The organism is Anaerolineales bacterium, assembly GCA_030583885.1.
Lineage (GTDB): Bacteria > Chloroflexota > Anaerolineae > Anaerolineales > Villigracilaceae > Villigracilis.
The window spans coordinates 575,131-801,581 of the sequence record CP129480.1 but is presented as its reverse complement, the minus strand read 5'-3'; the positions used below and the strand labels follow the sequence as shown (position 1 = coordinate 801,581).

General features: G+C 53.7%; 241 protein-coding genes, 7 tRNA genes and 1 riboswitch (1 of these 249 running past the window's edge). Of the genes, 117 read left to right on the top strand and 131 right to left on the bottom strand.

Features of this window, described 5'->3' with window-relative positions; translation table 11 throughout:
* From QY332_04115 to QY332_04105, 3 genes are all read left to right on the top strand, one after another.
* Positions 1-979, top strand: the 3' portion of a protein-coding gene (locus tag QY332_04115) for a hypothetical protein (protein ID WKZ37110.1). The gene continues 143 nt to the left of window position 1, outside the view; only the last 979 of its 1,122 coding nucleotides appear in the window; its start codon lies off the left edge, out of view; the stop codon is at positions 977-979.
* 70 nt (positions 980-1,049) lie between these two features.
* A complete protein-coding gene (locus tag QY332_04110; GenBank protein WKZ37109.1) occupies positions 1,050-1,907 on the top strand; it encodes a DegV family protein in 858 nt (285 codons plus the stop codon).
* A 59-nt stretch (positions 1,908-1,966) separates the two neighbouring features.
* Positions 1,967-2,719: a YebC/PmpR family DNA-binding transcriptional regulator gene (locus QY332_04105; protein WKZ37108.1), complete on the top strand. Its 753-nt coding sequence runs from the start codon at positions 1,967-1,969 to the stop codon at positions 2,717-2,719.
* A 25-nt stretch (positions 2,720-2,744) separates the two neighbouring features.
* Here the strand turns inward: QY332_04105 and QY332_04100 are convergent.
* A protein-coding gene (locus QY332_04100; GenBank protein WKZ37107.1) for an IS5 family transposase occupies positions 2,745-3,562 on the bottom strand; the annotation gives its coding sequence in 2 pieces (ribosomal slippage) (positions 2,745-3,181 and positions 3,181-3,562; 819 coding nt in all).
* A 104-nt stretch (positions 3,563-3,666) separates the two neighbouring features.
* Between QY332_04100 and ruvC the strand changes: the two genes are divergently transcribed.
* From ruvC to QY332_04065, 7 genes are all read left to right on the top strand, one after another.
* Entirely contained in the window at positions 3,667-4,149 is a 483-nt protein-coding gene (ruvC, locus tag QY332_04095; protein ID WKZ37106.1) for a crossover junction endodeoxyribonuclease RuvC, read from the top strand.
* A gap of 59 nt (positions 4,150-4,208) precedes the next feature.
* A complete protein-coding gene (gene ruvA, locus QY332_04090) occupies positions 4,209-4,784 on the top strand; it encodes a Holliday junction branch migration protein RuvA (protein WKZ37105.1) in 576 nt (191 codons plus the stop codon).
* A gap of 54 nt (positions 4,785-4,838) precedes the next feature.
* Positions 4,839-5,681 (top strand): pyrroline-5-carboxylate reductase, encoded by an 843-nt coding sequence (proC, locus tag QY332_04085; protein WKZ37104.1) that lies wholly within the window; start codon positions 4,839-4,841, stop codon positions 5,679-5,681.
* A 38-nt stretch (positions 5,682-5,719) separates the two neighbouring features.
* Positions 5,720-6,454 carry a hypothetical protein gene (locus QY332_04080; protein ID WKZ37103.1) on the top strand — a complete coding sequence of 245 codons (735 nt, stop codon included), beginning with the start codon at positions 5,720-5,722 and terminating at the stop codon, positions 6,452-6,454.
* A 91-nt stretch (positions 6,455-6,545) separates the two neighbouring features.
* On the top strand, positions 6,546-8,564 hold the full coding sequence (locus QY332_04075; GenBank protein WKZ37102.1) for an ABC-F family ATP-binding cassette domain-containing protein: 2,019 nt from the start codon (positions 6,546-6,548) through the stop codon (positions 8,562-8,564).
* Positions 8,561-9,049 carry a hypothetical protein gene (locus tag QY332_04070; GenBank protein WKZ37101.1) on the top strand — a complete coding sequence of 163 codons (489 nt, stop codon included), beginning with the start codon at positions 8,561-8,563 and terminating at the stop codon, positions 9,047-9,049. Before QY332_04075 ends, QY332_04070 begins: the two co-directional genes overlap by 4 nt.
* Before the next feature lie 90 nt (positions 9,050-9,139).
* Complete coding sequence (locus QY332_04065; GenBank protein ID WKZ37100.1) at positions 9,140-9,811, top strand: cyclase family protein; 672 nt, start codon at positions 9,140-9,142, stop codon at positions 9,809-9,811.
* Between the two features lie 41 nt (positions 9,812-9,852).
* On the opposite strand, the gene QY332_04060 is transcribed toward QY332_04065, so the two are convergent.
* Positions 9,853-10,260, bottom strand: a complete 408-nt coding sequence (locus QY332_04060) for a DUF4332 domain-containing protein (protein ID WKZ37099.1) — start codon at positions 10,258-10,260, stop codon at positions 9,853-9,855.
* A 132-nt stretch (positions 10,261-10,392) separates the two neighbouring features.
* Between QY332_04060 and QY332_04055 the strand changes: the two genes are divergently transcribed.
* Both QY332_04055 and QY332_04050 read left to right on the top strand, forming a co-directional pair.
* Positions 10,393-10,887, top strand: a complete 495-nt coding sequence (locus QY332_04055; protein ID WKZ37098.1) for a hypothetical protein — start codon at positions 10,393-10,395, stop codon at positions 10,885-10,887.
* A gap of 2 nt (positions 10,888-10,889) precedes the next feature.
* Positions 10,890-11,258 carry a hypothetical protein gene (locus tag QY332_04050; protein ID WKZ37097.1) on the top strand — a complete coding sequence of 123 codons (369 nt, stop codon included), beginning with the start codon at positions 10,890-10,892 and terminating at the stop codon, positions 11,256-11,258.
* On the opposite strand, the gene QY332_04045 is transcribed toward QY332_04050, so the two are convergent.
* Entirely contained in the window at positions 11,220-11,951 is a 732-nt protein-coding gene (locus QY332_04045; protein WKZ37096.1) for a VIT1/CCC1 transporter family protein, read from the bottom strand. The two genes, QY332_04050 and QY332_04045, sit on opposite strands and share 39 nt — an antisense overlap.
* Positions 11,952-11,993: 42 nt before the next feature.
* Between QY332_04045 and QY332_04040 the strand changes: the two genes are divergently transcribed.
* The gene (locus tag QY332_04040; protein WKZ37095.1) at positions 11,994-12,971 is read left to right on the top strand and encodes an alkaline phosphatase family protein; all 978 of its coding nucleotides are present in this window, start codon (positions 11,994-11,996) and stop codon (positions 12,969-12,971) included.
* Between the two features lie 62 nt (positions 12,972-13,033).
* Here QY332_04040 and QY332_04035 read toward each other — a convergent pair whose 3' ends face one another.
* The gene (locus tag QY332_04035) at positions 13,034-13,987 is read right to left on the bottom strand and encodes a hypothetical protein (GenBank protein ID WKZ37094.1); all 954 of its coding nucleotides are present in this window, start codon (positions 13,985-13,987) and stop codon (positions 13,034-13,036) included.
* Positions 13,988-14,236: 249 nt separating this feature from the next.
* On the opposite strand from QY332_04035, the gene QY332_04030 reads away from it, so the two are divergent.
* Entirely contained in the window at positions 14,237-14,383 is a 147-nt protein-coding gene (locus QY332_04030) for a hypothetical protein (protein ID WKZ37093.1), read from the top strand.
* Between the two features lie 31 nt (positions 14,384-14,414).
* Here the strand turns inward: QY332_04030 and QY332_04025 are convergent, their stop codons facing one another.
* Positions 14,415-15,185, bottom strand: a complete 771-nt coding sequence (locus QY332_04025; GenBank protein WKZ37092.1) for an AMP nucleosidase — start codon at positions 15,183-15,185, stop codon at positions 14,415-14,417.
* A gap of 194 nt (positions 15,186-15,379) precedes the next feature.
* On the opposite strand from QY332_04025, the gene QY332_04020 reads away from it, so the two are divergent.
* Complete coding sequence (locus tag QY332_04020; GenBank protein WKZ37091.1) at positions 15,380-15,709, top strand: hypothetical protein; 330 nt, start codon at positions 15,380-15,382, stop codon at positions 15,707-15,709.
* A gap of 187 nt (positions 15,710-15,896) precedes the next feature.
* Positions 15,897-16,232: a hypothetical protein gene (locus QY332_04015; GenBank protein ID WKZ37090.1), complete on the top strand. Its 336-nt coding sequence runs from the start codon at positions 15,897-15,899 to the stop codon at positions 16,230-16,232.
* 212 nt (positions 16,233-16,444) lie between these two features.
* Here the strand turns inward: QY332_04015 and QY332_04010 are convergent, their stop codons facing one another.
* The 4 genes from QY332_04010 to QY332_03995 all read right to left on the bottom strand — a co-directional run bounded on the left by QY332_04010 (position 16,445) and on the right by QY332_03995 (position 17,763).
* Positions 16,445-16,651: a DUF2283 domain-containing protein gene (locus tag QY332_04010; GenBank protein WKZ37089.1), complete on the bottom strand. Its 207-nt coding sequence runs from the start codon at positions 16,649-16,651 to the stop codon at positions 16,445-16,447.
* 29 nt (positions 16,652-16,680) lie between these two features.
* Positions 16,681-16,938: a BrnA antitoxin family protein gene (locus tag QY332_04005; protein ID WKZ37088.1), complete on the bottom strand. Its 258-nt coding sequence runs from the start codon at positions 16,936-16,938 to the stop codon at positions 16,681-16,683.
* A gap of 102 nt (positions 16,939-17,040) precedes the next feature.
* A complete protein-coding gene (locus tag QY332_04000; GenBank protein ID WKZ37087.1) occupies positions 17,041-17,202 on the bottom strand; it encodes a BrnT family toxin in 162 nt (53 codons plus the stop codon).
* Positions 17,203-17,364: 162 nt separating this feature from the next.
* A complete protein-coding gene (locus QY332_03995) occupies positions 17,365-17,763 on the bottom strand; it encodes a hypothetical protein (protein ID WKZ37086.1) in 399 nt (132 codons plus the stop codon).
* A gap of 40 nt (positions 17,764-17,803) precedes the next feature.
* On the opposite strand from QY332_03995, the gene QY332_03990 reads away from it, so the two are divergent.
* From QY332_03990 to QY332_03980, 3 genes are all read left to right on the top strand, one after another.
* Positions 17,804-17,980 (top strand): hypothetical protein, encoded by a 177-nt coding sequence (locus tag QY332_03990; protein ID WKZ37085.1) that lies wholly within the window; start codon positions 17,804-17,806, stop codon positions 17,978-17,980.
* A gap of 349 nt (positions 17,981-18,329) precedes the next feature.
* Positions 18,330-18,644, top strand: a complete 315-nt coding sequence (locus QY332_03985) for a transposase (protein WKZ37084.1) — start codon at positions 18,330-18,332, stop codon at positions 18,642-18,644.
* A complete protein-coding gene (locus QY332_03980; protein ID WKZ37083.1) occupies positions 18,641-19,501 on the top strand; it encodes an IS3 family transposase in 861 nt (286 codons plus the stop codon). Before QY332_03985 ends, QY332_03980 begins: the two co-directional genes overlap by 4 nt.
* Here the strand turns inward: QY332_03980 and QY332_03975 are convergent.
* The 8 genes from QY332_03975 to QY332_03940 all read right to left on the bottom strand — a co-directional run bounded on the left by QY332_03975 (position 19,498) and on the right by QY332_03940 (position 23,942).
* The gene (locus tag QY332_03975) at positions 19,498-19,800 is read right to left on the bottom strand and encodes a DUF559 domain-containing protein (GenBank protein WKZ37082.1); all 303 of its coding nucleotides are present in this window, start codon (positions 19,798-19,800) and stop codon (positions 19,498-19,500) included. The genes QY332_03980 and QY332_03975 overlap by 4 nt on opposite strands.
* A gap of 273 nt (positions 19,801-20,073) precedes the next feature.
* Positions 20,074-20,280, bottom strand: a complete 207-nt coding sequence (locus QY332_03970; protein WKZ37081.1) for a DUF2283 domain-containing protein — start codon at positions 20,278-20,280, stop codon at positions 20,074-20,076.
* Positions 20,281-20,310: 30 nt separating this feature from the next.
* A complete protein-coding gene (locus QY332_03965; protein ID WKZ37080.1) occupies positions 20,311-20,664 on the bottom strand; it encodes a DUF5615 family PIN-like protein in 354 nt (117 codons plus the stop codon).
* A complete protein-coding gene (locus tag QY332_03960; protein WKZ37079.1) occupies positions 20,661-20,900 on the bottom strand; it encodes a DUF433 domain-containing protein in 240 nt (79 codons plus the stop codon). Before QY332_03960 ends, QY332_03965 begins: the two co-directional genes overlap by 4 nt.
* On the bottom strand, positions 20,878-21,282 hold the full coding sequence (locus QY332_03955; protein ID WKZ37078.1) for a DUF559 domain-containing protein: 405 nt from the start codon (positions 21,280-21,282) through the stop codon (positions 20,878-20,880). The genes QY332_03960 and QY332_03955 overlap by 23 nt, the downstream gene beginning before the upstream one ends.
* A 108-nt stretch (positions 21,283-21,390) precedes the next feature.
* The gene (locus QY332_03950) at positions 21,391-22,251 is read right to left on the bottom strand and encodes an IS3 family transposase (GenBank protein ID WKZ37077.1); all 861 of its coding nucleotides are present in this window, start codon (positions 22,249-22,251) and stop codon (positions 21,391-21,393) included.
* Positions 22,248-22,562 (bottom strand): transposase, encoded by a 315-nt coding sequence (locus tag QY332_03945; protein ID WKZ37076.1) that lies wholly within the window; start codon positions 22,560-22,562, stop codon positions 22,248-22,250. The genes QY332_03950 and QY332_03945 overlap by 4 nt, the downstream gene beginning before the upstream one ends.
* A gap of 204 nt (positions 22,563-22,766) precedes the next feature.
* On the bottom strand, positions 22,767-23,942 hold the full coding sequence (locus tag QY332_03940; protein WKZ37075.1) for a transposase: 1,176 nt from the start codon (positions 23,940-23,942) through the stop codon (positions 22,767-22,769).
* A gap of 109 nt (positions 23,943-24,051) precedes the next feature.
* Here QY332_03940 and QY332_03935 point away from each other — a divergent pair, with 109 nt between their 5' ends.
* Together QY332_03935 and gyrA are read left to right on the top strand one after the other, a co-directional pair.
* Complete coding sequence (locus tag QY332_03935; protein ID WKZ37074.1) at positions 24,052-25,137, top strand: calcium/sodium antiporter; 1,086 nt, start codon at positions 24,052-24,054, stop codon at positions 25,135-25,137.
* A gap of 125 nt (positions 25,138-25,262) precedes the next feature.
* The gene (gene gyrA / locus QY332_03930) at positions 25,263-27,923 is read left to right on the top strand and encodes a DNA gyrase subunit A (protein WKZ37073.1); all 2,661 of its coding nucleotides are present in this window, start codon (positions 25,263-25,265) and stop codon (positions 27,921-27,923) included.
* A gap of 81 nt (positions 27,924-28,004) precedes the next feature.
* Here the strand turns inward: gyrA and QY332_03925 are convergent, their stop codons facing one another.
* The 5 genes from QY332_03925 to QY332_03905 all read right to left on the bottom strand — a co-directional run bounded on the left by QY332_03925 (position 28,005) and on the right by QY332_03905 (position 31,488).
* Positions 28,005-28,673 (bottom strand): hypothetical protein, encoded by a 669-nt coding sequence (locus QY332_03925; GenBank protein ID WKZ37072.1) that lies wholly within the window; start codon positions 28,671-28,673, stop codon positions 28,005-28,007.
* Position 28,674: 1 nt separating this feature from the next.
* A complete protein-coding gene (locus QY332_03920; GenBank protein ID WKZ37071.1) occupies positions 28,675-29,250 on the bottom strand; it encodes an HDIG domain-containing protein in 576 nt (191 codons plus the stop codon).
* A gap of 237 nt (positions 29,251-29,487) precedes the next feature.
* Complete coding sequence (locus QY332_03915) at positions 29,488-29,694, bottom strand: hypothetical protein (protein WKZ37070.1); 207 nt, start codon at positions 29,692-29,694, stop codon at positions 29,488-29,490.
* A 112-nt stretch (positions 29,695-29,806) separates the two neighbouring features.
* Positions 29,807-30,457 carry an ElyC/SanA/YdcF family protein gene (locus tag QY332_03910; protein WKZ37069.1) on the bottom strand — a complete coding sequence of 217 codons (651 nt, stop codon included), beginning with the start codon at positions 30,455-30,457 and terminating at the stop codon, positions 29,807-29,809.
* A gap of 5 nt (positions 30,458-30,462) precedes the next feature.
* A complete protein-coding gene (locus tag QY332_03905; GenBank protein ID WKZ37068.1) occupies positions 30,463-31,488 on the bottom strand; it encodes a PhnD/SsuA/transferrin family substrate-binding protein in 1,026 nt (341 codons plus the stop codon).
* A 74-nt stretch (positions 31,489-31,562) separates the two neighbouring features.
* Between QY332_03905 and QY332_03900 the strand changes: the two genes are divergently transcribed.
* Positions 31,563-32,228, top strand: a complete 666-nt coding sequence (locus QY332_03900; GenBank protein ID WKZ37067.1) for a DUF4230 domain-containing protein — start codon at positions 31,563-31,565, stop codon at positions 32,226-32,228.
* Positions 32,229-32,277: 49 nt separating this feature from the next.
* Here QY332_03900 and QY332_03895 read toward each other — a convergent pair whose 3' ends face one another.
* The 3 genes from QY332_03895 to QY332_03885 all read right to left on the bottom strand — a co-directional run bounded on the left by QY332_03895 (position 32,278) and on the right by QY332_03885 (position 35,341).
* Positions 32,278-32,985: a hypothetical protein gene (locus tag QY332_03895; protein WKZ37066.1), complete on the bottom strand. Its 708-nt coding sequence runs from the start codon at positions 32,983-32,985 to the stop codon at positions 32,278-32,280.
* 75 nt (positions 32,986-33,060) lie between these two features.
* A complete protein-coding gene (locus tag QY332_03890; protein ID WKZ37065.1) occupies positions 33,061-33,453 on the bottom strand; it encodes a protease inhibitor I42 family protein in 393 nt (130 codons plus the stop codon).
* Positions 33,454-33,463: 10 nt separating this feature from the next.
* Positions 33,464-35,341, bottom strand: coding sequence for an ATP-binding protein (locus QY332_03885; GenBank protein ID WKZ37064.1), 1,878 nt, complete (start codon positions 35,339-35,341; stop codon positions 33,464-33,466).
* Between the two features lie 100 nt (positions 35,342-35,441).
* Between QY332_03885 and QY332_03880 the strand changes: the two genes are divergently transcribed.
* The 3 genes from QY332_03880 to QY332_03870 all read left to right on the top strand — a co-directional run bounded on the left by QY332_03880 (position 35,442) and on the right by QY332_03870 (position 38,926).
* Positions 35,442-36,599: a hypothetical protein gene (locus QY332_03880; protein ID WKZ37063.1), complete on the top strand. Its 1,158-nt coding sequence runs from the start codon at positions 35,442-35,444 to the stop codon at positions 36,597-36,599.
* A 69-nt stretch (positions 36,600-36,668) separates the two neighbouring features.
* Positions 36,669-38,045 carry a hypothetical protein gene (locus QY332_03875; protein WKZ37062.1) on the top strand — a complete coding sequence of 459 codons (1,377 nt, stop codon included), beginning with the start codon at positions 36,669-36,671 and terminating at the stop codon, positions 38,043-38,045.
* Between the two features lie 320 nt (positions 38,046-38,365).
* Positions 38,366-38,926 carry a hypothetical protein gene (locus QY332_03870; GenBank protein ID WKZ37061.1) on the top strand — a complete coding sequence of 187 codons (561 nt, stop codon included), beginning with the start codon at positions 38,366-38,368 and terminating at the stop codon, positions 38,924-38,926.
* Between the two features lie 56 nt (positions 38,927-38,982).
* Here QY332_03870 and QY332_03865 read toward each other — a convergent pair whose 3' ends face one another.
* Positions 38,983-39,363: a protease inhibitor I42 family protein gene (locus tag QY332_03865; GenBank protein WKZ37060.1), complete on the bottom strand. Its 381-nt coding sequence runs from the start codon at positions 39,361-39,363 to the stop codon at positions 38,983-38,985.
* 139 nt (positions 39,364-39,502) lie between these two features.
* Between QY332_03865 and QY332_03860 the strand changes: the two genes are divergently transcribed.
* Positions 39,503-40,663 (top strand): hypothetical protein, encoded by a 1,161-nt coding sequence (locus QY332_03860; GenBank protein WKZ37059.1) that lies wholly within the window; start codon positions 39,503-39,505, stop codon positions 40,661-40,663.
* 59 nt (positions 40,664-40,722) lie between these two features.
* On the opposite strand, the gene QY332_03855 is transcribed toward QY332_03860, so the two are convergent.
* From QY332_03855 to QY332_03840, 4 genes are all read right to left on the bottom strand, one after another.
* The gene (locus tag QY332_03855; protein ID WKZ37058.1) at positions 40,723-41,637 is read right to left on the bottom strand and encodes a c-type cytochrome; all 915 of its coding nucleotides are present in this window, start codon (positions 41,635-41,637) and stop codon (positions 40,723-40,725) included.
* A gap of 39 nt (positions 41,638-41,676) precedes the next feature.
* Complete coding sequence (locus QY332_03850) at positions 41,677-42,501, bottom strand: maleylpyruvate isomerase family mycothiol-dependent enzyme (GenBank protein WKZ37057.1); 825 nt, start codon at positions 42,499-42,501, stop codon at positions 41,677-41,679.
* A gap of 5 nt (positions 42,502-42,506) precedes the next feature.
* The gene (locus QY332_03845; protein ID WKZ37056.1) at positions 42,507-43,133 is read right to left on the bottom strand and encodes a TetR/AcrR family transcriptional regulator; all 627 of its coding nucleotides are present in this window, start codon (positions 43,131-43,133) and stop codon (positions 42,507-42,509) included.
* Positions 43,134-43,343: 210 nt separating this feature from the next.
* The gene (locus QY332_03840; GenBank protein WKZ37055.1) at positions 43,344-43,991 is read right to left on the bottom strand and encodes a helix-turn-helix domain-containing protein; all 648 of its coding nucleotides are present in this window, start codon (positions 43,989-43,991) and stop codon (positions 43,344-43,346) included.
* A gap of 108 nt (positions 43,992-44,099) precedes the next feature.
* On the opposite strand from QY332_03840, the gene QY332_03835 reads away from it, so the two are divergent.
* From QY332_03835 to QY332_03795, 9 genes are all read left to right on the top strand, one after another.
* Positions 44,100-44,576, top strand: a complete 477-nt coding sequence (locus QY332_03835; GenBank protein ID WKZ37054.1) for a hypothetical protein — start codon at positions 44,100-44,102, stop codon at positions 44,574-44,576.
* Positions 44,577-44,606: 30 nt separating this feature from the next.
* Positions 44,607-44,891, top strand: a complete 285-nt coding sequence (locus QY332_03830) for a hypothetical protein (GenBank protein WKZ37053.1) — start codon at positions 44,607-44,609, stop codon at positions 44,889-44,891.
* Between the two features lie 317 nt (positions 44,892-45,208).
* Positions 45,209-45,808 (top strand): TetR/AcrR family transcriptional regulator, encoded by a 600-nt coding sequence (locus QY332_03825; protein WKZ37052.1) that lies wholly within the window; start codon positions 45,209-45,211, stop codon positions 45,806-45,808.
* Between the two features lie 34 nt (positions 45,809-45,842).
* Positions 45,843-46,331 carry a quercetin 2,3-dioxygenase gene (locus QY332_03820; protein ID WKZ37051.1) on the top strand — a complete coding sequence of 163 codons (489 nt, stop codon included), beginning with the start codon at positions 45,843-45,845 and terminating at the stop codon, positions 46,329-46,331.
* A gap of 469 nt (positions 46,332-46,800) precedes the next feature.
* Positions 46,801-47,133 (top strand): metalloregulator ArsR/SmtB family transcription factor, encoded by a 333-nt coding sequence (locus QY332_03815; protein WKZ37050.1) that lies wholly within the window; start codon positions 46,801-46,803, stop codon positions 47,131-47,133.
* 24 nt (positions 47,134-47,157) lie between these two features.
* Positions 47,158-48,390 (top strand): FAD/NAD(P)-binding oxidoreductase, encoded by a 1,233-nt coding sequence (locus QY332_03810; GenBank protein WKZ37049.1) that lies wholly within the window; start codon positions 47,158-47,160, stop codon positions 48,388-48,390.
* 8 nt (positions 48,391-48,398) lie between these two features.
* Complete coding sequence (locus tag QY332_03805; GenBank protein ID WKZ37048.1) at positions 48,399-48,968, top strand: DUF1641 domain-containing protein; 570 nt, start codon at positions 48,399-48,401, stop codon at positions 48,966-48,968.
* 39 nt (positions 48,969-49,007) lie between these two features.
* Positions 49,008-49,316, top strand: a complete 309-nt coding sequence (locus QY332_03800; GenBank protein WKZ37047.1) for a TusE/DsrC/DsvC family sulfur relay protein — start codon at positions 49,008-49,010, stop codon at positions 49,314-49,316.
* Between the two features lie 80 nt (positions 49,317-49,396).
* Positions 49,397-49,900, top strand: coding sequence for a DsrE/DsrF/DrsH-like family protein (locus QY332_03795; protein WKZ37046.1), 504 nt, complete (start codon positions 49,397-49,399; stop codon positions 49,898-49,900).
* A 73-nt stretch (positions 49,901-49,973) separates the two neighbouring features.
* On the opposite strand, the gene QY332_03790 is transcribed toward QY332_03795, so the two are convergent.
* Positions 49,974-50,096 (bottom strand): hypothetical protein, encoded by a 123-nt coding sequence (locus tag QY332_03790; protein WKZ37045.1) that lies wholly within the window; start codon positions 50,094-50,096, stop codon positions 49,974-49,976.
* Between the two features lie 14 nt (positions 50,097-50,110).
* On the opposite strand from QY332_03790, the gene QY332_03785 reads away from it, so the two are divergent.
* Positions 50,111-50,347 carry a hypothetical protein gene (locus tag QY332_03785; protein ID WKZ37044.1) on the top strand — a complete coding sequence of 79 codons (237 nt, stop codon included), beginning with the start codon at positions 50,111-50,113 and terminating at the stop codon, positions 50,345-50,347.
* A gap of 3 nt (positions 50,348-50,350) precedes the next feature.
* A complete protein-coding gene (locus tag QY332_03780; GenBank protein ID WKZ37043.1) occupies positions 50,351-50,560 on the top strand; it encodes a DUF2283 domain-containing protein in 210 nt (69 codons plus the stop codon).
* Positions 50,561-50,698: 138 nt separating this feature from the next.
* Here the strand turns inward: QY332_03780 and ettA are convergent, their stop codons facing one another.
* On the bottom strand, positions 50,699-52,372 hold the full coding sequence (ettA, locus tag QY332_03775) for an energy-dependent translational throttle protein EttA (protein WKZ37042.1): 1,674 nt from the start codon (positions 52,370-52,372) through the stop codon (positions 50,699-50,701).
* A gap of 370 nt (positions 52,373-52,742) precedes the next feature.
* On the opposite strand from ettA, the gene QY332_03770 reads away from it, so the two are divergent.
* The 5 genes from QY332_03770 (at position 52,743) to QY332_03750 (ending at position 56,694) form a co-directional block, all read left to right on the top strand.
* Positions 52,743-53,357: an NYN domain-containing protein gene (locus tag QY332_03770; GenBank protein WKZ37041.1), complete on the top strand. Its 615-nt coding sequence runs from the start codon at positions 52,743-52,745 to the stop codon at positions 53,355-53,357.
* A gap of 211 nt (positions 53,358-53,568) precedes the next feature.
* Entirely contained in the window at positions 53,569-54,306 is a 738-nt protein-coding gene (locus QY332_03765) for a DUF3883 domain-containing protein (GenBank protein WKZ37040.1), read from the top strand.
* A gap of 305 nt (positions 54,307-54,611) precedes the next feature.
* Positions 54,612-54,875: an AbrB/MazE/SpoVT family DNA-binding domain-containing protein gene (locus QY332_03760; protein ID WKZ37039.1), complete on the top strand. Its 264-nt coding sequence runs from the start codon at positions 54,612-54,614 to the stop codon at positions 54,873-54,875.
* A complete protein-coding gene (locus QY332_03755) occupies positions 54,872-55,300 on the top strand; it encodes a putative toxin-antitoxin system toxin component, PIN family (GenBank protein ID WKZ37038.1) in 429 nt (142 codons plus the stop codon). The genes QY332_03760 and QY332_03755 overlap by 4 nt, the downstream gene beginning before the upstream one ends.
* Positions 55,301-55,518: 218 nt before the next feature.
* Entirely contained in the window at positions 55,519-56,694 is a 1,176-nt protein-coding gene (locus QY332_03750; protein ID WKZ37037.1) for a transposase, read from the top strand.
* A 76-nt stretch (positions 56,695-56,770) separates the two neighbouring features.
* Here QY332_03750 and QY332_03745 read toward each other — a convergent pair whose 3' ends face one another.
* The 6 genes from QY332_03745 to QY332_03720 all read right to left on the bottom strand — a co-directional run bounded on the left by QY332_03745 (position 56,771) and on the right by QY332_03720 (position 65,718).
* A complete protein-coding gene (locus tag QY332_03745; protein ID WKZ37036.1) occupies positions 56,771-57,685 on the bottom strand; it encodes a hypothetical protein in 915 nt (304 codons plus the stop codon).
* Positions 57,686-57,752: 67 nt separating this feature from the next.
* Entirely contained in the window at positions 57,753-58,559 is an 807-nt protein-coding gene (locus QY332_03740) for a hypothetical protein (protein ID WKZ37035.1), read from the bottom strand.
* An 87-nt stretch (positions 58,560-58,646) separates the two neighbouring features.
* Positions 58,647-62,894 carry a DNA-directed RNA polymerase subunit beta' gene (gene rpoC / locus QY332_03735; protein WKZ37034.1) on the bottom strand — a complete coding sequence of 1,416 codons (4,248 nt, stop codon included), beginning with the start codon at positions 62,892-62,894 and terminating at the stop codon, positions 58,647-58,649.
* Positions 62,895-63,254: 360 nt separating this feature from the next.
* Positions 63,255-64,274 (bottom strand): hypothetical protein, encoded by a 1,020-nt coding sequence (locus tag QY332_03730; protein ID WKZ37033.1) that lies wholly within the window; start codon positions 64,272-64,274, stop codon positions 63,255-63,257.
* 130 nt (positions 64,275-64,404) lie between these two features.
* Entirely contained in the window at positions 64,405-64,788 is a 384-nt protein-coding gene (locus tag QY332_03725) for an Hsp20/alpha crystallin family protein (protein WKZ37032.1), read from the bottom strand.
* Positions 64,789-64,938: 150 nt separating this feature from the next.
* A complete protein-coding gene (locus QY332_03720; protein ID WKZ37031.1) occupies positions 64,939-65,718 on the bottom strand; it encodes a trypsin-like serine protease in 780 nt (259 codons plus the stop codon).
* 242 nt (positions 65,719-65,960) lie between these two features.
* A riboswitch (cyclic di-GMP riboswitch) is annotated at positions 65,961-66,041 on the bottom strand.
* A 96-nt stretch (positions 66,042-66,137) separates the two neighbouring features.
* On the opposite strand from QY332_03720, the gene QY332_03715 reads away from it, so the two are divergent.
* The 7 genes from QY332_03715 to QY332_03685 all read left to right on the top strand — a co-directional run bounded on the left by QY332_03715 (position 66,138) and on the right by QY332_03685 (position 71,871).
* Entirely contained in the window at positions 66,138-66,830 is a 693-nt protein-coding gene (locus QY332_03715) for a hypothetical protein (GenBank protein ID WKZ37030.1), read from the top strand.
* Between the two features lie 15 nt (positions 66,831-66,845).
* The gene (locus QY332_03710; GenBank protein ID WKZ37029.1) at positions 66,846-67,451 is read left to right on the top strand and encodes an SDR family NAD(P)-dependent oxidoreductase; all 606 of its coding nucleotides are present in this window, start codon (positions 66,846-66,848) and stop codon (positions 67,449-67,451) included.
* On the top strand, positions 67,448-67,915 hold the full coding sequence (locus QY332_03705; protein WKZ37028.1) for a DinB family protein: 468 nt from the start codon (positions 67,448-67,450) through the stop codon (positions 67,913-67,915). Before QY332_03710 ends, QY332_03705 begins: the two co-directional genes overlap by 4 nt.
* Before the next feature lie 45 nt (positions 67,916-67,960).
* Entirely contained in the window at positions 67,961-68,620 is a 660-nt protein-coding gene (locus tag QY332_03700; protein ID WKZ37027.1) for a response regulator transcription factor, read from the top strand.
* A 140-nt stretch (positions 68,621-68,760) separates the two neighbouring features.
* Complete coding sequence (locus QY332_03695; protein WKZ37026.1) at positions 68,761-69,621, top strand: PrsW family glutamic-type intramembrane protease; 861 nt, start codon at positions 68,761-68,763, stop codon at positions 69,619-69,621.
* A 10-nt stretch (positions 69,622-69,631) separates the two neighbouring features.
* Positions 69,632-70,204, top strand: coding sequence for a hypothetical protein (locus tag QY332_03690; protein WKZ37025.1), 573 nt, complete (start codon positions 69,632-69,634; stop codon positions 70,202-70,204).
* Positions 70,205-70,215: 11 nt separating this feature from the next.
* Entirely contained in the window at positions 70,216-71,871 is a 1,656-nt protein-coding gene (locus QY332_03685; protein WKZ37024.1) for a trypsin-like peptidase domain-containing protein, read from the top strand.
* A gap of 112 nt (positions 71,872-71,983) precedes the next feature.
* Here QY332_03685 and QY332_03680 read toward each other — a convergent pair whose 3' ends face one another.
* Genes QY332_03680 through QY332_03655 form a run of 6 tightly spaced genes read right to left on the bottom strand, consistent with a single transcriptional unit; the run spans position 71,984 to position 76,978 of the window.
* Positions 71,984-72,835, bottom strand: a complete 852-nt coding sequence (locus QY332_03680; protein WKZ37023.1) for a TIM barrel protein — start codon at positions 72,833-72,835, stop codon at positions 71,984-71,986.
* Positions 72,836-72,866: 31 nt separating this feature from the next.
* Entirely contained in the window at positions 72,867-73,256 is a 390-nt protein-coding gene (locus QY332_03675; GenBank protein ID WKZ37022.1) for a diacylglycerol kinase family protein, read from the bottom strand.
* Positions 73,253-73,705, bottom strand: a complete 453-nt coding sequence (gene ybeY / locus QY332_03670) for an rRNA maturation RNase YbeY (GenBank protein WKZ37021.1) — start codon at positions 73,703-73,705, stop codon at positions 73,253-73,255. Before ybeY ends, QY332_03675 begins: the two co-directional genes overlap by 4 nt.
* Positions 73,702-75,813, bottom strand: a complete 2,112-nt coding sequence (locus tag QY332_03665; GenBank protein WKZ37020.1) for an HDIG domain-containing protein — start codon at positions 75,811-75,813, stop codon at positions 73,702-73,704. Before QY332_03665 ends, ybeY begins: the two co-directional genes overlap by 4 nt.
* A 45-nt stretch (positions 75,814-75,858) precedes the next feature.
* Complete coding sequence (locus QY332_03660) at positions 75,859-76,305, bottom strand: GatB/YqeY domain-containing protein (protein WKZ37019.1); 447 nt, start codon at positions 76,303-76,305, stop codon at positions 75,859-75,861.
* A gap of 7 nt (positions 76,306-76,312) precedes the next feature.
* Positions 76,313-76,978, bottom strand: coding sequence for a hypothetical protein (locus tag QY332_03655; GenBank protein WKZ37018.1), 666 nt, complete (start codon positions 76,976-76,978; stop codon positions 76,313-76,315).
* A 63-nt stretch (positions 76,979-77,041) separates the two neighbouring features.
* Here QY332_03655 and QY332_03650 point away from each other — a divergent pair, with 63 nt between their 5' ends.
* Positions 77,042-77,584 carry a cob(I)yrinic acid a,c-diamide adenosyltransferase gene (locus QY332_03650; GenBank protein ID WKZ37017.1) on the top strand — a complete coding sequence of 181 codons (543 nt, stop codon included), beginning with the start codon at positions 77,042-77,044 and terminating at the stop codon, positions 77,582-77,584.
* A gap of 6 nt (positions 77,585-77,590) precedes the next feature.
* Positions 77,591-78,301, top strand: a complete 711-nt coding sequence (locus tag QY332_03645; protein ID WKZ37016.1) for a DUF554 domain-containing protein — start codon at positions 77,591-77,593, stop codon at positions 78,299-78,301.
* A gap of 51 nt (positions 78,302-78,352) precedes the next feature.
* Here QY332_03645 and QY332_03640 read toward each other — a convergent pair.
* A tRNA-Lys gene (locus QY332_03640) sits at positions 78,353-78,427 on the bottom strand.
* A gap of 124 nt (positions 78,428-78,551) precedes the next feature.
* Between QY332_03640 and QY332_03635 the strand changes: the two genes are divergently transcribed.
* Genes QY332_03635 through QY332_03625 form a run of 3 tightly spaced genes read left to right on the top strand, consistent with a single transcriptional unit; the run spans position 78,552 to position 81,153 of the window.
* Entirely contained in the window at positions 78,552-78,980 is a 429-nt protein-coding gene (locus QY332_03635; GenBank protein WKZ37015.1) for a hypothetical protein, read from the top strand.
* On the top strand, positions 78,967-80,103 hold the full coding sequence (locus QY332_03630; protein WKZ37014.1) for a hypothetical protein: 1,137 nt from the start codon (positions 78,967-78,969) through the stop codon (positions 80,101-80,103). The genes QY332_03635 and QY332_03630 overlap by 14 nt, the downstream gene beginning before the upstream one ends.
* Positions 80,104-80,163: 60 nt before the next feature.
* The gene (locus QY332_03625; GenBank protein WKZ37013.1) at positions 80,164-81,153 is read left to right on the top strand and encodes an alpha/beta hydrolase; all 990 of its coding nucleotides are present in this window, start codon (positions 80,164-80,166) and stop codon (positions 81,151-81,153) included.
* A 66-nt stretch (positions 81,154-81,219) separates the two neighbouring features.
* On the opposite strand, the gene QY332_03620 is transcribed toward QY332_03625, so the two are convergent.
* The 19 genes from QY332_03620 to QY332_03530 all read right to left on the bottom strand — a co-directional run bounded on the left by QY332_03620 (position 81,220) and on the right by QY332_03530 (position 105,331).
* Positions 81,220-82,845 carry an FAD-binding oxidoreductase gene (locus QY332_03620; GenBank protein ID WKZ37012.1) on the bottom strand — a complete coding sequence of 542 codons (1,626 nt, stop codon included), beginning with the start codon at positions 82,843-82,845 and terminating at the stop codon, positions 81,220-81,222.
* A 130-nt stretch (positions 82,846-82,975) separates the two neighbouring features.
* A complete protein-coding gene (locus QY332_03615; GenBank protein WKZ37011.1) occupies positions 82,976-84,418 on the bottom strand; it encodes an NADH-quinone oxidoreductase subunit N in 1,443 nt (480 codons plus the stop codon).
* Positions 84,419-84,502: 84 nt separating this feature from the next.
* The gene (locus tag QY332_03610; GenBank protein ID WKZ37010.1) at positions 84,503-86,017 is read right to left on the bottom strand and encodes an NADH-quinone oxidoreductase subunit M; all 1,515 of its coding nucleotides are present in this window, start codon (positions 86,015-86,017) and stop codon (positions 84,503-84,505) included.
* Between the two features lie 23 nt (positions 86,018-86,040).
* Positions 86,041-88,206 (bottom strand): NADH-quinone oxidoreductase subunit L, encoded by a 2,166-nt coding sequence (locus tag QY332_03605; protein ID WKZ37009.1) that lies wholly within the window; start codon positions 88,204-88,206, stop codon positions 86,041-86,043.
* A 34-nt stretch (positions 88,207-88,240) separates the two neighbouring features.
* A complete protein-coding gene (gene nuoK / locus QY332_03600; protein WKZ37008.1) occupies positions 88,241-88,543 on the bottom strand; it encodes an NADH-quinone oxidoreductase subunit NuoK in 303 nt (100 codons plus the stop codon).
* A 6-nt stretch (positions 88,544-88,549) separates the two neighbouring features.
* Positions 88,550-89,068 (bottom strand): NADH-quinone oxidoreductase subunit J, encoded by a 519-nt coding sequence (locus QY332_03595; GenBank protein ID WKZ37007.1) that lies wholly within the window; start codon positions 89,066-89,068, stop codon positions 88,550-88,552.
* 53 nt (positions 89,069-89,121) lie between these two features.
* Entirely contained in the window at positions 89,122-89,646 is a 525-nt protein-coding gene (gene nuoI, locus QY332_03590) for an NADH-quinone oxidoreductase subunit NuoI (protein WKZ37006.1), read from the bottom strand.
* Positions 89,633-90,772, bottom strand: coding sequence for an NADH-quinone oxidoreductase subunit NuoH (gene nuoH, locus QY332_03585; protein WKZ37005.1), 1,140 nt, complete (start codon positions 90,770-90,772; stop codon positions 89,633-89,635). The genes nuoI and nuoH overlap by 14 nt, the downstream gene beginning before the upstream one ends.
* A 1-nt stretch (position 90,773) precedes the next feature.
* Positions 90,774-93,248 carry an NADH-quinone oxidoreductase subunit NuoG gene (gene nuoG, locus QY332_03580; GenBank protein WKZ37004.1) on the bottom strand — a complete coding sequence of 825 codons (2,475 nt, stop codon included), beginning with the start codon at positions 93,246-93,248 and terminating at the stop codon, positions 90,774-90,776.
* A gap of 49 nt (positions 93,249-93,297) precedes the next feature.
* The gene (gene nuoF / locus QY332_03575; protein ID WKZ37003.1) at positions 93,298-94,545 is read right to left on the bottom strand and encodes an NADH-quinone oxidoreductase subunit NuoF; all 1,248 of its coding nucleotides are present in this window, start codon (positions 94,543-94,545) and stop codon (positions 93,298-93,300) included.
* Entirely contained in the window at positions 94,542-95,051 is a 510-nt protein-coding gene (locus QY332_03570) for an NAD(P)H-dependent oxidoreductase subunit E (protein ID WKZ37002.1), read from the bottom strand. The genes nuoF and QY332_03570 overlap by 4 nt, the downstream gene beginning before the upstream one ends.
* Positions 95,048-96,277, bottom strand: coding sequence for an NADH dehydrogenase (quinone) subunit D (nuoD, locus tag QY332_03565; protein WKZ37001.1), 1,230 nt, complete (start codon positions 96,275-96,277; stop codon positions 95,048-95,050). Before nuoD ends, QY332_03570 begins: the two co-directional genes overlap by 4 nt.
* Before the next feature lie 2 nt (positions 96,278-96,279).
* On the bottom strand, positions 96,280-96,792 hold the full coding sequence (locus QY332_03560) for an NADH-quinone oxidoreductase subunit C (protein WKZ37000.1): 513 nt from the start codon (positions 96,790-96,792) through the stop codon (positions 96,280-96,282).
* A gap of 92 nt (positions 96,793-96,884) precedes the next feature.
* Positions 96,885-97,373 (bottom strand): NADH-quinone oxidoreductase subunit B family protein, encoded by a 489-nt coding sequence (locus QY332_03555; protein ID WKZ36999.1) that lies wholly within the window; start codon positions 97,371-97,373, stop codon positions 96,885-96,887.
* Positions 97,364-97,720 (bottom strand): NADH-quinone oxidoreductase subunit A, encoded by a 357-nt coding sequence (locus QY332_03550; GenBank protein WKZ36998.1) that lies wholly within the window; start codon positions 97,718-97,720, stop codon positions 97,364-97,366. Before QY332_03550 ends, QY332_03555 begins: the two co-directional genes overlap by 10 nt.
* A gap of 179 nt (positions 97,721-97,899) precedes the next feature.
* The gene (locus tag QY332_03545) at positions 97,900-99,534 is read right to left on the bottom strand and encodes a sigma-70 family RNA polymerase sigma factor (GenBank protein ID WKZ36997.1); all 1,635 of its coding nucleotides are present in this window, start codon (positions 99,532-99,534) and stop codon (positions 97,900-97,902) included.
* A 69-nt stretch (positions 99,535-99,603) separates the two neighbouring features.
* On the bottom strand, positions 99,604-101,505 hold the full coding sequence (gene dnaG / locus QY332_03540) for a DNA primase (protein ID WKZ36996.1): 1,902 nt from the start codon (positions 101,503-101,505) through the stop codon (positions 99,604-99,606).
* Positions 101,506-101,598: 93 nt separating this feature from the next.
* Positions 101,599-104,562, bottom strand: coding sequence for a glycine--tRNA ligase subunit beta (glyS, locus tag QY332_03535; protein WKZ36995.1), 2,964 nt, complete (start codon positions 104,560-104,562; stop codon positions 101,599-101,601).
* A 157-nt stretch (positions 104,563-104,719) separates the two neighbouring features.
* Positions 104,720-105,331, bottom strand: a complete 612-nt coding sequence (locus QY332_03530) for a formylglycine-generating enzyme family protein (GenBank protein ID WKZ36994.1) — start codon at positions 105,329-105,331, stop codon at positions 104,720-104,722.
* Positions 105,332-105,351: 20 nt separating this feature from the next.
* On the opposite strand from QY332_03530, the gene QY332_03525 reads away from it, so the two are divergent.
* Positions 105,352-106,169 (top strand): IS5 family transposase gene (locus QY332_03525; protein WKZ36993.1). Its coding sequence is split into 2 segments (ribosomal slippage): positions 105,352-105,733 and positions 105,733-106,169, totalling 819 coding nucleotides; the frame shifts between segments, so codons are not numbered across the junction.
* A 599-nt stretch (positions 106,170-106,768) separates the two neighbouring features.
* On the opposite strand, the gene QY332_03520 is transcribed toward QY332_03525, so the two are convergent.
* From QY332_03520 to QY332_03490, 7 genes are all read right to left on the bottom strand, one after another.
* Positions 106,769-107,257 (bottom strand): transposase, encoded by a 489-nt coding sequence (locus QY332_03520; protein WKZ36992.1) that lies wholly within the window; start codon positions 107,255-107,257, stop codon positions 106,769-106,771.
* Positions 107,258-107,282: 25 nt separating this feature from the next.
* On the bottom strand, positions 107,283-107,762 hold the full coding sequence (locus tag QY332_03515; protein ID WKZ36991.1) for a winged helix-turn-helix domain-containing protein: 480 nt from the start codon (positions 107,760-107,762) through the stop codon (positions 107,283-107,285).
* A 205-nt stretch (positions 107,763-107,967) separates the two neighbouring features.
* Entirely contained in the window at positions 107,968-108,201 is a 234-nt protein-coding gene (locus QY332_03510; GenBank protein WKZ36990.1) for a hypothetical protein, read from the bottom strand.
* 3 nt (positions 108,202-108,204) lie between these two features.
* On the bottom strand, positions 108,205-108,441 hold the full coding sequence (locus tag QY332_03505; protein ID WKZ36989.1) for a hypothetical protein: 237 nt from the start codon (positions 108,439-108,441) through the stop codon (positions 108,205-108,207).
* Between the two features lie 351 nt (positions 108,442-108,792).
* A complete protein-coding gene (locus QY332_03500) occupies positions 108,793-108,990 on the bottom strand; it encodes a type II toxin-antitoxin system HicB family antitoxin (GenBank protein WKZ36988.1) in 198 nt (65 codons plus the stop codon).
* A gap of 188 nt (positions 108,991-109,178) precedes the next feature.
* Entirely contained in the window at positions 109,179-109,310 is a 132-nt protein-coding gene (locus QY332_03495) for a hypothetical protein (protein WKZ36987.1), read from the bottom strand.
* Entirely contained in the window at positions 109,294-109,530 is a 237-nt protein-coding gene (locus QY332_03490) for a hypothetical protein (protein WKZ36986.1), read from the bottom strand. The genes QY332_03495 and QY332_03490 overlap by 17 nt, the downstream gene beginning before the upstream one ends.
* A gap of 312 nt (positions 109,531-109,842) precedes the next feature.
* Here QY332_03490 and QY332_03485 point away from each other — a divergent pair, with 312 nt between their 5' ends.
* Positions 109,843-110,181: a DUF5674 family protein gene (locus tag QY332_03485; protein WKZ36985.1), complete on the top strand. Its 339-nt coding sequence runs from the start codon at positions 109,843-109,845 to the stop codon at positions 110,179-110,181.
* Complete coding sequence (locus tag QY332_03480) at positions 110,178-110,525, top strand: hypothetical protein (GenBank protein ID WKZ36984.1); 348 nt, start codon at positions 110,178-110,180, stop codon at positions 110,523-110,525. Before QY332_03485 ends, QY332_03480 begins: the two co-directional genes overlap by 4 nt.
* On the opposite strand, the gene QY332_03475 is transcribed toward QY332_03480, so the two are convergent.
* The 4 genes from QY332_03475 to QY332_03460 form a co-directional block, all read right to left on the bottom strand.
* A complete protein-coding gene (locus tag QY332_03475) occupies positions 110,487-110,888 on the bottom strand; it encodes a hypothetical protein (protein ID WKZ36983.1) in 402 nt (133 codons plus the stop codon). The genes QY332_03480 and QY332_03475 overlap by 39 nt on opposite strands.
* Positions 110,885-111,526, bottom strand: coding sequence for a protein-L-isoaspartate(D-aspartate) O-methyltransferase (locus tag QY332_03470; GenBank protein ID WKZ36982.1), 642 nt, complete (start codon positions 111,524-111,526; stop codon positions 110,885-110,887). The genes QY332_03475 and QY332_03470 overlap by 4 nt, the downstream gene beginning before the upstream one ends.
* Before the next feature lie 47 nt (positions 111,527-111,573).
* Complete coding sequence (locus QY332_03465) at positions 111,574-112,008, bottom strand: toll/interleukin-1 receptor domain-containing protein (GenBank protein ID WKZ36981.1); 435 nt, start codon at positions 112,006-112,008, stop codon at positions 111,574-111,576.
* 110 nt (positions 112,009-112,118) lie between these two features.
* Positions 112,119-112,427: a helix-turn-helix transcriptional regulator gene (locus QY332_03460; protein ID WKZ36980.1), complete on the bottom strand. Its 309-nt coding sequence runs from the start codon at positions 112,425-112,427 to the stop codon at positions 112,119-112,121.
* 168 nt (positions 112,428-112,595) lie between these two features.
* Between QY332_03460 and QY332_03455 the strand changes: the two genes are divergently transcribed.
* Positions 112,596-113,993 (top strand): hypothetical protein, encoded by a 1,398-nt coding sequence (locus QY332_03455; protein ID WKZ36979.1) that lies wholly within the window; start codon positions 112,596-112,598, stop codon positions 113,991-113,993.
* Positions 113,994-113,997: 4 nt separating this feature from the next.
* Here QY332_03455 and QY332_03450 read toward each other — a convergent pair whose 3' ends face one another.
* A complete protein-coding gene (locus tag QY332_03450) occupies positions 113,998-114,840 on the bottom strand; it encodes a hypothetical protein (protein WKZ36978.1) in 843 nt (280 codons plus the stop codon).
* Between the two features lie 193 nt (positions 114,841-115,033).
* Between QY332_03450 and QY332_03445 the strand changes: the two genes are divergently transcribed.
* From QY332_03445 to QY332_03430, 4 genes are all read left to right on the top strand, one after another.
* A complete protein-coding gene (locus QY332_03445; protein WKZ36977.1) occupies positions 115,034-115,258 on the top strand; it encodes a hypothetical protein in 225 nt (74 codons plus the stop codon).
* A gap of 80 nt (positions 115,259-115,338) precedes the next feature.
* Positions 115,339-116,448, top strand: a complete 1,110-nt coding sequence (locus QY332_03440) for a metalloregulator ArsR/SmtB family transcription factor (GenBank protein ID WKZ36976.1) — start codon at positions 115,339-115,341, stop codon at positions 116,446-116,448.
* 3 nt (positions 116,449-116,451) lie between these two features.
* A complete protein-coding gene (locus tag QY332_03435; protein WKZ36975.1) occupies positions 116,452-117,738 on the top strand; it encodes an MFS transporter in 1,287 nt (428 codons plus the stop codon).
* Between the two features lie 94 nt (positions 117,739-117,832).
* Positions 117,833-119,005, top strand: a complete 1,173-nt coding sequence (locus QY332_03430; GenBank protein WKZ36974.1) for an NAD(P)/FAD-dependent oxidoreductase — start codon at positions 117,833-117,835, stop codon at positions 119,003-119,005.
* Here the strand turns inward: QY332_03430 and recO are convergent.
* The 13 genes from recO to QY332_03365 form a co-directional block, all read right to left on the bottom strand.
* A complete protein-coding gene (gene recO / locus QY332_03425; GenBank protein WKZ36973.1) occupies positions 118,995-119,753 on the bottom strand; it encodes a DNA repair protein RecO in 759 nt (252 codons plus the stop codon). The two genes, QY332_03430 and recO, sit on opposite strands and share 11 nt — an antisense overlap.
* Positions 119,754-119,851: 98 nt before the next feature.
* Complete coding sequence (gene cdd, locus QY332_03420) at positions 119,852-120,265, bottom strand: cytidine deaminase (GenBank protein ID WKZ36972.1); 414 nt, start codon at positions 120,263-120,265, stop codon at positions 119,852-119,854.
* Between the two features lie 18 nt (positions 120,266-120,283).
* Positions 120,284-121,648, bottom strand: a complete 1,365-nt coding sequence (glmU, locus tag QY332_03415; protein ID WKZ36971.1) for a bifunctional UDP-N-acetylglucosamine diphosphorylase/glucosamine-1-phosphate N-acetyltransferase GlmU — start codon at positions 121,646-121,648, stop codon at positions 120,284-120,286.
* A gap of 137 nt (positions 121,649-121,785) precedes the next feature.
* A tRNA-Gln gene (locus tag QY332_03410) sits at positions 121,786-121,856 on the bottom strand.
* A 29-nt stretch (positions 121,857-121,885) separates the two neighbouring features.
* Complete coding sequence (locus QY332_03405; protein WKZ36970.1) at positions 121,886-122,965, bottom strand: response regulator; 1,080 nt, start codon at positions 122,963-122,965, stop codon at positions 121,886-121,888.
* A 202-nt stretch (positions 122,966-123,167) separates the two neighbouring features.
* Entirely contained in the window at positions 123,168-125,084 is a 1,917-nt protein-coding gene (locus QY332_03400) for an ABC transporter substrate-binding protein (GenBank protein ID WKZ36969.1), read from the bottom strand.
* A 209-nt stretch (positions 125,085-125,293) separates the two neighbouring features.
* Positions 125,294-126,286: a dipeptide ABC transporter ATP-binding protein gene (locus QY332_03395; protein ID WKZ36968.1), complete on the bottom strand. Its 993-nt coding sequence runs from the start codon at positions 126,284-126,286 to the stop codon at positions 125,294-125,296.
* A 16-nt stretch (positions 126,287-126,302) separates the two neighbouring features.
* Complete coding sequence (locus QY332_03390; GenBank protein ID WKZ36967.1) at positions 126,303-127,337, bottom strand: ABC transporter ATP-binding protein; 1,035 nt, start codon at positions 127,335-127,337, stop codon at positions 126,303-126,305.
* 33 nt (positions 127,338-127,370) lie between these two features.
* Positions 127,371-128,369: an ABC transporter permease gene (locus QY332_03385; GenBank protein WKZ36966.1), complete on the bottom strand. Its 999-nt coding sequence runs from the start codon at positions 128,367-128,369 to the stop codon at positions 127,371-127,373.
* A gap of 18 nt (positions 128,370-128,387) precedes the next feature.
* Positions 128,388-129,587: an ABC transporter permease gene (locus QY332_03380; protein WKZ36965.1), complete on the bottom strand. Its 1,200-nt coding sequence runs from the start codon at positions 129,585-129,587 to the stop codon at positions 128,388-128,390.
* Between the two features lie 105 nt (positions 129,588-129,692).
* On the bottom strand, positions 129,693-131,567 hold the full coding sequence (locus QY332_03375) for an ABC transporter substrate-binding protein (protein WKZ36964.1): 1,875 nt from the start codon (positions 131,565-131,567) through the stop codon (positions 129,693-129,695).
* Positions 131,568-132,031: 464 nt separating this feature from the next.
* The gene (locus QY332_03370; protein ID WKZ36963.1) at positions 132,032-135,121 is read right to left on the bottom strand and encodes a PBP1A family penicillin-binding protein; all 3,090 of its coding nucleotides are present in this window, start codon (positions 135,119-135,121) and stop codon (positions 132,032-132,034) included.
* Between the two features lie 14 nt (positions 135,122-135,135).
* A complete protein-coding gene (locus QY332_03365; GenBank protein WKZ36962.1) occupies positions 135,136-135,585 on the bottom strand; it encodes a MaoC/PaaZ C-terminal domain-containing protein in 450 nt (149 codons plus the stop codon).
* 127 nt (positions 135,586-135,712) lie between these two features.
* Between QY332_03365 and QY332_03360 the strand changes: the two genes are divergently transcribed.
* Entirely contained in the window at positions 135,713-138,127 is a 2,415-nt protein-coding gene (locus QY332_03360; protein ID WKZ36961.1) for a hypothetical protein, read from the top strand.
* A 121-nt stretch (positions 138,128-138,248) separates the two neighbouring features.
* Here QY332_03360 and QY332_03355 read toward each other — a convergent pair whose 3' ends face one another.
* The 7 genes from QY332_03355 to QY332_03325 form a co-directional block, all read right to left on the bottom strand.
* Positions 138,249-138,881, bottom strand: coding sequence for a hypothetical protein (locus QY332_03355; GenBank protein ID WKZ36960.1), 633 nt, complete (start codon positions 138,879-138,881; stop codon positions 138,249-138,251).
* A gap of 22 nt (positions 138,882-138,903) precedes the next feature.
* The gene (locus QY332_03350) at positions 138,904-140,187 is read right to left on the bottom strand and encodes an amidase domain-containing protein (GenBank protein ID WKZ36959.1); all 1,284 of its coding nucleotides are present in this window, start codon (positions 140,185-140,187) and stop codon (positions 138,904-138,906) included.
* Between the two features lie 267 nt (positions 140,188-140,454).
* A complete protein-coding gene (locus QY332_03345; GenBank protein ID WKZ36958.1) occupies positions 140,455-141,153 on the bottom strand; it encodes a hypothetical protein in 699 nt (232 codons plus the stop codon).
* A gap of 160 nt (positions 141,154-141,313) precedes the next feature.
* A complete protein-coding gene (locus tag QY332_03340; GenBank protein ID WKZ36957.1) occupies positions 141,314-142,105 on the bottom strand; it encodes a hypothetical protein in 792 nt (263 codons plus the stop codon).
* Between the two features lie 12 nt (positions 142,106-142,117).
* Positions 142,118-143,431: a hypothetical protein gene (locus tag QY332_03335; GenBank protein ID WKZ36956.1), complete on the bottom strand. Its 1,314-nt coding sequence runs from the start codon at positions 143,429-143,431 to the stop codon at positions 142,118-142,120.
* A 311-nt stretch (positions 143,432-143,742) separates the two neighbouring features.
* Positions 143,743-144,492 carry a hypothetical protein gene (locus tag QY332_03330; GenBank protein WKZ36955.1) on the bottom strand — a complete coding sequence of 250 codons (750 nt, stop codon included), beginning with the start codon at positions 144,490-144,492 and terminating at the stop codon, positions 143,743-143,745.
* 13 nt (positions 144,493-144,505) lie between these two features.
* Positions 144,506-145,783, bottom strand: a complete 1,278-nt coding sequence (locus QY332_03325) for a hypothetical protein (protein ID WKZ36954.1) — start codon at positions 145,781-145,783, stop codon at positions 144,506-144,508.
* Between the two features lie 383 nt (positions 145,784-146,166).
* Here QY332_03325 and QY332_03320 point away from each other — a divergent pair, with 383 nt between their 5' ends.
* The 14 genes from QY332_03320 (at position 146,167) to QY332_03255 (ending at position 159,791) form a co-directional block, all read left to right on the top strand.
* Positions 146,167-147,840: a cobalamin B12-binding domain-containing protein gene (locus tag QY332_03320; GenBank protein ID WKZ36953.1), complete on the top strand. Its 1,674-nt coding sequence runs from the start codon at positions 146,167-146,169 to the stop codon at positions 147,838-147,840.
* 25 nt (positions 147,841-147,865) lie between these two features.
* The gene (locus tag QY332_03315; protein WKZ36952.1) at positions 147,866-148,966 is read left to right on the top strand and encodes an NAD/NADP octopine/nopaline dehydrogenase family protein; all 1,101 of its coding nucleotides are present in this window, start codon (positions 147,866-147,868) and stop codon (positions 148,964-148,966) included.
* A 76-nt stretch (positions 148,967-149,042) separates the two neighbouring features.
* Positions 149,043-150,536: an asparagine synthase B gene (asnB, locus tag QY332_03310; GenBank protein ID WKZ36951.1), complete on the top strand. Its 1,494-nt coding sequence runs from the start codon at positions 149,043-149,045 to the stop codon at positions 150,534-150,536.
* A 94-nt stretch (positions 150,537-150,630) separates the two neighbouring features.
* Positions 150,631-151,212: a DUF2179 domain-containing protein gene (locus QY332_03305; GenBank protein WKZ36950.1), complete on the top strand. Its 582-nt coding sequence runs from the start codon at positions 150,631-150,633 to the stop codon at positions 151,210-151,212.
* 89 nt (positions 151,213-151,301) lie between these two features.
* Complete coding sequence (locus QY332_03300) at positions 151,302-152,537, top strand: glycosyltransferase family 4 protein (protein WKZ36949.1); 1,236 nt, start codon at positions 151,302-151,304, stop codon at positions 152,535-152,537.
* A complete protein-coding gene (locus QY332_03295) occupies positions 152,534-154,351 on the top strand; it encodes a glucosyl-3-phosphoglycerate synthase (GenBank protein WKZ36948.1) in 1,818 nt (605 codons plus the stop codon). The genes QY332_03300 and QY332_03295 overlap by 4 nt, the downstream gene beginning before the upstream one ends.
* Before the next feature lie 31 nt (positions 154,352-154,382).
* On the top strand, positions 154,383-155,642 hold the full coding sequence (locus tag QY332_03290) for a cation:proton antiporter (GenBank protein WKZ36947.1): 1,260 nt from the start codon (positions 154,383-154,385) through the stop codon (positions 155,640-155,642).
* Positions 155,642-156,010, top strand: coding sequence for a hypothetical protein (locus QY332_03285; protein WKZ36946.1), 369 nt, complete (start codon positions 155,642-155,644; stop codon positions 156,008-156,010). The genes QY332_03290 and QY332_03285 overlap by 1 nt, the downstream gene beginning before the upstream one ends.
* Complete coding sequence (locus tag QY332_03280; GenBank protein WKZ36945.1) at positions 156,007-156,345, top strand: cyclic-di-AMP receptor; 339 nt, start codon at positions 156,007-156,009, stop codon at positions 156,343-156,345. Before QY332_03285 ends, QY332_03280 begins: the two co-directional genes overlap by 4 nt.
* A 12-nt stretch (positions 156,346-156,357) precedes the next feature.
* Complete coding sequence (locus tag QY332_03275) at positions 156,358-156,618, top strand: cyclic-di-AMP receptor (protein WKZ36944.1); 261 nt, start codon at positions 156,358-156,360, stop codon at positions 156,616-156,618.
* Between the two features lie 90 nt (positions 156,619-156,708).
* Positions 156,709-157,917 (top strand): hypothetical protein, encoded by a 1,209-nt coding sequence (locus QY332_03270; protein WKZ36943.1) that lies wholly within the window; start codon positions 156,709-156,711, stop codon positions 157,915-157,917.
* A gap of 223 nt (positions 157,918-158,140) precedes the next feature.
* The gene (locus QY332_03265; GenBank protein WKZ36942.1) at positions 158,141-158,392 is read left to right on the top strand and encodes a UPF0175 family protein; all 252 of its coding nucleotides are present in this window, start codon (positions 158,141-158,143) and stop codon (positions 158,390-158,392) included.
* On the top strand, positions 158,379-158,870 hold the full coding sequence (locus QY332_03260; protein ID WKZ36941.1) for a DUF3368 domain-containing protein: 492 nt from the start codon (positions 158,379-158,381) through the stop codon (positions 158,868-158,870). The genes QY332_03265 and QY332_03260 overlap by 14 nt, the downstream gene beginning before the upstream one ends.
* Positions 158,871-158,909: 39 nt before the next feature.
* The gene (locus tag QY332_03255; GenBank protein WKZ36940.1) at positions 158,910-159,791 is read left to right on the top strand and encodes a hypothetical protein; all 882 of its coding nucleotides are present in this window, start codon (positions 158,910-158,912) and stop codon (positions 159,789-159,791) included.
* Between the two features lie 398 nt (positions 159,792-160,189).
* Here QY332_03255 and panC read toward each other — a convergent pair whose 3' ends face one another.
* Positions 160,190-161,041 carry a pantoate--beta-alanine ligase gene (panC, locus tag QY332_03250; protein WKZ36939.1) on the bottom strand — a complete coding sequence of 284 codons (852 nt, stop codon included), beginning with the start codon at positions 161,039-161,041 and terminating at the stop codon, positions 160,190-160,192.
* Positions 161,042-161,145: 104 nt separating this feature from the next.
* Here panC and QY332_03245 point away from each other — a divergent pair, with 104 nt between their 5' ends.
* Together QY332_03245 and ssb are read left to right on the top strand one after the other, a co-directional pair.
* Positions 161,146-161,391, top strand: coding sequence for a hypothetical protein (locus QY332_03245; protein ID WKZ36938.1), 246 nt, complete (start codon positions 161,146-161,148; stop codon positions 161,389-161,391).
* Between the two features lie 111 nt (positions 161,392-161,502).
* A complete protein-coding gene (gene ssb / locus QY332_03240; protein WKZ36937.1) occupies positions 161,503-161,895 on the top strand; it encodes a single-stranded DNA-binding protein in 393 nt (130 codons plus the stop codon).
* A gap of 70 nt (positions 161,896-161,965) precedes the next feature.
* On the opposite strand, the gene QY332_03235 is transcribed toward ssb, so the two are convergent.
* The 5 genes from QY332_03235 to ychF form a co-directional block, all read right to left on the bottom strand.
* Complete coding sequence (locus QY332_03235) at positions 161,966-162,964, bottom strand: NAD(P)-dependent alcohol dehydrogenase (protein ID WKZ36936.1); 999 nt, start codon at positions 162,962-162,964, stop codon at positions 161,966-161,968.
* A gap of 91 nt (positions 162,965-163,055) precedes the next feature.
* Positions 163,056-163,325 carry a helix-turn-helix transcriptional regulator gene (locus tag QY332_03230; GenBank protein WKZ36935.1) on the bottom strand — a complete coding sequence of 90 codons (270 nt, stop codon included), beginning with the start codon at positions 163,323-163,325 and terminating at the stop codon, positions 163,056-163,058.
* Positions 163,288-163,740, bottom strand: coding sequence for a hypothetical protein (locus QY332_03225; protein ID WKZ36934.1), 453 nt, complete (start codon positions 163,738-163,740; stop codon positions 163,288-163,290). Before QY332_03225 ends, QY332_03230 begins: the two co-directional genes overlap by 38 nt.
* Positions 163,741-163,937: 197 nt before the next feature.
* On the bottom strand, positions 163,938-165,842 hold the full coding sequence (locus QY332_03220; GenBank protein ID WKZ36933.1) for a M3 family oligoendopeptidase: 1,905 nt from the start codon (positions 165,840-165,842) through the stop codon (positions 163,938-163,940).
* A gap of 86 nt (positions 165,843-165,928) precedes the next feature.
* On the bottom strand, positions 165,929-166,987 hold the full coding sequence (gene ychF, locus QY332_03215; protein WKZ36932.1) for a redox-regulated ATPase YchF: 1,059 nt from the start codon (positions 166,985-166,987) through the stop codon (positions 165,929-165,931).
* Positions 166,988-167,031: 44 nt separating this feature from the next.
* Between ychF and QY332_03210 the strand changes: the two genes are divergently transcribed.
* The 10 genes from QY332_03210 to QY332_03165 all read left to right on the top strand — a co-directional run bounded on the left by QY332_03210 (position 167,032) and on the right by QY332_03165 (position 177,145).
* Positions 167,032-167,114: transfer RNA gene (locus QY332_03210), tRNA-Leu, on the top strand.
* 376 nt (positions 167,115-167,490) lie between these two features.
* Positions 167,491-168,738, top strand: coding sequence for a glucose-1-phosphate adenylyltransferase (locus QY332_03205; GenBank protein ID WKZ36931.1), 1,248 nt, complete (start codon positions 167,491-167,493; stop codon positions 168,736-168,738).
* Positions 168,739-168,916: 178 nt separating this feature from the next.
* Positions 168,917-169,162, top strand: coding sequence for a hypothetical protein (locus tag QY332_03200; GenBank protein ID WKZ36930.1), 246 nt, complete (start codon positions 168,917-168,919; stop codon positions 169,160-169,162).
* Entirely contained in the window at positions 169,159-169,890 is a 732-nt protein-coding gene (locus tag QY332_03195; GenBank protein ID WKZ36929.1) for a hypothetical protein, read from the top strand. The genes QY332_03200 and QY332_03195 overlap by 4 nt, the downstream gene beginning before the upstream one ends.
* On the top strand, positions 169,890-170,501 hold the full coding sequence (locus QY332_03190) for a hypothetical protein (protein WKZ36928.1): 612 nt from the start codon (positions 169,890-169,892) through the stop codon (positions 170,499-170,501). The genes QY332_03195 and QY332_03190 overlap by 1 nt, the downstream gene beginning before the upstream one ends.
* Positions 170,501-172,996: a zinc ribbon domain-containing protein gene (locus tag QY332_03185; protein ID WKZ36927.1), complete on the top strand. Its 2,496-nt coding sequence runs from the start codon at positions 170,501-170,503 to the stop codon at positions 172,994-172,996. Before QY332_03190 ends, QY332_03185 begins: the two co-directional genes overlap by 1 nt.
* A 1-nt stretch (position 172,997) precedes the next feature.
* Positions 172,998-173,699, top strand: a complete 702-nt coding sequence (locus QY332_03180; protein ID WKZ36926.1) for a hypothetical protein — start codon at positions 172,998-173,000, stop codon at positions 173,697-173,699.
* Positions 173,700-173,704: 5 nt separating this feature from the next.
* On the top strand, positions 173,705-175,462 hold the full coding sequence (locus tag QY332_03175) for a glutamate mutase L (GenBank protein WKZ36925.1): 1,758 nt from the start codon (positions 173,705-173,707) through the stop codon (positions 175,460-175,462).
* On the top strand, positions 175,463-176,521 hold the full coding sequence (locus QY332_03170) for a hypothetical protein (protein ID WKZ36924.1): 1,059 nt from the start codon (positions 175,463-175,465) through the stop codon (positions 176,519-176,521).
* A gap of 54 nt (positions 176,522-176,575) precedes the next feature.
* Positions 176,576-177,145 (top strand): hypothetical protein, encoded by a 570-nt coding sequence (locus tag QY332_03165; protein ID WKZ36923.1) that lies wholly within the window; start codon positions 176,576-176,578, stop codon positions 177,143-177,145.
* A gap of 387 nt (positions 177,146-177,532) precedes the next feature.
* On the opposite strand, the gene QY332_03160 is transcribed toward QY332_03165, so the two are convergent.
* From QY332_03160 to QY332_03145, 4 genes are all read right to left on the bottom strand, one after another.
* Positions 177,533-178,231 carry a hypothetical protein gene (locus tag QY332_03160; GenBank protein ID WKZ36922.1) on the bottom strand — a complete coding sequence of 233 codons (699 nt, stop codon included), beginning with the start codon at positions 178,229-178,231 and terminating at the stop codon, positions 177,533-177,535.
* Between the two features lie 55 nt (positions 178,232-178,286).
* On the bottom strand, positions 178,287-179,531 hold the full coding sequence (locus QY332_03155; GenBank protein ID WKZ36921.1) for a hypothetical protein: 1,245 nt from the start codon (positions 179,529-179,531) through the stop codon (positions 178,287-178,289).
* A 151-nt stretch (positions 179,532-179,682) separates the two neighbouring features.
* The gene (locus QY332_03150; protein WKZ36920.1) at positions 179,683-181,131 is read right to left on the bottom strand and encodes a phosphoglucomutase/phosphomannomutase family protein; all 1,449 of its coding nucleotides are present in this window, start codon (positions 181,129-181,131) and stop codon (positions 179,683-179,685) included.
* A 50-nt stretch (positions 181,132-181,181) separates the two neighbouring features.
* Positions 181,182-182,477, bottom strand: coding sequence for a DUF389 domain-containing protein (locus tag QY332_03145; GenBank protein WKZ36919.1), 1,296 nt, complete (start codon positions 182,475-182,477; stop codon positions 181,182-181,184).
* Positions 182,478-182,749: 272 nt separating this feature from the next.
* Between QY332_03145 and QY332_03140 the strand changes: the two genes are divergently transcribed.
* From QY332_03140 to map, 6 genes are all read left to right on the top strand, one after another.
* A complete protein-coding gene (locus QY332_03140; protein ID WKZ36918.1) occupies positions 182,750-184,345 on the top strand; it encodes a R3H domain-containing nucleic acid-binding protein in 1,596 nt (531 codons plus the stop codon).
* Positions 184,346-184,375: 30 nt separating this feature from the next.
* Positions 184,376-184,657 carry a BrnT family toxin gene (locus QY332_03135; GenBank protein ID WKZ36917.1) on the top strand — a complete coding sequence of 94 codons (282 nt, stop codon included), beginning with the start codon at positions 184,376-184,378 and terminating at the stop codon, positions 184,655-184,657.
* A complete protein-coding gene (locus tag QY332_03130) occupies positions 184,626-184,865 on the top strand; it encodes a hypothetical protein (GenBank protein WKZ36916.1) in 240 nt (79 codons plus the stop codon). The genes QY332_03135 and QY332_03130 overlap by 32 nt, the downstream gene beginning before the upstream one ends.
* Before the next feature lie 231 nt (positions 184,866-185,096).
* On the top strand, positions 185,097-185,711 hold the full coding sequence (tmk, locus tag QY332_03125; GenBank protein ID WKZ36915.1) for a dTMP kinase: 615 nt from the start codon (positions 185,097-185,099) through the stop codon (positions 185,709-185,711).
* Between the two features lie 20 nt (positions 185,712-185,731).
* Positions 185,732-186,238: a ClbS/DfsB family four-helix bundle protein gene (locus QY332_03120; protein ID WKZ36914.1), complete on the top strand. Its 507-nt coding sequence runs from the start codon at positions 185,732-185,734 to the stop codon at positions 186,236-186,238.
* Positions 186,235-186,978: a type I methionyl aminopeptidase gene (gene map, locus QY332_03115; GenBank protein WKZ36913.1), complete on the top strand. Its 744-nt coding sequence runs from the start codon at positions 186,235-186,237 to the stop codon at positions 186,976-186,978. The genes QY332_03120 and map overlap by 4 nt, the downstream gene beginning before the upstream one ends.
* A gap of 70 nt (positions 186,979-187,048) precedes the next feature.
* Here the strand turns inward: map and QY332_03110 are convergent, their stop codons facing one another.
* The gene (locus QY332_03110) at positions 187,049-187,630 is read right to left on the bottom strand and encodes a TIGR00730 family Rossman fold protein (GenBank protein ID WKZ36912.1); all 582 of its coding nucleotides are present in this window, start codon (positions 187,628-187,630) and stop codon (positions 187,049-187,051) included.
* A gap of 128 nt (positions 187,631-187,758) precedes the next feature.
* Here QY332_03110 and QY332_03105 point away from each other — a divergent pair, with 128 nt between their 5' ends.
* Positions 187,759-188,649: a J domain-containing protein gene (locus QY332_03105; GenBank protein WKZ36911.1), complete on the top strand. Its 891-nt coding sequence runs from the start codon at positions 187,759-187,761 to the stop codon at positions 188,647-188,649.
* Positions 188,650-188,669: 20 nt separating this feature from the next.
* Positions 188,670-189,812: a trypsin-like peptidase domain-containing protein gene (locus QY332_03100; GenBank protein ID WKZ36910.1), complete on the top strand. Its 1,143-nt coding sequence runs from the start codon at positions 188,670-188,672 to the stop codon at positions 189,810-189,812.
* A gap of 44 nt (positions 189,813-189,856) precedes the next feature.
* On the opposite strand, the gene QY332_03095 is transcribed toward QY332_03100, so the two are convergent.
* Positions 189,857-190,498 (bottom strand): sulfite oxidase-like oxidoreductase, encoded by a 642-nt coding sequence (locus tag QY332_03095; GenBank protein ID WKZ36909.1) that lies wholly within the window; start codon positions 190,496-190,498, stop codon positions 189,857-189,859.
* Between the two features lie 188 nt (positions 190,499-190,686).
* Here QY332_03095 and QY332_03090 point away from each other — a divergent pair, with 188 nt between their 5' ends.
* Positions 190,687-192,588 (top strand): NAD-binding protein, encoded by a 1,902-nt coding sequence (locus tag QY332_03090; protein ID WKZ36908.1) that lies wholly within the window; start codon positions 190,687-190,689, stop codon positions 192,586-192,588.
* A 41-nt stretch (positions 192,589-192,629) separates the two neighbouring features.
* On the opposite strand, the gene QY332_03085 is transcribed toward QY332_03090, so the two are convergent.
* From QY332_03085 to QY332_03060, 6 genes are all read right to left on the bottom strand, one after another.
* Positions 192,630-193,358 (bottom strand): 5-oxoprolinase subunit PxpA, encoded by a 729-nt coding sequence (locus QY332_03085; GenBank protein WKZ36907.1) that lies wholly within the window; start codon positions 193,356-193,358, stop codon positions 192,630-192,632.
* 75 nt (positions 193,359-193,433) lie between these two features.
* Entirely contained in the window at positions 193,434-194,354 is a 921-nt protein-coding gene (locus QY332_03080) for a biotin-dependent carboxyltransferase family protein (protein WKZ36906.1), read from the bottom strand.
* Positions 194,347-195,000 carry a 5-oxoprolinase subunit PxpB gene (pxpB, locus tag QY332_03075; protein ID WKZ36905.1) on the bottom strand — a complete coding sequence of 218 codons (654 nt, stop codon included), beginning with the start codon at positions 194,998-195,000 and terminating at the stop codon, positions 194,347-194,349. Before pxpB ends, QY332_03080 begins: the two co-directional genes overlap by 8 nt.
* 2 nt (positions 195,001-195,002) lie before the next feature.
* A complete protein-coding gene (locus QY332_03070) occupies positions 195,003-196,247 on the bottom strand; it encodes a class I SAM-dependent RNA methyltransferase (protein ID WKZ36904.1) in 1,245 nt (414 codons plus the stop codon).
* A gap of 87 nt (positions 196,248-196,334) precedes the next feature.
* Positions 196,335-196,505 (bottom strand): hypothetical protein, encoded by a 171-nt coding sequence (locus QY332_03065; protein ID WKZ36903.1) that lies wholly within the window; start codon positions 196,503-196,505, stop codon positions 196,335-196,337.
* Between the two features lie 9 nt (positions 196,506-196,514).
* Entirely contained in the window at positions 196,515-197,423 is a 909-nt protein-coding gene (locus QY332_03060; protein ID WKZ36902.1) for a class D sortase, read from the bottom strand.
* A gap of 87 nt (positions 197,424-197,510) precedes the next feature.
* Between QY332_03060 and QY332_03055 the strand changes: the two genes are divergently transcribed.
* From QY332_03055 to QY332_03030, 6 genes are all read left to right on the top strand, one after another.
* Complete coding sequence (locus QY332_03055) at positions 197,511-198,272, top strand: hypothetical protein (protein ID WKZ36901.1); 762 nt, start codon at positions 197,511-197,513, stop codon at positions 198,270-198,272.
* A gap of 56 nt (positions 198,273-198,328) precedes the next feature.
* A complete protein-coding gene (locus QY332_03050) occupies positions 198,329-198,808 on the top strand; it encodes a winged helix-turn-helix domain-containing protein (GenBank protein ID WKZ36900.1) in 480 nt (159 codons plus the stop codon).
* A 25-nt stretch (positions 198,809-198,833) separates the two neighbouring features.
* A complete protein-coding gene (locus QY332_03045) occupies positions 198,834-199,322 on the top strand; it encodes a transposase (protein ID WKZ36899.1) in 489 nt (162 codons plus the stop codon).
* Between the two features lie 93 nt (positions 199,323-199,415).
* Positions 199,416-199,880 carry a hypothetical protein gene (locus QY332_03040; protein ID WKZ36898.1) on the top strand — a complete coding sequence of 155 codons (465 nt, stop codon included), beginning with the start codon at positions 199,416-199,418 and terminating at the stop codon, positions 199,878-199,880.
* 2 nt (positions 199,881-199,882) lie between these two features.
* On the top strand, positions 199,883-200,080 hold the full coding sequence (locus QY332_03035) for a hypothetical protein (GenBank protein WKZ36897.1): 198 nt from the start codon (positions 199,883-199,885) through the stop codon (positions 200,078-200,080).
* 50 nt (positions 200,081-200,130) lie between these two features.
* A tRNA-Val gene (locus QY332_03030) sits at positions 200,131-200,204 on the top strand.
* Positions 200,205-200,229: 25 nt separating this feature from the next.
* Here the strand turns inward: QY332_03030 and QY332_03025 are convergent.
* Positions 200,230-200,706, bottom strand: coding sequence for a GNAT family N-acetyltransferase (locus QY332_03025; GenBank protein WKZ36896.1), 477 nt, complete (start codon positions 200,704-200,706; stop codon positions 200,230-200,232).
* A 463-nt stretch (positions 200,707-201,169) separates the two neighbouring features.
* On the opposite strand from QY332_03025, the gene thrS reads away from it, so the two are divergent.
* Complete coding sequence (gene thrS, locus QY332_03020; GenBank protein ID WKZ36895.1) at positions 201,170-202,981, top strand: threonine--tRNA ligase; 1,812 nt, start codon at positions 201,170-201,172, stop codon at positions 202,979-202,981.
* 196 nt (positions 202,982-203,177) lie between these two features.
* Here thrS and QY332_03015 read toward each other — a convergent pair whose 3' ends face one another.
* The 3 genes from QY332_03015 to QY332_03005 are packed head-to-tail and all read right to left on the bottom strand — an operon-like array spanning position 203,178 to position 205,745.
* On the bottom strand, positions 203,178-203,948 hold the full coding sequence (locus QY332_03015) for a hypothetical protein (protein ID WKZ36894.1): 771 nt from the start codon (positions 203,946-203,948) through the stop codon (positions 203,178-203,180).
* Between the two features lie 7 nt (positions 203,949-203,955).
* Positions 203,956-204,879, bottom strand: a complete 924-nt coding sequence (gene mvk / locus QY332_03010) for a mevalonate kinase (protein ID WKZ36893.1) — start codon at positions 204,877-204,879, stop codon at positions 203,956-203,958.
* Positions 204,876-205,745, bottom strand: a complete 870-nt coding sequence (locus QY332_03005) for a decaprenyl-phosphate phosphoribosyltransferase (protein ID WKZ36892.1) — start codon at positions 205,743-205,745, stop codon at positions 204,876-204,878. Before QY332_03005 ends, mvk begins: the two co-directional genes overlap by 4 nt.
* 29 nt (positions 205,746-205,774) lie before the next feature.
* Here QY332_03005 and QY332_03000 point away from each other — a divergent pair, with 29 nt between their 5' ends.
* A complete protein-coding gene (locus QY332_03000) occupies positions 205,775-206,566 on the top strand; it encodes a TlyA family RNA methyltransferase (GenBank protein ID WKZ36891.1) in 792 nt (263 codons plus the stop codon).
* Between the two features lie 21 nt (positions 206,567-206,587).
* Positions 206,588-207,007: a zf-TFIIB domain-containing protein gene (locus QY332_02995; protein WKZ36890.1), complete on the top strand. Its 420-nt coding sequence runs from the start codon at positions 206,588-206,590 to the stop codon at positions 207,005-207,007.
* A 38-nt stretch (positions 207,008-207,045) separates the two neighbouring features.
* Here the strand turns inward: QY332_02995 and QY332_02990 are convergent, their stop codons facing one another.
* The gene (locus tag QY332_02990; protein ID WKZ36889.1) at positions 207,046-208,209 is read right to left on the bottom strand and encodes a glycosyltransferase family 87 protein; all 1,164 of its coding nucleotides are present in this window, start codon (positions 208,207-208,209) and stop codon (positions 207,046-207,048) included.
* Between the two features lie 89 nt (positions 208,210-208,298).
* Between QY332_02990 and QY332_02985 the strand changes: the two genes are divergently transcribed.
* Genes QY332_02985 through QY332_02975 form a run of 3 tightly spaced genes read left to right on the top strand, consistent with a single transcriptional unit; the run spans position 208,299 to position 210,583 of the window.
* Entirely contained in the window at positions 208,299-208,910 is a 612-nt protein-coding gene (locus QY332_02985) for a hypothetical protein (protein WKZ36888.1), read from the top strand.
* 6 nt (positions 208,911-208,916) lie between these two features.
* On the top strand, positions 208,917-210,062 hold the full coding sequence (locus QY332_02980; protein ID WKZ36887.1) for an MFS transporter: 1,146 nt from the start codon (positions 208,917-208,919) through the stop codon (positions 210,060-210,062).
* 5 nt (positions 210,063-210,067) lie between these two features.
* Positions 210,068-210,583 carry a 50S ribosomal protein L11 methyltransferase gene (locus QY332_02975; GenBank protein ID WKZ36886.1) on the top strand — a complete coding sequence of 172 codons (516 nt, stop codon included), beginning with the start codon at positions 210,068-210,070 and terminating at the stop codon, positions 210,581-210,583.
* Between the two features lie 43 nt (positions 210,584-210,626).
* On the opposite strand, the gene QY332_02970 is transcribed toward QY332_02975, so the two are convergent.
* From QY332_02970 to QY332_02960, 3 genes are all read right to left on the bottom strand, one after another.
* A complete protein-coding gene (locus QY332_02970; protein WKZ36885.1) occupies positions 210,627-210,785 on the bottom strand; it encodes a Flp family type IVb pilin in 159 nt (52 codons plus the stop codon).
* Between the two features lie 196 nt (positions 210,786-210,981).
* A complete protein-coding gene (locus tag QY332_02965) occupies positions 210,982-211,137 on the bottom strand; it encodes a pilus assembly protein (protein ID WKZ36884.1) in 156 nt (51 codons plus the stop codon).
* Positions 211,138-211,350: 213 nt separating this feature from the next.
* A complete protein-coding gene (locus QY332_02960) occupies positions 211,351-211,506 on the bottom strand; it encodes a Flp family type IVb pilin (protein WKZ36883.1) in 156 nt (51 codons plus the stop codon).
* A gap of 260 nt (positions 211,507-211,766) precedes the next feature.
* Here QY332_02960 and hutI point away from each other — a divergent pair, with 260 nt between their 5' ends.
* The 3 genes from hutI to QY332_02945 all read left to right on the top strand — a co-directional run bounded on the left by hutI (position 211,767) and on the right by QY332_02945 (position 214,857).
* Positions 211,767-213,041, top strand: coding sequence for an imidazolonepropionase (gene hutI / locus QY332_02955; protein WKZ36882.1), 1,275 nt, complete (start codon positions 211,767-211,769; stop codon positions 213,039-213,041).
* Positions 213,042-213,187: 146 nt separating this feature from the next.
* Entirely contained in the window at positions 213,188-214,093 is a 906-nt protein-coding gene (gene rocF, locus QY332_02950; GenBank protein ID WKZ36881.1) for an arginase, read from the top strand.
* A complete protein-coding gene (locus QY332_02945; GenBank protein WKZ36880.1) occupies positions 214,090-214,857 on the top strand; it encodes an inositol monophosphatase family protein in 768 nt (255 codons plus the stop codon). Before rocF ends, QY332_02945 begins: the two co-directional genes overlap by 4 nt.
* Before the next feature lie 39 nt (positions 214,858-214,896).
* Here the strand turns inward: QY332_02945 and QY332_02940 are convergent.
* Together QY332_02940 and QY332_02935 are read right to left on the bottom strand one after the other, a co-directional pair.
* A tRNA-Ile gene (locus QY332_02940) sits at positions 214,897-214,969 on the bottom strand.
* 75 nt (positions 214,970-215,044) lie between these two features.
* Positions 215,045-215,116: transfer RNA gene (locus QY332_02935), tRNA-Gly, on the bottom strand.
* 90 nt (positions 215,117-215,206) lie between these two features.
* Here QY332_02935 and QY332_02930 point away from each other — a divergent pair.
* Together QY332_02930 and surE are read left to right on the top strand one after the other, a co-directional pair.
* Positions 215,207-215,280: transfer RNA gene (locus tag QY332_02930), tRNA-Arg, on the top strand.
* A 55-nt stretch (positions 215,281-215,335) separates the two neighbouring features.
* Positions 215,336-216,169: a 5'/3'-nucleotidase SurE gene (gene surE / locus QY332_02925; protein ID WKZ36879.1), complete on the top strand. Its 834-nt coding sequence runs from the start codon at positions 215,336-215,338 to the stop codon at positions 216,167-216,169.
* A gap of 3 nt (positions 216,170-216,172) precedes the next feature.
* Here the strand turns inward: surE and QY332_02920 are convergent, their stop codons facing one another.
* Both QY332_02920 and QY332_02915 read right to left on the bottom strand, forming a co-directional pair.
* Positions 216,173-216,496, bottom strand: a complete 324-nt coding sequence (locus QY332_02920) for a cupin domain-containing protein (protein ID WKZ36878.1) — start codon at positions 216,494-216,496, stop codon at positions 216,173-216,175.
* Between the two features lie 86 nt (positions 216,497-216,582).
* Positions 216,583-216,759: a hypothetical protein gene (locus QY332_02915; protein ID WKZ36877.1), complete on the bottom strand. Its 177-nt coding sequence runs from the start codon at positions 216,757-216,759 to the stop codon at positions 216,583-216,585.
* A gap of 77 nt (positions 216,760-216,836) precedes the next feature.
* Between QY332_02915 and QY332_02910 the strand changes: the two genes are divergently transcribed.
* Together QY332_02910 and QY332_02905 are read left to right on the top strand one after the other, a co-directional pair.
* Entirely contained in the window at positions 216,837-218,237 is a 1,401-nt protein-coding gene (locus QY332_02910; GenBank protein WKZ36876.1) for a histidine kinase, read from the top strand.
* A 3-nt stretch (positions 218,238-218,240) separates the two neighbouring features.
* On the top strand, positions 218,241-218,906 hold the full coding sequence (locus QY332_02905) for a response regulator transcription factor (GenBank protein WKZ36875.1): 666 nt from the start codon (positions 218,241-218,243) through the stop codon (positions 218,904-218,906).
* Positions 218,907-218,988: 82 nt separating this feature from the next.
* Here QY332_02905 and QY332_02900 read toward each other — a convergent pair whose 3' ends face one another.
* The 5 genes from QY332_02900 to QY332_02880 form a co-directional block, all read right to left on the bottom strand.
* Entirely contained in the window at positions 218,989-220,218 is a 1,230-nt protein-coding gene (locus tag QY332_02900) for a cytochrome c3 family protein (protein ID WKZ36874.1), read from the bottom strand.
* 332 nt (positions 220,219-220,550) lie between these two features.
* Positions 220,551-221,771, bottom strand: coding sequence for an MFS transporter (locus QY332_02895; GenBank protein WKZ36873.1), 1,221 nt, complete (start codon positions 221,769-221,771; stop codon positions 220,551-220,553).
* A gap of 7 nt (positions 221,772-221,778) precedes the next feature.
* Complete coding sequence (chrA, locus tag QY332_02890) at positions 221,779-222,888, bottom strand: chromate efflux transporter (protein ID WKZ36872.1); 1,110 nt, start codon at positions 222,886-222,888, stop codon at positions 221,779-221,781.
* Positions 222,885-225,413 carry a DEAD/DEAH box helicase gene (locus QY332_02885; protein WKZ36871.1) on the bottom strand — a complete coding sequence of 843 codons (2,529 nt, stop codon included), beginning with the start codon at positions 225,411-225,413 and terminating at the stop codon, positions 222,885-222,887. Before QY332_02885 ends, chrA begins: the two co-directional genes overlap by 4 nt.
* 2 nt (positions 225,414-225,415) lie before the next feature.
* On the bottom strand, positions 225,416-226,435 hold the full coding sequence (locus QY332_02880) for a lysylphosphatidylglycerol synthase transmembrane domain-containing protein (protein ID WKZ36870.1): 1,020 nt from the start codon (positions 226,433-226,435) through the stop codon (positions 225,416-225,418).
* Positions 226,436-226,451 lie beyond the last annotated feature (16 nt).

Genomic DNA, 226,451 nt, shown 5'->3' with positions numbered 1-226,451 from the left:
CCCGTACTATAAACATTCCCAAGCTGAATTTTTTGTGGCGTACGAGGGGACTCGTCCCATCGGCAGGCTTGCCGTTCTGGACAATCGTCACTACAACAAATTCAACAACGAATCCACCGCCTTCTTTTACCTGTTCGAATGCGAAAACAACCTCGAAGCCGCGCATGGACTTTTCGAGGCCGGCTTTGCATGGGCACGTTCCCGCGGCTTGACCAAAATCACCGGCCCCAAGGGCTTCACTCCACTGGACGGTTTCGGACTGCTGGTCAAAGGCTTTGAGCATCGTCCCGCATTTGGGTTACCCTATAACCCCGCCCACTATGTGGATCTGATCGAAGCACAGGATTTTGTCGAAGCGGCCGAATCGGTTTCGGGGTATCTCGGAACGAACATTCAATTCCCACGCCGCATCCACGACCTGGCTGAAAGGATCGCCGGCCGCCGCGGGCTTAGGATCGCACGCTACAACAATCGTGCCGACTTGCGCGCCCTCGTTCCGCAACTAAAAAAGCTTTACAACGATTCCCTGCAGGGCACATCCGGCAACACCCCGTTGACCGATGAAGAAGTAAAAACGCTTGCAAATCAATTGCTCTGGTTTGCAAACCCAAAATTGATCAAAATCGTAATGAAGCAGGATGAACCCGTCGGCTTCCTGTTTGCCTACCCGGATATATCCGCCGCACTCCAAAAGACCCGCGGGCGGTTGTTTCCTGTAGGCTGGCTCGCGCTCCTGCACGAACTCAGGCACACAGACTGGCTCAATATCAACGGCGCAGGGCTGCTTCCTGAATATCGCGGTTCCGGCGGAATGGCAGTTTTGTATAGCGAAATATTTAAATCCATCCGCGAGTCGGGTCAATTCAAACATGCGGAAGTTGTGCAGATTGGCGTGGAAAATGATGCCATGCAAAGGGAACTGGAAAATTTCGGGGTTGACTTTTACAAGAAACATCGCACCTATCAGCGAGATTTGTAATACAAATTTGGGTTCGTTTGGCAGTTTTTTTTCCATCGCAAGACAGCTACAATAAAATTTGGAGGATACCATGACCATTATCGTAGCTGATACCACCTGCGGGCTTCCACGCGACCTGCTCGCCCGGCGGGGAATCCCGTTGATCCCGCAAGTTGTCATGTTTGGGGAGCAGGCATTCCATGATGACAAAGACCTCGATACAGCAACTTTTTTGCAAAAACTGAAAGCGGCAAAGGAATTGCCCAAAACCGCCGCGCCGGAGCCGCCCTTGTATTACCCAATTTTCGAGGAGGCGAAGAAAAAAGGGGGGAGCGTCATTGTGGTCGCCCCGACAGGCAGGGCCAGCGGCACCGTCCGCTCGGCGCAGACGGCCGCGCTGGAATTCCCGGGCGTGGATATCCGTGTGGTGGATACGCTCACGATCTCATGCAACCTCGGATCGCTCGTGTTGGTTGCGGATGATATGGCGAAGGCAGGCGGGTCCGCTGATGAGATCGTGGCAAAACTAAACGACATGATCCCGCGTGGTCGGATTTATTTCCTCGTGGATACACTCGAATATCTTGCCAAGGGCGGCCGCATTGGCGGAGCGAAGCGTCTGGTTGCTGAACTATTGGAGATCAAGCCCATTCTGCAGGTTAAGGATGGACAGGTCGAAGCCTTTGAGCAATTACGGACAAAGAAACGCGCGCTGGCGCGCCTTGCGGAGGTGACAGTGGAGCAATGCCAGGGCGGGGACGAAGCCCATTTGTGTGTGCTGCAGGTCGAAGCGGAGAACGAAGCGCAGTCCCTCGCTGCGGAATTGAAGTCGCGGGTTAATGTCGCAAACATTCCGATCTATGAACTGCCTCCCGCCATCGTCGTTCATGCGGGACCCGGGGCAATGGGAGTCGGTTTTTTTGTGCAGTCGGCGGGCGGGGTGGTATAATTTTTGCGCTCTTTGCATAATTCCCCACGAACGTGGTTATTAATTGAAGGAGAACGTGTATGTCCGGTCATTCCAAGTGGTCCACCATTAAGCGCAAGAAGGGCGCGGCAGATGCCAAGCGCGGCGCGATATTTACCCGTCTTGCGCGCGAGATTACCATCGCGGCGCGCGAAGGCGGCGACCCTGATGTCAATTTCCGCCTGCGGCTGGCCGTGGATAAAGCCCGCGCCGAGAACATGCCCAAGGACAATATCGAACGCGCCATCAAAAAAGGAACGGGCGAAGACAAGGAAGGGACGGTTTTCGAAGAGATCACCTTCGAAGGCTACGGCCCTCACGGCTCTGCCCTGATGGTGACCTGCGTGACAGATAATCGCAACCGCACGGTTCCGGACATGCGCCATGCATTTACCAAAACCGGCGGCAACATGGCCGAGCCCGGCGCAGTCGGCTGGCAGTTTGACCGCAAGGCGTATTTTTCCTTCCCGTCCGGCCAGTTGTCCTTCGACAAGGCGTTTGACCTGGGTGTGGTAGCGGGCGCTGACGACGTGGTGGACGGCGGCGATATCGTTGAAATCTACGCCCCCGTCGAATCCTTCAAGACCATCGCCGATGCGCTCCATCAGGTGCGTGTCCATCCCGATGAAGCAGGCCTGCGCATGGTTGCCAGGCAGGAGATCGAGCTCGATGTCGAATCAACGTTGAAGTTCATGAAGATGATCGAGACCATCGAAGAGCTGGATGACGTGCAGGATGTCTTTCACAACGTCAAAATCTCGGACGAAGCACTGGCTGCCCTCGAAATTTCTTGATTTTTCAATAGACCTCTTGCAAAAGTCAAATTGAGTTGAGTTCAAGGTTGTAAATAGCAGCAATCAGGTTGAAGCGCAAAGCAAATCTCTTTCTACGATTGCGATACCTCTCGCTCAAAATGCGAAACACTTTCAACTTACGGAATATATGCTCAATCACAATCCGTTTCCGTGCCAAGCTTCGATTGCTCTGTTTCTCTCGTTTCGTCAGAGCATGGTATTTGGATTTCTTGAAGGGTGTTTGACTGTTCTGATGAAACTCCATCAATCCTTGATAGCCCGCATCTGCCAGAATACGCAGATGTTCAGAGAACTCACAGGCATCGTCTTTGAACAGTTGGAAGTCGTGTTTGCTTCCATGACTAAAGGCGGTGGTTATGATTTGGGTACTTTTTCGATCAGCCATCACCTGCGCTTTTTGGGTGTGACGCTTCTTTTTGCCACTGTAATGCCGTTTTTGGCTTTTTTTGGACGTTCCACTGGCTGTTCGCTGACATCAACCAGCACTACCTCGAACACCGTGTCACTGGCTTGGAGTGCCTTTTTGCCAGGCAAACGAAACTTTTTTGAACGGACTAAGGCCTCCTCTACCTTGCGAATGGTGCGGCAAACGGTTGCTTCACTGACACCATAGGATTGCGCAATATGAAATTCTGTGCGATATTCTCGCCAGTACATCAAGGTCATCAACAACTGATCGGCTCGGCTCAGTTTTGGCGGTCTCCCGAAGTCTCGCAGCCCTTTCTCAATGACTGTGAGCATCTGCTCGAAGGTTTCGCGCTGGACGCCAGTTAGCCGTTTGAAGTCACTACCTTTGAGATGTGCGATTGTCTTATAGTTCATGTGCCTATTATGGCACACTTATGCAAGAGGTCTAATCACAAAGGACACAAAGTACACCAAGTAAAAACCTTTGTGCATTTCGTGTCCTTTGTGTTTAAACAGATATGACTCTTGCCCTCGGAATTGACCCCGGCACCGCCACCACAGGCTACGGACTCGTGCGCCTCCTGCCGGACGGGGAACTGGTCGCTGTTTCCTACGGCATTATCTCCACCCCAAAGGACGCCACCCCGCCCGCCCGGCTTGAGATGTTGTTCAATGACCTGACGAAGTTGTTGAAGAAATACAAACCCGAAACCGCGGCCGTGGAAAAACTGTTCTTTTCGAGAAACATCACGACCGCCCTCGCAGTGGGACAGGCGCGCGGTGTGGTCATGCTCTGCCTGCAAAAAGCGGGCATTGAGCCCTTCGAATACACGCCCAATGAAGTAAAACAAGCCGTGGCCGGCTACGGCTCCGCGGACAAGCGCCAGGTGCAGGAAATGGTGCGCGCGCTGCTGCAACTCGACAAGATCCCCAAACCTGACGATGCCGCCGATGCGCTGGCAATCGCCATCACGCATTTGAATACAGCGAGATATGATTAATCATGCAGGGGCGCAGCGTCGCTGCGCCCCTACATTTTATTTACGGTAAAATACAAACCATGATAGCAACCTTGCGCGGAGAAGTTTCCCAGATCGAAGAAAACGCCCTGATCGTCGAAGTCGGCGGGGTGGGACTGCGAGTCCTCGTCCCTGCGCCCCTGCGGGCGAATGCCCAGGCGGGGGAAATGATCTTTCTGTTCACCCATCTCGCAGTCCGCGAAGATGCGTTGACATTGTATGGATTTGAGTCCCAGGCAGATCGCGACCTCTTCAACATCCTGCTCGGCGTGGACGGCGTTGGTCCGAAAGTCGCGCTTTCCGTGCTATCCACCCTGACGCTGGAGACCATCCAGCGCGCCATCTTTGCGGGTGAAGAGGAATTATTAGGGAAAGTGCCCGGCGTGGGAAAGAAGACCGCGCAGAAAATGGCGCTGCATCTCAAAGATAAACTCAAGCCGACCGACGCGCTTGCCAAAGTTGCTGCAATGGCGGACTACGACAGCGAAGTCCTTGCCGCATTAACTTCACTTGGGTATTCAGTGGTCGAAGCGCAAGCCGCCATTCAATCCATCCCAAAGGATGCGCCGAAAGACGTGGAAGAGCGTTTACGCGTGGCGTTGCAGCATTTTCAGTAACCCATGAGCGGACAAACGTCCGCTCTTTTATTATTTGCTGATTTGGAGAGAACCATGCTTAAGAAAAAAATCGCCTTTATCGGTCCCGGCGTGATGGCGGAAGCCATGATCGCAGGTTTGTTACGCAAAAAACTTGCGGATGCAAAGAACATCATCGCCTCCGGTCCGCGCGGGGAGCGGGGCGAAGAGTTGCGCAAGAAATACGGCATCAAAGCGACAACGGACAACTCCGTCGCCATCCACGAAGTAGACGTGGTGGTTCTCTCCGTCAAACCGCAGCGGTTGACCGAAGTGATGAAGGGACTGAAAGGCATCCGCTCGGATGCGCTGGTCTTGTCCATCATTGCGGGTGCGACGATCAAGAAGATCGGCACGGGACTGAAACACAAAGCCATCGTCCGCTCGATGCCGAATACTCCGGGACAGATCGGCGAGGGAATCACAGTCTGGACTGCTTCAAAAGAAGTGACCGACGAACAGCAGGAAATGACCCGCGCCATCCTCGGCGCGCTGGGCGAGGAAGTGTTTGTAGAGGACGAGAACTATCTCGACATGGCAACCGCGCTCTCCGGGACGGGACCCGCTTATGTCTTCCTCTTCACCGAGGCATTGATCGACGCCGGCGTCCACATGGGCTTTCCGCGCCGCATTGCAGAACAGCTTGTCTTGCAGACCATCAAAGGCTCCGCATCGTTCTACGAAAGCGCGGCGAGACATCCCGCCACCTTGCGAAATCAGGTCACTTCACCGGGCGGCACATCCGCGGAGGCGTTGTATTATTTGGAGAAGGCTGGCTTCCGCACCGCCATCTCACGCGCGGTCTGGGCGGCGTATCAACGCTCGCTGGAGTTGGGAAAGGAGAAGCCCGGTCATATTGAAACGGATGGGGAGAAGTAAGTTCGCAACAAAACATCATCCATCCCTGTATTCTCTACATGAAAATTTTTCGTATTGCCAATCTGATCCATATCCTTGCGATCTGGACGGTGCTCTCACAGCTTTTCCTTTTGCTGATCTTCACCCTTTTTCTTGGACCGAACTCGCGGGCTGTGATGCTCATGGCTACGGGGTTGATGGTGCTGTGGATCATGGCAGGCGGAACATTGATGTGGATGTTTCGGGAACCCATCCGTGAATGGGTATTAAAGGCCGGGTTGAACTGGGTAGTTAAATTCGTGCTGTTCTGCATCCTTCTGGCATTGTTTGAAGAAGCCATCGCAGTTTTTATGACCAACCTTGCGCCGCTGTTTGGGGTTCCGGTTGGCGCGGCGTATATTACTGCGTCCACCAATTATTTTGATGTGGTTATATTTCACAGTGTGATGGTCTTTATTCCCATGTTTATTGTCTGGGCTTTTCTACTCTCCCGCTGGAGTTTTTCTCACACGTCTGTATTTCTGCTCTTTGGCCTGACGGGCTTTCTTTCAGAGGCGATCTTCGCCGGCACATTTGACCTGGCGCGCGCGCCCTTCTGGATCTTCATTTATGGTTTGATGATCTGGCTGCCTGCTTATAGTTTGCCTGTTCGCAAGCGGGCAAAGCCTCCGCGGTGGTGGGTGTATCCACTTGCGTTGTTTGCCCCGTTCTTTCTTGCAGTCCCGCTGGCGATTTTGGTCAGTTCCTTGCACCCGGTCAGTATTCACTTCCCACCGATCCTGCCAAATTCTTGAGCGTATTCGATATCTGGTCCAAATAAAGACGCGGATGGTGTAAAATCCATCCGCGATTTTTTTCCAATAACCATTCTTCATCCACCACCTCATGTCCCTCATCTCCGTCTCCTCCCTCACCAAATCATTCGGCGCGTTCGATCTCTTCGCCAACCTCTCGTTCACCATCAACAAAGGCGCACGCATCGGTCTGGTCGGTCCGAACGGCGTCGGCAAAACGACCCTGCTCCGCATCATTGCAGGCGATGATGAAGCCTCGTCGGGGTCGGTATCCCGCGCCCGCGGAGTCCGAAGTGGATATCTGTCGCAGGAGGCTGATTTCAAAATGGAGGGTACGCTTTGGGATGCGTGTCACTCCGTCTTCGATGATCTGGTCAAACAGCAGGAGGAATTGCACCGGCTTGAGAATCTCATGGCGACCGACCCCGATGTGATCGAACGCTACGGCAAGTTGCAGGAGGACTTCGAGCGGCGCGGCGGATACACCTTTGAGACGCGCATCAAGCAGGTGCTGACGGGCCTGGGATTCGACACAGAGGATTATGGACTCGCCTTGAACCACCTCTCCGGCGGACAGCGTACCCGCGCCTTTCTGGCACGCCTCCTGCTCTCGGACCCGGACCTGCTCCTACTCGATGAACCGACCAACCACCTCGACATTCGCGCCGTCGAATGGCTCGAAGGGTATTTGAGTCAATGGGACGGCGCGGCGATCATCGTTTCGCACGACCGCTATTTTCTCGATAAAGCCAGCAATGTAATTTTGGAAATGCTGCCCGGCGCGTTCGAGTTATATAACGGCAATTACACCGCTTATTTGAAACAGCGCGAGGAACGCATTGCCCGCCGGCAGGAAGTCTTCGACAGTGAGAAGGAAAAACTCCTGAAGGAAGTGGAATACATCAAGAAAAATATCGCGGGACAAAACACATTGCAGGCGAAGGGGAAACTAAAACGGCTGACCCGCATTGTGCAGGCGATCGAGCAGGTCGGGCTGGAGGCGGTGTTAAATACAAAATGGATCGAGCTGGGCGTCAGCATGACCACCAGTCCGTTCAGCGTGGAGGAGGCGGAGCGGCGTGTGCGCGGCATGCAATCCCCCGTACGGACACTGCCGAATTTGCATTTGCGCCTTGGCTCCGAAAAACGTTCGGGCGACCTGGTCATCCGTACAAAGGATCTGCAGGTTGGGTATCGCGCCGAGCCCGGCATCCCTGAAAAAATGTTGTTCAACGCGCCGGACATCGAATTGCGCCGACAGGACTGTGCGGCATTGATCGGTCCTAACGGGGCGGGAAAAACCACGTTCCTGAAAACGATCCTTGGTCAGGTCGAACCGCTGGCGGGGGAAGTGACACTTGGGTCAAGCCTGCAGATCGGATATTTCGCGCAGGCGCACGAAGGTCTCGACGCGAACCGAACGGTCCTGCAGGAGATCGAGTCGGTCATGCCGCACTGGCTGCCGGGACAGATCCGCGATTATCTTGGCAAATACCTGTTCAGCGGCGATGACGTCTACAAAAAAGTGGACATGCTCTCCGGCGGCGAGCGCGGGCGTCTGGCGCTGGGGAAACTCGCCCTGCAGGATACCAACCTGCTGTTATTGGACGAGCCGACCAACCATTTGGATATCCCCTCGCAGGAAGTTCTCGAGTCTGTGCTGGAGGATTACCCCGGCACGATCCTGCTCATCACACACGACCGTTATCTTGTGGACGCCATCGCCACGCAGATCTGGGAGATCAACGCGGAAGAGTCCAGCCTGTTTTCATTCAATGGGACCTATTCTCAATTAAGAGCAGAGCGCGAAAAGCAGGAATACGAGGCGTTCATGGCCGCGCAAAAGGCAGGCGGTGATAGTCGGGGGCCGGGAAGCGATGCCCGCAAATCCAAAGGCGCGAGCACGAAAGAGGAAAGAAGAAGGCTTGCGAAATTGCAGGAACTGGAAAACAACATCGCCGAGCTCGAAGCGACCCTCGCGAATTTGGGCGCGCAGTTGGAGAGTCCGCTGGTGAATGCGAAGGAAGTTGCCGTGATCGGAAAGGAATACGAGCGTGTTCAGAAAGAGATGGATGGGAAACTGGCAGAGTGGGAGAACCTGCAGGGATGAAACCAACCAATGACAACAAAGACCCGCAACACCGATCGTCCGGCGGAAAAATCCTTTTTGGTCTTCTTGTCATTACCCTACTGCCTGTCATTCTTGCAGCCGCGCTGTTTTATTTTTCCTGGGGACTTATTCTCTCGATTGCGATCTGGATCGTATGGGGTTTAAGAGGAAACCGTATCCTATTCGTTTACTCCAACAGCCCAATATGGTCTGAGTATATTAAACAAGAAATTCTCCCGCACATTCAGGACAGAGCGGTTATCCTTAACTGGTCTGAAAGAAAAACGTGGAAACCGTCGCTGGCAGTTTGGGCATTCCATTATTTCGGCGGGCGCAGGAATTTCAACCCAATGGCAATCGTATTTCGTCCTTTTCATTTGCATGGAACATTTCGATTTTATGATGCCTTCCAAAACTATAAGCATGGAAGTATTGAAAGCCTTGCAAAAATCAAAGCGGAATTCTTTAGCGTAATCGGAGAATAGGGAGAAAACAAATCATGTCAAAAAGCGTCAAATTCGATTCTGAAATTCATTTCCTCAACGGCGGCGGGATTCAAGGACAGGAGCAATTCTATGACCACCTACATTGACCTCAGCCACATCATCCACGATGGGCTCGTCACCTACAAGGGATTGCCCGCGCCGATCATCTGCGATTATCTCAGCCGTGAAGAGTCGCAGTCACGCTACGCGCCCGGCACTGAATTCCAAATCGGCAAAATTGAAATGGTGACCAATACCGGCACCTACGTGGATTGTCCGTTTCACAGATACGAAGACGGTAGTGACCTGTCCGAAGTGGGTCTGGAAAGCTTCGTTGACCTCGAAGGCATCGTCATCCGCGCGTACCATCACAAGGGACTGGCGATAACAGCAGAAACATTCAAAGGCAGGGACCTGCGCGGACGGGCGGTTCTCGTCCACACCGGCTGGGATGAACATTGGGGGACGGATGCCTATTTCGAGGATCATTCCTTCCTCACGGAGGATGCGGCAATCCATCTGCGCGATTGCGGAGTCAAACTGGTTGGCATCGACTCGCACAACATCGACGACACACGCGGCAATACAAGACCCGTCCATTCGATACTGCTGCGGGCCGAGATTCTGATCGCCGAGCATCTGTGTAATTTGAAAAACGTCCCAGATGAAGGCTTGACATTCACCGCCGTCCCGCCGAAATTCAAAGGCGCAGGCACGTTCCCGGTCCGCGCGTTTGCGAAGATACGATCACAACCACATTAAAACAAAACTTCCGATGTGATCAGCATCGGAAGTTTTTATTTTTAGTATTCAATCGCACGCTTGAGCGATTTCGCGTTCTTGACCCAGGCTTTCACCTGGCTCAAGCCCGGCAGTTGCCTCACGAGCCTTTTCTTCCCTGAATTTGCTTTTGCAAATGCTTCGAGCAGGGCTTCAGGCTTGCGGTTGGCAAGTTCCACCACCGTATCCACGCCGGCGACTTCGAGCAGGTCGGAGTATTGCTCGCCGATACCCTTCACGCGGAAGAGGTCCGCGCGGTTGACCCATTCGAGGATCGTCTTTGTGCTAAAGCCGGTGGCTTCGGCAAGTTCCTTGCGCCCTTTTTTGGTGCCGCCCGCTTTCAAGAGGGCTTCCGTTGTACGAATACCTGCCTTGCGAAGTTTGGTGGCATACGCGCCGCCAATCCCTTCAATATCTGTGATCGTTGCCATTGATTTCTCCTTTTTTATTCTGCTTCTATCTTATATCATTAATGACAGAAAATCAATGTTTTTTACATCCCATTAACATCAACAAAAAACTTACATGCTAAAATAGAAAGACCTATTAATGAGGAGCAAGCAATGGCAAACATCATCTTTAATGGCAGGACCTACAACAGCCTCGACGAGATGCCTGTCAGCGAGCGTCAGGCGTATGAGCAAATGCTGCACATCTTCGTGGATAAGAACGGGAACGGAATTCCTGATTTCATGGAAGGTGACATGGTGCAAAATGTAATGAAAGCCCATTCAACCAACATCAGCATTGGCGGCAACACCATCCATACCGTGAACGACCTTACACCGGAAGCCCGCGAGAGCCTGGAAAATGCGTTCAAGATGCTTTCACAACTCGGGATCCTTCCAAAGGACATCCCTGCAACCACTTATACCCAGTCCGCTTCCCCGACCAGCCGCGAGCCGATGATTACATCCAGGCCCTTTGTTTCACGTGAATATAACCCGATGCTTCAGGAGGACAAAGGCGCGGGTCCGGTCGTATGGATCGGGCTTGGCGCCGCTCTGATCCTGTGTTGTTCGGGGGCTCTGGCGGTTTGGGTCTACCTGCTGATGTGATCATGAAACCCATCTGGCGCATCCTGATCTACACCCTGATCGCAGGCGCGATCTCGGCCCTGACCGCGCCGATTCCCGGCACGTCCCTGCTGCTCACCGCCCTGGAAATTTATATGATCGTACATCTCGCAAAGGTCAACGATTTCAAACTGGGGTTGAAGGAAATCGGCTACTCCACCGTCGCCATCTACGGGCTTTCGACGCTGCTCAAGGATACCGCGCTGGAGATCCTCAACTTCTTCCCGCTCATCGGCTGGGGTGCGGAAGTGCTCGTGGCGATGCTCTTCGTCCTCTTTTTGGGATTACTGGCGAACTTATATTTCAGCAGGCCCTCACGGCAGGGACGGGACCTTAAGAAGCACGCCGACTAGATACCCCGCCATCGCGCTGACGATCCCGATCACCGTCATTTCGATCCCGCTGCGCAGCGGCCTGCCCACCGTCATCCGCGCCTTGTATGCGCCGATGCCGAACAACACCAAAGCCGTAAAAAACACCGACATCCACATGCCCGTGGAAATGGGCAAAAAAACAAAGGGCACGATCGGCACCAGCGAACCGATGATCGCGGAAAGCCCCACCACCCATGCGGCGCGCAACGCCGTCCTGCGGTCTACGGGGGAAAGCTGGTGTTCCTCCGCCATCATCACCGCCACCCATACATCCTTGTTCGCCGTGATGGTCTCCACAATACGCTCGAGCAAATCTCCGTGAAATCCCTTGCTTTCATAAATATCGCGGATCTCTTTTTTCTCAAGGTTCGGCGCCTCCTTGATGTGACGATATTCGCGCTCGCGTTCGCTTTGGTACAAATCCGCATCGGCAAGCGTGGTGGTGTACGCCACCGCGCCCATCGAAATGGACTCGGCAAAGGTTGTCGCCAGTCCCGCCACCAGCACCACGCGAAGATCGTTCGTCGCGGCGGCAATCCCCAGCACCACACCGAGGACATTTACCAGACCGTCCTGCGCACCCAAAATAAAATCCGAAATTCCCGAGCCGCGTTTGTGCGGGTCGGTATGGTTGTGATGAAAAAGTTCATCGTGAAGGGTTGTCGTTTCCATGTTCTCATCATACATTTGACCGATCAAATATATAATGGACAAATGTCACGGACTCGAATTCTTGCCCTTACAGCTTGCATCCTCCTGTTTGCCTGCCAGCCGCCTCCCGCAAGGGAAACCGCGACTCCCATCCCGGCATCAACCACGACGATGCCTCCCGCTGCAACCTCGACTCTTGAACCCGCCTTTACGCCTGCGCCTCCCGCCCGCCGCGTGTTGATCCTGTCCATCGACGGACTCCGCCCCGATGCCATTCCGCTCGCGCCCATGCCCAACCTGACGGCCTTGATGCAAAGCGGAGCATACACACTCTCCGCGCAGACAACCCACCCGAGCGCCACCCTGCCCGCGCATGTTTCCATGCTCAGCGGGCAGTGCCCCGACAAACACGGCGTGGACTGGAACGATTATCTTCCTGAAAACGGGTACGCACAAGTCACCGATCTTTTCGACCTCGCTCATGCGGCAGGCATGCAGACCGTGATGTACGTCGGCAAGGAAAAGTTGCGGCAGGTCACCGGGCCCGAAAGCATGGATATCTTCGAATACATCAATGACCGCGATCTGGTGATTACCGAAAGATTGACCTCAAACTTCCCCGCCGACTTTGGTTTGATGTTCGTGCACTTCCCCACTGCCGATTGGATGGGGCACGTCTACGGCTGGCTTTCAGGCGAGCAATTGAGCGTGCTCTTCCGCGCAGACCAGGCGCTTGGAAACCTGCTGGTGGAACTCGATGCACGCGGCTTGCGTGAAGAAACGCTGATCATCGTCACCTCCGACCACGGCGGACATGACACATCGCACGGTTCGCACCTGCCCGAAGACATGACCATCCCGTGGATTGCCTCAGGTGCAGGCGTCCAGCCGGCTGCGCTGACGTCCGCCGTCACCACCACAGACACGGCTGCGACCGCGGCATACGCTTTGAATTTATCCATCCCTGGGGAGTGGGACGGCGTACCCGTCTATGAGGCGTTTGGTTTGACCATGGAAGACCAAACCACATCCTGCCGCTAAAAGGTTGACATCCCTTAAAATACAAGGGATGTCAACCTTTTGAATTGATTCAGTGATGCTTTCTATGGAAAATAGAAATCCACAGCCAGTGGGGAGTGATCCGACAGGTTCCTGACAACGTTTTTGGGTACAAGAGGTTCCGTGCTCGGGTTGGGCAATTTATACGATTGGAGATCCAGCATTGCCTGTGTAACCCAAACATGGTCCACCTTGCTGACCTCGGAAAAGAATGAAAAACCCGCTTCCACAAGGAGGGGCGGACATTCGATCTGGTTTTGTGAATATCCCATCAACACTCCGGGCGGAGGCATGTTCATATCGCCAAGCAAAATGGCCGGACCATTTGCATAGGATTTAATGGCAGTGGCAATATTTACAACATTTCGACAGCCCACTTCGTCAAAGCTGGGCTGGATATCCACGGCAAACACCTGCACCGATTGACCGCCCGCGGTGATGACTTCGGCGCGAATAAGACAATTGCTGACATTTGAATACGTTTGGGAGCTCTTTATCTCCAATTTTGAAAACAACACCAGATCATAGGGATTGCCATTTTTATCCACCAGGGCCTCATCCGCCTGGCAATAAAGGTATTCCATGCCAAGTTCTTCCGCCACCTGCTCCACGATCTCAAAATCATTGGCCAGCCAGCCGTTCGCCTGCTGGATGGAAAGCACGTCCGCATTGTACGCCTGCAGGATGGATATAAGCTGGGGCAGTTTATCCAATGCGCCGTTCCCGACGGTATAGCCCATAAAGCGGACAGCCCCGGCATGCGTCTGAAGGGCGGAGGCTGTAGCCGTAAGAACGGACGCCCCGGGAGCCGTGGGGGTTACATAGGGGGTATTCGTCGGTATGTTTCTTGTGGGAGTATCCTCGATGATCCGTGCCCCTTCGGGGATCCTGGACGTTCCGCAAGCCTGTACCAGTCCCATGACCGCCACCATGAGGAACAGACCCGCCTTAACCCACACCTTTGTCCTGCCTTTATTTGTTATTTTATTAGCGCTCATACGATATCTCCTCATCTCCTGTTTTTCGCACGTTGTTTGCACCCTTGGAAAATCCTATTATAAAAGATTACCATGATTTGAAAAGTTTTTTTGATGAGAGAATCAGCCGCCTCTTAATTTTTCCTTAATTTCCCAAATCAAGCCAAATAATCATTTTTCGCTTTTTTTGCAGATGTACGCAGGTCAAATTCAATCCAAACCTGCATGGTTCGTTGTGCAACGACGCTCTAAAGAGGCAGGATGAATGCAATGACAAATCCTGAGGGGAAAGCCTCGCGGCAGAGGTTCGTCTCCGCCTATTCCAGACCCGATCTGCACAAGAGCCTCCGGCAGACCGCCAAGACCCTGATCCCCTGCCTGGCGCTGTTCTACATCTCCATGCGCACTGTGGAATAAACTCCCGCACGTGCGGGAGTTTTCTTGCGTTTTAGAACTGCAGGTGCTTGACCGTCTCCCCTTTATTGATCAATTGTTTGAGCGAATCGATGCCGATACGCAGGTGCATATCCAGATATTTCTGCGTGACTTTTTTATCGCTTATTGAGGTTTTGATCCCGCCGGGCGTCATGGGCTGGTCGGAGACCAATAGCAAGGCACCCGTGGGGATCTCGTTATGGAAACCGGTGGTGAAGAGCGTGGCAGTTTCCATGTCGATCGCCATGGCGCGGATCTGGCGCAGGTACGCCTTGAATTTATCGTCGTGCTCCCAGACGCGGCGGTTGGTCGTGTACACCGTACCCGTCCAATAGTCCCGTTGGTGATCGCGGATCGTCGTCGAGATGGCTTTTTGCAGGTTGAAGGCGGGCAGGGCTGGGACTTCGGGAGGGTAGTAGTCGTTGGATGTCCCTTCGCCGCGGATGGCGGCGATCGGCAGGATCAGATCGCCGACCCTGCTCTTTCGCTTGAGTCCGCCGCACTTCCCGAGGAAGAGACAGGCCTTGGGTCTCACAGCACCCAGCAGGTCCATGATGGTGGCGGCGTTTGCGCTTCCCATCCCAAAGTTGATCAGGGTCACCCCCTCGGCAGTGACATTGGGCATGGGCTTCTCCTTCCCGCGGATGGGAACATTGAACCATTGCGAGAACATGGTCAGGTAGTCTTCAAAGTTGACCAGCAGAATGTATTTGCCGAAATCCTTGAGGGGGGTGTCGGTGTAGCGCGGCAGCCAGTTGTTGACGATCTCTTGTTTGGTTTTCATGGGATCTCCTGCGTTTGGGTCTTCTGGGTCAATCTTACTTGAATTTTCCCCACCGCTGCGGATCGCGCACGCCGCGCCAAGCAGCGGCAGTCCCCGTGGGACAAGTTCTTCTCCCGCCTGGCATCTTCAAAGCATGATACAATGACGTAAATTAGACGTCATATAACGTCAACATAACGTCGGGAGAAAATTCCATGATCGAAGCACTTCTTGGTTCAAAAAATGCAGAACGAGTATTGCTTTACATCTTTGCGCGAGATGAAGGGTATGCGCGTGAGATCGCCAGCTTTTACGAAACGGACTTGAAACCCATTCAAATGCAATTGGACAAGTTCGAGAAAAGCGGCATCCTTGTGAGCCGAACTGTCGGGCGAACTCGTCCGTATATGTTCAATCCGCGTTACCCATTTTTGAACGAATTGAAAGCTTTGTTGGAAAAGGCTCTTTCGTTTTACTCAACAAATGAACAGGAAGAATTGACAACGAATCGCCGCCGACCGCGCTCAAAAGGCAGGGATTTATGAAACACATCAAGAACATGAGCCAGGTGGAACTGGCGGCATGCGTTCGAGACTCGTTACGAGCAGAAGGGATTCACGTTGTGCTTTCAGGCGGAAGCGCGGTTGCGTTTTACAGCAGTAACAAGTACGTTTCAAAAGACCTCGACCTGATCAACACAGGTTTTGCACGGCGAAGCAGAAGCAAAGCCGAATGGATAGACACGGCTTCCACGAGCAGGGACGTTACTTCATCCACCCCGAAACAACCTTCTTCATCGAATTCCCTGATGGACCGCTCTCCGTTGGCGAAGAGCCTGTGAAAGAAATCAGCGAATTTGAACTGGCAACAGGGACATTGAAGGTACTCTCCCCAACCGATTGTGTCAAAGACAGGTTATGCGCGTTCTACTTTTGGAACGACTTGCAAGGGTTGGAGCAGGCGATCTTGGTGACAAAAAACCAGCAAGTGGATTTGAAAGAGATCAAGCGTTGGTCAAAAGTAGAGGAAAAAGAAAAAGAATTCAAAGCATTTACAAGCAAGCTTTAATTCCCCCCACCCTTCCTCCCCCAAATCCGACGGTGAAAACTTTGAATCCGCATTCAGACTTTACCTTGTCGTATTTGGGGGAGGTGTCCGATAGGGCGGAGGGGGTCGCGTTCAAGTTTTTCTTTGGTGACTTTTTGACCTGGATTGATGTTTTTGACTGGCATGTGATTCTAAAACAAAACTCCGAGTTTTTCTCGGAGTTCATTTTCATGCTATCCCGCCACAGGCGAGATTTGATATTCTATTTTACTTGGCACATTGACTCGCCGTGAAGCACCCATGATTTCCAGCGAGACAAGATTACCTTTATCGTCGTAATCCAGAATCACGCCTGGCTTATCCTCATCGCTCTCAGCAACAAGAGTGTCTGTGAAAATAATGGCAAGGATATCGGTTTTGCTATCATAATTGACTTTCATGGCTTATCTCCAATACTTTTCGATCTTGCTTATTCTGTCACGCTATGCAATTCCTCGCGCACAACACGCCGCAATAATTCTTCCAGCGGTTGTTGTTGCTGATTCAGATATTCGCGTAAAGCCTGATTGATCAGAGTCTGGTAATTTCCACCGCCCGCCGCTTCCACCTCGCCGCGGAACCAATCCAGAATATCATCATCAATGCGGATGGTGATACGGGTCTTGCCTTTCGGTGCAGGGACAACCGCGCCGCGTTTGCCTTTGCTAAAGTTATATTCTTTCTTCATCTTGATCCTCATACATCTTTCTTTCACGCGCGGTGGCTTTCCGCGCGGAAATGATTCGAATAACAATATCGCGAAACGTGTACACCACAACCAGGATTCGACTCAGAAAATCCCTGCCGTGGTGATAAAACGATCTTCTTTTTCGTGATCGTCTTCGATGGTGATGGCATTTTCATCTTCAAATACACCAACAGCATCGGCGAATTTGACGCGATGTTTCTTGTAGTTTGACTTTGCCTTGCTGGGATCCCATTCGTAGCTCATCGAACCTGATTATATGCACAATTGTACACAGGCGCAAGGCATTTCTCCAGGATCGTAGAGTTTTTATTTCAAGTGTTCCTTTATTTTCCCCACCACCGCGGACATGTCCCTCCTAACCTCATCATTCCCGAAGCGGACAACACCTTTCTTATCTGGTATCTTTTACAAAAACACCGCGCTTGAAACTTTGAATTTCTCCGCAAGGAATCGAATCTGGCGGACATTCAATTCGCGTTTGCCATTCAATATCTCAGAGACCACCCCTTGTGACCCGACCTCTGGCAGATCAGACTGCGTTAAACCATTTTCTTCCATCAGAAAATGCAGTACTTCCGCACCTGTAGCATCAGGAATTGGATAGTGCTCTTCTTCATAGATTTCAATAAGTGTGCCAAGAGTATCCAACAACCCATAAAGCGGATGTTTCTCATTATCCCCGATCTCATCCAGTAATTCATTGAGCCGTTTGACCGCTACGTTGTATTCACGCTCGTTGCGAATGGACAGCAAAGGTGCAATATTTGCCCAGTGGATTTCGAGTTCTTTAGTTGCGAGTGTCATTTTTCCAGTCTCCTCGGTCGTATTCTGCATGAGTGAGAACATGACGGACATACACTTTGCCGCGATTGAAATGAATGGATGTGATCAACCTGTATTTGTTGCCGCCAATATTGAAGATGACCCAATGGTCAAGCTTGTCGGCAGAAGGGAAAACCTGTCTCAATTCGGCAAAGGAGTGAAACTCAGTTTTTTGCACGATCTTGAACCAACGCTGTAACGCCATACGGCTGTCTGGGTGTTTCTCCCAGAATTGGATTAGCGTCTTGCGGGTAATGATGTGCATGGGTTATTTTATATCTCAAATTGAGATATTTGACAAGGGCAGATTATTACTTTTCTACAAACTCTATTATTCTCCGCACCACAGCGGATCGCGAAGCATCCCTCACGACCTCATCATTCCTAAATCTGACCACCCTCAGCCCCAACGCGGACAACGCCTTCTCCTGCCTGGCATCTTGCCCCCACCCAGCCTCCCCCAAATACGACGGTAGTTGATCTTGTCCTAAAAAAGTGGACACAAAAAATGTCTGGATCCAGTAGACTTGGAAAACAGGAGCAGGATCATGGACGAAAAGAAAACAAGGTATCGGAAGTACACCGAAGAGTTCAAATTAGAGGCTCTGGAACTTTTGAAGAGCAGCGGAAAGAGTGCCGGGCAAATTGAACGCGATTTGGGGATCACGCCCGGACTGCTGGTGAAATGGCGCGATCGATACCAAGTGATATCCCAAGGGACAAACCCAATGCACTTGGAAGTTAGTGACTTTGAAGCTGCCAAGCGTGAGATCAAACGCTTGCAACGACGGTTGGCAGAAGTGGAAGAAGAGCGCGAGATCCTAAAAAAAACAATCAACATTTTCTCCCGGGAAAACCAATGAGATACAAATTCATTCGGGAGCATTGCCAGGAGTATAGCGTCAAGCGGATGTGCCAGGTATTGGGTGTGACGCGAAGTGGGTACTATGCCTGGCAGCCAGAAGCAGTCGGTCCGCGAGAGGTGGAGAATCGGATTCTGGTGGAGCAGATCCGGGCAGAATACAAACTGAGTCGCGAGACCTATGGCAGTCCGCGCATCCAGGCGGGTCTACAACGCAGAGGGTTCGCCTGTGGACGACATCGAGTCGCACGTTTGATGCGGAGAGAAGGAATTCGCCCTCAAAAACGAAGGCGCTGGCGTCCCATAACTACGCAGCGCCAGCCAGGTGTGATCCCAGCACCGAATTATCTGAACCAGGATTTTTCTGCCAGCGCGGCAAACCAGAAATGGGTGAGCGATTTCACCTACATTGATACCGCGGAAGGTTGGTTATATTTAGCAGTGGTTCTGGATTTGTTTTCACGAAAAGTAGTAGGCTGGGCGATGGCTGCACAAATGGATGCAACCCTTGTCGAGGCAGCCCTGGACATGGCTTTACAAGGACGACAACCGCAGGCAAGCCTGTTACATCATTCCGATCAAGGCAGTCAATATACCAGTGCCGCTTATCAAAGCAGTTTAGCAGATGCACATATTCAGGCGAGTATGAGCCGAGTTGGAAATTGTTATGACAATGCGGTGGCAGAAAGTTTCTTTGCTACCCTCAAGGTGGAGTGTGTGACCTCTCAATTTGCAACGCAAGCAGTAGCTCGAACAACGATTTTTGAATACATTGAGGTTTGGTACAATCGCCAACGCTTGCACTCTTCACTTGGCTACCTCAGCCCGGTTGAGTTTGAGCAACAATCTGGACTTTAATTGTGTCTATTAAACCGGGGCAAGATCAAGTTCTGTCGTATTTGGGGGAGGTGTCCGAAGGACGGAGGGGGCTGGCTATCCCCATCCACCTCAACAACCAGCGCGGACTTGTGACAGTAAAAGTCAACAATGAATCCCTGAATAACTTGTTGTCTTCTAAAACGAACACCCAACTTATTTGCCCGTAGTTCCTGCCACAGAATTTTCTCAGCAGGCGTCATCTCGCGGCGCAGTTCTTTGGCGCGTTCCAGTTTTTCTTTGGCGACCTTTTGACCAGTGACGATATTCTTGATCGGCATGGCGGGATTCTACGATAAAACCTCTCTCCCGTCTCCCCTGAAGGGGAGAAGCCAATACCGCCCATACATAGCGACTTGCTTTGCAGATGTCCGTGCCAGCGGACAAGATAGGACTCACCCTCATGCCCTTTCCTTTAGGAAAGGGGCAACTCAACATGCCGAACAATTACCACAATCGGGGAAAGGTCCATCCTCTTCCTCTTCCCTCCCCCGTTTGGATTTGATACATAACACAACAAAAAACTCCGAGTTTCCTGGGAGTTCATTTTCAATCTAGCCCGCCAATGGCGAGACTTGGTATTCAATTTTGCTCGGCACATTGACTCGCCGTGACGCATCCAGAATTTCCAGTGAGACAAGATTGCCTTTATCATCATAATCGAGAATCACACCTGGCTTATCTTCATCGCTCTCGGCGACAAGAGTCTCAGTGAAAATAATAGTAAGGATGTCGGTTTTGCTATCGTAATTGACTTTCATGGCTTATCTCCAATACTTCTCGATTTGGACTTATGCATGGACAATTACATGCTCTCGAGTCAATTCGACATACCGATTATCCATCAATGCAGAGATCAACTGATCAAAATTTGCAACCAACAAAGCTTCCAGTTCGACGTTTCTTATATTGCCTGTGGAAATCAGCAATAGTTTCTGCGGACGGTCTTGAAGCCAGAACGCCGTGCTGAAATCCGAATCCTTCGTTGTGATGACACAATTGTTTGTCTCGGAATAGTCTAATAACGCGGCATCTGCGGTTGCATTGCCTTCGGGTAATTCCAGCGTGTGGACAGCGGTATGTCCGCGATCTTGAAAAATGCGGGTGATGCGTCTTGGAAGATTGGCGTCGATCAGAAAATTCATGCGTTGACCAAACTCATCCGCTTGACCTGGCTTAACCGCGCAGCATAGAACAAGACCGCTTGAATATCAGCGGCTTCCAAGTCTTCGTAATCTGCAAGGATTTCTTCATTGGTCATGCCTGAACTGAGCGTTTCAAGGAGCCATTCCACAGAGTAGCGCAATCCGCGGATAGTAGGTTTCCCAAACGCCATGTTGGGGTTGATGGTAATTCGGCTAAGGAGTTCTTGATTTGTCATGAATAAAATCTCCTGCTCCAATGATACACGATTTTATCTTCCCCACCACAGCGGACAACTCCCTCCCAACCTCATCATTCCCAAAGCGGACAATCCTCAACCCCATCTCAGTTAACACCTTTTCCCGCCTCTCATCTTCCTCTTTCTGTAGATCGTGGATATCGCCATCCACCTCCACAACAAGTCCCGCCTGATGACAATAAAAGTCGACAATGAATCCCTGAATGACCTGCTGCCTCCGAAAGCGGACTCCCAACTTGTTGGCGCGGACTTCCTGCCACAGCAGTTTTTCCGCAGGTGTCATCTCACGCCGCAATTCTTTTGCGCGTTCGAGTTTTGCCTTGGTGACTATTTGATCTGTAACAATATTCTTGATAGGCATATTTGGATTCTAATTCAAAACCTCTCCCCAGCCCTCTCCTAAAGGAGAGGGAGTCAGACCATCTCCGCCCAATGCACACCTGATCTTGCCCCGGTTTAATAGACACAATTAAAGTCCAGATTGTTGCTCAAACTCAACCGGGCTGAGGTAGCCAAGTGAAGAGTGCAAGCGTTGGCGATTGTACCAAACCTCAATGTATTCAAAAATCGTTGTTCGAGCTACTGCTTGCGTTGCAAATTGAGAGGTCACACACTCCACCTTGAGGGTAGCAAAGAAACTTTCTGCCACCGCATTGTCATAACAATTTCCAACTCGGCTCATACTCGCCTGAATATGTGCATCTGCTAAACTGCTTTGATAAGCGGCACTGGTATATTGACTGCCTTGATCGGAATGATGTAACAGGCTTGCCTGCGGTTGTCGTCCTTGTAAAGCCATGTCCAGGGCTGCCTCGACAAGGGTTGCATCCATTTGTGCAGCCATCGCCCAGCCTACTACTTTTCGTGAAAACAAATCCAGAACCACTGCTAAATATAACCAACCTTCCGCGGTATCAATGTAGGTGAAATCGCTCACCCATTTCTGGTTTGCCGCGCTGGCAGAAAAATCCTGGTTCAGATAATTCGGTGCTGGGATCACACCTGGCTGGCGCTGCGTAGTTATGGGACGCCAGCGCCTTCGTTTTTGAGGGCGAATTCCTTCTCTCCGCATCAAACGTGCGACTCGATGTCGTCCACAGGCGAACCCTCTGCGTTGTAGACCCGCCTGGATGCGCGGACTGCCATAGGTCTCGCGACTCAGTTTGTATTCTGCCCGGATCTGCTCCACCAGAATCCGATTCTCCACCTCTCGCGGACCGACTGCTTCTGGCTGCCAGGCATAGTACCCACTTCGCGTCACACCCAATACCTGGCACATCCGCTTGACGCTATACTCCTGGCAATGCTCCCGAATGAATTTGTATCTCATTGGTTTTCCCGGGAGAAAATGTTGATTGTTTTTTTTAGGATCTCGCGCTCTTCTTCCACTTCTGCCAACCGTCGTTGCAAGCGTTTGATCTCACGCTTGGCAGCTTCAAAGTCACTAACTTCCAAGTGCATTGGGTTTGTCCCTTGGGATATCACTTGGTATCGATCGCGCCATTTCACCAGCAGTCCGGGCGTGATCCCCAAATCGCGTTCAATTTGCCCGGCACTCTTTCCGCTGCTCTTCAAAAGTTCCAGAGCCTCTAATTTGAACTCTTCGGTGTACTTCCGATACCTTGTTTTCTTTTCGTCCATGATCCTGCTCCTGTTTTCCAAGTCTACTGGATCCAGACATTTTTTGTGTCCACTTTTTTAGGACAAGATCACTACGCGGACTCATCCCAATCAGCAGGCACCCCTTCCCTTAAGGGAAGGGGACGGGGGAAAGGTTACGCCGATAATAAAGGCGTCGTAAGCGGAATGATGCAGCCTGCACAGCGACAATCTATTTTCAGTAGATCACGAAAGCACAAAACATGATTGATGTTGAATGACCTCAGTCGCACCCCAGAAGCGTTCAATGGCACGACTGAGCAGGAAAGCGACACGGCGCAAAGAAAGCCAGAAGCGATTGAAAGATTCTAACGGTGTTTTAAGCGCGGAGGCCAGATTCTGGCGCAAGGCAATGTACAGATTGAACAAGACAAAAGCCAAACCAACCAGCAGCAAGCGGATGACAGGATTACGGGTGGAAGTTCGAGCGCGCACCTGGTTCATTTGTCGGTAGCTCGACTCAATGCCGAAGCGTTGACGATAAAGTTCAAACACCTGGGCAGGCAAAATGCCAGAGGGCAATCCGGAGACGGCGTACGCAAACCACTTGCTCTTGTGTCGTCCATAGCGTCCTTTGGAATAGCGCTGGACGACCACCGCCTGCACTGTATATATGCCATATTTTGGGCTGTTAAAGGTGTAGGTGGTGACACGTGATTTACCTTGAAACAAAGTCCGCACACCGCCCGACTTGCCACGCACGGGAATGGGCGTTACGAAACTGACCTTGTGTTGGTCCAGAACCTTGAAAACCGGCTTGGAGCAGAAACCTTTGTCCAAAAACACCCGTCGAATGCGAAATTTGAGTGTTTTCAGGCGTTTCAGCAGCCAGCGGACGATGTCGGCCATATCCTCGCCATGTTCGATGAAGCGCAACGCCACAACGTAGCGCCGATGGTCCCGCACAATCGAAACCGTGGCGTAACCATGAAAATGGGTTGTCCCAGACTTGGGTGCACTGCGTACGATCTCCTTTCTGTCTTCATACGGCTGACCATGATATGGGATCAGGGTCAGGTCAATCGCCACATTGAAATCGCGTTTGCACTTCCATACACTGGGATGGAGTTGCCGATGAAAGATGCGGTTCAATCGGTTCTGCAAACCGGCTCGGTCTGGCAGCGACTGGGCTAATACTTCTCGCAGACGATTACCCGAAGGCGCATTCTGCAACTCCAGACAAGCCGATTCAATGCTCAAACGATGCACATTGGCGTATGCCAACACATACAGGATATCTTCGGCAGTGATCCGGGTGTTTCGCAATTCCAGCGGCAGGTTCTTGCGAACCACCGTCATGAAGGCATTCAGCACTTGCTCGGAACGAATTGTTCGGGTAATCTTGATTGTGGGCTTGGACATGGTTATGGGTTTCCTTGGTCGGAGCCAAGTTAACCACGTTCAAGCCTTTTCGTGAACTACTGATAATCATCCATGTCTTAAATCAAAAAACGGGAAAACATAATTCAACATGGCTGTCACCATTCTCCTCTTCATCCTGGGATTAATTGTCCTCGTTGTCGGCGCGGAACTGCTTGTGCGCGGCTCTTCGCGGCTTGCTGCGGCGTTTGGCGTATCTCCCCTTGTCATCGGGTTGACCATCGTTGCGCTTGGCACCGCATCGCCGGAGATCGCGGTCTCGCTCCAAGCCGCCGCCAGCGGACAGGGGGACCTGACCATTGGGAACGTGCTTGGCTCGAATATTTTCAATATCCTGTTCGTTCTCGGGGTCAGCGCCATGATCGCGCCGATCCTGATCGCACAGCAGCTCATCCGTTTGGATGCGCCCATCATGATCGGTATTTCCCTATTAACCTACCTCCTCGTGCTCGATGGCCGCCTTGGATCGATGGATGGCGCGGTGCTGTTCATCGGTGTCGTTGCGTACACGATTTTTTCCCTGCGCCAGAGCCGCAAGGAGAACGGGACGGTTCACCAGGAGTATGCGCAGGAATTCGCGCAAAAAGAAGCGGCTACCTCTGCGAACATCCTGAAATATGTTGCCTTCATCGTTGTCGGACTGGGATTCCTGGTGTTGGGCGCGCGCTGGCTGGTGGATTCTGCAACTTCCATTGCAAAGGCGTTGGGTGTAAGCGAACTGATCATCGGTTTGACGATCGTGGCGGTTGGCACGTCCCTGCCTGAGGTGGCCACATCCATTATTGCGGCAGTTAAGGGAGAAAGCGATATTGCCGTCGGCAACGCGGTGGGAAGCAACATCTATAATCTGCTCGGTGTGCTCGGCATTGCGGGCATGCTTTCCCCCGGCGGAATCAACATTTCCGGACAGGTCTTGCGCTTCGATTTCCTTGTGATGCTTTTTGTGGCGGTGGTCAGCCTGCCTGTGTTTTACATTGATAATAAGATCTCGCGCTTGGAAGGCGGTGTGCTGTTCTCGTATTATCTTTTGTACACGGCTTATCTTATTTTACAGGCCGCGCAAAGCGCGACGCTGACTGCGGTGAAATTATTTTCCCTGTTCTACATCCCGTTGACATTTCTTGTGATTGTCATCATCGCAGTGAGATCATATTGGGGAAGAAAACGTTCCACTTGACGCATCTCCTCTTTGCCCGTAAGATTGCCCCGCAATAGAACATTAATTCACTACAAAGGGTCACAAAGATTTTTGCTTTTACCTTTGTGTGCCTTCGTGACACTTCGTGGTTAAAAGGATTTTCAATGGAACTCGGTATCGTACGAAAAATAGACATTGACACTGAAATGCAGCAGTCGTATCTCGATTACGCCATGAGCGTGATCGTGGCGCGTGCATTGCCCGATGCCCGCGATGGACTTAAGCCCGTGCAGAGACGCATCCTGTATGCGATGTACGACATGGGCATCCGCGCCGATACGGCATACAAGAAATCCGCGCGTATCGTGGGCGAGGTGCTGGGCAAATATCATCCGCATGGCGACTCGGCGGTCTACGAAGCCATGGCGCGCATGGCGCAGGATTTCTCCCTGCGCACCCTGCTGGTGGATGGCCAGGGGAACTTTGGTTCGGTGGACGGCGACCCGCCCGCCGCGATGCGCTACACCGAAGCGCGCCTGACCAGCGCCGCGCTCGATATCCTTTTCGACCTGAACAAGAACACGGTTAACTTCGTCCCGAACTTCGATGACACGCTCGAAGAACCGGGCGTTCTTCCGGCCGCAATACCAAACCTTTTGGTGAACGGCGCGACGGGTATTGCCGTCGGCATGGCAACCTCCATACCGCCGCACAACCTGGGGGAAATTGTCGATGCGCTTGTGTACATGCTCAACAGGTGGGAAAAGCTCGACGATATCGATGTCGAACAGTTGATGAAATTCGTGCAGGGACCGGACTTCCCAACCGGCGGTCTGATCATTCAGGAAAAGGGTGAGGAAGGCATTGAGTCCGCGTATGGGTCGGGGCGCGGACGGGTGACCGTGCAGGCGAAGGCGCATGTCGAAGAGATGGAGCGCGGCAAGAGCCGCATCATTGTGTCCGAGTTGCCGTATCAGGTCAACAAGTCCAGTTTGATCGAGCGCATTGCCGAGCTGGCGCGTGATGGTCATCTCGAGGGACTGTCCGATCTGCGCGATGAATCGGACCGTCAGGGTATGCGCATCGTGCTGGAGATGACGAAGAATGCGAACCCGGAGATCGTCCTGCGCGACCTGTACAAACGCACGCCGATGCAAACCACGTTCAGCATCAACCTGCTGGCGCTGGTGGACGGCGAGCCGCGCACGTTAACCCTCAAGCAGGCCCTGCGAGTCTATGTGGAACACAGGATCACGGTCGTCAAGCGGCGCGCCGAGTTCGACCTGGAAAAAGCAAAGGCGCGCGCGCACATCCTTGAAGGATATCTGACCGCATTAAAGAATCTGGATGAGATCATCAACATCATCCGCTCCGCCGCGGACGTTGAAACTGCGCGGGCTAAACTGATGAAGCGTTACAAACTGACGGAATTGCAGGCGAACGCGATCCTCGATATGCAGCTGCGCCGGCTGGCTGCATTGGAACGCAAAAAGATCGAAACCGAATACAGGGAAGTCAGCGGGTTGATCAAGGAATTAACGGCCCTGTTGAAATCCCCGAAATTGATGCGCGGCGTGGTTGCGGACGAGTTGTTGAAGGTAAAAGCTGCGTATGCAGACAAACGCCGCACACAGATCATCAATTTGAAGGAGGGCACAAAAGCTACAAGATCGCTGACAACGTCCGACCTTCTACCGTACCAGACCGTGTGGATCGGCGTCACGAACGACGGGCTCGTCTCGCGCACGGCGGACGACAAGCAGCCGCGCCATTCCGGCAACGACGCCCCGAGATTTTTGGTGAAGGCTTCCACCACCGATACGATCTACTTTGTGAGCAAACTGGGCAAAGCCGCCGCGGTCGCCGCGCATTTGATCCCTGAAACGAACAAGTTGAGCCAGGGCTCGGCATATTACAAGGTTTCGCCGTTGACCGATACCGATCCGCTTGCGGCTGTGTTTTCACTGCCGGCCGGCAAGTCTGCATTGGGTGAAGAGACCTGTGTATTGACCGCCACGCGCTTCGGCATGGTCAAGAAAACCTTGATCAACGAATTGCCCGGCCCCTCCTCGCAGGCATTTACGCTGGTACGCGTGAATGAAGGCGACCGGCTCGGCTGGGTCGGTTTGACGGACGGCAAAAAGAAGGAGATTTTGCTCGCCACCTCCAGCGGCATGGCGATCCGCTTCAAGGAGGATGACGTGCGCCCGATGGGGCTCGTCGCCGCCGGCGTGAACGGCATCAAACTGGAGGAGAAGGACGAAGTGGCGGGCATGGAGATCCTGCCGGCCGAAGGGGATATTTTCCTGCTGGCGGGCGACGGTAAAGCCAAACGGGTTGACCCGAAGGACTTTCCCGTGCAGGGACGCTACGGCAAGGGCGTCGTCGCATGGGACCTGCCCGGCAAGGTTACGCTGGCCGCCGTCGCCAGCGGAAAACCGAACCACGTCGCCACCATCCACATGAGCAAGGGCGCGCCAAAGTCCGCAAGGCTGGATGCGGCCGGTGTGCGCAAACGCGCAGCCTCCAAGGGTGACCCGGTCGTGGAGGTCAAGCCCGGCGAAGCGGTGCTCTCGGTCAACGTCGGCTGGACGGTGGAGAGATTCCTTGGAGTACAGAAGGTGGTAGGGAGGAAAGAAGAAAAGAGGACATCGTCCCCGAAGGGGAAAGAAAAGGCTGGAAAGAGAGTGGAAAGTAGAAAGAAGAAGGCTGCCAAGCCTGCGGCGAAGAAAACGACAAAGGCAAAGCCGCCTGCAAAAAAGAAATCCCAGGTGAAGAGACCAACAAGGAAGGTTTCAAAGCCTTTGAAGAAGAAAAAGAAATAAGTTTTGGAAAGTCCTCTGAGTTCAAAGGAATTCAGAGGACTTTCTTATGGTTTTGAGGAGGTTTTCGCAGAGGCGGGAGGGTCAACCTATCTCATACGGCAGGCCGCGGATGGTGAACGATTTTCCATGCACGTCCACGTCCACCCTAATGGATAGCATCCGTGCGGGGACACCTGTGTTTGGGTACCAGATGCGGTTTTCCACAGGCAGGATCAACAAACCATCCTCGTCACCGATGGGGGTAAATGTATCGTCGAAATCCTGTTTATAGACGTGTATCCCCAATTTTTCACATAATTCCCCGGCAAATGAAACGACGTCCTTTGAGGGGATTCCAATTTCACTGACCTGCAAGATCTGTTCGCTGTTAAACGGGGTTTCCACCGCGTTTTTCTGGTCATGCCGTGCGATGAATTCAAGGATGTTCCCTGCCGAATCCTTGAAATACAGGGAGGTTGCATTCCAGACCCGGCTGTTGAATTCGGAGTTCCCTTTTTCATCCTTCAAAAGAGGGATCCTTTTTGAAAGCCATGCCCTGGCCTGCCGAAATTGATTTTCAGGGATGTTGAAGCAAAAATGATACGCGCCCTCCCAGTTGGGCGCAGCCGGGGTGAAGACCAGCTCCGTTTTACCGGCTTTGACCAGCAGGGAGTCGCTTTCGAGGTGGGACGGCAACTCCAACACGTTGGCGAAAAAGTCCCGCTGGGCGATCAGATCGGAGGTCAGGAGGTCGAGGCGTTTGATCCACATGTCATTGCTGGATGGTACCGGCCAGTCCCAACTCGGGCGCGATTCTTCTCATGGCGATAATGACGTTGCCGACATGCTCCCACAGGTCGATCCCGAATTCCTGCGCGGAATGGGTCATCTCCTCGCGCGAGGCGCCGGCGGCGAAGGCTTTGTCCTTCCACTTCTTTTTGACGGAATTTGCTTCAAGATCATACAACGAGTGGGACGGGCGCACCAGCGCGACGGCGGTGATGAGCCCCGTAATTTCATCACAGGCGGCGAGCGCCTTCCTGCGGACGGTGTCGCGCGGGATGCCGGTATGGTCCGCATGACTCAAAATATCCTGGATGATCTCCTCGCTCACGCCGCGCTCGCGCAGGATCGCTGATCCCTTTTGCGGATGCTCCTCCAGGGTTGGGTGGACCTCCCAATCGAAATCGTGCAGCAGGCCGAGCAACCCCCACAGCTCGACATCCTCGCCATACTTCTCCGCATAGAAACGCATGGCGGCCTCCACAGACAGCATGTGGCGCACCAGACCTTCATTTTTTACAAATTCACGCACAAGGGCAAGGGCTTCTTCACGGTTCATATTCATCTATATGCATCCTTACGATGGCGAACTCTTATAATTTCAATGACAAGCTTGTTTTCGAACACTTCGTATATTACCCGGTACTCCCCAACTCGAATTCGATGGGAACGTTCGGAACCGACGAGTTTCCTTACCCCGTGCGGGTATGGATTCTGCGATAAATCACCGACTGCCGCGACAATCCTTGGGATAATTTGTCGCGGCAGTTTCTGAAGTTCTTTCAGAGCGGATTGTTTCCACTCAATTTGGAAGGAAGCCATCCTGCTTCAACCTCGCAATCACTTCTTCGAACGGGAGGACTGGTTCTTCACGCCGTTCCGCCAAGACTGCAAGGTCTTCCAAATCCTCCAGCAGTTCCTCGAATTCTTCGATGGGAAGAATAACGGCGGTTTTTTTGCCCGATTCATCCGTGATGTATTGCGCCTGTAATTCTCTCAACACTGTCATTTTGACTCGCTTTCGATCCAAATTATACAACGATATCGTGCCTGCCGGCATACATTGCGCCTTATCGTTTCTAAAAAGCACAATGAGCGACCGCGCCGGGTATGACGGGTTTTCATTCGAATATCGGTTCCGGCTCGCCCAGCACGGGCAGGGGCTTTGTCACCAGCACATCCCACACAGCCTGGAAGGCGGCGAACAATTCGCGGAAGTTCCAGTACGCGCGCGAGCGTTTCAGGAAATAACGGTTATCCGCCTCCACGCCCGTGGATTCAAGGCCGAACCAACTGCACAGGAACAACGCACGCGGCATGTGGAATGCCTGCGTGACCAGGATTGCCTGCTCCACACCGAAGATGTGTTTCGCGCGGTAACAGGTATCGTAGGTGCGGCGTCCTGCGTAGTCCAGCACGATGTCTTCATTTGGAACGCCGCGCTGGAGCGCATATTGGCGCATGGCTTCCGGTTCATTGTATTCGACGAAGCGGTTGTCTCCGCTCATCAGGAGCTTCTCCACTTTGCCCTGCTCGTACAACTGCACAGCCGTCTGTACGCGGTCACTCAACACCGGGCCGGCCGAGCCGTCGCGCAGCAGACCCGCGCCGAAGACGATGGCCACGCGTGTTGAGCGAACCTCCTCCACACTAAATGTGCGCGGCACTGCGAAGATCTGCATTGCGAATTTTGGGGCGAACAACCCGATCAGGATCAGGAGACTCAATACAAGCGCAGTGCGCCAAAGGAACTTCAAACTTCGTTTTAACATCCGCACTATTTTATCAAAGTCGGCCGCTCCAGACCCGCAGCCTTCACATACGCGGCAAACTCTGCGTAGGCGGCATCCTCCACCACTTGCAGGGCGTCAATTCCATACACGGTCTGCATTGCGGATTTGCCATCGGTTGTGAGCATCAGGTCAATGAACGCGCGCTGGATCACGCGCCGCATCTCGAACGGCAGGGAGGTGGCGATCGAAATATTTTCATAAGGGATGATATTCGGGACGCGCCACACCACGATGACCCTGTCCAGCACATCCGGATAATCCGCTTCGAGCGCGGGCGAATTGCGCGCATCCACGAAGGTTGCGCCGAAGTCGCAGATGTCATCCGCATATACCGCGCGTACCACGCTCGGCTGACCTCCCAAAAATGCCCCGCCTCGTATCTGGACCTTGGCCTGGTTCAGCAACCCGAGCGGCACCACATACCCGGACGGTGAGACCTCGTCGCTCCAGCAGGCTTTCTTCTGGTCAAATTGCCTTAAGGCACTGGCCGCCTCCGCTGTGTTCTCGTCACGGACCGCGTCGTAATACGAGATGAAATCATTTTTGCGGTTGGCGATGATCTGCGTGCCGTAGAAGGCCTGTCCATCGCGCACTCTTGCCAGCAGGGCGACAGCCGTGTTATCTTCACGTACAAATACATAGCCGTATGGCGAGAGGGAGGCGATATGCGCGTTGTTTTTGGAAAAGGCTTCCACAAGCGCCTGCTCGGAGGCGGGGACCACCGTCACCACCCGATAGCCTGTCCGTGATTGGATGAAGGCGGCGATCGATTCCCCCGCCGCGATCATTTCGTCCGAGGGGCGCAGCGACGGTGCCAGGGCGAGGATCAAAGGATTTTGGTCCGTGCCAATTTCGGGCGGGGCGGGAGGCGTCTGTGTCTCCCACGGAGATGCTGAGGGCCTGGGAGTCGCTTCGAGTGTTGGCGTACGTGCAGGAGTCCCCAATGTCACCTGCACAGGGAATGAACATCCCAAAAGGGTAAGGAAAAACACTAATAAGATTTTTTTCATCTTGCAAGACTGTATGCGCACAATCATAATGATGTTGCTATAATAAGACAAGTTCTTGAAAGGTTGAAATACACATGAAAAACACATTTAACACGATCATGTCCATCCTGATTCTGGTGGTGCTTGCGGCCGGCGTCTATTTTATCGTGGAGACGGTACGCGAGAGTGCAGCGGCGGCAACGGCCCCATTCCAGGGGATAAACGAGGCGAACGAGTCATTGCAGACGCAGGTGTCACAATTGATGAACCCCACCCCCACCGTCATCCCCGACCCGGTGACATATATCAATGAGATCCGCGCGCTGGCCCGTCTGGAGACCATTCAATACAGCGTGGAAAAGGTCATCACCGCCGAAATTGGGCAGGGCACATTTGGCTTTGCATTTGGCGACAGGTTGTTATTCGTGGCGCACGGCATTGTGATCGCGGGGATCGACATGGAGAAGCTGCAGCCCGGAGATATGCGTCTGGACAACGGCGTGTTGTACGTTCGCCTGCCTCCCACCGAGATATTTATTGCAACGCTGGACAATGAAAAATCATATGTCTATGACCGCGATACAGGCTTGCTGACCAAGGGCAATGTGGACCTGGAGACTCTGGCGCGCCAGATCGCGGAGGACGAGATCCGCAGAGCCGCGCTGGAGGATGGCATTCTCGTGCAGGGACAGAGGAATGCCGAAGCCTACCTGCTCAAGTTCTTTACCGCACTTGGATACAAGGTCGTGCTCTTCGAATAGTCGTTACAACAGGGTCTGAGGACCGCAAAGGTCTTCAGACCCTTAATCGCTAAGGTGTGCAGGTCACGGGGAAGGTGATTTGTTGAACAGTTTCATTGGGGGTCAAAATATACAGTTTTACCCAGTATTCATTCGGCGCGTTGATTTGATAATACTCATTGATGACCTGCGTGCCCGCCTCCTCGAAGACCAGCGCGCCGACATCGGACGAGACGCCCGTGCTGACCTCCCAGCGCCAGGTGAGCAGGGTGGGTCCGTTGGCGGAGACCTGCGCTTCAAAGAAGACCGTCTGCGGGAATTGATCGCAATTCACCACAATGCGGTTCGGTTCCACGCGCAGGCTCAGATTGGTAACCGTGACGAAGGGCGGGGGGATGACGGGCAGCGGGTCGGTTTCGCCCTGCGCTTCGCCCAGGTCGGCGGACACCCAGCAAAAACCGCCGGGGTTGCCGGGGTCACGGACGTACCACCAGGTGGAAGTGTTGTTGCGCCCCTCCGCGCGCAGAACCTGTCCCTGGCGCAATTCGTTCACCAGTTGATATACGGTTCCCGGTCCATAGCGGCAGTTGACCCGCTCGCTTGTTATTTGCACCCTCACCTGTGCGAGGGTGGGTGTGGGTATGGCCGTAGGCGTGGAGGTACCAGTTGGCTGGCTTGTTGGTATGACCGGGGGAGTTGGGTCAGGGGTGGATGCTGAACGATTGCAGGACAGCAATGCGAACGAAACAAGCCCTGCAAGCAGGACGAGACGATTCAAGGCTTTCCTCCTTATATTTGTAAGGCAGGTCACACTCCATCGGCGTTGGAAACCGTGTGACCCTTTTTGCTTGTGCTACTTTACTATAACAGTAAACAGGACGGTCTGTTGCGCTTCCACGGGGTCGTTCGAAGGCGGATAGTACCCAAGAGTGATGTGTATTTCGCCTGCGGCAAGGGCTTTAAAGGTCCACACATCCACGCCGCCGCTTCCGGGCATGGCCTCCTCGCCACTGCCTCGATACTCCCTCGATACAAATTCCACAATGTTCCCGTCCAATTCATCCACAAGTTCCCAGTGATAGCCCGTGGACGGGTTGGAGGCGATGACAATTTTGAACTCGTTCCCGGCTGCAGCCTCAAGTTGCTTTGCCGGGTCTGAGATCTGGAAAATTTCGTTGCTGGTTCCTCCTCCGCACGCTGAAAGCGAGAAGGCGGAAATGAAAAGTATAAACAGGATTTTTTTCATGCGGATCTCCTTATGGTTTTGACTGGACTTCTTCCTTTGGCAGGGTAAAAAAGAATGTGGAACCTTTTTCCGCCTCGCTCCGGACCCAGATCCTGCCTCCGTGGACTTCGACAATTCTCTTAACGATGGCAAGACCCACCCCGGAGCCTTCACTTTTGGGATTCAGCTTATCGAACAGGCCGAAGATCCGCCCGCACTGTTCCTCCGCGATGCCAATGCCGTTGTCGCGCACGAAGAAAACGGTAAATCCGTTTTCCTCCCTGTCACAGCCGATTTCAATCTGCGGGTTGGGCTGGTCTCCCATGAATTTGACGGCATTGTCCACCAGGTTTTGCAGGACCTCCACCAGGCGTTGATGATCTCCGTGAACGGAAGGCAGGTTCGGGCGGAGTGTGACCGTTACGCCGCGGGCGGCAACCTGTCCGTGGACAATCTCCAGCGCGTCCCGTGCCAGCTCTTCAAATGGGATTGTCTTGAAGGGGTTGATGATGCGCCCGATGCGCGAGAGTTCGAGCAGTTCGCCGAGCAGGATGTGCATTTTTTTGACGGCCTCGCGGATGCGCTGGCTGTCATGCTCGAAACGCTGCATGTCATCCGATGCCACATCCTCCGCGAGGTAGCCGAGAAAGCCGTTGATGGTGACCAGCGGGGATTTCAGGTCGTGCGAAACGGTGTATGTGAAGCGTTCCAGTTCCGCGTTCTTAGACTCCAGTTCCCTGATCAGTTGTTCGCGTATAAGCAGTTCGTTTTGCAGTTCGCTGAACAACAGCGAATTTTCCAGCGCGATCGCCACCTGGTTGGCAAATGCCACAGCCAGTTCGGCATGGTGTTGGTTGAACTGCCCCTTTTTCGTTCCGTCCAGCATGATGGCGCCGATGATCCTCCCGCGCGTTTTTAACGGGATCGCCAGCCATGAGTTGACATAGGTGTGCGGCTCCTGCTTGAAATCCGCGAGTTCCTCCTGCACGTTGTTGTTCATGATAAATGGCACTTCGCCTTTGAGGATGGGCAGGGCCGAGTTGGTCTCGTCGGTCACGAACTCCACGTTTCCGTCCGAGAAAAGGGGTGGCAGGTTCCGTCCGCCGATGAACTTCTGGATATCGCCCTCCACCTGCCAGATGGACGCGCTGTCGTACGGGATGACACGCCGGATCTGGTCCAAAATCTGCTGGATGATCTCCGAGAATTCCAGAGTGCCCACGAGGTTGGCAAAACCTTCGCGCAGGGTTTCGGATTCGGCGTTCTTTTCCTCCAGTTTCCGGATGAGAGACTCGGCCTGTCGTTCCGCGTGTCTCTTTTCAGCAAGCTGCTTTTGTACTTGCAGATAATTACGGAACAGGGTTTCAGATAACACGCGCGTCATCACGGAAATCAGAATGATGATGGTGGCCGCCATGTAAAAATCCCCCGGCATACTGCGGGTGCTGGCGGCGGGTGTATACAGGTTGTATATGTCGCCAAAGACCAGCCAGGCCATGCAGATTAAGGTTAAAGCCGTGAGCAGGATCATGGTGCGCTTCCTCGTCACAAGGCTGGCAACGATCAGGATGCCGGGGAAGGCAAGCACGCTTATGTGATGGATTCCCAGTCCCCGCGTTGCAACGATGGTGCTTAGCAGAAGCAATATCATGGAGAGAAATACCGCGGCAAACTCGAACTTTTGACGGCGGACGAGGAAAAAACATGCAAGAACAGGCAGTGTGCTGAAGAGTGTCAACGTGGACGCAAAGTCGTTGCGGGTTTCACGGACGATCCATGCCGCCGCGATCAAGCCCGCCAGGATCAGGGCGATAAACCAGTAAAAAATGTACGTTATTTGTTCTGTGTCACGGTACATTTCACCCAAGGGCAGACGGTTTTCATTTTGCTCGTTGGGAACATTTCTCATCGCCTTGATTCCTTAAAAGAATTGTACCGCGTGTTTTTATTAAAGCCTGTGTTATAATAAATAGAAAATTTGTTCTTTTTACAGGTAGAAGGAGAATCTCATGAGCAAAAAAGTAATGGTCTTCATCGGCACTACCAAGGGCGGCTTTATTTTTACAAGCGACGCCAAACGGAAAAAGTGGCAGATGAGCGATATTCAATTCAAAAGCTGGAATATGATGCACATGCGGCTGGATCCGCGCGACAACCGCCTGCATGCGGCGGTCAGTCACTTTGTTTATGGACCGACCACCCATTATTCCGATGATTTTGGAAAGACCTGGGCCCAGGCGAAGCAGAACCCGATCATCCCGCGTCCGTCCAGGTCGGGACGCCCGCCCGGCACTGTCGAGGAAGCCTTTCGCTCGGAGGCAGGCGAGGAGATCAAGAATAAGCCGGAGAAAATGATCAAGGTTTGGAACATCACGCCCGGGCGCGCGCAGGAACCGAACGTCCTGTATGCGGGAGCGCAGCCGGCTGCGTTATTCGTCTCCAAAGACCGCGGCGAGACATGGGAGATCAATGAAGGCTTCTTCGACCATCCACATCGCGGACAATTCTTCCCCGGCAACGGCGGATTCTGCCTGCATACGATCCTGCCCGACCCCTCCAATTTGAACCGCATGTTCATTGCCATGTCCACGGGCGGGTGCTACCGCACCGATGACGGCGGGCAGACGTGGAACCCGTTCAATAAGAACGTGCGTGCTGATTTCAACCCTGATAAATATCCTGAGTATGGGCAATGCGTGCATAAGATGACAATGCACCCGTCCGCCCCGAATGTGCTTTACCAGCAGAACCATTGCGGCATCTATCGCAGCGACAACGCCGGCGGGGATTGGATCGACATCGGCGAAGGCAAACTGCCGACCCGCTTCGGCTTCCCGATCGCCGTGCATCCCGCCGACCCAAGGACGATCTATGTGGTGCCCGAGGAGAGCGACGAATACCACGTCAGCATCGACGGCAAGCTTGCCGTGTGGCGCAGCCGCGACGCGGGCGAATCCTGGCAGAAACTTACGAATGGTCTGCCCGACCAGGCCTACGTGGATGTCCTGCGCGAGGCCATGGCGACGGATAGCTTTGAGGATGCCGGCATTTACTTCGGAACGAATACGGGTCAGTTATTCTACAGCCGCGATTCAGGCGATAGCTGGGAATTGCTGGCGGATTTCCTGCCGCCCATCCAATCGGTGGCGGCGGCGGTGGTGGAATAGTAGTGAAGAGGCTGTCACATTTTGAAAGTGACAGCCCCTTTCTTATTAAGGGTTGTATAATCCCCTGAAATGATTACCAGAAAAGTTTTATTCCCTCTCTTGATTCTTCTTTGCATTGCATTCACTGTTTTCCTTTTCCAGCCCGGCTACATAGATAACGATTCAAAAAACCAACTGGAACAGATACGCAGCGGTCACTTCGACGACTGGCATCCGCCTGCCATGTCCTGGGTCTGGGGGCACTTCAACCGCATCGTTCCCGGACCTTTTGGCATGTTCCTCTTACAGGTGGTTTTGTTCTGGGCTGGGCTGGGGATCGTGGTAAACATGATCGCCTCCTCCCAAACGGGCAGAAGCTTATATTTACTGATTGGGTTCTACCCGCCGGCTTTCATGATGCTGGGTACCGTGATAAAAGATGTCCTTATGGGGACAGTCTTGCTATTCGGGTTTTCACTCATTCTATATTCGGAAAGGAGAAAGTCCATTGTCTCGTTCGTTTTCGGGATGTTGTTCCTTGGCTACGGAATGCTCATTCGGCATAATGCAATCCCTGCGGTGCTGCCATTGTGCCTGTATGCGGGATTTGTCTTCACAAGCTTGAACCCCACAATGACAGGCAGGATTTCCCCTGTTTGGCGGGGGATAATCACGGGGAGTGCCTTCTTCATCCTGGTATTTGCCGTTGGCAGGGCATGGAATAATCACCTGACCGACACAAAAACATATCCGTTTCAGCAGATTATGCTGCATGATCTTGTTGGGATCTCGATAAGAACGAAAACTTATCTTGTTCCGGACTACCTTGCTTCGGCTGAACAACCGTCCATGAAGGACCTGAGGCGGATCTATCAGTTAAGGTCGATGAAAAATTTATATTGGCCTGATTTTACAAATATCCACTTCAAAATCCTTCTTGACCCCGGGCAGGTCAGGGATCTGGTCAGTACCTGGGGCAGGGAGGTTGTCGATCATCCGAAGGCATATCTGATGCACCGTTCAGATGTATTTACGGGTGTTTTGAATTTAAAAGCAGCGCGGACCTGTGCCCCCTACTACTATGAAGAAACCACTTACAAGCCAAAAGGCTTTTACCAGAACGGCTCTGTGAATGATTACTATTCGAACAACCCAATCACCAACCGCCTCTTCATGTTGGCCGAGCCCCTGCGGGAAGGTTTGATCTACTGGAACTGGCTCTATGTCCTTTTGCCCCTGATCCTGTTTACAGTTTCGCTCCATTTTGTGCTGGGGCCGCGAACCAGCGACATCCGGTTCCCATCCATTGCACTGGCATTGAGCGCCAGTGGATGGTTATATGGGCTGGCATATTTTTTCGTTGCCACTGCCTGCGATTTTCGGATGGTTTATTGGAATGTGTTAACTGCATTGCCGGCATGCATGTTCCTGCTGAATTCCATTGGCAGGAAAAACAGTCCATTATAGTTGCCCCCCAGCGGGCAGCGGAGCGTTTAAATTCGCAAAATGGATGAAGCGAAACGTCTCGCTCGAAGAGATTGACGAAGACACCACTCACCTTGCCGCGTTGTTGGCTGATCCTGCTCTGAGCATGGGCTGGAAGCGAAGAAGGTCCGAGGGAATATCCTGAAAACCATTCAAAGCCTGCCGCCCATCCAGGCGGTGGAGGCGGTAGATATCAAAAAGCAAAATGGCTGTCCTCTGCATGTCAATGCCGGGAAATGCATAAAAAGTTGTATAATCCAAATGACAATTGCCGCCAGCCACTTTTAGAAATAGGAGAGAAAATGAAAAAAACAGCTTCGATCATTCTTGCCGTTCTGATGATGGCTTCTGTTCTGGGGAGTGCCGCAACAAAGGCAAAAGCCGCAGGCTTGATTACCTATGAAGGCGCCGTATTTACGTTAAGCAAGGGAATTGTCTTCCTCTTCAACGTTGATGAGTTTGCGAAAAAGAACGTGAAAGTAAGACCCGCAACCCTCTACATTGGCTCGGACGCCTATCCATTGAGCTGTATCTTCAAGGCGGATGAGGGCAAGATCCGCTGTGATGTGCGCGGCGGGCTGACCCAGTTCGCCGGACAGACAGGCATCATTTACCTGAACGGGCAGATCTTCTATGTGATCATCCCCGGCCGAGGCGGACCATCTGAGCAGGCAGGTCCACTGGTCTGCCCTGATGGTGAGGTGCCCGGCGCGGATGTGGAAGTTGATTTCGGTGAGTTTACCGATATCGTTTTTGTGCCCGGCAGCACGCTCGAGGAAGTGCAAAACCAGGCCGAGAGCTGGTTTAGCGAATCAGATTTTGAAATCGTCAGTGGCTTGTACTGCGGCCAGGCACCAACCTAATTGAGAAGGGAATAAACAAGGCGGAGGCTGTCAGCCTCCGCCTTGTTTTGTTCCGGTCACTTGACAGTAAGCGAAAATACGGCTGTTTGCTCCGGCTCCTCGCCGCTTGAAGGCGGGTAATATCCAAGCGTGATCGTCGTTTCTCCTGCCGAAACGGCTTTGAACGTCCACACATCCACGCCGCCGGAGCCGGTGGTGATGGGTTGATCGGGACGATACTCCCGTGAAACGAATTCCACGATGCTTTCGTCCAGTTCTTCCACGAGTTCCCAGTGATAGCCTGTGGTCACATTCGCGGCGATGATGATCTTGAACTCGTTCCCGGACGCGGCTTCCAGTTGTTTTGCCGGGTCTGAGATCTTGAAAATATCGCTTCCTCCGCTTGTGCAGGCGGAAAGGGCAAGGATGGAAATCAATAACAGCAGGATGTTTTTCATTTTGAGCTCCTTATGGTTTGACTGTGCGAAACCACATGTGCATTGTACACCCTGTCCTTTTTCATAGCCTTACAGAAATTTCCGTAATTTGATATTCTAATTAGAAAATTTGTTCTTTTTACAAGTAAAGGAGAATCTCATGAGCAAAAAAGTGATGGTCTTTGTCGGGACAACCAAGGGTGGCTTCATCTTTAGCAGTGACGCCAGCCGCAAAACATGGCAGATGAGCGACATTCTGTTCAAAAGCTGGAACATGATGCACATGCGCCTCGACCTGCGCGACAACAGGCTCCACGCGGCGGTCAGTCACTTCGTCTATGGACCGACCACGCACTACTCGGACGACTTCGGCGCGACGTGGACTCAGGCGAAGCAGAACCCGGTCATCCCGCGCCCGTCGAAGTCGGGGCGTCCGCCCAGCACGGTGGAGGAGGCGTTCCGCTCGGAGGCGGGGGAGGAGATCAAGGACAAACCGGAGAAGATGATCAAGGTCTGGAATATCACGCTCGGGCGTAGGGAAGAGGCGAATGTTCTGTATGCAGGAGCGCAGCCGGCTTCCCTGTTCATCTCCAAAGATCGCGGCGAGACCTGGGAGATCAACGAGGGCTTCTTCGACCATCCGCATCGCGGACAGTTCTTCCCCGGCAACGGCGGATTTTGCCTGCATACGATCCTGCCTGACCCATCGAATATCAATCGCATGTACATTGCCATGTCGACAGGCGGATGTTATCGCACGGACGACGGCGGGCAGACGTGGAATCCGTTCAATAAAAATGTGCGCGCCGACTTCAACCCTGATAAATATCCTGAATATGGGCAGTGCGTTCACAAGATGGCAATGCATCCGTCCAACCCGAACGTGCTGTACCAGCAAAATCATTGCGGCATCTATCGCAGTGACAACGCCGGCGAGGATTGGATCGACATCGGCGAGGACAAACTGCCGACCCGCTTCGGATTCCCGATCGTTGTTCATCCTGCCGAGCCGAAGACGATCTATGTTGTGCCGGAGGAAAGCGACGAATTTCACATAAGCATCGATGGGAAACTCGCCGTTTGGCGCAGCCGCGACGCGGGCGAATCTTGGCAGAAAATGACGAAAGGATTACCCAAAACCGCGTACGTGGATGTCCTGCGCGAGGCGATGGCGACGGATAGCTTTGAAGATGCCGGCATTTACTTCGGCACGAACACGGGGCAGTTGTTCTACAGCCGCGACTCAGGCGATAGTTGGGAACTGCTCGCCGATTTCCTGCCGCCCATCCAGTCGGTGGAAACAGCAATGGTGGAAGGGTAAATCAATAAGAGAGACTGTCATTCAAAGTGACAGTCTCTCTTTTGTAAAAGAAAAAATTCCTACTCCACTGGTGCAGTGGAGGTTTCCAGCGCGGGGAGCGATTGCAGGTACAGGAAGATCGCCGTGAGTTCGTCGTCGGTCATTCTGCCTTTGTACTCCCACGGCATGAACTGCAGGACGAGCCGCCTGCCTTCGGGTACGATTCCCGTGCGGATAGTCTGGATGAAATCCGCTTCGGACCACGATGCAAGGCTGCCGCCGGGAGTGAGATTGGGCGCCAGCATGGAGGTGGGGTCCGGCGGCGTGGCGCCAGCCAATTCCACCCCATGACAGCCGCGGCAGCCGTTGATGTCGATCAGGTATTCCCCGTATTCCACCGTTACGCCGGCTTCCACTGTGGAGGTGGGCAGGTTTTCATGGTCGATGATCGACGCTCCCAGCAGGTTGCCGAACGCGCCCGCGCCATAGGCAACCCTGCCCAAAAAGGTCATTTGATACGGAGGGATTTCGCGGTCCACAGGCGGGGCGGTTTTGAGATATGCGATGACATCGCGGAGGTCTTTGTCGCTGAAATATTGATAATCCATCGAACGCATCAAGAAGGAGGATGTGCCATCCTGTTTGATGCCATGACGCAGGGAGCGGATCCAATCTTCGTCGGTGAAACCTGCAACGACGCCTCCCTGCCCGGATGTGATGTTGGGCGTGGAGATTGTAACCATACCGGGCAGGTCGACGAACACCGGCTTGCCGCCGAGGTCGTCGCCGTGACATTCCGCACACAGGAAATCCGCCAGATGCCTGCCATGCTCGATGGACTCCGCATCGGCGGGGATTTCCACCAGCCTGACTTGCGCCTCGTAGGTTTTGTTGAATTCAGACATGCCTTTAGCGTACAACCCCACTGCCGCAATCAAGATCAATCCCGCCAGACTTCCCAAAACGATCCCGATCCATTTTAAAACCTTTTTCATCGCATTCTCCTTTACCGATAAATTATGCGAAGGCAAACGCTAAAACAACACCAACAGGTCTTTGAAGCCGTGTTCGATCAAGGCTGCATCTCCCGTGATATTGGCGCGAGACATGCCTTCTTTGTGCGAGAATCGCCCTGAAACGAAAATGTTGAAATCGAGCGCGTCCATTTCCATTTCGGCGGCGGGAGCGCCGTTGCCGATTTGCCAACGCCCGCCTGCAATGCCTGTCAGATTGAGTGTGATGGCACGACCTTTGAGGCGTTTCTTCAATTTCTCCGCCACATCCCTCACGACCAATTCGACGATGCGCCCGTCGTGTTCGCGCGTCTGCTCGAAGGGACGGTTTGTGGCGCGGCAGATGTCGAGGCGGTGCATCCACGTGTCGCGGCTGTGGATGACCCACATCAAATAACGCAGCGACATGAATCCGCCGACGGCATGGGGGGCGTGAATCCATTTGATGGCATGAAATCCATACGCCCAATTGTGGATGGCTTTGGGACCCGTTTGTCTTAATTCTTCGATCAGTTCAGCGGGCGTCATCCTTTTTCGTTCCCCCACTTGAAGCGCGTTAATCGCGTCTTCGGGCAATTGTCCCTTTTGGGGCATCTGGCTGTATTGGCGCAGCATTTCCCTGTAACTGACCCCGCTGAGGCAGCCGCCCGCTTGGTGAGCCACCACATCATGCACATCCCACGCGGTGCAGGCGGTGGGTTTGGACCAATCGTCAGCGTGAAGAGACTCGAGGAGACTCAGGAGCCGCTCAAAGGCTTCGGTCATGAGGCGCTGGGCTTCATCGGCATTGGTATACGGGATGCGTTCGGCGGATACAACGTTCGAGAGGGACAGTGCAGAGTGCATTTGCTTCATCCTTTCTTGACGAGAGCCGCTTCGAGCATGGACAACGCGGCTGGGATCAGCGACCCAAACCTTCCCTGCCCGACCGGGAGATGTGGTTCGTTCGCCATGTGCATGGCGGTCAGCCCGTGCAGGACGGCAATGGTCAGGTTCACAATCTGTTCGCTTGTGAGGTCGGTATTCAGTTCGTGCTTGTACGTTTCCACGCTTTTACGGGAGAATTCGAGGATGCCAAAACTCAGGTCGAGGCTTTCCTGCGAAGGGATAAAGCCAGGCACAGGACGCTCGAAACAGAGTTGGTAAAATTCCGGGTTTTCCAGCGCGAAAGTCATGTAGCCTTCGATGACGCGTCCGATTTCCTCCCGAAAGGTCGTGGATTCTTGCGCGGCTTTTTCGACGATTTCCCCCCAACGTTTGTACCCGAGGCGGAAGAGCGCGTCGTAGATGTCCATCTTGCCTGTGAAGTAGTTGTAGAGGGAGGGGGCGCGCATATCCATGCGGCGGGCGAGTTCCTGCATGGAGAGGGCGGCGACGCCTTCTTCGCGCATTATGGCGCGGGCAGCATCAAGAATGGCTTGTTTGGCTGCTTCGCGGTTGCGTTGAACACGGGGGGAGGTGGGTTTGTTTTTTTTCATTTTTACTAATATTGTTAGTTTTATCTAATTATATTAGTATTTTTTGATTTGTCAAGCCCGGCTTGAAAAAAGTAGGGATACAGGGCTGTGTCCCTACTTAATTGTTATCGTTTGAGGGTTCAATGCTTCACCCGATGCGGCGTCAAATCCCCTCCAAATTTCTCCTGCATCATTGTTTTGTAGTCAGACCAGTTGCCGATTTGGATGCAACTATGAAAGCAGAACTCTTGTGAGAATATCAGATAACCAGAACTCATACTCTTCTTCTGACCAGCCGCGGTCCCACACGAGCAGGTTGTACACCTCCGCACTAGCCAGCGTCCAAATGGTCTCAACCGCGGTCAGTTTGCTCAGCCCGCTGCGCAGTGGTCCATTCGCCAGCAGGCAGTCTATGAAAAAGCCCATGCCCTGATACCTGTCATCCAGATACTTCTTGAGCAGCTTCTTTATCTCTGGTTCGGTTTTGGCGGCGGCGTGCAGGATTTCCACGAGAGGGGCGATGTGCGAAAAGAACATCCGCATTCGACCGGCAAACATTTGAATTTGCCTGTGTTGATTTCGTTCTGATGCCACTTCCTGAATGTATGAACGCAGCATGGCAGGGATCGGCTGGCCATCCGTGCCTGCTGCCAGATCCATCGTGTGCGCCAGGATGGTTCGTTTATTCCTGAATACGGAGTAAATCGTTTGAGGGGATGCTTTCGCCTTGCGGGCGATGGCTTCGATGGAAACGCCTGAATATCCGTTTTTGATGAATAATTCTCTGGCGGATTCGACGATCTGAGCCTGGGCTTCGAGCGCCCGCGCCTGCCGCCTGCTGGAGTCGTATTTGCGTTTTGGGGGGATCTGCTTGGACATACCTCTTGACTCTTTCCAATTTTCATTTTATCATATCAATATTCAATATAGTAGTACTATATTGAATATTGAGCCCTCACCGTTCAAACCAAAAAGGAGAAAATTCTTATGTCCACACGAAACAAATCCACAGACCAAAGTACAGGCTGGGCAAAGTGGCTTGTTATAACCTTTGCACTGGGCATTGCCGCCTTCCTTGCAAGTCCCAACGCGCCTTTGGGCGGTTTTTGGGAAGTACAAGCCCATGATGGGCACACACCGGAAGGGATGCAAAGGATGCTCTTTATGCTACTGACTGCCATACAATCCCTTGCCTTCGGGTTCGGTTTTGCTTTTCTGCTTTTTGGGCGGGAGGCTGTTCGATCCTTTCTGCCCGCGGAAGGAGGTTTGGGTCTGGCAGTATATCTGGCAATTGCCTGGTCCCTGCTGAGTTGGTGGCCTCATACCAACCTGCACCAGACTCATAACCCGGACAACATCAGTGGACTGTTGACAATCGAATATGGTTTTCATGTCACTCTGATCTTTGGCGCAGTCGTCATCGCTTACGTTGTCTTGACGAGATCAAGACAACGTAAATCCTAGTTTCGACCAAAACCCATAAAAGGAGCCGTCATGTATACGTTATGTATTGAACATCCCGTCCCAAGTTACGACAATTGGAAAAATGCTTTCGACAACGACCCTGTTGGGCGTGAAAAGATGCGGGTACGCCGTTATCAGATCCTGCGCCCAGTGGACAACCCCAACTATGTCATGATCCAACTTGAATTCGATACAGCCAGCGATGCGGAGGCGCTGCTTAACGCCATGCGCGCAGTGTGGTCGCGCGTGGAAGGGACCATTATGACGAATCCCAAAGCACAGATCGTGGAGATCATTGAAACCAAAGAATATTGATGCAAAACATCCTGAAGGTTCGCAACCTTCGGGATGTTGTTTTGCATGTCATTGCGAGTGCTTTTTGTGAAGCAATCCCCCATCGAACAGGAGATTGCTTCGTCGTCGCTTCGCTCCTCCTCGCAACGACATGTTAGCGTTTGAGCGTTCGGTACTTGACCCGATGCGGGGTCAAATCCCTGCCGAATTTCTCTGGCATCATCGTCTCGTGATCGGATACGTTAAATTGATGATAAATCGCTTGCCAGTGACTTGACAGGTATTTTGCGTCCTGATATATTTGGATGGAAATTATTTCTAAATATATCAGGAAGATTATGGCTCCCAGAAAATACACCAAAACCAAACGCGAAGCGGCTTCCGAAGCGATCCGTCAACGGATCATCCAATCCACACTGGCGCTGCACAGCCAAAAAGGCATATTCGGCACATCGTGGAAGGATATTGCCAAACACGCCGATGTCTCGCTGGCGACCATGTATAACTACTTCCCCTCGCTGGATGAACTTGTCCCAGCGTGCGGAGAGTTGATGTATGCCATTGCCCAGCCGCCGTCATTGGATGACGCGCATGCAATGTTTGCCAATGCCGCAACCGTTGAGCAGCGCGTCGCCAGTTTGGTGAAAAACCTGCTTGATTTTTATGAGCGCGGCGAGCCGTATCTTGATATAGATCACCAGGAACGCATATTGCAATCGGTTCAGGAGTGGGAGGCGTATCTCAAATCCCTGATCGAAGGACTGACGCGCATGGCGCTCAAGCCCATCAAACCGAACAAACGCACGGTGGAAACTGTCAGCGCACTGTTGGATGTGCCTGTATTCCTGTCGTTTCGCAGAAAAGGAATGACGAGAGTGGAGATCGAGCGGATGATGAATGATCTGCTGTTGTGTTTGGTCGTCAGGTCGCCGGGTTAGCGGCGGCTTTTCTTTTATTGTCAAAGGAGTCAAAATGGACACAAACCTTGCAAGGCGAATCTATGCCTTGAATGCAAACGAGGGCGAAGCCCGCTGGTGGATGGGCGGGTTGGCGATTATCAAGGCGTCTGGCAAAGACACCGACGGACGCTTCGCGCTGGTGGAAGTGCTGGATCACGAGGGCGAGGAAGCGCCTTTGCACGTCCATCATAACGAGGACGAAGCCTTCTGGGTTCTGGAAGGTTCGCTTACGTTTGAAGTCGGTGATAAAACCATCAAGGCGGGACCTGGCTCGTTCCTGTTCGGTCCCAAAGGAGTGCCGCATCGTTATCGTGTGGATAAGGGTCCCTCACGGATGCTGTTCATCCTTGCGCCTTCGGGTTTCGAAGAGTTCATCCGTGAGACGAGCGAGCCCGCATCATCGCTCACCCTGCCGCCGCGACCTGATGCGCCGCCCACACCCGAAGATATGGAGCCGTTGATGCCGATCATCCAGAAATACGGGATGGAAATTCTGGGGTAGAAATTAGGGACACAGCGGCGCTGTGTCCCTATGGAATTATCTCTTCAACGTTCTATATTTCACCCGATGCGGGGTCAAATCTTTCCCGAATTTTTCTTCCATCATCGTTTCATAATCTGACCAGTTGCCGAGGTACATCTCCGCAATCGGCTCGCGTTCGAAGGCGATGATGTATGTGCAGGTTCATCGAGCAAACCGGCGGTCATGGCTAACGCCAGTGGAGCGGCTGCAAAATCATGGGGGAGTTACAAGATGTTGACGTTACACATGGGGTTTTACCACGTTCACGTTTTTCGATTACGTACAAAATATAGGACGAGGTGTAAACTATAATTGTGAATATTTTCACAAAAATAACTTTCATCCCCCTTTTCGTATGACACCTCTCACTTCGGCTAAGCACACTTGATTGTTATTATATTCACAATAATGTACGTTTATCTGCATATAACATCACAAAGGTATTTGCATGAACAAAACACTTGAAAGCGAAATCAATCAACTCCACGCTGAGATCTGCGCCGGCCTCGCCGACCCGAACCGCATCCTGCTCTTGTATGCACTCTCACAAAGCCCACGTAATGTGACCGAGCTCTGTAATGAGTTGGAGATGCCTCAACCGCTTGTCTCGCGGCATCTCAAAGTATTACGTGAGCGCGGCATGGTAACCACCGAAAGGCGTGGGACGGTGATCGTCTATTCCCTTGGCGACAAACGCTTGATCCAGGCGCTTGATCTTTTACGGGCGGTTATGCACGATAACATCGCCAAGCGCGCTGAACTTGTTCAGGCACTCTCGTAAAAATCATTCAAAGGAGTCCCTTTCATGAAAACTTTTCTTATACTAGGCGCTGGGACAGGCGGCACAATGGTCGCCAATAAAATGTCCGCCGCGTTGGATCCACAGGAGTGGCGCATTGTGATAGCGGACAAGGACGAGAACCACTATTACCAACCCGGTTTCCTGTTCATTCCCTTTGGGATCTACTCGCCTTCGGATGTTGTCAAGCCCAAACGTAATTTCCTCCCGCCCACGGTGGATGTGATCTTTGGCGAGATCGAATTGATCGAGCCTGACCAGAACCGCGTCAGGTTTAGCAATAACAGGTCGATCAATTACGACTATCTTGTCGTTGCCACCGGCAGTTTCATCCGCCCCGAGCAGATGACCGGACTGGTGGACGGCGGCGGCTGGCGCAAAAATATCTTTGACTTTTACACCCCCGACGGTGCCGCAGCTTTGGCGCGCTTCCTTAAATTTTGGAAGGGCGGGAAACTGGTGCTAAACGTGGCGGAGATGCCGATCAAATGCCCCGTTGCTCCGCTGGAGTTTCTCTTCCTGGCGGATTGGTTCTTCAAGGAACGCGGTATGCGTGACAAGGTAGATATCACCTTTGCCACACCGCTCCCAGGTGCTTTTACCAAGCCGCGCGCGTCTTCCATTCTTGGGAACATGCTTGAAGACAGGGGCATCAAACTCGAAACCGAATACTCGATCATGGAAGTGGATAACGCTACGCAGGTGATACGTTCTTACGATGAGCGCGAGATTCCCTATGATCTCTTCATTACCATCCCAACCAATATGGGCGCGGAAGTGATCGGCGCATCGGGTATGGGCGATGAGTTGAATTTTGTACCCGTCAACAAGAACACGATGCAAAGCTCCAAATGGGAAAACGTCTGGCTGATCGGCGATGCCAGCAACGCGCCTGCATCCAAAGCGGGTTCTGTGGCGCACTTCATGCTCGACGTGGTCGTGGAAAATATCCTGCGTCACATGGAAGGCTTGGAACTGCTCCCCAAATTCGACGGCCACGCCAACTGTTTTATTGAATCGGGCAATGAAAAAGGTGTCTTGATCGATTTCAACTATGACGTGGAACCTCTGCCCGGCATGTTCCCACTGCCTGGCTTTGGTCCATTCTCTTTGCTCAAAGAATCCCCGGCAAACCACTGGGGCAAAATGATGTTCAAGTGGATCTACTGGAACGTTCTACTCAAAGGCGGCGAGATGCCCTTTGAATCGCAAATGTCCATGGCTGGCAAGTGGAAGTAGGAGTCGCAATGGAAAACGAACTCGCCCAGATCAACCAAAAATTGGATTTCCTCATGGCGCAGTTTGCAGCGCAGCGCGAGGGGCAGCAGGCCATGAAGGAGCTGGTGGATGACGCCGTTCCGATTGTCAACCACGTCATCAAACTTTCGATTGACGAACTTGCCGAAGTGGGCAATGACTTTGAACTCAACGACCTGCTCTTCCTCGTCAAGCGTGTCCTGCGCGACACACGCATGTTGGTCGGCTTGCTCGATCAACTCGAAGCAGTTGCGGAACTCGCCGAGGAAGGTCAGCAATTTGGGAAACGCATCTTCCATCAGGTGACGATGGAATTGGACCGCCTCGAACGTGAAGGATATTTTGGATTTGCCCGGGCAGGCGGAAGGGTGGTCGAGCGTCTCGTCCACGACTACAAGCCTGAGGACGTGGAATCGCTCGGCATTCGCATGGCTGATGCATTGAAGACCGAGCCGCCAGCCAATGTCTCGCTCTTCGATCTGCTGCGCGCCATGGGCGATCAAAAAGTCCGCCGCGGGTTATATCGTTCTTTGAATCTACTCAAGGCCATTGGTGACTAATCGTCACATGTATCCCAACTGATTAAAGGAGAAACAAAAATGTTAGCTGACCTCACTGCAATTGCCTTCAATGAAGAAGGCTTCATGACGGACCCCAATGAGTGGACGAATGAAATTGCCGATGTTCTGGCCAAGAAAGAAGGCATTGAAACCCTGACCGCCGACCATTGGAAGATCATCGATTTCTGCCGCACAACGGGTATGGCTTCAGGCAAATCCCCCACCCTGCGCCAGATCACCACCGGCACGGGCATCTCTACCAAAGATCTGTTCGCGCTCTTCCCCAAAGGACCTGCCAAAAAGGTCGCAAAGATCGCTGGTCTCGGCAAGCCCGAGGGTTGTGTGTAATCCATTCTGGAGTCCAACAGCTCGCTGTTGAAACGTCAGTGGCAAGCTGCTGGATTCCAAAACAAACAAGGAGAAATATCATGACCGAAGAAACTCGCAAGATCGCGTTCATTTGCTCGAAAGGCGATTTGGATATGGCTTATCCCGCCCTCATCATGGGCTGGGCTGCCCTCGGCAACGGCATCGACGTGACCATCTTCTTCACGTTCTGGGGACTCGACCTGGTCACAAAGAAGCGCGTGGACAGATTGGAGATCGCGCCCGTCGCCAATACCAGTTTCAAGATGAGCATGATGGGACTGCCGACCGGCAACCTCGGCATCCCGAACATCATGGGCATCATCCCCGGCATGACAGCCTTTGCCTCCTGGTTCATGAAAATGAAGATGAAGGCGCTCGGCGTTCCTCCCGTGCGCGAATATCTTGAAATGCTCTCCGATGGCGGCGCAAAGATGTACGGCTGCAAGATGACCGTGGACATGTTCGGCATCAAGAAAGAAGATTTTCTGCCCTGTATCGAGAGTGTAGTCACCGCAAGCGATTTCATGGACATGACCGAAGGCTCGCAGATCATCTTCATCTAAACCTGTTGCTCGTAGTAGAAATAACACGGCGCATCATTCGGTGCGCCGTGTTGAATTATCCCGTTACCGATGGTTATTTCACCCGATGCAGCGTCAAATCCCCTACAAATTTCTCCTGCATCATTGTTTTGTAGTCAGACCAGTTGCCGATGTACGTCCTGGCAACCGAGTCGCCTTCGGTGATGTTGTACTTCATGTATAATCAAAGAAATGAAGACCACGCAATACTTTCAATACACCCGTCAACGCTCCGACCGTTCCACAATTGAGGATGAGTGGATCGAGCGAGTCATTCGAAACCCATTGCGTGAAGAATTTCAATCCGACGGCAGGATTCGCCGTTGGGCGCAGATCCCAGAAATGGAAAACCGCGTATTGCGGGTCATTTTGCTTGAGGACGGCGAGACCGTTCACAACGCCTTCTTTGACCGAAACTTTAAGGAGTAAGCCATGCGTATAAAATACTTTGAAGATACCGACACCACACTGGTTGAACTTTCCAGCAACCCGCCTGTCGAAACGCGCGAACTGAACGAAAACATCTACCTGGATTTGGACGGCCATGGCAACGTGGTCAGCATCACGATTGAACATGCCAGCGCGTCCAGCGACATGCGGGAGTTTCTCTACCAGAGAATACCAGCGGCAATGTCATCATAAGGCAGAGCGTCCCGAAGGTTATAAACCTTCGGGACGCTTTTTTGTGTGTCAGTGCGAACGCTTTTTGCGAAGCAATCTCCAACTCGACGAGGAGATTGCTTCGTCGCCCTACGGGCTCCTCGCAATGACAGATGGAAATTATCTCTTTAGTGTTCTGTATTTCACTCGATGCGGAGTTAAATCCTTGCCGAATTTTTCGGTCATCATCGTTTCGTAGTCTGACCAATTACCAATATACATCTTCGCAACCGAATCACCCTCGAACACGATCATGTGGGTGCAGATGCGGTCGAGGAACCAGCGGTCGTGGCTGACGACGAGGGCGACACCTGCAAATTCTTCGATGGCTTCTTCGAGGGCGCGCAGGGTGTTGATGTCGAGGTCGTTGGTGGGTTCGTCGAGCAGGATGACGTTGGCGCCTTCGGTGAGGGTCTTGGCGAGATGGACGCGGTTGCGTTCACCGCCTGAGAGGATGCCGACTTTCTTTTGTTGGTCGGAGCCCTGGAAGTTGAAGGAGGCGCAGTAAGCGCGTGAGTTGACCTTGCGCTTGCCGAGTTCGAGGAAGTCGGCGCCTTGCGAAATTTCTTCGTAGACGGTCTTCTCGGGGTCGAGGGTGCGGTTCTGGTCCACGTACGAGAGTTTGACGGTCTCGCCGATCTTGACCGTGCCGCTGTCGGGTTTTTCCTGTCCTGTGATCATCTTGAGCAGGGTGGTCTTGCCTGCGCCGTTGGGACCCACTATCCCGATGATACTGCCTGGGGGAACAGAAGCAGAAAACTCGTCAAGAATGAGGCGGTCGCCGTAGCTCTTGGTGACTTTGTCAAATTCAAAAACGACGTCACCGAGGCGAGGTCCAGGTGGGATGTAAATTTCCAGTTCTTCGCGGCGCGCTTCGGCTTCCTGGTTGAGCAATTTTTCGTAGGCGCTGACGCGGGCTTGTCCTTTGGATTGACGCGCTTTGGGCGACATGCGAATCCATTCGAGTTCGCGCTGGAGGGTCTGCTGACGTTTTGATTCGGCTTTTTCTTCGAGGCGGATGCGCTCCTGTTTTTGTTCGAGCCAGGAGGAGTAGTTGCCTTTGTAGGGAATGCCGTAGCCGCGGTCGAGTTCGAGGATCCAGCCTGCGACGTTGTCGAGGAAGTAGCGGTCGTGGGTGACGGCGATGACGGTGCCTTTGTAGTCGCGCAGGTGATGTTCGAGCCACGCCACGGATTCGGCGTCGAGGTGGTTGGTGGGTTCGTCGAGCAGGAGAATGTCGGGTTCGGTGAGCAGGAGTCGGGTGAGGGCGACGCGGCGCTTTTCCCCGCCTGAGCAGATTTTGACGGGCGTATCCGACGGCGGACAGCGCAGGGCGTCCATGGCGAGTTCGAGGCGGCTTTCGAGGTTCCAGGCGTCGTGCTTATCGAGTTGTTCCTGCAATTTGGCTTGTTCGGCGACGAGGGCGTCGAAGTCGGCATCGGGTTCAGCGAACCTGGCGTTGACCTCATCGAAGCGCGCGAGCATTTCGACGATGGGCTGTACCGCTTCTTTGACGACTTCCATCACGGTCTTGCTTTCGTCGAGTTTGGGTTCCTGCTCGAGCAAGCCGACGGTGTAGCCTTTGGATTGGGAGATCTCGCCGATGTAGTCTTTGTCGACGCCTGCCATGATGCGCAGCAGGGTGGATTTGCCCGCGCCGTTGAGACCGAGCACGCCGATCTTTGCGCCGAGGTAGAAGCCGAGCGAAATATCGCGCAAGATCATTTTGTTGCTGATGGGGATGAGTCGCCCCACTTTGTTCATGGAGTAGATGACTAAGGATTCGTTTGCCATTGGGGTTCTTTCAGTGAGTAGATGAGTAGAGAGTAGATAATTCGATATTAGACGGGGCGTATTGTATCAGATGAAGGGGGTGGGGATTTGGGGAATCGGTAGTTTGGGAATTGGGATGAAAAAATCCCCCGCCCTTCGACACGCTCAGGACAGCGCTTCGGGCTACGGGGGAGGTTGATTCGGTTTCGAGGGGCTTTGTGCTACGCTGTTAGCCCGCATGGGGATACCCTGAAATTTCAGGTAAAATAGAAAAAATGTTTGCTTGACAGCCACGCTATTTGTAGCGATAATAGAGGCATATCCCCCAGTAGTAGTTTCGACGAACCTGGTGCGAGACCGCCTCAGGGCGGTCTCTGTGTTTAAAGGGAAAATGAAGACAAACATCTACATTGACGGTTTCAATTTCTATTATGGTTGTATCAAGGGCACATCCTACCATTGGTTGAATGTGGCTGAAATGTGCCGTCTGTTGCTCCCGAACGATCAAATTCACCGAATTAAATATTTCACTGCACTTGTCTCTGCCCGTCCGAATGACCCTGACCAGCCTGTACGCCAGCAACTTTTTCTACGCGCTTTGAAGACCATTCCAAACCTTGAAATCATTCTTGGAACATTCCTGTCTCATGAAGTGAAAATGCCGCTCTCCTCAATTGGAAGCGGCTATGCCAAAGTGATCAAAACTGAAGAAAAAGGCTCGGATGTCAATATTGCCACGCATTTGTTGATGGACGGTTTCAAAAACGATTACGAACTTGCCGTAGTTGTCTCGAACGATTCAGACCTACTCCTGCCTATTCAGGTTGTCACACAGCAATTCAAAAAGCCCGTTGGCTTGCTCAACCCACAAAAGCATACGAGCGTGGCATTATTGCCGCATGTTCAATTCGTCAAGAAAATTCGAGGGACCCTTCTCCAAAACAGCTTGTTTCCAGATGTTATGAGCGATAAAGACGGACAATTTTCAAAGCCTGCGGGTTGGTAGATTGAAAGCTGGCTATAGAGATGAAAAATCCCCTGATTTTGGATGTCGGGGGATTTTTCTGTTTCGAGGGGCGTTGCCTTTGGCTGTTAGCTCGCGCGGGGATGAATCCCCGTGCTATTTTTACGAAGTCCGCTCGAAGCGGACTGGCACTAACAATTTGGCTATATAATTCAATATCTGATTTTCTAAATATTAAAACAAAGGCATACATATGGCTATAACAAAACTGCATGAAATGTGGGAACTGATTAATTCCAAGTTGCCAAGAGATGAATGGATTGCATTGCCAAAGATTTATTCATTGGTAGAGAAAACCCTTCAACTTACCCATGATGATTTTCTCCCATCAGCCCCTAAAACTGATGAGCCTAAATGGATGCGTAATGTTAGGAATGTATTGCAAAGTAGAAAGACAAATGGCGAAATTGCTTGGGATAAAAACGGCAAATATATGATACCTTCGTCAAGTGTTATTGTTTCAGACGACAGTATAGTAGTTTATAAACAAAACGTGCCCAGCCACGCAATATCGGAAGAACGATTTAGAGCAATTCAAAAAACCCGAGAACAAATTGGTTTAGCTGGCGAAACGTGGGTAGTGGATTATGAAGTAAATGAACTTGAGAACAATGGTCTTTATGAGTTGTCAAAAGAGGTTAAGAGGATTAGTACCGCAAACATAGCTGCTGGATATGACGTTCTATCTTATGAACTTGTTGGGGCGGAGAAATACATTGAAGTAAAAACCACAGCACTGAGCAAAGCCGAGTTTTTTATTAGCGCAAACGAACTTGATGTGGCAAAGGAATATAGAAACAGATATTGGATTTATTTTGTTTCGGAAATATTCGGCACTCCAAAGTTACACAAAATACACAACCCAGCAAGTGAAGTCGGAAGGTCTTTGCACTTAACACCAATTAGCTTCAAAGTTCAACTGACAGGATAATATTACCTTTTAGAATGAATTGCGTGCGAAGAAGCTGGGAGTCCGCTTTCGGAGGCAGTAAGTTATTCAGGGATTCATTGTCGACTTTTACTGTCATCAGGCGGGGCTGGTAGTGGAGGTCGATGGGGATATTCACGACTTGCAGAAAGAGGAAGATGAACGGCGGGAGAAGGTCTTGACTGAGATGGGATTGAGGATTGTCCGCTTTGGGAATGATGAGGTTGGGAGGAATCTGTCCGCTGTGGTGGGGAAAATTAGGGAAGCAATATCCGTGCTATAATCTTACTAGTAAGAAGGAGTAAATCATGGAAACATTAGCTACTACCCGTATGTCATCAAAGGGGCAGGTTGTCATCCCCGAGTCCATTCGCAAGCAGCTTGACCTGAAAGAGGGAGCACAATTCCTTGTTGTTGGCGAAGGAGATGTAGTTGTGCTGAAAGTGGTCAACTTGCCCGATATGAGTCAGTTCGATGAGTTGATCAAGCAAGCGCGCCAGCAGGCAAAAGAAGCGGGGCTAACCGAGGCAGGTGTCACGTCCGCAGTGGCAAAGGCACGGGGCAAAAAATGAAGATCGTTATGGACTTGAAAGTTGTGATGGATACGAACGTATTTGTCTCTGGGGTCTTCTTTAGCGGTCCGCCTTATCAAATCCTGAAAGCATGGCAGTCTGGCGAATTTGAATTGGTTGTCTCGCAGGAAATTCTGGACGAGTACCACAGAGTCGGTGAGATTTTGTCCACGGAACGCCCGAAGGTGGATTTGAATCCGATTCTGACATTTGTTATTGAACATGCAAGGGTCTATCAACCTGTCGAACTTAGTGAACCTGTCTGTGAAGACCCAGATGATGACAAGTTCTTTGCTTGTGCGTTGGCGAGTGGGAGCAAGGTTATTGTCAGCGGGGATAAGCATTTATTGAAAGTTTCTGGCTATCATGATATTGAAGTTTTGAAGCCGCGTGAGTTCGTGGATAGATATTTGGCAGGGGAATAATTCCAAACGGGGAGGGAAGATTGGTCAACGGACCGCTTCGCGTCACGGATTCACGGACGAGAACGGACTTTGTGCCGTTTGAAACATCATGAATTGCTTGATGCCGCCTATATCATTCCAGACAATATGTCCGAAGGAAAGTCCACGATTGAAAATCAGTAGTTCACGAAAAGGCTTGAACGTGGTTAACTTGGCTCCGACCAAGGAAACCCATAACCATGTCCAAGCCCACAATCAAGATTACCCGAACAATTCATTCCGAGCAAGTGCTGAATGCCTTCATGACGGTGGTTCGCAAGAACCTGCCGCTGGAATTGCGAAACACCCGGATCACTGCCGAAGATATCCTGTATGTGTTGGCATACGCCAATGTGCATCGTTTGAGCATTGAATCGGCTTGTCTGGAGTTGCAGAATGCGCCTTCGGGTAATCGTCTGCGAGAAGTATTAGCCCAGTCGCTGCCAGACCGAGCCGGTTTGCAGAACCGATTGAACCGCATCTTTCATCGGCAACTCCATCCCAGTGTATGGAAGTGCAAACGCGATTTCAATGTGGCGATTGACCTGACCCTGATCCCATATCATGGTCAGCCGTATGAAGACAGAAAGGAGATCGTACGCAGTGCACCCAAGTCTGGGACAACCCATTTTCATGGTTACGCCACGGTTTCGATTGTGCGGGACCATCGGCGCTACGTTGTGGCGTTGCGCTTCATCGAACATGGCGAGGATATGGCCGACATCGTCCGCTGGCTGCTGAAACGCCTGAAAACACTCAAATTTCGCATTCGACGGGTGTTTTTGGACAAAGGTTTCTGCTCCAAGCCGGTTTTCAAGGTTCTGGACCAACACAAGGTCAGTTTCGTAACGCCCATTCCCGTGCGTGGCAAGTCGGGCGGTGTGCGGACTTTGTTTCAAGGTAAATCACGTGTCACCACCTACACCTTTAACAGCCCAAAATATGGCATATATACAGTGCAGGCGGTGGTCGTCCAGCGCTATTCCAAAGGACGCTATGGACGACACAAGAGCAAGTGGTTTGCGTACGCCGTCTCCGGATTGCCCTCTGGCATTTTGCCTGCCCAGGTGTTTGAACTTTATCGTCAACGCTTCGGCATTGAGTCGAGCTACCGACAAATGAACCAGGTGCGCGCTCGAACTTCCACCCGTAATCCTGTCATCCGCTTGCTGCTGGTTGGTTTGGCTTTTGTCTTGTTCAATCTGTACATTGCCTTGCGCCAGAATCTGGCCTCCGCGCTTAAAACACCGTTAGAATCTTTCAATCGCTTCTGGCTTTCTTTGCGCCGTGTCGCTTTCCTGCTCAGTCGTGCCATTGAACGCTTCTGGGGTGCGACTGAGGTCATTCAACATCAATCATGTTTTGTGCTTTCGTGATCTACTGATTATAAGGCATGGATGTTGTTGTCAATAAAAAAGCGGGCAGGTTCGCCGCCTGTCCGCTGGATCCTGCCTACGGCTTGAAGTTGATCTTGTTCGTCACACACCCGCCTTTTTGGGCTGTATTGGTGCATAATGTGATGAATACACGGATGTTGTTCCCGGATGGGTTGTAGACAAATGCCGGCGCACTCAGGTTGAAGGTATCTCCCGGCGCAAGGACATCCTTTGTGGTTGTTTTCAAACAACCGTCCAGATCGGTAAAGCCGTCTGTAAGCGCCACAAGTTCCACATCCGTGGCCAAATCCTTCACTTCGATCTTTACAGACCTGAACGAGATCGCGCCTGTATTCTTCAATTGGAGATCAAACCACCAGCCTGCACATGAATCAAGGTTATCGAATTTCGCAGTAAATGACGGGGATGGCGTGGGCATCATCGTCGGTGTGGGTGTGGGCGGCGGGGTAAAGACAGGCAACAGTTGAGTCGATCCCGTGAGCGTGGCATACTCGCCCCATACCCAGCAGAATTGAGCACCCGCACCCGGGTTGCGGATGTACCAGTAATTGCCGGTCGGGTCGCGTCCATACACCTCTGCGATTTTCCCCACCAGCAAAGATCCGGTGATCACATAAGCGCGGCCCGGTCCATTGCGGCAGTTGGTGGGGACGGAAACACTGATCAATGGGATGGTTGACGTGGGCGTAAAAATCGGGATCGGCGTCTGTGTTTCGGTCCCCGCCGGGGATGATATAGGTGTGAGCGTTGGCGGTTGAACTGTAAACGTGGAGGCCGGTGTTGACGTCATCTCCGCTGTGGGAGGGAAAACCTCCAGCGGCGCATCCTGGGTCAACCCCGCGATGACCGTCTGCGCGGCGGCTGTACTCACGGAGCGAGCATCAGGCACGAGGGCTTCCGGTAACGAACAGGCAACACTCATGATCAACAACGAGGTCATTGACAAATAGACTCCGGGTGTGCGTGACATGATGACTCCTTTCCGAACAATATGCAGGCTGTGTTACGACGTCTTAAATCCAATCCCTGTTCCATGATCAACAATACCAGATCAGCCAGCCCCTGTTCAACCATTTCGCATGCAAAGCGATTGTAAACCCTTTTGACGCCAATTTTTCTGCGGAGGCGGCAAACCACTGCTTCACCCCAAATGGTTTGGCAGAGGATGTTTCCGCGGCAGACCGTTTCCACGCATCCAGGAAATCATAAATCTGCTCACCCGAGACAACCCGGTGGATGTGGTTCTTTGGCAGCACCGCCTTAAAATCCGTGATGTCGAATCCCATACGGAAATTGGTGCTGAAGAGAAGCGCCTCCAGCCTCCAGTTTCCATTCTCCACCCTTCTCGCCAAATTCGCCGACCAGATGCTGCCAAACGGGTTGGACGTCCCCTCGATCATCAAACCGCCGGGTAAAACACGGTCAGCGAGGCGTTCATAGGCGGGCGCAAAATCAAGTTCCTCATACTGACGCAGGACATTAAAGGCACGGATCAACCGCACACTTTCACCTGCCTGCAAAGGCAAATTAAATCCGCCCAGCCGAAAGCGGGTGATCTCATCTTCAAAGGGAAGCGCAGCTTCCACCCGCTGCCTGTCGATCTCAACGCCGAGGATGCGCAATTGCGGGTTCAACGTTCTGAAACGAGCGGCACTTTCGAGCGTGGTGCGCGGGTCAAAGCCGTAGCCAAGGTCAACGAACAACGAATCAGCGAACAAGCCGTCGGTCCGCGTGAGAAGCGACGGTTCGTAAAGCAGGATAAAGTTATCCACGCGGCGCAAGCGGTTCGAAGCGGTCTTGCCGCGGGTCGGCTGTCCAACCGGTTTTTTGGTTTTGTTTTGCATGTGCGCTGATTATATCGAGTCAACAAAAGAAAAGAGCCGGCTTAGCCAGCGGCTCTTTTCTTATTTTATACTTGCAAATGATACGGGTTAACTTCCAGGCCCCGCATCGGGGAGTTGAGACCATTGCGTGGCATTGTTCTGGATTTCCTCATCCGTAAAGCGTCCATGAATAAAGCCGGTGCCTGCGGGGATGAGCTTGCCGATGATCACGTTCTCCTTCAAGCCGAAGAGCGGATCGGTCGTGGAACCAATTGCCGCGCTTGCCAGCACTTTGATGGTGTGCTGGAAGGAGGAAGCCGAGAGGAAGGAGTCGGTGCTGAGCGAGGCTTTCGTTACACCGAGCAGGACTTCGCCGAAGCGGGCCGGTTGTTTTCCTTCCGCCAGCAGGCCCTCGTTCATTTTGCGGATCTCAAGGCGGTCGACCGCATCACCGGGCAGGTACCTGGTATCGCCGGGGCGCGTCACCTGCACCTTGCTCAACATCTTGCGGATGATAACCTCAAAGTGCTTGTCGTGGATGTTCTGACCCTGCGAGCGATACACCTTCTGCACCTCGGTCATGAGATACATCTGACAGGCATCGCGTCCCTGGATCTTAAGAATGCGGTGCGGGTTGAGCGAGCCTTCCGTCAACGGCTGGCCCGCCTCCACATGCGCACCCGTCTTGACAAGCAGGCGGGAGGTGTTCGGGATATCCTCGACAACTTCCTCACGCTGTTCGTAGGAAACGATGATCTTGCGTTCCTTCTTTTCAACCGCCACACGCCCGCTGTGCTGGGCGGTTATGGTGGCTTTTTCCTTTGCGGCGAGGATGTCGCCAGCCTGCACTTCGGATTCATCCTTTGCGATGAACTTCCAATCTTCAGGGATGGCATATTCATCATGCACCATTTCAGAGTGTTCAATGCGGATCTCACGCATGTCGGCATATTTTTCAGACTGCTGGATGTGGATCACGCCTCCGATCTCGGCGACAACTGCCTCACCTTTCGGCATTTTGCGTGCCTCGAACAGTTCCTCCACGCGGGGGAGGCCTGTGGTAATGTCTGCACTGGTAGCCGCCACACCACCGGTATGGAAGGTGCGGAGCGTCAGCTGCGTGCCAGGCTCACCGATGGACTGGGCGGCGATGATCCCCACCGCCGAGCCGAGCTCGACCATCTCGCCGCGGGCAAGGTCAATGCCGTAACATTTGGCGCAGATGCCGTGGTTGAGTTCACAGGTCATCGGTGAACGTAATTTGATTTCAGTGACACCCGCACCGGCGATCCTGCGCGACAATTCATGCGTGAGCACATCATTGTATTCAGCAAGCACTTCGCCGGTCTTCGGGTCGAGCACGCGCTCCGCCGCGAGGCGGCTGTACATGCGGCTGGCCATGGACTGACCGGCAACATCGTCCGCTTTGCGGATCCACACACCTTCGTGCGTACCGCAATCATGCTCGTTGATAATGATATCCTGCGCAATGTCCACGAGGCGGCGGGTTAGGTAACCGGCATCCGCGGTGCGGAGGGCCGTATCCGCAAGACCTTTGCGTGCGCCGTGCGTGGAAATAAAGTATTCCTGTGCGGTGAGTCCTTCGCGGAAGTTTGAGCGAATCGGCATCGGGATGATGCGCCCGGAGGGGTCAGCCATCAAACCGCGCATCCCCGCCAGCTGGGAGATCGTGGAGAAACCGCCTTTGGTCGCGCCGGAGGTCGCCATGATGGAAAGATTGCCATCCGGATCCATGTGCTTCTTGACGGCATCCCCCACCTGTTCAGTGGTGTCCTGCCAGATCTGGATCTCGCGTTCGTTCTTTTCCTGCTCGGTAAGCAACCCGCGGCGGAAATCACGCAGGATCACTTCAATGGCTTTCAAGGCATCGTCAATGATTGGTTTGCGTTCCGGCGGAATGGAAATATCTGCAACTGCCAGCGTGGTGCCGGACTTCATGGCATATTCAAAACCGATGCTCTTCATGCTGTCGGCAACCTGGGTGGTGATTTCCTGTCCGCACAGCTCGTAGACTTCAGCGATCAGATCCTTCACGCCGCCCTTGTCGAGCTTCTCATTCGTAAACTGCACCTGTTCCGGCAGGATGCGGTTGAGGATCGCACGTCCAACCGTCGTTTCAATGATGCGGGTTTCAGGTTCGGGCAAACGGTCACCCTTGTCGTCGTACCAGGTTTTCACACGGAGTTTGATCTCGCTGTGCACATGCACCTGGCCGAGCGCGAAGGCGAGCTCCACTTCATCAATGTCGGCAAACGCCCGTCCATCCCCGCGGTGCGCGGCTTTTTGCGGCATGGTCAGGTAGTACACCCCCAGCACCATATCCTTGGATGGGGAGATGATCGGTTCACCGTCCGCAGGCTTGAGCAGGTTCTTTGAAGCGAGCATCAATTCACGTGCCTCGGTGACCGCCTTCTGCGAAAGTGGAACATGGACAGCCATTTGGTCACCGTCGAAGTCCGCATTGAAGGCGGTCGTTACCAGCGGATGCAATTGAATGGCGGAGCCTTCGATGAGGATCGGCTCGAACGCCTGGATTCCCAGACGATGCAATGTGGGGGCACGGTTCAAGAGAACAGGACGGTCGCCGATCACGCTTTCAAGCGCCTCCCACACTTCGGGACGGTTGCGTTCGATCAAGCGGCGGGCGCCTTTCACGTTGGCGGCATAATTATTTTGCACAAGACGCGCGATCACGAACGGGCGGTACAGTTCCAGCGCCATGCTCTTGGGCAGACCGCATTGATTCAATTTCAACTGCGGACCGACCACGATCACGGAACGACCGGAGTAGTCCACACGTTTACCGAGCAGGTTGCGGCGGAAGCGGCCCTTCTTGCCCTTGAGCATGTCGCTCAGGGACTTGAGTTCGCGGCGTCCGCGGCGGGAGAGCGCCTTGCCGCGCTGCGAATTGTCGATCAGGCTGTCAACCGCCTCCTGCAGCATGCGCTTCTCGTTGCGGATGATGACATCCGGTGCGCCGAGTTCGAGCAGTCTCTTCAAGCGGTTATTGCGGTTGATCACACGGCGATAGAGATCGTTCAGGTCGGAGGTGGCAAAGCGTCCGCCATCCAACTGGACCATCGGGCGCAGGTCGGGAGGAATGACAGGCAGGACCGTCAGGATCATCCAGGCCGGGCTGTTGCCGGAACGACGGAAGGCTTCCACCACCTTCAAACGGGTCGTGGATTTCTTGCGCTTCTGCTTGCTCTTGGTGGTACGGACTTCGTGCCAGAGTTCCTCTGAAAGTTTATCAAGGTCAAGGCGTTCGAGAATATCAAAGAAGGCTTCAGCGCCCATGTCGGCACGGAAGACCTGTCCCCAACGCTGCTTGAGTTCGCGGTAGCGGATTTCGCTTAGGAATGTAAAGGGGCGAAGTTCCAACAGTTCATCACGCAGGCGCGAGGATTGATTCGATGAAGCGGAGGTCTGAGTCTCCAGTTCGCTACGCAGGGCTTCCATCTCCTGGTCCGCCTGTGCCTTGACGGTGGCGGCCTGGGTCTTCAGTTCCTCCAGTTCACGTTGCTTCCTGTCCTTCAACTCGTTCTCAAGGATTTCCAATTTCTTTTGGACATTCTTTTGAATGAGCGTAATGTGTTTGCTGGCAACCTTGTCGCCGGCATCGACGACCTTCTCGCCGGTTGACTCAAAGACAATGGTCTTCCTGGCCGGTTCGCCCATCTGGTCTTGAAGTTGTTTCTCCAACTTCTGACCTTCCTTGATGATGGGGTCCATCTGCTCGGCGATGCCCTCGTCGTAGCCCTGCTCAAGCAAAGCCTGCTTCTGCTTGAGTTCGGTGACGTCCTGATCACGCTTGGTCTTGATCTCGGCAATGCGGGCATTAACATCTGCAGCCTGCTCGCGCTCGGAGACGGAAATCTCATCCTCAAGGCGCTGCAAGGCTTTCTTGCGGGCATCCTCATCCACATAGGTGACAATGTACTGCGCGAAATACAACACGCGGTCCAGGTTGCGGCGTGAGACATCCAACAGCATGCCCATCTGGGAGGGGATGCGGCGTGTGTACCAGATATGCGCCACGGGGGTGGCAAGCGCAATATGTCCCATGCGCTCGCGGCGCACGGCGGAGCGCGTTACTTCCACACCGCATTTATCACAGGTAATGCCTTTGTATCGGGGGTTTTTGTATTTGCCGCAATAGCATTGCCAATCGCGGGTTGGTCCAAAAATGGCTTCACAAAACAATCCATCTTTTTCCGGGCGCAAACGTCTATAGTTGATCGTTTCGGGTTTCAGCACCTCACCATACGACCATGAAAGGATCGTTTGGGGCGAGGCGAGGCTGATACGGAGTGCAGTCAATCCCTTGGTTTCCACGGATTCTCTCCTAAAAAAGATTACGAATTCGAGCGGTCTCCCTATAGCGTGTAGTCGCTTGATAGTAGAGACAAACAAAGGCAAGCGCCGTGAGAGTATTTCTCAAGCGCTTGCTATGTACAGCTCGGTTTTTTTATATCCAACAGGCGGATTATATGCCCAGTACGGACGCCCGTCAAGGGTGTTAACTAGAGGAGAGTCTTGTACTCCAAAGCACTAACCGTCTCTTTACGGACCGATCACCTGCTCCACATCCAAATTGGCTGATACTTTCCGAGTAAATCCGCTTGATAATATGGGTCGGTCAGAAATGAATTCATCGACAACCATCTGATATGGACAGGCTTAATTCCATTTTCTTTAAGGATTTGCCGTTGAAATTCGGCCTGCCAGCAAGCCCTCCAGCGTCTCCTGAACGAGGCGGAGTTTCCCGTCGGGGAGAATGCCGGGGTCGACATCCGAAATCCCGAGCGGGGATTGAACGTTGATGCCGCCCTGCCCGGCAATGAGCTGGGGCCAGGCGATCTGGATTGCCTTGACCGTATCCGGGCTGACGGTCATCACCCAGCCGCCGGGACGGGTCTCGGGCATGGAGGTGCCGATCAACCAGGCACCCTGCGTACCGATATAGGACAGGAAATCATCATTTGCAAGCGTTGGGTAAATATAAAGAGCATCCACGTCACGGTCATTGAGCAGGACGTTGGCGTAGCCGCCATACCGAGCGGGGTCTTCGTCGGCGGGGACTTCGAGGTAGGTTGGGTATGCAATGGGGGAGAAGAAAACGGTATTGCATAAACCACAATAGTATCTCATGCCGTTTTGAAAGGCATTGAACGCGCGTGCGGCGTCCGCATCCCCCTGCGGGATGAGCATGCCGATATGATATTCTTCGATCAGCATCGCCAGGGTATACCCTGCAAGGAAGGCGGGCAGTTCCACCTGTGAGGCTGGGGCAAGGACGCTCAAATTGCCGCCGGCTGTCAGGTTGGGAATATTGACTGCAAGGAATTGTACGCCTGGCGCAGCCGAAATATACGAGGTAATGCCGGGGTCCGGAGGCAGTGCAATGACCACCTTCAAAGTTGGGTCGGCGAGGTCATCAGGAGTAAGCAGGTTGCGCACCTGAAAACGAAACCCTGACTCTTGCGCGAGGTCGTAGACCGTTTTTTGATACAGATCGAATGAGATCCTGTCCATATCTTCCGGCATCACAAGGATCGCCAGGGGCGTGGACGGTGTGGGAATCAATGTGGCAGGCGGCAGCGGGGTGTGAGACGGCACCACGGTGGGCGGCGGGATCTCCGTGGGAGTCCCTGCTCCACAGGCGCTCAAAAGGCCGATGGTCAATGCCGCGAAGAGAAGATATTTAACACGCACGAGGTTGCTCCGGATAACCAAGAATACCAGTATTATACTGCCTCATTTTATGAGGGAAGGTGGGATTAACTTTACTCTTAAATGCAAAGAGACGCAGGACATGCGCGTCTCCTTGGTTAACGACCACCGATCAATGGACAGCAATGCTGATCTTCTTGGGGCGGGCCGACTCCGCCTTGGGCAGGGTCAGGGTCAGGACGCCGTCCGCGATCTTCGCCTCGACCTTTTCCGCCTCGACCTCAACCGGCAGGCGCAGGCTGCGGCGGAAGGATCCGCTGGGAAGTTCGCGCAAAAGAAATTCCACGTCGTCCGACTTGTATTCGCCTTCGATGCTGACAACATTTTCCAGCACCTGAATGTTGAGGTCCTCGGCCTTCAAGCCGGGCACCAGCGCGGAGAGGATATAGGCATCGTTCTCCTCGCGAATATTTACGCCCAGTGCACGCTGCTGTGCCCGGTCCACCTGGCGGCGGACCGGGCGTCGGAATGGATGGGGTTGAATATAGAGCGTCATTTTTCTATCTCCTTTTTATATTGTCAATGCTGCAATATTAAATCGGGAGTGTAAGAAAACAAATAGCGCCAAATAGGATTTTTATAAGAAAAGGAGGGCCGCCGGACAGCGGCCCTCCTTTTCTTATGCGATAGGGTCAAGTTTGCATTATTAATCCAGGAACTGGTTGACGAAATCGAGGACGTTCTGGCGGTCCATGCGGAAGACACCGCCGGTGCCGGCACAATTGCCGTTGATACCGAAGGAGGTAACACCAGCGACGACATTGCTATCGCCGAGGAAATTCGGTCCGCCGGAGTCACCGAAGCAGGTGCCGCCTGTCGAGTGATTGTTGGATAACAAGAGTGAAAAATCGCCCGTGAAGCCGGGGACATTGATCTGAACCAGGTGCGGGGTGGCAACCATGCGAACTCTTTCAGCCTCCACGAACACGGGGTTGATTCTCTGAAGCCCGTAACCAACCGCAGTGAACCAGTTCTGTTTTCTGGGCTTGAGCGCATCCAGTTGGTTCGCGGAGGGAAGCGTGCCATAGGTATCCACATAGACCGGCTCACAAAGTTCGACTACGCCGACATCATGCAGGAAGAAGGCGGCATCATCATAATCGGGATGGGTATGAATGCCGCAAAAAGCCACGCTTGTGGCCGTGTCAAAGGGATAGCCAACAACATCATTTTGAACATCAGATTCAAACCACACGCGGCCGTCATCTGCACCAAAGGTGCAATGCCCGGCTGTCAGCAGAATGGTTGGGGAGAGCAGGGTGCCGGAACAACGCCAGGCGGGGAATCCGCCCACATCAAAGACAAGCAGGCCGACATGGGGGTGACCGTCGCCATCCAGTTCGCCGTTCGTAATTGCGCTGGCAATGCCGAAGGCGCTAAATACCAGAACGACAGAAAGCAAAATCGCAATCGTTACCTTCTTCATTTCAATCTCCTTTGGTGATCTCAGTGAAAATTTAAAATTTTATCTGACATTGGTTGCTTACGGGGAAGATCAAGGGATAAATCTGCTCGAAGCGCACCTCCTCGCATCTAGAAGTTATCTCAAAAATGAAAAAAGCGTCCCAAATCTTCGATTTCCCTTCATAGATTAGGGTTTTTTCCATGCTCAGGTGTTTTTGAGACAAGTTCTAGTAATTAACAAAAAACTGCCGGATGAAAATCGCCTCCAGCAGTCTGGCGGTCTGCAATGGGTACAGACCCATGACTTTGCGTCCCCGTCTCACGGCGGGTTTGCCTTTTCGGACTTGCACCTCACGAAATGACAGAACCATTATTGCAGATTTTGAACTTTATTTCAAGGTGGAATTTCCGAATCGCCCAAACCATTTATAATTCCCCCCAATGTCCAAAAAAACCTTCCTGCTGGCCGTCCCTGTCGTAATTGCCGTCGCAGGGATCTATCTGTACTTTACCGGACGGGCTTCCGCCCGGACAGCCCAGGTCTTCGACTGGTTCCGCGATCCATCCTCAAGAGCGGAGTTAATGATGACCGCCGGGACGCAGTGCGGCGAGGCCCCGTTCATTTTTCCGACAAACGGCCTGATCGGTTTCATCTGGAACGATTCCTTCCGCCCCGGTCACCGCCACTCCGGAATAGATATTTTCGCAGGGACGCAGGTCGGTGTGACACCGGTCATAGCGGCTTACCCCGGCTATCTCACCCGCGCAGCCGATTGGATTTCCACGGTCATCATCCGCGTGCCGAAAGACCCGCTTCGACCTTCGCGTCAGATCTGGGTGTACTATACACATATGGCGGACAGGAATGGAAATTCCTTCATCTCGGCGGAATTCCCGGCGGGCACCGGGGAAATCCCTGTGGAGGCAGGCACCTTTCTGGGGTATCAGGGAAATTATTCCGGCGACCCGCTCAACCCCACAGGTTTGCACCTGCATGTTTCGGTTGTAAAGGACGACGGTTTCGGAAATTACAAGAACGAACTTGATATCGAAAATACATACGACCCATCTCCGTATTTTGGACTGCCGTTGAACGCGAACGTCAATCCGCATACGATCCCGATGTGCCCATGATGTGCCAGGAAAAAGATGAATACATTAAGAGATAAAGTTGTTCTTATCACGGGCGCGGGGAAGGGCGCGGGACGGGTGCTGGCGGAAGCGTTCGCGGCACAGGGCGCACTCGTTGCCGCCAATGACCTGTCGCCCATCAACGTGGAGGAGGTCGTTAATGGCATCAAGGCCCGCGGCGGAAAAGCCAGGGCATATATTGAAGACATAGCCAAAAAGGTTGGTGCGCAAACGGTGGTGAATCATGTGGAGGATGATTTTGGGAGGATCGATATCCTCGTCAATCATGCGGCTGTTAAACCGCACGTTCCCTTGCTGGACATGGATGAATGGGACTGGCATCGCACGCTGGAGGTGAACCTGACCGGTGCATTCCTGATGACCCAGTCGGTGGGGCGTGTGATGAAAGAGGGGAAAAGCGGCGGGGTGATTCTGAATCTTGTCGCAGGCGAGGGGGAAAGGTCCGAATATGAGGCGGGGGCGTATCAATCCAGCAAGGCAGGGCTGGCTGAGTTGTCTCGGCAGGCAGATCTGGAATTAAGTCCGCATGGCGTGCGGGTCCATGCGGTTGAAAATTCCGCGGATGTGGACAAGGTTGTATTTTCCCTATTGGAGGAGGAATGAAGGAGTTGATCGAATACCGCGTGAAATTGATCGCAAGATTAATGGAAGCGGCAAGGGAATTTCGTTCGGCATGCGAATCGTACAGCAACCCTTTCATACCGATAGAAGGCGAATGGACGTTGCACCAGATCGCGTCCCACACACGGGATGTGGACAGGATGGTCTACGGCACACGCATCCGCCGAACGCTGCATGAAGAGAATCCGGAGTTCAAAAGTTTTGATGCGGATGCATGGATGGCGGAACATTACAACAAGGAGGAACCGCTGGTCAATATTCTGGATGAATTTTCCGCAAACATGGACGGTTTGTGTAAAACCCTGGAAAGCCTGCCGCGCGAGGGCTGGTCACGTGAGAGCAGGCATGAGACGCAGGGCGGTGAATTAACCTTGCAACTCTGGGTGGAGCGCAGCCTGGCACATGTTGAAGAACACCTGCAATCGGCAAGATATGCGAAAAAGTAGTGAATTTTGCCCGTTTTTTGCATATTCATGAGGTAAAATAGGCGCATGAAAAAGCAACGAATTATCCTGGTAGATGATCACGAGGTGGTACGGCTCGGTTTGAAATCCCTGCTTGAGCGGCATCCGCAGTTCGACGTGGTGGGGGAGGCCGGTTCGGCGCGCGAAGCATTGGAGCAGACCGCTTCCCTTAAACCTGATGTCGTTGTGATGGATATTCGTCTGCCCGGCACATCCGGGATCGAAGCCTGCGAGCAAATTGTCAACCAATTCCCCAACACAAAGGTCATCATGCTCACCTCCTATGCGGAGGATGAAATGCTGTTCTCCGCGATCCGCGCGGGAGCATCGGGGTACATTCTCAAGCAGATTGGAAGTGATGATTTGATCAAAGCGCTTGAGTCTGTCGGGCGCGGCGAGGCGTTGCTGGACCCCGCTGTGACACAACGCGTGTTTCAGGAGGTGCGCCGCGCTGTCAAGGAGGAGGAGGCTTCGGCATTCGCCCATTTGAGCCAGCAGGAAAAACACGTGCTTTTGCTCGTCTCGGAAGGCAAGACCAACCGCGAGATCGCCAAGAGCCTGTTCCTCGGCGAAGGGACCGTACGGAATTATGTTTCGAGCATTCTCTCGAAACTAAGCGTCAACAACCGTGCGGAAGCGGCGGCGTATGCAGTGGAACACAGTTTGAGGGAATACATTTCCAATTAAAGCCATCTGAATGATCCGCTCGTCGCGCGGGGACATGTTTGAATTTTCCAGACCGCGTTCGATGCGTCATCATTAACCATATTTCCATCACAGATTTTATAAGCTCGTTTCATAACACCAACCCAAGGAGGAACAACCCCATGAGTGAGGCGAAAGCCGTTCACGAACGGAAGCACATCTGGCGCGATGAATTCCTGCTCATCGTCAGCCTGGTGGTTTTCGTGGGCATTGTCTATGCACTGGATAATGCCATCCAGCCGGTGTTCACACCGACCGCCCTGTTGCTGACTGGCGCCTTTCTGGCGCTTGTACCCGCCGGGATCTGGCTGGTCTTTTTCTACCTGCAGGACCGCGCAGAGCCGGAGCCCAAAGGGTTTGTATTGGCCATCTTTGCACTCGGTGCACTGCTGGCAGCAGCCATCGGAATCCCGCTGGTTGAAAATGTATTCCGTGTCTCCCGCTGGATCTATACGGACACGCTGACCACCATTCTGGGAGGCATTCTTGTCGTCGGTTTCACACAGGAATTCCTGAAATATGCCGCAGTGCGCTACAGCATTTACAACTCGGATGAGTTCGACGAGCCGACCGACGGTGTCATCTACGCCACTGCCGCAGGGTTGGGATATGCCACAGTCCTGAACATCCAGTTCGTCGTCTCGAACGGAGGCGTGGACCTTGGCGCGGGAATCATCCGCATTGCCGTGGTCGCGCTGGCGCAGGCATCCTTCTCCGGCATCACCGGGTATTTTCTTGGACGCGCCAAGTTCGAAGCGGAATCGATCTGGTGGATGCCGCTCGGCATTTCACTTGCCGCAATTTTCAACGGCCTGTTCCACTGGCTGCTGGGTCTCGTCACCCGCCCCACCATCACCTTGAGCGGCGCAAGCAGCAACGTCTGGATGGGACTCGTCCTCGCGGCGGTGGTTGCCTTCGTCACGACAGGTATCATCCTGTGGCTGGTGCGTCGAAACCTCAACGCCGTGCAGGCTGGGAAATAGGAGGCAGATCATGGCAACCAAACAACCTTCCCTCGGTGACCGCTACGCGGAGATCACCGTCGTCCTCGTAACCATCATCGCGCTCGCCGCCGGCTGGTTCTACAAATCCGGCGTCGAAAATGCCAGCGTGCCCTTCAGCTCGGAGGGCATCAGTGCACAGGCTCCCAAAGGCTGGCTGCAATCCTCCCCGGCGAATGATGAACTCCTGCGCACCACAGATTTCAGCTCCAGCGGATTCGGCACGACGTATGCAGTGCGCAGGATCGCCATCGCCGAAGGCGTCACCTCTTCAGAGATCGCAAACCGGGTAACCCTCGAACATGCCCAAAACCTGACCGCCTTCCGCATATTGGACCAGCGCGAGGTGACCGTCTATGGGCGCAGCGCCTATGAAATCAGTTATGTGTTCGTCGAATCGAACCCCGACCTGACCCATACCCAGATCCCCAGAGTGGCGCGCGGAATGGATTACGTTTTCCTGAACGGCGATCACGCCATTGTGGTCTCCTTCCAGGCGGATGAAAAGAATTACGATTTCGATCTGAACCGCTTCCACCGCTTCATCCAGTCCCTTAACTTTTAGCAGAGGCGAACATGAAACCAATCACCTATAAGCCCTTTCTGTTCCTGCTGTTCCTGCTGATCGCCACCGCGTTAGCATGCAGAGGCGGTGCCCCGGCAGTCGAACCAGTCTCAACCGATGCGCCGTCCGATACCCCAGCCTCGGGAGCGGACGGACTTTCTGCAGCGAGTCGTTCGAAACTAATCTCAGCCACTGTGCAGATCCTTGCGCTTCAAAATATAAACGGCGAACTTACCCCAATCTATGGCGGATCGGGGACGATCATTTCCCCCTCCGGCATGATCCTGACCAATGCACATGTTGCCAGCCCGGCTACAATGGGCAACCAAGAAATTGAACCCGATGTTCTGATCGTCGCCATGGTGGTCTCGGAAGACAGGGCGGCTGTTCCATCCTACCAGGCAAAAGTAATGGCTGTAGATGGATACATGGACCTGGCAGTCATCCAGATCAGCTCGTCCGTCAACGGCACCCCCGTTGACACCTCCAGTCTGAACCTTCCCTATGTGGAAATCGGCGACTCGGATCAACTCCGCATCGGCGATACCGTCAATATTTTCGGCTTCCCCAGCATCGGCGGAAACACCATCACCTTCACAAAAGGCAGTGTCTCCGGTTTCTCCCCGGAAGACCAGCTCGGTGACCGCGCCTGGGTAAAAACCGATGCCACCATCGCCGGCGGCAACTCCGGCGGTCTCGCGACGGATAACAATGCCCGCATTATCGGCGTCCCGACCATTGCATCCTCCGGCGCGGATGTCGAAAGAATCACAGACTGCCGCCAGATTCAAGACACGAACATGGACGGCATCGTGGATCAAAACGACAGCTGCATCCCGATCGGGGGATTCATCAACGGCTTGCGCCCCGTCAACCTTGCCCAGCCGTTGATCCAGGCGGCACAGGCGGGCAGGGAATATACCAGTCCCTACCGCATGCCCGGGGTGGTCAGCGAAGCGGGCGGCGGCAACGAAGCCACATCCAATTTCGTCTGGCTCGATACTTCCGGCAGCGTCCAGAACTGCCAATGGACGGACAAGACCGTCAATTCATATCCCGCGACGACGTTGTGTGTTGCCGCAGGCTTTCGTTATTCCGGGATGACCAATGGCCAATTATTGCTCGAACACTGGTATCTGAACGGGCAGAAAGTTTCCGAATACAGTTACGCCTGGGAGTGGGATGAAACGGGTCTCTTCGGCACCTATCTGCCGAATGAAGGCAATCCCATGCCGGCCGGTTCCTATCGGGTGGAGTTGTTTGCGGGGGCAAACCTGAAACCCATCGGCACATCCTCCGAAGTGGCTGTGGACGGAGGCGGCAGTTCCGCACCTTCACAACCCACCCAGCCAGGCGGCACGGTGACGGTGTACGGCTTAATCTACGATGCAGCCACCAACAAGCCGATACCGGGAGCCTATGTATTCGTGCTCACGCCCGGCACCACCTTCGAAAAATGGAAGAGCGAGGACTTTGCGGAAAAATACGTTATTGTAGATATCCAAACCGGCAGTGACGGAAAATACAAGATCACCGACATCCCGCGCAACACACTCTTTACCATGGTGTATTCGGCGCAGGGTTACATCCCCGCCTTTGCCAATAACCTGCAGGCAGGACCTGATGAGCCTGAGCTGAACGAATTGAACGTCGGGTTAACCAAGTAAGACTGCGGTTGATTCATAAAACATCCCGTCCAAATCAATAATGGACGGGATGTTTTATGTTCTTCCATCGCTTCTCCCCGCTGACCTTGGGTTGGTTACGAGGCTGTAGATTCTATTTCTCCCCGCTGATCTTCATCCACGCCTTCTTCATATTCAAGGCATCCTTCTCCATGATGGGGCTTTCGCACAGGATGCGCCCCGCACAGCCAAATTCATGCATGGCTTTGAAGAGGGCTTTCAGATCCAGGTCGGCTTCGGCGAGGGGCAGGTGATTCTTCTCCCCTTTCGGGCCGTACTCGATGCCGGAAAGATGGATGTGCAAATCCTTCAAGGCTTTTTCGCCGAGTCCCTTGCCGTATCTCTCAAGCAGACGAGACCATTCATCATAGGTGTTCATCGTGCCGTCGCCGGGACGGGCGTGCAGGTGGGCAAAATCGAGGCAGGGCTGGACCATGTCCATGGCTTTGCTCATCGCAATCGCGTCCTCAAACGAGCCAAGCATGGCAGATTTTCCCATCGTCTCCGGGCGCAAGGTGACATTGTCGCTGTTCTTTTGCAGTTCCTTCACGCAGCCTTCCAAACGCGGAAGTGCCACTTTCAACACCTCGGCGGGGTCGTTTCCAAAATATGAACCGGGGTGAAAGATGATGTCCGTTGCACCGGCGAGGTACCCATAATGCGCCGCGTCCATCAACCTCTTTCTTGATTTAGGCCATTCTTCCGCGGTGGCATTCAGGTTAATGAAATACGGGGCATGCACGCTCAAGTCCACATCCTGCGCCGCGCCCGTGGACTGAATCAACGCGCAAGTCGCCTCGGTCACCCGCACCGACTGCACCCAGCCGAGTTCGAACGCATCCAACCCAATGGATTTGCTGAATTCGATTGCGCCAACCGATCCGCCGGGCTTTTTCGGCGTGCCTATGGGGGAACCAACTGTGCCAAATTTAAAGGATAAAGACATGAGCATTCTCCAGGTTTTAAGGTACCGGTAATCAGTTTGTACCTAACAGTGTAGTGAGTTTTAACCAGAGCGGCGGACCAAGAATCAACAAGCCGGCCAGGATCGCGGCTAAAGCGGCGACCAATACCGCGGCCGCCCCAACGTCCTTGCCGATCTTCGCCAGCGGATGCGCATCCGGGCTGGCAAGGTCAACGGTCACCTCAATGGAGGTGTTGATGAACTCCGCGGTGAACACCATTGCGGTGGTAAGGATGATGACCGCCCAATCGCGCGGCGGGAGTTCCAGCCAGATTCCCACGACAAAAACAACCGTGGCGATCGCGCTGTGAATCCACGCATTGCGCTGGGTCTGCAAAACATAAAACCATCCGCGTAAGGCGTGACGAAAGGATTGGATGCGGGACAAAAAAAATGACTTCACTCTGAATCCTGGATTTTGATATGACCCAGCCCTAGTCGTTCCAAAACATCTGCCTGGACTGCCCACATACGGGCTTTTTCCTCCGCCTCGGCATGGTCATATCCCAGTAAATGCAGGACGCCGTGCACAACCAGCAATTGCACCTCCGCTTCGACGGGGTGACCTGCGGCCTGTGCCTGCTGCGCGGCGCGAGGGACCGAGATGAGAATATCCCCCAGATAGGCGGAACCAGTTTCAGGGTCCGATTCGGAGGCGGGGAAGGAAAGCACATCTGTAGGCGCGTCCACGCCGAGATAATCACGATTCAGTTCATGCAGCTGCGCGTCATCTGTCAGGACGATGGTGATGTCTGCGTTGGAATGAGCGGGGCTCAGGTCAAGAGTGAAGCGGGCGGCCCGTTCGAGCAGGATTGATTCCAGAAAGTCCTGTTGGTTGTCAATGAAGATCATTTATCTTTTCTTGGGTTAAGCATGGTGGAATCCTGGTCTGGCACTTTGGCATTGGGATACTTCATACGGGGATGATATGTGCCGCGCAGCGTGGTCACAAAGGATTCGGTGATCAGGTTGAGGTCGCGCAGGGTTAACAGGGTGTCATCAAGCTGGTTGAATTTTTGGACGGTATCAATGACGCTCTGAACAAGTTTGCGTAGATCATCGTCGGTGGCAGGGCGTTCGGATCGGGCACGGGCTTCGGTGGCATCCGCCAGCATGAGCAAAGCGGATTCGCGCGAGGCGGGGCGCGGGCCGGGGTAACGGAATTTCTCGATATCCACGCGGGTCACATCGCCGCCCGCCGCCTCCATTGCCTGATTGTATTGGTATTGTGTGATAAGCGTGCCGTGATGTTCGAGTATAAAATCATGCAGCCTGCTCGGAAGACGGTGTTTTTTTGCAAGTTGTATGCCATCCGTGACGTGTCGGATAATGGTGGCGGAAACCTCCCCGGGTTCGGCATCCTGATGGGTATTTAAATTGCCCGGGATTTGATTCTCAATAAAGAAGTTGGGGTTGAGCGCCTTGCCAATATCATGGAACTGCGCGCCAACGCGTGTGAGCAATGGGTCTGCGCCGATCTTTTCCGCGGCTTGTTCGGCGAGGTTGGCGACCTGCAAACTGTGTTGATAGGTACCGGGCGCACTGCGGAGGAAGAACTGCAAAAGCGGGGAATCCGGGCGGGATATATCAAGCAGTTGCAGCGCGGTGGTCAATCCAAGCAGTTGGGCAAAAAGATATTGGAGCAACAGCGCGATGCTTGCCGCGGCAAACCCCGCAAAAACAACAACGCCGACAAATTGAACCGCACCCAGCCAGTCAGGCTGGGAAAGCGGCAGGCGGTATGCGATCAGGACCGCCAGCCCCGAAAGTGCAATGGCAATCCCGGCGCGGACGAAGCCCCAAATGCGGCGGGCGGGCCCAAGCGCGAGCAGACCGATCAGCGATGAAAATAAATAATACGGCGCAAGGTCGAGCGAATTGGGCAGGCCGTAGGCGGCGAGCAGACAGAGCGGGATGGCAACGACAAGTCCCACTTCCAGCCCGAACAACGTGGCCAGCAGCAGCCCTGCAGCCTGCAAAGGATAACCGTATGGTGCAAGCGTGCGGTCTGTGAAAAGACGTGCGCCAATCAAAAACACAACGAACAAGAGGGCGATGACAAGAATACTGCGCGGGTCATTGACGACCGCCGGACGTTTGCGGCGGAGAAAATAAAGCGGAACAAGGACGGCGGAAAGCACAATCACCGATCCCGCACCAGCCATATCCTGCCAGCGCTGACCGATGCTGATCATGCCGAGTTGTTGAAAGGCTTCCATATCGGCTGGGGTAATGATCTCCCCTGCGGGGACAATCGTCTCCCCTGTCTTATAGGTTTTCACGATCGGTTTCACGGCTTCACGCGCGGCCTGCCTTGCAGCAATTGTCAATTCATCACTGAAAAAACTGTTGGGGACCACAAAAGCAGAGACCAGTTCGGTCACGAGCGCGGACTGCTGTTCATTGAACGTCAGGGTCACAGAGGAGGAAATGCCAGCCTGCGCAGCCTCCACTTTATCCTCATGGATCGCACGGCGCATCACCTGTTCCAGCACACGCACAGATTCAGCCTGAACAGTGTCCCAGCGGGTATCGGAAATACCTATCAAATAATCAATGGTTTCCACCTTCAAACGCACATCACTCAGCGCAACGATCTTTGTCCTTTTCTCGACCGCTGTAAGTTCTACGTCCCCGCGGATGGCGGTGATGTTCTGTAGAATGGTGCGCAGCCGCTCGATCTGTTGACGCGCAATGGCGGGATCCGGCAGGCTATAAACGGGCTGGACTGCGCTCTCGGCGGCTTTCCTGGCTTCCTCCGTGCGGATCTCGCTTACATATTCAATATCCCGCGGAGATTGCATGATGGTTTGTGCCACCGCTCCAACCTCGACGGATTGCACGGCAGGGCGCAGACCCAAAGGCAGGGTAAGCGCGGCAAAAGAGATAAGACTGACGGCAAGGACCAGGCTGATCTGTAAAATACGAATACGGGACGGGACAGAGGTGCGTACTTGCATGGGAATCAATCACAAAGAGACTATCCTGCCTCTTCGCAGAAAGGATTACTTGGTGAGCAATTCCTTGACGGTTGCGCTGATCAGATCGTTCGGCGCGCGCCCCGCAACCTTGGGCATGACAACCTTCATCACCTTGCCCATGTCGCTCGGCACGGCTGCACCCGTCTCTTCAATGGCAGCCTGCACCAGTGCGCGCAATTCATCAGCAGGCATGGCTTGCGGCAGGAAAACCTCCAACACCTTGATTTCCATTTCGTTGTCGCTAATGAGATCGAGGCGGTTGGCTTTCTTTGCCTCTTCGATTGCCTCGCGGCGGTTCTTGATCTCCCTTTGGACCAACGCCACAACAGCCAGGTCTTCGAGCGTGGTCTGCCTGTCCACCTCCGCCTGTTTGACGGCGGCAATGACCATGCGAACCGTACGCTTGCGGATCTCGTCACCGCTTTTCATGGCATCCTTCATTGATTCATTGAGTCTCGTTTTTATATCCATAATTTGATTATACCTTTTTTAAGTTTGCCTGTTCCAGGGAGTGTTCCGTCACATCCTTATTCACAAAGCGTGCGAACATTACCGGGGTGAGCAGTTTCTGCAAAAGTTCGAACTCATACCGCGTGCGCTTGACCGCGGCGGCGCGGGCATAGGCGAAGTTGGGTCCCTGTTGCGGGGAATCGAGGTTCATGTGTCCATGTGAATCATGCGGCAGGAGCTTGAGCGTCAATGGGCGCATGAATGGGACAAAATAAAGCGCATCCAGCAGGAGGTAGATTTTTGCGGCATGCAGGCCTGGGCTTCGGAGCAGGTCCTTTTGGACAGGCTCAATTTCGGGCGGAGGGGGCGGCGAACCGTTGAATTGGTCCAGCCACAAGGTCACATAATTCGTATGAGAGTAGAAATCCTGCGCAGTGTGGAGCAGTCTCCCGAAGGCGATCCATGCCGAGAGGATGCCGGGCGAAAGCAGGGTGGCAAGGAGCAGGCCGCGCTGCTCAATCATGTAACGGTCGCCTTTCTCGATGTCGTTGTCGTAGTGAAACTCATCGTGGCCGATCAAACCGCTCCACGAATCCTGTTTGCCGTTTGCGGCAATGATGATCTCCAGTGCACCTGCGCTGAAATGCGGACCTAATGCCTCGCGGGTCATTTCTTCATGAATGGGTACAAGCATTCGGAAATTATACCCACAGGGCAGCATATATGCGAGGCACGCATTAGTGAGTATAATCCGCCCATGACTTTTTACACAGCAAAGGGCGACGACGGCACAACGGGCCTGCTAGGCGAGGGACGCGTGCCCAAGTATCATGTCCGCATGGAGGCGGTGGGCGCGCTTGACGAAGCCTCCGCCGCACTCGGCCTGGCGCGCGCCCAGTGTACCGCGCCGCAGACTCCCCCGATCCTGCTCGAAGCACAACGGGATCTTTACAAGCTGATGGCGGAGGTTGCCGCCACACCGGAGAACGCCAAGCAATTCCATTTCATCGACGAGGCGCGTGTTGCCTGGCTCGAGCAGCAGACCGACAACTTAAGCGATCTCGTTGAAATGCCAAAGGAATTCATCCTGCCCGGCGACACCCTCGGCGGTGCGGCGCTTTCGCTGGCGCGCGCCATCATCCGCCGCGCTGAACGGCGCGTGGTGGCTCTCTTCGACGAGGAGGCAGTCATTAACCCGGACTTGCAGCGTTATCTTAATCGCCTGTCCTCCCTTTGTTTTGTGCTGGAACTTCTTGAAAATCAGCACGCGGGTAAAAAAACATCCCTGGCGAAATCATAGGAAAACATGACGGGCACCTTTATTAACGTTGCCGCCATCCTGATCGGCGGCACCATCGGTCTGTTCTTTGGCGCACGCATTCCGGAACGGTTCAAGAAGACCGTCATTGCAGGGATGGGTCTCTTTACCGCGGCAATGGGCTTAAACATGTTCTTCAAAAGCGATAACCAGCTCATTGTCCTAGGCGCGTTGATCATCGGCGCCCTGCTGGGGGAATGGTGGAGACTGGAGGACGGGCTGCAGGCGCTCGGGCAGACCCTCGAAAAACGCTTCTCCCGGGACCTTGAGGCTGATTCCTCCAGTTCCAGATTTGTACGCGGCTTCATGGTTGCCTCCCTGCTCTTCTGCATCGGGCCCATTGCAATCCTCGGTTCCATCCAGGACGGCCTGACCGGCGACTACAACCTGCTGGCGGTAAAATCGACACTGGATGGATTCGCGTCCATCGCGTTCGCATCCACACTGGGGGTTGGGGTGTTGTTCTCCTCGATCATCATTCTTATCTATCAAGGCGGAATCAGTTTATTGGCGGGACAGTTAAGCGTCATCATCACAGAACCAATGATGAACGAAATGACCGCTGCGGGCGGCGTAATTTTACTGGGGCTTGCAATCAGCAATCTTTTGGAGATCAAAAAAATCCGCGTGGGGAATTTCCTGCCTGCGCTGGCGGTGGCACCGTTCATTGTTTGGGTGCTGGGGAACCTGGGCCATTAAGCCCAAAGAGGATGATACGCACGAAAAGCATCCTGAACAGGATGCTTTTCGTGGTGACTCCGGGGGGATTCGAACCCTCAACCAATTGCTTAAGAGGCAACTGCTCTGCCATTGAGCTACGGAGCCAATAAAAGTTGCGGACGATATTATACCGCAAAGAAACAGCGTGTCAAATAAATCAAGGTATATCCACTTTGCCATATGCTAAAATCGAGTGAATAATTTTATCGTCTCAAGGAGGAACAAAGCCATGAAAACGTCCGTGATTCAAAAACTTGCCTGGGTGTATGCCGTCATGTTTGTCATTATCGGTTCGCTGGCACACATCGCTTTCATCAATGACGCAGAAGGCTATACACTGGGGATCTTCAGGCTGGAACTGCACGACGACCTGCTGCACTACGCTTCCGGACTTTGGGCGGCGGTTGCGGCATGGAGATCGCACAAGGCCTCGGTGTTCTATTTCAAATTGTTCGGCATTATCTATGGATTGGACGGCGTGATGGGTTTCCTTCTGGGGCAGGGATACCTGGATGCGGGCATCTTCCTGCACGGAATCACGCCGCTGGACTGGGGTTTCAAATTCTTTGCAAACATCCCGCATATCGCCATCGGCGGCATTGCCGTGTTGATCGGGTTTGTATTAAGCAAGAGATTTACAGAAAATGAGCAGGCATAATAAACGGAGCGGGCGAGGCCTGCGGTTCTTCGTTTCCATAATGCTCCTGCTGGCATTGGGACCCTCGGCGGTCGGGCTGGCACGCGGTGCGTTCTACTGTCAGCTTTGGAGGAGCCCGCAGGTAATAAAAACAGACCCGGGCGACGAAACGATGCGGAGCGTCACAAACCGCATCCCTGAATATTCGCGTCCCGAAGACCAGACCTACCTGACCCTGCCGGAGTGGTATATCGTCTACAGCGCGGATGAATACGGGGCATTCCTTCAGGAAAACTCGTCCACGCACTTCCCTTACTTCAGGGCGGTTGCGCAGTACTGGCAGAGTTATTACGATGTGTGCGGCGAGGTGCGCGGAAGATACCCGCGCAATGGAAGCGCGCAATTCGTGCTTGGCTTTATCGGTGTGAGTTTTACCGCCGAGAACATGTTCAAAGGACTGTACGAAACGACCATTGGGCGCGTCTTCGACTGGCTGGGTCCTGCCGGGCCTACGGAGGAGGAGATGTATGCGGCGCAGGTCGCGCAGGAGTTTGGCGCGTTCCTGCATAATACACCGTGGTATTTGTTCCCCTTTGACGAGAAGTTGAACGGCTTGTGGCAGGAAACCAGCTATCGGGGACCCGGCCTGCTTCGCAAATGGGAGCGTAAACTTGCGCTGACTGTTGAATATGGCGTCAAGGCATTGTACGGTGGTTTGACCCGTGCAGGTTCACAGGCAACCTATGGTGGACCGGATACGGAAAAAATATATGCGGTTGCCAAAGGCGTGAGCGACGACATGGCAGGCCCGCACTTTGAGATCATCGAACACATCGATGACGAAAGACATCTGGTGTTTATCACCCGCTACGAGGTCTTTTCGACACTTGTACCGGAACTGATGGAGCAGGGATTATCGTTCGAGGAGATCGCGGGGAATCGCAAGATATTGGTGACCTTATTCGCCCCGCAGGGAGGAACCTATACGTTCGAATATGGCAAGTATCTCTTTGATCTGCCGATCCTGACCCAGCCGGGGTTGACGCGCGCGGCGATCAAAGTGCAGGTTGACGAACTGCATCTTTTCCTCGAAGAATTACAGGAGTATCCAGACGTTCAATTCGAGCATATCTACGATTATTAATTAATGGTTATGTCATTCTGAGCCGCGAAGCAGCCCAGAGCGACATGGTACGAGGGTTCCATGAAAAAATGGCTTGGGTATCTTCTCAAAACAATCGCCGTGATATTGGGTATGACCATAGTAATAATTCTGGTTTTTACCGTTCTGGCAGGCCTGCGCGAAAATAAAACCCGCCATGAAGCCGCGCCGTCCGCAGGCAGGTTCGTGCAGGCTGGGGACGTTGAAATTTTCATTCAAGAGATGGGATCGGAAGAAGGACAGGCCATTCTTTTCATCCATGGCACGGGTGCATGGAGCGAGTTCTGGCTGGAGACGATGTCTCTGCTGGCGGAGGCGGGCTATCGCTGTATTGCGATTGACATTCCCCCGTTCGGTTTTTCCGAGCGGCCCGCCGCGCCGTCGTTCGGAAACACAGACCAGGCGAAGCGTGTCATTGCCTTGATGGATGCGCTGGGAATCGAGCGCGCGATTCTGTTCGGGCACTCATTTGGAGGCGGCACAACGATAGAAGCTGCGTTGATGATCCCCAACCGAATTGACACATTGATTCTGCTGGATGTCGGCGGGTTGAATTTAAACCTTGAACCGCAGCCGGATTCCGCCTCTCCCTCCGCCCTTGAGTTGTTCCTGTCGACCAAGCCGATTCGCAACCCGGTCCTTTCTGCAACAGCGACCAATCCGCTGTTGACGAGGACTTTGCTTGCCTCCATGCTGCACGACCCCGCCGACGCCACAGATGACCGCGTGGCGATACTGCAACAGACACTCGTCCTCGAAGGCGCAACAGATACGCTCGGCGACTGGTTGAAATATGTTCTGACAGTTCGGGAAGTTTCATTGACCACCGACCCCGCAAATTACCGATCGCTAACGATGCCCGCGCTCATCGTCTGGGGGGATAGCGACACGGTCATCTCATTATCGGAGGGCGAATATTTGCAAAGCATCCTGCCGAATGCCGAATTGGTGGTGATGAAGAATGTCAACCATGTGCCGCATGTGGAGGATCTGGACACACTTATCCCAATCGTGCTGGGGTTTCTCAAGTAGCACTGTCGAAACAACATCGCAATCGAGTGTCAGATTGCTTCGACTTCGTGCTCGCAATGACATGCATCACTGAATCAATTTCGAATATTTCTCATACCAAGTATTGGTGAACAAACCTGCGGGATCGTACACTTTTTTCGCGGCGAAGAAATCGGCGATCTCCGGGTATGAGCGTTGGAGCTGCTCGGGTGTGTAATGCAGTTGATAGGGCAGGAAGAAGCGTCCGTTCACCTGGGCGGTCAGGTCGATCAATTTGCGTGTGACCTCGATCATGTGGTCATTTCCCTTGGCGCTTACAGGCTGGTTGATGTACAACACAATCGAGTACATCTCATCAGGCGCATAGGTCAGGAAGTTATCCTCGGGGTGGATCACCCGCACCGAAGCGTTGAGCAGGTTCACTTTGTTTTCGCGGACGATCTCGCGAAGCCCATCCACAAAAGGAATGAACTGGTCGCGCGGGATGAAGTACTCATGCAGGATGTCCGTCTCATTCTTTAAGTTGTTGTTGATGTATTTGACCGAATCATGCATCGGCTCGTTGCGGGAGACCAGACACGCTTCGCCCTCCCCCATTGCCTGGGTACGCGGGACAACGGTGCAGGACTCCAGCATCGGCTCGACATTTTTTTCCAGGAACCACTTGATGCTCATGGCAAGGCTGCCCTTCTTGGAAAAATTCAGAACATAGCGGCGCAACTTCGTGCTGGAGACCTCGCCGAGCGGCGGGATATCCGCGTCGCCAATTTCCACCTTTGTATATTCATAAAAGATCATCTCTTCGAGCAGGGATCCCGGCGCGGTGGAGAGATGCCCGTAAAACAAACCGAGGTTCGGGTTGGGCAGGATCTCATTCTCGAATATTTCGGGGAAGTCACGGTACTTCACGATCTGTCGTTCCGTTTCGTAAATGTCGTTGTCCACGATCTCAAGGTCAACATCGAGAATGATGCCAAACAAGCCGTAGCCGCCGACGACCAAACGGAACAACTCAGGGTGCTCCTCACGGCTGACATTGACGATGCTGCCGTCTGCGAGCATGACTCGCATCGAACGGATCGAGCTTCCGACCGAGCCTGCGAGGTGATCCATGCCGTGCGCATTGACCGAGATGGATCCGCCCACACTGAAAATATCAGAGGATTGCATGGCTTTGACCGCGAATCTGGGATGCAGGTAATCCTGAATATCATGCCAGGTCGCGCCGCTTTGCACGGTGAGGATCCTGTTGGCTTCATCCAGCGACATCTGGTTGAACTTCAACATATCCAGGACGAGGTTGTTCTTATAGAAAGCCTGTCCGCCCATGCTGTGGCGCACGCCTGCCATGGACACTTTCAGTTTGTTTTCCTTTGCAAACAGGACCGCATTCTGGATATCGTCCACGCTTGTGATTTGGACGATACCGTATACCGGGGTCCGGTTCAAACAACTGACATCGTTAATCGAGCCGCCTTTTTGCTTCCACTGCAACATGGCGCTGACGGGCAAAGGACTGACTTCAACATGAATATCGCCTGTATTCACGGAGGCATCTGGAGAATAGGTGGAAATGGGTTCGCAATCCTTTTCCCCCACGGGGTCCGCAGAAAGCCGGTTTACGTCGTACCCCGTTGCCACCACAGCGGAAGCCACCACGATGGTTGCTGCCAGTTTTTTTCTATTGATGGGCTTGCCTGTTTTTTCCGTCATTTCGTCCGCCTCCGATTGAATTGGTAATTCCCACAATTCAGGTATTTTACGTCCGCGAAAAACCGTTGTCAAGTAACAAAAAAATCTCCCGCGGCTAACGGGAGATTATGTTTCAGGAAGATCAGCGCGGTTATTTTATCACCGCCGTGCTTGCCAGCAGGAAAAGAAAGTGCGGGATAAAACCCAGCACCACTGTGATGATTGCCGTTACTGTAGTGGTGAAGCCCAGCCAGGGTTCGCGTTCAACGGAAGGGTCACCTTCTCTCATGTACATGTTGACGACGACGCGCAGATAGTAGTATGCGGAAATCAGCGATGTGACCACGCCAATGAGGGCAAGACCCGTGAATCCCCCGGCAATGGCGGAGCGGAAGAGGTAGAACTTGCCGACCAGTCCCAGCGTGGGCGGGAAGCCGATAAACGAGAGCATGAAGATGGTCATGGCGGCGGCAAGGGCGGGGTGTTTCCTCGCCAGGCCCGCGTAACCACTTATTTCAAGACCCCTCCCTTCAGTTTTTTCGAGCGCGATGACAACGCCCCACGAACCAAAGTTGGTCACGGAATAAGCGACAAGGTAGAACAAGCCTGCGGCGATTGCAATGGGAGCAATTTCCTTATTCCCATATGGAACAAACGCCATGAGTATGTACCCGGCATGCGCAATGGCGGAGTATGCCAGCATGCGTTTGATGTTGCTCTGCGAGATGGCAACGAGGTTGCCGACGATCATGGTCAATGCGGAGAGCGCCCAAAGAATGTCGGTCAGGTCGGCGGAAAGCAGGGGGAATGCAGTACTGAATACACGGAACAAGGCGACGAAACCCGCGATCTTTGCGCCAGCCGCCATGAAGGCGGTAACGCCCGTCGGTGCGCCTTGATAGACATCGGGAGTCCACATATGGAAGGGGACTGCCGCAACCTTGAAACCGAATCCGACCAGCAGCAGGGCCGCCCCGATGGTCAGGAGCAGGCTGAAGGTCCCGCTGGAGGCGGTGTAGAAAATCCCGTTGAGGGATGTGGTCCCCGTCGCACCAAAGATCAAGGCTGTCCCGTACACGACAAATCCACTGGCGAATGCGCCCAGCAGAAAATATTTGAGACCGGATTCTTCAGAGTCGAGTTTGCGCGCGATGGCAGAGAGGACGTAGAGCGGGATGGAGAGCAGTTCGAGGGCAAGGAAGACTATGATGAGGTCTGTGGCTTGCGCCATGAGCATCATGCCTGTGACGCTGAAGAGCAGGAGGGTGTAGTATTCACTGCGTTTGATGCCCATACGCTGGTTGTACCCATAGGAGAGGGCGATACCAAACAGTCCGCTCGCGAGCAGGAGGATGTTGGCAAAGGTGGAGAAACCGTCGAGGGCAACCATATTGTTGAAACCAACGCTGGAGAACCCGATCTGGGTGATGGAATATCCCAACGCCACGGCCAGACCCAATGCCGCGAGAAAGGCGGTGATGCCTTTGCGGTCTTTTGGAATGAAGAGGTCGGCCAGCAAAAGCAAACATGCCCACACAACAAGGATGGTAAACGGGAGGAGGGTATAGAAGTCTATAAATTGAGGTTGCGTCATGAACGCTCCAGTTTTTAACCACGAAGGGCGCGAAGGAACACGAAGAATGATTGATGCTCTGTGTTCATCCTTATCATCCGTGGTTTACAAAGGCAAGGCGGAAAGCAGTTTATGCACCGCAGGGGCAAGGATATCGAAGAACGGCCTGGGATAGAGGCCGATCCAGAACATGAAGATGACCAAGGGAACGACCGTGGCGATCTCGCGCCAGTTGAGGTCCTTGAGTTCGTGATGATGGGTGATCTCGCCTGCAGGTCCGAGGAAGACTTTTTGGAACATGTACAGGATGTAAACCGCCGCCAGGATGACGCCGATGGCGGAGATGCCCGCATACCAGGGATTGCCAATGGCCTTGGAACCGAACGCGCCCAGCAAAATGGTGAACTCGCCCACAAAACCGTTGAGACCAGGCAAACCCATCGAGGAGAGCGAGGCAATCAACATGAGTGCGCCGAAGATCGGGGTGATCTTCCACAAGCCGCCATAGACCTTGATCTCGCGGGTGTGGGTCTGTTCGTAGATCATACCGATGAGCAAAAACAACGCTCCCGTGCTCAAGCCGTGGTTGACCATCTGCAAAATGGCACCCGCCACGCCTTCGGCATTAAGTGCGAACAATCCGAGCATGACGAAACCGAGGTGGCTCACGGAGGAATAGGCAACCAGTTTCTTGACATCCGCCTGGGCGAAGGAGACCGCCGCGCCGTAAATGATACCGATGGTCGCGAAGAGTGCGATCCACGGGGCGGCCTGGATGGCGGCATTCGGGAAGAGCGGAATGTTGAAGCGCAGGAAACCGTAGGTACCCATCTTCAGCAGCACACCCGCAAGAATAACGGAACCCGCAGTCGGTGCCTCCACGTGGGCATCGGGCAGCCACGAGTGCAGGGGCCACATCGGGACCTTGATGGCAAACGCCGCAGTGAACGCCAGGAAGAGGAACATCTGGGTGCCGGCTGTGATCACGTCTGTGGCATACAGATCAGGCAGGCGGACAAGCATGGTCGGGATGTTGAAGGTATCGGTCTTGATGCCAAGGAAGAGGATGGCAAGCAGCATCAAAATCGAGCCGGCCATGGTGTAGAGGAAGAACTTAACCGCGGCATACACACGATTGGGGCCGCCCCAGATGCCGATGAGGAAGTACATTGGGACGAGGGTGAACTCCCAGAAGATGTAGAACAGGAAGAGATCCTGCGCGAGGAACACGCCCGTCATGCCCATTTCCAACAAGAGGAAGAAGATCATGAAGTCCTTCACACGGTCCTCCACCGCCGTCCATGTGGAAAGGATGGAGATGGGCGTGAGGAAGGCGGTAAGCATCACCAGCAGGATGCTCAGACCGTCCACGGCGAGGAAATAGTAAATATTCCAGCCCGCCACATGGATCCATGCATACTTGGCTTCCAGTTGCAGGTCAGGGTTCGATGCCTTGAACTGTCCAAAGACCCACAATGAAATGGCAAATGTGAGCAGGGATGTGACCATCGCGGCCCAGCGGATGGCGCGCTTCTGTTCGGAGTTCATGAAAAGAATCACGATCACGCCCAGGATCGGGGAGAAGGTCAGGAGTGTAAGAGGTTGTAAAAGAAATTCCATGTTCTATCCTCGGTTTCTGCGAGTTATTTAAAAATCAGGTAGCCCAAAATCAAGACAACGCCAAGCAAAACAGACAGCGCGTAGGAGCGCACGAATCCGTTCTGAACTTTACGCATATTCCCGGAAATCCATTGTGTGGCCGTGCCGATCCAGTTGGCAAATGCGTCAATGCCTTTTTGGTCGGCGTAGCGATCCAGAGCAATGCTGCTGACCCAGTTGTAGGTTCCAGCGATAACGGTATCATGCACAAAGTCATGCCAGAAGCGCCAGTCGATCACATCCGCAATGAATTGCGAAATCCTTTTGAACGGCGTGATGATCAAAACACCATAGCCTTCGTCCACGAACCATTTGTTCTCCATGCCCGTGAAGACAAAGCCCAGCGGCTTCTTGAGCGGATCGGGCTGGTTGGATTTCAACGGAGTGCGTCCGTAAATCAGCCATGAGATGAGAATGGCGAGCAATGCCAGCGCGGTGGAGATCCCTGCAACCTGCAAATCAAGCGGAAGGGCCTCGATCTCACCGATCGTATATTCCAGCCAGTGACCCAGTTGATGGAAGCCCTTGAAGGGCAGATTCAACGCGCCTCCGACGACCGACAGAACTGCCAGCACCATGAGCGGCACGGTCATCACCTTTGGGCTTTCCTGCGCATGCCTGGCGGCATCCGTGCGCGCTTCGCCGAAAAAGACCATCCAGATCTGCCTGCCCATGTAGAAGGCGGTGAAGAAGGCGGCGATGCTCAACTGCCAGTACACGCTGGGATAATGCAATTTTGCATCGAGCAAAATCTCATCCTTCGACCAGAAGCCTGCGAACGGGAAGATGCCCGCCAGCGCCAGCGTGCCGATCATATACAGCCAGAAAGTGACGGGCATGGTCTTGCGCATCCCGCCCATGTTGCGCATGTCGCCCGGGTCGAAGACTTCGCCATGCACAGCACCAGTGTGGTCGTCATGACCCCCATATGCATCCCTCTTCGCTGTCTTTATACCTTTGGCAGGTTTCTTATCGTGTGCATGATGAGCGTGAGCATGGTGTCCGCGCTCCAGGCCGAGAATGACCGAACCGGCGGAAAGGAAGAGTAAGGCCTTGAAGAAAGCGTGTGTAATTAAGTGGAACATGCCTGCCACATACGCACCCATGCCCACTGCGGCGACCATGAAGCCAAGCTGGGAAATGGTGGAGTAGGCCAGCACTTTCTTGATATCGTATTGACCGACGGCGATCGTCGCGGCGAAGAGGGCTGTCCCTGCACCGACCATTGCAACGATATACTGCGCCTCAGGGACGAGCGTGTACAACGGCGCAGAACGTGTCACCAAATACACACCCGCGGTTACCATCGTGGCGGCATGGATCAGGGCGGAGACCGGCGTCGGACCCGCCATCGCATCCGGCAGCCAGATGTAGAGCGGAATTTGCGCGGACTTTCCCGCCACACCTATCAGCATAAACAAAGTAATGGCCACGATCACCCAGGGCGCTGATGCCGCAATGGCAGGCGCGGCTTTGAAGACCTCGTCAAATTGAAAGGAGCCGAGATGCCAGAACATCAAAAAGCCCGCGATGAGGAAGCCGAAGTCACCCACGCGGTTGGTGATGAAGGCTTTTATCGCGGCGTCCGAGTTTGCCCAGGAGGGGCGGGCGAGCGTGTCCATCTCGAACCAGAAGCCAATTAGCAGGAAGGAGCACAACCCCACGCCCTCCCAGCCGACAAAGAGCATTAAGTAAGAGTCGCCCGAGACGAGGATCATCATCGCAGCGATGAACAGGTTCAAGAAAACAAAGAAGCGGGCGAAGCGTCCCTCCTCGTGTTTAAAACGTACATCCTCATGCATATATCCGATTGCGTAGATGTGAATGAGGGTCCCGACGCCCGAAACGACGAGCATCATCGCAGTTGAAAGCGAGTCAACGCGGAAGGTCCAGTCGAGTTTGAGGTCCCCGATGTGGATCCATTCGGCGAAAGGCACGCTGACTGCAAGCCCGTGATTTGCCCATACCGAATACGCCAGCAAAACGGATATGACAAACGCCGCTCCCGACGCCGCACTTGCCACCGCGCCAACCACTCGTTCGCTGAACTGCCTGCCGAAAACTGCATTAATCAACAAGCCGATGACAGGCGCAAAGACCAGCCAGGGAGCCAGAAAATAAAAGCCTGTAACAGTTTCACTTAAGTGCATAACATTCTCCGGAATTCGATCAACAAATATCGAATTATCCCTTCAGGGAATTCATCTCATCAACGTCGATGTTCCTGCGGGATTTAAAGATCTCCACGATCAAGGCGAGGCCCACCGCCACTTCCGCCGCGGCAACCGCGATGACGAAGAATACGAATATCTGCCCATCGAAGGTCTTATGCACGCTGGCGAATGCCACAAAGGCAAGGTTTGCCGCGTTGAGCATCAGTTCAATGGACATGAAGATGATCAAGGGGTTGCGGTGAGCGAGCACGCCCATCGCACCGATGGTGAATAAAAATGCAGAGAGGACGATGTAATAATCAACAGGCACCATGATTCCCTATCCTTCTTTTTCCTGTTTGGTCAGCACAATCGCACCCACCATGGCGACCAGCAACAAAATGGATGTGACCTCAAACGGCAGGAGATACTGACCGAACAGGGTCATCGCCATTTCACGCAGGTTTTCGACCGTATTGATCGAGGCGTCCGGCGCTGTAATGCTACCATCCGATTGTGCGCGGGAAATGATCAAATAGACCGACTCCACCGCCAGCACGAGAGCAAGGATGAAAGCCAGCGGTCTCTGCCAGGGCAATGCCTTGGAAGGCGGGAGGTTTTCCGCACCCAGGAGCATGATCACAAACAGGAACAACACCATGATCGCGCCGGCGTACACCGTGATCTGGGACATGGCAATGAACGGCGCGCCAAGTAAAAGATAGAACACCGCCACAGTGACAAAATTCAACACCAAAAACAACGCCGAGTAGACTGCATTGCGGCTGAACACCATGCCCAAAGCGGTTGCAATGGCTACGAGGGAAAGAACAAGGAAGACAATCAGGTCGGAATTCATGGTTCTCCATTTACGATTGGCGCTCTGCAAACCAATCAAAACATCGTAACCCGCTAATAATCGGACGGGTCTTTCATCTCCGGAACGGAACGTGTGAACACGCCCGGTTCAACTTTTTTGGGAGTCAGCATCTGCTCGGAAGGAACAGGTTCGAGAAGCATGTCCTTTGGGTAGATGGCCTGCCTGCGGTCTGTGAAGGACAGCTCGTAATTGTCGCCGAGCACAATGGCCTCGGTGGGGCAGGCGTCCTCGCAGAAGCCGCAATAGATACAGCGCAGCATATTGATCTCGTAGGTGGAGGCATATCGCTCGCCGGGCGAGAAGCGTTTTTCATCCGTATTCTCGGAGGCTTCCACAAAGATCGCATCCGCAGGGCAGGCAGCGGCACAGAGTGAGCATCCAATGCACTTCTCGAGACCGTTGTCATAGCGTTTCAACACATGGCGGCCGCGGAAACGCGGGCGGACAGGCCTCTTCTCTTCCGGGTATTGCACGGTCACGGTTTTTTCCAGCCAGAACGACCGCAGCGTTTCACCAAGTCCTTTTGAGAGTTCGATTATGGGGTCAAATACGCCCATGGGATTTTCTCCTCAAGTCACGGTAAATAAAAGCCACTGCCACCAGCCCGCAAACAATGGACAGGACGGGAATACCCCAGATGAACAACTGGTTGTCCAATTCCTGGGCGAGCAAAAGCCCTGCGGCGGTGATAAAGGCAAGCACCAACGATAAAGGTAAAAGCACCTTCCAGCCAAAGGCCATCAAACGGTCATACCGTATGCGGGGCCAGGTGGCGCGGATCCAGATCATAAAGAACAGGAGCACAATGACCTTTAACAGCATGTAGATGGGACCCAGGAACCAGAAGCGGTCCACGCTGAACATGGTTCCCTGCAAGAACCAGAACTCACGATACCCGCCGAAGAAGAGGGTCGTCGCGATCATGCAGATGACGATCATCTTTTGATATTCCGCCATAAAGAACAGGGCGAACTTCATGCCCGAATATTCCGAGTGATACCCGGCCGTCAATTCCTGTTCGGCTTCGGGCATATCAAAGGGGGCGCGGTTCACTTCTGCAAGCGTTACAATCAAAAAGACCAGCGCGCCGGCCGGCTGAATGACTGCAAACCATATCCCCTTCTGGGCATCCACGATATCATTTAAGTTCATCGAATTGCCGAGAAGAATGGCAATCACAAAACACAGGCCCAGCGAAAGTTCATAAGAGATCATTTGCGCCGAGGAACGCACGGCGCCCAGCATCGCGTACTTGTTGTTGCTGGACCACCCCGCCAAAACAATGCCGTACACGGCAATGGACATGATGGACAATAAATACAGAATACCCACATTGAGATCCGCCACATGCAGCGTGATCTCGCGTCCGAAAAAATTAAAGGAGTCGCCAAGCGGGATCACCGCCGCCAGGATCAAAGAAGGCACAACAGTCAATATGGGCGCAAGGATAAAGACCGTCTTGTATACCCGCCCGGGCGTAAGTTCCTCCTTGAAGATCAATTTTACGGCATCTGCAATCGGCTGAAGCAGGCCCTGAGGTCCTGCACGATTCGGACCCACACGCACCTGCATCTTTGCAAGTGCGCGGCGCTCATACCAGGTTAGGTATGCAAACCCCGTCAAAAGGAGCAGGCACAGGATGAAACCTTTCACAACCCATTCAAGCCAGATTGTCCAGTCCATATTATTTCACCTTCCCCGCTGCGCTTCGCGCAAACACACGCGCGGCTACAGGTTCGCGGATCGCAATGCCCATACTGCGCGGCACCAACGCCACACCGGTTGAAATTGTCTCATCCGTCTTCAACACAGCCTCGCCGCTGACGCCGTCGAAGCTGATCTTCACATGTGCGCCGGTTTCCAGACCCATCTTTTTTGCCGTGGACGGGTGCAAAGACACTGTCGCCTCCCCGACACGTTCATGCAACAATTGCGTGGGATTGATGGTCACGCCGCGATCATACAGCTTGTTGACCGGCACAGCGATCAATTCCTTTTCCCGGGGACGAAGAGCCGCTTCCTTGCGGACCCTTGGTATGCGTACGGTTCCTCCAACTTGAGCCATGGGCAGGAGCTGCACGCCCAGACCCTGCGTGTTCTCATAGGTTGTTCCACCGTAATACAGGTCGCCGCGCCCGACAATCGGCCATTGGCCATGCACCTCGGCAAGTTTTTCATAACCCAGTTCCACCAGCGCATCAATTGAATTGGCAAGGATATCAAACACCACCGAAGCAGACGAACCTTCCAGAATGACGCCCATCTGCTTGGCAATCTGGGACGTGATCGCAAAATCAGGCTTTGAGTCACCTTTGGGTGATACAGCCGCATAGAAACGCTGCACACGGCGCTCCCCTGAGATATAGGTCCCTTCCCGTTCGGTATATGCCTGCACAGGGAAGACCACGTCCGCAATTTCGGTTGTGGCAGTTTCAAGAAGGTCCTGCACCGCAACGAATTTTGCACCCTTTAGCGCCTTCGCCAGATTGGGATCATCGCCCACCGGGTCTGCGCCTGCAATATATACTGCCTTTCCTTTGAGCACCTTCTCCAGATCGGGCACGGGGCGGAAACCGACCTCCCATGCGCCCTGGTCATTGGCTCTCTGCCAGACGCCGATCAGACCGTTGTTCGGCCTGCCGACATGATCCGTATCCTTTAAGAGAGCAGCGCATGCAGAAGCAAGTGCTGATGAGCCATTCAGGCCAAGTCCTTCGCTGCCGTAGAACACGAGCGCATTCCTTGCCTTTGAAAATTCATCCGCGATCTTGCCCTTCCTGCTGAAATCGCTGACGGTTTTACCTTCATCCCCATATGTATAGCGGATGGTGAACTTTGCGAATTTATCCAGCTTGGTCTCGCGTGGATTCGCCACGATCAAGGTGGCACCGCGGTCAGCGGCCTGCTTCACTCTCAGCCACCAAATCGGGGCTTCTTCATATAAATCAGAAGCCACGACGAGAATTGCATCGCCGGTGCCCATTTTGCCGATATTTGTGCCGGCGCCGACACCCACCAACTGGGTCAGGTCACCGCCGCCCATATCGGTATACAAAATGGCTGTGCCGCCGGCGTGGTCTGCCAACGACTTGAGGTTGAACAGATCTTCATTTGCAAGCCGCCCGGAAGCCAGTACAACGAAATTCTTTTTCGCCGAAGCAAAATTCTGCGCCGCCAACTTGGTGGAAGCGTCCCACGAAGCGCGTGCCAATTTACCGTCCCTGCGGACAAGTGGCCTGGTGAGTCTCTTTCGGCTTTCGGTGTAGTGATAGGAAAAGCGCCCCTTGTCGCACAACCAGATCTCATTCACTTCCTCGTTCTGGCGCGGCATGACGCGCTTCACCACAATGTCACCGCCCACACTGGCCTCGCGGCGCGTATTCAACGTCGTATTACACCCTACCGGGCATTGCGTGCAAATGGAAGCCTGCGCCTCCAATTCCCAGGGGCGCGCACCGAAGCGGAAGTCCGCTGTGGTCAATGCGCCGACGGGGCAGATGTCGGTGGTATTGCCTGAGAAAACAGAATCAAACCCGGGGTCCGATAATGAAATGATCTGGGTGTTGCGTCCACGGTCGTCGAAGCCAAGTACCGACTCGCCCGCGAGCTCATCCTGAAAGCGGATACAGCGCGCGCACTGGATGCAGCGCTCGCGGTCCAGCCAGATCAACTCGCCCAGCGGGACCTGCTTTTCGAGGTGCAGTTTTTCGTCAAAAATGAAGCGGCTCTTGCCCGGACCAAAGGCCACGGTCAGATTTTGCAATGGGCATTCGCCGCCCTTGTCACAGACCGGGCAGTCCAACGGATGCGAGGTGAGCAAGAATTCAAGCGTGCTATTCTGACCCTCCCTAGCCTTGTCAGAGACTGTCATCACCACCATGCCCTCTGAAACACGGTTGGTGCAAGCCGTTTCAAGTTTGGGCATGAACTGGATCTTGGGCTGGCCGTTCTCCATCACCACCTGGCCGGTGTTTCGGTCCAGCATGGGTCTGCCGATCTCGACCAGGCACATGCGGCACATGCCGACAGGCTCAAGCTTGGGATGGTGGCAGAAAACGGGGATGTCGATGTCCGCCATCTTTGCCGCATCCGCAACCAGCGTGCCATCCGGCACGGTGACCTGCTTTCCATTGATTGTTAGTGTGACTTGTTTACTCATTAAGTCTCCGAAGAAAACGATATTCCACGTTCGAATATCGGGTATCTTTTTAGGCTTTCACCGCTTTTTTGAAATCCTGGGGGAACCGTTCGATGCCGGTGACTACAGCCATCGTGGAAAATTCTCCCAGCGCGCACAGGCATTTGCCCTGCATTTGTTTGGCGACGTTAAGAAGCAGGTCTACATCGTCCTTTGAACCGCCGCCGGAATGAATGCGGCTGGTAAGATGCTTCATCCAGTAGTTGCCTTCACGGCAGGGTGTGCATTTGCCGCAGGACTCATGCTTGAAGAAATGGATGGTCTTGTTGACGACCCAGTCAATGTCCACGGTGTCATCCAGCACGATGACCGAGGCAGAACCGAGGTCCGCGCCGAGCGTGCGGACAGAGGCATAATCCATCGGGGTATCCAACACCTGGTCATCCACCACGATCAGGGAGGAGGAGGCGCCCGCCGGCATGATGGCTTTGATGGGCCTGCCCTCCTGAACGCCGCCCGCATGCTCATAGATCAACTGGCGAAATGTGGTGCCAAATGGAAGTTCGTAATTGCCAGGCTTGCGCACGCGGCCCGAGAGTGAAAAGACCTTCACGCCCGCACTATCCAGCGTGCCCATGGATTTGTACCAGTCCGCGCCATTGGCAAGGATGGGAGGCACATTGGTGAAGGTTTCGACATTATTGATAATGGTCGGCTTGCCATAGAGACCGTAAGAGGGCGGGAACGGCGGACGCACACGAGGCTGTCCGCGCTTGCCTTCGAGGGATTCGAGCAGTGCCGTCTCTTCGCCGCAGATGTAGGCACCTGCGCCGAGATGGGTATAAATTTTCAGGGAATAATCCGTGCCAAAGAGTTTCTCGCCGAGATACCCCGCATTTTCCATATCCGCGATCTTTTCATCGAGATAGGCAGCCAGCTGCCAGAACTCGCCGCGCAAATAGACATACGCCACCTTCGCGCCGACCGCATAGCTGGCCAGCGCGAGTCCTTCCAAAAACTGGAAGGGGTTGGCCTCCATGATCTCGCGGTCCTTGAAGGTGCCGGGCTCGGACTCATCCGCATTGGCAACGACATAATGGGGCCAGTTCCTGTTATCTATGAACGACCACTTCATGCCGGTGGGGAACCCCGCGCCGCCGCGTCCGCGCAGGCTTGAATTTTTTACGATCTCGGTGACTTCGGCCGGCTTCATCTTGGTCACGACTTTCCTGAAGGCCGCAAAACCGCCGTCCTTCTTGTAGGCGTTGATCATATTAATATCTGGAATATCGCGGTGACGCAAAAGGATGTGAGTCATGACTTCACTTCCCTTCCAGCCTGTTTGAGCGCCTTGATTAATTCCATGGTGCGGTCAACTGTCATCAGCTCATGATATTTGATGCCGTCCGGTCCCTGGGTTTGGAACATGGGCGCCTTGTCGCAGGCGGCAAGACACATCACAGACTCAATCGTGATCAAACCGTCTTCCGTGGTCTCACCGACCTGGATGCCAAGGTTTCCACAGACGGCATCCAGGAATTCATCCGCGCCGCGCAGGGCACAGGGCAGGTCCGTACAGACCTGCATCCGATATTTGCCTTCCTTTTTATCGTGATAGAGCGTGTAGAAACCCACGATCGAGGCAACGTCCGTCTCGGTGATCTCCAATATCTGCGCAATATCCTGCATGGCAGACTTGGTGATATAGCCTTCCTCGCGCTGGGCAAGGTATAAAAGCGGCATGACCGCCGAGCGTTTATGCTCGGGCGGATATTTTGCCAGGATTTGTTTTACTTCCTTCGGATACGTTTTCTCAAGGCTCATCTGTCAATATCTCCGAGGACGATGTCAGTGGAGGCAAGAATGGCGACCAGGTCGGCCACCAAATGCCCCTTTACGATCTGCGAAAGCACAGCCAGGTTATCAAAGGAGGGCGTGCGCATGTGGACGCGCACAGGTTTCGGTCCGCCGTCTCCTTCCAGCAGCACACCCAACTCGCCGCGCGGGGATTCGACCGCGTTGTAGACCGAAGCCTTCGGCGCGGGGAAGCCTTCCGTCCACAACTTGAAGTGATGGATGAGCGCCTCCATGCTCACGCCGATCTCCGAACGCGGCGGCGGGACGAATTTGCGGTTCTCCGAGCGCACCGGGCCGAGCGGCAGTTTGTTCAAAGCCTGTTCCACGATCTTCAACGACTCGCGCAATTCCTGCACACGTACAAGGTAACGCGCGTAGGTATCGCCCTCCGTCCGCATGGGCACGTTGAAATCGTACTGCTCATATCCACAGTAAGGACGCACCTTGCGCAGATCCCAACCCACGCCGGATGCGCGCAACATGGGACCTGTAACGCCGTAGGACAGGGCGACTTCCCTGCTCAGGTAGCCGATATCAACCATACGGTCAATGAAGAGCGGGTTCCTGGTCAACAGGGTTTCGTATTCGTCAACACGCTTCGGGAAAATCCTGATGAAATCGCGTACCGCCGTCTCGAATTCCACCGGCACATCGCGCCACACGCCGCCGGGGCGGATGTAGGTCGTCATCATGCGCTGGCCCGAAACCAGTTCAAAAATATCAAGGATCTGTTCGCGCTCGCGGAAGCAATACAGGAACATGGACATCGCCGCGAGGTCAAGCCCGGAGGTGCCGAGCCAGACAAGATGCGAAGCAATGCGCTGCAACTCCACCAGGATCACGCGCAAGGCCTGCGCGCGGGGCGGCACATCCAAGTCCACCAGTTTTTCCACTGCCATGCAATAGGCGAGGTTGTTGCCCATCGGGTTCATATAGTCGAGGCGGTCGGTCATCACTTCAGCCTTTTGATAGGTCTTGGCTTCCATGTTCTTTTCGATGCCGGTGTGCAAAAAACCGATATCGGGAATGCAGTTGACAACGATCTCGCCGTCCAGCTCAAGCAGCAGCCGCAGTACGCCGTGCGTGGAGGGATGCTGGGGTCCCATGTTCAGGAGCATGGTCTCGCCTGTCAGGGCGCGCTCCGAGACGAGATGTTTGAATTGTTCTACGCTGACTTCTTCAAGCTGGGCCATGATTATTCCTTTACATACGGCTTGCGCAGGTCAATCTCTTCAAAGTTAAAGGTGAACTGCGGTTCTTCATACCCAAGCGGAAAATCCCTCCGCAGCGGATGACCTTCGGCATCGTCGGGCATCAGAATGCGGCGCGGATCAGGGTGGCCATCGAACTCGATGCCGAACATATCGAGCAGCTCACGCTCGCGCCAATTGGCGACGTCATACACACGCGCCGCAGTCGGGACCCTCGGGTTGTCCCCGTCCAGTGGGACTCTCAGCTGCACCGACAGATTCTGTGCAAGCGAGGTCATCTGGTAGATGACATGAAAACGCGGCGAGGTCTGCGGATAATAATCCACCGCGGTCAACGCCGAGAGCAGTTCAAAATGATGTTCATCGCGCAACAGGGTCAATGCATCCACGATCTGCTCGGGCTTGACGAACAAATGCACCTCGCTGCGGAACTCTTCAAGCGCCGCACTAAAGTGGGCCTGTACGGCCTTTACGATCGGTTCGATTTTTTTATCCATTGTCTTCACCATGTCTTTATGTGTCTACGGGAAGTAATTTCCGTCTCACTATTGGAGATTGCTTTGCTGAGGAGCGGCTCGCAATGATGTATTTATCCTTTTGCCAGATCCGCGAACTTCGCGCGCTTCACTTTTTCATGCACCGTGAGCACACCATGGATCAACGCTTCGGGGCGCGGCGGACAGCCTGCCACATACACATCCACTGGCACAACCTCATCCACCCCCTGGTACAGGGCATAGTTATTGAAGACGCCTCCGCAGGAGGCGCAATCGCCCATGGCGATTACCCACTTCGGCTCGGGCATCTGGTCGTACAAACGGCGCAGGACGGGTCCCATCTTCTTCGAGACGCGCCCCGCCACGATCATCAAGTCGGACTGGCGCGGACTGGCGCGCATGAGTTCCATGCCAAAGCGGCTCATATCGTAATGTGGGGCCTGCGCGGACATCATCTCGATGGCGCAGCAGGCCAGCCCGAACAGCATGGGCCACATCGCATTCGTGCGCGACCAGTTGACCATCCCCTCCAACGTGGTGGTCACCACGCCCATATTTCCAAGTTTCTGCTCTACTCCCATTCCAGGGCTCCTTTTTTCCAGGCATACACATAACCGATAAGCAAAATGACGATAAAGACCGCCATCTCGATCAAGCCAAAGAGGCCGAGCTGGCGGAACGCGATCGCCCAGGGCAAAAAGAACACGACTTCAATATCGAAGAGAATGAAGAGCACGGCGATCAGATAAAAGCGGACAGGCATGCGCCGCGTCCCTTCGCCGTATGGGTTCATGCCCGATTCGTACGGCATGTCTTTCGCTGCAGATTTTTTCTTCGGTCCGAACAATTCCCCCAACCCGACGGCAATAAAAGCAATCAAAGTGGCTATCGCGATCATCACCGCGATGGCAATATATTCAAGCAACATGTTAAACACCTCATTGATGCGTGAAATCTGGCACGTTCGGCGAAGTATATCATAAGAGACTTTCAGGGGCTAGATTATGTGTCACTTTTCACAAAATTGGTGATAATTGTCATATTGGGAGGAAACTTCAAGAATCCCTTAACCTTGTAATCCTTTTCCAAATGCGGAATGACAGAAACTCAATCCCCCAAATAATCGCGTAACTCGCGGCTCCTTGCGGGATGGCGCAGCTTCCGCAAGGCTTTTGCCTCGATCTGGCGGATGCGCTCGCGGGTCACATCGAAATAACGGCTGACCTCCTCGAGCGTGTGCTCCCTGCCGTCCTTCAAACCGAAGCGCAGTTCCAGCACATCGCGCTCGCGTTCGGAGAGCACGGAAAGGGCATGCTGGACCTGCTCGCGCAGCATCTCTTTTGCGGCGGCATCCATCGGCGAGGGCGCATCAATATCCTCGATGAAATCACCCAGCGAACTGGAGTCAGCGTCCCCCACCGGGCCCTCCAATGAAACCGGCTCCTCTGCAGAGCGCAGCACGCGATGGATCTTTTGCGAGGCAATATCCAGTTTGTGTTGTATTTCAGGGTCGATCGGCTTGTTTTCCGCGTGCGCGCGCAGGACCACCTGTACATCCACCGCAGAAAGATAGCCCACTTCGAGGGCAAGCTCTTCATTACTTGGCTCACGTCCCAGGACCTGCGTGAGATGCCGCTGCGCGCGCAAGATACGCGAGATGGATTCGAACAAATGGACCGGAATGCGGATCGTCCGCGCCTGCTCGGCAATCGAGCGGTTGATGGACTGGCGGATCCACCACGTGGCGTAGGTGCTGAATTTGAATCCACGCCGCGGGTCGAACTTGCCGATGGCGCGCAGCAATCCCATGTTGCCCTCCTGAATAAGATCGAGGAAGGAGATGCCGCGCCCAAGATAGCGCTTGGCGACGCTCACCACCAGGCGCAGGTTCGCGCGGATGAGCGCCTGGTTCGCATCCTCCGCACGTACGTGGGCGGCTTCCATTTCCGCAAACAGGTCTACGTCGGACGGCAGTTTGCGGTAGAGCGTGCGCTGGGCGGGCAGCCCGTTCTCCTCGCGGGCATGCGTCAGCAGCCACTCTGCATATTTGAACGGAAGCAGGTACAGGCTGAGAAAGACGCTGTACGCATGCCGGGCAAGGTTATCCCAAAGATGGTCGACACCCCAATGACCGTTATCCAGATAGGCGCGCAGATAGGATGGGGAATCAAACTCCCAGCCCGCATGAAGCGACTGGGATTCAGCGATCAACAAGGCCAGGCTGGGAGGTTCATGATCGAGGCGTTCGGCATCCTCGATCAGACGATCCCACGAGGTGAGCATTTCAGAAATGAGCCAGTGATATATGGAACAGGCAAGTGAAACACCCTTGCGCTGTTTTAGTGTGCGGAGCGTGCCGGCCAGCCGGTCCGCCTCGATGAGCGTGGCAAGCCGAAACTCGCTGTCCGGCGTAAGCAGTTTGACAAGTCCGATCTCACGCAGGTACAAACGCACCGGGTCTTCGGAAAGCTCGCCCGCCACTTCATGCGAACGCACAGGCGGAGCATCCTCGAACTCATCCTCCTGCTGTAGCAGGGACTCATCGGGTTCAATGACATCCTCCAGCATGGACTCCAAAGTGGCTTCCTGCTCTTCCGCCAGTGATTCCACCACTGCACCCACGGACAAGCCCGGCTTCTTGCGCGGGACCTTTTTCCTTTTTACCGCTGGCTTTTGGACCGCTTTTGCCTTCGGCTTTACCTTCGTCTTTACCTTCGTCTTCGGTCTGCTTTTTGCGGGCATTGGGTTCCCTTTCCCAGATTCCTTCAGGAAGCATTCCTGCATCCGTCGCCTGTTCAAACCACTACAATATCAGGCCTGCCGCCTCGTGGACATCTTTCGTTTTGCCTTGTCCAGGCTGTTGAGCAGGCGTGCAAACTGGATCGCCTGCTCCTGGTATGCCTTCATATTTGCGCCGCCCTGCTGTTGTTCGTCCTCCTGCAGGAAACGCAGTTGATTGACATTGATCATCGCATGGGCACGCCGCAGATCCAAAAAGCGCGCCAGCAGTTCCTCAAGCAGGCGGTCATCCACGGGGTCGAGCGTTTCCGTCTGCGCGAGCAGGTCCTTCGAAAGCGTGGTCACTGCTTCGGGCAGATGACTCATCAGGTAATGCTGATGGTCCTTCTCATCCTGTTCCACCGCCAGACGCACCACGCCAAACAACAGTTGATGGTCAGTATACTCGAAGTCCTCCGCCACCAGCGGGCTCAGGCCGCATTCCTCCAGCCTGCGGTCCAAACGATATAACAATTCAGGTTTGCGGAATAAAACACCCAGGCAATGGGATTCGACCTTCAACCTCGGGTTGACCGCCACGACCGGCGTTTCCGCTTTTTCGCTTTGATCTGTCACCCGAGGCTTGCGCCTCACCACCGGACCCCGAGCCTGCGCCGCCGTCAGGGAGCGTTCATCCACCTTGAGCATTCGCGCCAGCGCCTGACGGTAGGTATCGCGCTCCATGGCGCTGGGCAGGTCTTCGATCAATGGAAGCACCTGCGCCGCGATCTGATTCTTGACCTTGGCGTCGTTCAAGTCCTGTCCCGCCGCCAGCGAATCCATTACATGCGTGACGATGGGTTTCGCGCCTTCGATGATGCGCTTCCATTCCTCCCTGTCGCGGGCCACGATCTCATCCGGGTCGAGGTCATCGGGGATGGTCGCCACGCGCAGGTCCGCCTGCAGGCGCGCTTCATTCTTTAGAAGTCCGCGCGCGTTAAAACCAAGTTCGCCTTCACGGTCCATTGCCGAACGGGCGGCGTCGAGTCCGCGCAGGACGGCTTTTTGTCCCGCAACATCCGGGTCCAGCGCAAGGACGATGCGCCGCGTGGAACGTTTGAGCAAACGCAGCTGGTCTTCCGTCAATGCCGTGCCCATCGGCGAGACCACGTTCTCATAGCCCGCCTGATGCAGGGCGATGACATCCAGATAGCCCTCCACGATCACCGCCTGGTCGGCGGCGCGGATCGGTTTGCGGGCTCTGTCCAGACCATAAAGCAGGCGTCCCTTGGAAAAGATCGGCGTTTCAGGAGAGTTGAGGAATTTGGGAATATCGTCCGGGTCCACAATACGTGCGCCGAAACCGGCCATGCGTCCCTGCTCGTCGCGGATGGGGATCATGATGCGGTTGCGGAACTTGTCGTAATATCCGCCGCTGTCGCGCTCCGAGAGCATGCCTGAATCGAGCAAATCTTCTTCGGAGAAGCCTTTGCTTGTGAAATGCTTGAGAAAATTATCATACCCCGTAAGCGCATAGCCCAGACCGAAGGTTTCGATTGTCGAATCGGTTAATCCGCGCTTCTCGCGCAGGTAGGACAGGACCTCCGTGTTGTTGAAAAGCTGGCTGCGATAATAAATGACCGCGTCCTCGAGCAGTTTGCGCAGGTTGTCGAAGGCCTCCCTTTGCTGGGGCGTCTCGCGCTGGTATTCCTTCAACTCCACGCCCGCACGCGCGGCAAGCTTCCCCAAGGCTTCCTTGAAATCGATGCCTTCGCGCTTCATCACGAACTTGAAGATGTCGCCGCCCTCATTGCACGCGCCAAAGCAGCGCCACGTCCCGGACTCGGGCCAGACCACAAAGGCCGGCGTGTGCTTGTTATCGTGGAATGGACAGAAGCCGGTATAGTTCCTCCCCGCGTGACGCAGTTTGACACCGGCCTCGGAGACAAGGTCGACGATATCGATTTTGGCTTTGATCTCATCAATGGTGGACATGGAATGGTTGCATTATAGCATTTGATGGTTTGGCAAAATAAGACCGCAGGGTCACAAGCATGACCCTGCGGTCTTTCTGCGGCGGGTTTTGAACTAGAACCCTTCGAGTTTGCCCAGGTCCGCGATACCGTTCGAAAGCGACGCGATCCGTTGCAGCAAGCCAAGCCGGTTCTCCTTTACCTTCCTGTCCTCCGCCATCACAAGGACCTTATCGAAGAAGGTATTGATGGAAGGGATCAGCATGACAACCACTTCAAGGAATTCGTCCACTGTAGACGGTTGCGCCTTGGTGTTCGTTTGCAGAGCCTTGAACAAGTCCTTCTCTTCCTGATCGGAAAATAATTTTTCATTGACCTTGAACACATCCTTCTGGTCGCGGGTGATGCGGACACAGCGCGCGAAACCATCCAAAATGGATGACCAGTCTTCGCGCGTCACCCACGCGGACAACTGCTTCACCGCCCGGGCGGATGCCGCCGGATTGTTGGATTGCTCTGCAAGGACGGCTTCGACGACATCATGTTTGTAGCCCGCATCCTTCAACACCACAGACAAGCGTCCTGCGATGAATTCGAGGACTTGTTTTTGAGTATCGTCCTTCACTTCAATCGGTTGTGTCTTCGCGGACTTTTGCACGGCGAGCGCGAGGTCGAAATTCATATCCTGTTCGATAAGCGGCTGGACGACGCCGATGGCAGCGCGGCGCAGACCGAAGGGGTCCTTCGCGCCGGTGGGAGCAAGGCCAGCGGCGAACAAACCAACCAATGAGTCGATTCTGTCCGTGAGTGCCAGCGCAAGACCGACCTTCGATCCCGGCACGGTCTGATATTGCCCGGCAATCGCCGCCGCTACTTCGGGGGTCTCGCCGGAACGCAGGGCATATTCGCCGCCGATGATGCCCTGCAGGGAGGTCATCTCGGTGACCATTTGAGTCGCGAGGTCGGCTTTGGAGAGATAGACGGCGCGCGCCAGGTGCTTGATAAGCATGGCATCTTTGAAGCTGAGCAGGGCCGCCAGTTCCGCGCCGAGTTTCAACATGCGGTCGGATTTATCGAGCATGGAGCCGAGTTTGGTGTGGAAGGTCAGCGAGGAGAGTTTTGGGCGATATTCTTCCAGTTTCAATTTCACATCTTCGCGGACGAAGAAGTCCGCATCCGCAAAGCGCGCGGAGAGCACGTGTTCGTTCCCTTCGCGGACAGTGTCGATGTGCAGGTCGTCGCCATTTCTGATGGCAATAAAGTGCGCCAACAATTTCCCATTTTTCTGGACAGGGAAATATCTCTGATGCTTTTTCATCACCGAGATCAACACATCTCTTGGCAATGAAAGGAATTCTTCGTTGAATCCGCCCATGACGGCGGTGGGCATTTCGATCAGGTTGGTTACCTCGTTCAACAGATCGTCATCCAGGATGGCTTCCCCACCGATGAGGGATGCGGCTTGATTGAGCTGTTCGACGATGGCGGACTTGCGTTCTTCTTTGTCGAGCAGGATGCCCGCTTCGCGAATGACCTCGAAATATTTATCCGCCGAGGGAATTTTGATTTCGGGAGAATCGTAGGGACGAAGTCCGCGGGAGATGTTGCCAGAGACGACGCCAGCATATTCAAACGGGATGACCATGTCACCGAGTAGCGCAACATACCAGCGAATCGGACGAGAGAACGAGACGCCCGAATCGTTCCAGCGCATGGACTTCTCGAACTTAATATCCGCCACTAACTTGGGCAGCGCTTCGGCGAGGACTTCGGGAGTGGGGCGTCCAGTCTGTTTGACGAGGGCGAAGACGTATTTGTTATTGCCTTCTTCGCGGACTTCCAAAGAAGCGGGGTCAATGTTGTTCTTTTTGGCGAAACCCAAGCCAGCCTGAGTCGGCTTGCCGTCTTTGTCCAGGGCTTTGTCGGCGGGTGGACCTTTGACGAGGTCTTCGCGGTCGGGCTGATTCGGGGAGAGAGAGTCCACTGAAACGACGAGCCGCCGCGGGGTTGTCAAGATGCGGACGTCGCCGTGGGTCAGCCGAAGCTCATCGAGCAGAGTCGGAATGCGGGTCGTCAAAAGCCCGTGAGCGACATCCACATCAGAGGCAGGGAGTTCTTCGACTCCAATTTCTAAGATAAAGTTGGCAGGTTGAAGGTTGGAAGGTTTGAAAGTTGAAACCTGCGAACTTGTAACTTTCGAACCCGTATCTTTCAACAACGGATACTCCAGCCCCTTCCTCTGCTCCTCATACGCGAGCGCCACTCCCCTGGCGAGTTCACGGATGCGGCGGAAGAAGGCTTGACGTTCGGCAACACTGATCGCGCCGCGGGTGTCGAGGATGTTGAAGGAGTGCGAGCATTTGAGGACATAGTCGTGCGCGGGGACGATGAGACCGGCGGCGAGACAGGCGTCGGCTTCGGCGGAGAAAAGGTCGTACATGGCGCGCACACGTTCGACGTCGGCGGTCTCGAAATAATATTTGGAGTGTTCGAACTCTTCCTGTCGGCGGATCTCGCCGTAGGTGACGCCCGCTCCATACTCCTCGTTCCAGATGGCGTTGGCGTTGTTGAGCGCGATGAGGATGCGTTCGAGCCCGTAGGTGATTTCGACCGAGACTGGATCGAGCGCCACGCCGCCCATCTGCTGGAAGTAGGTGAACTGCGTGATCTCCTGCCCGTCGAGCCAGACCTCCCAACCCAAACCCCAGGCGGAGATGGCGGGCTGTTCCCAGTTATCTTCCACGAAGCGGATGTCGTGCTGGCGCGGGTCGATGCCGAGCGCATAAAGCGACTCGAGGTAGAGTTCCTGCGGATTCGTTGGATCTGGCTTAAGGATGACCTGAAATTGGGTGTGGAGTTGGAAGCGGTTGGGGTTCTCGCCGTAACGCCCGTCGTCGGGGCGCACAGACGGCTCGACGTACGCCACGTTCCACGGTTCGGGTCCGAGCACGCGCAGGAAGGTGGCAGGGTTCATCGTCCCTGCGCCGACCTGGGTGTAGTACGGCTGTGTGATGAGACATCCCTTGGATGCCCAGAAGTCTTGTAGTTTGAGGATAATGGATTGGAAGGAAGAAGACATAGTTATCAGTGACCAGTGTTTAGTTTTTAGAGTGAGGGAATTATAACTGATGGTTAATGGAAGATGGAGAATGGGGTGGTGTCCATTCTCCATCTGGTTACGGTTCAGACTTAAGGGGTGGCTGGTTCTGCTACGAGTGTTCTAGCTTACTCATTCCTTATGGGGTTACATTACGGGCACAACGAAATCCATAAAATCCAGAAACATAATTTTTTTCGACTGGGTCGCCATAAAGCCTAAGAAATGATTGCGCCAGAAAATCACCTGATGACCAAGAACCGCCACGTTGAACGCGCAATTCTCCATCATCTGGTCCTAATGGATTATTTAGTGGTGATGATTGATAATACACATCTGAATACCAATCATTTACCCATTCCCAAACATTACCCGCCATATCATACAAACCATATGGGCTCTTGCTGCTCTCATAACTACCTACTTCAGTCGTATCACCCACACATTCTTTATCATAATTCGCTTTATCACAATCAATCCCTTCACCCCAAGGATATGTTCGTCCATCAACTCCACGGGCAGCCTTTTCCCATTGAGCTTCCGTAGGCAATTGAGTGCCTCTCCACTCACAATATGTTTTTGCTTGATTCCAATCCACAAATGCAACAGGATGGTTTGCATAAGACGAACTATCAAATCGTTTAGTGCTATATGGTCTAGCACACCCGCCTTCTTCAACACAAACTCTATATGCTGCATTGGTCACCTCATACGAGTCAATATAATAACTATCTAAATAGACCTCTTGCATAAGTGTGCCATAATAGGCACATGAACTATAAGACAATCGCACATCTCAAAGGTAGTGACTTCAAACGGCTAACTGGCGTCCAGCGCGAAACCTTCGAGCAGATGCTCACAGTCATTGAGAAAGGGCTGCGAGACTTCGGGAGACCGCCAAAACTGAGCCGAGCCGATCAGTTGTTGATGACCTTGATGTACTGGCGAGAATATCGCACAGAATTTCATATTGCGCAATCCTATGGTGTCAGTGAAGCAACCGTTTGCCGCACCATTCGCAAGGTAGAGGAGGCCTTAGTCCGTTCAAAAAAGTTTCGTTTGCCTGGCAAAAAGGCACTCCAAGCCAGTGACACGGTGTTCGAGGTAGTGCTGGTTGATGTCAGCGAACAGCCAGTGGAACGTCCAAAAAAAGCCAAAAACGGCATTACAGTGGCAAAAAGAAGCGTCACACCCAAAAAGCGCAGGTGATGGCTGATCGAAAAAGTACCCAAATCATAACCACCGCCTTTAGTCATGGAAGCAAACACGACTTCCAACTGTTCAAAGACGATGCCTGTGAGTTCTCTGAACATCTGCGTATTCTGGCAGATGCGGGCTATCAAGGATTGATGGAGTTTCATCAGAACAGTCAAACACCCTTCAAGAAATCCAAATACCATGCTCTGACGAAACGAGAGAAACAGAGCAATCGAAGCTTGGCACGGAAACGGATTGTGATTGAGCATATATTCCGTAAGTTGAAAGTGTTTCGCATTTTGAGCGAGAGGTATCGCAATCGTAGAAAGAGATTTGCTTTGCGCTTCAACCTGATTGCTGCTATTTACAACCTTGAACTCAACTCAATTTGACTTTTGCAAGAGGTCTAATAAACGTTATGTGCGGGGCTCGATTTCTCAAGAAGAATCTGATAAGTTAGATCAAAAGAGCTGATTCCCATTTCAAATTCTCCAGCTGGGACAAGCACCATTGGCACGCCTTTGGCGTCCGTGATTTCGGTTAGCAAGGGTGTGGCAGTTAGAGTAAAAATTTCAGATGGTGATGAACTCGAAATAGGAAGTGGTGTGTTGGTCAACTCCACAGTGTCAGGCGTTTTACTTAAATTTAAAGAAACACTCGTCGTAGGCGGAGTAGCTGTAAGTGATTGAATTAACTCAGGAATTCTATTGGACAAATCAATTATTAGCGGGGTTACAATCGCAAACATTACCAACAAAATTAGAATAGGCGTGCGATAAATGCGAAATAATTTCAACCGATAACGAATTGCCCCAACAAACTTTTCCCATCTATATTGCCATTCTATTTTTTGTATTCGACGTTTACTGTCATTAGATATTTTCTTTAATCTACGTTCAAGTTCTTGTCGCGTTTTCTCCTGTTCAATTTTCTCAGCGGCTTCACGTTGTTCTTCCTTTTCACGAGCAAGGGTAACCCTCCCCTAAACTATTCAGGTTAACTGAAGTTGCCTAACAGAAAGACCGGCGGCATGAAAGAAGCCAAGAAGTAAGTCTGGTCGACGACGCAAGCGAGCAAAACCACGATCAAGCATTGAGCGAATCTCCTCTTTAGAAGTTGGACGAGCATTTCTGAGATGTTGTTTAACATTTCCGTGACAATACTCTTCCGGATTGAGCTGTGGAGCGTAAGCAGGTAACTCTTCAATCATGATCTCAGGATGCTGGCAGAGATAAGCTTTGGTGAGCTTGCTAAGATGAATACGGGCTCGATCCCAGATCAAGATGATTTTTCCAGGTACCTGCCTACGGAGGTGTTCAAGTGCCTCAATCAAGTTATCGCTTTTTATCGAACCTTCAAAACATTTCTTGTAGATCTTGCCTGTAAGTGTCAGCGCTACGGCTGTCGATAGCGCTCGACGATCTTTGGTTACCCGTCGAAAAACGGGTCTCTTGCCAGTCCGAGCCCACGTCGTAGCCAATATTTCTTGAAAGGAGAACCCAAATTCATCCCAAAATACGATTTTTGCTTTGAGACGATGTGACTTTTTTTATCCTTGGCCAATCTCCTAGCAACCAAGCTTCCACTAACTCTTTTTCCTGTTCAATAGCCTGTGGCATTGGCTTTTGTGGACTGAAACCTAGTTTGCGCAACAATCGATTGAGGTAATTCGGATGATAAGTGACATCAAATTCTCTTTTGATCAATTTTTGGACACGGTCCAATGTCCAGCGATCAGTTGGATATCCATTCGCCAAAGCCCCTCGTTCCAGCTTCCTCTTTAAGCTTTGCTTTTGTGGATTACTCAACTTCGGCTCGCTACCAGCCGCTTTTCTTTTTTGGAGTCCGCGCATACCTTTTGTTTCTATGATTCTGGCCCATTGGCCGACCGTGGCCCGGCTTACTCCGAGGTGTCTTGAGATTTCGGCTTTTGACATTTTTCCAGCTTTCAACAGCCGTCCACCTTCAAGCCGTCTTTCTTCCATTTGTTCTCGGGTTAGGTATGATGGTTTCCATGTCATACCGACTATTGTAAATCAATCTAAGTAAACCTGAATAATTTTGGGAGGTTGACACGCGTGAGCATGGCATAAAAATACTTTCAATGGTCGCTTGGCTTCGGTCATATCCGTCCCGATTTGGAGTTATGAATGAAAAACGACGCAACCTTTATGGTGCGTCGTTTCGATTTCAGGCGTGGGCGTAGGATTTATTCAATTCCCGAATCACGGTTTGCGGCAGTTCAACAGGGATAAAATAATCCGCTGGAAATAAGTAGTCCTCTCCGCTTTCGTCAATGATTCGCATATCACCGTCGGCTTGCGCTTCTTTATCGGGAAGTACTCGATAAATTTTGTGCAATTCCAACGAGACGGGGTATTCGCTATTGTCAATGCAAATGGCAAATTTAGGTGTAGTTTTCATAGGTCAATCCAGATAATTCTTACGTTTGAACTCTTTTCGTCCGATGCCGTGCGCTTCGTACCAATGGATTTCGGCTTTGCGGACACGTCCATTACGGAGTTGGATGGTGGCAACCCCTTTCATTTTTCTCCATCGTCCATCGCCATATAGTTTTCTCAAACGCGGCAGGTCGCGGATGGAGTTTCCGATGGCAATCACTTCTTCGTTAGCGATGTCACTGATGATCGTGAAGGATTCCATCCCATGTTTCTCCTGCTCAAATTATACACGCATCCACACTGTCATTGGTCAGGCGCGTGTACAGTGCGCGGACAGCGTCCCGGTCCGCGTGAGCATGGCAGAGGAAGACTTTGAGGGGGCGTTTGTCCGCTGGCATGTTACAGTAATTTCTTGAACTCTTCGATGGTTAAGCCTGCGTCTTTGATAATTCCACCCATAGTGAAGGCATTGATCGGATTATGCGTGGGATGATGATAATTCGATTGTCTTTTACCATTGAGATATGTTTTCCCTCGCGAACCACACGAAATCCCGCTTTCTCAAAGGCTTTTACTGCTCGCTGATGTTGAATTCCCGCCAATTTGGGCATGTCTAAACCGCAACCTCCACCATTCGGGTTTGGGCATCTTCCAACAGAACCTCAACCGTTTCAAGGTATATTTTTATCGCATCCTTGATGTTTTCAAGCGCTTCTTGTTCCGTCTCGCCTTGCGACCAGCATCCTGGCAGCCCCGGAACCCAAACGGCAAAGCCTTCATCTGTTTCTTCAAGTCGAATTTTGTATTGCATGGTTAATCTCCTAAACTATAGCGCTATTATAACGCTCAATCCACGCCATCAATAGTCAGATGCGTGTATAGTGCGCGGACAGCGTCACGGTCCGCGTCCCACAAGAAGGGGATGATATGGGCATGGCAGAGGAAGACTTTGAGGGGGCGTTTGTCGGTGGTGGGCAAGATTTGTCCGCGATGGGGCAATTATACGTCAATGTTACGTAGGGGCGGCTCGCCCCATACCGCGACAGCAATCCCATCGATGGCTGTGACGGGAATGCCTTCTTTTTTCAGGAAATCCTGGAAAGCAACAACGGAATCAATCAGATCGTTCATGGCTTTTATTGACGTTCAGGCTTGCCAGCCGCGCCTGGAGTTGAATCATCGCCTGATTGCGTTCATTCCGAAACACGGACTCGGTTTCCCGCAGCCACGGTTGGAATTCCGCCATTAACGCAAAGAATTGCCGCACGCCTTCCTGCGGGGATAAGGCGTGCAACAAGCGGGTCTCTTCGGCGTAAATGGCGTCCCAATTTGGGGAAAATTTTTTCAACATGTTTTGTGCAATTCCGTTTGACGTATCATACCCGCCTAATGCTTTGATGTATCGGAACCGCCCTACCTGCGCCTACCTGGGTGTAATAGGGCTGTGTGATCAGGCATCCGTGCGCTGACCAGAAGTCTTGTAGTTTGAGGATGATGGATTGGAAAGAGGAGGGTTTCGACATTCGATATTACCCTTGCGGGCACCTTGTCGCTGTTCGATATTCGGGATTTTGGTGTGGTGGTTGAGTAGTCCCGCGTGATTGTCGCGGGATGCATCGAAACCCGGGGGGATTATACCTGATGGTTCATGTATAATTTGGGCATGATCTACATTCTTCAATCCCAACCAACGCCTGAGCAAATCATAGAAATGTCCAAAGAGTATGAAACGATGATCAAGATCGTCGTGGACATTCGCCGCCGAATTTTGGCGGGCGGCGGGGAAATGCACGCGGACTGTGAACAGGTGCTTCTGGAAAATGGCAGCGAGCAGGACGATCTTTGGGGCGCGAACTGGTATCCCGCCGACCAGCGCATCGAATTCGAATCGCTCATCAATATCCGTCCGAGGTTGGGGAATCGCAGCATCTTGATTCAAAGTGAAGAACTGCGGCAAAGCGTCGAAACGGTCACAAAGGAAATCTTTGGAGGCGCGGCATGACGGACAAAGAGAAAAAACGCGAACGATATTTACGCGACCCCCTGCCCCGCAGGCTGGGCGGACTCGCCGCCACCTTGGGACGAATTTCCTCCTCCGCCCGCGCTTCCAACGACCCGGCAGTGGTGCGGGGTCTTTTGGAGGAAGCAAAGTATTACATCGAATGGACTGCCGCCGAGACCGAGCCTGAGACCGCCGCCGAACTGGTCTCCATGCAAACCTTGATCACATTATGGGAAAAAGGCTGGGAAAACGCGTTTCAAAATACCAGCCAGCGCACCCTGCTTTCCGTGCAAGCCAAGCAATGGTCAGATCGGACGCTGGACATGTCGGGGTTGTTGGTTTAGGTCTTGAATGCCCATATGCGCCTCGTCAGGCAAAATCACCCCGCCCGACGTGGAAGACCCGCCCCTACCATTACGCAACGGTTCCGCGCCTTCATCAACCAAAACCACAATCCCATGCACATGATTTGGCATGATAATCAATGAACCCAATTCCACATGTCGATAATGATTCTTCAGGTCAAACCATGCATTGCGGACAATATATCCGTTACGGTTTAATTTCATTTCCCCATCCACGATTTCGCCAAACAGCATCTCGCGCTGCCAGGAAACAATGGTCACAAAATAGGCTCCCGACTGCGAATAATCATATCCCTTCAGGCGAAGACTGCGGCGATGGTGCTTTTGCGGATCGAATTTCACACCCCATCCCTTCCCCGCAGCGGTACAAAGGCAACGGGCAATAAGACCTCCTGCGAAAAGGCATCCCCATCCCGCCGCCACAACTCGAGTCTTTGAGCTCCGCTCCCCCCGATGGGCAGAATCATGCGCCCATGATCGGCAAGCTGGTCCAACAGGCATTTCGGCAGATGAGGCGTGGCGGCAGAGACAAGGATCGCATCGTACGGGGCGGATTTATCCCAACCTTGTGAGCCGTCCCCAACGTGAACAAACACATTTTCGATTCCAAGCTCCGCCAGGATGCGGGCGGCGCGGTCCGCCAGGGCGGGGATCAACTCCACGGTATGTACTTCATGCGCGAGTGCGGAAAGGATCGCCGCCTGATAGCCCGAGCCCGTTCCGACTTCGAGCACACGCTCCGCGCCGGTCAGCTTCAATGCCTGGGTCATGTATGCTGCAATATACGGCTGCGAGATGGTCTGTTTGAAACCGATGGGGAGCGGGGCGTCCTCATACGCGGACCAGCGAAACTCGAGCGGGACAAAGAGATGGCGCGGAATGGACACGAACGCTTCGAGAACACGCCGATCACTGATCCCCCGTGCCCGGAGTTGAAGCGCCGCCATGAGTTTGCGTTCCGCCAGATAATCCTGTTTCATGAGACCATCCCCATTAATCATTATACAACCGGGCAATGGAAGGAAATCTATCCCTTTAAAGAATCCCGCCTTCGCAATGCACGCAGTAATATTTGATACCCATCCTTTCCGAACAGATCCACGCGGTGCAAATGTCGCAGGGAATCGGGCGGGTCACATTCTTCCAGTCGGACGGGGATGATGAAGATATCATCCATTGGCAACATCTTTGCTTTTTCGAGGGCGAGCTTCAATTCCTCGTGACGATATCCATGCTGTTGGCTGAAGCCCTGCGAAAGACAGACGATCACCACGTCGCTCCCAAGGATCGCCCTGTGGATCTCATATGCCCAGTTCTGGCCGGGCAGTAGGGCTTCCGTATCCAACCACGGCTCGACATGATCTCTTTTCAGCCGTGCGCACAACACGCGCACGAGATCACGGTCCGCGTGGGCATGGCACAGGAAAACCTTGATCGTTGTTTTTTTCAAATGCTTCTTCATGCCACCACAATAGCCCGGACCCAAAAAATAAAAAACCCCTTTTAAGGGGCGGGCATTGGGTAGCCGTAAAAAAGGGGAGGCAGATATGGGGGTAGAACCAGCAACCAGGGTCAGCGATGCGGGTCTTGTCGTCTCTCAAATTCACTGAAGTCCCAAGCCGCAAAGAACACGCGCAGATCCGCCTTGCTCTGTAACCCCAATTTGTTGAGCACCTTTTCAAGATAGGATCGGACAGTCCCAACCGACAGCCCAAGGCGGGCGGCGATCTGGGGGTTTGTGTATCGCAGGCAGGCCAGCGCGGTGACATCCTGCTCGCGCGGGGAGAGGCCGATCCAGCGCTGGTAACGCTCATCCGTATTTGGATCGTGAACTGGATACGCAGCCTGGTTTGTCGATGGAAGGGGATGAACATCTTCCACAGTATGGGAATATTCTCTCCTGCTTTGCCGCGAGCCCATCCATAATTGTTTCAGTATTTTCCAAATGGACATTTGGGGAAAGTGTAATAGAACATCTGTTCTAAGTCAAGGCCGACGGATGTTTCCACAGAGAATGCAGCCATCCCCCATCATTAAGCTATAATCTGCATGACCGGACGTCATTCATCAGGGAACACCATGCTTGTCATCGTCAGCGACCTTCACCTCGGCGACGGAACCACCGCCGATTCGATCTCCCCCAGCGCGTTTCGATTATTTGCCCGCCGCCTGACGGAAACTGCCCGCTTTGCCTCCGTCCGCAGGGACGGGGGCTACCGTCCGATCGAAAGCCTCGACGTCCTGTTGATGGGCGACGTCCTCGATCCGCTGCACTCCACGCACTGGCTGGACACGTCTCCCGGCGACGCAAACTACGTCCGCCCATGGAGCGACCCGACCCACCCGAATTACGCGCCCAAACTGCTCGAGGTCACCCGCGCGATCCTTGATGAGAACAAAGAAGCCATGCAGATCCTGCGCCACCTCGCCAGCGGAGAAGAGATCCGCCTTGCGCCTGCAAACAGCAAAGGCGAGCCTGATCTCGACAGCCGGGAACAGATTCCATTAAAGGTCCGCATTCATTACATGGTGGGCAATCACGACTGGTACTATCACCTCAAAGGCGCGGCCTTTGACGAGATCCGCCGCGAGATGATCAAGCGGATGGGGTTGAGCAACCCGGTTTCCCCCTTCCCGTATGATGCAGAGGAGTCCCCCTTCCTTAAGGATCTATTCGAGAGGCATAAAGTCTCCGCCCGTCACGGCGACATGTACGACAAGTTCAACTACGACAAGGATAAGGGACGCGACCACGGTACCGTCGGCGATGCCTTTACCATGGACGTATGCAACCGTTTCCCCGTGGAGGTGCAAAAACGCTACGGCGACCTTCTGCCGGCCGGCATCGTGGACAGCCTGCGCAAGATCGCCAATATCCGCCCGGTGCTCGCCGCCCCGCTCTGGATCAGCGGACAGATCCGCCACTATGCGGGTTCGCATCCGCTGGAGGATGAATTAAAGGGCGTGTGGGACGATATTGCGCAGGAATTCCTGCAGCTTGACTTTGTGCGCGAGGCCGACAAGGCCTATCGCTTCGATGTGGTGGATGCCATGGAGTTGATCATCAAGATGTCGGGTCGCGCAACGTTTGCGACCATCAATGACGTGGTCATCTGGGTGCGGAAAAAGATGTGGAGCGGAAAACATTCCTTTGCCGGCCACGCCCTCAAGGAACCCGCCTTCCTAAACGGCAAGGCCCAGCACATTATCTACGGACATACGCATTATTATGAAGTGGTGCCGCTGGGAATGAACATCGGCATGCCCGAACCCCAAAGCCAGATCTACTTCAACGCGGGGACATGGCATTCCTATTTCGACCTTGCCATTCAAAATCCGAAGGAACAAAAATTCGTGCCTTATCAGGCGCTCACCTACCTCACCTTTTACACCCCCGAGGAACACGACGGACGCCGCTTTGAGACGTGGTCCGGCGCATACGCATAAATTTTCATTCGGAGCGCAGCGAGGGATCTTCTACTCGATCATCAGATGACTTTATGAAAAATTCCCGCCACACGTCAAGCGGATCATCCCCCCGCCGCAGACTTAACCCATGCAGGATCAGCCCGAACTGGGAGAATCCAAACCAGAGCAGGAAGAAGGTTAGGAAGATCGAAGCGCGGTCCACCCAAGCGGGGAAGAGTTGAATCCATACGGCGATCTCCCCGCGCCATGCAAATATCTTCAACTGATATTCGTCAATTGCGGCAAGGAAAAATTCCAGGCTAGCTTTCGTCTCCGTGAAATCGCCGCCCAGCAGGTAGGAAGCGTCGTCTAGAAACGTGGATGCCTGCCGGGCAAGCAGACTCACATCATCGACCTTGCCCTGCATCGCATCCGCGGAGGCGATCAGATCGGCCAGTAGCTTGTCGGGGATGTTAATTTGAAGGAACGGGATCAAGTTCAACCCGAAGAGAGTGACGCGCAACTGTTCGAGCGAGTCGCGTGCGGCGACCAGGCGTTCCCGCGCTGTTACCAGTTCGGGGACGAGTCCTTCATCCAGTGTTGTCTGCACATTCTTGAAAAACTCCTGGGGATCATTGAGTGTGAATTTTTCCAACGCCGCTTCCGTGGCGTTCACGATGCGCAGAGTGCGTTCGATCTCCCGCTTTGAATTGGTCAATGTGGTTTCCACCAGTGCCAGTTCGGCGTCTATCGCTTCCATCCTGCCGACCACATCGCGAGTCACAGGCTCGTTGTACGCCCAGGCAAGGACAATGCCGGCCACACTCAAAATCAACAGCAGGGAACTTGCTACGATCAACGTGCCGGTCAGGATTTTGCGCGTCATGGTTTGTCCTTTCGATGGGCAGGGGTGACGGGAATTCGAAAATTATACAGCCAAAGGGGAAAAACGCAGGGAAATCCCCAAATTAAGAGAAAATTACCTCTTGACAAACCGTCTAACTTAGACTATTATCTAATTAGACATCGGTCTAACACAGGCATTTGCCTAATTGTTTTATCCAAGGAGAGAGGCAGCCATGTCTACGAATACTTTCGAACATATTATGGAAAAACGAGAAATCGCCCCCCACGCGCTGGAAGCGGAGCCATCCACCCGCAGCATCTTCACCCACCAGACCGGTCAGGTACTCGTCACCCTGGGAACGCTCTTCAAACACGTGCCTCCCTTCAATGAGACCATCGACAAAACCACCGGCGACACGCTGATCTCCATTGGCAGAAAGCTGAAATCCGCGAAATAGAACGGACGTCCCGAGGGCACTGAGAACCTTCGGGACATTACAGCTTGTTCCGGGAAATTATACGCATAACGAGGAAACACATGGAAATCCTGACTGAAAAACAGATCACCGCCCCCGAGATCCATTGGGATTTCGGCACAGCCTACGAACTTTTCGTCAGCTTGCATGTTCTGCATGAGCCTGAATATTTTGGCATACGCCCTGCCTACGCCGCAAGTGTCCGCGCACGCATCCCGGTGGAGGAACGAAAACTGCTCGAAGATGTCTTTCGCCTGACCGGAGTGCCGTTGAAATGGCTTGCCGACCTCACCGCTCCCAAGGATGCCATCAGCGCGCTCTGGGCGCTGAAACAGATTCCCCCCGCCGAACGGTTGCTCAAACTCCAAAGAGTGGGCGAACCCATTGAATTCGTCAATGAAGAAGACAAAGAAAAGCATGCCAGGTTCGATGAAATTCTCCAGCGCGTCGCGTCTGAGGGAAAATGGACGGAAGCGGATGCGGATCATCTTTTCAAGACGTTTCACAAAAAACATGGCGGAATGAAAAGGGACGCCATTGAACGCGCACTGGATTGGTGGAGCCGCCCCGAGGAACTGGGCGAAGGGTACCTCTCCGCCTTGAATGCCTACTACCAGGCATTTTTCGAAGAGGACGAAAAACGCGTCGAACCCATCCTGCGGGCTGGTCTGGAAAACGCGCAGACACTCGCCTCCAAACTGACCTTCGAAAAGTTGTTCCTCGAACTCTCGCAGGGCATCAAACTGGAGGAGGAATTCCGCGCGGAAAAATTCATCATTGCCCCCGCCTTCTGGACGACTCCGTTGATCTTCTTCGAAAAACTTGACAGGCATACCATGCTTATGCTCTTCGGTACGCGCCCGGCGGATATGTCCGTCATCCCCGGTGAGACCGTGCCCGATGCGCTCGTCCGCTCGCTTAAAGCCCTGGCCGACCCGACACGCCTGAAGATCCTCTACTATCTCTCGCATGAAAGCCTGACCCCTGCCGAGATCGCCCGCCGCCTGCACCTCCGCCCGCCCACCGTAACGCATCACTTAAGGGAACTGCGTCTCGCCAGCCTTGTCGAATTATCCTTCAAGCAGGAGGAAAACCGCTACACCATCCGCAAGCAGGCGCTCGACCAGGTCTGCGGCAACATGAGGTCCTTTTTGGAAAAAGCCCCCGAATAAAACATGGAAGAAAAAACTTCAAAACTCTTCAAGCCGTTCCGCCTGCTCGGTGAATACGGCTCCCACGTCCGCGAGTTCAAGCCGAACGCACGGCTGTATTTGTTGAACGTCATCATCACCGGCATGGTGATGGGCGTCTTCCGCCTGATATTCAACTTTTATGCGCTCAGCCTCGGCTTCGACGAGGCCCTGCTCGGCAACCTCATCACCACCAGCAGTTTCGTCGCCCTCATTGCCGCCCTGCCGATGGGCTACCTCGCAGATGTGATCGGGCGCAAAGCCTCGCTCATCCTTTCAGGCGCGATGCTGGCATTCTCCATCATCGCCATGGCGCTTTGGCAAACCGAAGCCTCGCTCTACAGCATGAACGTCATCTCCGGTATCGCGCAGAGCCTGGCAGGCGTCACCATGTCGCCCTTCCTGATGGAAAACAGCAACGAGAAGGAACGTACGTATCTCTTCAGTTTCGGGCAGGGCTTGCAGATGACAATGGCATCCGTCGGCGCGTGGGTCGGCGGCTACCTCCCCACCTGGATCGGCAACGCGCAAAACGTCTCCGCCACCAGCAGTCTCGCCTATGGCAACTCCATCTTCATCGTCGGCATCGGCGCGGGGATCGCCATCCTGCCGCTGGCCTTCCTGAAATCGCCGCGCATCACCCGCAGTCAACGCGCCATCTTTGCGCCATTTGAATATGCCGCGAAACAGCCGCTCCTGCTCACCAAACTCATCCTGCCCATGTTGCTCACCTCCATCGGCGCGGGGCTGATCATGCCGTTCATGAACGTATTCTTCCGCGTGGTACACAACCAGCCGGACCCGGTCATCGGCACGCTCTTCGCATGGGGTTCGCTGGCCATGGGAATCGGGCTTTTGATCGCCCCGCCGCTCGCCGAACGCATGGGGAAGATACAACTTGTGGTGATCTCGCAGGCGCTCTCCATTCCCTTCCTGATCCTGCTGGGCTTTTCCCCCATCTTCTGGGTCGGCGCCGCCACGTTCTACATCCGCCTTGCGTTGATGAACATGAGTTCCCCCGTTTATCAAACCTTCATCATGGAACACGTGGACCCGTCCGCGCGCGCCACGGTCGCCAGCCTGACCAGCATGGCTTGGAATTTCGGCTGGGCATTCAGCCCCACCATCAGCGGCTGGCTGCAAGTCCAATACGGATTTGGTCCGCCCTTCATCGGCACGATCATCCTCTACACCATCTCGGTTGTCATGTACTGGGCATTCTTCTGGCGCGGGAGCATTGCCGCCGTCCCAGCCACCGCCGCGGCAGATTGAACGGAACAGAATTTTCTCCTCCTTTTTTAAAGCAGGTCGGATCGACATTCCGGCCTGCAGTTTTTTATGGCAAAATATAAGAATGGACAGGGATATGTTAAAGCACGATGTTCTCATCCTCGGCGGCGGACCGAGCGGACTCTCCACTGCATTGCATCTGGCAAAGATCGCTCCGCATCTCGTCCCCCGCATCCTGATCCTGGAAAAGGAACAGTATCCGCGCCTGAAGCTTTGCGCCGGCGGATTGGTCATCGACGCTGAAGTCATTCTTGAACGGCTCGGGCTTGACGTGCGCGAAGTTCCACATGTGGATGCATCGAATGTCCATTTCGATTTCGCGGGCAGGGGACTCGCCGTCCGCGTGCCGAAACGTCATGCCATCCGCGTCATCCGCCGTGATGAGTTCGATCACTGGCTGGCACGGAAGACTCGCGAAGCGGGAATCGAAATTCGGGAAGGCATCAAGATCAGTCATGTCATCCCCGATGAAAACGGTGTGGCGGTTCAAACCGATCAGGGGGAATTCCGCGCCGCCATCGTCGTGGGCGCAGACGGCTCGAACGGCGTAACACGCCGCAGCATCTTCCCGAACGATCCCGTCTATACGGCAAGGGTGCTGGAGGTTTTGACTCCCACCCAACCCTCCCCCAATCTTGGGGGAGGGCAAGGGAGGGGGAAAACAGCCTTCTTCGATTTCTTCCCCGTCCCCGACAATATCGCAGGCTATGTCTGGGATTTCCCCACACAGGTCAAGGGTCAACGCATGCGCTGTTGGGGAGTTTACGACACAAACCTTTTCTCAAACCTAAAACGCCCCGCGCTGAAAGCACCGCTCGCCGAGGAGATGAAACGCATCGGCTTTGACCTGAACGACTACGAGATCAAAGGTCACCCCATCCACTGGTACAGCCCATTGAACAAGGCATCCATGCCGAGGGTGCTGCTGGTCGGCGATGCCGTCGGCGCGGACCCGCTCTTCGGCGAAGGCATCAGCATGGCGCTGGGTTATGGCGCGATCGCGGCACAGGAGCTGGCGGAGTCATTCCAGCGTGGCGAATTTTCATTCCGCGGATACAAGCCCCGGCTGGTGCGAAGCGGGCTGGGTCAAACCTTGTTTGCGCGCTGGGTCATCACACAGATCCTCTATTCCTGCAAATGGAGATGGTTCCAGATCCTGCTGTGGCGCATGTTGAAGCCGCTCGTCCTGCTGGTCGCATGGATATTCGTTTTGAATTGGAGTAAAAGAAATTTTCCCATTACGACTTAACGTGCTTGATGAAACCCGGCGTGTTCAATTCGCGCTCCAACAGATACGTGAAATATCCCTGCATGAGGATTTCCGCTTCTTTTTTAATCCCAAGGCCGGGATGTGCGCGAGAGGCATCCCGGTAGCTTGAGCGCTGGAAATGGCGCAGATATTTGAGCGTTTCCACGGAGATCCTTGCAAGGTTGGGCAGGCCCTGCCCGCAGCGGAGACAGATGACGCCGCCGGCCGTGAACGAAAAGAACTGATCCTCGGCAAGAATCTCGCGTCCGCAATTCGCGCACTCGAATAACTGCGGGCGAAACCCCACGGCATCCAGTAATCGCATTTCATAATATCGAACCGCAAGCCAGGCTTCGGATTCCTTCTCGATGCGATCCAATGTCTCTACAAGCAATCGAAAGAGCGTGGGATTCCCGCCTTCCTCCTCGTAGGAAAAACGCAATAACAACTCAACCGCATACGAGGCATATCCCAATTTTACAAGGTCGTCATGCAATGGCAAAAACGCATTGACCGTTTCAACCTGCGTGACAATCAATAGATCACGGCCCTTTGCAAGCTGCACCGTAATTTGAGTGAAGGGCTGTAAATGTCCGCCTTTACGTGACGTCATCTTTCGCGCGCCCTTCGCCAGTGCGCGCAGCATGCCCTGCTCACGCGTGTACAGCGTAAGTAACTGGTCGGCCTCGCCCCAATTTGCATGGCGAAGCACAACGGCGGAAGCGCGGAAGGAGCGGAAGTCGGTCATGGTCTCGATACGGCGGCGCTGGTCGAGTAAGACGAAGTCTGTATCGAGGCCCGCCGCCTTGTTTCGGCAGGCTCAACACAAGCCTCGACCATCGAAAACTATTTATCCGTTACCAAATGTTCGGGAACAAAGGCTTCAGGGAGCAAGTCACGGACGGTGGTTTGCTTCGTCAACTTTCCCCTGCCATCCGCAAACAGGACGATGGTATCCAGTCCAAACTCAGCCATCACCTGGCGGCATCCACCGCAGGGGGAACCGCCGTTGTTCGTGACCACCGCAATCACTTCGAATTCAGTTTCGCCTTCAGATACGGCCTTGAAAATGGCGACGCGCTCGGCGCACATGGTCTGTGGATAGGCGGCATTCTCTATGTTTACACCGGTGTACAAACGCCCGGACTTCGTCCGCAGGGCAGCGCCGACGGGATACTTCGAATAGGGGGCGTACGCGCGGCGGCGCGCTTCGCCGGCAAGATCGATCAGGGATTGTTTTTCTTCTTTTCTTAATATCATCTTTGCACCTACCGATTGCTATTTCTTTTTGGCGTTCCGTTCAAGCTTTTTGATGGCGCGGGCGGGCATGCCCACCACAAGTGTATCCTCTGCCACGTTTTTCGTCACGACTGCGCCCGCCCCCGTACGCGCTCCATTCCCGATTTTCAACGGCGCCACCAGCATGGTATCCGAACCAATGAAAACATTCTCCCCAATATCAGTGGCATGTTTTTTCTCGCCGTCATAATTACAAGTGATCGTCCCTGCACCGATGTTGGTATGGGCGCCGATCTGTGCATTGCCAATATAGGAGAAATGCCCCATCTTTACGCCATCTGCAAGATATGAATCCTTCACCTCGCCAAAATTCCCCATATGGACGTGATTGCCCAGATGCGCGCCTTTGCGCAGGCGTGCAAACGGACCCATGTCCACATCATTTTCAAGTACTGCGCCCTCCAGGACAGAAGCAAGCACCTTGCACCCGTCTCCAATTTTAGAATCGCGGATGATGGAATTCGGTCCAAGCACATTGCCCGCGCCGATCTCGGTCCTCCCATACAAACAGGTGTTCGGCATGATGACCGTATCCCTGCCGATGGTCACGCCAACCTCAATATAGGTTGAAGCGGGATCCACCATCGTGACACCATTAAGCATGTGTGCCTGATTTATACGTCTGCGCATGGCAGTTTCACATTCCGAAAGATGCACGCGCGTGTTGATGCCGATGATCTCTTCGAGGTCATCCATTACCATGGCTTGAACGGACAGGCCATCCTTGGCCGCCAGTTCAACGGTATCCGTTAAGTAGTATTCGCCCTTTTTGGGATTTTTTGGGATGCTCTGGAGTGCCTTCCACAACCAGTTCGCATCGAAACAATAAGCGCCCACGTTCAACTCCCTGACCTGCAACTGCTCTGCCGTGGCCACATATTCCTCCACGATGGCTTTCACCGCGTCATCCGCCCTGCGGATGACGCGTCCAAACCCGCGCGGGTTGTCTGCAACTACGGTCAACATGGAGATGGGACCATGGTTATTCCTTTGGGTTTCGACGAGTTTTTGCAGGGTCTCACCGCGCAACAAAGGCATATCGCTGTAGCAGACCACGACAAGATCGGTCCCGCCCCGTAATACAGACCCGGCCTGCATTACGGCATGGCCTGTTCCCAGCTGTGGTTCCTGCAATACGGTCTGCGCAGAATCGCCAAGGTATTTTTTCACATCCTCGGCGCCATGCCCAACCACTACAACGGGCTTTTCCGTGGTGGCCTGCTGGATGGCCTGCATGACATGCCAGATCATGGGCCTGCCCGCAACCGGATGCAGAACCTTGGGCAAGGATGATTTCATACGAGTCCCCTGCCCGGCGGCAAGGAGGATGGCGGTTATTTTCATAGGGCACCTCAATCCCGTACATCTCGATACGAGTGAAAGAAAATGTACGGGCAACAAAACAGGATTTGTGCGGCAATGCATTGCTCCGCAACAAATCCTGCTTGAGAAAAAACGTCCGCTAGTGCGGATGGTTCAGGCTGGGGCACCTGGATTCGAACCAAGATCCACAGCTCCAAAGGCTGGTGTGCTGCCATTGCACCATGCCCCAGTGCGGGCAAAATTGTATCACAATTCTTTTTACTTTCCGCCGGGAATGATGCCGAGCTTACGCGCTTCTTCAAGCGAGATCACATCCGAATTGAGCGGTTTGTTGCCGTGTTTTTCCGCGGCTTCATCCCAGAAATCATCCGCATTCTTGGGTTTCTTCTTTTGGGCGGCTGCCTGCTTAAGCAGGGCCTCCATTTCCGGTGCGGGAATGGCCTTTGCAAGTTTATCCGTCTGTTTTTTAGGAGCAGGCATCGGGGCGGGCGAAGCGGGCTTTGTTTCGTCCGAGCCCAGTTTAAGTTCGCCGGTGACACCCATCGATTTCAGGGATTTCTCCAGCTGGGTGCGCAATGCAAGCAGGCCGCCCACCGATTCGAGGATGCGGTCCTCAGAGGCCAGGCCGTTTCCAGCAACAAGCAGCGCGTAAAGCGGGGTCACTGGAATGAAGAGCAGGTCATGATCGCCGCCGCTGAAGACATGGTATGAGTCGATCGTTTCCTGATGATTGTGACGCGCAGCTTTCAAACTGGCGTGATGAATCGCCATCAGCGTGGAAATCAGCGAAACCTCCATGCTGGAGTCGTGCAGTTTACCGGTACGCGCCTGCACGAGACCGCGGTCATTGAGCAGGAAAACCGCGTCAGCCTTGATATCCTGCCTGAAATTGGCGAGCAGGTCGGAAAGCCTGGAGTGACGTTCTTCGGTTTGTCCGCTTGTTTGTTCGGGAGGGAAGATGGTTTGCACAAGACCCAGGCCGCGCTCGACGACATCCAAAAAATCCGCCATGGGGATGGGTTTGTCGAAGATCGCAAGGGCACCGGCATTGAGCATTTCATCGCGCGTTTTCTTATCGGTCATGCCTGTGATGAAGATGACCTTCGCTTCAGGGTGACGCGCGCGCACCTTGTGCATGAGTTCCACGCCGCTCATGCCGGGCAGCATGTAATCTGTAATCAGCAGTTCGATCTTATTGCGCGTGGACTCAAGAAGCGCCTCCTCCCCGGATGGGGCTTCAAAGATCCTGATCTCCTTGTTCTTGAGCGTATCGAGCGTGGAATGCAGGAGCCTCAAAATATCGCGGTGATCGTCAACGAGCAGGATATTACGGGTCATACAGCCCGCCTGTTTGGCGACCCGAGGCTATCCTGCATATTCTTGGAGAAAAGAGATAATTCAAGATTGAAATAATGTTTGCGGGCGGATTTATTCATATCCGTCTCCTACTAACTGGATGAACGCATTATAGCAAAGATTGGGGTGGGCGACCGATGCACCTTGCGCACTTGTAAGTTCCATGAAAAACACGGGGATCTTATTATCTGCAGGCATCACCGATGTCAATCGCCTCGATATTCCAGAGCGGGGTGGCGGTTGGGTCCAGCCCAAAATGACAAACTTCAGGGCCTGCGGCGGCGATCCGCAAACGGTGGTACAGGGGAATTGCAGGAAGCTCGCTTGAAAATATGATCTGAGTCTGGCGATACGAATTAACATACGACGGTTCGTCAGGCAGTGCCTGTTGTGCGGCGCGGCAGGCGGCATCATACTCGGCATTGCTGAAACCAGGCACGTTCGTGCCAATCCACGAATTATCTGCGGAGGGAATTTCCGCACTGCTGAACCAGGTGCAGGGAGGTTCGATGCTGTTAACGCCGAGTGCATATTCCGCCAGGTCAAAGCTGCGCCCAAAGAGAAACCCAGCGGGGCCGGGGGCATAGAGATCGTTCTGGGTAAAATACTGCACACGGAGTCCGATGCCGCATTCCGCAAGCGAGCGCTCAAGGATTTCCACCACCTGTCTGCGCTGGGTGGCGGATGTGGTGTAGTAATTCAACTGCAGAGGGGTGTTGAAAGCGACATTCGAGACGCTCACTGCGCGGCGCGGCGTGGATGGATCATCGTCAGTATCCTGCCAGCCTGCCAGTTCGAGCAGCGAGATCCCAACTTCAGGGTCATGGGGAATCCCCGCAATCTGCGCATCAAACACAGGGTGGTCATCCGGAACATAGGTCGTCGGGACGGTTGTCAATCCAAACAGCACGTTATTCACAACCGATTGACGGTCAAGACAATAGGCAATGCCCTGGCGGGTGTGCGCATCCGCAAAGAAATTTGGGCGGTCCCGCTGAATATCATAGCCGTTATCATAAGAGGCCGGGACAAGCCCCAAACCAAGCCATTCAATCGACATGCCGGTTGCAAAAAATGCCTGCGCCTGTTCGGCGGCCTGCATTTCCCGCAACAAGCCCGCCTGATTATCCAAATTTATGGATGGGTCGAGAATGTCACAGCGGCCTGCAACCAGTTCGCTCAGAGCCGTATTCGGGTCGGGGATGAAGCGAAAGGAGAGGATGTCTATTTTTGGGTAACCGTCTGCGGCGCGGAAGTAATACGGATTCTTCACCAGCGTGATGTGGTCGCCCGCAATCCACTCCACCACCGTGTAGGGTCCCCAGCCAATCGGCGTGCGCGAAGCAATGTCAACGGAAGGCAACTGGTCGGCGGAAAATTGACTCCACAGATGCTTCGGCGCAGGCGCCCAAAAATTCGTAAAATACGCGGGGTCCATAAAACCAGGCACGCCCCACCACTGCAAGGTCTGCTCGTCGGCGGCTTCGTACACCTGTGTGCGGCCAATCAAATAAGGATTCGTTTCCGCATCCGCTTCGAGTTCAAAAGCATATACGGAATCATCGGCGGTGAGAGGCGTGCCGTCTGCCCAGGTCAGATCCGGACGTAAACGATAATTTACGACCATCTGATCCATCTCCAGCGGGGACACACCGTCATAGGTGATGACGCACTCATCATCGCGGCAGTCGGCAGGACGGACACGCACACCTGCTTCCAGAGCAACGAGATCACCATCCGCGTCCACAACCTGACCTCCAGCCTGCACCTGTGTTCTGACAATTTGCGCTTCGCCGTTTTCAATGGACGGCAGACGGGCAAGGATCACAGGCTGATATTCGTAGCTGATTGTATCAATCGGTCCGTTATAGACCGCGGCCAACACGCTGCGTGCGGCGGCGTTCGGTCCACCGAGAGGGTAAAGGGTGTTGGGTTCCTGTCCAAGACAGACAGTCAGGGAGGCGGGCGCCGGGAGTGACGGAGTCACGGTTGGCAATGGTGTGAACAAGGCAGTCGGAGTTTCCACCTGTGACTGCAATCTTGAGCAGCCGGCAAGAAGGATGACAATAATCAGCGCAAGGGGAGGATGAAAATATTTCAAGACTGTCTGCCGAATTGATGTAGTACAGGATATGCAAGCGTATAACAATGGCTGCAATTATACCCAGCACGGTCACAAATTGCCCTTTTTCGGAAGGGGCAAAGCGCAATTTGTGACCGTGGGCATTATATAACAATGTTAAAGGTTGAAACATGAATCTGAACTGCCCAAAATAAAAAGAGACCGCCTTTAGCGGTCTCTTGTCTTCCCTATTCAGCCAGCCAGCAGGCCACCCAATGCCCGGGCCTGACTTCCTTGAACTCAGGCTCCTCCTGCGAACAATGTTCAACGGCAATGGGACAGCGGGTATGGAAACGACAGCCGCTGGGCGGGTTAAGCGGGCTTGGCACATCACCCTTGAGGATGGTACGTTCGCGCTTAATATTGGGATGGGGAATCGGAATGGCAGAGAGCAAAGCCTTTGTATAGGGATGCAAAGGCTCGCGGTACAGCGAATCGCGATCCGTCAATTCCACCATCTTGCCCAAATACATCACCGACACGCGGTCGGAGATATGCTCCACCACGCTCAGGTTATGCGCAATGAATAGATACGTGAGGCCAAATTCCTTTTGCAGGTCCCTGAGAATATTTAAAACCTGCGACTGGATGGAAACATCCAGCGCCGAGACCGGCTCATCACAGACGATGAATTTCGGCTGTAAAGCCAAAGCACGGGCAATCCCGATGCGCTGACGCTGTCCGCCGGAGAACTCATGCGGGTAACGGCGGGCATGATATTCCTCCAGACCCACCTTCTTGAGCATGTTGATGGCAACCTCCCAGCGCTCCTTGGGGTTGCCAATCTTATGGATCTGCAATCCCTCCATGACGGATTCGCCGATCGGCATACGGGGGTTAAGGGAAGCGTAGGGATCCTGAAAGATGATCTGCATGTCGCGGCGCAGGGTTTTGAGCGATTTTGGCCGCATGGTGATAATATTTTCCCCATTAAAGGAAACTTCGCCGGAAGTCGGTTCAATCAGGCGAAGTATGGAACGACCGACGGTCGTTTTTCCGCAACCAGATTCACCCACCATGCCCAGAGTCTCGCCGCTTTTTATCGCAAAGCTCACCTTGTCCACAGCCTGTACCCAGGCTGTGACACGCTGAAGAACACCGGAGCGGACAGGGAAGTATTTTGTAAGCTTCTTTACAACCAGCAGGTCTGGCTTTTCTTGAGTGTTCAATTTAGTATTCATCGCCACATCATCTCTATTAGGATTTGCTTGCCTGCTTTAGCGGGGCAACATGTTCATCGGAGTCCTGGAAAAGCCAGCAGCGTACTTTGTGTCCCTCGGCAACTTCCGTTAATTCAGGGCGTCTATCAGTACAAACTGATAAATTATGTTCAATGCGTGCCAGACAACGAGGAGCAAAACGGCAGCCAGCCGGCAGATTCACCAGGTTCGGCACGGAGCCGGGAATAACGTCCAGGCGTTCACGGACTTCGCCCAGGACCGGGATCGAACCGATCAGACCCTTCGTATAAGGATGAAGCGGCTGGTCAAAAAGCGTGGCTACAGGGGATTGCTCCACAATTTCACCCGCGTACATGACCGCCACGCGGTGTGCCATCTCGGCGATCACGCCGAGATCATGAGTGATCAGGATCATGGAGGAACCCAATTGATTACGCATATCCCTCATCAGGTCCAAAATCTGGGCCTGGATGGTCACATCCAGAGCGGTGGTGGGCTCATCTGCGATCAACAGGTCCGGCACACAGGCCAGCGCCATGGCAATCATAATGCGCTGCGCCATGCCGCCGGAAAGTTCATGCGGGAAGGATTCGGCGCGGCTTTCCGGCTCGGGAATCCCCACCAGTTTCAGTAATTCAATGGCACGGTTTCTGCCCGCTTCCTTCCCAAAATCCTGGTGAATATTAAGCACCTCGGAAATCTGGTCGCCGGCTCGAAACACGGGGTTAAGCGCGGACTGGGGCTGCTGGAAGATCATGGAGATGCGGTTTCCGCGCACCTTCATCATCTCTTCTTCCGTGGCTTTAACCAGGTCCTTGCCATCAAAGATGATTTCGCCCTCTTCGATCTTGCCGGGCTGGCCGATCAAACGCATGATGGAAAGGGAGGTAACACTTTTTCCGCAGCCGGATTCGCCCACAATCCCAAGCACTTCACCATTGTTCACTTCAAAACTTACGCCGTCCACGGCACGCACCACGCCATCCTCGGTATAAAAATACGTCTTAAGATTACGTACTTCGAGCAAGGGTTTTTGAATATTTGTCGCCACAGGTATCTCCGCAATTGAGATTTTTCTTGCCGATTATAACTTCAAACGGGGATCCAGCGCGTCGCGCAGACCGTCGCCAATGTAGTTAAAGGCAAGGGAACATAAAAAGATCGGTATTCCGGGCAGCAGAGGCAGCCAGGGCCTGTCGAACATGTAGGTCTGCGTTGCAGAAAGCATGTTTCCCCAGGTGGGAATCGGGTCTTGAATGCCAAAGCCAAGGAATGCAAGCGCAGCCTCCGCGACCACAAAACCCGCAAGCCCCAGGGACGCATCCACAATGATCGGGGCCATGGCGTTTGGGATCATATGTTTCAAGATGATCCAGATGTTCGTGGCGCCCAGGGAACGGGACGCCTCCACAAATGTCTGCTCGCGCAGGGACAAAACCGTACCACGCATCAACTGTGCGGCGGCCAGCCAGCCAAAGCCGGCCAAAACAATGATGATCAACACCGCACTGCGCGCATCCCTGGGACTGAGCAACATGATATTTCCCACAAACCTCAGCACCGAATCCGGGATGGGGATCAGGTCTTCATTCCTTATCAGCATGGAGGAGATGATCAGCAGCAGCGGCAATGTTGGAATGGTCAGCATGAATTCCACAAAGCGCATGAGAACGGCATCCACCCATTTCCCGTAAAAGCCGGAGATCGCCCCCACAAAGATGCCGATGGTCTCCGCGATAAATACGGAGAACAACGCCACGGTCAGCGAGATGCGCCCGGCATAGATCAAGCGGGAAAAGTAATCGCGGCCAATATTATCCGTGCCCAGATAATGCACGCGGCCGGTCGGCTCATCCACCGTTCCAAATGGGACAAAGTATTTGTTGACGTTCAGTTCATCCACCCGAAAAGAGGTGATGTAGGGCGCCAGAATGGTCACGCTGAAAATAACTATCATGACAACCAGCGAGGCCATTGCCAGACGATGGCGCACAAAACGGCGGAAGACGATCTGGAACGGGGTGCGCTCCTCGATGATAATGGCTTCGGAATCGAGCTTGTCCAATTGGGCAGATACAGTCATCGAAAAATATCCTCAACGCTAGTTTAAACGAATGCGTGGATCCACAATCGTATATAGAATATCGCGCAGCAGTGTTGCAATCACGGTCAGAACCGCCAGGATGAAGAAGATCGCCATGGCCACCGGGTAATCATAATCACCCAGGGCAAGGATGTACAAACGTCCCATGCCGGGCCAGGCGAATATGCTCTCGGTGATGATCGCGCCGCTGAAAAGGGCCGGTATCGTAAACACCACGATCGTAACGAACGGTATCAGGGCGTTGCGGAGGGCATGTTTCATGATGACAACCACCTCACGCAAACCCTTGGCGCGCGCCGTGCGGACGTAGTCCTGACGCAATACATCCAGCATGCTGGCGCGGATGAAACGGCTCCAGACCGCCACATTGATCAAGGTCAGCACGGTGACCGGCAGGATCAGGTGCAAAACCCGGTCTTTGGCCGAACCAGCAACCACGTAGCCGATCATCGGAATCGTATAGTCACGCAGGGATTCGGATAAACCGGCGGGGATGTAGGGCAGCCCCGCGCTCCTGGGAATGATCGAGAAGACCAGGATCAAGAGCAAACCAAAGAAGAAACTGGGCATGGCTGACCCCATAAATGCCAGCGTGGTGAAAATATAATCAAACTTGGAATATTGCCGAACGGCTGAATAAATGCCCAATGGAATTCCAATGATAAGCGAGAGGATGACTTCAAGCCCGATCAATTGGAGGGTTTTTGGCAGGCGGCTCAGGATCAGGTCGCTGACCGGGCGGTCACGCAAAAGACGCCAGGACAAGCCAAAATCGCCCCGCAGAATACCGTCGCTGGTACGCCGCCCAACGAGGTCCTTCAAATAAACGTTTTCCCTGCATCCCACTTCTCTAATCTCGTATACACCGCGTGAATTTAGAACTTCCGCCTCGATCGGCTTGCGGCAGCCAACCACCATGTCGCCAAAATATTCCTTCCCGCCGATCACCACAGGTCCGCGCGGTGCGCCAATAAACCAGCGGCTGAAACGAACGGTCAGGTTCAAGTCCAACTCAAAGGAGGCGCGGATGCGGGCAATATCCTCTTCTGTGATCTGAAACCGTCCAGATTGTGTGATCTGGCGCAGCCCCGCCATGGGTCCCCCGGGCGCGAAGCTCAACAAGGTATAGGTGGCAACCGCTGAAATGAAAACAACCAATATGGATTGCAAAACGCGGCGGATCAGATACGCAGTCATAACTTCTCCAGCAAAAAACTAAGGGATTTCCTTCTATTGTACATTTTGGGGTAGGCATGTCTCCATGCCTACCCCAATTTTAACTCGGTTCGCTACCAGTACAAATTAGCGGATGAACAACTGGATGTCGATATGTTCCCAGGTGCCACCGGCTTCGGTGTAGGTCACGATCCTGCCAGCGTCCTCGGCAGCCACCAAAGACTCGCTCAGGCCGGCCAAAGACTCGGAAGCCAGGATGTCAACTTCGCCGCTGAGGAGCAGCGCTTCGGCGCTTTCAGGGGTAATGAAGGCGATGATGAACCTCGGGGAGGCAGGCGCGCCGCCGACCCAATATTCATTGGCTTCGAAGACCATTCTCTCGCCCTTGACCCATTCGACGAGCTTGTACGGACCATAGGAAAGGGGCTGCTCAGCCACGCGGGGATCGGTCGCCCAATCCTTGGCGGGAAGATCGCCCAACTGATGGGCGGGATAGATCCGCCAGACAGGGACGAAGTATAGCGGGTCCTGAACGCCGGGGATCCAGGTCTGGACATAGCCGTTGGCGGTGAAATCCACGCTCGCGGTCTTGTCGCAGGTGATGAAGGAGGTCGCGCCGGATTCCTTGTCACAGTCGATCTTGTAACCCAGTTCGAGGTCCGCACCGGTCACCGGTGTGCCGTCTTCCCAGGTCAGGCCGTCGATCAATTCAAACGTGGAGACCAATTGCTTCATGGTGACGGTGCCGCCAGTGAATTCAACGGTCTCGCCGGCAGCGTTGATCACGGACACGCCGGGGGCAAGTTCGACCACATCGCCGTTGGCGTCCACAACCATGGTGCCTGCGGAGACCTCGACATCGTTATTGGTGGTGCCGCCATTTTCGAGTGTCGGCAGTTCCTTGACCAGTTCCGCCTTGAAGTCATAGTTCAAGTGGGTTTCCTGCGCGGGGCGGGCGATCTGGTAGGCAATATTGGCTACGAAGGCATCTTCCACCAGGGTGAACAGGGAGGCGGGTTCCTGGGTGAAACCAAGAACGACGGTGTCGGAGCCGGCTTTTGCCCATTCCTGGACGTTGTAGTTGTAGTATTCCTGTCCGGGGGCGGGAGCGAAGCCGCTCAGGTCAGCGGAGGTCGCAAAGGTTTCGGTGCGGTTGAAGAGAGGAATGGAGGGAACGTCCTTGGTAAATTCCTGCTGGACGATGGTGTAGGCCGCAATGCGGTCATCCTTGATGAGGGTGTTGTTCGCCAGTTTGATGTTGGTGCTGGCAAGCTGGTTGCACCAGCCCATGCCGTTCTGACCTTCCCAGCCGTTTTCAGGCAGCGGGATCTGGTCACAGGCATACAGGGTCTGACCGCCGGGGTCAGCCTGGCCAACCCATGCGAACGCGCCCAATTCATAGTCGCGGCGGGCGAGACCAGTGGTATCACCGAACCACCAGGAGGCGGGGGCATGCAGGCGGACAACACGGATGCCGCACTCAGCCATCTGAGCTTCCCAAATGGAAGCCCAGGTCACACGGAAGGCGGCAGCGGTGGTGGTGAACTTGAGGGCAAGTTCGTCACCGGCGGCATTGACGCGGAAGCCTTCACCGGTCCAGCCGGCTTCTTCGAGCAAAGCCTTGCCCTTTTCCGGATCGAATTCGTAGATGGTCACGTTCTCATCACCGGCATATGCCCAGTGAGCGCGCGGGATGAAGGTGTGCATGATCAGGGAGGCCTGTTCTTCCTCATCCAGAAGAGGATACACTGACTTGATCAGGTCCTCTTTGTTGGTGCAGTAGGACATGGCCTGGCGCACACGCAGGTCGCTCAGGATCGGATGAGGGGTGGTGAAGGAAGCCTGCACAGCAGGCTCTTCCGCGGGCTGTTCACCGGCGGGCTGTTCACTAACAGGTTCTTCAACAACAGGTTCAGCGGGGGCAGTGCCGCCACAAGCGGCAAGCACCATGCTGGCGATGACCAGCAAGCCTAGAACAAAAAACATACGGTTTCGTAACATGGTTTTTTCTCCTCCAAGAAGAAAATATGGGGATTGATTTTCGAACACAACACAACAAACGTACCTGTCTTGACTGTCTCTTCTGATATCACCTCCTTCTATAGTTGAAAGGGGTCTTACCATTCAAAATCAAGCACACCAGATTATACCTAATTCCATAGGCACGTCAACACTGATACCCCTCCGGTAAAATGTATAGTCACCCTGCATCTGCAAAAATAATGCCCAAATCCATAAAAAACCCCTCTGGAGAACTGTTTTTTGGCGGGAATTTTATGACACCCGGATATGATTTTTGTGACAAAAAAAAGACGCGCCTCGTCCCGCGCCGATCCCTGATTCTTATCACCGGCAGCTTCATGCCCTGGTCAGCCTGTTCTGCTCGTCCTATGATGTTCTTTATAAAGGAGAAAGGGGCAGTCGCTTTGGATGATCTGCAAAAGCGTCTGCCACCTTATTCCACATTATGGGGTTGGTGTATTCGTCGGGATGGGTGTGTCCGTCGGGATGATGATCGGCGTCGGAGTATCCGTCGGCGGCGGGGTGGGCGTCTCGGTGGCTGGCGGCGCGGTTGGGGTCGGCAGGTTGAGGTTAATTCGGATGCGATTGTCCACTTGTGCGTTATCGCCGATCAGGGTCAACCGCAGGGTGAGGATCCCGTTCGGCAGGCCGGACAGATCCCATGCATGGAATGTGCCATTCTCGACGGCATGATTGCCTTCGCTCAATACCGTCCATGAGCCCGGGTCCTCCCCCTGCCCATATTCCAGGACCCATTTTTTGAAACCACCATCCGCATTGGCCGTACCTTTGATGTCCAGGGACGCACTGGTAACCACCTGCCCATCATTTAAATTGAACTCAACAACAGGCTGTGGATCGTCCGCCCGGCATTCACGCTCGGGCGCATAGATGGGTTCATTCGGCAGGTCATTGCTTTCCAGCCAGTTGCGTCCCTCGCGGGTTGTGAACCATTCACGCGCCCATTTATCCGTCACGTTCATGACGAGTTCATCTTCGCTGGGTCCTTTGCAGGCCTCGGAGGCCTGATACCCGGTCCAAAGGTCAATGGGAATGCGGCGTACGAGGTCCTGTCCCGGAGGGAATGGGGGTTGATCGAAGGCGAAGATCTCGGTGTATTGCGCGCGGCAGAAATTGGAAGGTTCCGTGCCTGAGAGGCGACAGACAATTTTATCCACGATGCCGCCCGGACGAACGAACGGGGTGGGTGTGCCGTTGGTGAGATAGGGCACGGCAAATTCCATGAACTGCGACCAGATGGGAGCCGCTCCGCTCAAGCCCGAGGTGTTTGTCATGGGGGTGTAATCGGCGTTGCCGATCCATACGCCTGTGACGAGATCGGGCGTGTAGCCCATGGTCCAGTTATCGCGGATGTCGTTCGTGGTGCCGGTCTTTGCCGCAACCGGGAAGGACAGGTTCAGGGGAGAATTGCGTCCGAACATCCAGGAGCGCGCCTCGTTATCCGAAAGGATGGATGTGATGAGATAGGCATGCTCCGTGCGGATGACCTGCTCGGCGGTTTGCGGTTGATGCTCATAGATCACATCGCCGGCAAAATTGGTGATCTTGAGGATGGCAACCGTCGGTACGCGCGCTCCAGCGTTGGCAAAGACGGAATATGCGGAGGTCAGATCGATCAGGCTGACGTCCCCGCCGCCGAGCGTGAGGGAGAGGCCGTAGTCGTTGCGGGTGAAGGTGGTGATGCCCAGCCTTTCCGCCATGGCGATCATGCCGTCTTTCTCAGGTGTGTTCGGGTCATCGTAAATACCGACAAATTCGAGGGTTTTTACCGCGGGAATGTTAAAAGAATTGGAGAGCGCGGTCCGCACGGTCATGCCACCGTGGAATCTTCCGTCATAGTTCCTCGGTTCATACGGCGCGTTGGCGCCGTCCGGGAACTGGGAGGGGACATCCCAAATCCATGTGGAGGCAGTCCAGCCTTTCTGAAAGGCGGCGACGTACGTAATCGGTTTGATGGATGAACCGGGCTGGCGCGTGGGGCTGATGGCCATGTTGATCTGCCCGGATATTTCCACGTTATTGAAATCGGGCGAGCCGATCATTGCCAGGATCTCGCCCGTCGACGGGCGGATCGCGATCAACGCGCCGTTTTGCGTATTGTTGGCTGTCATGGCCGCAACCTGACTGGTGACCAGTTCCTGGGCACGGTCCTGCAGGACGGGATCGATCGTGGTGTATACAACGAAGCCTGAACGATAAATGGTCTGCGCGTCGTACAACTTCTCCAATTCTGCGCGGATGTAATTAACCCAGTGCGGATATTTAGCCGCAAAGGAGGGCTGGCGGTAGGAATAGGACTTCATTTCATTGGCAGCCTGTGTGGCGGAGACCGGGTCGACGCAGATGGGGGCCGGGCTGTTGCTGACGGTGATGCATCCATCCGTCTGGCTTAACTCGAACATCAGCACCAGCACCTGCTGCTGGCGGACCAGGGTCACGTCCGGGTTGCTGTAGATATCATAGACAGCCGGCGATTGCGGCAGACCGGCAAGGAAGGAGGCCTCGCCCAGGGTAAGGTCCTTGGCAGATTTTCCAAAATAGGTCTCAGCGGCAGCCTCCACACCGTAGGCAAGGTTGCCGTAATAGATCTCATTTAAATAGAGTTCGAGGATTTCATCCTTGGAATAGCGGCGTGTGATCTCCGCGGCAAGGATGATCTCGCGTGATTTACGCGTGTACGTTTGCTCGGCACGTTCCTCCGGAGAAAGGAAAAGCGCGCGCGCCAATTGCTGGGTGATGGTGGACGCGCCTGAAACTGTCCCCCCGCTGCGATAGTTTTGCCACAGGGCGCGCATGATGGCGATCGGGTCGAAACCGGGGTGGCTGTAAAACTCCTTGTCTTCGGTGGCAATGGTTGCCGCAATCAGGTTGGGGGAGATCTCGCTGAGTGGAATATAGGTGCGGCGTCCTGCGGTGGGATCAAGGATCTCGTAAAGCGGCTGTCCATTGCGGTCGAGAATGCGCGTCGTTTCAAATTGGGAGGCGCGGTCGCGCAGGTCGCCCACTGAAGGCAGTGCGCTGGCGATCACGGAATATTGATACACCATATACGAGCCCACACACAAAACCAGGATGACAAAAAGAAATGCGGAGGCGATAAAGCCGCGCACCAGACAGCTTTTATTACCTCGCAGCAGCGCCTGGAATTTATCCCACAAGGATTGTTCATCCGCAGGTTGTGCATGCGCGGGCGGTTGATGGAACGTGCGCTGCGGGTTTGCAGGCGGGCGTTGATATACGGGGCGCTGCAGGTTTGCATGCGGCTGTTGACTCGCTGTCTGCCGATAGGCCGCATTTGAGACGCGCGTACCTTCCAGGTCCGTTTCCTCCACGCGGCGAGGCAGGGGCATATTGTCCTTGTCTATGGCGGGACGGGTGAATCGAGGCGTGGTATTGCCCGTTTGATTCGAATCAGGTGCCGGCGGAGTCCGAGGCGCGGGGTTTACGTCTCCGCGAGTCTCCTGTTCCGATTTTAGTAATCGGCGCAATTTATCGTTGTCTTCATTACTCATTATTAATACCCTGTCTATTTCGGCTTGCTCAACATCAGCAAATTCAACATGCCCTTCTGGAGGACTTCATCATTCTGGTTGCGGACTTCGACACTGGCGATCAGCGCGCCGCCGCCAATGCGCGGCAGGGCTTTTGTCTCGGTGACGGTCAACATGGCATGAATGGTGTCGCCGATAAAAATCGGCTTCACAAATTTCCATTCCTGAATCTCGCGGAAGGCAAGCACCGTGCCTTCGAGCAGGCCTGTGCGCATGATCAAGCCGGTGGCAATGGATAGACCCAACAGCCCGTGCGCAACACGCTGACCGAACGGGGTCGTCTTTGCAAATTCGGCATCCGTATGGATCTGGTTGTAATCGCCCGTAAGCCCTGCGAACGAAAATATGGCATCCTCGCTCACGGTGCGCGATGCAGTTTTGATGGTCTGTCCCGCTGTGAATTCTTCAAAGTAAAGTCCGGGCATGTCTCTCTCCTCTTTCGTGGTCTAAAGAGTCTTGCAGGTCTTACAAGTCGAAATGGTCAAAACTGCCCGACCTGTCGGACCATTCAAACCTGTCAGGCCAATAAGACGTATTCAGGATTATACCCGTTTGACCTTCCGAGGTTCTGCCCGTACAATACCCCCCATGCGCGACTGGTCATTAACCCTCGGCGACCCGCTCTACCTGACTTTGGCAGCGGACGCCCGTCTATGCACGCCCGACTACGTCAACGATCATATTTGGGAAGTGGAACTGGGCGCGGCAGAGCCGGCCGCCATATCCTTATATACAACCTTTGGTCTGCGTGCGCGTTCGATGCGTATTTTTTTACGCTTCACCGAAGGCAGCACCACGGTTGCAGACCCAAAGGCATTCGCCGCCAAACCATCACTGCGGCGGTACTACCCAAACTTCCTGACCCTCGATTTTGTTCCCCTCGAAAATCTACAAGTCACCACTGATTTTTGGGTCCCCGAATCCCATGCGATCGCCGGACGCGTAACACTCACCAATAAAAGCAACGCTGTGCGCCAGATTCAACTCGAAGTCTGCGCCGTGCTCGCGCCATTGGACGGGCAGTCCATCATCCCCACCCAACAGCAGCTTGTCAACATCCTTGCCGGCCAGACCAGCGGGATCGCTCCCGTCATCTTCATGACGGGAGGTCCCAGGCACGGCGCCGGGGCCCATCCCTCGCTCATGCTGGACCTCGAACTCGGCCCCGGTGCCACACGCACATTGTCCTTCGCCGAAGCCGCCCTCGATACCATCCCCGAGGCGTTCAACCTTGCCCGCAAAACCGCCGCCCGCGCCTGGCAGGCTGAACTCGCCCGCATCGAAATGCTGGATGCCTCGCAGGTGCTGGACATCCGCACCGGTGACATGGAATGGGACGCCGCGCTGGCCTTCAGCCAGAAGGCCGCGCATGGATTGTTCTTCGGCGGGGGAGACCATCTGCCCAATCCATCCTTTGTCAACGCCCGCCACATGGACAATGGGTTCTCACGCAAAGGCGACGGCACGGATTACCATCCCTCGTGGAATGGGCAATTCCCGCTGGAGACGTATTACCTCTCCAGCATTTTGCATGGTACGCCGCAGGTGACCAAGGATCTCCTGCTCAATTTCCTTTCCACGCAGGATGAAGACGGCGAGGTGGACGGCCAGCCCGGGCTGGCCGGTCAACGCGGCAAGTTGATCGCCGCACCCCTGCTCGCCAGCCTCGCATGGAAATATTTCCAGACCACGCAGGACGAGGAATTTTTGGCGGAGGTCTTCCCAAAATTAATTAAATTCTTCTGGTCGTGGTTCTCCGGCGCGCATGACAGAAACCGCGACGGCGCACCTGAATGGGACCACGTCCTGCAAAGCGGCTTTGAAGATAATCCGCTCTTCGATGTTTGGAATCCCTGGTCGCAGGGGCTGGATATTACACTTATGCACAGTCCGGCGCTGGAAGCCATGCTGTATCGCGAAGCGCAGACCCTCGCCAGGATCGCTGAAGAACTTGGCAAGCCCGAAGAAGAGACCGCATTGATCCGCTCACAGGCGGAAACCGTCAAAGCCTCCATCGAGGCGGGCTGGAATCCGCGCACAAGTTTTTATTCATATCGCGACCGCGAAACAGGGCTGGTCTCGACAGGCAGGGTGATCGCCAAACATAAAGGCGATGGGAACATGCGTCCGAAGTTCGAGTCCGGGACGCCGGTCCGCCTGCTGGTGGAGATCCAGACCAAAAGTCCGGCTGCGAAGCGGCCTGAAGTGGAGATCAGCGAATACTTCACCAAATCCAAGGGCGAGGTCGAAACGATTTTGGGCCATCAATTCCAATGGCGCACGGGCGGGCTGGTGACGGCTACTCAAAAGGTCTTCACACGCGTCGGGCGCGTGCGGGTGACGGGGCTGGATGAAAAGGACAGGATCAACGTGAAGATCATTGACACGACGGGCGAGGACATTACACTGGCCCTGCCGCTGTGGGCCGGAGTGCTTGAAAAGCAAAAGGCCTACGCGCTGGTTGGACGCAACCTGATGACCGCCGAACGCTTCGACCGGCCTTTTGGATTGCCGTCGCTTCCGCTCTCGCCGGACCCGCAGGCTGAATCCGTTTCAATGAGCGTAAGCCTGCCCTGGAACACATTGATCGCGGAGGGTTTGCTCGCGTACGGATTCCGCGCCGAAGCCGCACGCCTGACCGCGCATTTGATGAACGCGGTCATCCAAAACCTGAAACAGAACCGCGCGTTCTACCAGCGTTATCACGCTGAAAAAGGGACCGGCCTCGGCGAGCGCAATGCGCTCACAGGCTTTGCGCCGGTCGGTTTGTTCATGCAGGCGCTGGGCGTGACGATCCTTTCGTCCACGCGGGTGAAGCTGGAGGGTAAAAATCTATTTCCCTGGCCTGTGACGATCAAGTACAAGGGACTCACCATCACGCGCGGCCTGGAACAGACCACGGTCACCTTCATGAACGGGGAAAGCGCCATCGTGAAGGACGAGACGGCTTGTATTGTGGAGATGTAAAGTTGAATTGGCTTAAATGGTACAAGCATCCCGAAACGCACAGGATGCTGTAATGCTATATGTCAATCGAAGAAGAAGAAACTCCGTTTGCGAGATAATTTTACAGCATAGAATGTTGTTACTAAAAATGTATCCAAACTGGTATTATCGATGCTATAAGCCAGTGTTCTTTTTCCTTAACTAATATTGCCTCTTGAAGCGCTGCGCCATCATCATATCGGACAATTGCCTTATCCCCATTAATATCAATTGAGATAAAGGTTAGTTCAGTTTTGGAATTAATTGTGTTGCCTAAAACAGGTGCTCGACCATGATTGGCCTTTAATATTTCCTGAAACTCTTCTGATGTTAGATTCCTGTTTTCTAATTTTGCTCTATCAAGGGCTTTTTCTAACAATTTTGCTCCCTGTCCCATTGATATATATTGAGCTTGCATTGCAGTTAAATAACCTGTATTGCCCGGTTCTACTGCTTCTAGGCCAAGAATAGAAACTATTGCATCCCGTTGTTGATCGGTTAACTTATAGTCTTTTGTGTCAATGAAAACTGAGGGGAATTCAGAGACATCAAAGGTCTGGGAAGCATGCGCCATGAGTTCATATGATCTGTTCATTACCGCTACAATCTGCCGTGTGTCAGGTGTATCGGGAATGCCAGAATTTGCCCGTGCATTTTTTGTTCGAATAAATATGAATACAACACCCACAAGCAGTATCGCAATAATGAGCATGAAGGTTTTGTTTTTTTCTGTCATTTTCACTCCTATGTAACACCAGTTAATATACGACATGCCATGCCCATAGCAGGACATTTTGAGGTAAATTGTAGTCCCATCGAACTCTTTTTCTGTCTACACAATGCTGGCTTGCTAGCAACATTATCTCTCCCAAATTATCCCCTTCAAGAACTTCTCCATACCCAACTATTATTCGAGAGTGATCCGGCCCTTGAAAAGGATTAGTGGGCAAGTCCATCAAAAAGAAATCCCCGGCGCTCAAACCTGATGGTCCATCTGGGTAATATTCATATCGCGTTGTTTGAAATTGAGAAACATGCATATTAAACCAGTCAGTAGCAGCCCAAGACTTAGACCCAAACCAAGTCCCCCAAATATTCTGATATGTATACCAGTGAAATTCATCATTATCTCCCGGTATTTGGGGGATGCCGCCTGCCTCTAAAATCTGTGAAATATAGTTAGTGCAATCATTACACTGCTCTCCATCAGAGTCGATCCCATAGTTTGGATAATCTTCATTTCGATCATGTGCCCAAAGGTCGGCGTAAGCAACAGCGGCGGGACGGTTGTATCCATTTGAGGGCGGTGGCGTCAATGTGGGTACTGAAGTGGCTGTTGCCGTCGCACTGGCGGATGGGGTCGGCGTCACGGTCACAAAAGCCTGGTTGCTGTACAGGTAGATGCTGCCAATCACCGAATAGCCCGTGATCGCGTAATCCGCATTGCCCCGCACCGAAAGCGTGTTCGGATAATTCCCAGTGCCTGCAATATAGCGCCAGTGATTCACGCTGTTAATCACATATACATTCGTGCCCGCGCCGCTCGTAAAGGAGGCGTAATCCACCGCCGCCGCATCGAACGGACTGATCCTCACCATCGAAAACACCTTGTTATTTTGATGGATCGAGGTCTCAGCATGAATAAAATTCGACATCATGCCCATCCAGCCGCCGTTGGTGCTGCGCTTGTACGTGCCAATAAAAATGTTCGAAGCCGTGGCGCCGCCGGTCAGGCCCGTCACATTGATATTAATGTCGTACTTGAGATAGGTGCCATAATTGGTGCAGGTCACACCTGTTGCGACCGTGTTACAGGTCAATACCCCGCTGATCAGGGTGCGCGTGGGAGTGGCAGTTGAGGTGGGCGTATTTTCCAAAGTTGCCGTGGGCGTGGCTGTATCGCCTTCATCCAATGAACTCATGGCGGAGGCGGTTTGTTCCGGCGGTGAAGGAAAAATAATAACGCTGATGAAAACAGCCAGCAGCAGGCCGGCGCATGCAAAACGGATGATTCTTTGGATGGATCCTGGATTGTTTCCCATTATATCCTTCCCGTTTCAGTTTGTGAATTTTGCAACGACAATCTCAATATACCCCCCCCCCCGTACAATTTGTAAAGACAAATTCGGGTGATAATAGTCCAAAATCGATGCGGCCTGGAGCAGACCACGGTTACTTTCATGAACGGGGAAAGCGCCATCGTGAAGGACGAGGCGGCTTGTATGGTGGAGATGTGAGGTTTTGAATTGCCGTTAATTGATACTCTTGGAAGATTACTCTTCTAGGGTATGGGCAACGGTGTTAGGCTATTAATTATTGAGTTTTTGTTCAGCCTGCTTAATTTGCGCTTCGAGTTCGATAATATTTACCGGGAGTTGAACCAATTGCGAGAATTGGCCGTGCGAAATCAAGTTTTGACCATACGAGAAGACATTCTCGCCATCAATTCTATAACGGCCAAATGGATTCACCGTGATATAAAGCATACGATCTCGCGCATGTACGCGATCGCCGGAAATATCATTCAAGAACAAGATATACTCCTCTCCAAGGTTATAGAGAGGATCATCCGCCATTTGCATAACACCAGTCGATATAGATGGTTCAAAACCACCGGTTTGCATAACTACAATTTCCAATGATGATTTGCCTATGTAAGTGTCTAATACTTCAAAAACAGTATCAGAGAAAACCATCTCATCTATTGCCGAGCCTACTATATTACCATTCTCATCCCATACGGGGAGTTCAGCGCGCACTACACGAGAAACGGGCGCTTCAGAGACCCGCGCCTTAACAACAAGATCAGATTCCAATACAACCTGGTCCACTGACATTGCGTTAGAGACCCAAGTCGCTACAGAATAATCGTTTGAAGGAAGATTTGCAGGATTAGTTTCTGTTGGTAAAGCACTGAATTTCTCGTTATTACCTTGACCCAGCCAAAATACTGTTATAACAAGCGCACCTATTAATGACACGCTTATTTTGAGTTTTGATTTGTTCATTGCGACATCCTCCAAAATTATTTATCGTTAGCACATCCAGCCGCAAATTAAAGGCTTTGCGCGCCTTGCGCTAATCTCGCACAGTCATCCTGCAATTATTGTTGGATTATAGATTTGGAGGAGTGATAAGCAGGTAGTGGTTAAGTCCAAAAGTTCTTTGTTAAGGCACAGGCGCAGGAATAGAAGGTCGCCAAGAGTCAATATTGATCCCATCCGCAACCCACCAACCTTCTGTTGAAAATTGCCAATCCGATAAAAAATTGAGGAGAGTTTCACCGCCTTCGTTCGTTATTCTTAATTTTACAAAGGATATACCAGCCCCCTGCGAATTCATATCCTCACTAAGAATGCCCAGGGAATCCTTTATCGATAGCATTGTCAGATTCGTTTCCTCCTTTGATAAGTTCGGCAAATATAAATCCAGAGCCTGAGATTCATCCAATGCTATTATTTTCCCATTAACTTTTGACATTCCATATTCCGCTAATTTCTTGTTCAATAGATTCGCAGTAGAAGTTTCTGTAAGCTGGGATGGAGCAAGCCTGCGATACATTGATTCTGGCTCGATCTTAATCCAACCTTTGTTAATTTGCTTTCCTTCCATATTTACAACAATTTTAGTTAATCCATTAATTGGATATCCTTTGTCGCTGGCAAATACAGATTCTCGAACAACCATATGTATATTTACAAAATCGTCGGGCGCAAACTTCTCATTTGTACTCAAACTCTGAATAGTCACCTCAATTTCCAGTGGGCTATCTTGGAGAACAACAATTTGATTCACAGGGACACCTAGTTGACCGAGTTTGTTTTTCAAATACTCTACAAGACTCTCTTGCTGATTAACTGGAACCTTCAATCTTTCTGCTTTTGTCTGAGCGGAAAGGCTTAAAGTTAATATCACCACAAAAAACAAAGCAACTCCAAAAAGAAGTTTTTTGCGCTTCATGTATACCTCCGACTAGGGTCCATAATTATAATATTCATAATTATAGAATTTATTGACTCGGTATGGCGCGTCTTCGCGCCATAGCTCAAGATTAAACAGGTGCCAGACACTATTACTATCCAAATAACTAACATCAAGAAAGGTAGTACTCAACTCATTTTGCGGGCTAACGTGAACTTCTGAGTGAGCATGAACATAAGTTGGCGGTGAGAACCCCAGGTCTTCACAGGCTTTGAAGTCGCCATTAATATGGGCGCACCATTGCTGGAGACTACTGGACCAAGTTATCTTATACTCTACAACTTCACCCCAGTTTTGAGAACCGTAGTGAACAATAGGGATGTAGCCAGCAGGTGGGTTAATCTCAACATATTGCATAGGCAAGGTATAAGGCCAGTTTGGCGTATTATCTTTATAGTGACGCCAGCCAGTTTGTATCCAATGCGTGGTAGCGGTAGTTACATAGCTGGACTCTCCGCTTGTAATGAGCATGGGCGCTGTCGCCGGAGCGGATATGTTTGCCTTCACGCCATATACAGAGCCACGGCTATTTCCGGTATACCATCGATCTTGTTGTGTTGGTGTGGGAGACGGTGTAGAAGTTACCGTGTTGGTGGGTGTCAATGTTGGTGAAGAGGTCGGCGTCACGGTTACAAAAGCCTGGTTGCTGTACAGGTAGATGCTGCCAATCACCGAATAGCCCGTGATGGGATAATCCACATTGCCCCGCACCGAAAGCGTGTTCGGATAATTCCCGGTGCCTGCAATATAACGCCAGTGATTCACGCTGTTAATCACATATACATTCGTGCCCGCGCCGCTGGTAAAGGAGGCGTAATCCACCGCCGCCGCGTCGAACGGCGAGATCCTCACCATCGAAAACACCTTGTTACTTTGATGGATCGAGGTCTCAGCATGAATAAAATTGGACATCATGCCCATCCAGCCGCCGTTGGTGCTGCGCTTGTACGTGCCAATGAAGATATTCGAAGCCGTGGCGCCGCCGGTCAGGCCTGTCACATTGATATTAATGTCGTACTTGAGATAGGTGCCATAATTTGTGCAGGTCACACCTGTTGCAACCGTGTTACAGGTCAACACCCCGCTGATCAGGGTCGGGGTGCGCGTGGGAGTGGCAGTGAAGGTGGGCGTATTTTCCAGGGTCGCTGTGGGAGTGGCTGTATCGCCTTCATCCAATGAATTCATGGCAGAGGCGGTTTGCTCCGGCGGTGAGGGAAAAATAATAACGCTGATGAAAACAGCCAACAGCAGGCCGGCGCATGCAAAACGGATGATTCTTTGGATGGCTCCTGGATTGTTTTCCATTATATCCTTCCCGTTTCAGTTTGTGAATTTTGCAATGACAATCTCAATATACCCCCCCCCTCGTACGATTTGTAAAGACAAATACGGGTGATAATAGTCCAAATTTGCAGCGGTAAGGCACAGACGACGATTACGTTTATGAACGGGGAAAGCGCCATCGTGAAGGACGAGGCGGCTTGCATCGTGGAGATGTGAAGTTTAATTGTTTAATTTATACAAGCATCCCGCGTTTTGTAGGATGCTTTTTGCTTGTGTACAAAACAACACTAACGCTACGGTTCAGACGGCGGGTGGGGCAACCCGTCTTTGTATCACGGATGTGGAAACCAGTCTTTTGTTAAATTATCTGCCATCCACCAATTTTCAGCACGCAACTGTAAATCCAATATGTAGTTAAGAAGGATATCTTCATTCGCGTCTCTCAACTCTATCCTGCAAATTGTAATCTGCGCACCCCGAGCATTCACATCTTCCAATAACAAACGCACTGCAGGCATGAATTCGGGTAAAGCTTGATTGGCTGCATCAATAGACGGAGCAGATAAGAGTATGTTTGCTGTTTGAATGCCATTTGAGGATAAGACATCTAAGCCTGTCAAAGACATTCCATGGAGATTCATCCTGACCAGCACCAAATTCGCGGTTGCTTCATCAGTGAGATTTGATGGGCTATTGTCAACAAATAGCCCATCAATATTTATCGTATGTTCTACTTGTGCCATAGGTTCTGCTCTATTATTTAACAGCACAATAATATATCGCTCAACAAAATAACCATGACGGGTTGCCATTGCAACTTCATGATTGACCAAATTAATGTTTATGGGATCCTCAGGAGAAGCCCTTTCTCCATCACTCGTGCTTTGAATCACAACTTGAAGGCTAACAGGGAATTTTCGAAGAGCAATTATTTCAACAACGGGGACTTTTTGCAGCTCTAGCCTCTCTTCCAAATATTTCACTAATTCTTCCTGTGCTCCAACTTGCGTATATATTGAGAAGACAATCGTGATTAAAATCAAGAGCAGGAACGTTTTTGAAATCGACTTTTTCTGTTTCATTGCGCCTCCAAAATTACGGGCCATATATATGGAACTGGTAATATTGATCCTTGTCTATAACATATGGCGGGTTTTCTTGCCACAGATCCTGATCAAACATGTACCAAATACCATTTGCGTCTTTATAAAACACATTCCAAAAATAAGTATCTAATTCATTCTGTGAACTTACATGTACTTCGGAACGCGCCGAAACGGTTATTGGCGCTAGTTGAGCAGAGTAGCAAGCCTTGTTGACCCCATGAATCCACCCACACCAGGTTGTGCCACCTGCCCAATCCACTTTATACTCTATGATATTTCCCCAACCATGTATTGAGTACTCTATAATTTCATAGCCTGTAGTTGGGCTGAAAGATTCAACATAACTCCATGCCCATATCCAGCCCTTATAATATCGCCATCCTGATTGAACCCAATATGACATAGGCAAAGATACCCAATTAGACTCGCCGCTATCTTGGAGAGAGGGAGCTTGGTCAGGTGCTGATATATTTGCCCTTACACCATAAGCATCTGGGCGAAAATTACCGAGATGCCAGCTAGGCGCTGGGGTATTTGTAGGCGTTGAGGTTGGCGTCCTTGTCGGGGTGCGTGAAGGCGTTAATGTCGGCGTCACGGTCACAAAGGCCTGGTTGCTGTACAGGTAGATGCTGCCAATCACCGAATAGCCCGTGATCGCGTAATCCGCATTGCCCCGCACCGAAAGCGTGTTCGGATAATTCCCAGTGCCTGCAATATAGCGCCAGTGATTCACGCTGTTAATGACATATACATTCGTGCCCGCGCCGCTCGTAAAGGAGGCGTAATCCACCGCCGCCGCATCGAACGGACTGATCCTCACCATCGAAAACACCTTGTTATTTTGATGGATCGAGGTCTCAGCATGAATAAAATTCGACATCATGCCCATCCAGCCGCCGTTGGTGCTGCGCTTGTACGTGCCAATAAAAATGTTCGAAGCCGTGGCGCCGCCGGTCAGGCCCGTCACATTGATATTAATGTCGTACTTGAGATAGGTGCCATAATTGGTGCAGGTCACACCTGTTGCGACCGTGTTACAGGTCAATACCCCGCTGATCAGGGTGCGCGTGGGAGTGGCAGTTGAGGTGGGCGTATTTTCCAAAGTTGCCGTGGGCGTGGCTGTATCGCCTTCATCCAATGAACTCATGGCGGAGGCGGTTTGTTCCGGCGGTGAAGGAAAAATAATAACGCTGATGAAAACAGCCAGCAGCAGGCCGGCGCATGCAAAACGGATGATTCTTTGGATGGCTCCTGGATTGTTTTCCATTATATCCTTCCCGTTTCAGTTTGTGAATTTTGCAATGACAATCTCAATATACCCCCCCCCTCGTACGATTTGTAAAGACAAATACGGGTGATAATAGTCCAAATTTGCAGCGGTAAGGCACAGACGACGATTACGTTTATGAACGGGGAAAGCGCCATCGTGAAGGACGAGGCGGCTTGCATCGTGGAGATGTGAGGTTTTGAATCAGAATACGAATTGTGAGAGCATCTTGATTTTTCAAGATGCTTTTATTTTTGTTAATAAATTGATGAAATTTGGCACAAGTAAAAAAGTATGGTATAAAAATTTCGGGCTTTAAGTCATTATTCAGGGGAATTGCAGGGGGTAAGAACGCATTTATACGTAACGAAAGGAGAATGCTTATGACAAAAACAGTGGTTGCAGCAGCCTTGGGGGAATGCGTCCATGTGGCGGGCGTGATGAATTTTCTGCGCCTCGCGGAGTCGGCGGGATGGAAAACCGTGTTCCTCGGTCCAGCCGTGCCAATCAATGATGTGATCAAAGCCGTCAAACGCGAGAAGGCGGATATGGTTGGCATCTCATATCGCCTCACGCCTGAAACGGGTGAACGTTTATTGGGTGAGTTCGCCGAAGCCGCTTCGGAACTGCATGAAGCGGGAGTCCGCTTTGCGTTTGGGGGGACTCCGCCTGTGGTGGAACGTGTCAACGCAATTGGATTCTTCGAGCGGTCGTTCGATGGCAGTGAACAGGTCGAAGAGGTGTTAAGTTATCTCAAGGGCAACCAAGCCACAGTTAAGTCCGAAGCGGATTATCCGCGGACGGCGGTGGAGCGCATCCAGTGGAAATCGCCATATCCGATATTGCGTCATCATTTTGGCTTGCCGACGATGGAAGCGACCATCGCAGGCATCGAAAAAATTGCGGATGCGCACGCGCTGGATGTCATCTCGCTGGGCATCGATCAGGATGCGCAGGAAAATTTTTATCATCCTGAGCGGCAGAACCCGCGGCAGAAAGGCGCGGGCGGCGTGCCGGTGAGAAGTGAAGATGATTACCGCGCGTTGTATCAAGCCAGCCGACGGGGGAATTATCCGCTCCTGCGCACGTATTCGGGGACGGATGATTTTATAAAACTGGCAGAAATGTATAAACGCACGATCAACATCGCATGGTGCGCCATTCCGTTGTTTTGGTTCAATCAAATGGATGGACGCGGTCCGTGGGATCTGGAGGGTTCGATCCGTGAACACCAAAACGTGATGCAGTGGTATGGCGAAAATAACATCCCCGTCGAGTTAAATGAGCCGCATCACTGGGGCATGCGCGATTCGTCGGATATTGTTTTTGTTGTTTCGGCGTATCTTTCCGCATACAATGCGCGCGCGTTTGGCGTGAAGGATTACATCGCGCAGATGATGTTCAACAGCCCGCCTGGTTTGTCCGATGCAATGGACCTGGCGAAGATGCTGGCGGTGATTGAGATGATTACCCCCCTCTCCCACTCTGTGGGAGGGGACGGGGGTGGGGGCGCGTTTAGAGTGTTGAAACAAACCCGCATCGGCTTGCTCTCGCATCCGCTCGATACCGATGCCGCGCGCGGACATCTCGCCGCCGCCACCTACCTGCAAATGGCGCTCAAGCCCGATATTTATCACATCGTCGGGCATACCGAAGCCGATCACGCCGCCATGGCCGATGATGTCATCGAAGCCAGCAAGATCGTGCGCCGCGCGATTCAAAACGCGATGGGCGCGCCCGACATGACCAAAGACCCCGCCATCCAAAAACGCGTGAAGGAATTGGTGAAGGATGCGAATCTGTTACTGGATGCAATTCGTGGACTCTCCGCCTCTTCTGCCGACCCGCTCACTGATCCCGCGACGTTGACAGTAGCCGTCACTTCGGGCTTGATGGACGCACCGCAACTGCGCAATAATAAATTTGGACGCGGCGAGGTGCGGACGCGCATCGTCAATGGGGCGAGCGTGGCAGTGAACAAAAAAGGAAAACTGATCCCGGAAAGCAGAAGGATCGCGAAGATACGGGAAAGACGCGCCGTTCCAGCAGCGGTATAAACATGGAAGCATCAAGGAGAATTCAATGACACAATACTTTGCGGTCATCGGCGCGGGGCACGGCGGGAAGGCAATGGCGGCGCATCTGGCGCTGATGGGGTTCAAAGTCTCGCTGTACAACCGCACGCCCGACAACATCGAGGTCATTAAAAAGCGCGGCGGCATCGAGCTGGACGGAGGCGACGGCGCGCCGCATGGATTCGGCAAACTCGCGCTGGTCACCTCGAACATGGCGGATGCGATCAAAAAAGCGGAAGTCATCATGGTCGTCCTGCCGTCATCCGCTCATGCGGAAGTTGCTGCGACCATGGCGCCGCACCTCAAGGATAAACAGATCGTCATTCTCCATCCTGGTCGCACCTGCGGCGCACTGGAATTTTCAAAAGTCATCCGCGACAGCGGCTGTACGGTGAATGTCACCATCGCCGAAGCGGAGACCTTCATCTATGCATCCCGTTCGGATGGTCCTGCCGCGTCGCGCATTTTCCGCGTCAAGGATGCATTGCCGCTGGCAGCGCTGCCTGCCACCCGCACACAACGGGTGTTGGACGCGATCAATGAGGCATATCCGCAATTCTTCGACGGCGTGGACGTTTTGCACACCAGCCTGAACAACATGGGCGCCATCTTCCACCCCGCGCTGACCCTGCTCAACGCCGGCTGGATCGAAGCCACGCACGGCGATTACCAGTTCTATATCGACGGCGTGACCCCGTCCGTGGCGCGCATGTTGGAAGTACTCGACCGCGAGCGTGTGACTGTCGCTTCGTCGCTGGGCATCCGCGCGCGCACGGCTCTGGAATGGCTCAAACTCGCCTATGACACGACCGGCGCGGACCTGCATGAAGCCATCCATAACCAGCCCGGGTATTACGGCATCAAGGCACCGCCCACGTTGAATCACCGCTATATCTTCGAGGAAATCCCCATGAGTTTGGTGCCAATCGCCTCTTTGGCAAATCGATTCGGCGTCAACGTGCGCGGCATCGAGAGCATCATCCGCATCGGCAGCATCATCCACCGCACCGATTACTGGCGCCGCGGACGTACGGTGGAGAAACTTGGCATTGCCGATTGGAGCGTCAGTGAACTGACGCGCTTCGTCCGGGAGGGCGTGATCGAATAAAGTTGGAAACAGGCTTCGGAAGTTTGCAAACCTTCCGAAGTCTTCATGAAAAACACAAACAAAAAGGAGATACATTATGTGTGGAATCGCTGGCGTATTACGTCAACCAGCAAATGGAAACGTCAAATCCATGATCGAAAAACTGGCGCACCGCGGACCCGATGGACACGGTGTGGAGGAACTAAAACATGCTTCCATCGGGCATACGAGGCTTGCCATTTTGGATGTCGAGGGCGGACATCAACCCATGCAGTTCGAAGATGCATGGATCGCATTTAACGGCGAAATCTATAATTACCGCAAACTACAAAGAAAATATCTTTCAGATGCGAAGCTGGAAACCCATTCAGACACCGAGGTGCTATTGCATCTGTACAAAAAGTTCGGCCCCGAATTCGTGAAACTGCTCGACGGCATGTTCGCCTTCGTCATTTATCAGAACGGGGAATATCTGCTGGCGCGCGACCCCTTGGGAATCAAACCGCTCTATCTCGGCTTCGGCGCGAATGAAAACCAGATGTATTTCGCATCCGAGATCAAGGCTTTTGAGGGGAAGGTCGATTCGGTGAAGGAATTTCCCGCAGGTCACTGGTTCCATTCGAGGTCAGGATGGAAGCGTTTTTATCAAGTCGGAAAAACGATACAAAAGTTCGATGGGAGCGAGGCTCACGCCCTGCCGCTCATCAAGTCCACGTTGCGGGATGCAGTGCACAAACGAATGCTGGCAGATGTCCCTGTCGGCGTCAGCCTGAGCGGCGGACTGGACAGCAGCATCGTCTCCATGCTGGCATGTGAAGGCACGGAACAATTGCATTCCTTTGCTGTCGGCGTGGAGGGCAGTGAAGACCTGCCCGCCGCGCGACTGATGGCGGAGCACCTCAACACCCGGCATCATGAACTCGTCTACACCGCGCAGGACATGCTGGATGTGCTCCCCGATGTGTTGTATTACCTTGAAACCTTCGACCCCGCGTTGGTGCGCAGTGCCATCCCAAATTACTTTTTGTCGCAACTTGCGTCCGACCACGTCAAAGTGTTTCTAACGGGTGAGGGCGCGGACGAAGTCTACGCGGGCTATGATTACCTCGCGGATTTCGACGACCCCGAAGCCTTGCAGGATGAAATGATCGAGATCACCGAGGCGCTTCACAACACGAACCTGCAGCGCGCCGACCGCATGTCCATGGCATTTGGATTGGAAGCCCGCGTCCCTTTTCTGGACGTGAAATCTGTTTCGACCGCCCTGGGTTTTCCCGCCGAGTGGAAATTACACAATGGACGCGCGCCCAAGCACATCCTGCGCCAGGCATTCGCGGACGACCTGCCCGACGAGATCGTCAACCGCCCCAAGCAGAAATTCTCCAAAGGCGCAGGTTCTTCCGACCTGATTTCCCAACTTGCCGAAGAAACGATCTCCGACGACGAATTCCTGTCCGAGTCCCAGCGGCTGCATAGCGAGTGGGATTACACCCTGCCAAACAAGGAGGCCCTGTATTACTATAAGATCATGCAGGCACACTACGAAGACCAGTGGCTCTTCCCGAACATGGGCCACAGTCGGAGTTTATAATGGATATAAAGAAAACATCCCGCAGGTGCGGCCAGGTCGATCAAAGCTTGTATAACCTGCGGGGCGGCACCCAAAATCAGTGCGCGGAGCAGACATGGAAACGTTCGACTGGCAGACCTGGATCATCCTTCCCTTATTTGTATTCATCGCCCGCCTGATCGATGTGGCGCTCGGCACAGTGCGCATCATCTTCACCTCGCGCGGCAAGAAACATCTCGCGCCCCTGCTTGGCTTCGTGGAGGTCTTCATCTGGGTCAGCATCATCGCACAGATCACGAGGGGGTCGAACAATATTGTTGCCTATCTCGCGTATGCAGCGGGATTTGCAGCGGGGAATTATCTCGGCATGTTCATCGAGGATAAACTTGCGATCGGTACATTGGTTGTCCGCGCGATCGTGCCGGAGGAGGTTTCCACGTCCCTTGCAAAGACCCTGAAGGAGAATGGCTTCGGGGTGACCATTGTCAGCGGCATGGGTTCGCAGGGGCCCGTGAAACTGATCTATACCGTGGTGATGCGCAAGGAATTGACGATGGTGGCGGAGAGGATCAAATCCGTGAGTCCAAATGCCTTCTTTACCGTGGAGGAACTGCGCTCCGCCGAGCATGGGATTTTTCACCCATCCGCGCAGTCCACCACGCCGTTCGGCATGCTTACAAAGCGGAAATCGAAATAAGATTGGAGTATACTCAAAGCGGATGGGTTCATCAGATCGATCCGCTTTCATCAAACATCGGGGAAAAAAATAGGACAAGGAAAACCGAAATGAAAATCACCCTTCTTCATTATTCCGCGCCGCCCGTGGTTGGAGGCGTGGAGAGCGTCATGGATCACCATGCCAGATTAATGGCTCGCGGCGGACATCAAGTGCAGGTCATTGCCGCCCGTGGCAGGCAGGTGGATTCGCACATCCGCTTCACATCCATCCCGCTGGTGGATTCGCGCCACGCGGACATCCTGTCCATGAAGGAGGAACTGGACCGGGGGAGAGTCCCCGGCAGTTTCGAATCAGCCGTCGGGAGGATCGAGGCGGCCCTGTCCGAACATCTTCAGGATACGGAAGTCCTCATTGCCCATAACGTCTGTTCGCTCAATAAAAATCTTGCACTGACCGCCGCGCTTTTCAACATCAGCCAGAGGCAGAAGGACCTGCACATGATCCTGTGGCATCACGACCTTGCCTGGACAACGCCGCGTTATCTGCCTGAACTGCATAAAGGATATCCGTGGGATCTCCTGAAGACCGCGTGGAAGGGAGTGACGCAGGTGACCATCTCCGACATGCGGCAGGACGAACTGGCCGGGCTGATGAAATTAAAAAAGTCGGACATTATCGTTGTCGCAAACGGCGTGGATGTGAACAGGTTTTTCAAACTCGAAGAGGAAACGCAAACGTATATCGCCAAAACGGGATTGCTGGATGCAAACCCGCTTTTGCTGTTGCCGGTACGGATCACATCGCGCAAGAACATCGAACTGGCGCTGAACACACTCGTGCATGTGCGAAAGGCGTACACAGACGCCCAATTGGTGGTGACGGGACCGCTTGGTCCGCACAACCCCGCCAATGTAAAATATTTCGAGAAACTGGCTGCCCTGCGGCGCGACCTTGGATTGAGCGGTGCGGCGCACTTCCTTGCCGAGTTGACGGATGAATACATTCCCGATGCGGTCATTTCCGATTTTTATCAACTGGCGGATGCGCTGTTCCTGCCGAGTTTCGAGGAAGGGTTTGGCATTCCCATTCTGGAGGCGGGACTGGCGGCGATGCCCATCTTCTGCTCGGATATCCCGCCCCTGCGAAAGCTCGGCGGCGAGTTTGCATCCTATTTCATCCCCGAGGAAGACCCCGAAACAGTCGGCAGAATGATCGTGGAAAAACTGGACGGGAACATGGTGCTGGGAATGAAGTCTTTTGTCCGTTCCAATTTTATCTGGGACCGCATCTACAAGATGAAGATCAACCCCCTGCTCCATGAAGTAAGAGGAGAAATGTCATGAATTCGGTTTCAAAAAACAACCTGATCTCGAAGGTGCTTGTGGCGGTTGTGCATGGATGCGATCAAACGTCAGCCGTCAATGCCGGGCATGCCGTCGCCGGAGGCGAAAAAATCCTGCTGGCCGGGTTTATTTACGTGCCAGAGGGACAGTCATTAAGTACGGCAACCCTGCATGCACGGGAATTGCGAAAGACCTTGAAGCAGTTATACAAGGTAAAGCGGAACAATAAATGGGCGCAGGTGCATGTCTCGCACAGGCCCTGGGATGATCTGGTCAAGGTGATCGAAGACGAACAGCCGGATTTATTAATTCTGGAATATCCCAATCAGTTCGAGGCCTTGCAGGTTACGGTCTCCGAGGTGCTCACGCAAACACCCTGCAATATTGCAATCGTAAATCAAAAGATCACCGCCGACATAAAAAGCGCATTGATCCCCATACGCGGCGGGCCGTACACAGGGCTGGCCTTGCGGATTGCCCTGTCCTTAAACAGGACCCAGCATACAAAAATTTCATCCTTGCACCTGTTCTCGCAAAACATGACCGCGGCACAGGATGTGGCCTTCAAGGGCGCGGAGCGTGTCCTGAGAAACCTCCCCGAAATCCAGCGCAATGAAGTCATTACAGACTACCCCATTGACACGATCTATAAATCATCGCAGGAGCACGACCTGATCATCATGGGCACATCGGCGCGTCCGAATGAACCACCGGTCATCGGGACGGCCGCTGAAAAGATGATGAACGAAAGCCGGCATGGCGTGCTGCTGGTCAAGACAAAGCTGCCATATGAAGTAAACCCTGCCAGTGAAGAGGCGGGACAATCCGCCATCTCGGTGCTCGTGGATAAATGGTTTGCGGAAAACACATTTCACGGCGACGAGTTCAAGGACCTGAAATATTTACTTTCGCTGAAGGAAAAGCAGGGTATCGCCATCAGTCTTGCCCTGCCCGCACTCAACGAGGAAGAGACAGTGGGAAAGGTGATCACCACCATTCAAAATGCGTTGATGACCGAGGTGCCGTTATTGGATGAAATCGTCCTGATGGATTCAAATTCCACAGACCGTACGCGTCAGATCGCCGAGGGACTGGGGGTGCCGGTCCATATCCATCAGGAGACATTACCCAACTATAAGGCGAGACCTGGAAAAGGCGAAGCCTTATGGAAAAGTCTGTATTGCACGCGCGGCGACATCATCATCTGGATCGATACGGATATTGTCAACATCAGCCCACACTTTGTATACGGGTTAATCGGACCTCTTCTGCTCAAACCGGAACTTAATTTTGTGAAGGGTTTTTACCGCCGCCCGTTAAAAGTGGGCAACAAAATGCAGGCGGGCAGCGGCGGGCGCGTCACTGAATTGACCGCGCGTCCGTTAATCAACCTCTTCTACCCCGAACTTTCCGGCATTGTCCAGCCGCTCTCCGGCGAATACGGCGGCAGGCGCAAGGCGCTGGAACAACTTCCCTTCTTTTCAGGCTACGGCGTCGAGATCGGCCTGCTGATCGACATGCTCGACACATTCGGGTTGAACTCCATCGGGCAGGTCGATCTGCTGGAACGCATCCATCATAACCAGCCGTTGGAATCGCTCAGCAAAATGTCCTTTGCAATCATCCAGGCTGTCATCCGCAAGCTGGAAAGACGCTATGCCCTCAGCCTTTTGGAAAACGTGAACACCACCATGAAACTCATCCGCTATGGGCGGGAGCGTTTCTCCCTGGAGGTGGAAGAGATCACCGAGGGCGAACGTCCGCCCATGATCGAAGTGGAAGAGTATCTCGATACACGCAGGAAAAGCCATTAATCATCATACACTTTCGAGTTATACTTCCAGCATGAGTGTTTTCCTGCAACTGGCTTTCCTTCTTTCGATCATCCTGCTTGCCGCGAAGACGGCGGGGTACTTAAGCACGCGCATCGGACAGCCCTCCGTGCTGGGTGAATTGATCGTGGGAATTCTGCTCGGTCCATCCCTCCTGAATCTGTTTGGGATTTCCTTCATTGCGCACGAACTTTCCGAATTCATCCGCCTGTTCGGTGAAATGGGTGTTTTACTGCTGATGTTCCTTGCCGGACTGGAATTCCAGTTTGATGACTTGAGGGACAATATGCGTGTCGCAGTTTTTTCAGGGACGATGGGCGTGGTGGGGCCCGTCTTGCTGGGATGGGGGACGGGGCTGCTCTTCGGCATGACGCACGCCGCCGCGCTCTTTCTTGGTCTGACACTAGGCGCGACCAGTGTCAGCATTTCAGCGCAGACACTGATGGAACTCAAGGTCCTGCGCACGCGCGTCGGATTAAGCCTGCTTGGTGCGGCAATCTTTGACGATATTCTGATCATCCTTTTACTTTCTGTTTTTCTCGCTTTTCTTGGCGGGGGCGGGGGCGGTGGACTTGATATTCTGCTGATCATCATCCGCATGGCCGGTTTCATCGTTTTATCGGTCATGTTCGGGATGCGCATCCTGCCGTGGATCATCCGCCGTGTCTCAAAGTTGCAGATCAGCCAGGGACTGCTCAGCGTTTCGCTTGTCACCATGTTCACGTACAGCATTGCCTCCGAATATGCTGGCGGGCTGGCGGCAATTACAGGCGCATTTATTGCAGGATTGATGCTGGCGCGCACACCTGAAAAAGAGCGCATCGAAACAGGCGTCCATGCAATGGCATACGGGCTGTTTGTACCGGTCTTCTTTGTGCAAATCGGCTTATCCATTAATCTGCGCGGCTTTCCACCACAGGCATTGCTTTTTACCAGCGCTCTCGTACTGGTTGCGATAATCGGAAAATGGCTGGGCGCAGGCCTGGGCGCAAAACTGGGCGGACTTTCAGGACGCGAATCCGTGCAGCTGGGTGCAGGCATGATCTCGCGCGGCGAGGTCGGTTTGATCGCGGCGAGCATCGGGATAAGCAATAAACTCGTCGGCACAAATGAATTTTCAGCAATTGTTGTCATGATCCTCGTCACCACATTGATCACACCGCCCATCCTGCGGGCATTGTTCGCGCGGAAGGATGTCAAAGGCCAGGAAATACATCTCGAAGCCGGGCAGGGTCGGGCTTCATCCGAGGCGGTGGAATTGGAGGCGTCGTGATGTACCTGCTCACCCTCGTCTTGAACAATCCAGATCTGCTGGAAGAGCTGCTGGGGGCATGGAGCAAAATCGGCGTGGTGGGGGCCACCGTCCTGTACAGCACCGGTTTGGGAAGGCTTGGTCAAAAACAGGGACTGCGCGATGACATGCCGCTCTTCCCTTCGCTGGACGATTTTTATGAAGGACCCCAGCTGCAGACATTAAGCCGCACCATTTTTACCGCGATAAAAGATGAAGGAAAGATCAAAAAAATCGTGGATGCCACGCAAGGTATCACCGGTGATCTCAACCTGCCGGAAAGCGGCCTTCTTTTTGTGACGCCGCTGCTGCAGGTATATGGCCTTGAAAAGACAGGGAGTACAAAATGACAAATCCCCACGTCCACTTATTGTTGGTAGCCGTTGTGCAGGACCAGGACCTCGAAACTGCGACCAAAGCCCTGAAAAACGTCGGTGCATCGCTGACGTATCTTTCCAGCGCCGGCGGTTTTTTGGGAAGACGCAACGCCACCCTGCTGATCGGCCTGCCTGCCGAGAAGGAATCACAGGCATTGGCTGCGCTACAGGAAGCCTGCCGTCAGCGCATTGAATATATGACCCTCCCATTGGAAGGTTCCCCGATGCCCATGCCGGCCCCCGTCCCTGTGACGGTTGGCGGCGCAAAGGTATTCGCTTTACCTGTGGAAAGATTTGAACAACTCTGAGGAGAAAGCGCCATGAAAATGATCATCATCATCGTAAAGGATAACGACGCCGACACGCTCACACAGGCCTTCACGGCCGGGAGTTTCCGCGTGACACGCGTGGCATCCACCGGCGGTTTTTTACGCAGCGGGGTTGTCACCATGCTGTTGGGCGTGGAAGACGACCAGGTGGATGCGGCCATCACAACAGCGCGCACTTCACTGCCGCCGAAGGAGGCTGAAAAACGCGCCACCCTGTTTGTCGTCCCTGTGCATCACTACGAACAGATCTAGACTGTCAGATAACCACAAAGGCGTTGATCAGGAAACATTCCTGTTTTGATTGGCGTCTTTGTTTTATTTAACCAACTTAAGAGGTGTATTATGAAACAAAAATCCCGCATCCTTTTTGCCCTGCTTTCTTTAATCGGAATCAGCCTGGCCTGCGCCAACCCATTGACCGAGCCTGTGCCCGCAAGCCCCGCCAACGTGGAGACCATAGTTGCCGCCACATTCCAGGCGCTGACTCAATCCGCGCCTCCCGACTCAACTCCCGGCCTGCTCCCGGCTTCGATGTATTATCTCGGCAATGACGGCGCCGGACTTTCGCAGGTCTACCGCCTCGACAGGGACGGCGTCACCGTCACACAGTTGACATTCGAACCTGTGAACGTAAGTGAATATGATGTTTCCCTTGTGGACGGCAGCCTTGTATATGTATCCAACAACCAGCTGCTCACCGTCAATGCGGAAGGCAGCAGCCGCGCCGTGATCTTCGAGGGCGGGGCCGTGGACGAGAACAATCCCTTCCTTACGCGGCTCATCAGCCCGGTCTGGTCGCCGGACGGACAGACCATTGCCTTCGGCCACCGGGGCTTGAGTTTCTATTCCATCCTGAGCGGACAATCCAACCGCGTTCTGGAGGACCAGACCAACGACATAGGCGACGGGTTGGTCATCCCGCAGGAACTGTACTGGCCGGAGATGTACTCTGCGGATGGCGGCAAACTCATCGTCACGCTTGGTTATTACGAAGGCGCATCCACCGCCATTTATTATCTTAACGGCGGAGCGCTTGTCCGCCTGAACGGCGGTGAAGGTTCGATCATCTGCTGCGGCGATTACACAATGAGCGGGGATGCCTCCACCCTGTTCGCCGCCAGTCCATTCATGGGCATGTTCAGCGCCGGTCTCTGGCGCGTGGATACTGGCACAGGGAACGTCACTACCCTGTTTCGGGGGGATTTCGATACCAACCCCGCCGATCTTGCTGACAATCCCTTACTTGCCCCCGACGGTCAGCTGTATTACTTTTATGCCAGCGTACCCACCACGGACGACTTTATCAACCGTCCGCCATTGCAGCTCGTGCGTTCTGCGGCGGACGGCGTGACCAGCCGCACGGTCCTGCGTCCGGAAACCTTTGAAAGCATGAACGAAGCGCTCTGGGCACCGGATGCCAGTTTTGTCATCGTAGCCAATGCGCAGAACGACCAGATCCATCAGGGCGGCGCGGCACAGTTGTATTACACCGACGGGCGTCCCATGCTCCCGCTCGTAACGTATGCATATTCCATGAAGTGGGGACCGTAGATCCTTTTGCGGGAGACCCAACCCCAACTCGTTCTACCAAAATGACACCGCCTGCAAGGACGGAGTCATTTTTTGATGTACAACCCGGGCATGTTCAGGGAGTCCATCATGAAAAAAATCCATCCATTTCCTCATCCTTTGAGTAAAACATAAAAGGCGGGGAAGGCCGGGCGCAGGGGAAGAGTCCCGATCACTTGCGCTATAATAACAGGAGGAGCAGCGTATGACCATTCATCTTGAAATCCCCGATTCGGTAGCGGAAGCCATGCGCCTGCCGGGCGGCGAGCGCCAGCAGCGATTGCTGCTTGAACTGGCGGTTTCCCTGTACACACAGGGGATCCTGTCCTTCGGCAAGGCGCGTCAGTTGTGCGGAATGACAAAATTCGAATTCGGCCTTTTACTCGGACAGCGCGGCGTACCGCGGCATTATTCCAGGGAAGATTTGCAGGATGATTTGACCTATGCCGGTCGCTAGCAATACCTCTCCCATCCTGAACCTGGCGGCAGTGGATTTATTACGCCTCCCGCAGGGGCAATTTGGAGAGGTGATTATTCCCCGGGCGGTGATGGATGAACTCAGGCTCGAATCAAATTATCCGGGGACGGATGGCATTCAGAAAGCCATCTCCGCAGGCTGGCTGCGCCTGGAAGCCGTTAGGAATAAGGAGATTGTCGCCGCGTTAAAGCGCGAGTTGGATGATGGGGAGGCAGAAGCAATTGCCCTGGCGCTTCAGTTGCAAACCCAAACCATTCTGATGGACGAGCGCGAGAGACGCTCGGTTGCGAAGGTCATGGGACTCAACCCGATTGGCATTCTTGGAATTTTGATGCGCGCAAAAGAGGACGGAGAACTTAATTCCGTTAAAGATATCCTGACCCGGTTGCAAAATGAAACCGGGTTTTATCTTGCCAGCGATCTCATGCGGGAAATCTTATCGAAAATTGGCGAATAGCCGTCGAGGGGTTGAATTCTTCTTCAAAGGGAGTATGTCATGAAACGCTTCGTTCTCATCCCCCTGCTCGTTTTATGTCTCGCCGCCTGCGCCCCGCAAGTGACCGCTTCTCCCGAAGCGACCGTCACCCCGCCGCCCACCGCGACGATCCCTCCCACGCCGACCCTCCATCCCGAATTCATGGCTTTGCAGGAGTTAATATCCAGTTCCGGCGGGCGCTTTACCCTCCGTCCCGATGGAATGATCGAGGATGGCGGGCAGGCAATCCCGGGGCTGAAGGTGGATGCAAAAGGAGGGATGACGCTCGCAGTGGACGGGGAGGAAGTAACGCTCGATCCCGCTCAGGCACAGTTTGATGATGAGACAGGGTTCTCCTACCCGGGCTACATTTTGAATGAAGACGGTGCGTGGGTGGAGGCGATCACACCAGAAAGAACTGAGGTAGGGCAGGCGACTATGACTACTTTGAAAGAACTGGGGGTAACGGTGGGAACAGATGGCACTGTGGAGCTAAAAATGGATGGTAATTCGGTTGTGTGTGTTGAAGTAGAGACAGGTAGAGAGGTGTGTAGAGATGGGATATTTCACCGACAATTTGTCGAGGACTCTGCCAGAGAGAACGCAAAAAATACTGGACTTGCCCCTAAAAAAGGCGAGAGGGTTTCCCCTGGGGCACCCACAGGTGCCGTGGTTGCCTATGCTGTCGAATTGGTACGACAAGCTCGGCAGGAATATAGATCGAATTATAATGGAGACGACATAATAACTGATGGAGCCGGAGGTTTCCAGATAAAAATGCTGAGTGAAGATGATAAAAAATGGGGGGTGATAACGTTGGTAAATGACAAAGATCCAAAAGCGCCAAAATATTTTGTATATGAAAACCAAGCTGGTGAAGTTGTGATAGTGCGCATACAATAAGAGTCGCGGTTAGGCGTTGCAGAGTATTGTTATTTCTGGTTGAATGGTGTTATGAAGAGATTGGTTGGGGGATTGTTGGTTTTGTTGTTGATTTTACTATTTGTCTTTGGTTATCTGTATCAATATGCTGGGCTCAAGGAATATCTGCGGGCAGAAAGTACTATCTGGACTACAGCTTCTGAGGATGATAAGTCCAAGACGAGGGAAACTTTTTATGGAACTGATCCGCGAGGAGCTGAGCGGGGAATACTGGCGGGTAGTGTACCAGGGCGTGTGTGGGTCTGTGTGGGAGGGTATGTGTGTACCAAAAACTGGTATACAACCTATGAGTGTACCTATCCATGCACCGCTACTGCTCCCAGCAATATCGTGATCACGGAAGGGGCGAGTGCAAATTCCTATCCCAGCACGAAATTGTCGATCAGCCGCGTTTTCCCCACGAAGACCGCCATTGAAAGCAGTGTTTTTCCTTTAATTTGATCCAACTCTTCGAGCGTATCATAATCCGCGCAGGAGACGTATTGCATCTGTGCCAGCGGCTCTGCCTCGATCACTGCTTTCATCTTACTTCTTAGCGCCTCGGCATCCCTTTCCCCATCCTCAAACAACCCCTTCGCCGCGCTCAACGCGCGGAACAAGACCGTCGCTGCCGCCCGTTCGGCTTCGTTCAAGTACTTGTTGCGGCTGGACATCGCCAGCCCGTCCGCCTCGCGCACCGTCGGGCAGATGATGACTTCGAGCGGGAAGTTCAAGTCCTTCACCATTTTACGGATGACCGCCGCCTGTTGGGCATCCTTTTGACCGAAATAGGCTTTATCGGGCCGGGTGGCGTTGAACAGCTTCGCCACAATGGTGGTCACGCCCTTGAAGTGACCGGGACGCATTGCCCCCTCAAGCGGACTGGTCAACGCCTCGACCTGCACCCAGGTCTGGTAGCCGGGCGGGTAGATTTCCTCGGCTGACGGAGTCCACACCACGATCTCCTGCGCCGTCCCCGGCGCAGGGAGCGAGGAGAGCAATTCCAGGTCCCGTTCGAGATCGCGCGGGTACTTGGAGAGGTCTTCCTTGGGACCGAACTGGGTTGGGTTGACAAAAATGGAGACGATGACGTGGTCGCACCCGGCTTTTGCCTGGCGGACGAGCGATAAATGCCCCTCGTGCAGGTATCCCATCGTGGGAACCAGACCAACTGTCCCTTGGAGAGAGAGGCGCGCAGCTCGTAGGTCTGAGAGGGTGGTGACGGTTTTCATATCGCTCCGAGTAGATTTGTCTATACAAAATCGCGTTTAGGGGCTTGACAAGCTAGAAATTTTGTTCTACACTTTATCCACCAATCAGATTCAAGGAGAAAATAATGGCTTACGCACACACCAATTCAAAAGGAAACACCTACTACCTGCATTCCAAGGGCAGAATGTTCTTCTTCTCGAAGGAAGTCAAGGAAGGCGTACTGGATGCCGTGCCAGCGGGCTACGACGTCGTTGAAATGAAGACGGGCCTGCCCGTGCTCAAGAAGAAAGTTGTGGACGCCCCCGCCACCGAGGTAGCAGCCCCCGCTCCCGAGGCGGCAGCTCCCGCCACAGAGGAAAGTGCAGGGTAAATAAAAGTATAACCCTGTTCGACACAATTCACCGTTCTTTTAGATAAAAAAGGAGACCAAAATGACACGTACACAAGCATCTAAAAGTTATGAAACGAAAGCGGGGATGCCATGCCAACTCTAAACCGCGTTCAATTGATCGGCCGTTTGGGCAAGGACCCCGAAGGCAAGTTCACGCCCACGGGCAAAAGGGTCTGCCATTTCAGCCTGGCGGTCAGCAACCGCTGGAAGGACAAGAGCGGCGAGACCCGCGAAGCCACCGAGTGGGTCAACATCGAAGCCTGGGGGCGGCTTGGCGAGATCTGCCAGGAATACCTCAAAAAAGGCAGCCTGATCTTCGTGGAAGGTCGTTTGAAGACCGACAAGTACGAGGATAAGGGCGAAACCAAGTATTTTACAAAGATCGTGGCACAGACCCTGCAATTCCTGGACAAGAAGGAAAAGGAAGAGCCGCTGATGGCTGTGGATGAAGATCCCGGCGATTACGAGTTGGCCGCGGAGTAAAGAACAGCATACAATGAAATAAAAGTGACAGTCATCTTCAAGGTGACTGTCACTTTTTGGTTATTTGCGGCTATGCTCCCACTGTTATGACCACGTTCCCCTGCCTGCCTCCCGTTTCAGCATGGCGATGCGCCTCGGCCATTTGCTCCAACGGATAGCGTTTATCGATAACAGATTTGAACTTCCCTGCCTCGACCAATTCCTTGATGAGATCCAAATCCTCGATCTTTTCACTGGACAGGGCGCATACCACCTTCCTGCCGCCGCGCATGGACGTCCACAACATTTGGAAAAGTTGCTTCATCTTGAAACTGGCTAACAGGTAGATGCCGTTCGGACTTAACGAATTCCTGGATTGGGAAAACGAACTTTTCCTCATTACATCAAAGATCAGGTCATAGGTCTCGCCGTTTTGGGTGAAGTCCTCTTTGGTATAGTCAATGACCCTATCCGCGCCCAGCGACTTCACAAAATCCAAGCCTGGCGTGCTGCATATCCCGGTTACTTCCGCGCCGAAATAGTTGGCAAGTTGCACCGCAGCCGACCCGATCCGTCCGCTGGCACCGATGACCAGCACCTTTTGCCCCGCCTGCACGTTGACCTTTCTCAGCAGGCTCAACGCGGTCAACGCGCCGTAGGGAACTGTAGCAGCCTCTTCATAGGTCATGTTGACAGGTTTATGCGTCACCATACCATCTTGGGGCAGGCATAGATACTCGGCATTCGCCCCCATGCTCTGACCGCGATACCCGAACACCGCATCCCCTTTCTTGAATCTCTTCACATCCTTCCCAACAGATTCAACATCCCCGGCAAACTCGCTCCCAAGGATGGAAATCCGCGGCTTCGTGAGACCAAAAAACATCCGTGAAGGAATCCAAAGTAGAAGGGGCATCGAGAATTCGCGCGGCGAGATCGCCTTGAAATTCCGCGCCCACAGGTCCCCGACGGTGACAGAGGTGGCGCGTACCCGCACTTGGATTTCATTATCCTTTGGCATGGGCTTTTCCACTTCCTTGAGGTGAAGCACCTCCGCTGCTCCGTATTCGTTATATACAATTGCTTTCATGAGTTTTCTCCATTCTGTTGAACAATTTGCAGGTCAGGCTTTCAGCCCGATAGTCTCGAGAATTTTATGCATGGCGGGTTGGAAACCCGCCCTACGATTCTGTTTCATCTTCAGGGACGTAATAAAACACTTCCTCCAGCGGCACACCAAACACGCGCGCGATGCGAAACGCCAGTTCCAGCGAAGGGGAATATTTTTCGCTTTCCATCGCAATGATGGTCTGCCGCGTCACGCCCACTTTTTTCGCCAGCTGCTCCTGCGTCATTTCGTCGTGGTGGAAGCGCAGTTTCCGAATATTATTTTTGACCTGGCTCTTGCCCATCTCACCCTCCCTTTCGATACAGATGGATCTTTGAAACATCGCCAATGATCTCCGCCAGGATGGAGAAAAGAACGATCAGGCTGACCATCATCAGCGGCGGCTGCCCAAAAATGAAGGCAAAAACCGAAAGCAGAACGCCGATGGAAAAGGTAATGTAGGAAATTTGGATTCCCTTCAAGCCGATCAGTTTGTCGCGTTCATCCTCAATAAATTGCGGTTCCTCGTATTTTCTGGACTGGATGGCTTCGACGATGGTCAACAAAATATTCGTCAGGATGCTGGCGACAATATTGACCACGATATTGACCGCGATGACGATTGACCAAAGCGCGTACAACCTGCCGGCGACCAATTCACCGGATTGGATCATTGGCAATAGGTTTGCCAAATAATAGACCCCGATCAATAGGTGGCTGACCAATGAAACAGTGATGTTTTTCTGCTGGTATGACATAAATTCCTCTTTTCTGTCTGTTTTAACTTACATAGTGTAAAAATTTATAAACATATAGTAACTCAAGACTTACATAATGTCAATGATTATTTACATGATTTCTGAAAATTACCACTTTATTCACAAAAAGTGAGTTAAAACCAACCAGCCGACCCATAATCAGGTCGGCTGGCTCGCTTCCTACTCGTTACTCATCACTATTTCTTTTTCGCCTTCGACACTTTCGTGGCGGGCCTGCCTTTGGAAACCTTCTTTATTGGAGCCTTCTTCCCCTTCACAGGTTTCACCGCCTTTTTGCTCTTTACGGATTTCGCACGCTTCACAGGCTTCGCCTTTGGCACGGGCAGCGTTTCCAGTTCGCCGACCAGCTTCTCCAGCACATCGAAGCCGCCCTGCCAGAATTGCGGGTCGCGGATATTGATGCCCGCTTCGCTCAAAATCTTTTCCGGCGCTTCCGATCCGCCCGCAGAAAGGATCTTCAAGTACTTCGGCTTGAAGGATTCCCCTTCCGCCTTGAACTGCTGATACAAAGCCAGCACCAGCAACTGGCCGAAGGCATACGCATACACATAGAACGGCACCTGATAAATATGCGGGATGCCCACCCACTCCCACTTGAACTCGTCGCTCAGGTCGAGCGAGTCGCCGAACTGTTCCTTGAGATTTTCAAGGTACGCGGCGCTCAGGTCATCCACCGAGGCGTTCTTCTGCACCAACTCATGCGCGGTCTTCTCGAACAGCGCGAAATACGACTGGCGCATAATGGTCGCGTACGCATCATCCATCTGTTTGAAGAGGATGTCACGGCGTACAGATTCATCTTTTTCCTCCGCAAGCAGTTTGTCGATTAAAACCATTTCCGCAAACGTAGAGGCGGTCTCCGCCAGCGGAAGTGACGAATGGAAGGTGAACGTGCTGTGATGCGACGCCAGCATGGCGTGGATGGCATGACCAAGCTCATGCGCCAGCGTCGCCACTTCGCGTCCCGTGCCTTGATAGTTGACCAGCACATACGGAGTCATCTCCGGTGTGATGGACGCGCAGAACGCGCCGCCGCGCTTGCCCTTGCGAATTTCGCTGTCAATGCGGTTCTCGTCAAAGACACGCTTTGCTAAATCCGCTACTTGCGGCGAGAAGACATTGAACGCATCCAGCACCATGGTCACGGCTTCGTTCCAGCCATAAGTCTTCTTGGAGGCGGCAACCGGCGCGTAAATATCGTAGCGGCGCAACTTCTTCATGCCCATATATTTGGCTTTCATCCTGAAGTAACGCTGGAAGATGCCCGTGTTCTTTCGCGCCACACTCAAGAGCGCTTCCACGGCTTCTTCAGGGACGTCATTGTTCAGGTTGCGCGGCGCGATCGAATCCTTGAACTTGCGCAGGATCACATTTTCCGTGTGCCAGTCCCGCAGAATGGTTTGATAGATCTGCCCAAGGATGGGGCCATCCTCCGCATACACCTTAAATTGCGATTGATAACTCGCAGCGCGCACGGCAGGGTCGGCGCTGTAGCGGTAGGAGAACAATTCCGAGGCAGTCATCTCCTTTTCCCTGCCGTTGACTTTCATCTTGAAGACGTAGCGGTTCGTAATCGAGTCATACAGGTTGCCCAGCGCGCTCACGCCGGTCACATTCTTGAGATTGACGATCTTCTCTTCCGCCTCGCTTAACGTATGCGGTTTATACAAACGCATTGCTTCGAGATAATAGCGGTAATCTCCCGCAGCCTCCATCAGGCGTTTGGCGTTCTCATCGTCCAGTTCCTTCCACCATAGGCTGAAGAACAGCGTGCGGTTCTCGATCTCCGCCAAAAATTGCAGCACGCGCGCCTGCAATGACTGCGCCTTCTGGTCCTGGGTATCTGCTGCAAAGGACAGCCCAGCAAACGAATACAACTTATTGCCGATGTGCGTCATCGCATCGCTGGCTTTCACCACATCCACGAACTGTTCGGCGGGCATGTCAGGCTTGAGCTTGTCGCGCACGCCTTCGAACGAGGTCACCTGCTCTTCGATCATGTCGAACGCGCTCTGCAATTCGGGGCTGTCATAGCCGGGGTACAGCGGGGAAAGGTCCCATTTGGAAAGTTTGTATGCCATGTGTTCTCCTATGGTTGCAGGGGCACAGCGTTGCTGTCTCCTCACTTTTGATAAAGGCACAGCGCCGCTGTGCCCCTGCAAAAAAATTACAAACTGGATCGGACGTGCATGATATCGCCGTCCTTGATCGGGTATTCCTTGCCTTCGAGCCTTAACTTCCCTTTTGCCTTCGCCTCATTCATGGACCCGAGGCTGATCAAGTCTTCGTACGCGACCACCTCCGCCCGCACAAATCCGCGTGAAAGATCGGTGTGGATCTCTCCGGCCGATTCCTGCGCCGTCGCACCGAGACGCGTTGTCCATGCACGGACCTCGTCCTCGCCCACCGTGAAGAAGGTCTGAATCTTCAATAGTTCATAGGATAGATTGATCATACGGTTGAGGCTGAGTTCCCTGATGCCGTACTCCTCCATGAAGACCGCCGCATCCTCCCCGGATAACTGCGCGATCTCCATTTCGAGTTTTCCCATCAACGCCACCGAGGGATGGTCCAGTTTTGCATCCGGAGCCTGCTGTCCCTCGCCGAGGTTGAACACCGTCAGAATGGGTTTGCGGGTCAGCAAACCGAAGCTGGAAAGTTCCCTTTCCTCTTCGTGCGCAAATTCCAACGCACGCAGCGGCCTGTTATCCGAAAGGGCGGCCTGAAGCTTCTCGAACAGTTCCGTCTGGCGCGCATTCAGGGTCTTGTCCGTGCCGCCCTTTTTACGTTCATCGGTCAGGCGTTCCAGTTTGCGTTCAACAGCGATCAGGTCGTTCAACAGCAGTTCACCCGTCATCATTTCCGCATCGCGGAGCGGGTTCACGCTTCCACTGGGATGCATCACGCTGTCATTCTCGAAGGCGCGCACGACCAGAAGCAGACCGTCCATCTGGTTGAGTTGATTCAACAGCTGTCCGGAAATGCCGCTTTTGGCGGAACCAGTTTCCAGCCCGGCAATATCCGCGTAGGTCACCTTGGTATAGACCGTTTTCTTCGGGTTGAACATCTTCGAGAGCGCATCCACGCGCGGGTCTGGGACGTCCACCACAGCCTGATGCACTTCGATACGGCCCGCCGAGGCAGTGGTCGGGGTGTTGCCGCGTGTGAGCGCGTTGAAAATTGTCGTCTTTCCAGATTGAGGCAGTCCTATAATTCCTAGTTTCATCTTGACCTTGTTGTTGGGAGTGGTATACTTGCCTTCGCAATTGAGCCGAAGTGGCGGAATAGGCAGACGCGCACGACTCAAAATCGTGTTCCCTACGGGAATGAGGGTTCGATTCCCTCCTTCGGCACACAGGCATACCCAACGCGGATTATACCCTACGGGCACTTTACACCTCCCGTCAAACGTCCTCTCAAATCGAGGACGTTTGATTTTTATAAATTCCACGCCCAAAACGTTGACATGGGGTTTTTTGAATTGTACAATTAATCAGACAACAAGCGACATATCCCGTGGCAAAAGCGTATATCCTCCTGAGGCGATGTTCAAACAGTTTTCCGGAGATGCAAGATGAAACTATACCTACTCTTTGCCGCAATTGATATTTTGATCCTGCTGGCGTATCCGATTGTATATATTATTTATGGCCTTCGCAGATTGACGGGTGTAAAATAAGGCGTATCTCGCTTTGATCACGGTGCGAAGAAATTTCCAGGAGGCTCACGATGCCCACATTGAACGATGTCCTGGCAGTCATCTTGGGTGGCGGGCGCGGGGCGCGCCTGTATCCACTGACTCAAATGCGCTCCAAGCCGGCTGTTCCGATTGCGGGCAAGTACCGCTTGATCGATATTCCCATCAGCAATTGCATCAACTCGGAGATCTTCCGCATCGCGATCCTGACACAGTTCAACTCCGTGTCCCTGCACCGCCACATCACACGCACTTATAACTTCGATTCCTTTCACCAGGGCTGGGTGCAGATCTGGGCAGCAGAACAGACCCTCGAAAGCGCGGACTGGTATCAGGGTACGGCGGATGCGGTGCGCAAGCAGCTGCTTGAGATCCAGGCGGCAAACGCCAAGTACATCCTGATCCTGGCCGGCGATCATCTCTACCGCATGGATTACAAGGCCATGGCAGAATATCACTGGGATAACAAGGCGGATATCACAGTGGCGGTCCAGCCGGTTTCAAAGGAGGAGGTCACGCGCTTTGGGATATTGAAGCGCGAGTCAGATGGGCGCATCTCCTCTTTTGTTGAAAAACCCAGGGATCCCGAAGTACAAAGGAAATTTATCAGCCGAGACGACCCGCAGAGACCCTTTCTGGGTTCGATGGGCATCTACATGTTTAACACCAGGGTGCTGATGGACCTGCTGATGGATTTCCCCGACCACGACGATTTCGGCGGGGATATTATTCCCCAGGCGATAAAATCACACTCGGTATACGGTTTTGATTTTGACGGCTACTGGCAGGATATTGGAACCATCCGCTCGTTCTACGAGACCAACCTCGCGCTCACAACCTCCGCGACGCCGTTCAATTTTTACGACACAAAACTTCCCATTTATACAGATACCCGCTTTCTGCCGGGCTCCATTGTGGATGACAGCCGCCTGCGCGATGTCCTCATCGCAGAGGGATGCCGCATCCTGAAAGCCGAGATTACCCATTCCATTATCGGCATCCGCAGCCAGATCGGGAGTGGATGTGTGATCAAGGACAGCATTGTGATGGGTGCGGATTATTATGAACGTGACCGCGAGGGATTACCCATCGGCATCGGCGCAAATTGTCATATTGAGGGCGCGATCCTGGACAAGAACGCCCGCATTGGTGCCAACGTCACCATCCGCCCGTTCCCGCGCAACACGGATATGGACAACGAGAAATGGTATGTACGGGACGGCATTGTCGTCATTCCAAAGGATGCGGAGATATTATCCGGCTCAACCATTGTGCCCTGAAAAGTGCCTGAAACCCGGCCAGGAACACACGAAGACACCAGGTTTATTCTGTCTTGTCAATAAACCGGCTTTTCAGACGCTCTCCGAGGCCGGCATATGGTCAATTCTATGGTAATGTAGCCTTTCCGCGCGCCGGGCACAGGGGTCAACAATAAATTATGCTATACTCGCGTTAATTATGAAGTCACCGCGCGAATTTTGGCCGCGCTGGGCTGAGGCCTTGCGCCGATATCAACTTCACGAACTGACCGCCTCGTTCCTTGAAGCAGGAAGTCCTCTTGCCCTGCTCGGAGCGCAGGCGATTTATTTTGGCGGGGGCTTTATAAGGAGTGACCAGTTGACCGCGCTCGCCGAGACGCTCGAGGAGGAAGCGGAAGCGCGGGCATTTGCATCCTTTTTAATTCAGGCAGGAGCACGCCAATGACGGTATTGGTAATCATCATTGCAAGCGCACTGCTTCTGCTTGTCATTACAGTATGGAAAAAAAGATTTCCTGCAAGACTGCGGGATATCCCTGCTCTTACAGGCTTGTACCGCAAACTGGGTCTAAGCGTGGAAGACGGCACCCGCCTGCACATTTCGCTTGGACATGGGAGCCTGCTCGATGCACGCGGAGGGTCCGCGCTCGCCGGGTTGGCCATGTTGCGCATCATTGCAGAGCGCACATCGGTCAGTGACAAACCCGCTGTCGCATCCGCCGGTGACCCTGCGCTTGGACTATTGACACAGGATACCATGCAGGCAGGCTATCAAGCTGCAGGCGCGGACGATCTCTACGTCCCCACCACGGGGCGCGTTACAGGGTTAACCCCCTTCAGTTACGCTGCCGGTGCAATGAACATTTTACAAAATGAAAATGTCTCTGCCAATCTCATGCTGGGACATTTCGGTCCCGAAGCCGCACTGCTGGCAGATGTATCAGACCGCGAAGGCGTGACGGTAATCGGTGCAAGCGACAACCTGAGCGGGCAGGCTGTCCTCTTTGCAAACACACAGGATGTGTTGATCGGTGAGGAGCTGTTTGCGGCAGGCGCATATCTAAACGCCGGTGCTTCTCATGCAGCCAGCCTGACCGTACAGGATATCCTCCGCTGGCTGGTGATCATCGCCTTGCTCGGCGGCGCTTTTTCAAAATTCTTCGGGGTCATCTAATGCGAGTCTTTACCGCAGTCATTGCCATCGCCGCAGGCGTTTTAATTCTGGGCGGTTATTTCTTCCCTGCGCTGGCGGACGTGCAAACGCTTTTACTCAATTGGGCGATCATTTTGGCAGGCGCTGCCGCGCTTGTGGGAATTTTCAATTTGATCGCAGTCCATACGGACAAGATCCGCCGCGGTGAAAAGGGGGGCATCTACAGCGCGCTTCTGGTCATCGGGTTGGTTGCCACACTGCTCTTCGGCATGATCCTCCGCCCCCAGCACAGCGCCATGCAGATCGTGCTAAATGGCATCATCCTTCCAACCGAAGCCGCACTGATGGGCGTATTGACCGTCTCCCTGCTGTACGCGGCCATCCGTCTTCTGCGCCGCCGCGTTGATGTGATGGGGATCGTCTTTCTGCTGACTGCCGTACTCATCTTCATCGGCTCAGCCACCCTGCCCTTTGGGGACGTTCCCGTCATCGGCACCTTGATCCGCCCATGGGTCACCCAGATATTGGCGCTCGGCGGCGCGCGCGGCATCCTGATCGGCGTTGCACTTGGCACACTTACCACCGGCTTGCGCGTGTTGTTCGGCGCAGACCGTCCATACGGGGGCAATTGATGGCAGACCTTATCAAGTGTCCATCCTGTGGTGAAAGCAACCTTGCAAACCAGGAGTTCTGTCAATACTGCAAGACACGCCTTCAGCCATTGACAGGCGAACTTAAAGATGCCAGTACCCCCATTAAACCCGGACAGGCTCCAACCAAGAAAAACACAGCCGAACTTGAGCCCATCCTGCCGCAATGGTTAAGGGATGCGCGTGATTCGGCCCGCAAAGGAGCGCCGTTGCCTGCGCAGCCGCCTGAAGGCTACACAGCCGCCTCCCCCGCGGAAGACCTGCTGGCTGGTCTGCACTCACAAAGCGGACAAAGTGAGGAAGACGATACACCGGACTGGCTTGCCAGCATCACAGGGGCCACGCCAAAATCAAAAAAAAATCGGACCGAATCCTCCGAGGTCCGCTGGGTGGAACTGGGCGACAAGGATGATTTTGCACAGGACGAATCCACAAAGGAGGCAGACTCACCCTCCTGGTTGAAAGGCGCAGCCGCGGACGAACCCAAGGCGGAAGAAAAGGACGAGTTAAGCGATTGGTTCCGTGAAGCAAGCAATCTTCAGGAGCCGTCACAACCCGTGCAGTCATCCTCCCTTACTTCTACGGACCTCAATTCTCCATCAGATGATGCACCGGACTGGCTGAACCAAATGGCGCTGGAAAATGAGCCGAGGGATGACGTCAAACCCTTTGCGGCATCCTCGGATCTGTTCAGCGATGCCCCTGAAATATCCATCAATTCTCCAGACTGGCTGCACGGCCTGGAGGCCAACGCCCAAAGCGCTGACTCTGCCCTTTTTCCGGAGACAGGTATTGGTGAATCTGAAGCGGTTGAAAGTCCAATCCAGGAAGCCCTCCCGGATTGGATGAAGGAAATGCCCGCATCCGAGGAACCAAAACAGGATACAACCCCAAAATGGTTGCGGGGGGAGTCGTCCAGGTCTTCAGATGAGGAGGAACTGCCGACATGGTTATCAAAGGATACATCCCCCCTGCGGCCCCTGCCCGAGCAGGAGCCATTCGCGCAGGATGATTCCTCCTTGGAGGATGTCCCGAATTGGGTGAAGACCTCCGCGCCGCAGTCTCCCGTTTCTTCACAACCAGAAGAGATAATTAACGAGCCTGCATCTCCTTCGGATGCCTCTGAGTGGTCCGTCGCCTTTGAAGCCGAGGCGGAGCCTGCGCCGGCGATTGAACAGGGAACGTCCCCTGATATGCCGCCTGCATTTACAGCCGATGCCCAGGCAGGCGGCAGCATGGATGACCTCTTTACGGACATGCCGGACTGGCTTTCGAGCGCCATGGAAAGCTCGTCGCCTTCATCCGCTTCCGCGTCAATCATGACCACAGATGCCATCTCACCCGGTGACCTGCCTTCATGGGTGCAGGCGATGCGCCCGCTGGAAACGGGGATCTCACAGCCTGCTTCATTTTCAACTCCCAGTGATCAAACCCTGGAATCACGCGGCGCGCTGGCAGGCCTGCAGGGCGTGCTCCCCGCGGTACCGGGCTTCACTCCGACCAGCAAACCGAAAGCCTACTCCATCAAATTGCATGCCAGTGAAGAACAACAGGCGCATGCGGAATTACTGGAACAGATCCTAGCGGCGGAAACCGCGCCCGTTCCGATCGAATCCTTTTCCACGTTGAGAACATCGCGAAGTCTGCGCTGGTTCCTTGCCTTTATCCTCTTTTTTGTTTTGAGCGGCGTTCTCTTCATCCGCACGTCGATCTTTTCCATGCCTGCGGGGGTTCCGCATGAGATCGGAAGCGCCATACAAATATCACAATCCATACCCGAGGGCGCGCCCGTGCTGGTGGCTTTCGATTACGAGCCTGCCCGCGCCGGGGAAATGGAAGCCGCAGCCGCCCCCATGCTGGACCAGATGATTCTGCTGCGCCATCCGCGTTTGACGTTTATCGCCACGAACAAGACAGGTGCGCTTCTGGCGGAACGCCTCCTATCCGGACCGTTGGGCGGGCACAACTACCAAAGCGGGATCCAATATTTGAATCTTGGCTATCTGCCCGGCGGACAGCTGGGCATCCGCGCTTTCGCGCAAAACCCGCGCGTCACATCTCCATTCGACATGTCTCTTGACCCTGCATGGACATCCGCTCCTCTTTCGGATGTCGCATCCCTCCCGCAATTTGCCATGCTGATTCTGATCACAGATAATGCCGATGCCGCCCGCGTCTGGATTGAGCAGACGGAGTCCGTACGCGGCAATATTCCATTTGTGGTCATTTCCAGCGCGCAGGCCGCGCCGATGATCCAGCCCTATTATGAATCGGGGCAGCTCAACGGGTTGGTGCCGGGTCTATACGGCGGGGCAATCTTCGAACAATACAACGCAGGACGTCCCGGCACGGCGCGCGCCTACTGGGACGCTTACAGCCTCGGCATGTTGCTTGCCATGGCATTGGTTCTGGGCGGCGGACTTTGGAATCTCGCCCTGGGTTTGCAGGACCGCGCTTCAGCAAGGGAGACCAATTAAAATGATCTTCCCCGCGGACCTGATCACAGTTGTCCTGAGTTTTTTGTTCACCATCCTTATCTTTAGTTATTGGATAGGGGATAATCCGCTCTTCCGCATCGCGGTGTACATCTTTGTGGGAGTATCCGCCGGGTATGTGGCCTCAATCGCCTGGTGGCAAGTCATCGTACCCCGTCTGCTCGATCCGCTGCTGCCGACACTGCTGGGCGGTTCCACGGCGGAGCAGTTGATCCTGCTGGTGCCTCTGCTTGGCACGGTGTTCATCTTGATGAAAATATCACCGCGTCTTGCGGGGATTGCACGGATTACCATGGCATTTTTGGTCGGCGCCGGCGGCGCCGTGATCATCGCCGGCACAGTGATCGGCACGCTTATCCCGCAGGTCGAGGCGACCATCAATTTCTTCGATCCCAACACTGCTGCCGCGCGCAATATTGACGTCTTCGAACTGGCGGGCAACGGCGCAATCATTCTGACCGGCGTGGTGACTTCCCTTATCTATTTCCATTTCGGCGCACGTCAAAAAGCGGACGGCTCCGTGCGGCGCTATGGGTTGATCGAGTTGTTCGCCTGGCTGGGACGCATCTTCATCGGCATTACGCTGGGCGTCATCTTTGCCGGTGTGTACGCGGCTGCATTAACCGCATTGATCGAACGCCTCGCATCCATCATCAACTTCTTCAACTTGTTTGGGAATACTTAAGTATCATGCCATCCTCCCTGATTGACGGTAACTCACTGCTCGCCATAGATGTCGGTTCGGTGAACACGCGTGTCGTGCTGTTCGATGTCATCGAAGGCGAATATCGCTTCGTGGCTTCCAGTTCCGCGCCCACCACTGCCGAAGCGCCCTTCAAAGACGCGAGCATCGGTGTCCGCCATGCCGTTGGGAATTTGGAGAAGGTGCTGGGGAAGTCCCTGCTCGACGATTCGCACGGGCTGATTAAGCCGAGTCAACCGAACGGGTCCGGTGTGGATGCGCTTGCCGTCACGCTATCCGCAGGTCCCGCGGTGAAAACCATCGTGGTCGGCCTGCTCAAGGACGTCTCGCTTGAAAGCGCGCGGCGGCTTGCCGAGACCACGTATACGCGCATCGTGGATACCATCGGATTGAACGATCTGCGCAAGCCGGCCCAGCAAATAGACAGCATCCTGCGCGCACGTCCCGACCTGGTCGTGATCGCGGGTGGAACGGATGGCGGCGCATCACTCTCCATTCAAAAATTGCTGGAGCCGATCGGTCTTGCCAGCTTCCTGCTACCGGAAGAGAAACGCCCTGCCGTCCTGTTTGCCGGCAACGAAAAAATGGAGGAGGAGGTAAAGAGCCTGGTCGGTTCGCTGGCCGCCTCCCTGCATTTCAGCCCAAACGTGCGCCCGTCGCTTGAGACGGAGGATATTGACCCCGCCGAACGCGAACTGGCACGCATGTTCATCAATATTCGCAAACGGCAGATCAAAGGCGTGGACCTTTTGGATCTGTGGTCCGGCGGGCACATCCTGCCGACAGCATACGCGACCGGACGCATGGTGCGTTTCCTCGCAAAAGTTTATGGCGCAAAAAAAGGCATCCTGAGCGTGGATATAGGCGCATCCGCCGCGATCATTTCGGCAGGCTTCAATGGAAAATCCACCTTGAGCGTGTATCCGCAATTCGGACTGGGTGAAAACCTGTCCCGCCTTTTGAATTACACATCGCTTGAAGATATTTTGCGCTGGTCATCGTTCGATGTTTCCAGGGACATCCTGCGCGATTATCTCCATCAAACGTCACTGCATCCATCCACCATTGCCGCCACCAAGGAAGACCTTGCCATATCGCAGGCGGTTGCGCGGCAGGCGTTGTATCTTGCGATGCTGTCTGCGCGGCGTGATTTTCCACGAAGTATTGCGGCCATCAAACCGACTCTCACCCCGCTCTTCGAACCCATCCTTGCGGGAGGCGGCGCACTGAGCGACGCTTCACGACCCGGTCAAAACCTGCTTCTGCTCCTTGACTCCATCCAGCCTGTGGGTGTGACCACACTTATCCTCGATCAAAACAATCTGCTTCCCATGCTGGGGGCGGCCGCATCCCAGAACAACATCCTGCCTGTGCAGGTGCTTGAGTCCGGTGCGTTCCTCAGCGTCGGGACGATCGTTTCGCCTGTTGTCACTGCCAATTATGGCACACCCATCCTGCGCGCAAAACTGGCGTATGAGAATGGGGCGGAAGCCCGCATGGACTTGAAGTATGGAGCCCTTGAAACCCTTCCGCTTGCCAGCGGTGAGATGGGCAAATTGACCATCCAGGTTTTGCGGGGCGCAGACGTCGGCTTTGGACCCGGTCGCGGCGGCACGATCCCGGTAAGCGGCGGGGCGTTAGGCGTTGTGTTCGATGGGCGCGGGCGTCCCCTGGGTCTTCCCTCCGACCCAATGCGGCGGCGTGAACTCATCAAAAAGTGGAATTGGACCCTCGGAGGCTCGTAAATGATACAAGCGCCTGTCAACCATATTATCGGGCTTACCTCCATTGTGCGTGAACGTGTTTTACCCGTCTCCGGCGAGGTGCTTGTGCGCCTTAATCAAAAGGTTAACTCTGTGGATGTGATCGCCGAGACTCGCTGGGCGCGCGAGCATGTGCTGCTGGATGTGGCGCGCATCCTCGGAGTGAGTGCCAATGCGGCGGAGCGGCTGATCAAATGCAAATTGGATGAGCGTCTCGCAGCCGGCGCGGAAATCGCAATCGGCAGGGGACTTTTTCCGCGTCATGCGCGCGCACCGCGTGAAGGCCGCGTGGTTGCGGTGGGCGGCGGACAGGTGTTAATGGAAGTGGGCGAATCGAAGATGGAACTGCGGGCCGGCATCCCCGGCATGGTGATCGAGATCATCCCCAAACACGGCGTGGTCATACAGACCGCCGGTGCGTTGATACAGGGTGTTTGGGGAAATGGCCGCATCGATTCGGGGCTGCTGGTAAACCTTGCGGAAAAACCAGATGGCGTGCTTACCGCCGGGCGGCTGGATGTGAGCCTGCGTGGTTCGATCATTCTGGGCGGCATGGTGAAGGATGCAGAAACCCTGCAAGCCGCGTCTGACATACCCGTGCGCGGACTCATCCTCTCGAGCATTTATCCAACCCTGCTCCCGAAGGCGCGGGAGATGCGCTATCCCATCATGGTCACCGACGGGTTCGGTGCATTGCCGATGAATTCCGCCGCCTATAAACTGCTCAGCACAAACGCCAAACGCGATGTTACTGTGAACGCAGAAACCTATGACCGCTACAGCGGCGCAAGACCTGAGGTGATCATTCCCCTGCCGATTGCGGCAGACCCGCCCGCCCCGCGGCAGGTGGAAACCTTCTCGCCCGGCTTGCAGGTGCGGATGCGCCGTCCACCTGCCCTGGGGATGATCGGTTCCATCGTCGCGGTCAAACCCGGTCTGACCACGCTTCCAAGCGGTCTACGCGCGCTCGCAGCCGAGGTGAAACTTGAAAACGGCGAGACGGTCGTCGCACCTCTCGTAAACCTTGAAGTTGTGGGATAATATCCGCAGGAATAATATCGCAAGTCATCACGAAAATAATCAGGAGAGTGCTCCATGTCTTTCGATGAAACCAATTTCGACGATCTTGATGATGCCCCGCTCCCGGAGGAATCAAATAACAACCGCACTTTTCTGATCGCGGTTGGCATCCTGGGCGGAATTATTCTGATCTCACTTGCCTGCCTTGTGGGAGTGTATTTATTCGGTTCACAAACCTCGACCAACGCGCAACAGACCCAGATCGCCAATGCCACCCAGACAGCCCAGGCAGCCAATGAATTTGTGAGCATGGCATTAACCGCCACGTTCGAGGCATCCATCATTCTGCCGACTGCCACCCTGGAACCGACCACGACCTCCGTGGTCAATGTTCCCACCGCCACCGAGACTCCGGACCCCAATGCGGTGGGCGGCACCCCCGCGGCCGCAACTGCCACCGTCGGCGCCGCATTGACACAAGCCGCAGCCGCGCAACTGACCATCATCCCCACGACAACGGCATTGCCCAATACCGGCTTTATGGATGATTACGGTGTTCCCGGCCTGGTTGTGATGGCGCTTGCCTTTGTGATCGTCATCCTGCTTGCCCGCACATTACGCTCCAACAATCCCGCAGCGGGATAAAGTAATTATTCCATCCATACGTTACGGGACGGCGAATTCGCCGTCCCGTTTTTATTTATCGAGTCTTACATAAAACCTTTTATTGTTTTTTCCCTTGTTATCGGTTCTTGGATTCAAGTCAGAAGTGCAACTTTGAAGGCGGTCAAAAAATATGTGCGGAGATACGTGAAGCGCAGGATTCACATTTGGGTCGCTCTCGATCTGCTTGAGCAGGGAGTGTTCGCGGAGTTTGTCATTGGTTGATTCCATGGTTATAATTCAATCCAAAATTCAGGCACTGAATTTAAACCGTTTGAGACAGGTCAAGAGAAGATTCTGGAAAACAAAACCGCACGACTATTTCAAGTCATATGGTTTTGGCATAGTTTTAGCGACAAGAAGTTTGTGCTACGGCGTGGGGGTAGTCGTTTCTGGTGAAGCTGTAATAGATGGAGATGGTTCAGTTAATGTAATGGTGGGAACAGCAGTTGGCGTAATTTGGGATGAATCAGATTCGGAAAGTGATTTTTGGATGTAGGCTATCAGGTCTTTAAGAGCCCACTCATCACTTACTGAAATTGCCCTGTCATCTATAATCTCATACAGACCCTGAAATCCACCACCTGTTATCCAGTAATGGTCAGTAACAACGTTGGCTGTTGAGCCCGCTCTGCCAAAATCGAGGAAAAGCAAATAGGTTTTGTTCATTTTGGGAATGATCTTATCCGCAATCATTCGGTCTCCATCCACTACACCGCCAAGAGAGCGGATGCGAGCGTTTTTTTGTTGGATATCACCTTTTATGAGTTGGGTAATATTAAAATCCATATCTGTAAAGATGGTCATGTCAGGCGTGATTTTCTGCGCCGGATCGCCCTCCGGCCGTCTCCCATTAGGAGTATTCCAGCGGCTGGCATATATAGTATTCACATAACCAATCACAATCAAGTCAGACTCAGTTACGAGCTCGTCAATCGACATCGTAACATACGAGGCGTGAGATATGATAGTAATTGGTTCTTGCTTATCCTTTTTCGGTCCCATCACGTAGATGAGGATCGGAATTACGATGAGGGCGACCATCAGGAACAGAGTTTTCTTGTTCATCTATTATTTATCCTTGGTAAGCTATCTTTGCGATACGAATTTCTGCAAATAGGCTCTATGGGTATTGCCAATTGATGGCTTCTTTATCCGCGGTCTCCAAGCTGATTTTGTTAGTTTCGCCGGTAGATATGCCGCCATACATAGTTACATGACTACAGTTTATATCGTAAATATCATTTAGCAAAAGCCAATGTCCAAACTCATGTGTCATTAGATTCTGAATATTGAAAGTTGAAGCCGCGGGTGGATTGCTAGTGTCAAACGTTCTCTGGTCATTAAATACAGTATAGACGTCGGTAAGAGTCGCCCCTATGTAAACTAACCCTGTATAAGCTGGCACACCATAGTTTTCAATATAGCCCAGACTGATCGTATATGATGTTTGCGGTGAATTCACAAAGCTAAACGGGCTTGGAGTGGCATTTGTCCATGTATTCGCCGCATTGTTTATTGAACTTATCCAAGATGTTGGAATGCTTGTGTCGATTCTATATGGCACACTATAGCTAGGCCAAGATGGGCCGCTTGACCAACAAATTCCACTACTATTACTCCTAGGCGTAAACGTTATAGCTGTTGAAGTTGCCGTGCGGGTAGGGGTTCTGGTCGCAGTCGGCGTCACGGTCACAAAGGCCTGATTGCTGTACAGATAGATGCTGCCAACCACCGAGTAACCCGTGATGGCGTAATCCGCATTACCCCGCACCGAAAGCGTGTTCGGATAATTCCCGGTGCCTGCAATATAACGCCAGTGATTCACGCTGTTAATGACATATACATTCGTGCCCGCGCCGCTCGTAAAGGAGGCGTAATCCACCGCCGCCGCATCGAACGGCGAGATCCTCACCATCGAAAACACCTTGTTACTTTGATGGATCGAGGTCTCGGCATGAATAAAATTCGACATCATGCCCATCCAGCCGCCGTTGGTGCTGCGCTTATACTTGCCAATGAAAATGTTCGAAGCCGTGGCGCCGCCGGGCAGGCCTGTCACATTGATATTAATGTCGTACTTGAGATAGGTGCCATAATTGGTGCAGGTTACACCTGTTGCAACCGTGTTACAGGTCAACACCCCGCTGATCAGGGTCGGGGTGCGCGTGGGAGTGGCAGTGGAGGTGGGCGTATTTTCCAGGGTCGCTGTGGGCGTGGCTGTATCGCCTGCTTGTAACAGCTTCATCGCAGATACACTTTCCCCTGGCTGCGAAGGCAGAGTAATAGTGCTGATGAAAACAGCCAACAGCAGGCCGGCGCATGCAAAACGGATGATTCTTTGGATGGATCCTGGATTATTTCCCATTATATCCTTCCCGTTTCAGTTTGTGAATTTTGCAATGACAATCTCAATATACCCCCCCCCTTGCAAATTTGTCAAGATAAATTAAGGTAGTTTTGTTCCGAAATAAAGCCGCGTTGTCACCTTCATCTTCTTCAAGGGGAGGGAATGTATCCTATACCGCGCTTTCAGCCACGACCTTTCCATAATCCAAAAGCGATTTGACCATATCCCTCGTGCGGCCTTCGGCATACACACGCAGGACGGGTTCCGTCCCAGACGGGCGGATGAGCAGCCACGAGTCATCCGCCATAATATATTTCACGCCGTCACGCTGGCTGACCTCACTCACTTTTTGACCGCCGATCTCGGCCGGCGCTTTCTGGGTGAGAAATTCCGTCATTTCAGCCTTGGCAACGGGACGGCTGAGGCGCAGATCCACGCGCTCGTACATGGCAGGACCGACATCGGCGAGCAGGTCATCCACCATTTCCGTGAGGGATTTCTTCGCCTCTGCAAGCATCTCCACCAGCAGTAAGCCCATGATGGGACCGTCACCTTCGGGGATATGCCCCTTGAATGAAATCCCGCCTGATTCCTCGCCGCCGATCAGGACATCCTCCTTCATCATGTAATCCGCAATGTGACTAAAACCGACCGGCGTTTCATGCAATGTCAACCCATAGCGTTTTGCCAGGCGGTCGATCATGCGCGTGGTGGAGACGGTCCGCACTACCGCGCCGCTCATGCCGCGTTTTTCAACCAGATATCTCAGCGAAAGCGCCATGATCTTGTGCGGATCAACAAAATTGCCGCGTTCATCCATCGCGCCGATGCGGTCTGCGTCGCCGTCTGTCACCACGCCAAAGTTACCAAGCCCGGAGCTGACCGCGCTCGAAAGCGGACCGAGGTATTTCGCAATCGGTTCGGGATGCACGCCGCCGAAACCCGGGTTCATCTCGCCGCGAATTTCCGCGATCTCACAGCCTGTCCCCTGCAAAAAGGCCTTAATCACGCCGCGCCCGGAGCCGTACATTGCATCCACCACGAAACGCTGGGGATTGTCCGCGATTATGTCCGTGTTGATCAACTTCCGTAGATGCTCGAAATACGCTGTCAATGGGTTGAACTTCCGGATCAACCCGGCCTCGCGCGCCTTTTTGAAATCCATCAGATTGGGACCGCGCGCCTGTTCCTCGTTGTCATTGATGTACACTTCCACGCGGCGGCATTGTTCGGAGAGCGCCGAGCCGCCAAAGGCGCCCTTCAACTTCACGCCGTTATAGCGCGGCGCATTGTGTGAAGCGGTGATCATGACACCCGCGATGGCATGGTTGTTCTTTACGGCATAGGAGATGGCGGGCGTGGGCGAATCGGACTGTGCCAGTAACACCGTAAATCCGTTTGCGGCCAGCACCCGCGCCACCTCCCCGGCAAAACGGTCGGAGAGAAAGCGGGTATCGAACCCAACCACTATTTTTTTAGGGTCGGCATTTATGGATTTATCCCAATGGTCTGAAGCGACTGCATCCGCAATGGCTTGTGAGACCATGCGTAAATTGCTGAATGTAAAGCTGTCCGAGATGACGGCGCGCCAGCCGTCCGTGCCGAAATGAATGGGCATGGATCATCCTTTTTTATTGGAATTTGGTTCATAGTACGGAATGATGTAAATTACGGGGCCGGTGTGGACGAAGCCTCAAAGTTTGGAGCGGGCGTGGCATACGCCACGGCAGATTCCAGGAGCCAGCCCTCGATTGGTTGTCCATTAACCGTCGCATAGATCTTTACCCATGTCACGCCATTCAATACATTGAACTCCGAATACGTCTCCACAATCGTACCATTCAGCAGGGTCATCAAATATTTCCCGCCGGCACCGGGGGTTTCCCTTAAATTTGCGCCGCCGCCCTCGCTCGCGGAGATTCTTCCATAGACCGGCGTCGGTGGAATGGTCATCGTGACGGTGGGCGTTGTAGTGGGAGGCAGGGTCACTTCCAACGTCAACGGCACAGGGCTTGGTGTTTCCTCTGTCGGGGTGAGGGAAGCGGAGGTGCTTGAAGGGCTGGCACTGCTTGTCGTTGTCGGCGGCGGACTGAAGGTCGGGGAGGGAGGCGCGGAGGTTTGAATCGTGGGGGTGGATTCAATGACCGCGTCCCTGCGGAACGGGAAGCCTGGGCGCATCAAGGCAAATAGAATCACAGCGAAAAGCACAAGGGCAATGCCGCTGAAAATGATCCCTTCAAGAGAGGGGCGAAGCCGCAGGACAAGGAGCGTGACCAACCCCAACAAACCTGCCAGCGCAAAATGTGTCATGAAGACGAGCAGGCTCTGAGGCCAGACATCCGGCAAGCCGGAGCCGAGGCCGAAACCGCCGGCACTGACCGGCAGAAAAAATGCGTATGCGACGATCACGCTGGACAGGAAGGGTCTTTCTTCGGAACGCGCAAAGGATATCACCAACGTCACCGCGCCGATGGCAAGCACGAGCAGCGCGGGAAACCATAACTGCGAATGGACATGGACATTCCCCCGCGCAACATCGGGCCAGATGCGTGCCGCAAATCCCGTCAACAGGCCGCCGGTGAAAACAAGCGCAATACTGATGAGCAGGGCCATGACCGTTTCGAAAAGAAAGCGTAGGGAGCCTGTCAGGACGGCAAGCAGGAATCCCACCCAGGGAGTCATCAATGGCGCGACGAGAATGCCGAGCAAGAGCACGGCCGCTGAGTCAAGCAAAAGGCCGAGTCCAAGGATCGCGCCGCAAACGAGGGAAAAGACGAACAACTCAACCGAGGGATACGCGCGCCTCGCAAGGGAGGCGATTAACGCCGCCTGTCCCTGCGCATCGGCCGGGATGGAGGAGCGGCGCGTGGCGCGCCTGCGGCGGATGCGCTGTGCCGAAACGCCGTCTTCCTGAGGCCGGCGAGGCGGTTGTGTTGGATCGATCGGATTGTCAGAAAATGACATGCTTTCAATTATACAGGGGATGAGGGATTAGCGGGGAGGACATATGGCACAAAAGAATTTAACCTATAATAAAAGAGGACACTGCTATAATAGCCGTGGACGCGACCAATGTGCGGCGCGTATCCCATCACCAAGGCAGGTACTCCATCATGGTCCGGTATTCCCTCTAATCGTTTGCAATCAGCCAGCCGCGGGGATTCTCCCGCATGCCCGTTCCACCTTTTTATTACGCACGCCACTTGATGCCTGGCGTTTCACTGAAAATTAACAATATGACCCAACACCGAATTACAGACGACCTCGAAGCCCTGCTCGACGTGCTGCCTTCCAATATTCGCCATGCGGTGGAAAAGGCGAACAACAGCGATAACCTGCTGGAGATCGTCATTGACCTCGGGCGCCTGCCCGCCGCGCGCTTTGTCGAAGGCGAGATCGTGCTTTCCGACAAGGAGATCGCCCGTACAGAAATCGACCACATCACCGAGCGCATCGGCAACTTTGACGCCGACAACCGCGCCGGCATGGAACGCACCCTCCACCGCATCTCCGCCATCCGCAACCGGCTTGGCGTCATCGTCGGTTTAACCTGCCGCGTCGGCCGCGCCGTGTACGGCACCGTGGACATCATCCAGGACATCATCGAATCGGGCAAGTCCGTGCTGATTCTCGGACGCCCCGGCGTCGGAAAGACCACGCTGCTGCGGGAAGCCGCGCGCATCCTCGCGGAAAACAAACGCGTGGTCATTGTGGATACCTCCAACGAGATCGGCGGCGACGGCGACGTGCCGCATCCCGCGGTGGGCAGGGCGCGCCGCATGCAGGTCCGCGAACCGATGCTCCAGCACGAAGTGATGATCGAAGCGGTGGAGAACCACAACCCCGAAGTCATCGTCATCGACGAGATCGGGCGCGAACTCGAAGCCCTCGCCGCGCGCACCATCGCCGAACGCGGCGTGCAGCTCATCGGCACGGCGCACGGCCAGACCCTCGACAATCTTTTGCTCAACCCAACGCTGAGCGACCTCGTCGGCGGCATCGAAGCGGTGACACTCTCAGACGAGGAAGCCCGCCGGCGCGGCACCCAGAAAACAGTATTGGAACGACGCGCGCCGCCCACCTTCGATGTGCTGATCGAGATCCAGCACCGCGAGCGTTTTGCCGTCCACCTCGACATCATGTCCGCGGTGGATTCGCTCCTGCGCGACGCGCCCATCCTGCCCGAGATCCGCACGCGCGACGAAGCAGGCCAGGTTCAGATCGAGAAAGCCAAGCCGACCACCAAGATGGATACAAAAACGCCTCGCCGCACGCGGATGCCTGTTTCCGTTTCCGAGGAACTTTCGCCGCGCTCCGAGTCGATCAATCCGCCTGTCATCGCCACAGCCAATCTTGGCGCCAGATTGCAGACCGTGCGCGTGTTCGCCTACGGCGTGGCGCGCAACCGGCTGATGCAGGCCGCAAAGAGACTCGGCGTGCCCGCCGTGGTGGTGACCGATGTGAACGAAGCCAACGTGCTGGTCACCCTGCGGACGTATTACCGCAACCGCGAAGCGACCGTGATCGAAGCCGAGGGGCGCGGGATGCCGATCTATGTATTGCGCGCGAACACGGTCGCCCAGGTGGAGCAGTTCCTCGGCGACCTGTACAACCTGACCGAGCAACAGCACCCGCGTGACAGCATGGAGGATGTGCGCGACCAGACCAAGCAGGCCATCGCTGCCGTGCTGAACGGCGAACGCTGGGTGGACCTGCCGCCGGGTCCCTCGCTTGTGCGCCGCATCCAGCACGAAATGGCACGCAATGCCGAATTGGTTTCCCATTCCTATGGCAAGGAACCGCGCAGGCATGTGAGGATTTTCAGGGAGTAGAGACTGGGTATAATTGCGCCAGGAGTCATCATGAAACCTGAGTTCGAGTGGGATCCCCAAAAAGCGCAAAAGAATCTTCAGAAACACGAAGTCGCTTTCGATGAAGCGAGTTCGGTTTTCGATGACCCTATGTTCATTACCCTGCTGGATTACGAACACTCCGACGACGAAGAACGCTATATCACCATCGGCATCTCGAACAAAACCAGACTTTTATTGGTGGCACATACCGAACGAGAAAATCGCATCCGCATAATCAGTGCCAGAAAGGCGACGAAACATGAAGAAAAATTCTACGAAGAAACAGGATGATTACGAACTGCGAAAGGAATATGACCTTTCGAAAATGACCGTCCTGCCGCGCGGACGTTTCGACCCGAAACGCAGGATCGGGAGTAATGTTGTCGTGTTGGAGCCGGATATTGCAAAGGCGTTCCCCAGCGATGAAGCCGTCAATGAGGCCCTGCGCCTGATTTTGAAGGCGACCAAGATTTCGCAAGGGACGGCGGCTTCAAGATAAAGTGGTTCAAAAGACTTCCGAGGTCCCAGCGGAATCGGAAGTCTTGTTTTAGCGGGTCCGTCGCTCGTGCACCGCATCCAGCACGAAATGGCACGCGAATGCCGAATTGGTTTCCCATTCCTATGGCAAGGAGCCGAGACGGCATGTGAGAATATTCAGGGAGTAAAAAGCTTTTAGCGGTTGGCAATTAGCACTTGGCTAAAAGCTAACCGCTAAAAGCTAATCGCTAAAATGTTCATCACCCTCGAAGGACCCGAAGGCTCGGGAAAAACATCCCATATTCCCCATCTCGTTGAATTTCTGCGCGAGAAGGGATATACCGTCTTTCCCACCCGCGAACCGGGCGGAACCTCCATCAGCGAGCAGGTCCGCGATATTCTGCATGACATGAAAAATGCGGAGATGCATCCGCGCACGGAGACCTTGCTTTACCAGGCCGCGCGCGCCCAGATCGTGGAGCAGGTCATCCAGCCGCGCCTGGCGGACGGCGAGATCGTCATCTCCGACCGCTATTATGATTCCACCATCGCCTATCAGGGTTATGGGCATCAGCAGAATCTGGAGGACATCCGCGCATTGGTCAAATACGCAACAGGCGGCTTGACCCCCGACCTGACCATCCTGCTCGACCTCGATGTGGAGGTGGGGCTAAGAAGAAAGAAGAAAGATAACGAGTGGAATCGCCTGGATGCCTACACCATTGAATTCCATCGCCGAGTCCGCGCAGGGTATTTGGAGATGGTGAAATCCGAACCGCAACGCTGGGTGGTGGTGAATGCGGGGCAGGCGTGGGAGTCCGTGCAGGCGGAGTTGAGGAAAGTAATCGTTGAAAGATTGGAAGGTTGAAGGTTTACAGGAGAAACTAAATGACCGAGCAATGGATGCCCGGCGATAAACAGGAATTAATGACTGCCATCGAGCGGGAGTGGAAAGCCCTGATCGAACTCGCCGAATCGCTGACCGACGAGCAAATGTCCGCGCCGGATGCGGGCGGATGGTCGCCCAGGGATAACCTCGCCCACCTCGCCGAATGGATGAACATCCTGATGGGCTGCCACATGGACAAGCGTCCCGCGCATGAAGTCATCGGCGTTGCAAAGGACATCGTCAAGGGCTGGGATATGGAAGTCATCAATCCCGTATTGTTCGAACGGAACAGGAACCGTCCGCGCCGCGAAGTGATGGGGATGTTGAAACAGGCATACGTCCAGTTGACAGCGAAGCTCAACTCCATGAGTTTCGACGACCTGATGAAGCCGCGTCACGCCGAGGACCCCGAAAAGCGTCCGCTATTATTGTGGGTGCTGGGCAACACCACCGAGCACTTTCAGGAACACCGCGAAACCATCGAAAGAGAATCCAGGAAGCAATGACCGCCGACTCTGAAAACGACATCAAGCATCTGAAAGCCATCGGCAAAATTTGCGCGCTGACGTTGAAAAAAATGATGAAGCATGCCAGGCCCGGCATGACCACCGCCGAACTCGATGACATCGGAAGTGAGTTTCTAAAAAAGGAGGGTGCGAAATCCGCGCCGCAAGCCATGTATAAATTCCCCGGCGCCACCTGCATCAGCATCTCGCCCGTCATCGCGCACGGCATCCCCGGCAGTTATGTCTTGCAGGCAGGCGACCTGATCAACATCGATGTCTCCGCCGAGCTGGACGGCTACTTCGGCGACACCGGTGCTTCGATGGTCGTCGCCAAACGCATCCCCGAAATCGAGAAAATGTTCGAGGCGGCAAAATCCGCCTTGAACAAAGCCGTCCAGGCCGCGAAAGCGGGCGCGCCGCTCAACGGGATCGGCAGGACGATTCAAAATGAAGCCAAACGAAAAGGCTACAATGTCATCTATGATCTGACGGGACACGGGATCGGAAAATCCCTGCACGAGGACCCCTCCGCCATTTACAATTTCCACAAACCCGATGACCGCCGCACCCTTAACGAAGGGCTGGTGCTTGCCATCGAGCCTTTCCTCACCACCGGGCGCGGACGCATCGTCGAGGAAAAAGACGGCTGGTCCCTGCGCACAGTGGACCGCACCATCGCCGCCCAATTCGAACACACCATCATCGTCACCAGGAATGAGCCGATCATATTGACAGCATAGATGTCATTGCGAGGGCTGTTGGTTGAGTAGCGCGAAGCGCGTATCGAAACCCAGCCCTCGCAATGACATATTAACTCTCCTTCAACCATCTCTTCACCGCCCCGCGCGGATGTTGGTACTTCGCCATCTTTTCCAATAATTCATCGGGTGTCGATTCGCAGAACACGGATTTTCGATGTTCAGAGAAGACGAAGCCTTCCGCCACGGCATGGTCCATGGCCGCCAGCAGGGGATCATAATATTGTTTCACGTTCAGCAAACCCACCGGCTTTTCATGCGCGCCGGTCTGCGCCCAGGTGATGGTCTCAAAGAGTTCGTCCCAAGTGCCGAATCCGCCGGGCAGGGCAATGTAGCCGTCCGCGAGCTCGTGCATGCGCGCCTTGCGGCCGTGCATGTCGGGAGCCACCTCCATGCGGGTGAGACCGGTATGGGCGAGCGCCGGCGTATTCATGGAGGGGATGATGACACCGATCACCTCGCCGCCGGCGGACAAAGTCCCATTTGCCACTTCGCCCATCAAGCCCGTCCTGCCGCCGCCGTAGATCAGGCGGATGCCTCTTTGGGCGAGGGTCACGCCCAAGTGAAATGCGGCAGTCTTATAGTCTGCATGAACCGCATCGGATGACCCGCAAAAAACACAGATTGATTTCATGGTTTTCCCATCTTTTCCTTTAAGGATGTTATTTCGGCTGTCCCGCCTGTAAAAGGGCAGGTTAGAATTACGTAAGTGTACTATGCGGACGCTTGACTCACAACCTGCGCAGGGATAATAATAGCGGCATGGAATACAAAGATTATTATAAGATCCTTGGCGTAAGCCGCAAAGCCGGCGTGGACGATATCCGCAAGGCGTATCGTAAACTGGCAATGCAATATCACCCGGATAAGAACCCCGGTGATAAAAAAGCCGAGGAAAAATTCAAGGAAATCAACGAGGCGTACCAGGTCTTGAGTGACGAGCAAAAGCGTTCCCGCTACGACCAGCTGGGCAGCGCCTATTCGAACTTCCGCACCAGCGGCGGCCGGCCAGGCGATTTCCAATGGGATGACTGGTTTCAGCAGGGCGGTCAACAAAGGGGCCATGGAAATGCGGAAGATCCATTTGCGGGCGGTAGCTTCTCTGATTTCTTTCGCACCATCTTTGGGGAGGCCGTGCGTTCCTCGGCGCGCAGCCAGGCCGCACAGCAGGGATATCAACAGGAAGCACAGATCAGCTTTCAGGAGGCCTACGAAGGCACAACCCGCCAGTTGCAAACGAACCGCCGCAAACTTCAGGTACGCATCCCCGCCGGGGTGAAGACCGGCTCCAAAGTGCGGGTGGCAGGCGCGGGACCGGAAGGACTCGATCTCTACCTTGTCATACAGGTCGAGGAGGATGGCCGCTTCGAGCGCGACGGGTACGACCTGACCACGACATCCCCCGTCAGCATCTTTACGTTGATCCTTGGCGGCGAAACACAGGTTGAAACGCCCGCGGGCAGGGTCAAGTTGAGCATCCCGGCCGGCACACAGCCCGACCAGGTCTTTCGGCTGGCGGGACGCGGGATGCCTCATTTGCAAAAGAACAACCCAAAAGGTGACCTGTATGTGAAATTGAAGGTACAGATTCCAAAGTACCTGTCGTCTAGGCAGAGGGAACTCATCGAGGAAGCGTCCCGCATAAAGTTTTAAGGTTAATGACAGGAGCATTTATGAAAACAAAAAAAGGCATCCTTGCTTTTCTGATGGTGATGCTTGCCATGCTGGCATGTCAGACCCCGTCTTTCACCGGGCAGGTCCAGCCCCCCGCCGTGGCGATTGAAACAGTCCCGCCCTCTTCCGTGCCCGTTGATACCAACGTGGTCAATCCCGCCATGCAGCAGGAAGGCCTCGTCCTGCTTTATGAAAATGTCAGCGCGGGAACGGTTGCGATCTTCACGGATCAGGGACAGGGATCCGGTTTTGTCTACGACAGACAGGGGCATATCATCACGAACTACCACGTGATCGAAGGTGCGCAAACTGTGGAGGTCCGTTTCACTTCGGGCTTCAAGGCATACGGAACCGTGATCGGGACGGATCGGGATTCCGACATCGCCATCGTCAAAGTGGATGCGCCGGCTGGCGAACTTTTCCCGCTCCCGCTCGGCGATTCAGACTCGCTGAAAGTTGGCCAGACCGTGGTAGCCATTGGCAACCCCTTTGGTTTGAACAGCACCATGACGGTCGGCATCATCTCCGCGCTGGGCCGCACATTGGACTCAGCCAATACCTCGCCGGAGGGCAATTCATTCAGCGCCGGTGACATCATCCAAACCGATGCGGCCATCAACCCCGGCAACTCCGGCGGTCCGCTTTTCAACATCCACGGCGAAGTGGTCGGCGTCAACCGCGCCATCCGCACCACGAATTTTACCGAGACCGGTCAACCCGTCAATTCGGGCATCGGGTTTGCGATTTCGATCAACATCGTCAAACGCGTGACCCCCGTTTTGATCGAGAAGGGAAAATATGATTATCCCTTCATGGGTATTTCATCCATCAACACCCTCAGCCTGGACATGGTCAACGCGCTTGGCTTAACGGAATATGCGGGCGCATATGTCACCGGGGTGGTGCCCGGCGGTCCCGCGGAGAAGGCGGGGATCATTGCAGGCACCACCCCCACCAACATTCCCGGCCTGCTTGGCGGCGGTGACCTGATCGTGGCCATTGACGGACGCCCAACCCGCACCTTCGACGAAATGCTCTCGTACCTTGTTGCCAACAAATCTCCCAACGAGACGGTCGTTCTGACCGTATTGCGCAAGAATGAAAGGGTGGATGTGAACATCACTCTCGGCGCAAGGCCGTAGATGAATATAAAAACGGTTCGGACGAAAATCCGAACCGTTTTTTATTATCCAAACCGTTCCTCGCGCCAGACATCTGCGCGGTTGTGATAACCTGCCTGTTCCCAAAACCCGCGTTTATCCTGCAGCATGAACTCCAGGGACCTCAGCCACTTGGCGCCCTTCCACAAATACGGGGTTTCAAGGTCTTCGCGCCCGGGGATATAGCCCACCATGCCCCGCAACGGATACCCATGGTCAGGCGTGATCGGTTCACCGTTAAAATGCGTCGCCAGCAGGAAGTTATCCTGCAGGACCACCGCAAGCGGTAAATTAACAGTAAAACCGTATTCCGCGTGCTGCATCACATACGTGGCGGTCGGTTTGATCTTGATCACGCCATTCTCCACCAGCGTTTTCAAGGAAACACCCTCCCAGGTGGTATCGAATTTGCTCCAGCGCGTGACACAATGCAGGTCCATTTTGACGGACGTGCGCGGCAGCTGGTTGAACTCATCCCAGCTCCAGCGCTTTTCCTCCTCCACCTCCCCCCAAATGCGCAGCTCCCATGTGGCGGCATCGAACATCGGCACCGGCCCATAATGCAGGACGGGGAATTTTTGCGTCAAAGACTGTCCGGGCGGAAGCCGCCCTTCCGCGCGGATGCGCTCCTCCTCCTTGCGGCGGTCCAAACCTTCGAATTGGAACATGGGTCACCTCACTCGATAAAATGAATACTTCCGGCATGAAATAGACTCTGCATGCCGGTTTGATGTTACATGCAAAAGATGATAGTTTCCTAAGGATGGGCAGAGGGGTACATGGGTCAAATTACCCATGGTTGGGGAAACGTTTGCTTTTATAATAAACCAAATTTGGATGGGCGCAAGGAGAGAAAATGAAAAAACCGACATTAAAACAAAGGTTTCAATACTGGTTCGACAACTACATGTCGCGCGGAACGGCTGCGTTGATCGGCGGGCTGGCCGTCATTTCGCTGGTGATCATTTTCCTTGCCGCCGCGGTCATCCGCATCGGGCACATCGTCATGGATGACGAGGCGGAGGTCACCTTCGGCGAGGCGGCCTGGATGAGTCTCATGCGCACCCTGGATGCCGGCACGATGGGCGGCGATACGGGTCCCGGTTTCCGCGTGGTCATGCTTCTGGTCACATTGGGCGGCATTTTCATTGTATCCACACTGATTGGCATTCTAAGCAACGGACTTGAAAGCCGCATTGAACAACTCCGCAAGGGACGCTCGGTGGTGCTGGAGAGCGACCACACCCTCATCCTCGGCTGGACGCCGCAAATCTTCACCGTCATTTCCGAACTGGTACTGGCGAACGAGAATCGCAAAAACGGCGCAGTCATCGTGATATTGGCGGGCCAGGACAAGGTCGAAATGGAGGATGCGATCAAGGAACGCCTGCCGCACACAAGGAATACGCGGGTCATCTGCCGCTCGGGCAATCCCATTGACTTGAACGATCTCGAAATCGTCAGCCCGCACACGGCCCGTTCGATCATCATCCTTGCGGAAGGCGATGATTCCGACACGCACGTCATCAAATCCGTACTGGCAGTCACCAACAACCCGAACCGCCGCAACAAGGCGTACCATATCGTGACGCAGCTCAACGACTCGAAAAACCTGAATGTCATCGAGATGCTCGCCGTACAGGACATTGTGCAGCCGATCCTCGCCACGGACGTGATCGCGCGCGTGGTGGCGCAGACCTCACGCCAAAGCGGGCTCTCCACCGTCTACACCGAGTTGATGAACTTCGACGGTGATGAAATCTATTTCACACAGGAACCCAACCTCTCCGGCAAGACCTATGGCGAAGCCCTGCTGGCATTCGAAGCCTGCGCGGTGATGGGCATCCGCACAGTGAACGGCATGGTTGAAATGAACCCGCCCATGAACACGCGCATCCAATCCGGTGACCAGATCTTTGCGATCGCCGAGGATGATGACAGGATCAAACTTTCGAACCTTTCCCGCATCCCGCTGGACGAAAGCCTGATCCTGAAACATGGAAGGTCATCCAAGCCCAGGCCTGAGCGGACATTGATCCTCGGCTGGAACCGTTCGGGCGGAAATATCATCCGACAGCTGGATTACTACGTCCCAAACGGTTCACAATTGACCGTTGTTTCAGACATCCAAGATCTTGAAAACCAGATTCGCAGCGACATTGGGAAACTGGCCAATCAAAAACTAAGCGTGCAGGAAGGCGATATCCGTGACCGCGACCTGCTCGAAAAACTGGAAGTCACAGAGTATGACCATGTCATCGTGCTGGCATACAATCACCTCGCGCCGCAGGAAGCGGACGCCATTACACTCGTCACGCTCCTGCATCTGCGGAATATCGTCGAACGCGACCAGACGCCCTTTTCCATTGTCAGCGAGATGCTAGACCTTCGAAACCGCGAACTCGCCGAAGCCGCCAAAGTGGATGATTTCATCGTCAGCAACCACCTGATCAGTTTGATGCTGGCCCAGCTTTCCGAGAACGCCGAACTCATGCACATCTTCGAAAACATGTTTAACCCCGAGGGGGCGGAGATCTATCTCAAACCCATCCGGGAGTATGTTGCAACCGGTCAGCCGGTCAACTTCTACACCGTCACCGAAGCCGCAAAGCGGCGCGGTGAAACCGCCATCGGCTACCGTCTGATGAACGAAAGCCGCACCATCGAAAAATCCTACGGCGTGCATACCAACCCGAAGAAATCGGAACGGGTTATCTTTGCGCCTGAAGACAAATTGATTGTGATCTCGGAAAGGTAGGCTTCCGTCCCTGCGAGATCCATGGCCTCGCAGGGACGGTTTTATTTCAACCCCGCAACTTCAATTCCATTTCTAATCAAAATCCCCCGCAGCAGCTTTGCGTTCTGCGCGGCGTTTGGATGATCGCCATGCAGGCACAGCGTATCGACGCCTACGATTTTCTCCGCAAATAAAATCCCGTCGTTGATCAGCTTCAACGCATTCTTGGCCACCTCCCCAGGCGACTCGATCAACGCGCCCGCCTGGTTGCGGGACATCAACGTCCCGTCGGGGTTGTAGCCCCGGTCCGGGAATCCCTCCGCCGCGACCCTTAATCCCAGTTCGACACCCGCCTCACACAAGGCCGAGCCTGCCAGCCCAACCAGAACCAATTCCACACTGACTCTTTTTACCGCCCGCACAATGGCCTCTGCCAATGTACCATTCCCCGCAGCCTGGTTGTATAAGGCTCCATGCGGCTTGACATGGGTCAACTCCACGCCTTCCGCTTTTGCAATTTCCGCCAGGGCACGAATCTGTTCCCATACCAGCGCTTCAACTTCCTCAGCCGGAACACTCATCTCCCGCCGCCCGAAATTTTCACGATCTTTCCAGCCCGGATGTGCACCCACATTCACACCGAATCGCTTTGCCAATCGAACCGTCTCGCACATGGTTTGCTCATCGCCTGCATGAAATCCAGAGGCAATATTTGCCGATGTGATGTATGGCATGATGGCTTCGTCATTGCCAATGCCTTCGCCGAGGTCGCAGTTTAGGTCGATTTTCATCAGCCGCCTTCCTGTCGTTGCGTGAGAGCGGTGGCAAGCGAAGTCATCTTCATTTTATACAGGGATTCCCCCGGGTTAACGCCCTCGCAATGACACGATCATTTTACGGTATTTCTCCTGCGCTTCTTCCACGGTAGTTTCTCGAAAACGAATTTTACTCCTGCCCGCTTCACACTGCGCCAGCAGCGGCAGATCCGTGCGGATAACGTTGGCGATCTTGGGATAGCCGCCCGTGGTGGGAGAATCCGCCATCATGACGATGGGCTGTCCACCGGCCGTGATTTGGATGCTGCCCATCGTCATCCCTTCGGAAATTAATTCATCACTTGCAGAATGCGAAATGGATTTTCCCTCCAGACGATACCCCATGCGGTCGAAGGATGTACTCAATCTGTATTCGCCGCCATAAAAAGTTTGGATGCCCTCTTTTGTAAACCCACCCGCCTGTGGGCCCGGAATCACTTCGATCTCAGGAGAGCGGCTGTATTCCATATGCTCCCCAACCGGAAAATTTCGCGCCGCAAGTTTTGACAATTCAATTGAAGGTCTTCCTGCTTGCAGAATATCCCCTGTGCGGATGGCCGACCCAAGTCCGCCCCGCAGATAGGTGGATTTCGAATCCAGAACAGATCCCGTCTCAAACCCGCCAGCAATGGCAAGATATGCCCAATTGCCTCCGCTTATTTTCTTCACACGCACATGCCAGCCTGCACGGACGTAAAACGAAGTCCACAACGGGAATGTCCAAACATAGTTTTCAACTTCAAAGCCTGCACCGGTGACCGCCAGCACGCAATCGCGTCTTGCACGAAGGGTTGTATCGCCCAACCCCATTTCGATCACGACTGCATCTGGCGGATTGTCCATCAGGGAATTCGCGGTGCGATATGCGAACCAGTCCATTGGACCTGAAACGGGTACGCCATAGCTTTGCCATCCATACCTGCCTGAATCTTGAAATGTGACCAGACCGGAAACATCCAGAACTTCAAGCATGGTCATCCTCAATAGGAACGAACTTTACGATATCCCCCGGTGAAAAAAGAAATGGCGTTTCGCTAGCCGGGTCAAATAATTTGAGCGGCGTCCAGCCAATCAGATGCCAGCCGCCGGGGGATTCGAGCGGATAGATTCCGGTCTGCGAGCCGGCGATGGCAACCGTGCCGGCTTTTACATGTGTGCGCGGTGTTTCCATGCGCGGCATGATCAGCCGTTCGTCGAGGATACCCATGTAGGGGAAGCCCGGCGCAAACCCCATCATGTACACGGTGTAGTCGCGTTCACTGTGGATGCGGGCCACATCAGCGGGGGAAATGCCTTTCGAGACTGCGACAGTTTCCAGATCCACACCGGAAGCGCCGCCGTATCGCAGCGGGACCTCGAGCCTGCGAGGCGTACGCTGAAAGGAATCATCCAGCCGGGTCATTTTATCCCGCAGCCATTGAGCGGCTTGATCGAATGTCAACACCAGCGGATCATAGTGAATTAATACCGTTGAATAGGCGGGGACAATTTCACGCAGGCCCCGGATTGGATTCGTTTGCAAAAGCACTTTGAGCGCGTGAACACGCTGATTTAGTGCAGGGTTGATCCCGTCACCAAGCTGGATCAGCAGTGCAGAATCGCCAAGCGGCTTGAGCATGATTACGCGAGTTCGAAGATCGAGATCGACTCGATGTGGTAGGTTTGCGGGAAGAGATCAAAGGGGGTCACTTCCACCAAACGATAGCCGCCGTTGACGAGGCGTGCCGCGTCGCGCGCCAGCGTGGACGGGTCGCATGAGACATATGCCATGATGTGGGGTTTGATCTTGAGGATGGCATCGAGGGCGTGTTTTTCGATCCCTGCGCGGGGAGGATCGACGATCATGTGAACCGGACTCTCCATCTGAGTGACCAATGCAGGGAGAATCTGCCCGGCCGCGCCTTCGTATAATTCCACGTTATCGAATTCATCAAGATTAAAAACAAAATCCTCGCAGGCGGAGGGAGATGCTTCAATGCCGATGACCTTCGCATATTTTGGCGCAAGGAATTTGCTGAACAGCCCGGCGCCGCAATAGACATCCAATAATATTGCTGTTGATGCGGCGGGCAGTTTCGCGAGCAGATGCACGACCATTTTCTGCGTCATTTTTGTGTTGACCTGAAAAAAAGAACCGGCTGAGACTCGGAAATCTTTTTCAAGGATATTGATGAAGAAATGATCCTGTCCCGCGATGATGACAGAATGATCTTCATGGATATGCACCACGGAAATATCTGCCTCGATTTCGATTTCAGGTGTTTCCTCTGTATCAGATTCGAGCACGAGCAATAATTCGTCGTCCAGCCCGGAACGCAGGGAGACCCGCTCGAGATTCAGTTTTGATTCAAATTGCAAATCATGCCAGAGATCATCGATTCCTGCTTCAGGCAAATGGCATTCTTCAATGGGGAAAACCGAATCCCCCTTTGAGTCGATGAAACCGGGTTTGCCGTCCTCGGTGAGGTGGAATTGCATATGGTTGCGATAATTCCATTCGAGCGGGGATGCGACCATTGGTTTGACGGGTGGACTTTGAATCTTTCCAATGCGCTGGAGCTGGTCGTGCAGGATTTCAGTTTTTGCGACCAATTGGTTTTCATACGACAGGTTTTGGTAGTGGCATCCGCCGCATTGGGTGAAGTGTTTGCATTTCGACTCGATCCGGTCCGGCGATGCCTGCAGGATCCCGATCAATTCACCGCGCGCGAAACCCTGCTTTTCATGGGTCAAATGCAGGCGTATCCGTTCCCCCGGCAGGCCAAACGGAACAAAGACAGCTCGTCCGTCCGGGAGGCGCCCCATGGCATCGCCGCCGTAGGTGAGTTTTTCAAGGGAAATCTCGTGGCTGGAAGGAACGGTCATGAGGATGGAAATTATGGCTGCAACAAAAAGAGGAAAGACCAGAAGACAGCCCTTCCTCTTTTTGTTTTTGAGTTGGGTTTATGCGGCTTATTTCAAAAAGAACGAAAGCACCACAAGCACAAGGATAAAGAAGCCCGCCAGCGTGCCGATGCGTCTGAGGTCCTTTTTTATCATGCTGTAATCTGGGTTGAACTCGAACTTCTGGGGCGGCGTGTTGACCACCATGACGGGTGTGGGGCGTTTGTTTTTCCTGGCCATTTTTCTCTCCTAATTTTGTAATCGCGCAAAAACCACAATGCGCTGATCATTGACAAGGTATGGGTAGCATGAGATGAGCGTAACGGTCGGCGCGCCGGTGGACGCCATCACTTCCACGGCGGTTGGTTCAACCAGAACGGTGCGGTCCACGATGTAGGTGAACTGGCGCTGCTGGGTGTAGATGATGACCTGATCGCCGGGCACGAGCCTGTCCAGATAGCGGAAGATCTCGCCATAGACATCGTTATGCGCCGAAAGCACCACGTTTCCATCACGACCCGGATCCGGGGAGCCGACATATTGACCGACTCCCTTCTTGAGCTGTTCCCAGCCATCGCCCTGAACGACGGGCGCATCCACATTGATCGCAGGGATCTGGATGCGGACAGCCTGGGCCGGCGCGGCAGTTGGGATGGGGATGTTTGCCAGCGATTGCACCATTGGCAGCAAGTGGGCGGGGATTTCCGCCTCGTTGGGGCGTGTATTCCCCTGCGCATCCGGCGGGACGTGACCGGACGGCAAGACCACTGCCATCACCAACGGCGTTGGGACGATGGTGGCCGGGTTAAGCGCGGCGACGACTTCATCATTGAGCGTGCGGAGCAAACCGACACCATTCAGGATGACCGCCACCAAGCCAAGCACGGCGAGCACTTCCACACCCAGAAGGACACGGTCTAAAAACCTGCGGCGCGGGCTGGCGGGAACAGGCGTTGGCGTGGATTCGGTGCCTTCTGTAGTATCAATTACGGGCGCGGATTGAGATGCGTCAAAGTCAAAATCAGGCGCAACGGAAACAACCCGCCCCGTGCGGCGGTAGTGGTCCAGCCGTTCCTTGCGCGCGCCGCGGCGCTTCTCCACCAGCAGGCGGCGGAGTTCTTCGACGGACAGGTCTTCGGGCGCTTTTCTGCGGACCATGGCGAAGGGATTATACCGCAAGGAAAGAAAACCATCTCTTTGGCAAATAAGCTTTCTCCTGTATACTTGTATTTGGAGGAAGTCATCATGACCGCAGAAATTGCAATTATGAACAAAATGGGCATTGCATTAGCTGCTGATAGCGCCGTAACCATAGCAAACAGAGGCGACTTAAAGAAAATCTACAACACTGCGAACAAATTATTTATGCTGTCACGACATCACCCAGTAGGAATAATGATTTATGGGAATTCTCAATTACATCATGTTCCCTGGGAAACAATAATAAAAATCTATCGAAAAAAACTAGGCAAAAGAGTCTTTAAAACTCTACATCAATATACGTCCGACTTCACCAGTTTCTTGTGTAAATTCTTTTCTCCATCCGAACAAGAAAACCACTTTTACTTAAACGTTGCCGGCTTTTTTTTCAATTATATTTACTCGGAAATTGACGAGAAAATAGAAAAAATCACTCACGAAAAAGGGGAAATTGAGCAAAACGAAATAACAAATGTAGCAAAGACAGTGGTTGATAGGCATTATGAACTGATAACATCTGAAGATGATTTAACCTGTTTTCCTAAAAATTATTTATCAAAAATCAAAAAAATATACAAAAAGACGCTCGATAAAGTTATTGATGATGTCTTTGAAGAATTGCCATTTGACCAAAACACTCTAAGCAGACTGAAAGAAGTTGGTTTTCTCTTCTGTGTAAAAGATGTGTTTGTCAATAGCACTTCTGGGGTTGTCATAGCTGGCTTTGGAAACGATGAGATATTTCCCGCTTTATATTCAATCAGCATAGATGGAGTGATTAATGGATACTTATTCAGGTTTACTTAGATTGATTTACAATAGTCGGTATGACATGGAAACCATCATACCTAACCCGAGAACAAATGGAAGAAAGACGGCTTGAAGGTGGACGGCTGTTGAAAGCTGGAAAAATGTCAAAAGCCGAAATCTCAAGACACCTCGGAGTAAGCCGGGCCACGGTCGGCCAATGGGCCAGAATCATAGAAACAAAAGGTATGCGCGGACTCCAAAAAAGAAAAGCGGCTGGTAGCGAGCCGAAGTTGAGTAATCCACAAAAGCAAAGCTTAAAGAGGAAGCTGGAACGAGGGGCTTTGGCGAATGGATATCCAACTGATCGCTGGACATTGGACCGTGTCCAAAAATTGATCAAAAGAGAATTTGATGTCACTTATCATCCGAATTACCTCAATCGATTGTTGCGCAAACTAGGTTTCAGTCCACAAAAGCCAATGCCACAGGCTATTGAACAGGAAAAAGAGTTAGTGGAAGCTTGGTTGCTAGGAGATTGGCCAAGGATAAAAAAAGTCACATCGTCTCAAAGCAAAAATCGTATTTTGGGATGAATTTGGGTTCTCCTTTCAAGAAATATTGGCTACGACGTGGGCTCGGACTGGCAAGAGACCCGTTTTTCGACGGGTAACCAAAGATCGTCGAGCGCTATCGACAGCCGTAGCGCTGACACTTACAGGCAAGATCTACAAGAAATGTTTTGAAGGTTCGATAAAAAGCGATAACTTGATTGAGGCACTTGAACACCTCCGTAGGCAGGTACCTGGAAAAATCATCTTGATCTGGGATCGAGCCCGTATTCATCTTAGCAAGCTCACCAAAGCTTATCTCTGCCAGCATCCTGAGATCATGATTGAAGAGTTACCTGCTTACGCTCCACAGCTCAATCCGGAAGAGTATTGTCACGGAAATGTTAAACAACATCTCAGAAATGCTCGTCCAACTTCTAAAGAGGAGATTCGCTCAATGCTTGATCGTGGTTTTGCTCGCTTGCGTCGTCGACCAGACTTACTTCTTGGCTTCTTTCATGCCGCCGGTCTTTCTGTTAGGCAACTTCAGTTAACCTGAATAAAATACAAAATACAATCAGATGCAATAATAAATCAAAACAATGAAGCAACAATTGTTCCATTTGCTCAGCAAGAAATGGTCTACACATTTATGGAAGGAGTTGACCCTGATTACAAGCAACTAATCGAAGGATATCTTAAGAAATTTTTTGAACAATATCCACAGACGCTGGTTGAAAACCTGTTGGTGACCGGTCTGAGTGATGAGCAAAAAAAGACGATTCTTGAGACTCTTTTAGGTCAAGGCGAAAAAAGTTTAAGGAAATTTAATGAAGAACTGCTACAATATAGAAGAGAAAATTATATTGAGCCAATTATCTCGACTGTAGCGTCACTGCCTAAAGACGAACTTGCGGCTATGGCAGAGTCATTGGTAAATTTAACTTCATTTAAACGTCGTGTATCAATGGACAGAGAAACTGTAGGTGGTCCAATTGATGTTGCAGTAATATCGAAAGGAGATGGGTTTGTATGGATTAAGAGAAAACATTACTTTCCATCCGACCTCAATCATCATTTTTTTTCAAATTACTATTCAAATGAAAGCGATAGTTAATAATGAAAACTAAAAAAGACATCAAGCCTAATACGAGTAAACTATCATTTACATATGACGAATACAGAAAAAAATTTTTTCCTGTATCAGCAAAGAATATAATATTAAAAAAGAGAAACCCTACTGAATTAGGTATTACAATGGCAAAAAATGCACTATCTGAACTCAAAGAAGCTCTACAGGCATCATTAAAGGTTTAATAATATTTATTGCCAAAATTAGCCACTTTCGTTATAATGTGTGCCTGTTCGGGCGGGTAGCTCAGTTGGTTAGAGCATCGCGTTGACATCGCGAAGGTCGTAGGTTCGAGCCCTATCTCGCCCACAAAAAAGCTCCTTTTGGGGCTTTTTTATTTCCTGCGCCAGAAGCGGTGGTTGAACTTTTGAAACCCCTCCCGTTCGAAGAATTTATGTGCCCCCGTGTTGAACGCCCACGAATCCAATTGGATCATCGAGACGCCCAACTCGTCCGCCAAGTCGTCAGCGTGCGCCATCAACACGCTCCCCACACCGCCTCCGCGCGCCTCGGGTCCGACGGAGATCTGGTCCACGAGCAGGTAGCGCATCGCAAACGTGAACACGGTCTCCTCGCGCTCGATCAACTTGCATAGGATGTACCCCAGCGCCTCCCCGTTGTTCTCCGCGATGAAAATGTGAACGGTCTCGTCTGCGAGCATCTTCTCGAAGAACGTGGCCGCAAAATCCGCAGACTGCGGCAGTTTGAAAATATCTGCGTGGTGTTCGGCATGGATGGTCTGCACGTCCCTGCACAGGTCGGAGAGGATTTTCGCATCCTGCGGGGTTGCCTTACGGATGTTCGTGAACATACCGCAAGAATATCATATCCGCGCTTGACAGTCATCCGAATCGGCATATAATTCTGCCCATAATGAAAACGCTTCGACCGGGACGAGTAGCTGGTCCGGTGATCTGACAGAGAGTCCAGGCTGACAGTTGAGAGCCTCGACCAGAGACAGCCAGCGAAAACCACTCGCGAGCGTAAGATCGAAAGCTGTTAGCGATTAGCTTTTAGCAAGTAGGTTGAACGGGTGGCTCCGTTAGAGGCCCAAGAGATGTTTCGAGTTGAGGAGATCCCTCGCGTGGCTCGGGACAAGTCGGGTGGAACCGCGTGAATTGTATTCTCGCCCCGTGTTCGGGCGAGGATTTTTGTTTAAGGAGGTCGCCATGACTACCCACACTCGTCGGCGCCTCGGAGGTTTGTCTGCTTCCCTCTGAGACGCGAACATGTCCCCGAAGCAGGAACAAACCAGATTGAGAAAGGAAGCGAAAATGTTACAACAAGGCATGGAAAGATACGAAGATTCGTATTTGTATAAGATCCGTCACTCGGCAGCGCATGTCATGGCACAGGCTGTACTGGAGTTGTTCCCGGATGGGAAACCCACAATCGGGCCGCCCGTCGAAAATGGTTTTTATTACGACTTCGACCTGCCGCGCAATCTGACGCCCGAAGATCTGGAGCAGATCGAAAAGCGGATGCGCCAGATCGTGCAGGGCAGGCATGAGTTCAAGAAAACGGTCATCTCTGCGGAGCAGGCGAAGAAGATCTTTGCCGACCAGCCGTATAAATTGGAATTGATCGAGGGCCTGGAACAAGGCGGCTTCGACGAATACGGGGAGCCGCTGAACGAGAAGCCTGAGATCTCCATCTATCAGCAGGATACATTCACGGACCTGTGCCGCGGTCCGCATGTGGCGAACACGAAGGAGATCAAGCAGGATGCCTTCAAGTTGATGTCCGTTGCGGGTGCCTATTGGCGCGGCGACGAGAACAACAAACAGCTCCAGCGCCTGTATGGCACGGCGTGGGAAAATAAAAAACAGCTCGAGGAATACCTCCACCAGCTGGAGGAGGCGAAGAAGCGCGACCATCGCAAGCTGGGCAAGGATCTGGAGATCTTCATCTTCGATGAGGAGGTGGGACCCGGTCTGCCTTTGTGGCTTCCCAACGGCGGAATCATCATCGAAGAATTGGAAAAGCTCGCCAAGGAAATGGAAGAAAAGGCTGGCTATGACCGCGTCAAGACGCCGAGTGTGACGAAGGAAGACCTGTTCATCCGCTCGGGACACCTGCCGTACTACGCCGAAAGCATGTACCCGCCGATGGAGTTGGAGGGCGTGAAGTACTACGTCAAGCCGATGAACTGCCCGATGCATCACAAGATCTTCGGCTCGAAGGGACGCTCCTACCGCGACCTGCCCGTCCGCCTTGCGGAATATGGGACGTGCTATCGCTACGAAAAATCAGGCGAGCTGTTCGGCTTGATGCGCGTCCGCTCGATGCAGATGAACGACGCCCACATCTACGTCACGGAAGATCAGTTCGAGCAGGAATTTCTGGACGTGGTGAAGCTCTATCTTAAATACTTCGATTTATTCGGTATCGAGAAGTACGTCATGCGCTTTTCGAAACACAGCAAGGCGGGGCTCGGCAAGAAGTACGTGGACAACGAACGCCTGTGGCTGAAGACAGAGGAGATGGTGCGCCGCGCGATGTTGAACGGGGACATTCCCTTCGTGGAAGTCGAGGATGAAGCCGCGTTCTACGGTCCCAAGATCGACGTGCAGGTCTGGAGCGTGATCGGGCGCGAGTTCTCGCTTGCCACGAATCAAGTGGACTTTGCACAACCTCAGCGCTTTGACCTGAAGTTCACGAACAAGGACGGGCAGGATGAAATGCCGCTGTGCATCCACCGCGCGCCGCTCTCCACGCATGAGCGCATGATCGGTTTCCTGCTCGAGCATTACGCGGGCAACTTCCCCGTCTGGCTTTCGCCGGAACAGGTGCGCGTCATCTCCATCACGGACGGGCAGAACGAATACGTGGAGAAGATCGCCAGGGAACTGCGCGGGAACGGCATCCGCGCCAGTGCGGATGTGTCCGCGCAGCGCATGAACGCCAAGATCCGCCAGGCACAGTTGATGAAAGTCCCGTACATGATCGTGGTCGGCAACAACGAAATGGACGCGGGACAGATCTCGCTGCGCGTGCGCGACGGCAGCCAGCAGAATAATATTCCGCTCGGCGAGTTCATTGCGCGGACGAAGGATCGCATCGAGAGGCGGGCGGCAGAGTTGTAGAAGAAAGATCCTGAATAACATGACTCACCCCGAAATTAAGGTTTCGCGGGTGAGTTCGTTTTTAAGAACAAAAGGGACGCTGATGTATGCAGAAAACGCTGATTTGTTTGTTTTTATCAGCGTCAATCAGCGTTCATCTGCGTACCATATTAAATTCGGGGTTAATCATGTTTGTTTCCATTGCATAGATGGCAAATTACTTGTGTAGTTTTCTCAACACAAACAGCGACGTTCCCTGAACTGACAGCGCGGTCAAAAGCGCGGCTCCAAAGGAAATACCCAGGCTTGTTTTTTCAATCAGCAGGCTGAGTATAAGGAAAAAACCAATGAAGGCGAACATCCCATACAGCAATCCACGCATGACGTGCGCTGCCGCAGCCGCCCCATGATCACGGTGAGCGAAAATGGACAGGATGGTGACATACAGGGGAATCGTCGTCAACAGTCCCGTCATCCGCGAGCCGATGAGCGGCGCAATGCCTGTCAGCAGCAGGATGAAACTTGTGCCGATAAAAATCCGCACGGGGATATCCCATTGGCTTAATTGGGCATCGTCATTTTTCACCACCGCATCATTGGGCATGAACCACAAACCTACCAGAATCGCCAAACCAACCATCACAAAGATCGGCAGGAGCGAAACTGTGGTATTTTGCAAAAAGCGTGTGCTCAACGAAAAGATGAACAGACTCCCCGCAATGGAGATAGGCCAGCGAAACCGCGTGGCAAGCCACGAATACGTCAGGGCATAGGCAACAAGGGAGAGTCCGCCGCTGATCACTCCCAACGACGCATTCGCCGCAAAGGATGCGCCATGGCTGAGCGCCACAAAAAAGATCACCGGTCCCGAGGTAAGCGGCATGCCCACGATCCAACCGCTGACAGCAGGTCCCCAACGGCGACCCGCAAGGCTGGCAGATCCAATGATGACCGGCGCAAGAATCAGTTTGAGTACAAGGAGATTCATTTCGATGCTAACCAACTTCCGTGATGAGCGTCCGTTTCGCACCAGCGGACATTAACGTCCCCGCCACCGACTCCGCCGACGCCTGATTCACCAGCGCGATCATATTTCCCCCGCGACCTCCGCCGCTGAGTTTTGCGCCGAGCGCGCCGGCCTCCCTTGCGGCGGTGACAAGTTTATCCAACTCGGGCGAAGAGACGGTTAAGTGCTGCAAGAGCACATGATTTTTATCCATCAACGCGCCGAGTAATTCAGGCTGGCCGTCTTCAATTGCGCGGCGCGCCCTCAATGAGATCTGCCCGATCTGATTGAAAATATCCTCAAAGCGATCTGTATCCTCCAGCCATAAACGGCGCACATCGCCCACGGATTCCCGCGTCGGCGCGGGGATGCCCGTGTCGCCAATAACAATGCTGAAGGGTCTGCCCGCCTTGAAGGTTTCGATCGGCTGGCCTTTGATAAAGTAAACGGGCATGTTGTACGTGATCACCGTGTTATCGATCCCCGACGGCGTGCCGTGATGGAGCTTCTCGATTTCGTAGACGAGGTTGTTAACTTGTTCATTGGCCAGGGGGTAGGCAAGGTGAGGGGAGAGCGCGCGGATCAATGCAACCGAGACCGCCGCACCGGAACCAAGTCCCGAGGCGACGGGGATGGTGGATGAAATATGCAATTCAAGATTAGGTGCTTGGGAAATTTCAAAGAGGTGAAAAAGTTTCAGGATAACCGAACCAATGGGATGGTCGGAAGGAAGCGTGGAGAGTTCGGCATGCAGGTCAATGCTGGGGGCATGGATCCAAATCCCGCTGGCAGCCGAGTCCGAGACTTCCACCTCCACATGAACCTGCGTGACAGGAACCGCGAGCGCGGGGCGGGTATAGACAACGGCATGCTCGCCGAACAGGATGATCTTGCCGGGCGCGGATGCTTTCACGAGAGGTAGAAGATCGTCAGAACGGCTGCCCCCCAAAGGATCATGGTGATCTGAAACGGGCGGTCTGTCAGCAAAATTTCCTCCGGCGCGCCGCCTGCATCCTCGACGTGAATAAGATAGAGATAGCGAAAGATCGCATACACCACGAACGGAATGGTAAGCATCATGCTGTGGTTGTCCGGCACGTTGGGTGCGGAGAACGTGTAAAGCGAATACGCCACAATGGTCGTGCCTGAAACAATCATGATGTATTGGTCGATCAGCGGCAGGGTGTAACCGTCCAGCACTTTTCGGTGCGAGCCAGCGCCATGCGCGAGCAAGGCGAGTTCGGCGCGGCGTTTTCCAAAACCGAGGAAGAGCGAAAGCAATGTCATGACCACATACAGCCAGGGGGAAAATCGCTCGACGGAAATCAAGGTGACACCCGCATGCACCCGCAAGACAAACCCTGCCGCAATGACCAGCACATCTATAATCGGAATGTGCTTGAGCCATTTTGTGTATGCCATGTTGAGCAGGAAGTAAATGATAACAACCGCTTCAAAGCCGGGTGTTAATAAATATGAAAACGAAAATGTGATCACGACCAGCGCAATGCCGGCGAACCACGCAACGTTGACGGGAAGTTTGCCGGACGCAATCGGCCGGTTCTTCTTTTCGGGGTGCTGGCGGTCTGCCTCCACATCCGCGAGGTCGTTGAAGATGTACACGCTGGAGGAGATCAAACAGAACAGCGCGAAACCTGCCAGAGTCCGCAGGAACGAATCGGCACTAAGCAGTTGTTTATCGAACACCAGCGCGGCAAAGATAAAGACATTCTTTGTCCATTGGCGCGGGCGCATGGTCCTGATCAGGGCGGTTAACATGCGCCTATTTTACCTGATACAATATTTTCATGCCCAAAATCCGTTTGGATATTCTGCTCGTGGAGCGTGGATTAGCGGACTCGCGCGCCAAAGCCCAGGCCCTCATTATGGCGGGACAGGTGCGAGTCAACGATCAGGTCGCGCTCAAACCTGCCACTGGGGCCGATACAAAATCCACTCTGACGGTCGATACCGGTCCGCGTTATGTTTCGCGCGGCGGCGAAAAACTGGAAGGCGCGTTGAACACCTTCAGCATGGATGTAACGGGCTTTATCTGCGCGGATGTGGGCGCATCCACGGGCGGGTTTACCGATTGCCTGCTCCAGCACGGCGCGGCAAAAGTCCATGCCATTGACGTGGGCAAGGGGATTCTGCATTGGAAATTGCGAAATGACCGGCGCGTGGTCGTGATGGAGGGGACGAACGCGCGCTTCGTGGAATCCCTGCCGGAGAAAATGGATCTGGTCACCGTGGATGCATCGTTCATTTCATTGAAGGTCCTGCTGCCGTCCATAAAAAAATGGGTTTCAGAAAACACTCAATTGATCTGTTTGATAAAGCCACAATTTGAAGCAGGCAAAAGGGATGTTTCACGCGGCGACGGCGTTATCCGCGACCCCGAAATCCACAGACAGGTCTTATCGGATGTTTTAAGGTATGCAGAAAGTGAGGGGTTCGGCTTGCGAGGATTGGTTAAATCCTCGCTATTGGGTCCCAAAGGGAATGTGGAGTTTTTGGTGTGGCTGGCTATGGAACCGAATGATATTTCGGCGGACGAATTGGTACATAACGTCATGGAACAGGAGGTTGCTTCGGATTAACGTCCTCGCAACGACAAGACCATGAACTGTCCCAAATGCAATTCGGAACTGGTGAAGAAATTCTACAAAGGCATGATCGAAGTGGAAGCATGCCCCACCTGCCGCGGCATGTGGTTGGATTTCCATGAACTTGATCAATTGGAAGACACGGCCTTCAGCCAGGATGTGTACAAAGGCTCACTGGTCCACTTTCAAACCAAAACGAACTATCCCTGCCCGCATTGCGGCCTGGAGCTGGACGAATTCCAATACCGCCTCTACGACCTGAAACTGGACACCTGTGCCGAGAACGACCACGGCTTCTGGCTGGATGCAGGCGAGGACGAGCGGGTGATGGCGATCATGCAGAAGCGGGCGAATGAGATCCAGCGCAAGATCAATGCCGAAGCGGAATGGAAACAGATGCTGAAGGGGATGCACTCATTTCTTGGTAAATCGTAGATCGCCCGCCAACCGAAAAATCAACAGCATGTAAAATCCTAGTCTGCTGGCAACCCTGTGCTTGAAGGATCGCGTTTCCATGGATAAACAAGGGCGAGGACAACCAAAAACCAGACAGGCACCCACCAAAAGTAGTGATTGTGGCTTTCCTCCAGCGCCTGTACGAACGCCATTCCATACCAGGCGGTCAAGTAGAAAAAGATGACGAGCATTTTTCGTCTCCAGTCGGATTGCATGAACGTGAAGATGATAATGGGAAGCAGCGTGACAAAATCCCAACTGCCAAGATAAGGCGAGATGAGGAGCGCCAGCCCCAAACTCCAGTATGTAGCGGTGATCGGTACCAACTGTCTCCAGATCAACAGCGAAACAGTGACGACTGCGATCACCACGATTCCCCAGACGGCCATTCCCAAATTTCCAAAGTTCAATGTGAAGAATTTTAACAAGGTTGGAAACGCCCAGGGGGCATTGGATGTCATGCTGGCAAACGCGTCAGGCATCCAGTTTGGATAAGCAACAAATAGCGGCAGGCACAGGACAAAAGATGCAATGACGATCCGCGCCCAAAACGCCAGCATGGATCGCACACCCCTGCCCTCGAAATGCCATACACTCAGGCCAAGCATGGTGATCGTCATCAAATGAGGTTTTGACAGCCCCAAGGCCAGAAGGAATGCGCCTGCCCAATGCCGGTCTCTTACGATCAAATATGCTGCACCAACCGCACATAATGTCGTGATCAGGGAGAATTGCCCGAGCAGCAGGTGATAAACCGTCGGCGGAAACACGAATGCAAACAGCGCAGTGAGGATGGTTAGATGGGCGGGTCTGTACTCTGCCTGTACGATCATGACGATCAGACCGGTCACAATCAGGCTGAACACAAACCAGAAATACAACGCGGCCTGTTCTCCCAGCCAGCCCATCGGCGCAAAGAAACCGATGGACATCGGAAGCCATGCGGCCGGCAGGCTGGGGTTGAGGCTGGCGGTATCGTATGGGCTCATCCCGTTTACCAGCAAATGGGCGGGTCCCCAAAGTTCATTATAAAGATCCTTTCGCGGGGGCAGGATGTTCCAGTAGACAAGCCCAACGACAAGAACGAAAATGGTCAATATCACGATTGTTGCAAACAGGTGGAATCCATTCACTGTTTGCGGATCAAGCTGGATGTCCTTTTCGCGCAGAGTCTTAAACATGCGGTAAATCATAACTTAATTTCAGGATGTGAATACGATGTATTGCCGTACTTAAGCATAATCGTCAGGATACAGGTACAATTCACGCCATGTTCAAAATCAAATCCCCGCTCATACCATTTTCCATCACGATCCTTGCGATTGCGATATTGACCTTGTTCGGCCCCGAGGAAAAATCACTGGGATCGAACGTCCGCCTCGTCTACGTCCACGGAGCCTGGGTGCTGACTGCGGAAATCGCCTTCCTCCTTGCGGCTCTCGCTGGGTTGTTAGGCCTGCTTCTCCGAAAAGACGCCTGCCACACCTGGTCAGCCGCACTCGGGCGGACCGGCATCGTCTTCTGGGTCACGTACCTGCCGCTTTCCCTTTTTGCCATGCAAGCCAACTGGAACGGATTATTTCTCGCCGAACCGCGCTTCCGCATCGCCATGACATTCGCCGTTACGGGCATCCTGCTCCAGATCGGCCTATGGATCATGAACACAAAACGGCTGACATCGCTGGCAAATATCCTCTTCATTATTTCATTACGCATGATATTTTCCACTGCCGAAAACATCATGCACCCGCCGCCCTCGCCCATCTTCAATTCGGGCTTGTGGAATGTCATCCTCTTTTTCGTTGCGCTGAATGTGCTGGCATGGCTTGCGGGTTTCTTCCTGACAAAATTCTTCCTGCGTATCCAACCTGAAAGGGCATAAACCCGCTTGCGCATCCGTTTCCAACTTATCGTTTTCATGTTCCTGCGCACCATCCTGAACACCGCCCACAGGATGGTGTATCCTTTTCTGCCGGTCTTCGCGCGCGGGCTGGGCGTGGATATCTCCACCATGTCGCAACTGATGACCGTGCGTTCCCTGATCGGCGCGACCAGTCCGCTTTTTGCGCCCCTTGCAGATCGTCTCGGCAGGAAGTTCGGCATGTTGACCGGCACCGCCATTTTCACGCTTGGTGTCGGGCTGGTGGCGATCTCCCCCTCCTTTTGGACGCTTGCCATTGCGCTCATGCTTGCCATGGTTGGCAAATACATGTTCGACCCCGCCATGCAAGCCTATTTCGGTGACCGCATCCCCTACCACCAGCGCGGCACCGCCCTCGCAGTGACCGAAGTGGCGTGGTCCATGTCCTTTATCATCGGCATACCCGTGGTGGGATTTTTGATCGACCGCTTCGGCTGGTCTGCGCCTTTCCCATTTTTCACGATCCTTGGACTGGTCATCTTCTTTGTCGTCTGGCGCATCGTCCCGCGCGAAGACCCGCATCACGACCCTGCTTCAAATTCTCGTGACAACTACCGCGCCGTGCTCACCTCCGTCCCCGCGCTGGCTGGCATTTCCATTGCACTGTGGGCCAGCGCGGCGAACGAACTGGTCAACGTCATCTTCGGCGTCTGGCTGGAGGATTCATTTGGACTGAAGATCATTGCGCTGGCAGGGGCCTCTGCCGTGATCGGCATCTCCGAACTCAGCGGAGAGGGACTGGTCGCCCTGACAACCGACCGCCTTGGCAAACCGCTCGCGCTGGCCATTGGGCTGGTCTGCAATGCCCTCGCCTCGGTCCTGCTCCCCTTCATCGGGCAGACACAAACCGGCGCGCTGATCGGTCTCTTCCTCTTTTACATCACGTTTGAGTACGTCCTCGTCAGCCACATCCCTCTGATGACGGAGCTCGTCCCTTCGGCGCGGGCGACCATGCTCTCGATGAATGTCACCGGGCATGCGCTCGGGCGCGCGCTTGGGGCATTCCTGGCGGGAATCATCTATCAGCCGTTTGGGTTCATGTTCGTAGCGTTGACCGCGGTAGTATTCAATGCTGCGGCCCTGCTGGCTCTGCGCAGGATGCAAAAAGGCTAAACGACGTGCAAACGCTTTTGGGCTTTGCCGCCGTATCTGTCATTTTAGTTGCCCTACTTTGGGTGCTGGTTCCCGCATGGTATGGGCTGCCACCCATTTCCACCCGGCCGGAACGCATCCGCAGGGCACTGGAATTGACAGAACCCAAACCGGGGGAAAGGTTGTACGACCTCGGCTCAGGCCACGGACGGGTGCTGGTCATGGCGGCGAGGGAGTTTGGGCTGCACGCTGTGGGTATCGAAGCAGGACCTGTACAATGTCTCATCAGCTGGGTGAATTCCCGTTGGAACGGGGTCGGCTCGCAGGTCAAAATCGAGGCGGGGGATTTTTACAAATCGGACCTGAAAAATGCGGATATTGTCTTTGCCTACCTCACATCAGACCATGGGATTCGTCTTCAGGAAAAATTGCGGAACGAGCTGAAGCCCGGTGCCCGTGTGGCGACAATTTCCTTTGACATACCGGGCTGGGATGCCGTGTTTTTTGACCGCGAGCAGTTGATCTTTGTCTATCAAATATAAAAAGCCCCGTCCATGGACGGGGCTTTTTATATTTGAGTATTGATTAGCTAACGCCGGAGAGGCTGGAGTTGATTTTGCTGAAGACGTTGCCGATGATTGGTCCAAGGATCATCAACGCCGCGATAACAACGATGGCTACCAAAACAAGAATCAGCGCGTATTCAACAAGACCCTGGCCTTTTTCTTTGGGTGAAAATAACATGGTGTAGGTTCTCCTTTCCTTCGAATTTCCCAGGAAGGCCTCCTGAGATTGTCCTTATTTTACTTCGATTGTGCAAAAAGGCAAGTCCCCAAAGTGTGTTTTCCCTAACAGTTATGTTAGCCTTACAGGAAAGCAAACAGATGACATGGCACACTGGAACAGTCCCAGAGCACCCTGTTCGATGGATATTTCATACCTACACGCTGGAAAGGCTGGAATTGATGCCGCTGAAGACCGTGCCCAGGAAGGGTCCAAGGAAGAGTAAGGCAACAAAAACAACAATCGCAACCAAAACAAGAATCAATGCGTATTCAACCAGGCCCTGCCCTTTTTCCGCGGGCGGAGACAACATGGGGGCTTCCTCCTTTCTGAATGGATTTCCTGAAAAATACTGGATGTCTTCATTTTACTGAAATTTCACCCATCTCACAAGGAAGTTAACAATTATGCAAAGTCGCACAAATCCCTGCCAGGATTCAAACAGGCACAATCTGACATAAAAAAGACAAATCTCGCGGATTTTCATCCACGAGATTGATCTTGTAATCAAATCACAAACAGGGGGTTAGAAGCTGGAGAGGCTGGAGTTGATTTTGCTGAAGACGTTGCCGATGATTGGTCCAAGGATCATCAAAGCTGCGATAACAACGATGGCTACCAAAACAAGAATTAGCGCGTATTCAACAAGACCCTGGCCTTTTTCTTTGGGTGAAAATAACATGGTGTGGATTCTCCTTTCTTTATCAATTTCCTGGGAAGGCCTCCCAAGAGTGAATTTATTTTACTTTGTTGGAAGGAAAAAGCAAGCGCCGGGGGGCATTTTTTGTCTACAATAATGTTAGGTGGGACACGACCGCTTCGGCAATTTTCCGCGGGGCTTTTCGGAATTTGGTGATCCAAACCAGATAAAAAGGCCTTCCACCCCCCTTTTCTGTGGTTAAATTACATCATCAGACGATCCATGGAACATCGGTGACAAACATGCTCATACATTCTGCATCCCAACTACTCACACTCGCCGGCGGACCCCAGCGCGGAAAGGCGCTCGGTACGCTCGGCATCATCGCGGACGGCGCCGTCGTCATCCGCGATGAAAAGATCGTCGCTGTTGGCAAAACGGACGAACTCCGCAGTGCCTATCCCGACGAACCCTCCTTCGACGCCAACCACTGCGTCCTCATGCCCGGCTTCGTGGACCCGCACACGCACGTCATCTGGGCGGGCGACCGTGCGGACGAATTCGAATTGAAAATGGCCGGCACGCCCTACCTCGAGATCCTCGCGGCGGGCGGCGGCATCCTCTCCACCGTCAAAGCCACGCGCACCGCCAGCATGGAAACCCTCATCGCACAGACCCGCCCGCGCCTGCTGAGGATGTTCCGCAACGGCACGACCACTGCAGAAGCAAAAACGGGCTATGGCCTGCAGGCTTCCACCGAACTACGCCTGCTCAAGGCATTGCTCGCGCTCAACGACGAAAACCCGCTCGACCTCGTGCTCACCTTCCTCGCCGCGCATGCCATCCCACCCGAATATAAGGATGACCCGCAAGGCTACACGGACGAAGTGGCCAACACCATGCTGCCCATGTTGAAGGGTTGGTGGGAGACTCATGCTCCGCGACAGTCCCTGCCCTTTGTGGATGTCTTCTGCGAGACGAAAGCCTTCACCCTCGAACAATCGCGTCAGATCTTAACCCGCGCCGGGTCGCTGGGATTCCCGCTCAAGATCCACGCGGACGAATTCGACAACCTCGGCGGCGCGGCGCTCGCAGCGGAGTTGAAAGCCGCCTCGGCGGACCATCTTGTGGTCACGTCGGATGCGGATATCGAAGCGTTGGGCAAATCGGATACGGTCGCTGTCGCGCTCCCCTGCACACCGTTCGGTCTCGCGGAACCGCATTACACGCCCGCAAAAAAACTGCTCGCAGCGGACGCCATGCTCGCCATCGCCACCGACTGCAACCCCGGCACATCGTGGAATGAATCAATGCAATTCGCGATCGCGCTCGCCTGCCGGTACATGAAATTAACCCCGGCCCAGGCCATCGCGGCGTCCACGATCAATTCGGCACACGCGATCCGCAGGTCGGATACGGTCGGTTCGCTGGAGGTCGGCAAACAGGCCGACATGCTGATCCTGTCCGTCCCAGATTACCGCCAGGTCGGCTATCGCTATGGGACGAATCTCGTCAAACAGGTCATCAAGCGCGGACAGGTCTATTCGGTGGATGTGGGGTATTATCGAACGGCGTAGTAGAATCTTGTCATTGCGAGCGAACGAAGGAGCGAAGCAATCCACTCTTTACGCAGGAGATTGCTTCGCCGCCCGGCCTCGATACGTGACGCAAGGCGTCACTACTCGACCAACGGCGGCTCGCAACGACATTTATGGAGAAATACATGCAAATTGACATCATCGGCGTCCCCATCGACCTCGGCGCAGACCGCCGCGGCGTGGATATGGGACCCAGCGCGATCCGCTATGCGCACCTGCAAGGCAAACTCGAAGAGCTCGGCTACACCGTCCGCGACGAAGGCAACGTGGAAGTGCCGATCGCGGAGATGTGTTCCATCACCGACCCGAAATTGAAATACATCGACTGCATCGTGCCGATGGCAAGAAGAGTTTCGGGGGCGGTATCCACTTCGATTCAGGCTGGCAACTTCCCCCTTGTGTTGGGAGGCGATCACAGCCTGTCCATCGGTTCGGTGCGCGGAGCGACACGGGACAAAAAACTCGGCGTCATCTGGGTGGATGCGCATGCCGATTTCAACACCGCCGAGACCACGCCGTCCGGCAACATTCACGGCATGTCGCTCGCCATCCTTGCCGGGCTGGGCGATACGAGCCTCGTGCAATTATGGGACGAGCCCACCCCGGTCATCGACCCGAAGAACATCGCGATTATCGGCGCGCGCGACCTGGATGCCGGCGAAAAGGTCAACCTGCAAAATGCCGGCGCGATGGTGATGAGCATGGAGCAGATCGACCGCTACGGCATGGTCACGGTGGTCGAGAAGGCCATCGAACGCATCAGCCGCAATGTGGACGGCATCTTCCTTTCCCTTGACCTCGATGCGCTCGATCCAATGCACGCACCGGGTGTCGGCACGCCTGTCCCTGCCGGGCTGACCCGGCGCGAAGTGCACCTCGCCTGCGAACTTATTGCCGAGACCGGAAAACTCATCGGCATGGACGTGGTCGAAGTCAACCCCATCCTCGACGTACAAAACCAAACCGCCGCCCTCGCCGTGGACTTTGCCCTCTCCGCGCTCGGACGCCGCATCTGGAACGGACATTCATGAAACCGACTCTTTCCGACCTTGAACGGCTCGCCCGCGAAGCGGGAGCCATCCTGCGGGATGGATACAACAAAGACCACACGGTTCATTACAAAGGGGTGATCGACCTTGTCACCGAAACAGACCACGCCTCCGAAGCCTTTCTGCTCGGCGAAATACATTCACGTTTCCCCGAGGGACATATCCTCGCGGAAGAGAGCGGCGAAACGGACGGGGGAAACGGCGATACCTGGTACATCGATCCGCTCGACGGCACGGTCAATTACGCGCATCACATCCCCATCTTCTGTGTCTCGATTGCGTTCGCATCGAAAGGTATCACTACACTCGCCGCAATCTATGATCCCTTGCGCGATGAAATGTTCTCCGCCGAACGCGGGGCGGGCGCATTCCTCAACGGCAAACGTCTTCAGGTATCCAACACAATGGAACTTCAAAAAAGCCTGCTCGTGACCGGCTTCCCCTACGACACGTGGAACACCGAACTGGATAATTTCAAATATTTCGAGCGTCTCGCCAAGCGGACGCAGGGCGTGCGCCGCCTCGGGTCCGCCGCACTGGACCTGTGCTACGTCGCCGCGGGTCGCTTCGACGGCTTCTGGGAGTTCAAACTCAAAGCCTGGGACATCGCCGCCGGGGGGCTGATTGCCGAGGAGGCCGGCGCCAAAGTCACCGCCACGGATGGGAGCGCAGATTACCTTGCGCCGCTGACCATCCTTGCCGCCGCGCCGGGGATTTATGAGCAGATCAGGGAGCAGTTGACATAGAAAAACGGACGGTGCGAGCCGTCCGTTTTTTTTTATTTGTGGGCCCGGAAGGATTCGAACCTTCGACCAAGCGATTATGAGTCGCCTGCGCTAACCGCTGCGCCACGGGCCCGTGCTTAAGTATCAAGTGCCAAGTGTCAGAGTGTCATGTGACACCTGGAACCCGACACTTGACACCGAACACCAGAGCGGGAGATGGGATTCGAACCCACGAATATCAGCTTGGAAGGCTGACGCCTTACCACTTGGCGACTCCCGCGAGAGATTGATTTTACTGTGATGCGCAACGCCAGTCAAGCACCTTGACCGTCCCCCTGCAATACAGTAAAATACGACCCGCTCAATCAATGCTCTCGTAGCTCAGTGGATTAGAGCGCTTGCTTGCGGAGCAATAGGTCGCAGGTTCGAGTCCTGCCGAGAGCACAACAAAAAGAAGCGGAAGGCCGCTTCTTTTTGTTTATAATGGATGAAGACGAACATGAAAAAAAATAAACCTCATATTTTATTAACCAACGACGACGGCATCCGCTCGCCCGGCTTATGGGCGGCGGCAAGCGAACTCTCCAAGATCGGCTATGTCACCGTGGCCGCGCCGCGCGAACAATCCACAGCCATGGGGCGCAGTCTGCCCAGCACGTCCGACGGGATCATTCGCAAGGAACAGGTGCAGGTCAACGGTCAGGAGTGGAGCGTCTACGCGGTGGGCGGCTCCCCCGCCCAGGCCGTCCTGCACGGTATTTTGGAGATCGTCCCGCACAAGCCCGACCTGATCGTTTCCGGCATCAACTACGGCGAAAACGTCGGGCTGGGCATCACCATCTCCGGCACGGTCGGCGCAGCCATGGAAGCCGCCTCACTTGGCTATCCTGCACTGGCGGTCTCGCAGGAAACCGACGCGCATCATCACCTGACCTATTCGGATGAGATCGACTTCAAACCGGCGGGATGGTTCACCGCCTACTTTGCGAAATTGATTCTGGAAAAGAAACACTTTGATGGTGTGGATTTTCTGAAAGTGGAAGTGCCGCGTCACGCCACGCCTGAAACCGGGTGGCAGATGGCCAGGCTTTCCCGCCACCGATACTATCGACCGGTCCCCGCTGAAAGAGAATCCTGGGAAGTGCCCGGCACAGTCACGTATCAGCACGACAACACCATTGACCACGAGCCAGAGGGCACGGATGTATACGTCCTGCGAAAGAAGAAGATGGTGGCGGTCACACCCATCAATTTGGACATGACCGCGCGCGTGGATTTGAATGAGTTGGAAAAGTATTTGCGGGATTCTCCGCCGCACCGCGGCTCGGAATGACAATCAAGCGCGGATCATCGTCAACAGCATCTTGAATTTTTGGATTGCCTTCAATGCGTGCGGTTCATCCGCCGGCATGATGATGGCATCGCCCGTCTTCAACCGGAACGGCTGGCCGGAGATGGTCACCTCCGCTTCACCTTCGAGCACATGCACAAGCGCATCGAACGGCGCGGTGTGCTCGCTCAATCCCTGATCCCTGTCAAACGCAAACAACGTGACGTTGCCCGCCTCCGCCTTGGTGATCTGGCGGCTGACGACGGCTCCCTCCTGATAGTTGACCATTTCAGCGAGATTCAGAACTTGTGATTTTGGGGCTGTGGACATGGGTTCCTCCAAGTTTATTTGAAATATTGTAAGGGCGACCCGCCCAGCGAGAGTAAAGCACTTTGCAAAACAGAGAAGGGTCGCCTTTACCTTTCCTCGGGCGGTTTAATGGAACGGAATTCCTTGAACAATAAAAGATCATAAACGATTTTAAGCCCGCCCGCAAAGAAAAAGGGCGTGCTGAATAAAACGGGGATACTAAAGATCAAACCTGTCAACGATGGGGAAAGGGCGGAACCAATGGATCGGGCGATGGCGGTCACGCCTTTTGCCCCAGCACTTCCATGCAATCACAAGGGTTGTAAAATTTCGTCAATCATCCATGCTACAATTTGCAACAATGAGCCCAGTTGCCGACTTTCTTGATCTCAACCGTCCCATTATTTACTTTGTCTATGGGCTGGTCTTTTTTATCCTTGGCTTTGCCATCATCCTGCACACCCGGCGAAGTTCACGCCTCGAATTGGCGCGGAGCCTGCGCTGGTTGGCGGCGTTTGGAATCACTCACGGATTCTATGAATGGGGCGTGGTCTTCATTCCAATCCAGGCTGAATACCTCGACCTGCCGGCAGTGCGCATCCTGGAACTACTGCAACTGATTCTGCTCGCAGGTTCATACAGTTTCCTCATGGCGTTTGGCTTGGCACTGCTCCACCTGGACAAACGCCGAGCCTGGTCCCACTGGCTGACAGCGTTCCTGTTCACGGGCTGGCTCATCGTCACGCTTAGCATGATACCCTCAGAAATCACCAACGAGCGCCTGTGGCGATATCCCTCAAATGCATTTGCCCGTTATTTCATCGGCTTTCCCGGCGGGTTGCTGGCGGCGTACGGGTTGCGGAGGCACACCCTGCTTCGCATAAAACCGTTGAATGTCCCCCGCATTGTTCTGACCCTGCAAATTGCAGGGATCACCCTGGGCATCTATGCCCTACTGGGTGGATTGATTCCTCCACCGGTGGATTTCTTTCCCGGAAATATTCTCAACCGCGACACTTTCACAGATTTCATCGGCGTACCCCCATTGGTTTTCCGCTCCCTGACCGGTGTGATCCTTGTGTTCACTTTCGTTCGCGCCTTGGAAATCTTTGATGTGGAAACTGCCCGCCGAATCGAAGAACTGGAGCGGCATCACATTCTTACCGCCGAACGCGAGCGTCTGGCCCGCAACCTGCATGACGGCGCTATTCAAAAAGTATATACGGCTGGCTTGCTGGTTGAGTCTGCCTCAAGGCTGGCAGACCCCAAAAGCGAAATCGGGTCCCGTCTGAAAAAATCCGTCTTGGTCCTGAACGATGCCATTGCGGATCTGCGTCGCAACCTGTCGGAACTTCATGCCGCATCGAACCATCCGGTTGAATCCCTGTCTTCCGTGGTGAGTCGGATTGCAGATGACCCACATTACTCATCGCTGGTAAATATCACGCTGAAAGTCAATCTTCCGGAAGGTAGATCCTTATCGCCAATTCGATCCAGCCATGTGCTTGCGATTATGAACGAGGCGATGGCAAATATTGCCCGCCATGCGCAGGCAAAGAATGTGGAAATCCAGGCTAAGGATTTGGATGAAAATCTTAACATTGTTATCAGGGATGACGGTGTCGGATTTTCCTCCGAACAAAAAACCGGTTACGGCTTACGTAACATGCATGACCGAACACGCCTGTTGAATGGCAATTTGACTTTCGAAAATAATAACGGCACGATCGTAACCCTCGCCCTCCCATGGATGGATCCATAACCCATGACCAAGATTCGCATTCTCCTTGTAGACGACCATGACATTGTCCGTTTGGGATTAATGACCCTGCTAAACGACCAACCCGATATGGAGGTAATCGGCGAAGCCAGTACAGCAGGCGAAGGCGTCAAAATGGCTGAAAAGCTCCAGCCGGATGTGGTGCTGATGGATATCCGCCTGCCCGGAGAAGGCGGTATCGAAGCCGCCGCGCAGATCACAAGAAACACTCCATCCTGCAAGGTGGTCATGCTTACGTCCTTTGCAGATGACGAACTGGTCGTACGCGCCATCCGTGCAGGCGCAGTGGGATATGTCCTTAAGCAGGTCGGGAATGATGAATTGTTGAGGGCGATCCAGGCAGCGGCGAGGGGCGAGGCGCTGCTGGATCCTGCTACGACGGCGCGTCTATTGTCGCGTGTCCGCGAGGCCGAACGGAAAGCTGACGAGGATGCCTTTCGCGATCTCTCCGACCGGGAAATGGAGGTTTTGATCCACCTTGCCAAGGGAAAGACAAATTCTGAAATCGCCGCGCTCTTGAACCTGAGCGAAAAAACCGTGGGAAATTATGTCAGCAACATGTTCAAAAAGCTACACATGAACAACCGCATTGAACTGGCGGCATACGCTTACGAGCATCATCTGTTTGATCGCATGGGCAGGGAAGATTAAATGGGAAGCCCCGGAGGTTTGCTCCGGGGCTTCTGTCTTTCATCGGTTCCGGGACGCCTCGGCGCCGACTTGAGACCGATTCCTACTCTTCGGGGGTGTGGTAGCCTTTGGCGCGTTCGATGAGCTCTTCATCGGTCAGGGCAAAGGTACCGTTGTGACAATGGCGGCAGGCATAATCCAGACCCACTTGTGAAAGTGAGTAGGTCTTCTCCACATCACCTTCCTTGACAGTGTAGAACTGCCCGATCTGCTCGGGGTCGATTGCCATCAGGTGGGTGCGGATATCGCCAGTGAAGGTGTCGAGATTACCCTGGGCGTTCTTGCCGATCTTGGGCATGTGACATTCAATACACGCGATATCCATCGTATGCTTTTGATATTTGTCCTGCTTGAAGTGGCAGTTTTCGCATTGGGTACGGGTGGTCTGCTCCCCAGCCTCACGCAATTGAATGACGCCAGTATGCGGGTCATGGCACACGACACAGTCAATGGCAATATGCTTGGACTGGAAGAGCTCCTCATATTGCTCGTGATGCTCGATGAAGCCGCCTTTGGCATCCACAAACTCCTGGGCGCCGCGGTCATGACATTCGCCGCACAATGCAGAAGAGCGTTCGACTTGTAACGCAAAACCGTGAGGCTCCTCGGCATGCTGGCTTCCAGGTCCATGGCAGGCTTCGCACTGGATCCCAGGCTCAGCCCAAGTGCCTACGATACCTTCCAAGTCATCCTGATGGGCATCTGGGGGCCAGGCGGAGTAACCGGTGGTGTGACAGGTTCCGCAATCATAGACCTTCTTCTTGCCGGAGTTGTACAGCACCCAGCCGCCATCCTTGCCCACATCCTTGTTGGCATAGTTCCACTGGTTTAGATAGTCCTTGTGCGCCTCGGCATCAGGGGCTTCACCTTTGGGCGAGGTGATAATGTACCCGTCCTGGTCCATGAAACGAACCTTCCAGTTATACCCGCCGATCACATAGGAAATATCATCCCATGTGTAGCCCTCGGGCAGGGGGATTTCACCCCGCTCTGCTGCAAATGGATAGTCGGGTTGTTTACCGTCTACAACCTTATTCAATTTCCACGGATGACCTGACATCATGAAGGTGTCATAAAGCTCTTGATGGCACTCTGAACAGGCAGCGGAACCAACATACTCCGCGCCCATTGCCCCTACCGCTGGACCGGGAGGACCAGCAGGTCCTGGGTCGCCTTGTGGACCTTGCGGTCCGACAGGTCCGGCACAACCAGCCAGGGCAAGCGCCAGCAATAGAACACCTGATGCAAGGATCAAGATTGTCTTCTTTGACATGGCATTCTCCTTAATGTTTTGGGAATACACCATGAACGGTTTCGATTTGGCGTCCGTTCCGCTCATGGAGCTAGGGATTTGGAATCCCTTTCTTCCATTCTAAAGATTAAAGCCAGTTAAATGCAGGGGAATCCTCCCCGGATAAAACAGGGGAGGATTCCCTTATTTATCTTCTGAATGACCATCCGCGGCTATGTCACTTAAGCTCAAAACACGGAGTGCCCGCTCCGAGTTTTGAAAAACCACGAAAAGAGAATTTGCAACTTGAAAACATTGTATGCCATTTGAAGCCAAATAGGGTAGTTGCGCTTTCCCCTATTTTGTCAGGGGCATTATCCATGCGTTTCTTCCGGCGGTTTCACCGAACGAAATTCCCTGAACAATAATAAATCGTAAACTATTTTCATTCCGCCGGAGAAGAAAAACGGTGCGCTGAACAAAAAGGGGATGCTGAAGAACAAACCCGTCAGCGACGGGGAAAGGGCGGAACCAACGGATCGGGCGATGGCGGTCACCCCCGCTGCGGCGGAACGTTCGTCCGGCGCCACAACCGCCACCGTGTAAGATTGACGCGTGGGCACATCCATCTGGGAGATGCTGAAGCGCAGCAGCAGGACACCGATGGCGAGCGGAAGCGTCGGCATCAACGGCACGAGCATCAACAGGATATTGGATGGGATGTGCGTGAAGACCATTGTGTTGATCAACCCGATCTTTTCTGCGAGTTTGACGGCAAGCAATGCCGAGACGCCCGCGAGGATGTTCGCGCCGAAGAAGATACTTCCGAGGACTCCCGTATCCACGCCAAATTTGGCGTGAAACCAATACGCCATGAAACTTTGTATGATCAGTCCGCCTGCAAAAGCATCGAGAGAAAACAATGCGCTGAGCTTGAAAACGACGTTCCGCGAGCGATGCAGCCCCAGAACTTTTTTGTCGTGATTTTGCGTTTGCGCGGCTTCGATGGCGGGAGATATGCTCAGAAACATGATCGCCAGAATGAAACCGCCAAGCGCATATCCGATAAGGATGAAGCGGTATGACTCGAATGCCGTCCAGCCATTTGACAGGAAGTACTGTGCCAGCCATCCACTCCCCAGCGCGCCAAATGCGGACGAAAACGACCCGCCCAGGTTGTACCATGCAAAGAGTCTTGTACGCGATCTATCCGAAACGAGTTGAGTCAGCCCCGCCTGCTCCACCGCAAGGAAGGGACCGATCTCCTTGTCGTTCGGGCTGATGACGCCGATGATTGCCGCAAACGTGAGGATGAAGAGATTTTTCGTCAGGACAAAGACCAGCCCCGCGCCGAGCATGAGCAACGCGCCGATCAGCAGCGTGCGTTTGCGCCCGAAGCGGTCTGCATGAGTGGTGAGCCAGAGCGAGATGCCCGCATCGCCGATCAGTGTAAGCGTGAACAGCAAACCAACCTGCTTTTCGGAAAGTCCCGCTTCGATGAGGTACAGCACGAGGATCACCGCGAGCGAGCCGTAAAAGAACATGCGGATGATGCGGGTGGCGAATAACAGGATGATGTCTTTGCGATGGGTCATTTTCCGCTCACATGAATAACAAGCCGATCAACGCCCCGCCGATGATCAACCAGGTGGAACTGACCTTGAATCGAATCATCAGGGCGGCGGACAGAACAAATAATATCACCGAGGGAAGTTCAACCAGTGAAGCCTGCCCAAGTTGGAATGTGACCGCCGCCATCAAACTCAGCGAGGCGACGATGACGCCATCCAGCAGAGCGCCAGCCCAGGGGGAGTGCCGCAGTTTTGGGATGATGGGACTGCTGATGGCAACGAAGATATAAGAAGGCAGGAAGATGCCCAGCGTGGCAATCAGCGCGGCGGGGACTCCCCCCAGCAAATAACCAATGAAGGTCGCGGATGTGAACAACGGACCGGGCGTGATCTGCCCGACGGCAATCGCGTCAATCAATTGTTGTTCCGTCAGCCAGCCAAGACGTTCGACAAAGTCCGCGCGCAGGAAGGCGACCAGCACATAACCGCTTCCATAAAGGACCGCGCCGATTTTCAGGAAGATCAGAAAGAGGGTGGACATGCTGAATGAAACCGGAGCAAGCATCGGCGTGAGAAGAAGCGGAAGAACGACCGAAATCGTCCCTCCGCGCAGGCGGTTCCAGTTTTTTATCAACATGACGATCAATCCGCCCGCAAAGAGAAGCAGAATCTCATTCACGCCGGAAAAATACAGGGCGATGCATGCAATGGCGAGCGCAATGCTCCCTCCGCTTTTCAACGCCTTGCGTCCCAGTTCAAAAAGCGCCTGCAAAATGACGGCGATCACAACCGGTTTGACTCCATCCAGAAGACCCGCGGCTTGCGGCATGGAGCCGTACTCGACGTACAACCAGGCGCATGCAAGCACAATGAACATCGCGGGCAGGGTGAAGCCCATTCCTCCTGCGATCATCCCCGCCCAGCCTGCGCGCAAATAACCGATGTGAATCGCCATCTCGGTGGAGTTCGGGCCGGGGATCAGGTTGGTCGCCGCAAGCAGGTCAAGAAACTCCTCATCCGCAAGCCATTTGCGGCGGCGGACGAATTCATCGCGAAACATGCCGATGTGCGCGGCGGGACCGCCAAAGGCGGTAAAACCAAGTTTGAGAAAGGCTGTGAGTACTTCCAATGCCGGTTTCATCCCGCGCCAATCAACTCCTTCAAGATCGCAAGTGTTTCAATTTTCCCGCCCATGCCGTTCTCGCCGCCGGGGCCGGCGCAGGAGGGACAGCCGTCTTCACATTCGCAGTGACTGACCAGCTCAAATGCGCGCTGCATTAATTCATCATGGATTTCAAATAATTTCTGACTAAAACCAATTCCCGCAGGGACAAGGTCATACAGAACTATGGATGGTTTACCATCAACAGCAGACCATGCAGGTTCAGAATATACCCCCAAGTCGCCCGCGTCACACATCAGGAACAGCGGCGCAAGGTTGCCAAGCACAAATCCCAGGCCACCCAGGCCGCTGCGCATGCGCACGTTCTGTTCCACTTTTTGATGACAGGTGCGGCAGAGCGTGGTCAGGTTTTCCAGGCGGTTCGCTTCTACAATGGACGTGAATGTGCGGAACGGGGTTTTGTGGTGCACGTCATGGTCACGCGTGGATTCGACCGCGCCGCACACCTGACATTTGAACTGGTCCCGTTTTCGGACAGTTGCGCGAACTTTTTGCCAGTTGGGTCCGTAGTCGTTGGGGTCGTTGGTCCATGCGCCCGCTTCACGCAGATGCAGGAGGGTCTCTTCGGACAGGGTCAGCCAGTAGCCGGTCGTCTGCAATTCGGAGGGAGGCATGTCCAGCAGTTCCTCCCCCAGATTTTCATACGTGAACCAGCGCAGTTTTTTAAATCCGACGACCTGGGTGGTGACTTGGATTTCACCATACCCAATCCCGCCGCCGGGGACGGCGGCTTGCGCTGTTTCATTCAACACCTGTATTTCGGAACGCTGCTGGGATTCGGTATAGTAATCCAGCCCGACGGGGATCAACTGCGCGATGTGGTTTTCCAAGTTGAGGTCCTGTACAAAATACTGCTGTCCTTCATGCATGTAGATCGCGCCGGGGTGGACCATCCACGCAGCGGATTCGCCGTCCACAGTGCCGATCGTCGTCGGCCGTCCATCATCTGCGGTTGCCTGAAGCACCACACTTTTCGGCGAAGCAGAGCGCAGGGAAATATTCGCGGCGGGATAGGCATCCTGCATCCAGTAGTATTTTTCATTCGAGAAATGCGCTTCGTTATTGGAAAGCAGGAATTGAAGGTACGCCTCGATCAATTCCCACGACAATGAGCCAAATCCCTCGCCCTGCTGAAACGGCAGTTCAAACATGGCACAGCGCAAATGCTCAAGCAAAATCAACAGATGATTTGGATTCACCAACGCCTGTTCGGGCGATCTCCCAAAAAAATATTCGGGATGATGTGCAAGAAATTGATCCAGCGGATTGGGCGACGCGACCAAAACCGACACGGCAGGATCATCCCCGCGTCCCGCCCTGCCTGCCTGTTGTCTCGCGCTGGCAATGGTGCCCGGATAACCGACGAGGATCGCCGCGCCCAATCCGCCGATATCTATCCCGAGTTCGAGGGCGTTGGTGGCGACCACGGTTTTGACCGAGCCGTCGCGCAGCCCCTGCTCGATCTCGCGGCGCTGGTGCGGGAGGTAGCCGCTGCGATAACCGCGGATTTTCCCATCACCCCCAGCCCGTCTCCCAGAAGGAGAGGGAAACTCTTGCAAATAGGTAAGCAGTATTTCCACCGTTCTTCTCGTCCGCGCAAAGACGACGGATTGAATATCCCGCGAAAACAAATCAGATGCCAGTCTCACGCTTTCGAGCAGGCTGCTTTTTCGCAAACCCAATGCCGCATCCGTAACGGGCGGATTGTAAATGATGAAGTGACGCTCGCCGCGCGAGGAACCGTCATCCTCCACAAGCTCGACGGATTCTTCGATGAGTGCTTCCGCGAGTTCCTTCGGGTTGCCGATCGTGGCGGATGCGAGGATGAATTGTGGTTTTGCGCCGTAAAAATTCGCCACGCGCTTCAACCTGCGAATGACATTGGCGACATGCGAGCCAAAAACTCCGCGGTACGTGTGCGCCTCGTCAATGACGATGAATCTGAGATGGGAGAAGAAATCGCCCCAGTTGGCATGATGCGGGAGGATACCGGTGTGGAGCATGTCGGGGTTGCTTAATATGATGCGGGCAGTCTTGCGAATGGTGGGACGTTGGGATTGAGGGGTGTCGCCGTCATAGATGGCATGTGTCAGGTTCCAAGTGTCAGGTGTCAGGTTTTGAAGTGTGGATAGTTGGTCTTGCGCAAGGGCTTTGGTGGGGAAGAGATAGAGGGCGCGCGCTTCGGGGTTTTGGAGCATTTCCGCGAGCACCGGCAAATTGTAGGCAAGCGTCTTGCCGCTGGCTGTACCACTGGCAAGGATGATGTTCTTATTTGCGTGGACATAAGCCCAGGCGGAAAATTGATGGGAATAGAGCGAATGAATGTTGCGGGAGGATAATGTCCCTCGAAGGGGAGCAGGCAGATCGGTCGGGAAGGGCTGCGTCTGCGCGGCGCGCGGCGGGGTTGTCCTCCATGCGGCGAAATTCGGCGCGGTGTCCGCGTCCTGTTTCCAAAAGTCAAACAAAGGCTGGAGAGTGTTCAAGTTTAAGATGTGCTTTTTTGCGGCAGGCTTGCTTCGGTATGCAATGAGCGGAACGCCCAGGCGCCGACCATCAACGGAATCCAAAAGGTGACTGCGCGATACGTGAGCGTGATGACGACCGCCTGACTCCAGTTGACGCGCAGGGAAGCCAGGGCCAGCGGCATGACACCTTCCACAATTCCAATGCCGGAAGGTGTGGGGGAAACGATCAAAAAAAGATAGGCAATGGAAAAGCCGGCGATGATCGTCCCCGCGGAGAACGGGACTCGAAAAGATAAAAAGCAAAAGCTCAAAATCAACATCAACAGGGTCTTGTTGAAAATACCCCACAGGATGGGCCGCATCAGGCTGGACGGTTTTTCGGTCAGGCCGGAGAAACCATCCGCAACTTCATGTGCAAACGCATATGCGCGCACCTCGCTCAGGTATTCCTTCTTGCGAAAAAATTTTACAACCCGGTTGATCGCGCGCGCGACCTTCGCCAGCAGGTTCCCCAATCTCCTCTCTGAACGATAACCAAGATATAGAACAAAGGCATACACAAGCGCAATGCAGAACAAAAAAAGCGAGGCCGATATTTCGCCCGCATCCAGGTCGTTGCGGCGGAACAGCACGATCAATCCCAGTGCGAGGACGACCAGGAATGCGGCCTGGTCGAGCAGGAGGAATAACGCAGCGGCGACGGTCGCTTTGCCGGCGGGATGTCCGCGGCGGCGTGCTTCGGACGCGAAAAGCGCGACTCCTCCCACGCCCGCAGTGGGTGCGACCACGTTGACAAAGTTCGCCGCGACGGCAATGCGGCTCAACGTGAGGATCGATTCGTGCACGCCGAGCAAATGAAAAATGGACTGATACATGCGCCCGCTGGTGTAAAACCACAGGAACTGTACGAGGATCGCCAGGAAAAAGAACCTTAAACTCGCGCGCTGGAGTGTTTCGAGCAGGGTTTCAAGTTCGCTTAAACTGAGCGCCACCACTGCAATTCCCAGAAACAGGATCACCACAACAATAAATTTTTTCATTGGTGAGGATTATACA

What these genes read in the sequence shown, in the direction of transcription:
- QY332_04110 (WKZ37109.1), top strand. Translation starts at nt 1,050, where the DNA reads ATGACCATTATCGTAGCTGATACCACCTGCGGGCTTCCACGCGACCTG.
- QY332_04105 (WKZ37108.1), top strand. Translation starts at nt 1,967, where the DNA reads ATGTCCGGTCATTCCAAGTGGTCCACCATTAAGCGCAAGAAGGGCGCG.
- ruvC (WKZ37106.1), top strand. Translation starts at nt 3,667, where the DNA reads ATGACTCTTGCCCTCGGAATTGACCCCGGCACCGCCACCACAGGCTAC.
- ruvA (WKZ37105.1), top strand. Translation starts at nt 4,209, where the DNA reads ATGATAGCAACCTTGCGCGGAGAAGTTTCCCAGATCGAAGAAAACGCC.
- proC (WKZ37104.1), top strand. Translation starts at nt 4,839, where the DNA reads ATGCTTAAGAAAAAAATCGCCTTTATCGGTCCCGGCGTGATGGCGGAA.
- QY332_04080 (WKZ37103.1), top strand. Translation starts at nt 5,720, where the DNA reads ATGAAAATTTTTCGTATTGCCAATCTGATCCATATCCTTGCGATCTGG.
- QY332_04075 (WKZ37102.1), top strand. Translation starts at nt 6,546, where the DNA reads ATGTCCCTCATCTCCGTCTCCTCCCTCACCAAATCATTCGGCGCGTTC.
- QY332_04070 (WKZ37101.1), top strand. Translation starts at nt 8,561, where the DNA reads ATGAAACCAACCAATGACAACAAAGACCCGCAACACCGATCGTCCGGC.
- QY332_04065 (WKZ37100.1), top strand. Translation starts at nt 9,140, where the DNA reads ATGACCACCTACATTGACCTCAGCCACATCATCCACGATGGGCTCGTC.
- QY332_04060 (WKZ37099.1), bottom strand. Translation starts at nt 10,260, where the DNA reads ATGGCAACGATCACAGATATTGAAGGGATTGGCGGCGCGTATGCCACC.
- QY332_04055 (WKZ37098.1), top strand. Translation starts at nt 10,393, where the DNA reads ATGGCAAACATCATCTTTAATGGCAGGACCTACAACAGCCTCGACGAG.
- QY332_04050 (WKZ37097.1), top strand. Translation starts at nt 10,890, where the DNA reads ATGAAACCCATCTGGCGCATCCTGATCTACACCCTGATCGCAGGCGCG.
- QY332_04045 (WKZ37096.1), bottom strand. Translation starts at nt 11,951, where the DNA reads ATGGAAACGACAACCCTTCACGATGAACTTTTTCATCACAACCATACC.
- QY332_04040 (WKZ37095.1), top strand. Translation starts at nt 11,994, where the DNA reads ATGTCACGGACTCGAATTCTTGCCCTTACAGCTTGCATCCTCCTGTTT.
- QY332_04035 (WKZ37094.1), bottom strand. Translation starts at nt 13,987, where the DNA reads ATGAGCGCTAATAAAATAACAAATAAAGGCAGGACAAAGGTGTGGGTT.
- QY332_04030 (WKZ37093.1), top strand. Translation starts at nt 14,237, where the DNA reads ATGACAAATCCTGAGGGGAAAGCCTCGCGGCAGAGGTTCGTCTCCGCC.
- QY332_04025 (WKZ37092.1), bottom strand. Translation starts at nt 15,185, where the DNA reads ATGAAAACCAAACAAGAGATCGTCAACAACTGGCTGCCGCGCTACACC.
- QY332_04020 (WKZ37091.1), top strand. Translation starts at nt 15,380, where the DNA reads ATGATCGAAGCACTTCTTGGTTCAAAAAATGCAGAACGAGTATTGCTT.
- QY332_04015 (WKZ37090.1), top strand. Translation starts at nt 15,897, where the DNA reads ATGGATAGACACGGCTTCCACGAGCAGGGACGTTACTTCATCCACCCC.
- QY332_04010 (WKZ37089.1), bottom strand. Translation starts at nt 16,651, where the DNA reads ATGAAAGTCAATTATGATAGCAAAACCGATATCCTTGCCATTATTTTC.
- QY332_04005 (WKZ37088.1), bottom strand. Translation starts at nt 16,938, where the DNA reads ATGAAGAAAGAATATAACTTTAGCAAAGGCAAACGCGGCGCGGTTGTC.
- QY332_04000 (WKZ37087.1), bottom strand. Translation starts at nt 17,202, where the DNA reads ATGAGCTACGAATGGGATCCCAGCAAGGCAAAGTCAAACTACAAGAAA.
- QY332_03995 (WKZ37086.1), bottom strand. Translation starts at nt 17,763, where the DNA reads ATGACACTCGCAACTAAAGAACTCGAAATCCACTGGGCAAATATTGCA.
- QY332_03990 (WKZ37085.1), top strand. Translation starts at nt 17,804, where the DNA reads ATGACGGACATACACTTTGCCGCGATTGAAATGAATGGATGTGATCAA.
- QY332_03985 (WKZ37084.1), top strand. Translation starts at nt 18,330, where the DNA reads ATGGACGAAAAGAAAACAAGGTATCGGAAGTACACCGAAGAGTTCAAA.
- QY332_03980 (WKZ37083.1), top strand. Translation starts at nt 18,641, where the DNA reads ATGAGATACAAATTCATTCGGGAGCATTGCCAGGAGTATAGCGTCAAG.
- QY332_03975 (WKZ37082.1), bottom strand. Translation starts at nt 19,800, where the DNA reads ATGCCGATCAAGAATATCGTCACTGGTCAAAAGGTCGCCAAAGAAAAA.
- QY332_03970 (WKZ37081.1), bottom strand. Translation starts at nt 20,280, where the DNA reads ATGAAAGTCAATTACGATAGCAAAACCGACATCCTTACTATTATTTTC.
- QY332_03965 (WKZ37080.1), bottom strand. Translation starts at nt 20,664, where the DNA reads ATGAATTTTCTGATCGACGCCAATCTTCCAAGACGCATCACCCGCATT.
- QY332_03960 (WKZ37079.1), bottom strand. Translation starts at nt 20,900, where the DNA reads ATGACAAATCAAGAACTCCTTAGCCGAATTACCATCAACCCCAACATG.
- QY332_03955 (WKZ37078.1), bottom strand. Translation starts at nt 21,282, where the DNA reads ATGCCTATCAAGAATATTGTTACAGATCAAATAGTCACCAAGGCAAAA.
- QY332_03950 (WKZ37077.1), bottom strand. Translation starts at nt 22,251, where the DNA reads ATGAGATACAAATTCATTCGGGAGCATTGCCAGGAGTATAGCGTCAAG.
- QY332_03945 (WKZ37076.1), bottom strand. Translation starts at nt 22,562, where the DNA reads ATGGACGAAAAGAAAACAAGGTATCGGAAGTACACCGAAGAGTTCAAA.
- QY332_03940 (WKZ37075.1), bottom strand. Translation starts at nt 23,942, where the DNA reads ATGTCCAAGCCCACAATCAAGATTACCCGAACAATTCGTTCCGAGCAA.
- QY332_03935 (WKZ37074.1), top strand. Translation starts at nt 24,052, where the DNA reads ATGGCTGTCACCATTCTCCTCTTCATCCTGGGATTAATTGTCCTCGTT.
- gyrA (WKZ37073.1), top strand. Translation starts at nt 25,263, where the DNA reads ATGGAACTCGGTATCGTACGAAAAATAGACATTGACACTGAAATGCAG.
- QY332_03925 (WKZ37072.1), bottom strand. Translation starts at nt 28,673, where the DNA reads ATGTGGATCAAACGCCTCGACCTCCTGACCTCCGATCTGATCGCCCAG.
- QY332_03920 (WKZ37071.1), bottom strand. Translation starts at nt 29,250, where the DNA reads ATGAATATGAACCGTGAAGAAGCCCTTGCCCTTGTGCGTGAATTTGTA.
- QY332_03915 (WKZ37070.1), bottom strand. Translation starts at nt 29,694, where the DNA reads ATGACAGTGTTGAGAGAATTACAGGCGCAATACATCACGGATGAATCG.
- QY332_03910 (WKZ37069.1), bottom strand. Translation starts at nt 30,457, where the DNA reads ATGTTAAAACGAAGTTTGAAGTTCCTTTGGCGCACTGCGCTTGTATTG.
- QY332_03905 (WKZ37068.1), bottom strand. Translation starts at nt 31,488, where the DNA reads ATGAAAAAAATCTTATTAGTGTTTTTCCTTACCCTTTTGGGATGTTCA.
- QY332_03900 (WKZ37067.1), top strand. Translation starts at nt 31,563, where the DNA reads ATGAAAAACACATTTAACACGATCATGTCCATCCTGATTCTGGTGGTG.
- QY332_03890 (WKZ37065.1), bottom strand. Translation starts at nt 33,453, where the DNA reads ATGAAAAAAATCCTGTTTATACTTTTCATTTCCGCCTTCTCGCTTTCA.
- QY332_03885 (WKZ37064.1), bottom strand. Translation starts at nt 35,341, where the DNA reads ATGAGAAATGTTCCCAACGAGCAAAATGAAAACCGTCTGCCCTTGGGT.
- QY332_03880 (WKZ37063.1), top strand. Translation starts at nt 35,442, where the DNA reads ATGAGCAAAAAAGTAATGGTCTTCATCGGCACTACCAAGGGCGGCTTT.
- QY332_03875 (WKZ37062.1), top strand. Translation starts at nt 36,669, where the DNA reads ATGATTACCAGAAAAGTTTTATTCCCTCTCTTGATTCTTCTTTGCATT.
- QY332_03870 (WKZ37061.1), top strand. Translation starts at nt 38,366, where the DNA reads ATGAAAAAAACAGCTTCGATCATTCTTGCCGTTCTGATGATGGCTTCT.
- QY332_03865 (WKZ37060.1), bottom strand. Translation starts at nt 39,363, where the DNA reads ATGAAAAACATCCTGCTGTTATTGATTTCCATCCTTGCCCTTTCCGCC.
- QY332_03860 (WKZ37059.1), top strand. Translation starts at nt 39,503, where the DNA reads ATGAGCAAAAAAGTGATGGTCTTTGTCGGGACAACCAAGGGTGGCTTC.
- QY332_03855 (WKZ37058.1), bottom strand. Translation starts at nt 41,637, where the DNA reads ATGAAAAAGGTTTTAAAATGGATCGGGATCGTTTTGGGAAGTCTGGCG.
- QY332_03850 (WKZ37057.1), bottom strand. Translation starts at nt 42,501, where the DNA reads ATGCACTCTGCACTGTCCCTCTCGAACGTTGTATCCGCCGAACGCATC.
- QY332_03845 (WKZ37056.1), bottom strand. Translation starts at nt 43,133, where the DNA reads ATGAAAAAAAACAAACCCACCTCCCCCCGTGTTCAACGCAACCGCGAA.
- QY332_03840 (WKZ37055.1), bottom strand. Translation starts at nt 43,991, where the DNA reads ATGTCCAAGCAGATCCCCCCAAAACGCAAATACGACTCCAGCAGGCGG.
- QY332_03835 (WKZ37054.1), top strand. Translation starts at nt 44,100, where the DNA reads ATGTCCACACGAAACAAATCCACAGACCAAAGTACAGGCTGGGCAAAG.
- QY332_03830 (WKZ37053.1), top strand. Translation starts at nt 44,607, where the DNA reads ATGTATACGTTATGTATTGAACATCCCGTCCCAAGTTACGACAATTGG.
- QY332_03825 (WKZ37052.1), top strand. Translation starts at nt 45,209, where the DNA reads ATGGCTCCCAGAAAATACACCAAAACCAAACGCGAAGCGGCTTCCGAA.
- QY332_03820 (WKZ37051.1), top strand. Translation starts at nt 45,843, where the DNA reads ATGGACACAAACCTTGCAAGGCGAATCTATGCCTTGAATGCAAACGAG.
- QY332_03815 (WKZ37050.1), top strand. Translation starts at nt 46,801, where the DNA reads ATGAACAAAACACTTGAAAGCGAAATCAATCAACTCCACGCTGAGATC.
- QY332_03810 (WKZ37049.1), top strand. Translation starts at nt 47,158, where the DNA reads ATGAAAACTTTTCTTATACTAGGCGCTGGGACAGGCGGCACAATGGTC.
- QY332_03805 (WKZ37048.1), top strand. Translation starts at nt 48,399, where the DNA reads ATGGAAAACGAACTCGCCCAGATCAACCAAAAATTGGATTTCCTCATG.
- QY332_03800 (WKZ37047.1), top strand. Translation starts at nt 49,008, where the DNA reads ATGTTAGCTGACCTCACTGCAATTGCCTTCAATGAAGAAGGCTTCATG.
- QY332_03795 (WKZ37046.1), top strand. Translation starts at nt 49,397, where the DNA reads ATGACCGAAGAAACTCGCAAGATCGCGTTCATTTGCTCGAAAGGCGAT.
- QY332_03790 (WKZ37045.1), bottom strand. Translation starts at nt 50,096, where the DNA reads ATGAAGTACAACATCACCGAAGGCGACTCGGTTGCCAGGACGTACATC.
- QY332_03785 (WKZ37044.1), top strand. Translation starts at nt 50,111, where the DNA reads ATGAAGACCACGCAATACTTTCAATACACCCGTCAACGCTCCGACCGT.
- QY332_03780 (WKZ37043.1), top strand. Translation starts at nt 50,351, where the DNA reads ATGCGTATAAAATACTTTGAAGATACCGACACCACACTGGTTGAACTT.
- ettA (WKZ37042.1), bottom strand. Translation starts at nt 52,372, where the DNA reads ATGGCAAACGAATCCTTAGTCATCTACTCCATGAACAAAGTGGGGCGA.
- QY332_03770 (WKZ37041.1), top strand. Translation starts at nt 52,743, where the DNA reads ATGAAGACAAACATCTACATTGACGGTTTCAATTTCTATTATGGTTGT.
- QY332_03765 (WKZ37040.1), top strand. Translation starts at nt 53,569, where the DNA reads ATGGCTATAACAAAACTGCATGAAATGTGGGAACTGATTAATTCCAAG.
- QY332_03760 (WKZ37039.1), top strand. Translation starts at nt 54,612, where the DNA reads ATGGAAACATTAGCTACTACCCGTATGTCATCAAAGGGGCAGGTTGTC.
- QY332_03755 (WKZ37038.1), top strand. Translation starts at nt 54,872, where the DNA reads ATGAAGATCGTTATGGACTTGAAAGTTGTGATGGATACGAACGTATTT.
- QY332_03750 (WKZ37037.1), top strand. Translation starts at nt 55,519, where the DNA reads ATGTCCAAGCCCACAATCAAGATTACCCGAACAATTCATTCCGAGCAA.
- QY332_03745 (WKZ37036.1), bottom strand. Translation starts at nt 57,685, where the DNA reads ATGTCACGCACACCCGGAGTCTATTTGTCAATGACCTCGTTGTTGATC.
- QY332_03740 (WKZ37035.1), bottom strand. Translation starts at nt 58,559, where the DNA reads ATGCAAAACAAAACCAAAAAACCGGTTGGACAGCCGACCCGCGGCAAG.
- QY332_03725 (WKZ37032.1), bottom strand. Translation starts at nt 64,788, where the DNA reads ATGACGCTCTATATTCAACCCCATCCATTCCGACGCCCGGTCCGCCGC.
- QY332_03720 (WKZ37031.1), bottom strand. Translation starts at nt 65,718, where the DNA reads ATGAAGAAGGTAACGATTGCGATTTTGCTTTCTGTCGTTCTGGTATTT.
- QY332_03715 (WKZ37030.1), top strand. Translation starts at nt 66,138, where the DNA reads ATGTCCAAAAAAACCTTCCTGCTGGCCGTCCCTGTCGTAATTGCCGTC.
- QY332_03710 (WKZ37029.1), top strand. Translation starts at nt 66,846, where the DNA reads ATGAATACATTAAGAGATAAAGTTGTTCTTATCACGGGCGCGGGGAAG.
- QY332_03705 (WKZ37028.1), top strand. Translation starts at nt 67,448, where the DNA reads ATGAAGGAGTTGATCGAATACCGCGTGAAATTGATCGCAAGATTAATG.
- QY332_03700 (WKZ37027.1), top strand. Translation starts at nt 67,961, where the DNA reads ATGAAAAAGCAACGAATTATCCTGGTAGATGATCACGAGGTGGTACGG.
- QY332_03695 (WKZ37026.1), top strand. Translation starts at nt 68,761, where the DNA reads ATGAGTGAGGCGAAAGCCGTTCACGAACGGAAGCACATCTGGCGCGAT.
- QY332_03690 (WKZ37025.1), top strand. Translation starts at nt 69,632, where the DNA reads ATGGCAACCAAACAACCTTCCCTCGGTGACCGCTACGCGGAGATCACC.
- QY332_03685 (WKZ37024.1), top strand. Translation starts at nt 70,216, where the DNA reads ATGAAACCAATCACCTATAAGCCCTTTCTGTTCCTGCTGTTCCTGCTG.
- QY332_03680 (WKZ37023.1), bottom strand. Translation starts at nt 72,835, where the DNA reads ATGTCTTTATCCTTTAAATTTGGCACAGTTGGTTCCCCCATAGGCACG.
- ybeY (WKZ37021.1), bottom strand. Translation starts at nt 73,705, where the DNA reads ATGATCTTCATTGACAACCAACAGGACTTTCTGGAATCAATCCTGCTC.
- QY332_03665 (WKZ37020.1), bottom strand. Translation starts at nt 75,813, where the DNA reads ATGCAAGTACGCACCTCTGTCCCGTCCCGTATTCGTATTTTACAGATC.
- QY332_03660 (WKZ37019.1), bottom strand. Translation starts at nt 76,305, where the DNA reads ATGGATATAAAAACGAGACTCAATGAATCAATGAAGGATGCCATGAAA.
- QY332_03655 (WKZ37018.1), bottom strand. Translation starts at nt 76,978, where the DNA reads ATGCTTGTACCCATTCATGAAGAAATGACCCGCGAGGCATTAGGTCCG.
- QY332_03650 (WKZ37017.1), top strand. Translation starts at nt 77,042, where the DNA reads ATGACTTTTTACACAGCAAAGGGCGACGACGGCACAACGGGCCTGCTA.
- QY332_03645 (WKZ37016.1), top strand. Translation starts at nt 77,591, where the DNA reads ATGACGGGCACCTTTATTAACGTTGCCGCCATCCTGATCGGCGGCACC.
- QY332_03635 (WKZ37015.1), top strand. Translation starts at nt 78,552, where the DNA reads ATGAAAACGTCCGTGATTCAAAAACTTGCCTGGGTGTATGCCGTCATG.
- QY332_03630 (WKZ37014.1), top strand. Translation starts at nt 78,967, where the DNA reads ATGAGCAGGCATAATAAACGGAGCGGGCGAGGCCTGCGGTTCTTCGTT.
- QY332_03625 (WKZ37013.1), top strand. Translation starts at nt 80,164, where the DNA reads ATGAAAAAATGGCTTGGGTATCTTCTCAAAACAATCGCCGTGATATTG.
- QY332_03620 (WKZ37012.1), bottom strand. Translation starts at nt 82,845, where the DNA reads ATGACGGAAAAAACAGGCAAGCCCATCAATAGAAAAAAACTGGCAGCA.
- QY332_03615 (WKZ37011.1), bottom strand. Translation starts at nt 84,418, where the DNA reads ATGACGCAACCTCAATTTATAGACTTCTATACCCTCCTCCCGTTTACC.
- QY332_03610 (WKZ37010.1), bottom strand. Translation starts at nt 86,017, where the DNA reads ATGGAATTTCTTTTACAACCTCTTACACTCCTGACCTTCTCCCCGATC.
- QY332_03605 (WKZ37009.1), bottom strand. Translation starts at nt 88,206, where the DNA reads ATGCACTTAAGTGAAACTGTTACAGGCTTTTATTTTCTGGCTCCCTGG.
- nuoK (WKZ37008.1), bottom strand. Translation starts at nt 88,543, where the DNA reads ATGGTGCCTGTTGATTATTACATCGTCCTCTCTGCATTTTTATTCACC.
- QY332_03595 (WKZ37007.1), bottom strand. Translation starts at nt 89,068, where the DNA reads ATGAATTCCGACCTGATTGTCTTCCTTGTTCTTTCCCTCGTAGCCATT.
- nuoI (WKZ37006.1), bottom strand. Translation starts at nt 89,646, where the DNA reads ATGGGCGTATTTGACCCCATAATCGAACTCTCAAAAGGACTTGGTGAA.
- nuoH (WKZ37005.1), bottom strand. Translation starts at nt 90,772, where the DNA reads ATGGACTGGACAATCTGGCTTGAATGGGTTGTGAAAGGTTTCATCCTG.
- nuoG (WKZ37004.1), bottom strand. Translation starts at nt 93,248, where the DNA reads ATGAGTAAACAAGTCACACTAACAATCAATGGAAAGCAGGTCACCGTG.
- nuoF (WKZ37003.1), bottom strand. Translation starts at nt 94,545, where the DNA reads ATGACTCACATCCTTTTGCGTCACCGCGATATTCCAGATATTAATATG.
- QY332_03570 (WKZ37002.1), bottom strand. Translation starts at nt 95,051, where the DNA reads ATGAGCCTTGAGAAAACGTATCCGAAGGAAGTAAAACAAATCCTGGCA.
- nuoD (WKZ37001.1), bottom strand. Translation starts at nt 96,277, where the DNA reads ATGGCCCAGCTTGAAGAAGTCAGCGTAGAACAATTCAAACATCTCGTC.
- QY332_03560 (WKZ37000.1), bottom strand. Translation starts at nt 96,792, where the DNA reads ATGGATAAAAAAATCGAACCGATCGTAAAGGCCGTACAGGCCCACTTT.
- QY332_03555 (WKZ36999.1), bottom strand. Translation starts at nt 97,373, where the DNA reads ATGGGAGTAGAGCAGAAACTTGGAAATATGGGCGTGGTGACCACCACG.
- QY332_03550 (WKZ36998.1), bottom strand. Translation starts at nt 97,720, where the DNA reads ATGTTGCTTGAATATATTGCCATCGCGGTGATGATCGCGATAGCCACT.
- QY332_03545 (WKZ36997.1), bottom strand. Translation starts at nt 99,534, where the DNA reads ATGCCCGCAAAAAGCAGACCGAAGACGAAGGTAAAGACGAAGGTAAAG.
- dnaG (WKZ36996.1), bottom strand. Translation starts at nt 101,505, where the DNA reads ATGTCCACCATTGATGAGATCAAAGCCAAAATCGATATCGTCGACCTT.
- glyS (WKZ36995.1), bottom strand. Translation starts at nt 104,562, where the DNA reads ATGTCTTCTTCCTTCCAATCCATTATCCTCAAACTACAAGACTTCTGG.
- QY332_03530 (WKZ36994.1), bottom strand. Translation starts at nt 105,331, where the DNA reads ATGCAAGAGGTCTATTTAGATAGTTATTATATTGACTCGTATGAGGTG.
- QY332_03515 (WKZ36991.1), bottom strand. Translation starts at nt 107,762, where the DNA reads ATGGAAGAAAGACGGCTTGAAGGTGGACGGCTGTTGAAAGCTGGAAAA.
- QY332_03510 (WKZ36990.1), bottom strand. Translation starts at nt 108,201, where the DNA reads ATGAAAACTACACCTAAATTTGCCATTTGCATTGACAATAGCGAATAC.
- QY332_03505 (WKZ36989.1), bottom strand. Translation starts at nt 108,441, where the DNA reads ATGGAATCCTTCACGATCATCAGTGACATCGCTAACGAAGAAGTGATT.
- QY332_03500 (WKZ36988.1), bottom strand. Translation starts at nt 108,990, where the DNA reads ATGCAATACAAAATTCGACTTGAAGAAACAGATGAAGGCTTTGCCGTT.
- QY332_03495 (WKZ36987.1), bottom strand. Translation starts at nt 109,310, where the DNA reads ATGAACGATCTGATTGATTCCGTTGTTGCTTTCCAGGATTTCCTGAAA.
- QY332_03490 (WKZ36986.1), bottom strand. Translation starts at nt 109,530, where the DNA reads ATGTTGAAAAAATTTTCCCCAAATTGGGACGCCATTTACGCCGAAGAG.
- QY332_03485 (WKZ36985.1), top strand. Translation starts at nt 109,843, where the DNA reads ATGATCTACATTCTTCAATCCCAACCAACGCCTGAGCAAATCATAGAA.
- QY332_03480 (WKZ36984.1), top strand. Translation starts at nt 110,178, where the DNA reads ATGACGGACAAAGAGAAAAAACGCGAACGATATTTACGCGACCCCCTG.
- QY332_03470 (WKZ36982.1), bottom strand. Translation starts at nt 111,526, where the DNA reads ATGAAACAGGATTATCTGGCGGAACGCAAACTCATGGCGGCGCTTCAA.
- QY332_03465 (WKZ36981.1), bottom strand. Translation starts at nt 112,008, where the DNA reads ATGAAGAAGCATTTGAAAAAAACAACGATCAAGGTTTTCCTGTGCCAT.
- QY332_03455 (WKZ36979.1), top strand. Translation starts at nt 112,596, where the DNA reads ATGACCGGACGTCATTCATCAGGGAACACCATGCTTGTCATCGTCAGC.
- QY332_03450 (WKZ36978.1), bottom strand. Translation starts at nt 114,840, where the DNA reads ATGACGCGCAAAATCCTGACCGGCACGTTGATCGTAGCAAGTTCCCTG.
- QY332_03445 (WKZ36977.1), top strand. Translation starts at nt 115,034, where the DNA reads ATGTCTACGAATACTTTCGAACATATTATGGAAAAACGAGAAATCGCC.
- QY332_03440 (WKZ36976.1), top strand. Translation starts at nt 115,339, where the DNA reads ATGGAAATCCTGACTGAAAAACAGATCACCGCCCCCGAGATCCATTGG.
- QY332_03435 (WKZ36975.1), top strand. Translation starts at nt 116,452, where the DNA reads ATGGAAGAAAAAACTTCAAAACTCTTCAAGCCGTTCCGCCTGCTCGGT.
- QY332_03430 (WKZ36974.1), top strand. Translation starts at nt 117,833, where the DNA reads ATGTTAAAGCACGATGTTCTCATCCTCGGCGGCGGACCGAGCGGACTC.
- recO (WKZ36973.1), bottom strand. Translation starts at nt 119,753, where the DNA reads ATGACCGACTTCCGCTCCTTCCGCGCTTCCGCCGTTGTGCTTCGCCAT.
- cdd (WKZ36972.1), bottom strand. Translation starts at nt 120,265, where the DNA reads ATGATATTAAGAAAAGAAGAAAAACAATCCCTGATCGATCTTGCCGGC.
- glmU (WKZ36971.1), bottom strand. Translation starts at nt 121,648, where the DNA reads ATGAAAATAACCGCCATCCTCCTTGCCGCCGGGCAGGGGACTCGTATG.
- QY332_03405 (WKZ36970.1), bottom strand. Translation starts at nt 122,965, where the DNA reads ATGACCCGTAATATCCTGCTCGTTGACGATCACCGCGATATTTTGAGG.
- QY332_03395 (WKZ36968.1), bottom strand. Translation starts at nt 126,286, where the DNA reads ATGAATACTAAATTGAACACTCAAGAAAAGCCAGACCTGCTGGTTGTA.
- QY332_03385 (WKZ36966.1), bottom strand. Translation starts at nt 128,369, where the DNA reads ATGACTGTATCTGCCCAATTGGACAAGCTCGATTCCGAAGCCATTATC.
- QY332_03380 (WKZ36965.1), bottom strand. Translation starts at nt 129,587, where the DNA reads ATGACTGCGTATCTGATCCGCCGCGTTTTGCAATCCATATTGGTTGTT.
- QY332_03375 (WKZ36964.1), bottom strand. Translation starts at nt 131,567, where the DNA reads ATGTTACGAAACCGTATGTTTTTTGTTCTAGGCTTGCTGGTCATCGCC.
- QY332_03370 (WKZ36963.1), bottom strand. Translation starts at nt 135,121, where the DNA reads ATGAGTAATGAAGACAACGATAAATTGCGCCGATTACTAAAATCGGAA.
- QY332_03365 (WKZ36962.1), bottom strand. Translation starts at nt 135,585, where the DNA reads ATGCCCGGACTTTACTTTGAAGAATTCACAGCGGGACAGACCATCAAA.
- QY332_03355 (WKZ36960.1), bottom strand. Translation starts at nt 138,881, where the DNA reads ATGACAGAAAAAAACAAAACCTTCATGCTCATTATTGCGATACTGCTT.
- QY332_03350 (WKZ36959.1), bottom strand. Translation starts at nt 140,187, where the DNA reads ATGGGAAACAATCCAGGATCCATCCAAAGAATCATCCGTTTTGCATGC.
- QY332_03345 (WKZ36958.1), bottom strand. Translation starts at nt 141,153, where the DNA reads ATGAACAAATCAAAACTCAAAATAAGCGTGTCATTAATAGGTGCGCTT.
- QY332_03340 (WKZ36957.1), bottom strand. Translation starts at nt 142,105, where the DNA reads ATGAAGCGCAAAAAACTTCTTTTTGGAGTTGCTTTGTTTTTTGTGGTG.
- QY332_03335 (WKZ36956.1), bottom strand. Translation starts at nt 143,431, where the DNA reads ATGGAAAACAATCCAGGAGCCATCCAAAGAATCATCCGTTTTGCATGC.
- QY332_03330 (WKZ36955.1), bottom strand. Translation starts at nt 144,492, where the DNA reads ATGAAACAGAAAAAGTCGATTTCAAAAACGTTCCTGCTCTTGATTTTA.
- QY332_03325 (WKZ36954.1), bottom strand. Translation starts at nt 145,783, where the DNA reads ATGGAAAACAATCCAGGAGCCATCCAAAGAATCATCCGTTTTGCATGC.
- QY332_03320 (WKZ36953.1), top strand. Translation starts at nt 146,167, where the DNA reads ATGACAAAAACAGTGGTTGCAGCAGCCTTGGGGGAATGCGTCCATGTG.
- QY332_03315 (WKZ36952.1), top strand. Translation starts at nt 147,866, where the DNA reads ATGACACAATACTTTGCGGTCATCGGCGCGGGGCACGGCGGGAAGGCA.
- asnB (WKZ36951.1), top strand. Translation starts at nt 149,043, where the DNA reads ATGTGTGGAATCGCTGGCGTATTACGTCAACCAGCAAATGGAAACGTC.
- QY332_03305 (WKZ36950.1), top strand. Translation starts at nt 150,631, where the DNA reads ATGGAAACGTTCGACTGGCAGACCTGGATCATCCTTCCCTTATTTGTA.
- QY332_03300 (WKZ36949.1), top strand. Translation starts at nt 151,302, where the DNA reads ATGAAAATCACCCTTCTTCATTATTCCGCGCCGCCCGTGGTTGGAGGC.
- QY332_03295 (WKZ36948.1), top strand. Translation starts at nt 152,534, where the DNA reads ATGAATTCGGTTTCAAAAAACAACCTGATCTCGAAGGTGCTTGTGGCG.
- QY332_03290 (WKZ36947.1), top strand. Translation starts at nt 154,383, where the DNA reads ATGAGTGTTTTCCTGCAACTGGCTTTCCTTCTTTCGATCATCCTGCTT.
- QY332_03285 (WKZ36946.1), top strand. Translation starts at nt 155,642, where the DNA reads ATGTACCTGCTCACCCTCGTCTTGAACAATCCAGATCTGCTGGAAGAG.
- QY332_03280 (WKZ36945.1), top strand. Translation starts at nt 156,007, where the DNA reads ATGACAAATCCCCACGTCCACTTATTGTTGGTAGCCGTTGTGCAGGAC.
- QY332_03275 (WKZ36944.1), top strand. Translation starts at nt 156,358, where the DNA reads ATGAAAATGATCATCATCATCGTAAAGGATAACGACGCCGACACGCTC.
- QY332_03270 (WKZ36943.1), top strand. Translation starts at nt 156,709, where the DNA reads ATGAAACAAAAATCCCGCATCCTTTTTGCCCTGCTTTCTTTAATCGGA.
- QY332_03265 (WKZ36942.1), top strand. Translation starts at nt 158,141, where the DNA reads ATGACCATTCATCTTGAAATCCCCGATTCGGTAGCGGAAGCCATGCGC.
- QY332_03260 (WKZ36941.1), top strand. Translation starts at nt 158,379, where the DNA reads ATGCCGGTCGCTAGCAATACCTCTCCCATCCTGAACCTGGCGGCAGTG.
- QY332_03255 (WKZ36940.1), top strand. Translation starts at nt 158,910, where the DNA reads ATGAAACGCTTCGTTCTCATCCCCCTGCTCGTTTTATGTCTCGCCGCC.
- panC (WKZ36939.1), bottom strand. Translation starts at nt 161,041, where the DNA reads ATGAAAACCGTCACCACCCTCTCAGACCTACGAGCTGCGCGCCTCTCT.
- QY332_03245 (WKZ36938.1), top strand. Translation starts at nt 161,146, where the DNA reads ATGGCTTACGCACACACCAATTCAAAAGGAAACACCTACTACCTGCAT.
- ssb (WKZ36937.1), top strand. Translation starts at nt 161,503, where the DNA reads ATGCCAACTCTAAACCGCGTTCAATTGATCGGCCGTTTGGGCAAGGAC.
- QY332_03235 (WKZ36936.1), bottom strand. Translation starts at nt 162,964, where the DNA reads ATGAAAGCAATTGTATATAACGAATACGGAGCAGCGGAGGTGCTTCAC.
- QY332_03230 (WKZ36935.1), bottom strand. Translation starts at nt 163,325, where the DNA reads ATGTTTCAAAGATCCATCTGTATCGAAAGGGAGGGTGAGATGGGCAAG.
- QY332_03225 (WKZ36934.1), bottom strand. Translation starts at nt 163,740, where the DNA reads ATGTCATACCAGCAGAAAAACATCACTGTTTCATTGGTCAGCCACCTA.
- QY332_03220 (WKZ36933.1), bottom strand. Translation starts at nt 165,842, where the DNA reads ATGGCATACAAACTTTCCAAATGGGACCTTTCCCCGCTGTACCCCGGC.
- ychF (WKZ36932.1), bottom strand. Translation starts at nt 166,987, where the DNA reads ATGAAACTAGGAATTATAGGACTGCCTCAATCTGGAAAGACGACAATT.
- QY332_03205 (WKZ36931.1), top strand. Translation starts at nt 167,491, where the DNA reads ATGCCCACATTGAACGATGTCCTGGCAGTCATCTTGGGTGGCGGGCGC.
- QY332_03200 (WKZ36930.1), top strand. Translation starts at nt 168,917, where the DNA reads ATGAAGTCACCGCGCGAATTTTGGCCGCGCTGGGCTGAGGCCTTGCGC.
- QY332_03195 (WKZ36929.1), top strand. Translation starts at nt 169,159, where the DNA reads ATGACGGTATTGGTAATCATCATTGCAAGCGCACTGCTTCTGCTTGTC.
- QY332_03190 (WKZ36928.1), top strand. Translation starts at nt 169,890, where the DNA reads ATGCGAGTCTTTACCGCAGTCATTGCCATCGCCGCAGGCGTTTTAATT.
- QY332_03185 (WKZ36927.1), top strand. Translation starts at nt 170,501, where the DNA reads ATGGCAGACCTTATCAAGTGTCCATCCTGTGGTGAAAGCAACCTTGCA.
- QY332_03180 (WKZ36926.1), top strand. Translation starts at nt 172,998, where the DNA reads ATGATCTTCCCCGCGGACCTGATCACAGTTGTCCTGAGTTTTTTGTTC.
- QY332_03175 (WKZ36925.1), top strand. Translation starts at nt 173,705, where the DNA reads ATGCCATCCTCCCTGATTGACGGTAACTCACTGCTCGCCATAGATGTC.
- QY332_03170 (WKZ36924.1), top strand. Translation starts at nt 175,463, where the DNA reads ATGATACAAGCGCCTGTCAACCATATTATCGGGCTTACCTCCATTGTG.
- QY332_03165 (WKZ36923.1), top strand. Translation starts at nt 176,576, where the DNA reads ATGTCTTTCGATGAAACCAATTTCGACGATCTTGATGATGCCCCGCTC.
- QY332_03160 (WKZ36922.1), bottom strand. Translation starts at nt 178,231, where the DNA reads ATGAACAAGAAAACTCTGTTCCTGATGGTCGCCCTCATCGTAATTCCG.
- QY332_03155 (WKZ36921.1), bottom strand. Translation starts at nt 179,531, where the DNA reads ATGGGAAATAATCCAGGATCCATCCAAAGAATCATCCGTTTTGCATGC.
- QY332_03150 (WKZ36920.1), bottom strand. Translation starts at nt 181,131, where the DNA reads ATGCCCATTCATTTCGGCACGGACGGCTGGCGCGCCGTCATCTCGGAC.
- QY332_03145 (WKZ36919.1), bottom strand. Translation starts at nt 182,477, where the DNA reads ATGTCATTTTCTGACAATCCGATCGATCCAACACAACCGCCTCGCCGG.
- QY332_03140 (WKZ36918.1), top strand. Translation starts at nt 182,750, where the DNA reads ATGACCCAACACCGAATTACAGACGACCTCGAAGCCCTGCTCGACGTG.
- QY332_03135 (WKZ36917.1), top strand. Translation starts at nt 184,376, where the DNA reads ATGAAACCTGAGTTCGAGTGGGATCCCCAAAAAGCGCAAAAGAATCTT.
- QY332_03130 (WKZ36916.1), top strand. Translation starts at nt 184,626, where the DNA reads ATGAAGAAAAATTCTACGAAGAAACAGGATGATTACGAACTGCGAAAG.
- tmk (WKZ36915.1), top strand. Translation starts at nt 185,097, where the DNA reads ATGTTCATCACCCTCGAAGGACCCGAAGGCTCGGGAAAAACATCCCAT.
- QY332_03120 (WKZ36914.1), top strand. Translation starts at nt 185,732, where the DNA reads ATGACCGAGCAATGGATGCCCGGCGATAAACAGGAATTAATGACTGCC.
- map (WKZ36913.1), top strand. Translation starts at nt 186,235, where the DNA reads ATGACCGCCGACTCTGAAAACGACATCAAGCATCTGAAAGCCATCGGC.
- QY332_03110 (WKZ36912.1), bottom strand. Translation starts at nt 187,630, where the DNA reads ATGAAATCAATCTGTGTTTTTTGCGGGTCATCCGATGCGGTTCATGCA.
- QY332_03105 (WKZ36911.1), top strand. Translation starts at nt 187,759, where the DNA reads ATGGAATACAAAGATTATTATAAGATCCTTGGCGTAAGCCGCAAAGCC.
- QY332_03100 (WKZ36910.1), top strand. Translation starts at nt 188,670, where the DNA reads ATGAAAACAAAAAAAGGCATCCTTGCTTTTCTGATGGTGATGCTTGCC.
- QY332_03095 (WKZ36909.1), bottom strand. Translation starts at nt 190,498, where the DNA reads ATGTTCCAATTCGAAGGTTTGGACCGCCGCAAGGAGGAGGAGCGCATC.
- QY332_03090 (WKZ36908.1), top strand. Translation starts at nt 190,687, where the DNA reads ATGAAAAAACCGACATTAAAACAAAGGTTTCAATACTGGTTCGACAAC.
- QY332_03085 (WKZ36907.1), bottom strand. Translation starts at nt 193,358, where the DNA reads ATGAAAATCGACCTAAACTGCGACCTCGGCGAAGGCATTGGCAATGAC.
- QY332_03080 (WKZ36906.1), bottom strand. Translation starts at nt 194,354, where the DNA reads ATGCTTGAAGTTCTGGATGTTTCCGGTCTGGTCACATTTCAAGATTCA.
- pxpB (WKZ36905.1), bottom strand. Translation starts at nt 195,000, where the DNA reads ATGCTCAAGCCGCTTGGCGATTCTGCACTGCTGATCCAGCTTGGTGAC.
- QY332_03070 (WKZ36904.1), bottom strand. Translation starts at nt 196,247, where the DNA reads ATGACCGTTCCTTCCAGCCACGAGATTTCCCTTGAAAAACTCACCTAC.
- QY332_03065 (WKZ36903.1), bottom strand. Translation starts at nt 196,505, where the DNA reads ATGGCCAGGAAAAACAAACGCCCCACACCCGTCATGGTGGTCAACACG.
- QY332_03060 (WKZ36902.1), bottom strand. Translation starts at nt 197,423, where the DNA reads ATGGTCCGCAGAAAAGCGCCCGAAGACCTGTCCGTCGAAGAACTCCGC.
- QY332_03055 (WKZ36901.1), top strand. Translation starts at nt 197,511, where the DNA reads ATGACCGCAGAAATTGCAATTATGAACAAAATGGGCATTGCATTAGCT.
- QY332_03050 (WKZ36900.1), top strand. Translation starts at nt 198,329, where the DNA reads ATGGAAGAAAGACGGCTTGAAGGTGGACGGCTGTTGAAAGCTGGAAAA.
- QY332_03040 (WKZ36898.1), top strand. Translation starts at nt 199,416, where the DNA reads ATGGAAGGAGTTGACCCTGATTACAAGCAACTAATCGAAGGATATCTT.
- QY332_03035 (WKZ36897.1), top strand. Translation starts at nt 199,883, where the DNA reads ATGAAAACTAAAAAAGACATCAAGCCTAATACGAGTAAACTATCATTT.
- QY332_03025 (WKZ36896.1), bottom strand. Translation starts at nt 200,706, where the DNA reads ATGTTCACGAACATCCGTAAGGCAACCCCGCAGGATGCGAAAATCCTC.
- thrS (WKZ36895.1), top strand. Translation starts at nt 201,170, where the DNA reads ATGTTACAACAAGGCATGGAAAGATACGAAGATTCGTATTTGTATAAG.
- QY332_03015 (WKZ36894.1), bottom strand. Translation starts at nt 203,948, where the DNA reads ATGAATCTCCTTGTACTCAAACTGATTCTTGCGCCGGTCATCATTGGA.
- QY332_03005 (WKZ36892.1), bottom strand. Translation starts at nt 205,745, where the DNA reads ATGTTAACCGCCCTGATCAGGACCATGCGCCCGCGCCAATGGACAAAG.
- QY332_03000 (WKZ36891.1), top strand. Translation starts at nt 205,775, where the DNA reads ATGCCCAAAATCCGTTTGGATATTCTGCTCGTGGAGCGTGGATTAGCG.
- QY332_02995 (WKZ36890.1), top strand. Translation starts at nt 206,588, where the DNA reads ATGAACTGTCCCAAATGCAATTCGGAACTGGTGAAGAAATTCTACAAA.
- QY332_02990 (WKZ36889.1), bottom strand. Translation starts at nt 208,209, where the DNA reads ATGTTTAAGACTCTGCGCGAAAAGGACATCCAGCTTGATCCGCAAACA.
- QY332_02985 (WKZ36888.1), top strand. Translation starts at nt 208,299, where the DNA reads ATGTTCAAAATCAAATCCCCGCTCATACCATTTTCCATCACGATCCTT.
- QY332_02970 (WKZ36885.1), bottom strand. Translation starts at nt 210,785, where the DNA reads ATGTTATTTTCACCCAAAGAAAAAGGCCAGGGTCTTGTTGAATACGCG.
- QY332_02965 (WKZ36884.1), bottom strand. Translation starts at nt 211,137, where the DNA reads ATGTTGTCTCCGCCCGCGGAAAAAGGGCAGGGCCTGGTTGAATACGCA.
- QY332_02960 (WKZ36883.1), bottom strand. Translation starts at nt 211,506, where the DNA reads ATGTTATTTTCACCCAAAGAAAAAGGCCAGGGTCTTGTTGAATACGCG.
- hutI (WKZ36882.1), top strand. Translation starts at nt 211,767, where the DNA reads ATGCTCATACATTCTGCATCCCAACTACTCACACTCGCCGGCGGACCC.
- rocF (WKZ36881.1), top strand. Translation starts at nt 213,188, where the DNA reads ATGCAAATTGACATCATCGGCGTCCCCATCGACCTCGGCGCAGACCGC.
- QY332_02945 (WKZ36880.1), top strand. Translation starts at nt 214,090, where the DNA reads ATGAAACCGACTCTTTCCGACCTTGAACGGCTCGCCCGCGAAGCGGGA.
- surE (WKZ36879.1), top strand. Translation starts at nt 215,336, where the DNA reads ATGAAAAAAAATAAACCTCATATTTTATTAACCAACGACGACGGCATC.
- QY332_02920 (WKZ36878.1), bottom strand. Translation starts at nt 216,496, where the DNA reads ATGTCCACAGCCCCAAAATCACAAGTTCTGAATCTCGCTGAAATGGTC.
- QY332_02910 (WKZ36876.1), top strand. Translation starts at nt 216,837, where the DNA reads ATGAGCCCAGTTGCCGACTTTCTTGATCTCAACCGTCCCATTATTTAC.
- QY332_02905 (WKZ36875.1), top strand. Translation starts at nt 218,241, where the DNA reads ATGACCAAGATTCGCATTCTCCTTGTAGACGACCATGACATTGTCCGT.
- QY332_02900 (WKZ36874.1), bottom strand. Translation starts at nt 220,218, where the DNA reads ATGTCAAAGAAGACAATCTTGATCCTTGCATCAGGTGTTCTATTGCTG.
- QY332_02895 (WKZ36873.1), bottom strand. Translation starts at nt 221,771, where the DNA reads ATGACCCATCGCAAAGACATCATCCTGTTATTCGCCACCCGCATCATC.
- chrA (WKZ36872.1), bottom strand. Translation starts at nt 222,888, where the DNA reads ATGAAACCGGCATTGGAAGTACTCACAGCCTTTCTCAAACTTGGTTTT.
- QY332_02880 (WKZ36870.1), bottom strand. Translation starts at nt 226,435, where the DNA reads ATGAAAAAATTTATTGTTGTGGTGATCCTGTTTCTGGGAATTGCAGTG.